At 45.4% G+C, this 195,204-nt stretch carries 198 protein-coding genes, 2 tRNA genes and 1 riboswitch; of the genes, 68 read left to right on the plus strand and 132 right to left on the minus strand.

Going from position 1 to position 195,204, the window contains the following annotated elements:
- Positions 1-271: 271 nt before the first annotated feature.
- The 3 genes from KDM90_RS16495 to apaG all read right to left on the minus strand — a co-directional run bounded on the left by KDM90_RS16495 (position 272) and on the right by apaG (position 2,888).
- On the minus strand, positions 272-1,048 hold the full coding sequence (locus tag KDM90_RS16495; protein ID WP_212676906.1) for an enoyl-CoA hydratase: 777 nt from the start codon (positions 1,046-1,048) through the stop codon (positions 272-274).
- 20 nt (positions 1,049-1,068) lie between these two features.
- Positions 1,069-2,313 (minus strand): murein transglycosylase A, encoded by a 1,245-nt coding sequence (mltA, locus tag KDM90_RS16500; protein ID WP_212676745.1) that lies wholly within the window; start codon positions 2,311-2,313, stop codon positions 1,069-1,071.
- Between the two features lie 200 nt (positions 2,314-2,513).
- Complete coding sequence (gene apaG / locus KDM90_RS16505) at positions 2,514-2,888, minus strand: Co2+/Mg2+ efflux protein ApaG (RefSeq protein WP_212676746.1); 375 nt, start codon at positions 2,886-2,888, stop codon at positions 2,514-2,516.
- A 219-nt stretch (positions 2,889-3,107) separates the two neighbouring features.
- On the opposite strand from apaG, the gene rpe reads away from it, so the two are divergent.
- The 7 genes from rpe to trpC all read left to right on the plus strand — a co-directional run bounded on the left by rpe (position 3,108) and on the right by trpC (position 9,074).
- Entirely contained in the window at positions 3,108-3,773 is a 666-nt protein-coding gene (gene rpe / locus KDM90_RS16510; protein ID WP_212676747.1) for a ribulose-phosphate 3-epimerase, read from the plus strand.
- A gap of 111 nt (positions 3,774-3,884) precedes the next feature.
- On the plus strand, positions 3,885-4,070 hold the full coding sequence (locus KDM90_RS16515) for a hypothetical protein (RefSeq protein WP_212676748.1): 186 nt from the start codon (positions 3,885-3,887) through the stop codon (positions 4,068-4,070).
- Between the two features lie 77 nt (positions 4,071-4,147).
- Complete coding sequence (locus KDM90_RS16520) at positions 4,148-4,855, plus strand: phosphoglycolate phosphatase (RefSeq protein ID WP_212676749.1); 708 nt, start codon at positions 4,148-4,150, stop codon at positions 4,853-4,855.
- Positions 4,856-5,171: 316 nt separating this feature from the next.
- Complete coding sequence (gene trpE, locus KDM90_RS16525; RefSeq protein ID WP_212676750.1) at positions 5,172-6,668, plus strand: anthranilate synthase component I; 1,497 nt, start codon at positions 5,172-5,174, stop codon at positions 6,666-6,668.
- Positions 6,669-7,235 (plus strand): anthranilate synthase component II, encoded by a 567-nt coding sequence (locus KDM90_RS16530; RefSeq protein ID WP_212676751.1) that lies wholly within the window; start codon positions 6,669-6,671, stop codon positions 7,233-7,235.
- A gap of 1 nt (position 7,236) precedes the next feature.
- Positions 7,237-8,268: an anthranilate phosphoribosyltransferase gene (trpD, locus tag KDM90_RS16535; protein WP_212676752.1), complete on the plus strand. Its 1,032-nt coding sequence runs from the start codon at positions 7,237-7,239 to the stop codon at positions 8,266-8,268.
- A gap of 2 nt (positions 8,269-8,270) precedes the next feature.
- Entirely contained in the window at positions 8,271-9,074 is an 804-nt protein-coding gene (gene trpC, locus KDM90_RS16540) for an indole-3-glycerol phosphate synthase TrpC (protein WP_212676753.1), read from the plus strand.
- 63 nt (positions 9,075-9,137) lie between these two features.
- Here the strand turns inward: trpC and KDM90_RS16545 are convergent, their stop codons facing one another.
- The 6 genes from KDM90_RS16545 to KDM90_RS16570 all read right to left on the minus strand — a co-directional run bounded on the left by KDM90_RS16545 (position 9,138) and on the right by KDM90_RS16570 (position 15,398).
- Positions 9,138-9,371: a DUF6289 family protein gene (locus KDM90_RS16545; protein ID WP_212676754.1), complete on the minus strand. Its 234-nt coding sequence runs from the start codon at positions 9,369-9,371 to the stop codon at positions 9,138-9,140.
- Between the two features lie 475 nt (positions 9,372-9,846).
- Positions 9,847-10,680: a methylenetetrahydrofolate reductase [NAD(P)H] gene (gene metF, locus KDM90_RS16550; RefSeq protein ID WP_212676755.1), complete on the minus strand. Its 834-nt coding sequence runs from the start codon at positions 10,678-10,680 to the stop codon at positions 9,847-9,849.
- A complete protein-coding gene (locus KDM90_RS16555; RefSeq protein WP_189347814.1) occupies positions 10,667-11,020 on the minus strand; it encodes a phage holin family protein in 354 nt (117 codons plus the stop codon). The genes metF and KDM90_RS16555 overlap by 14 nt, the downstream gene beginning before the upstream one ends.
- A 152-nt stretch (positions 11,021-11,172) precedes the next feature.
- On the minus strand, positions 11,173-12,591 hold the full coding sequence (ahcY, locus tag KDM90_RS16560) for an adenosylhomocysteinase (RefSeq protein WP_212676756.1): 1,419 nt from the start codon (positions 12,589-12,591) through the stop codon (positions 11,173-11,175).
- Positions 12,592-12,639: 48 nt separating this feature from the next.
- Positions 12,640-12,766: riboswitch (S-adenosyl-L-homocysteine riboswitch) on the minus strand.
- 99 nt (positions 12,767-12,865) lie between these two features.
- Complete coding sequence (locus KDM90_RS16565) at positions 12,866-13,408, minus strand: adenine phosphoribosyltransferase (RefSeq protein ID WP_212676757.1); 543 nt, start codon at positions 13,406-13,408, stop codon at positions 12,866-12,868.
- A gap of 7 nt (positions 13,409-13,415) precedes the next feature.
- On the minus strand, positions 13,416-15,398 hold the full coding sequence (locus KDM90_RS16570) for a monovalent cation:proton antiporter family protein (protein ID WP_212676758.1): 1,983 nt from the start codon (positions 15,396-15,398) through the stop codon (positions 13,416-13,418).
- Between the two features lie 224 nt (positions 15,399-15,622).
- On the opposite strand from KDM90_RS16570, the gene KDM90_RS16575 reads away from it, so the two are divergent.
- The 8 genes from KDM90_RS16575 to KDM90_RS16610 all read left to right on the plus strand — a co-directional run bounded on the left by KDM90_RS16575 (position 15,623) and on the right by KDM90_RS16610 (position 22,574).
- Positions 15,623-16,621, plus strand: coding sequence for a KpsF/GutQ family sugar-phosphate isomerase (locus tag KDM90_RS16575; RefSeq protein ID WP_212676759.1), 999 nt, complete (start codon positions 15,623-15,625; stop codon positions 16,619-16,621).
- Positions 16,621-17,178 carry a KdsC family phosphatase gene (locus KDM90_RS16580; protein ID WP_212676760.1) on the plus strand — a complete coding sequence of 186 codons (558 nt, stop codon included), beginning with the start codon at positions 16,621-16,623 and terminating at the stop codon, positions 17,176-17,178. The genes KDM90_RS16575 and KDM90_RS16580 overlap by 1 nt, the downstream gene beginning before the upstream one ends.
- Positions 17,175-17,798 carry an LPS export ABC transporter periplasmic protein LptC gene (lptC, locus tag KDM90_RS16585; protein ID WP_212676761.1) on the plus strand — a complete coding sequence of 208 codons (624 nt, stop codon included), beginning with the start codon at positions 17,175-17,177 and terminating at the stop codon, positions 17,796-17,798. The genes KDM90_RS16580 and lptC overlap by 4 nt, the downstream gene beginning before the upstream one ends.
- A 100-nt stretch (positions 17,799-17,898) precedes the next feature.
- Complete coding sequence (gene lptA, locus KDM90_RS16590) at positions 17,899-18,501, plus strand: lipopolysaccharide transport periplasmic protein LptA (RefSeq protein ID WP_212676762.1); 603 nt, start codon at positions 17,899-17,901, stop codon at positions 18,499-18,501.
- A 10-nt stretch (positions 18,502-18,511) separates the two neighbouring features.
- Positions 18,512-19,255 (plus strand): LPS export ABC transporter ATP-binding protein, encoded by a 744-nt coding sequence (lptB, locus tag KDM90_RS16595; protein WP_212676763.1) that lies wholly within the window; start codon positions 18,512-18,514, stop codon positions 19,253-19,255.
- 14 nt (positions 19,256-19,269) lie between these two features.
- Positions 19,270-20,757, plus strand: a complete 1,488-nt coding sequence (locus KDM90_RS16600; RefSeq protein WP_212676764.1) for an RNA polymerase factor sigma-54 — start codon at positions 19,270-19,272, stop codon at positions 20,755-20,757.
- 128 nt (positions 20,758-20,885) lie between these two features.
- Entirely contained in the window at positions 20,886-21,239 is a 354-nt protein-coding gene (gene hpf / locus KDM90_RS16605; RefSeq protein WP_212676765.1) for a ribosome hibernation-promoting factor, HPF/YfiA family, read from the plus strand.
- A 243-nt stretch (positions 21,240-21,482) separates the two neighbouring features.
- Entirely contained in the window at positions 21,483-22,574 is a 1,092-nt protein-coding gene (locus KDM90_RS16610; RefSeq protein WP_212676766.1) for an enoyl-CoA hydratase/isomerase family protein, read from the plus strand.
- Positions 22,575-22,673: 99 nt separating this feature from the next.
- On the opposite strand, the gene KDM90_RS16615 is transcribed toward KDM90_RS16610, so the two are convergent.
- From KDM90_RS16615 to KDM90_RS16655, 9 genes are all read right to left on the minus strand, one after another.
- Positions 22,674-23,378: a DUF4197 domain-containing protein gene (locus KDM90_RS16615; protein ID WP_212676767.1), complete on the minus strand. Its 705-nt coding sequence runs from the start codon at positions 23,376-23,378 to the stop codon at positions 22,674-22,676.
- Between the two features lie 68 nt (positions 23,379-23,446).
- Positions 23,447-24,598, minus strand: a complete 1,152-nt coding sequence (locus KDM90_RS16620; RefSeq protein ID WP_212676768.1) for a deoxyguanosinetriphosphate triphosphohydrolase — start codon at positions 24,596-24,598, stop codon at positions 23,447-23,449.
- A 24-nt stretch (positions 24,599-24,622) separates the two neighbouring features.
- Positions 24,623-26,326, minus strand: a complete 1,704-nt coding sequence (aroKB, locus tag KDM90_RS16625) for a bifunctional shikimate kinase/3-dehydroquinate synthase AroKB (protein WP_329605340.1) — start codon at positions 26,324-26,326, stop codon at positions 24,623-24,625.
- Between the two features lie 26 nt (positions 26,327-26,352).
- On the minus strand, positions 26,353-28,767 hold the full coding sequence (locus KDM90_RS16630; protein ID WP_212676769.1) for a beta strand repeat-containing protein: 2,415 nt from the start codon (positions 28,765-28,767) through the stop codon (positions 26,353-26,355).
- Between the two features lie 76 nt (positions 28,768-28,843).
- Complete coding sequence (gene pilQ / locus KDM90_RS16635) at positions 28,844-31,006, minus strand: type IV pilus secretin PilQ (RefSeq protein ID WP_438947445.1); 2,163 nt, start codon at positions 31,004-31,006, stop codon at positions 28,844-28,846.
- A complete protein-coding gene (locus KDM90_RS16640) occupies positions 31,003-31,536 on the minus strand; it encodes a pilus assembly protein PilP (RefSeq protein ID WP_212676771.1) in 534 nt (177 codons plus the stop codon). The genes pilQ and KDM90_RS16640 overlap by 4 nt, the downstream gene beginning before the upstream one ends.
- Positions 31,533-32,210 carry a type IV pilus inner membrane component PilO gene (locus KDM90_RS16645; RefSeq protein ID WP_212676772.1) on the minus strand — a complete coding sequence of 226 codons (678 nt, stop codon included), beginning with the start codon at positions 32,208-32,210 and terminating at the stop codon, positions 31,533-31,535. The genes KDM90_RS16640 and KDM90_RS16645 overlap by 4 nt, the downstream gene beginning before the upstream one ends.
- Before the next feature lie 13 nt (positions 32,211-32,223).
- Entirely contained in the window at positions 32,224-32,856 is a 633-nt protein-coding gene (locus KDM90_RS16650; RefSeq protein ID WP_212676773.1) for a PilN domain-containing protein, read from the minus strand.
- Complete coding sequence (locus KDM90_RS16655; RefSeq protein ID WP_212676774.1) at positions 32,856-33,935, minus strand: pilus assembly protein PilM; 1,080 nt, start codon at positions 33,933-33,935, stop codon at positions 32,856-32,858. The genes KDM90_RS16650 and KDM90_RS16655 overlap by 1 nt, the downstream gene beginning before the upstream one ends.
- A gap of 313 nt (positions 33,936-34,248) precedes the next feature.
- Here KDM90_RS16655 and KDM90_RS16660 point away from each other — a divergent pair, with 313 nt between their 5' ends.
- The gene (locus KDM90_RS16660; protein ID WP_212676775.1) at positions 34,249-36,561 is read left to right on the plus strand and encodes a penicillin-binding protein 1A; all 2,313 of its coding nucleotides are present in this window, start codon (positions 34,249-34,251) and stop codon (positions 36,559-36,561) included.
- Between the two features lie 102 nt (positions 36,562-36,663).
- Here the strand turns inward: KDM90_RS16660 and cyaY are convergent, their stop codons facing one another.
- A complete protein-coding gene (cyaY, locus tag KDM90_RS16665) occupies positions 36,664-36,972 on the minus strand; it encodes an iron donor protein CyaY (protein WP_212676776.1) in 309 nt (102 codons plus the stop codon).
- A 66-nt stretch (positions 36,973-37,038) separates the two neighbouring features.
- Between cyaY and lptM the strand changes: the two genes are divergently transcribed.
- Positions 37,039-37,215 carry an LPS translocon maturation chaperone LptM gene (gene lptM, locus KDM90_RS18470; protein ID WP_212676777.1) on the plus strand — a complete coding sequence of 59 codons (177 nt, stop codon included), beginning with the start codon at positions 37,039-37,041 and terminating at the stop codon, positions 37,213-37,215.
- Here the strand turns inward: lptM and KDM90_RS16675 are convergent, their stop codons facing one another.
- From KDM90_RS16675 to KDM90_RS16695, 5 genes are all read right to left on the minus strand, one after another.
- Positions 37,216-37,842 carry a protein-methionine-sulfoxide reductase heme-binding subunit MsrQ gene (locus KDM90_RS16675; RefSeq protein ID WP_212676778.1) on the minus strand — a complete coding sequence of 209 codons (627 nt, stop codon included), beginning with the start codon at positions 37,840-37,842 and terminating at the stop codon, positions 37,216-37,218. It abuts the gene before it with no gap.
- A gap of 8 nt (positions 37,843-37,850) precedes the next feature.
- Positions 37,851-38,831: a protein-methionine-sulfoxide reductase catalytic subunit MsrP gene (msrP, locus tag KDM90_RS16680; protein WP_212676779.1), complete on the minus strand. Its 981-nt coding sequence runs from the start codon at positions 38,829-38,831 to the stop codon at positions 37,851-37,853.
- Between the two features lie 258 nt (positions 38,832-39,089).
- Complete coding sequence (gene ccsB / locus KDM90_RS16685; protein ID WP_212676780.1) at positions 39,090-40,226, minus strand: c-type cytochrome biogenesis protein CcsB; 1,137 nt, start codon at positions 40,224-40,226, stop codon at positions 39,090-39,092.
- Positions 40,227-40,271: 45 nt separating this feature from the next.
- On the minus strand, positions 40,272-42,443 hold the full coding sequence (locus tag KDM90_RS16690; RefSeq protein ID WP_212676781.1) for a cytochrome c biogenesis protein ResB: 2,172 nt from the start codon (positions 42,441-42,443) through the stop codon (positions 40,272-40,274).
- A 98-nt stretch (positions 42,444-42,541) separates the two neighbouring features.
- On the minus strand, positions 42,542-43,213 hold the full coding sequence (locus tag KDM90_RS16695; RefSeq protein WP_212676782.1) for a c-type cytochrome: 672 nt from the start codon (positions 43,211-43,213) through the stop codon (positions 42,542-42,544).
- Positions 43,214-43,459: 246 nt separating this feature from the next.
- Here KDM90_RS16695 and yihA point away from each other — a divergent pair, with 246 nt between their 5' ends.
- The 4 genes from yihA (at position 43,460) to sbcB (ending at position 48,101) form a co-directional block, all read left to right on the plus strand.
- Complete coding sequence (yihA, locus tag KDM90_RS16700; protein WP_212676783.1) at positions 43,460-44,203, plus strand: ribosome biogenesis GTP-binding protein YihA/YsxC; 744 nt, start codon at positions 43,460-43,462, stop codon at positions 44,201-44,203.
- Positions 44,204-44,387: 184 nt separating this feature from the next.
- Positions 44,388-45,401, plus strand: a complete 1,014-nt coding sequence (gene hemB / locus KDM90_RS16705) for a porphobilinogen synthase (protein WP_212676784.1) — start codon at positions 44,388-44,390, stop codon at positions 45,399-45,401.
- Between the two features lie 83 nt (positions 45,402-45,484).
- Positions 45,485-46,624: a magnesium transporter CorA family protein gene (locus KDM90_RS16710; protein WP_230409863.1), complete on the plus strand. Its 1,140-nt coding sequence runs from the start codon at positions 45,485-45,487 to the stop codon at positions 46,622-46,624.
- Positions 46,625-46,661: 37 nt separating this feature from the next.
- Positions 46,662-48,101 (plus strand): exodeoxyribonuclease I, encoded by a 1,440-nt coding sequence (gene sbcB / locus KDM90_RS16715; RefSeq protein ID WP_212676785.1) that lies wholly within the window; start codon positions 46,662-46,664, stop codon positions 48,099-48,101.
- A gap of 98 nt (positions 48,102-48,199) precedes the next feature.
- Here the strand turns inward: sbcB and dsbD are convergent, their stop codons facing one another.
- The 34 genes from dsbD to rpsL form a co-directional block, all read right to left on the minus strand.
- Positions 48,200-50,038, minus strand: coding sequence for a protein-disulfide reductase DsbD (dsbD, locus tag KDM90_RS16720; protein ID WP_212676786.1), 1,839 nt, complete (start codon positions 50,036-50,038; stop codon positions 48,200-48,202).
- Positions 50,039-50,262: 224 nt separating this feature from the next.
- Positions 50,263-50,661: a 50S ribosomal protein L17 gene (gene rplQ / locus KDM90_RS16725; RefSeq protein WP_212676787.1), complete on the minus strand. Its 399-nt coding sequence runs from the start codon at positions 50,659-50,661 to the stop codon at positions 50,263-50,265.
- A gap of 129 nt (positions 50,662-50,790) precedes the next feature.
- Positions 50,791-51,768: a DNA-directed RNA polymerase subunit alpha gene (locus KDM90_RS16730; RefSeq protein WP_212676788.1), complete on the minus strand. Its 978-nt coding sequence runs from the start codon at positions 51,766-51,768 to the stop codon at positions 50,791-50,793.
- A 104-nt stretch (positions 51,769-51,872) separates the two neighbouring features.
- Positions 51,873-52,496, minus strand: coding sequence for a 30S ribosomal protein S4 (rpsD, locus tag KDM90_RS16735; RefSeq protein WP_212676789.1), 624 nt, complete (start codon positions 52,494-52,496; stop codon positions 51,873-51,875).
- 200 nt (positions 52,497-52,696) lie between these two features.
- Positions 52,697-53,101 (minus strand): 30S ribosomal protein S11, encoded by a 405-nt coding sequence (gene rpsK / locus KDM90_RS16740; RefSeq protein ID WP_186892601.1) that lies wholly within the window; start codon positions 53,099-53,101, stop codon positions 52,697-52,699.
- 40 nt (positions 53,102-53,141) lie between these two features.
- Positions 53,142-53,507, minus strand: a complete 366-nt coding sequence (rpsM, locus tag KDM90_RS16745) for a 30S ribosomal protein S13 (protein ID WP_186917419.1) — start codon at positions 53,505-53,507, stop codon at positions 53,142-53,144.
- Between the two features lie 27 nt (positions 53,508-53,534).
- Positions 53,535-53,648 carry a 50S ribosomal protein L36 gene (gene rpmJ / locus KDM90_RS16750; protein WP_014004415.1) on the minus strand — a complete coding sequence of 38 codons (114 nt, stop codon included), beginning with the start codon at positions 53,646-53,648 and terminating at the stop codon, positions 53,535-53,537.
- Between the two features lie 32 nt (positions 53,649-53,680).
- Complete coding sequence (gene infA / locus KDM90_RS16755) at positions 53,681-53,899, minus strand: translation initiation factor IF-1 (RefSeq protein WP_005663428.1); 219 nt, start codon at positions 53,897-53,899, stop codon at positions 53,681-53,683.
- Between the two features lie 24 nt (positions 53,900-53,923).
- Positions 53,924-55,261, minus strand: coding sequence for a preprotein translocase subunit SecY (secY, locus tag KDM90_RS16760; RefSeq protein WP_212676790.1), 1,338 nt, complete (start codon positions 55,259-55,261; stop codon positions 53,924-53,926).
- 22 nt (positions 55,262-55,283) lie between these two features.
- Positions 55,284-55,766, minus strand: coding sequence for a 50S ribosomal protein L15 (gene rplO, locus KDM90_RS16765; RefSeq protein ID WP_212676791.1), 483 nt, complete (start codon positions 55,764-55,766; stop codon positions 55,284-55,286).
- 28 nt (positions 55,767-55,794) lie between these two features.
- Complete coding sequence (rpmD, locus tag KDM90_RS16770) at positions 55,795-55,974, minus strand: 50S ribosomal protein L30 (RefSeq protein ID WP_212676792.1); 180 nt, start codon at positions 55,972-55,974, stop codon at positions 55,795-55,797.
- 10 nt (positions 55,975-55,984) lie between these two features.
- The gene (gene rpsE / locus KDM90_RS16775) at positions 55,985-56,503 is read right to left on the minus strand and encodes a 30S ribosomal protein S5 (protein ID WP_186917415.1); all 519 of its coding nucleotides are present in this window, start codon (positions 56,501-56,503) and stop codon (positions 55,985-55,987) included.
- 11 nt (positions 56,504-56,514) lie between these two features.
- Positions 56,515-56,877, minus strand: a complete 363-nt coding sequence (gene rplR / locus KDM90_RS16780) for a 50S ribosomal protein L18 (RefSeq protein WP_186892595.1) — start codon at positions 56,875-56,877, stop codon at positions 56,515-56,517.
- 13 nt (positions 56,878-56,890) lie between these two features.
- Positions 56,891-57,424 carry a 50S ribosomal protein L6 gene (gene rplF, locus KDM90_RS16785; RefSeq protein WP_189347746.1) on the minus strand — a complete coding sequence of 178 codons (534 nt, stop codon included), beginning with the start codon at positions 57,422-57,424 and terminating at the stop codon, positions 56,891-56,893.
- Positions 57,425-57,434: 10 nt separating this feature from the next.
- Positions 57,435-57,830: a 30S ribosomal protein S8 gene (gene rpsH / locus KDM90_RS16790; protein WP_189347744.1), complete on the minus strand. Its 396-nt coding sequence runs from the start codon at positions 57,828-57,830 to the stop codon at positions 57,435-57,437.
- A 13-nt stretch (positions 57,831-57,843) separates the two neighbouring features.
- Positions 57,844-58,149 (minus strand): 30S ribosomal protein S14, encoded by a 306-nt coding sequence (rpsN, locus tag KDM90_RS16795; protein ID WP_189347742.1) that lies wholly within the window; start codon positions 58,147-58,149, stop codon positions 57,844-57,846.
- A 7-nt stretch (positions 58,150-58,156) separates the two neighbouring features.
- Positions 58,157-58,696, minus strand: a complete 540-nt coding sequence (gene rplE / locus KDM90_RS16800; RefSeq protein ID WP_189347740.1) for a 50S ribosomal protein L5 — start codon at positions 58,694-58,696, stop codon at positions 58,157-58,159.
- Between the two features lie 3 nt (positions 58,697-58,699).
- Positions 58,700-59,014: a 50S ribosomal protein L24 gene (gene rplX / locus KDM90_RS16805; protein WP_212676793.1), complete on the minus strand. Its 315-nt coding sequence runs from the start codon at positions 59,012-59,014 to the stop codon at positions 58,700-58,702.
- A 9-nt stretch (positions 59,015-59,023) separates the two neighbouring features.
- Positions 59,024-59,392, minus strand: a complete 369-nt coding sequence (gene rplN, locus KDM90_RS16810; protein ID WP_006464924.1) for a 50S ribosomal protein L14 — start codon at positions 59,390-59,392, stop codon at positions 59,024-59,026.
- Between the two features lie 257 nt (positions 59,393-59,649).
- Positions 59,650-59,922 carry a 30S ribosomal protein S17 gene (gene rpsQ, locus KDM90_RS16815; protein ID WP_186892589.1) on the minus strand — a complete coding sequence of 91 codons (273 nt, stop codon included), beginning with the start codon at positions 59,920-59,922 and terminating at the stop codon, positions 59,650-59,652.
- A complete protein-coding gene (rpmC, locus tag KDM90_RS16820) occupies positions 59,922-60,113 on the minus strand; it encodes a 50S ribosomal protein L29 (protein ID WP_186892588.1) in 192 nt (63 codons plus the stop codon). Before rpmC ends, rpsQ begins: the two co-directional genes overlap by 1 nt.
- Positions 60,114-60,126: 13 nt before the next feature.
- Entirely contained in the window at positions 60,127-60,546 is a 420-nt protein-coding gene (gene rplP / locus KDM90_RS16825; protein WP_186892587.1) for a 50S ribosomal protein L16, read from the minus strand.
- A 2-nt stretch (positions 60,547-60,548) separates the two neighbouring features.
- Positions 60,549-61,379, minus strand: coding sequence for a 30S ribosomal protein S3 (gene rpsC / locus KDM90_RS16830; protein ID WP_189347736.1), 831 nt, complete (start codon positions 61,377-61,379; stop codon positions 60,549-60,551).
- A 9-nt stretch (positions 61,380-61,388) separates the two neighbouring features.
- Positions 61,389-61,718 carry a 50S ribosomal protein L22 gene (gene rplV, locus KDM90_RS16835; protein ID WP_186892585.1) on the minus strand — a complete coding sequence of 110 codons (330 nt, stop codon included), beginning with the start codon at positions 61,716-61,718 and terminating at the stop codon, positions 61,389-61,391.
- Position 61,719: 1 nt separating this feature from the next.
- Positions 61,720-61,995, minus strand: coding sequence for a 30S ribosomal protein S19 (gene rpsS / locus KDM90_RS16840; protein ID WP_186892584.1), 276 nt, complete (start codon positions 61,993-61,995; stop codon positions 61,720-61,722).
- 10 nt (positions 61,996-62,005) lie between these two features.
- Complete coding sequence (rplB, locus tag KDM90_RS16845) at positions 62,006-62,833, minus strand: 50S ribosomal protein L2 (protein WP_212676794.1); 828 nt, start codon at positions 62,831-62,833, stop codon at positions 62,006-62,008.
- 2 nt (positions 62,834-62,835) lie between these two features.
- A complete protein-coding gene (gene rplW, locus KDM90_RS16850) occupies positions 62,836-63,147 on the minus strand; it encodes a 50S ribosomal protein L23 (protein WP_212676795.1) in 312 nt (103 codons plus the stop codon).
- Positions 63,144-63,767 (minus strand): 50S ribosomal protein L4, encoded by a 624-nt coding sequence (gene rplD / locus KDM90_RS16855; protein ID WP_212676796.1) that lies wholly within the window; start codon positions 63,765-63,767, stop codon positions 63,144-63,146. Before rplD ends, rplW begins: the two co-directional genes overlap by 4 nt.
- Before the next feature lie 3 nt (positions 63,768-63,770).
- Positions 63,771-64,427, minus strand: a complete 657-nt coding sequence (gene rplC / locus KDM90_RS16860; RefSeq protein ID WP_189347732.1) for a 50S ribosomal protein L3 — start codon at positions 64,425-64,427, stop codon at positions 63,771-63,773.
- A 356-nt stretch (positions 64,428-64,783) separates the two neighbouring features.
- A complete protein-coding gene (rpsJ, locus tag KDM90_RS16865; RefSeq protein WP_186892579.1) occupies positions 64,784-65,101 on the minus strand; it encodes a 30S ribosomal protein S10 in 318 nt (105 codons plus the stop codon).
- Positions 65,102-65,299: 198 nt separating this feature from the next.
- On the minus strand, positions 65,300-66,490 hold the full coding sequence (gene tuf / locus KDM90_RS16870; protein WP_212674894.1) for an elongation factor Tu: 1,191 nt from the start codon (positions 66,488-66,490) through the stop codon (positions 65,300-65,302).
- Between the two features lie 95 nt (positions 66,491-66,585).
- Positions 66,586-68,691 carry an elongation factor G gene (gene fusA, locus KDM90_RS16875; RefSeq protein ID WP_212676797.1) on the minus strand — a complete coding sequence of 702 codons (2,106 nt, stop codon included), beginning with the start codon at positions 68,689-68,691 and terminating at the stop codon, positions 66,586-66,588.
- 144 nt (positions 68,692-68,835) lie between these two features.
- Positions 68,836-69,306: a 30S ribosomal protein S7 gene (rpsG, locus tag KDM90_RS16880; RefSeq protein WP_186921430.1), complete on the minus strand. Its 471-nt coding sequence runs from the start codon at positions 69,304-69,306 to the stop codon at positions 68,836-68,838.
- Between the two features lie 177 nt (positions 69,307-69,483).
- The gene (gene rpsL, locus KDM90_RS16885; protein ID WP_186917398.1) at positions 69,484-69,867 is read right to left on the minus strand and encodes a 30S ribosomal protein S12; all 384 of its coding nucleotides are present in this window, start codon (positions 69,865-69,867) and stop codon (positions 69,484-69,486) included.
- Positions 69,868-70,281: 414 nt separating this feature from the next.
- On the opposite strand from rpsL, the gene KDM90_RS16890 reads away from it, so the two are divergent.
- The 7 genes from KDM90_RS16890 (at position 70,282) to KDM90_RS16920 (ending at position 77,872) form a co-directional block, all read left to right on the plus strand.
- Positions 70,282-72,105: a phosphoethanolamine transferase gene (locus KDM90_RS16890; protein ID WP_212676798.1), complete on the plus strand. Its 1,824-nt coding sequence runs from the start codon at positions 70,282-70,284 to the stop codon at positions 72,103-72,105.
- Between the two features lie 82 nt (positions 72,106-72,187).
- Entirely contained in the window at positions 72,188-73,312 is a 1,125-nt protein-coding gene (locus KDM90_RS16895) for an MlaE family ABC transporter permease (RefSeq protein WP_212676799.1), read from the plus strand.
- Positions 73,313-73,317: 5 nt separating this feature from the next.
- A complete protein-coding gene (locus tag KDM90_RS16900) occupies positions 73,318-74,163 on the plus strand; it encodes an ABC transporter ATP-binding protein (RefSeq protein WP_212676800.1) in 846 nt (281 codons plus the stop codon).
- Positions 74,153-75,088, plus strand: a complete 936-nt coding sequence (locus KDM90_RS16905; RefSeq protein WP_212676801.1) for an MlaD family protein — start codon at positions 74,153-74,155, stop codon at positions 75,086-75,088. Before KDM90_RS16900 ends, KDM90_RS16905 begins: the two co-directional genes overlap by 11 nt.
- 42 nt (positions 75,089-75,130) lie before the next feature.
- Positions 75,131-75,760, plus strand: coding sequence for an ABC-type transport auxiliary lipoprotein family protein (locus KDM90_RS16910; protein WP_212676802.1), 630 nt, complete (start codon positions 75,131-75,133; stop codon positions 75,758-75,760).
- A 38-nt stretch (positions 75,761-75,798) separates the two neighbouring features.
- Positions 75,799-76,932 carry a VanZ family protein gene (locus KDM90_RS16915; protein ID WP_329605341.1) on the plus strand — a complete coding sequence of 378 codons (1,134 nt, stop codon included), beginning with the start codon at positions 75,799-75,801 and terminating at the stop codon, positions 76,930-76,932.
- Between the two features lie 601 nt (positions 76,933-77,533).
- Positions 77,534-77,872 carry a TfoX/Sxy family protein gene (locus tag KDM90_RS16920; protein ID WP_212676803.1) on the plus strand — a complete coding sequence of 113 codons (339 nt, stop codon included), beginning with the start codon at positions 77,534-77,536 and terminating at the stop codon, positions 77,870-77,872.
- A 47-nt stretch (positions 77,873-77,919) separates the two neighbouring features.
- Here KDM90_RS16920 and KDM90_RS16925 read toward each other — a convergent pair whose 3' ends face one another.
- The gene (locus tag KDM90_RS16925; RefSeq protein ID WP_212676804.1) at positions 77,920-78,186 is read right to left on the minus strand and encodes a hypothetical protein; all 267 of its coding nucleotides are present in this window, start codon (positions 78,184-78,186) and stop codon (positions 77,920-77,922) included.
- Between the two features lie 263 nt (positions 78,187-78,449).
- Between KDM90_RS16925 and KDM90_RS16930 the strand changes: the two genes are divergently transcribed.
- From KDM90_RS16930 to KDM90_RS16940, 3 genes are read left to right on the plus strand one after another with little or no spacing between them, the layout of a single operon-like run.
- Positions 78,450-78,767 carry a (2Fe-2S) ferredoxin domain-containing protein gene (locus tag KDM90_RS16930; protein ID WP_212676805.1) on the plus strand — a complete coding sequence of 106 codons (318 nt, stop codon included), beginning with the start codon at positions 78,450-78,452 and terminating at the stop codon, positions 78,765-78,767.
- A 6-nt stretch (positions 78,768-78,773) separates the two neighbouring features.
- The gene (locus KDM90_RS16935; protein ID WP_212676806.1) at positions 78,774-79,406 is read left to right on the plus strand and encodes an alpha/beta hydrolase; all 633 of its coding nucleotides are present in this window, start codon (positions 78,774-78,776) and stop codon (positions 79,404-79,406) included.
- A 50-nt stretch (positions 79,407-79,456) separates the two neighbouring features.
- Positions 79,457-80,638: a D-alanyl-D-alanine carboxypeptidase family protein gene (locus KDM90_RS16940; protein ID WP_212676807.1), complete on the plus strand. Its 1,182-nt coding sequence runs from the start codon at positions 79,457-79,459 to the stop codon at positions 80,636-80,638.
- 82 nt (positions 80,639-80,720) lie between these two features.
- Here KDM90_RS16940 and KDM90_RS16945 read toward each other — a convergent pair whose 3' ends face one another.
- From KDM90_RS16945 to KDM90_RS16960, 4 genes are all read right to left on the minus strand, one after another.
- Positions 80,721-80,969, minus strand: coding sequence for a hypothetical protein (locus tag KDM90_RS16945; protein ID WP_212676808.1), 249 nt, complete (start codon positions 80,967-80,969; stop codon positions 80,721-80,723).
- A 138-nt stretch (positions 80,970-81,107) separates the two neighbouring features.
- Entirely contained in the window at positions 81,108-81,683 is a 576-nt protein-coding gene (locus KDM90_RS16950; protein ID WP_212676809.1) for a GDYXXLXY domain-containing protein, read from the minus strand.
- Positions 81,676-82,797, minus strand: a complete 1,122-nt coding sequence (locus KDM90_RS16955) for a DUF4401 domain-containing protein (RefSeq protein ID WP_212676810.1) — start codon at positions 82,795-82,797, stop codon at positions 81,676-81,678. The genes KDM90_RS16950 and KDM90_RS16955 overlap by 8 nt, the downstream gene beginning before the upstream one ends.
- On the minus strand, positions 82,797-83,786 hold the full coding sequence (locus KDM90_RS16960) for a DUF2157 domain-containing protein (RefSeq protein WP_212676811.1): 990 nt from the start codon (positions 83,784-83,786) through the stop codon (positions 82,797-82,799). The genes KDM90_RS16955 and KDM90_RS16960 overlap by 1 nt, the downstream gene beginning before the upstream one ends.
- Positions 83,787-84,193: 407 nt before the next feature.
- On the opposite strand from KDM90_RS16960, the gene KDM90_RS16965 reads away from it, so the two are divergent.
- The 15 genes from KDM90_RS16965 to KDM90_RS17035 all read left to right on the plus strand — a co-directional run bounded on the left by KDM90_RS16965 (position 84,194) and on the right by KDM90_RS17035 (position 98,008).
- Positions 84,194-84,469 carry an HP0495 family protein gene (locus KDM90_RS16965; RefSeq protein ID WP_212676812.1) on the plus strand — a complete coding sequence of 92 codons (276 nt, stop codon included), beginning with the start codon at positions 84,194-84,196 and terminating at the stop codon, positions 84,467-84,469.
- Positions 84,470-84,562: 93 nt separating this feature from the next.
- Positions 84,563-84,793, plus strand: a complete 231-nt coding sequence (locus KDM90_RS16970) for a hypothetical protein (protein WP_212676813.1) — start codon at positions 84,563-84,565, stop codon at positions 84,791-84,793.
- Positions 84,783-85,436: a lipoyl(octanoyl) transferase LipB gene (gene lipB / locus KDM90_RS16975; RefSeq protein ID WP_212676814.1), complete on the plus strand. Its 654-nt coding sequence runs from the start codon at positions 84,783-84,785 to the stop codon at positions 85,434-85,436. Before KDM90_RS16970 ends, lipB begins: the two co-directional genes overlap by 11 nt.
- A gap of 8 nt (positions 85,437-85,444) precedes the next feature.
- Positions 85,445-86,431, plus strand: coding sequence for a lipoyl synthase (gene lipA / locus KDM90_RS16980; protein WP_212676815.1), 987 nt, complete (start codon positions 85,445-85,447; stop codon positions 86,429-86,431).
- Between the two features lie 227 nt (positions 86,432-86,658).
- Positions 86,659-86,952 (plus strand): hypothetical protein, encoded by a 294-nt coding sequence (locus KDM90_RS16985; protein ID WP_212676816.1) that lies wholly within the window; start codon positions 86,659-86,661, stop codon positions 86,950-86,952.
- Positions 86,953-87,225: 273 nt separating this feature from the next.
- Positions 87,226-87,504, plus strand: a complete 279-nt coding sequence (locus KDM90_RS16990; protein ID WP_212676817.1) for a hypothetical protein — start codon at positions 87,226-87,228, stop codon at positions 87,502-87,504.
- Positions 87,505-87,925: 421 nt separating this feature from the next.
- Positions 87,926-88,672, plus strand: coding sequence for a septum site-determining protein MinC (gene minC / locus KDM90_RS16995; protein WP_212676818.1), 747 nt, complete (start codon positions 87,926-87,928; stop codon positions 88,670-88,672).
- A 56-nt stretch (positions 88,673-88,728) separates the two neighbouring features.
- Positions 88,729-89,544: a septum site-determining protein MinD gene (gene minD / locus KDM90_RS17000; protein WP_212676819.1), complete on the plus strand. Its 816-nt coding sequence runs from the start codon at positions 88,729-88,731 to the stop codon at positions 89,542-89,544.
- A 1-nt stretch (position 89,545) separates the two neighbouring features.
- On the plus strand, positions 89,546-89,812 hold the full coding sequence (gene minE, locus KDM90_RS17005; protein ID WP_212676820.1) for a cell division topological specificity factor MinE: 267 nt from the start codon (positions 89,546-89,548) through the stop codon (positions 89,810-89,812).
- 86 nt (positions 89,813-89,898) lie between these two features.
- The gene (locus KDM90_RS17010; RefSeq protein ID WP_212676821.1) at positions 89,899-90,591 is read left to right on the plus strand and encodes a response regulator transcription factor; all 693 of its coding nucleotides are present in this window, start codon (positions 89,899-89,901) and stop codon (positions 90,589-90,591) included.
- A 43-nt stretch (positions 90,592-90,634) separates the two neighbouring features.
- On the plus strand, positions 90,635-92,332 hold the full coding sequence (locus KDM90_RS17015; protein ID WP_212676822.1) for a FecR family protein: 1,698 nt from the start codon (positions 90,635-90,637) through the stop codon (positions 92,330-92,332).
- Between the two features lie 86 nt (positions 92,333-92,418).
- On the plus strand, positions 92,419-94,881 hold the full coding sequence (locus tag KDM90_RS17020; RefSeq protein ID WP_212676823.1) for a CHASE2 domain-containing protein: 2,463 nt from the start codon (positions 92,419-92,421) through the stop codon (positions 94,879-94,881).
- Between the two features lie 329 nt (positions 94,882-95,210).
- The gene (gene hemA / locus KDM90_RS17025) at positions 95,211-96,485 is read left to right on the plus strand and encodes a glutamyl-tRNA reductase (RefSeq protein ID WP_212676824.1); all 1,275 of its coding nucleotides are present in this window, start codon (positions 95,211-95,213) and stop codon (positions 96,483-96,485) included.
- Positions 96,486-96,620: 135 nt separating this feature from the next.
- The gene (gene prfA / locus KDM90_RS17030; protein ID WP_212676825.1) at positions 96,621-97,700 is read left to right on the plus strand and encodes a peptide chain release factor 1; all 1,080 of its coding nucleotides are present in this window, start codon (positions 96,621-96,623) and stop codon (positions 97,698-97,700) included.
- Between the two features lie 23 nt (positions 97,701-97,723).
- A complete protein-coding gene (locus KDM90_RS17035; RefSeq protein WP_212676826.1) occupies positions 97,724-98,008 on the plus strand; it encodes a hypothetical protein in 285 nt (94 codons plus the stop codon).
- Positions 98,009-98,156: 148 nt separating this feature from the next.
- Here the strand turns inward: KDM90_RS17035 and kce are convergent, their stop codons facing one another.
- The 7 genes from kce to KDM90_RS17070 form a co-directional block, all read right to left on the minus strand.
- Complete coding sequence (kce, locus tag KDM90_RS17040; RefSeq protein WP_212676827.1) at positions 98,157-98,978, minus strand: 3-keto-5-aminohexanoate cleavage enzyme; 822 nt, start codon at positions 98,976-98,978, stop codon at positions 98,157-98,159.
- A gap of 871 nt (positions 98,979-99,849) precedes the next feature.
- A complete protein-coding gene (gene kal, locus KDM90_RS17045; RefSeq protein ID WP_212676828.1) occupies positions 99,850-100,257 on the minus strand; it encodes a 3-aminobutyryl-CoA ammonia lyase in 408 nt (135 codons plus the stop codon).
- Positions 100,258-100,466: 209 nt separating this feature from the next.
- A complete protein-coding gene (gene kamE / locus KDM90_RS17050; protein ID WP_229827340.1) occupies positions 100,467-101,231 on the minus strand; it encodes a lysine 5,6-aminomutase subunit beta in 765 nt (254 codons plus the stop codon).
- Positions 101,232-101,241: 10 nt separating this feature from the next.
- Entirely contained in the window at positions 101,242-102,792 is a 1,551-nt protein-coding gene (gene kamD / locus KDM90_RS17055) for a lysine 5,6-aminomutase subunit alpha (RefSeq protein ID WP_212676829.1), read from the minus strand.
- A complete protein-coding gene (kamB, locus tag KDM90_RS17060) occupies positions 102,789-103,898 on the minus strand; it encodes a lysine 5,6-aminomutase reactivase subunit KamB (protein ID WP_212676830.1) in 1,110 nt (369 codons plus the stop codon). The genes kamD and kamB overlap by 4 nt, the downstream gene beginning before the upstream one ends.
- 31 nt (positions 103,899-103,929) lie before the next feature.
- Positions 103,930-104,976: an L-erythro-3,5-diaminohexanoate dehydrogenase gene (gene kdd, locus KDM90_RS17065; RefSeq protein ID WP_212676831.1), complete on the minus strand. Its 1,047-nt coding sequence runs from the start codon at positions 104,974-104,976 to the stop codon at positions 103,930-103,932.
- Positions 104,977-105,201: 225 nt separating this feature from the next.
- Positions 105,202-106,383, minus strand: coding sequence for a KamA family radical SAM protein (locus KDM90_RS17070; protein WP_212676832.1), 1,182 nt, complete (start codon positions 106,381-106,383; stop codon positions 105,202-105,204).
- Positions 106,384-106,581: 198 nt separating this feature from the next.
- On the opposite strand from KDM90_RS17070, the gene KDM90_RS17075 reads away from it, so the two are divergent.
- Together KDM90_RS17075 and ald are read left to right on the plus strand one after the other, a co-directional pair.
- Positions 106,582-107,025: an Lrp/AsnC family transcriptional regulator gene (locus tag KDM90_RS17075; protein ID WP_212676833.1), complete on the plus strand. Its 444-nt coding sequence runs from the start codon at positions 106,582-106,584 to the stop codon at positions 107,023-107,025.
- 457 nt (positions 107,026-107,482) lie between these two features.
- Positions 107,483-108,598: an alanine dehydrogenase gene (gene ald / locus KDM90_RS17080; RefSeq protein WP_212676834.1), complete on the plus strand. Its 1,116-nt coding sequence runs from the start codon at positions 107,483-107,485 to the stop codon at positions 108,596-108,598.
- Between the two features lie 116 nt (positions 108,599-108,714).
- Here ald and KDM90_RS17085 read toward each other — a convergent pair whose 3' ends face one another.
- Positions 108,715-109,347 (minus strand): head GIN domain-containing protein, encoded by a 633-nt coding sequence (locus KDM90_RS17085; protein ID WP_212676835.1) that lies wholly within the window; start codon positions 109,345-109,347, stop codon positions 108,715-108,717.
- A gap of 336 nt (positions 109,348-109,683) precedes the next feature.
- Positions 109,684-110,121: a hypothetical protein gene (locus KDM90_RS17090; protein WP_212676836.1), complete on the minus strand. Its 438-nt coding sequence runs from the start codon at positions 110,119-110,121 to the stop codon at positions 109,684-109,686.
- Between the two features lie 455 nt (positions 110,122-110,576).
- Here KDM90_RS17090 and KDM90_RS17095 point away from each other — a divergent pair, with 455 nt between their 5' ends.
- Together KDM90_RS17095 and KDM90_RS17100 are read left to right on the plus strand one after the other, a co-directional pair.
- Positions 110,577-111,032: an Hsp20 family protein gene (locus KDM90_RS17095; RefSeq protein ID WP_212676837.1), complete on the plus strand. Its 456-nt coding sequence runs from the start codon at positions 110,577-110,579 to the stop codon at positions 111,030-111,032.
- Between the two features lie 186 nt (positions 111,033-111,218).
- Entirely contained in the window at positions 111,219-112,637 is a 1,419-nt protein-coding gene (locus tag KDM90_RS17100; RefSeq protein WP_212676838.1) for a M64 family metallopeptidase, read from the plus strand.
- A 63-nt stretch (positions 112,638-112,700) separates the two neighbouring features.
- On the opposite strand, the gene KDM90_RS17105 is transcribed toward KDM90_RS17100, so the two are convergent.
- On the minus strand, positions 112,701-113,633 hold the full coding sequence (locus KDM90_RS17105) for a LysR family transcriptional regulator (protein WP_230409864.1): 933 nt from the start codon (positions 113,631-113,633) through the stop codon (positions 112,701-112,703).
- A gap of 232 nt (positions 113,634-113,865) precedes the next feature.
- Between KDM90_RS17105 and hmgA the strand changes: the two genes are divergently transcribed.
- The 3 genes from hmgA to KDM90_RS17120 all read left to right on the plus strand — a co-directional run bounded on the left by hmgA (position 113,866) and on the right by KDM90_RS17120 (position 117,624).
- Entirely contained in the window at positions 113,866-115,167 is a 1,302-nt protein-coding gene (gene hmgA / locus KDM90_RS17110) for a homogentisate 1,2-dioxygenase (protein WP_212676911.1), read from the plus strand.
- A 30-nt stretch (positions 115,168-115,197) separates the two neighbouring features.
- Positions 115,198-116,526 (plus strand): fumarylacetoacetase, encoded by a 1,329-nt coding sequence (gene fahA, locus KDM90_RS17115; protein ID WP_212676839.1) that lies wholly within the window; start codon positions 115,198-115,200, stop codon positions 116,524-116,526.
- 255 nt (positions 116,527-116,781) lie between these two features.
- Positions 116,782-117,624 carry a DUF2846 domain-containing protein gene (locus tag KDM90_RS17120; RefSeq protein WP_212676840.1) on the plus strand — a complete coding sequence of 281 codons (843 nt, stop codon included), beginning with the start codon at positions 116,782-116,784 and terminating at the stop codon, positions 117,622-117,624.
- Positions 117,625-117,694: 70 nt separating this feature from the next.
- On the opposite strand, the gene KDM90_RS17125 is transcribed toward KDM90_RS17120, so the two are convergent.
- Complete coding sequence (locus KDM90_RS17125) at positions 117,695-120,739, minus strand: tetratricopeptide repeat protein (protein WP_212676841.1); 3,045 nt, start codon at positions 120,737-120,739, stop codon at positions 117,695-117,697.
- Between the two features lie 500 nt (positions 120,740-121,239).
- Between KDM90_RS17125 and KDM90_RS17130 the strand changes: the two genes are divergently transcribed.
- From KDM90_RS17130 to KDM90_RS17140, 3 genes are all read left to right on the plus strand, one after another.
- Positions 121,240-123,102 (plus strand): pre-peptidase C-terminal domain-containing protein, encoded by a 1,863-nt coding sequence (locus tag KDM90_RS17130; RefSeq protein ID WP_212676842.1) that lies wholly within the window; start codon positions 121,240-121,242, stop codon positions 123,100-123,102.
- Between the two features lie 199 nt (positions 123,103-123,301).
- Entirely contained in the window at positions 123,302-123,637 is a 336-nt protein-coding gene (locus KDM90_RS17135) for a zinc ribbon domain-containing protein YjdM (protein ID WP_212676843.1), read from the plus strand.
- A 276-nt stretch (positions 123,638-123,913) separates the two neighbouring features.
- Positions 123,914-124,204 (plus strand): hypothetical protein, encoded by a 291-nt coding sequence (locus KDM90_RS17140; RefSeq protein WP_212676844.1) that lies wholly within the window; start codon positions 123,914-123,916, stop codon positions 124,202-124,204.
- A 35-nt stretch (positions 124,205-124,239) separates the two neighbouring features.
- Here the strand turns inward: KDM90_RS17140 and KDM90_RS17145 are convergent, their stop codons facing one another.
- From KDM90_RS17145 to KDM90_RS17215, 15 genes are all read right to left on the minus strand, one after another.
- Positions 124,240-124,620, minus strand: coding sequence for a hypothetical protein (locus KDM90_RS17145; protein WP_212676845.1), 381 nt, complete (start codon positions 124,618-124,620; stop codon positions 124,240-124,242).
- 190 nt (positions 124,621-124,810) lie between these two features.
- Positions 124,811-125,419: a DUF2306 domain-containing protein gene (locus tag KDM90_RS17150; RefSeq protein ID WP_212676846.1), complete on the minus strand. Its 609-nt coding sequence runs from the start codon at positions 125,417-125,419 to the stop codon at positions 124,811-124,813.
- On the minus strand, positions 125,416-125,862 hold the full coding sequence (locus tag KDM90_RS17155; RefSeq protein ID WP_212676847.1) for a pyrophosphatase: 447 nt from the start codon (positions 125,860-125,862) through the stop codon (positions 125,416-125,418). Before KDM90_RS17155 ends, KDM90_RS17150 begins: the two co-directional genes overlap by 4 nt.
- Positions 125,863-125,894: 32 nt before the next feature.
- A complete protein-coding gene (locus KDM90_RS17160) occupies positions 125,895-126,053 on the minus strand; it encodes a hypothetical protein (RefSeq protein WP_212676848.1) in 159 nt (52 codons plus the stop codon).
- Between the two features lie 70 nt (positions 126,054-126,123).
- The gene (locus tag KDM90_RS17165; protein ID WP_212676849.1) at positions 126,124-126,732 is read right to left on the minus strand and encodes a hypothetical protein; all 609 of its coding nucleotides are present in this window, start codon (positions 126,730-126,732) and stop codon (positions 126,124-126,126) included.
- A 184-nt stretch (positions 126,733-126,916) separates the two neighbouring features.
- Positions 126,917-128,002, minus strand: a complete 1,086-nt coding sequence (locus KDM90_RS17170; protein ID WP_212676850.1) for a glycosyltransferase family 4 protein — start codon at positions 128,000-128,002, stop codon at positions 126,917-126,919.
- A gap of 99 nt (positions 128,003-128,101) precedes the next feature.
- Positions 128,102-128,422 (minus strand): quaternary ammonium compound efflux SMR transporter SugE, encoded by a 321-nt coding sequence (sugE, locus tag KDM90_RS17175; protein WP_212676851.1) that lies wholly within the window; start codon positions 128,420-128,422, stop codon positions 128,102-128,104.
- A gap of 110 nt (positions 128,423-128,532) precedes the next feature.
- A complete protein-coding gene (locus tag KDM90_RS17180; RefSeq protein WP_230409865.1) occupies positions 128,533-128,982 on the minus strand; it encodes an ACT domain-containing protein in 450 nt (149 codons plus the stop codon).
- A gap of 327 nt (positions 128,983-129,309) precedes the next feature.
- On the minus strand, positions 129,310-129,711 hold the full coding sequence (locus KDM90_RS17185) for an ANTAR domain-containing protein (RefSeq protein ID WP_212676852.1): 402 nt from the start codon (positions 129,709-129,711) through the stop codon (positions 129,310-129,312).
- Between the two features lie 62 nt (positions 129,712-129,773).
- Complete coding sequence (locus KDM90_RS18190; RefSeq protein WP_212676853.1) at positions 129,774-131,534, minus strand: methyl-accepting chemotaxis protein; 1,761 nt, start codon at positions 131,532-131,534, stop codon at positions 129,774-129,776.
- Between the two features lie 57 nt (positions 131,535-131,591).
- Positions 131,592-132,113 (minus strand): chemotaxis protein CheW, encoded by a 522-nt coding sequence (locus tag KDM90_RS17195; RefSeq protein WP_212676854.1) that lies wholly within the window; start codon positions 132,111-132,113, stop codon positions 131,592-131,594.
- A 301-nt stretch (positions 132,114-132,414) separates the two neighbouring features.
- Positions 132,415-133,056, minus strand: a complete 642-nt coding sequence (locus KDM90_RS17200) for an ANTAR domain-containing response regulator (protein WP_212676855.1) — start codon at positions 133,054-133,056, stop codon at positions 132,415-132,417.
- A gap of 177 nt (positions 133,057-133,233) precedes the next feature.
- Positions 133,234-133,659: an LIC_13387 family protein gene (locus KDM90_RS17205; RefSeq protein WP_212676856.1), complete on the minus strand. Its 426-nt coding sequence runs from the start codon at positions 133,657-133,659 to the stop codon at positions 133,234-133,236.
- A 65-nt stretch (positions 133,660-133,724) separates the two neighbouring features.
- Positions 133,725-134,237: a GNAT family N-acetyltransferase gene (locus KDM90_RS17210; protein ID WP_212676857.1), complete on the minus strand. Its 513-nt coding sequence runs from the start codon at positions 134,235-134,237 to the stop codon at positions 133,725-133,727.
- A gap of 96 nt (positions 134,238-134,333) precedes the next feature.
- On the minus strand, positions 134,334-134,774 hold the full coding sequence (locus KDM90_RS17215; protein ID WP_212676858.1) for a hypothetical protein: 441 nt from the start codon (positions 134,772-134,774) through the stop codon (positions 134,334-134,336).
- 663 nt (positions 134,775-135,437) lie between these two features.
- Between KDM90_RS17215 and KDM90_RS17220 the strand changes: the two genes are divergently transcribed.
- Positions 135,438-136,559 carry an SPFH domain-containing protein gene (locus KDM90_RS17220; protein ID WP_212676859.1) on the plus strand — a complete coding sequence of 374 codons (1,122 nt, stop codon included), beginning with the start codon at positions 135,438-135,440 and terminating at the stop codon, positions 136,557-136,559.
- A gap of 102 nt (positions 136,560-136,661) precedes the next feature.
- On the plus strand, positions 136,662-137,747 hold the full coding sequence (locus KDM90_RS17225; protein ID WP_212676860.1) for a DnaJ-like cysteine-rich domain-containing protein: 1,086 nt from the start codon (positions 136,662-136,664) through the stop codon (positions 137,745-137,747).
- 42 nt (positions 137,748-137,789) lie between these two features.
- On the opposite strand, the gene KDM90_RS17230 is transcribed toward KDM90_RS17225, so the two are convergent.
- Both KDM90_RS17230 and KDM90_RS17235 read right to left on the minus strand, forming a co-directional pair.
- Positions 137,790-138,122 carry a DUF4124 domain-containing protein gene (locus tag KDM90_RS17230; RefSeq protein WP_212676861.1) on the minus strand — a complete coding sequence of 111 codons (333 nt, stop codon included), beginning with the start codon at positions 138,120-138,122 and terminating at the stop codon, positions 137,790-137,792.
- A 194-nt stretch (positions 138,123-138,316) separates the two neighbouring features.
- Positions 138,317-143,416 carry an alpha-2-macroglobulin family protein gene (locus KDM90_RS17235; RefSeq protein WP_212676862.1) on the minus strand — a complete coding sequence of 1,700 codons (5,100 nt, stop codon included), beginning with the start codon at positions 143,414-143,416 and terminating at the stop codon, positions 138,317-138,319.
- Positions 143,417-143,791: 375 nt separating this feature from the next.
- Here KDM90_RS17235 and KDM90_RS17240 point away from each other — a divergent pair, with 375 nt between their 5' ends.
- A complete protein-coding gene (locus tag KDM90_RS17240; RefSeq protein ID WP_230409866.1) occupies positions 143,792-146,416 on the plus strand; it encodes a TonB-dependent receptor plug domain-containing protein in 2,625 nt (874 codons plus the stop codon).
- Positions 146,417-146,530: 114 nt separating this feature from the next.
- On the opposite strand, the gene KDM90_RS17245 is transcribed toward KDM90_RS17240, so the two are convergent.
- From KDM90_RS17245 to argS, 5 genes are all read right to left on the minus strand, one after another.
- Positions 146,531-147,349, minus strand: a complete 819-nt coding sequence (locus KDM90_RS17245) for a helical backbone metal receptor (protein WP_212676863.1) — start codon at positions 147,347-147,349, stop codon at positions 146,531-146,533.
- A complete protein-coding gene (locus KDM90_RS17250) occupies positions 147,346-148,146 on the minus strand; it encodes an SDR family oxidoreductase (protein ID WP_212676864.1) in 801 nt (266 codons plus the stop codon). Before KDM90_RS17250 ends, KDM90_RS17245 begins: the two co-directional genes overlap by 4 nt.
- A gap of 129 nt (positions 148,147-148,275) precedes the next feature.
- The gene (locus tag KDM90_RS17255) at positions 148,276-148,965 is read right to left on the minus strand and encodes a thiol:disulfide interchange protein DsbA/DsbL (protein ID WP_212676865.1); all 690 of its coding nucleotides are present in this window, start codon (positions 148,963-148,965) and stop codon (positions 148,276-148,278) included.
- Between the two features lie 37 nt (positions 148,966-149,002).
- Positions 149,003-149,623 (minus strand): SPOR domain-containing protein, encoded by a 621-nt coding sequence (locus tag KDM90_RS17260; RefSeq protein ID WP_230409867.1) that lies wholly within the window; start codon positions 149,621-149,623, stop codon positions 149,003-149,005.
- A gap of 76 nt (positions 149,624-149,699) precedes the next feature.
- Positions 149,700-151,412, minus strand: a complete 1,713-nt coding sequence (gene argS, locus KDM90_RS17265; RefSeq protein ID WP_212676866.1) for an arginine--tRNA ligase — start codon at positions 151,410-151,412, stop codon at positions 149,700-149,702.
- A gap of 250 nt (positions 151,413-151,662) precedes the next feature.
- Here argS and KDM90_RS17270 point away from each other — a divergent pair, with 250 nt between their 5' ends.
- Positions 151,663-152,571: a recombination-associated protein RdgC gene (locus tag KDM90_RS17270; protein ID WP_212676867.1), complete on the plus strand. Its 909-nt coding sequence runs from the start codon at positions 151,663-151,665 to the stop codon at positions 152,569-152,571.
- A 121-nt stretch (positions 152,572-152,692) separates the two neighbouring features.
- Here KDM90_RS17270 and KDM90_RS17275 read toward each other — a convergent pair.
- The 4 genes from KDM90_RS17275 to KDM90_RS17290 all read right to left on the minus strand — a co-directional run bounded on the left by KDM90_RS17275 (position 152,693) and on the right by KDM90_RS17290 (position 156,003).
- Positions 152,693-152,769: transfer RNA gene (locus KDM90_RS17275), tRNA-Asp, on the minus strand.
- Positions 152,770-152,803: 34 nt separating this feature from the next.
- A tRNA-Val gene (locus tag KDM90_RS17280) sits at positions 152,804-152,879 on the minus strand.
- A gap of 119 nt (positions 152,880-152,998) precedes the next feature.
- A complete protein-coding gene (locus KDM90_RS17285) occupies positions 152,999-155,053 on the minus strand; it encodes a tetratricopeptide repeat-containing diguanylate cyclase (protein WP_212676868.1) in 2,055 nt (684 codons plus the stop codon).
- Between the two features lie 209 nt (positions 155,054-155,262).
- A complete protein-coding gene (locus tag KDM90_RS17290; RefSeq protein WP_212676869.1) occupies positions 155,263-156,003 on the minus strand; it encodes a hypothetical protein in 741 nt (246 codons plus the stop codon).
- Here KDM90_RS17290 and KDM90_RS17295 point away from each other — a divergent pair.
- Positions 155,996-156,187 (plus strand): hypothetical protein, encoded by a 192-nt coding sequence (locus tag KDM90_RS17295; protein ID WP_212676870.1) that lies wholly within the window; start codon positions 155,996-155,998, stop codon positions 156,185-156,187. The two genes, KDM90_RS17290 and KDM90_RS17295, sit on opposite strands and share 8 nt — an antisense overlap.
- 30 nt (positions 156,188-156,217) lie before the next feature.
- On the opposite strand, the gene KDM90_RS17300 is transcribed toward KDM90_RS17295, so the two are convergent.
- Positions 156,218-156,637 carry a GtrA family protein gene (locus KDM90_RS17300; protein ID WP_230409868.1) on the minus strand — a complete coding sequence of 140 codons (420 nt, stop codon included), beginning with the start codon at positions 156,635-156,637 and terminating at the stop codon, positions 156,218-156,220.
- Positions 156,638-156,745: 108 nt separating this feature from the next.
- Here KDM90_RS17300 and KDM90_RS17305 point away from each other — a divergent pair, with 108 nt between their 5' ends.
- Positions 156,746-156,958 (plus strand): SlyX family protein, encoded by a 213-nt coding sequence (locus tag KDM90_RS17305; protein ID WP_212676871.1) that lies wholly within the window; start codon positions 156,746-156,748, stop codon positions 156,956-156,958.
- 32 nt (positions 156,959-156,990) lie between these two features.
- On the opposite strand, the gene KDM90_RS17310 is transcribed toward KDM90_RS17305, so the two are convergent.
- Together KDM90_RS17310 and KDM90_RS17315 are read right to left on the minus strand one after the other, a co-directional pair.
- Positions 156,991-158,019, minus strand: coding sequence for a M29 family metallopeptidase (locus KDM90_RS17310; RefSeq protein WP_212676872.1), 1,029 nt, complete (start codon positions 158,017-158,019; stop codon positions 156,991-156,993).
- A 138-nt stretch (positions 158,020-158,157) separates the two neighbouring features.
- Positions 158,158-158,688, minus strand: coding sequence for a Spy/CpxP family protein refolding chaperone (locus KDM90_RS17315; RefSeq protein WP_212676873.1), 531 nt, complete (start codon positions 158,686-158,688; stop codon positions 158,158-158,160).
- A 253-nt stretch (positions 158,689-158,941) separates the two neighbouring features.
- Between KDM90_RS17315 and KDM90_RS17320 the strand changes: the two genes are divergently transcribed.
- Together KDM90_RS17320 and KDM90_RS17325 are read left to right on the plus strand one after the other, a co-directional pair.
- On the plus strand, positions 158,942-159,664 hold the full coding sequence (locus KDM90_RS17320; RefSeq protein WP_212676874.1) for a response regulator: 723 nt from the start codon (positions 158,942-158,944) through the stop codon (positions 159,662-159,664).
- A 9-nt stretch (positions 159,665-159,673) separates the two neighbouring features.
- Positions 159,674-161,023 (plus strand): ATP-binding protein, encoded by a 1,350-nt coding sequence (locus tag KDM90_RS17325; RefSeq protein WP_212676875.1) that lies wholly within the window; start codon positions 159,674-159,676, stop codon positions 161,021-161,023.
- Between the two features lie 81 nt (positions 161,024-161,104).
- Here KDM90_RS17325 and KDM90_RS17330 read toward each other — a convergent pair whose 3' ends face one another.
- From KDM90_RS17330 to KDM90_RS17370, 9 genes are all read right to left on the minus strand, one after another.
- A complete protein-coding gene (locus tag KDM90_RS17330) occupies positions 161,105-161,704 on the minus strand; it encodes a chromate transporter (protein WP_212676876.1) in 600 nt (199 codons plus the stop codon).
- Complete coding sequence (locus KDM90_RS17335; RefSeq protein WP_212676877.1) at positions 161,704-162,297, minus strand: chromate transporter; 594 nt, start codon at positions 162,295-162,297, stop codon at positions 161,704-161,706. Before KDM90_RS17335 ends, KDM90_RS17330 begins: the two co-directional genes overlap by 1 nt.
- A 30-nt stretch (positions 162,298-162,327) precedes the next feature.
- Positions 162,328-163,149, minus strand: coding sequence for a glycosyltransferase family A protein (locus KDM90_RS17340; RefSeq protein WP_212676878.1), 822 nt, complete (start codon positions 163,147-163,149; stop codon positions 162,328-162,330).
- A 229-nt stretch (positions 163,150-163,378) separates the two neighbouring features.
- Positions 163,379-163,864, minus strand: coding sequence for a phage regulatory CII family protein (locus KDM90_RS17345; RefSeq protein ID WP_212676879.1), 486 nt, complete (start codon positions 163,862-163,864; stop codon positions 163,379-163,381).
- Between the two features lie 102 nt (positions 163,865-163,966).
- The gene (locus KDM90_RS17350) at positions 163,967-164,875 is read right to left on the minus strand and encodes a methylglyoxal synthase (protein ID WP_230409869.1); all 909 of its coding nucleotides are present in this window, start codon (positions 164,873-164,875) and stop codon (positions 163,967-163,969) included.
- A 51-nt stretch (positions 164,876-164,926) separates the two neighbouring features.
- The gene (locus tag KDM90_RS17355; protein ID WP_212676880.1) at positions 164,927-166,246 is read right to left on the minus strand and encodes a bifunctional diguanylate cyclase/phosphodiesterase; all 1,320 of its coding nucleotides are present in this window, start codon (positions 166,244-166,246) and stop codon (positions 164,927-164,929) included.
- A 70-nt stretch (positions 166,247-166,316) separates the two neighbouring features.
- Entirely contained in the window at positions 166,317-168,020 is a 1,704-nt protein-coding gene (locus KDM90_RS18390; protein ID WP_212676881.1) for an HD-GYP domain-containing protein, read from the minus strand.
- A 156-nt stretch (positions 168,021-168,176) separates the two neighbouring features.
- On the minus strand, positions 168,177-170,168 hold the full coding sequence (locus KDM90_RS17365) for a CocE/NonD family hydrolase (RefSeq protein WP_212676882.1): 1,992 nt from the start codon (positions 170,166-170,168) through the stop codon (positions 168,177-168,179).
- A gap of 167 nt (positions 170,169-170,335) precedes the next feature.
- Positions 170,336-170,995: a GGDEF domain-containing protein gene (locus KDM90_RS17370; RefSeq protein WP_212676883.1), complete on the minus strand. Its 660-nt coding sequence runs from the start codon at positions 170,993-170,995 to the stop codon at positions 170,336-170,338.
- Between the two features lie 128 nt (positions 170,996-171,123).
- Between KDM90_RS17370 and KDM90_RS17375 the strand changes: the two genes are divergently transcribed.
- Complete coding sequence (locus KDM90_RS17375) at positions 171,124-172,032, plus strand: 1-aminocyclopropane-1-carboxylate deaminase/D-cysteine desulfhydrase (RefSeq protein ID WP_212676884.1); 909 nt, start codon at positions 171,124-171,126, stop codon at positions 172,030-172,032.
- Between the two features lie 56 nt (positions 172,033-172,088).
- Here the strand turns inward: KDM90_RS17375 and KDM90_RS17380 are convergent, their stop codons facing one another.
- From KDM90_RS17380 to glpD, 5 genes are all read right to left on the minus strand, one after another.
- Positions 172,089-172,454, minus strand: coding sequence for a hypothetical protein (locus tag KDM90_RS17380; RefSeq protein WP_212676885.1), 366 nt, complete (start codon positions 172,452-172,454; stop codon positions 172,089-172,091).
- Between the two features lie 66 nt (positions 172,455-172,520).
- Positions 172,521-173,543, minus strand: coding sequence for a substrate-binding domain-containing protein (locus tag KDM90_RS17385; protein ID WP_212676886.1), 1,023 nt, complete (start codon positions 173,541-173,543; stop codon positions 172,521-172,523).
- A 370-nt stretch (positions 173,544-173,913) separates the two neighbouring features.
- Positions 173,914-174,126 carry a hypothetical protein gene (locus KDM90_RS17390; protein ID WP_212676887.1) on the minus strand — a complete coding sequence of 71 codons (213 nt, stop codon included), beginning with the start codon at positions 174,124-174,126 and terminating at the stop codon, positions 173,914-173,916.
- Between the two features lie 28 nt (positions 174,127-174,154).
- Positions 174,155-174,937, minus strand: coding sequence for a DUF1700 domain-containing protein (locus KDM90_RS17395; protein WP_212676888.1), 783 nt, complete (start codon positions 174,935-174,937; stop codon positions 174,155-174,157).
- Between the two features lie 179 nt (positions 174,938-175,116).
- Positions 175,117-176,667 (minus strand): glycerol-3-phosphate dehydrogenase, encoded by a 1,551-nt coding sequence (gene glpD / locus KDM90_RS17400; protein WP_212676889.1) that lies wholly within the window; start codon positions 176,665-176,667, stop codon positions 175,117-175,119.
- Between the two features lie 305 nt (positions 176,668-176,972).
- Here glpD and KDM90_RS17405 point away from each other — a divergent pair, with 305 nt between their 5' ends.
- Positions 176,973-178,628, plus strand: a complete 1,656-nt coding sequence (locus KDM90_RS17405; protein WP_230409870.1) for an MFS transporter — start codon at positions 176,973-176,975, stop codon at positions 178,626-178,628.
- A gap of 224 nt (positions 178,629-178,852) precedes the next feature.
- Positions 178,853-179,380 carry a hypothetical protein gene (locus tag KDM90_RS17410; RefSeq protein ID WP_212676890.1) on the plus strand — a complete coding sequence of 176 codons (528 nt, stop codon included), beginning with the start codon at positions 178,853-178,855 and terminating at the stop codon, positions 179,378-179,380.
- Between the two features lie 51 nt (positions 179,381-179,431).
- Here the strand turns inward: KDM90_RS17410 and KDM90_RS17415 are convergent, their stop codons facing one another.
- The 11 genes from KDM90_RS17415 to KDM90_RS17465 form a co-directional block, all read right to left on the minus strand.
- Positions 179,432-180,262, minus strand: a complete 831-nt coding sequence (locus KDM90_RS17415) for a branched-chain amino acid aminotransferase (RefSeq protein ID WP_212676891.1) — start codon at positions 180,260-180,262, stop codon at positions 179,432-179,434.
- 109 nt (positions 180,263-180,371) lie between these two features.
- Positions 180,372-180,716, minus strand: a complete 345-nt coding sequence (locus tag KDM90_RS17420; protein WP_212676892.1) for an energy transducer TonB — start codon at positions 180,714-180,716, stop codon at positions 180,372-180,374.
- A 46-nt stretch (positions 180,717-180,762) separates the two neighbouring features.
- Positions 180,763-181,104 (minus strand): energy transducer TonB, encoded by a 342-nt coding sequence (locus KDM90_RS17425; protein WP_212676893.1) that lies wholly within the window; start codon positions 181,102-181,104, stop codon positions 180,763-180,765.
- A gap of 76 nt (positions 181,105-181,180) precedes the next feature.
- Positions 181,181-182,920, minus strand: coding sequence for a methyl-accepting chemotaxis protein (locus KDM90_RS17430; RefSeq protein WP_230409871.1), 1,740 nt, complete (start codon positions 182,918-182,920; stop codon positions 181,181-181,183).
- Between the two features lie 287 nt (positions 182,921-183,207).
- Positions 183,208-184,971, minus strand: coding sequence for a phosphoenolpyruvate--protein phosphotransferase (gene ptsP, locus KDM90_RS17435; RefSeq protein ID WP_212676894.1), 1,764 nt, complete (start codon positions 184,969-184,971; stop codon positions 183,208-183,210).
- 95 nt (positions 184,972-185,066) lie between these two features.
- Positions 185,067-185,336, minus strand: coding sequence for an HPr family phosphocarrier protein (locus KDM90_RS17440; RefSeq protein ID WP_212676895.1), 270 nt, complete (start codon positions 185,334-185,336; stop codon positions 185,067-185,069).
- A 47-nt stretch (positions 185,337-185,383) separates the two neighbouring features.
- The gene (locus KDM90_RS17445) at positions 185,384-185,791 is read right to left on the minus strand and encodes a PTS sugar transporter subunit IIA (RefSeq protein ID WP_212676896.1); all 408 of its coding nucleotides are present in this window, start codon (positions 185,789-185,791) and stop codon (positions 185,384-185,386) included.
- Positions 185,792-185,845: 54 nt separating this feature from the next.
- Complete coding sequence (gene gshB, locus KDM90_RS17450; RefSeq protein ID WP_212676897.1) at positions 185,846-186,799, minus strand: glutathione synthase; 954 nt, start codon at positions 186,797-186,799, stop codon at positions 185,846-185,848.
- 7 nt (positions 186,800-186,806) lie between these two features.
- Positions 186,807-188,105 carry a glutamate--cysteine ligase gene (gene gshA / locus KDM90_RS17455; RefSeq protein WP_212676898.1) on the minus strand — a complete coding sequence of 433 codons (1,299 nt, stop codon included), beginning with the start codon at positions 188,103-188,105 and terminating at the stop codon, positions 186,807-186,809.
- A 165-nt stretch (positions 188,106-188,270) separates the two neighbouring features.
- Positions 188,271-188,573 (minus strand): antibiotic biosynthesis monooxygenase family protein, encoded by a 303-nt coding sequence (locus KDM90_RS17460; RefSeq protein WP_212676899.1) that lies wholly within the window; start codon positions 188,571-188,573, stop codon positions 188,271-188,273.
- A 39-nt stretch (positions 188,574-188,612) separates the two neighbouring features.
- Positions 188,613-189,626 (minus strand): AI-2E family transporter, encoded by a 1,014-nt coding sequence (locus tag KDM90_RS17465; protein WP_212676900.1) that lies wholly within the window; start codon positions 189,624-189,626, stop codon positions 188,613-188,615.
- Positions 189,627-189,924: 298 nt separating this feature from the next.
- Between KDM90_RS17465 and KDM90_RS17470 the strand changes: the two genes are divergently transcribed.
- Positions 189,925-191,391 carry a sensor domain-containing diguanylate cyclase gene (locus KDM90_RS17470; RefSeq protein WP_212676901.1) on the plus strand — a complete coding sequence of 489 codons (1,467 nt, stop codon included), beginning with the start codon at positions 189,925-189,927 and terminating at the stop codon, positions 191,389-191,391.
- 19 nt (positions 191,392-191,410) lie between these two features.
- On the opposite strand, the gene KDM90_RS17475 is transcribed toward KDM90_RS17470, so the two are convergent.
- From KDM90_RS17475 to KDM90_RS17490, 4 genes are all read right to left on the minus strand, one after another.
- Complete coding sequence (locus KDM90_RS17475; RefSeq protein ID WP_212676902.1) at positions 191,411-192,247, minus strand: Rossmann-like and DUF2520 domain-containing protein; 837 nt, start codon at positions 192,245-192,247, stop codon at positions 191,411-191,413.
- 40 nt (positions 192,248-192,287) lie between these two features.
- A complete protein-coding gene (locus KDM90_RS17480; RefSeq protein WP_212676903.1) occupies positions 192,288-193,334 on the minus strand; it encodes a carbonic anhydrase in 1,047 nt (348 codons plus the stop codon).
- A 72-nt stretch (positions 193,335-193,406) separates the two neighbouring features.
- Positions 193,407-193,607 carry a DUF1289 domain-containing protein gene (locus KDM90_RS17485; RefSeq protein ID WP_212676904.1) on the minus strand — a complete coding sequence of 67 codons (201 nt, stop codon included), beginning with the start codon at positions 193,605-193,607 and terminating at the stop codon, positions 193,407-193,409.
- Between the two features lie 18 nt (positions 193,608-193,625).
- On the minus strand, positions 193,626-194,855 hold the full coding sequence (locus KDM90_RS17490; RefSeq protein ID WP_212676905.1) for a TIGR03862 family flavoprotein: 1,230 nt from the start codon (positions 194,853-194,855) through the stop codon (positions 193,626-193,628).
- Positions 194,856-195,204 lie beyond the last annotated feature (349 nt).

Raw genomic sequence — 195,204 nt, forward strand, 5'->3', positions numbered from 1 at the left:
CTGTTTTCTTATTTCGCTTAAATCGTTTTAACTCACTCGATTCAAACCTCAGGAAAATCAACGCCTTACCGCCTGCACTTCTCTTATTTCAACCACGCTTTTCTGCGGGAGGCGAACTATAGCAAACCCCTCGCCTACTTGGCAAGCCTTATTTCGCCATATTGTATAAATTGAATAAATCGTTTCAAATTTACTCATCCAAAAAAAGCAAAGCGCTCCGCAAGCGGAGCGCTTTATATATAGGATTCCAGAATAATTGGCGATTCAGCTATTATTTATTTTGAAAATTAGCTGGTCGTTTTTCCAAGAAAGCCTTCATGCCTTCACGTTGATCATAAGTACCAAAGCTCGCATGGAATAAACGACGCTCATAATGAACGCCTTCAGTTAAACCAGATTCAAACGAACGATTTACCGCATCTTTAATCATCATCACAACTGGCAACGACATTGAAGCAATCGTCGTCGCAGCCGCCAAAGTTTCTTCCATTAATTTTTCCAGTGGCACAACACGTGACACCAAACCAGCACGCTCAGCTTCATTCGCATCCATTAAACGCGCGGTTAAACACAAATCCATTGCTTTCGATTTAGAAATGGCACGTGGTAAGCGCTGTGTACCGCCACATCCGGGCAAAGTTGCTAGCTTAATCTCTGGCTGACCAAATTTAGCATTATCAGCAGCAATAATGAAATCACACATCATCGTGAGTTCACAGCCACCGCCCAATGCGTATCCAGCCACCGCCGCAATGACTGGTTTTCTTACACGAAGGATGTGTTCCCAGTTCTTGGTAACATAGTTGCCTTTATAGGCATCCATATAATTGTAGTCAGCCATCGCAGCAATATCTGCTCCAGCGGCAAACGCCTTTTCACTACCGGTAATAACCATGCAACCAATATCATCATTCTGATCAAAAGCCAATAAGGCATGGCCCAATTCATCCATCAGTTGATCATTTAATGCGTTCAGGGCTTTAGGGCGATTTAAAGTGATCACGCCCACTTTATCCTTCGTTTCTACAATAATGTTTTGGTATTCCATCATCTTCTCCGCAAAAGTAACTAGTTATTTTTCATTTCAAATGTTTTAGGCAAGAGTAACCACATTGCACCGCGTTGCTTCATTCGGCCCGCTAATTCGCCCGGCTCACGACCAAAGCCCCAAAAGAAATCCGCTCGCACAGCACCGCGAATCGCGCCACCGGTATCTTGCGCCATCATCAATCTTTGTAATGGATTACTGCTGAGTGGCATTGTAGTTGATAAAAATACCGGTGCACCCAATGGTAATTGCGTTGGATCAATCGCAATTGATCTTTGTGGCACCAAGGGAACGCCCAATGCGCCCTTAGGCCCAATACTGGGATCGAGCAATTTCTCTTCCTTAAAAAATACCATACTAGGATTAGCGTTTAATAACTCGTCTTGGCGACTTGGATTCTTTGCAATCCAAGCCTTAATGCCTTGCGCTGATGCCTGATCTAAAGTTAACTCGCCTTTATCGACCAAATAACGCCCAATGGATTTATACGGATGCCCATTCTGGTCCGCATAGGCTAGACGTATGGTTTCACCGGAACCATCCAACTGTACTCTACCTGATCCCTGTATTTGTAGAAAAAAAGCGTCAACTGGATCATCAACCCAAACCAATTCTTTGCCAGATAAAAATGGCAAAATATCTGCGCGCGAAGCATAGGGAACCACTTTATTGCCAACCAAGCGACCGCGTAGACGCATGTTTTTCAAATCCGGATACACACTACCAAGGTCAATCGTCAGCAAATCATTTGGTACCGCATATAAAGCCGTTTGATAAATACCGCCCTTATTGCGCGCCCCCTTTAGCAAAGGTTCGTAATATCCTGTGACCAAGCCCTCTGTTTTACCATCGAGATGCGCAACCTGATAAGGTAAAAAATTCGCTTCAAAAAAAGCGCGGATAGCCGACGATTCTTTTGCATCAACGCTTCTCAAATTGGCACAAACCTCGCGCCACTCGGCTTTGTTGCGTAACGCAGAACATGAATTAACAAAAGCAGGCCAAGCCTCTCTCAGATCATCATTCGCCCAACCTGGCAGGTCAGCGTAAGAACCTAACTTATAAGCTTGTGTGTAATTCGTGATCGGCGCCAATTTTGGAGGTGGTACAGGCTGCGTCGCTGGCACCGTTGTCACAGGTGGAGTGACAGGTGGTTTCACTGGCACCGGCTCTGTCGGCGTTACCCTGGGTGGCGTTGTACATGCCGCCAATGTCAACAGCAGTGATACTGCTAAAATACGTCTTTGTTCAAACAAAAATTTCATAAAGGCTTAACTATGTGGTTATTAGCTGTCGAAGCACTAGGTGCTTTTTTTCTTTTTGTCTTTATTGTGTGGTGGACTATGTTTTCAGGAAAAAAACCACCGAACAAAAGTAAAACAAGCAAAGATCAGAACCAAGATCAAAATCGATAAATGCTAGGTATTTTCCTAGTAAAACAATCCAAGAAAATTGATCAAGGTAATCAATGTAAAGTGCGCGGCAAAGATAAAACAAATTCCGGAATCGCTACATCAAATTTGTGTCCATCTTCGGCGACACAAAAATAACTTCCCTTCATTGTCCCATGCGGGGTTTCCAAAGAACTTCCACTAGTGTACTCAAAAACTTCACCGGGTTTGAGTAAAGGTTGATGACCAACGACGCCCAAACCTTGAACCTCGTGCACCTTATTTTTAGCATCGGTAATAATCCAATGCCGAGAAATTAACTGCGCTGGAATATCTCCCGTGTTTTTGATCGTAATCGTATAGGCAAAAACAAAATGCGCCTGATCAGGATGAGATTGCTCCTCCAGATATTGCGTCACGACTGACACTGTAAAATCGTATTTCGTCATAAAACCCCAGAAAAATCAGCTTGAAATTCAGTAACAAGGCCAGAGACATCTCCACTTAACACGCACTCGCAACATCTTCAGCAAGTTGCAAAGGCAAGGAAATGCTTACAAAACCCGCATATTACAAGAGCACGCCAAACTTCGCAGGAGTAAAATACGGCATTCGCTGACATTTTGCGGTCAGGACTTCCATTTTGTGCATTTCTTCGAGATTTTAATATGACAACTTATCGCATCGCTCCCAGTATTCTCTCTGCCGACTTCGCCCGCTTGGGAGATGAAGTTCGGAATGTCGTCGCTGCTGGCGCGGATATGATTCACTTTGACGTGATGGATAACCATTACGTGCCTAATCTCACCATAGGTCCCCTAGTCTGCGAAGCGATTCGTCCACATGTGCAAGTGCCGATTGATGTGCATTTGATGGTAAAACCTGTCGATCGCATCATTCCAGACTTTGCCAAAGCAGGCGCGAATATCATCAGCTTTCATCCAGAAGGCTCAGAACACATTGATCGCAGCTTGCAATTAATTCGCGATCACGGCTGCAAAGCAGGTTTGGTGTTTAATCCCGCTACGCCTTTGCATGCCTTAGAACATGTAATGGACAAACTGGATCTAATCTTGCTGATGTCAGTCAACCCTGGCTTTGGTGGACAATCCTTCATCCCTCATACATTGAAAAAGATCGCTGCCGTGCGTCGTATGATTGACGAATCTGGCCGCGACATTATGTTGCAAGTCGATGGTGGTGTGAAAGTTGACAACATTCGTGAGATTGCAGCTGCGGGGGCCGATACTTTCGTGGCGGGCTCTGCGATTTTTGGTAAGCCTGACTATAAGGCTGTGATCGATGCTATGCGGAGTGAGTTGGCATCAGTTTGAGAGCTATATGTAAAACGAATAAATAGAATGCGCACTTTCACTTTTCAACCACGCTGGAAAGAAGAGCTAGTTTGCACATGCTCCCTGGGAAGTTTCATATTGGAACTTCCTATGGGAACCCTGTCTGCACACCTCCCTCCAGAAAACACGTGGCGTAAGGAAGCTCCGATTTGGGCGCAAAGTCTTTGGGCAATATTACGGGATGAACTAGAGGAATGGTGTACAGAAAATCATGCTGAATTTGTTCTTTACGAATTTGCAGAAGTTCATTTTTCAACTCCCATCCAAGACACCTAGTTAACTGAATAGCTGAATATTGCAATTTAGAAGAGATGGTGAAATCACTCCATCTTAAGACTTCCAGAACAAACAGCATGCCTAAATTCCAAAACATCCAAGCCGCTATCATCGATCTAGACGGCACCATGCTCAACACCGCGCCGGATTTTTTGGTCGCGATCAATCGCATGCGTGCAGAATTTTCACTCGCGCCTTTAGACCTCACGACCATTACGCATTTTGTAGGCAAAGGTTCAGAAAATTTAATCCAGCGCGTGTTAGCAACGGACTTCAATGAAGCCGAAGTCACGCGACATTTTGCACAAGCGATGGCAAGCTATCAAAAGCACTATCTAGCGATCAATGGCGATTACGGCACTTTGTATCCAGAGGTAATCGAAGGATTGCGAGCACTCAAGGCGCAAGGATTACGTCTGGCCTGTGTGACGAACAAACCGATCGCGTTCACCACGCCTTTGCTGGCAAAGATGGGCTTGAACGAATTTTTTAGTGTGGTGTATGGCGGTGATTCTTTGCCTCGCAAAAAACCTGATCCTTTACCGCTGCTACAAGTTTGCCTCGATTTTCACTTGGCGCCAGCACAAGTGGTGGCAATTGGCGACTCTTCCAATGATGCGCAGGCTGCGCGTGCTGCGGGCTGCCCAGTCTTAATCGTGCCGTATGGCTACAATCACGGTGAGGCTGTACAAACTATTGAAAATGATGGTATAGTCGAAACCTTACTGAGTGCTGCACAATTTTTACTCAGTAGAAAAAACCCAATAATTTCATCAAACTTCTAACACAATTAGAATGTTCCTCGATAAGAAACGTCCTTCCACAATTCCAGGCACTTTTGAGGCTTGGCTATGGCGACGCTGGCAATCTAACTGACCAGCGTGTGCGCTTTCGTCTATGTGTCTGAGTTTTATCCAAACCCTGATGCGCGCCAACGACGTTTTTTCATCTCTCGTCATCTTTGACAAGTTTTTGTAAGTTTTCGCTTTACCGTTTCGACCTTTGATTTCACATTTTGTCATTCGCCGCGTCCATATTTCCGACGTCTGGCACTGATCAAATGAGAAAGCTGCGGTCAAACATATTTAACGCACAACCATCATGACTGAACTCGAATTTAAATCCTTGGCCGCACAAGGCTACAATCGTATCCCGATGATCGCCGAAGCTTTTGCCGATCTAGAAACACCACTCACGCTCTACCTCAAACTCGCACAAGCGACCAATGGCGGCAAGAATAGCTTCTTGTTGGAATCGGTCAAAGGCGGTGAACGCTTTGGTCGCTATTCCTTTATCGGCTTGCCTGCTTCCACCGTGGTGCGCTCAACGGGCTTTCACACCGAAGTCATCAAAAACGCCCAAGTGATAGAAACACATGAGGGCAATCCTTTGGATTTCATCGCCGAATATCAATCCCGTTTCCGCGTCGCCTTACGTCCTGGCTTGCCACGTTTTTGTGGCGGACTGGCTGGTTACTTCGGCTACGATGCCGTGCGCTACGTGGAAAAGCGCTTAGAAAAAACTGCGCCAAAAGATGACCTCGGATTGCCCGACATTCAATTACTGCTCACCGAAGAGCTCGCTGTTATCGATAATGTCTCTGGCAAATTGTATTTGATCGTGTATGCCGACCCGACGCAAGCTGAGGCGTGGAGCAAAGCACGCCAACGCTTGAAAGATTTACGCGCGATGTTACGTCGCAGTGTCGATGTGCCAGTCACATCCGCATCGGTACGCACTGAAGCCATCCGCGATTTCGCCAAAGAAGACTATTTGAAGGCCGTGCTCAAAGCCAAGGAATACATTATGGCGGGCGACTTGATGCAGGTACAAATTGGACAACGGATTAAGAAGCCATATGTTGACTCTCCACTGTCCTTGTATCGTGCGCTGCGCTCAATTAATCCATCGCCGTATATGTACTTCTACAATTTTGGCGATATGCACATCATCGGCGCATCGCCAGAAATTCTCGTGCGTAATGAACAGCTCAGCGATGGCAATAAAAAAGTTACGATACGTCCGCTGGCTGGTACACGTCCACGCGGCGCAACGCCGGAACGTGACGAAGAACTCGCGGTTGAGTTATTAGCAGATCCAAAAGAGATTGCTGAACACGTCATGTTGATCGATCTCGCACGCAACGACATTGGTCGTATCGCCCAAACTGGCAGCGCCAAGCTGACCGAAAAAATGGTGATTGAAAAGTATTCGCATGTTCAACACATCGTCTCGAACGTCGAAGGTTTGCTACAGCCAAATATGTCCAATTTAGACGTACTCAAAGCCACCTTCCCTGCCGGCACTTTATCTGGCGCACCAAAAGTTCGCGCGATGGAATTGATCGATGAGCTCGAACCAGTGAAACGTGGTATCTACGGCGGTGCTTGCGGGTATTTATCATTCGGCGGCGAAATGGATTTAGCGATTGCGATCCGCACCGGAGTGCTTAAAGACGGCATGCTGTACGTACAAGCCGCAGCGGGTGTAGTTGCGGACTCTGTGCCCGAAATGGAATGGCAAGAAACTGAAAACAAAGCACGTGCCATGTTGCGTGCCGCTGAACAAGTACAAGATGGTTTAGACGGAGAAATATAAATGCTACTCATGATAGACAACTACGATTCCTTCACTTACAACCTCGTGCAGTATTTTGCTGAATTGGGTGAGGAAGTTCGCACGTATCGCAATGATGAAATTACGCTGGAAGAAATCGAGGCGATGAGGCCTGATCGGATTTGCATTTCTCCTGGCCCTTGCACGCCTTTGGAAGCTGGAATTTCTGTACCCGTGCTGAAACGCTTTGCGGGCGAGATTCCTATTCTCGGTGTTTGCCTTGGCCATCAAAGTATTGCCGAAGCCTTTGGTGGCAAAGTGATTCGCGCCAAAGAAGTCATGCATGGTAAAACTTCACCAATTGCCCACACCGGCGTTGGCGTATTCAGCGACTTGCCTAGTCCTTACACGGTGACGCGTTATCACTCACTGGCGATCGAGCGCTCTAGTTTGCCCGATTGTTTGGAAGTCACAGCATGGACCGAAGACGGCGAAATCATGGGCGTGCGCCATAAGACATTTGATTTACAGGGCGTGCAATTTCATCCTGAATCGATTTTGTCAGAACACGGTCATCCATTGTTGAAGAATTTTTTATTGGGAAAATAAAATGACGATCTCACAGCAAGAAGCTTTAACCCGCCTCATCGAACATCGTGAAATTTTCCATGATGAGATGTTGTCGCTGTTCCGCAAAATCATGGGCGGTGAAATGTCGCCGATCATGATCGCGGCACTCACCATGGGTCTACGCGTCAAAAAAGAAAGCATAGGAGAAATCACTGCCGCAGCACAAGTGATGCGTGAATTCTCGACCAAAGTACCGATGGCGAACACCAAGAACTTGATTGATATCGTCGGCACCGGCGGCGATGGTGCGCACACTTTTAATATTTCTACCGCGTCGATGTTCGTTACCGCAGCAGCAGGCGCACGTGTTGCCAAGCATGGGGGTCGTAGCGTGTCATCATCATCGGGTAGCGCAGATGTACTCGAATCCCTGGGCGTGAATATCAATTTGCAACCCGAACAAATCGCACAATCGATTGCCCAAACCAATATCGGTTTCATGTTCGCACCGAATCACCACGCAGCGATGAAACATGCAGCACCGGTGCGACGTGAGCTAGGTGTCCGTACGATTTTTAATATTTTGGGGCCGCTCACCAACCCCGCAGGTGCGCCGAATATTTTGATGGGCGTATTTCATCCTGATCTGGTGGGTATTCAAGTGCGTGTCTTGCAACGCTTAGGTGCGCAACATGCGATTGTCGTTTGGGGACGCGACAATATGGATGAAGTTTCACTCGGCGCACCAACGATGGTTGGCGAATTAGTGAACGGTGAAATTCGCGAATACGATATTCATCCAGAAGACTTTGGTTTACAAATGGTTTCTAACCGGAGCCTCAAAGTGTCCGGCGCTGATGAATCTAAAGCACGTATTTTAGATGTACTCAACAATGTCGCCGGCCCAGCAACCGACATCGTTAGCTTGAACGCAGGTACTGCCTTGTACGGTGCGGGAATTGCTGATTCCATCGCTGATGGCGTAAAGAAAGCGCAAGCGACTATCGCCTCGGGAGCAGCACTTAACAAGCTGCATCAACTTATCGAAGTCACGCATCAGTTAGGTAAATAAGCATGTCAGACATACTCAATAAAATTCTCGAAGTCAAAGCTGAAGAAGTCGCGCGCGATAAAAAAGTACAAAGCTACACTAGCTTACGTGCCGATGTAGAAAGCAATAAAGAAGCGCAACAAAATTTGCGTGGATTTGAAGCCAGTCTGCGGAATAAGATCACGCTAGGCCAAGCAGCTGTGATTGCAGAAATCAAGAAAGCGTCGCCCTCCAAAGGCGTGATTCGTGAAAACTTTCAGCCAGCAGAAATCGCCGCCAGTTACGCGCAACATGGTGCTGCTTGTTTATCCGTATTAACTGATGAAGTGTTTTTTCAAGGTGCACCGATCTACTTGCAGCAAGCACGCGCAGCATGCGCTTTGCCAGTCTTACGCAAAGATTTCATGATCGACCCTTATCAGGTTTATCAGGCAAGAAGCTGGGGTGCGGATTGTATTTTACTGATCGTGGCTGCATTAGATCATGGCTTGATGGCAGAGCTAGAAGCCTGTGCGCACGAGCTCGGTATGGGTGTTTTGGTTGAAGTGCATAACAGGGAAGAACTCGACGCTGCATTGAAACTCAAAACCAATTTACTCGGTATCAATAATCGTAATCTACGTACCTTCGATGTGACACTCGATACCACACTTGGTTTGCTACCACGCATCCCCGATGGAAAACTTTTGATTACTGAATCTGGCATCACGAACAAAGCCGATGTACAACGTATGCGAAATGCCAATGTGCACGGTTTTTTGGTTGGTGAAGCCTTTATGCGTACAGATCACCCTGGTCAAGCACTCTCAGAACTATTTTCCATTTAACTTATCAAACCTAAGATAAAAAAAGTGAGACGAGGCTCACTTTTTTTGTCTTTCAAATGTTCATTAATTGCAACGATATGTATAAGTAGTTGTATAGGGCGTAACAACTCCATCCATCACCGAACGGCCTGAACACATGAACTCAAGCTCACCAACTGCTTCGGTTTTACTTGCATCGCTAAAGTAAAAAGTTGTGTATCCATAAGCTGGTCGAGCAAGCGCATTCAATGACATCGCACTCACTGCTGCGACACAAATCGCTGCAAGACTCAACACTTTAATTGTTTTCAATTTCATTTTATTCCTCAGTTAAGTAGTCGAATTTTTCATGTTAATAAATTTAGCATGAAAAAGTAGCCTAATTATTAAAATTCAAGGCGTCAAGGGAAATGCAATAATAAAAATGAAAATGTATCTTATACGCTCGAATTATTTAGCGATCCCATCGCTTACTGTATGAACTACCCATTTAGAGCAGCATCAAACGGCAACAAAATCGATTGTGAATTTCTTGAGATCGTTCGACGGTTTAAATAAACTAGTTTTCCTTGGACAATCTTTGGCAAAAAATCAGCAGTAGGAACGAGCACTCCAACGCCATGCACAATTAAGAAACTAAAATAGACGAACATTGAAGAGCGCCATTTTCAGTGCAGCGTTAAGTACAAGCAGATCCGAATACCAACTACGCAACTTACCTTCATAAAAAAAGCGCCATGCTTGGCGCTTTTTATCATTCCTCCGATTTTGGAATTAATCCCGATCCGAAAAATTAAGTTCCGACTAATCGATTCCAGATTGCCGTCGTGGCTGCAGCTTGGTTCAGAGAATAGAAATGCAAACCCGGAGCGCCGCCCGCTAATAGGCGTTCACACATCTGCGTCACCATATCTAAACCAAAAGCTTTAATCGATGCACTGTCGTCGCCATAACTGGCTAGTTTCAAACGTACCCAACGAGGAATTTCTGCGCCGCACATTTCAGAGAAACGCATCAGTTGACTACTGTTGGTGATCGGCATAATACCCGCAACGATAGGCACATCCACACCTGACTTTTGGGCATTATCAACGAATTGGAAATAGGCATCCGCATTGTAAAAATACTGTGTGATCGCAGCATTCGCCCCTGCTTGCACTTTGCGTACAAAGCTTTGCAAATCGTCTTGGGGTGATTTTGCCTGTGGATGCATTTCTGGGTAGGCAGCCACTTCAATGTGGAACCAATCGCCAGTTTCGGCACGAATAAATTCAACCAGTTCATTCGCATAACGGAACTCACCACCCATTCCATACCCACTCGGCAAATCGCCACGAAGTGCGACCAAACGATGAATGTCTTGCTCTTGATAAGTTTTGAGAATCTGACGAATCGAGTCGCGTGTTCCACCGACACATGAGAGATGTGGGGCAGCATCAAAGCCTTCTTTACGGATTTCAACAACCGTATCTAAAGTGCCTTGTTGCGTTGTGCCACCTGCACCAAAGGTCACGGAAAAATATTTAGGATTTAGCTCTGCCAATTTGGCACGTGTCACCCGTAATTTCTCGGTTCCTTCTTCCGTCTTTGGCGGAAAGAATTCAATACTAAAATTATGTGGATTCATTTTTTTGTAGAAGTAAAGTGGAGAGCGTCCATGAGATCACACTGTATAACAAAGCGCCAAAAACTGCCGACCAAAAACCTGCCACGTGAAAACCATCAAACATACTGGCAACCGCCCAAAACATCAGCCCATTAATCACCAGAATAAACAGTCCCAAACTTAAGACAGTCACGGGCAGAGTCAGGATTAATAAGATAGGGCGGATCACGGTATTCACAAAACCCAAAACTACTGCGACCAACAAGGCAGTTGTGAAACTATCTATCGTGATGGAACTAAGTAAGTACGGTAGCGCTAATAATGCCAACGCGTTGATTAACCAAGTAGCGAGTAAGCGCATGGCATCTCCAAAGTTTTTACAAATTTGAAAAGCTAAGATCGGCAGAGATTCAATTACTGGGATGCAGACCGCGAAGTAAAGCACAGCAATAGTTGATATTGCGATTATTCACGACAAAGGTATGCACCCAGCAATTGGATTTATGGCGCGTCTTAGTAACGGTAGAGCTCAGGCTTATATGGACCTTCTTTTTTCACGCCAATATAGCTCGCTTGCTCATCCGTCAAAACGCTCAATTGCGCATTGAGTTTTTTCAATTGCAAACGAGCGACTTTTTCATCGAGGTGTTTCGGCAAAGTGTAAACACCAACAGGATATTTATCAGTATTGCAGAACAATTCAATTTGCGCGATGGTTTGATTGGCGAATGAAGAGCTCATCACATAGGATGGATGGCCAGTACCGCAACCGAGATTGACCAAACGACCTTCGGCCAACAAAATAATGCGGCGACCGCTTGGGAAAATCACGTGATCCACTTGTGGCTTGATGTTTTCCCACTTGTATTGCTTGAGTGAAGCAACGTCGATTTCATTATCGAAGTGACCGATATTGCAAACGATCGCTTGATCCTTCATCTTCAACATGTGTTCGTGTGAAATCACATGGTAGTTACCCGTGGTCGTCACGAAAATGTCACCGTGTTCACAAGCGTAATCCATAGTCACGACGCGATAGCCTTCCATCGCTGCTTGCAACGCACAGATAGGATCGATTTCTGTGACCCATACTTGCGCAGACAAAGCACGCATCGCTTGTGCTGAACCTTTGCCTACATCACCATAACCAGCGATGACAGCAACTTTACCGGCGATCATCACATCCGTTGCGCGCTTGATCCCATCAACCAAAGATTCGCGGCAGCCATACAGGTTATCGAACTTAGATTTAGTAACGGAATCGTTGACATTGATTGCTGGAAAAGCGAGCTTGCCTTCTTTGTGCATTTGGTACAAACGATGCACGCCGGTTGTCGTTTCTTCTGTCACGCCTTTGATTGCTGCCAAACGTTTGGAATACCAAGTCGCATCAATTGCCAAGTGTTTTTTGATGGAATTGAACAAGCAAGTTTCTTCCTCTGAACCTGGATTGTTCAAAACAGAAATATCGGATTCAGCACGGGTACCGAGGTGCAACAACAAAGTTGCATCGCCACCGTCATCCAAAATCATGTTGGAGTAGCCGCCATCTTTCCAGTCGAAAATGCGGTGTGTGAATTCCCAGTATTCATCCAAGTTCTCGCCTTTAAATGCAAACACCGGCGTGCCGCCAGCGGCGATTGCCGCAGCAGCGTGATCTTGCGTTGAGTAGATGTTGCAAGATGCCCAGCGTACTTGCGCGCCGAGTGCGTTCAAGGTTTCGATCAGCACTGCGGTTTGGATCGTCATATGCAATGAGCCAGTAATGCGCGCGCCTTTCAAAGGTTGGCTAGTAGCGAATTCTTCACGAATCGCCATCAAGCCAGGCATTTCTGTTTCTGCGATTTGAATTTCTTTGCGGCCCCAATCGGCCAAGCTTAAGTCTGCGACGTGGAAATCTTGCGTTGTTGCAGTTGCGGTTTGAGATGTCATGATGGTGGCGTTCTCACGCCCTCCTTTCTAATATTGACCAAGAAAAAAGTAACGTGAGCGCAGTTGCTGTGAGAACGATTGCACTATACACACACTCGTCTCGACTGATCCAAGCCTGGCAATCATCCAAACATGTCAAATGCTTGAAAATTTTGTCGCAGCGCTCCTTGGAGAGTGTGCAGTATAACGCAAAACAAGACAAAAAGTTGAGATCGGCATGCCTCGAACAAAGATATTTGCTTAAAATTTAAGCAAATATCTTTATGAATTTACTTCAATGACCAGAAAATTCACACACTTTGAACAGCCCCAATCCACTTTCTTCAATCAATTTTGAACCTCCAAGGTCGGGCAAATCAACGATGACAGCACCTTCGACAATATTCGCCCCCAAGCGCTCCAATAGGCGCTTACCTGCCATCATGGTGCCCCCCGTTGCCATGAGATCATCTATCAAAAGCACTCGATCGCCAGCCTTACATGCGTCAGTATGAATTTCTACAGTTGCACTCCCATATTCCAAATCATAGCTTTCTTCGAGAGTTGCGAATGGCAACTTGCCTTTCTTACGAATCGGGACAAATCCAATATTGAGCTCATATGCTAAGACTGAACCTAAAATAAATCCTCGAGCATCCATCCCCGCAACCAAATCCAATTTCTGGTCAGCATAACGTGCCAAAAAGACATCCATCAAAATTCGAAATATTTTTGGATCTTGCAACAAGGTCGTTATATCTCGAAATTGAATACCGACTTGCGGCCAATCCGGCACCGTACGAATATGCTTTTTAATTAATTCACTAGTATCAATCATCTTTAGCCTATTTCAATAATCGTTGTTCAGCACGCGAGACCCCTTCGGCAGTTCCCCTCAAAACGACCACATCGGACGCCTCTAAGGTTAATTCAGGGCTTGGCTCCAATCGAATTTTTCCACGTCGTACATTCGTGACATCGACCGAAAACTCACTTAATTCCAACTCGGCAATCGAGCGTCCAAGATTCTTTCCTCGCTCTCCCAATACCACCGTATGTAATCGTAACTGCATGTTTTCAGCATCGTCGGCAGCATCACTCGCTCCATGAAAAAACCCACGCAATGCTTCATAACGAGCATCCCGCGCCATCTGTACCGTATGCACGACACGACGCAATGGAACACCCAACAGTACTAATGCATGCGAGGCCAACATCAAGCTACCTTCCATCAAATCAGGCACAACTTCCGTTGCACCTGCGGCGCGCAATTTTTCTAGATCGGTGTCATCGTGGCTACGCACCACCACTGGCAAGCTGGGATTTAACTCATGCACCAAATGTAAAATCTTTAGCGCTGATTGGGTATCGGTGTAGGTAATCACCAGTGCAGCGGCGCGACTAATCCCTACCGCCGTCAAACTCTCACGTCGTGCAGCATCGCCATATGACACGTTTGCGCCGGCTTTTTGCGCCTCTGCTATTCGGTCTGGGTCGAGGTCCAATGCATGGTACTCAATTTTCTCATCAGCTAATAGACGCGCCAAACTTTGCCCACTTCGTCCAAAGCCCGCTATCACGACATGCCTCTTCACCTTCATTGTGCGCGCTGCGATCTGCGTTAACGCTAGCGATTGCATCATCCACTCATTTGACGACAACTTTAAAACAATCCAATCTGACTTAGCCAAAATAAATGGCGATATCAACATCGACAATACCATCGACGCCAACATCAATTGCAATAGCAAGGGATCAATCAGATTTAAACCTCCAGCTTGGTTTAATAAAACAAAACCAAATTCGCCAGCCTGCGCTAAGCCTAAACCTGTACGTAACGCCACGCTGGTCGGACATTTGAATAGCCGAGCCAAACCAAAGATCAAGCCAAATTTCAAAAGTACTGGCCCGACCAAGAGCAACAAGATGAGCCAACCGTACTCCAATACAAGACCCAAGTTCAAAAGCATGCCCACCGTTATAAAAAACAATCCCAACAATACATCGCGGAAGGATTTAATATCCTCTTCAACTTGGTGCTTGTACTCAGTTTCTGAAATCAACATCCCCGCAACAAATGCGCCGAGTGCCAATGAGAGCCCAGCTTTTTCGGTAAGCCAAGCTGCACCTAAGGTAAAAAGCAGAAGATTAAGCATAAATAGCTCTTGTGATCGGCGACGAATCACGATCGCAAACCACTCGCGCACCACTCTTTTCCCAACAAAGAACAAGAGAAAAAGCACCAGACTTGCTTTCGCTCCAGCCAATGCAAGACTCATGCTCAAGTTATTCGATTCGGCTGAAAGGGCTGGTACCAATATAAGCAGTGGTACCACTGCCAAATCTTGAAACAATAGGACACTAATCATTTGTCGGCCATGTTGGCTCTCTAACTCCAATTTTTCAGTTAGCATCTTCGACACGATTGCGGTTGATGACATCGCTAGCGCCCCACCGATCGCAAATGATGCCTCCCAAGTCATGGCAAAATAATCTGGCAAAACAAAAGCAGCGCCAAAGCAAATCACCATAGCAAGACCAATGGTGCTTATGACTTGTGCCATACCAAGACCAAAGACGGCTCGCCGCATAGAAAATAGCTTCGGCAACGAAAACTCCAAGCCGATGGAAAACATCAAGAAAACCACGCCAAATTCCGCCAAAAGATGCGTCGTCGAACTTTCCTGTGCCCAGCCCAATGCATGTGGTCCAATCAATATGCCAACGGTCAGATAGCCAAGCATTGGTGGCAAATTTAGCAAACGCAGTGCACCCACGCCAAGAACCGCGCTGCCGAGTAAAAGTAAAGTAGTATCGAGTGCATTCATACGATCTATTATTACCGATTTGCAATGTCTAAAGTGCCTTTTCAATCGATAAACGACTTAGATTAATTCCAAGACGCCACACTATCCTCTCGTCATTTTTGCCATCAGCAGCTGGTTTCACTGAGAATATCCTTAACATATTAACTGGCAGGGTTCTTGCTTAATCGTATTTAGTTTATACTGCAACGATGGGTACAATAAACTGTAAAAAAGACTTCTCATCTATGCCTTCATTCGATACAACGACCAATCAAGCTTTGCGACTAGCATGTGAAACTTTGCAAATTGAAGCTGATGAAATTCTCAATCTAAAACGCCGGTTAGCAGGTAATGACGCAGCTGCATTTACCGAAGCGATCGCGCTAGTATTGACGTGCGCTGGGCGCGTGGTGGTCTCAGGTATTGGCAAGTCAGGGCATATCGCGCGCAAAATCGCCGCGACTTTTGCATCGACCGGAACGCCCGCTTTTTTTGTGCATCCCGCCGAAGCGGCACACGGCGACTTGGGAATGGTGACCGCACAGGATATTTTTATTGCCATTTCTTATTCTGGCGAGGCCGGTGAACTGGTAGCGATTCTTCCGATCCTCAAACGTCTAGGCGTCAAATTAATTGCCATGACCGGAAATCCGAATTCAACACTCGCTAAACTCGCAGATCTTCACCTCAGCGTGCATGTTGACAAAGAAGCGTGCCCACTCAACTTAGCGCCGACCGCCAGCACCACAGTCACGCTAGCACTTGGCGATGCACTTGCGGTCGCGGTCCTTGACGCAAGAGGCTTCAAAGAAGAAGACTTTGCTAGATCTCATCCTGGCGGTGCGTTAGGGAGACGCTTGTTGACGCACGTAAAAGATGTGATGCGCACAGGAAGTGCAATTCCCCAAGTTAAACCAGATACAAAATTAAGCAGTGCATTACTAGAAATTACGCAAAAAGGGATGGCCATGACCGCGGTTGTTGACAGCCAAAATACCATCGTTGGCGTATTTACCGACGGTGATTTACGCCGCCTAATGGACAAGCCGCTCAATTTTTCTGAACTTGTTATTGCTGATATTATGCGGAAAAATCCCCACACAATCGGTCCCGAACAATTAGCAGTAGAAGCCGTTGAGATCATGGAAGTGCACCGCATTAACCAGCTTCTGGTGGCAGACTCGGACGGAAAATTAGTTGGCGCATTGCATATTCACGACTTAACTCGTGCAAAGGTGATCTGATGCACACCAACTTCGAATCGACTCCAGAGACCCAAAGAAAAGCCGCACGCGTGCAACTGATGATTTTTGATGTGGACGGCATCCTAACTGACGGGAGCCTCCATTTTGGCCCAGAAGGAGAAATGATGAAGACCTTCAATGTGCTAGACGGACAAGGAATCAAATTATTGCAAAATGCAGGCATTGCAACTGCAATCATCAGCGCCCGACAATCAGCAATCGTGAGCAAACGCGCGCACGATTTGGGAATCACTCACGTTATGCAGGGAATTCATGATAAGAAATCAGCTTTCATTGAATTAAGTAAGCAATTAAATATCGCACACGATGCATGTGGATTTATTGGTGACGATGTGATCGATTTACCGATACTCTTACGAGTCGGATTTGCGGCCAGCGTTCCGAATGCGCATATAGAAGTCCGCCAACGAGTCGATTACATTACTAGCGCCTCGGGCGGTCGAGGGGCTGCCCGTGAAGTTTGCGATTTAATCTTAAAAGCACAAGGTAAATACCTCGCTGCACTCGCCCCTTTTTGCGACGTGAGTAACACATGACGGCAGATCGGATTCGAGTCTGGCTAGGGATTGCCCTCTTAGGCTTGTTAATGCTGGGCAGCTTTTGGGTATACGAAGTGATGCGGCGTCAAGGCGAGGATCTCGCTTCCAATCGTAAAAATCGCAGTGAGCCAGACTACTATGTTGAACAATTTAATTTTGTGCGCTTATCGCAATCAAAACAAACCAACTATCGAATCACTGGAGATCGATTAATTCATTTCCCACTCGAAGATGAATTTGAAATAGTACGTCCGAAAATTGTGGGAATTGATCAGGAAAAGACACCGATGACCATTAGTGCAGATCGCGCTATTGTGAAACAAAAAATTCAAGAAAAACCAAATACTCAACCCGAAGATCAAATTCATATGCTTGGAAACGTTACATTGGAACGTGCAAGGAGCCAACAAGTCGAATCTATTAAGATTGAGACCGATTCACTGATCCTTTTTCCTGATACGGAAAAAATGAAAACGGCTGCTAGTATCAAAATGCTGACACGCAAGGCAACAATAAGCGCAGTGGGGATGGAAGCGGATAACGCAGATCAAAAACTGCGTTTTTTGAGCAAAGTACATATAGAAATTGATACGACGAAACACAGTACAAACGATTAGTCCATCAACCAAAACCGTTTGTATCGACTAGTTAAGTCGCTCTGTTTTGCTTTTTTTTCGCAACAGCGCACTGCAAAAAACACCAGTAAAGGTTAAACAAATGAAGACAAATACAATTTCCATTTCGCTCACTCTGTCCATTTTTTCAAAGCTAGCACTAACAGGACTCGTCACTTCAACTATGCTGTCAGCGCCAGTCTATGCAGAAAAAGCAGACAGTCAAAAGAAAACAAAGATTGATGCAGAGCATACAGTGTATGACGGCAAGACGGGGACAAAAACACTGACTGGTAATGTAGAACTTACGCGTGGCACTTTATTGATACGCGCAGAATCCGCTGTCGAAACAGAGACTAAAGACGATGGTGGTAGCGTCACATTACTCGGAAAAAATGGCAGTCAGGTTTTTTTCAGGCAAAAGCGAGATGGCGGAACCGAACTCTGGATTGAAGGTTCTGCGGATCGCGTCGAGTATGATAAGAAAACCGAAGTCGTACGATTCATCGCCAAAGCGAATGTGAGATATCTGAGCGAATCGAAAGTAACGCAAGAGCAAAAAGGGGAATTTCTTTCTTACGACAGTATCAACGATATTTTTACGGCAACCAATTCAGCGTCTGGCAAGCGCGTTCCGGGCGGTGGGCGAGTCTCGATTACTTCGGAACCCAAAGCGGTTAAAACTCCGGTTAAACAAGATAAATAAAAGCGATACTATGACCAGCACATTGGTAATTACAGATCTGCAGAAGCGCTATGGAATGCGACAAGTTGTACGCGACGTCTCGCTGCAGGTGAAAAGTGGCGAGGTCGTGGGACTTTTGGGTCCAAACGGCGCGGGAAAAACCACTTCATTTTATATGATCGTTGGTCTCGTCCCATCCGATGCAGGCAAGATTGACATTGATGGTGTCGACATCTCCAATTTTCCAATTCATCAAAGGGCCAGATTAGGTCTCTCTTACCTTCCCCAAGAAGCTTCTGTATTTCGCAAACTATCCGTCGAGGACAACGTCCGTGCGGTTTTGGAATTGCAAATTGATGAGGCAGGTAAGCCACTTTCAAAGAACGAAATCAATCAGCGTTTGAATACCTTACTCGAAGAGCTTCAAATCGACGGTCTACGTGAAAGCCCTGCCCGCGCATTGTCGGGCGGCGAAAGACGGCGTGTAGAAATTGCTCGTGCATTAGCCACCAATCCCCGCTTCGTTTTATTAGATGAGCCATTCGCTGGTGTAGATCCAATTGCAGTGATTGAAATTCAACGAATTGTGCGTTTTCTTAAAGAGCGTCAAATCGGCGTGCTCATCACTGATCACAATGTTCGTGAAACCCTAGGTATTTGCGATCATGCCTACATCATCAATCAAGGATCAGTGCTTGCCAGTGGCCGCCCGGATGAAATCATCACCAACGAGACAGTCAGACGCGTCTATCTTGGTGAACATTTCCGGATGTAGCAAAATCAAAAAATATGAAACAAAGTTTACAGCTACGCACCTCTCAACATCTGGCCTTAACGCCACAGCTGCAGCAATCAATTCGACTGCTGCAACTATCGACACTTGAACTCCATCAAGAATTGGAGAACTTATTAGTCGAAAATCCTCTATTGGAGCGCGTCGATGATGCTTTAGATAATGCAGTACGTCTATTGGCAGATGGTAGTTTAAATAATGTATCAAGTAGTAGCGAAACTGAGTTCACCCCTGTCGAAGCAAGTAAAACCGAAGCGTCAGAATCATCCATTACAGAGGTTTCAGACAATTCAAACGACGCTGAGCAAACCGCGAATACAGATGACTGGAGCTTTGATGATGCGCCGAGTTCCAGTTCAAAAAATCGTGATGATGACGATGGCCGACCGCAGCTAGAAGCTGCAATGACAAGCCTACGCGACCATCTTCTGGAACAAATGCGGGTTTCAATACGAGAGACTCGTGATCGCGCCCTTATTGAACTTATCATCGATGCGATCGATGACAACGGCTATCTATGCGAATCGCTTGAAGAAATTCACGCAAGCTTACCGATCGATCTCTGCGTCGAACTTGAAGAATTACAATTTGCACTCAACATGCTGCAGAGTTTTGAACCTGAAGGAGTTGGTGCTAGAACGACGTCAGAGTGCTTAGCAATTCAAATTCGACGGATGCCCAAAGTGCCGTTTGTGACACGTAAATTAGCACTACAAATTGTGCAAACTTACTTGCCGCTATTTGCACAACGAGACTTCACGAAACTCCGCAAGTTTCTCCATTGTGATGACGAAGATCTACGTGAAGCCCAAACCGTAATTCGACAATGCAATCCGAAACCCGGACTAGCCTTTGCTTCGGCCAAGTCCGACTACGTGGTGCCAGACGTTGTTGTAAAAAGAATAGGCGATGAATGGCATGTTATGCTGAACAGGGATGTGATGCCGCGCCTGCGAATCAATCAGTTATACGCAAACTTAATGAAACAACAGCGAGGCGATGTAAGTCTCAGTCCTCAATTGCAGGAAGCTCGTTGGTTAATTAAGAATATGCGGCAGCGATTCGATACGATCTTGCGCGTCGCACAAGCCATAGTTGAAAGACAATATAATTTTTTCACGCATGGGGCCGTTGCAATGAGACCCCTTGTTTTGCGCGAAATAGCTGATACACTAGGATTACACGAGAGCACTATTTCGCGTGTAACAACTCAAAAGTTTATGCTGACGCCACACGGTATGTTTGAGTTGAAGTATTTCTTCGGTAGTCACGTCGCGACAGAAACGGGTGGTGAAGCATCTTCTACGGCGATACGGGCACTGATCAAACAATTAATAGGAGAAGAAGACCAAAAGAAACCCCTCTCGGATAGTAAGATCGCCGACATATTGGGAGAACAAGGAATGGTCATCGCGCGTCGTACAGTTGCGAAGTACCGCGAAGCTCTAAAAATTCCCCCAGTTAGCCTGCGAAAATCTTTATAAACCAGTTCTTGAATTATTGTTTTCTATCGTTATATATGGTTTAGCTCAATAATAGTTTTACAGCATGAGCGATTGTAGTAACAAGATTTAGATAGCAAATAAAAGCAATATCACCATAGGAGCGCAGTATGAATCTCACCATCAGTGGACACCATGTCGAAGTAACTCCTGCAATTCGTGAATATGTACAAGGCAAGCTAGAGCGGGTAAGACGACACTTCGATCAAGTCATTGATATCGCTGTCATTTTGACGGTTGATAAGCTCCGCGAAAAAGACAAACGCCACAAAGCAGATATCAATTTACATCTAAGTGGCAAAGATATTCATGTCGAGAGCCTAGCGCATGATTTATACGCAGCAATCGATACCTTGATCGACAAACTTGATCGCCAAGTAATCAAACATAAGGATAAAATTCAGAATCATCAACATGATGCGATTAAACATATCCCTGATCCAGAATCAGTTGAAACTGATTAATTTGATTCGATAATTGCACACTGATTCACTTCACGTGATGAACCTAGGACGCTTTTTAGCGTCCTTTTATTTCCTCTATCCTCTTTCTATTTCCCGACTTGCAAGTCTCTAGTTGTGTCGCTGTCTGTAACAGCCTTGTTCGTCGTATCGATGTTGAAATCAATCTGAACCTCAGTTCGCAAACTTGGTTCCGGCAAGCGTATAGGCTAAAATCCAATACTCTCGAATTCCTGCCCATGTCCTATGCACTCATACGTTCACACCGAGGTTATCAACCAAATCGGATTCATCACTCTGGATCGCCCTAAGTCTTTAAATTCGCTCTCTTTGGAAATGGTTCGAGCACTAAGCGCAATCTTGTATGAGTGGCGGGACAATTCAACAATCAAAGCAGTCTTTATTTGCAGTAGCAGTGAGAAAGCTTTTTGCGCGGGTGGTGACATTCGCTTCTTCTATGATGTGGGAACGCAAACTCCAATGGGAGATAGCGCATTACTCGAAGATTTTTTCACTGAGGAGTATGCGCTTAACCACTTAATTCATTTTTATCCTAAGCCCTATATCGCACTGATGAACGGTGTCGTCATGGGCGGTGGAATGGGAATAGCGCAAGCTGGCATTGCAGCACGTCTTCGAATTGTTACTGAGCGCACAAAAATGGCAATGCCTGAAGTCAACATTGGACTTTTTCCAGATGTCGGTGGCAGTTTTTTCCTAAATCAAACTCCAGGGCAAATTGGCACTTACCTCGGTGTGACTGGCGACGTGATCGGTGCGGCGGACGCAATTTTTGCGAACCTCGCTGACGTCTACATTCCCACTGTCGCCTTGCCTGGACTGTATGATTTGTTAAAGGAGACTCAAGCTGACGATGTACGGGCTGTCATCCGAAACTTCGCAGCGCAATTTGCAACTGACAATGCTGCGCAAACAAGCCAACTCGCGCGCAATAAAGAAGCCATAGACCGGCACTTCCACGCAAATACCATTCATGAAATTCTTGCGTCACTGGCTGCCTCAAACACGGCTTTCGCTGAATCCTGTATTACTACGATGCAGAAGCGCTCCCCCTTGATGATGGCCGTGACCTTAGAGCAACTACGAAGGTGTCAAGGTTTGACCGTTGCTGAATGTTTGAGAATAGAAAGAACAATGGTCAGGCATTGCTTCAAGCACGGTGAAGTTTTAGAAGGAGTTCGAGCATTGGTGGTTGATAAAGATAATCAGCCTCAATGGTCACCCAACACCGTAGAAGAGGTCAATGGTGCCATGGTTAATACGTTTTTCGAACGAGTGTGGCCAGACTATGCGCATCCTCTGGCTGCATTAAATTAATTACTTTTTTACAGGCAAACGAGAACGCATTAAGCGCACCCCGAGCATGCATACAAATATTGGCGTGTCACTGCATGCTCGGAATAACCTACCTAAAGATTATTTCAATAATCCAAAAACTTTGCCAATAATCTTGCTTCCCGTTCCAATTGGATCTTGTCGAATTTTCTTTTCTTCCTCGGCGATCAATATATACAGCGCGTCGACGGCTCGGCTTGAGACGTAGCTTTCAACACTTGCTTCCTTCTCTGGCACCATTGTAATTTTTTGCGCTTTTATCATCACCGAATTGTACTTGGTAGCGAGGCCCACTTGATCAGTCACTCCTTTAACTATAGGTACAAATTTAGCACCTAAAGCAAGCGATGTTTTTTCTTTGAAAAAATCGGTCACTGAGGTTTCACCGCCTGTCAGAATTTTCTTCGCATCATTAATTGACATATTTTTGATCGCGTCGATCAATAAGGGCTTAGCTAATGGCACAGCAGATTCCGCCGCACGATTCATCGCTACGACCAGTTCATCAAGTTGCTTACCTTGTCCGCTTAGTTTTAAAAGCGGTTTCGCTTTTTCTAAGATTGATGGTAGGGGAATTTTGACCTTTTCATTGCCTAAAAAACCATCGGCAACACCTAACCGAGCGAGTGCAGCATTTGCCCCCTGCTCCAAAGCAGCTTTCAATCCAGAATTTGCATCTTTATTGCTGAGTTGACTGATTTGATTGAGATCGGAAGCGTCGGCACCAAGATGTAAAGAAATCGCCGCCAATAAAATACAGAGATGATGTCCTGCTTTTTTAAACATTTCGATTTCCTTCAATTTTAAAATGGGTCAATAACGGAAGTGATGGTCGCGAGCCTTGAGGTGCTTGTCTATATCTCTTCGATTAAAAACAATCTTCGATGTTCGCGAATCGCATAGCGATCGGTCATTCCTGCGATGTAATCGGCAATTCGACGCGCCTGAAGCATAGCTGTTTGGTTTGCACTGACTTGTTGTGGCACTCGATAATCGGGGGGAATCAAATTTGTCTCATTCATCATGAGAGTGAACAATTCACGCACTGTATTCTTTGCCTTGTTACTCATCCGATTGACTAGGTAGTGGCGATACAAGTGTTCGTACAAAAATTGCTTCAAGGCTTTGGCTTCGCGATGCATGGCGTCAGAAAATGCAATCATCGGCTTGGATTGCCGAACATCGTCAATTGTTTTCGGTGCACAGTCACTAATTTGTTGTATAGAGGTTTGGATTAAGTCAGTAATGAGGCAATTAATCATGCGACGTATCGTCTCCGAAATGGCACGTCGCCCCGAAACACCTGGATAAGCCTGATCGACCTCCCGTCGGCATCGAGCGAAAAAATCTACGTCCAAGAGCTGTATTTCAGTCAGCAATCCAGAGCGTACGCCATCATCAATATCATGATTATTATAGGCAATTTCGTCTGCCAAATTAGTCAGTTGTGCTTCTAGACTCGGTTGAGTCTTGTGGATGAAACGCAAACCTAAATCACCCAGCTCTTGTGCATTTTTAACAGAGCAATGTTTGAGAATTCCTTCGCGAGACTCGAAGGTCAAATTTAAGCCTTCGAAACTCGCGTAGCGTTCTTCCAATACATCGACGACACGCAAACTCTGCAAATTATGTTCAAAACCGCCATATTCCTTCATACAAGAATTCAATGCATCTTGTCCTGCATGGCCAAAAGGTGTGTGCCCAAGATCATGTGCCAAGGAAATCGCTTCGACTAAATCTTCGTTTAACTGAAGATTTCGCGCTATCGATCTAGCAATTTGTGCTACTTCAATACTATGGGTAAGTCGGGTACGGAATAAATCACCTTCGTGGTTCACGAAAACCTGAGTTTTATACTCAAGGCGACGAAATGCAGTACTGTGAATTATTCTATCGCGGTCACGTTGAAATTCCGAGCGCGAAATTGGAGAGTTTTCCGAGAAGCGCCGACCTTTAGTGTGTGCCGACTGTGCAGCATAAGGCGCTAGATGATTATCGGAAAACATGTCTTCTCCTAGCAAAGAAATTGACTACAGTGTACTTGAGCGCAAAGTCGCAAGTAGGAGTTCTTTTGGAACTTCCGTGATAATACTCTTTCCAAGTGGTTTCAATAAAATGAATTTAATCTTGCCATCTTCATTCTTCTTATCAACTTCCATCAACTCCAACCATGTTTGCTCACCAAGATCTGGTGCGACAGTCGGGAGCCCTGCCGCATCGACTAATCTTGTTATGCGTGCCTTACTTACGTAGTCTATATAGCCAAGACGGTATGATAGGTCAGCAGCTAACACCATACCGCAGCCAACGGCTTCGCCATGCAACCATTTGCCATAGCCTAAACCAGATTCGATTGCATGACCAAATGTATGCCCAAAATTCAAAATTGCTCGCAAACCACCTTCGCGTTCATCTTGGCGCACGACATTTGCCTTAATTTCACAGGACTTGAGCACAGCATAAGATAGTGACTCATTGTCCTTAGCTCGCAATTTTTCAATGTTGGTCTCAATCCATGTAAAAAATTCCGCGTCAATAATTGCACCGTGCTTAATGACTTCCGCCAGTCCAGCAGACAATTCCCGAGCAGGTAGGCTGTGTAGACTATTCATGTCAGCAATAACAGCTTGCGGCTGGTAAAACGCGCCAATCATGTTCTTACCCATAGGATGATTGATTCCCGTCTTCCCCCCGACAGATGAATCAACCTGGGCCAGCAATGTTGTTGGTACTTGGACGAATGGAATTCCCCGCATATATGCTGAAGCGGCAAAACCCGTCATATCACCAATAACACCGCCACCTAAGGCTAATAACATGGTTTTACGATCACATTTCTTACTCAGCAGGGCGTCAAAAACCGTCATCAAACTTTCCCAGTTTTTGTACTCTTCCCCATCGGGCAAAACGATCGTTTCGACTTGCTTGCCGATACTGCTCAATGTGCTTGCGATAGACTCTAAATATAAAGGTGCCACGACAGTATTTGTCACTATCACGATCCGCTGCGCCTTAATCCGATTTTGCAAGAAAGTTTGATTCGTTAAGAGATCTTGGCCTATCGTAATTGGGTAGGATCGATCCCCCAAGTCAACCTGTAAAGTTTTTGCCCTAGCGACGTCATTGTCCATAATTAACTTAATTGCTTGAATATCCTGATTTGCGACCAAGGCACCGCGTACTTTTTCAGTCAATTGCACAAAATCGTCGCCATGAGTCTTCTTTTGCCCAGGGACTTTTTCGATGATCGTCTGAACCAAAGTTTGCAGTTGCGGTTGCCCAGTTTCAATAACAATATGTGCGACTTCACGATACAGAGGATCCCGCTGTTGCTCGAGCTCTTCTAGCTTTTTTCTAGGATCAGGAGTGCGAAGCAAAGGTCTTTTTTTATCATGGCGAGTACGATGCAAGATATTACTAATACTTGCCTTCAAATAGACAACCGTACCATGGGATTGAAGTAAGGAACGACTCTGAGGATTCAATATTGCGCCGCCACCTGTGGCTAACACGATATTGTCTTGCTGGCAGAGATCGCGTATGACATCTGCCTCACGTTGGCGAAAACTCGCTTCACCTTCAATTTCAAATATCACCGAAATAGCGACACCTGTTCGTGCCTCTATTTCGTGATCAGAATCAACAAATCGCTTATTTAATTTTTTTGCGAGGGCTCTGCCAACCGTCGTTTTGCCAGAGCCCATCAAGCCTACTAGATAGATGTTACTTGTCACTCAAATTACTCAACATTCACATGAAATTACGGGATCGGGGTACATCCGCCAACTCCAGTTATTGGATCACCCATACCATTGTCTTTAAGATTGAAAAGCGCCGTTGCCGAGGCACCGAGACTATCCAAGACTGTCAAAGTAATTGTACCAATACCCAGTGGCTTATAAGTACCCGATTCATCAACTGAAATAAAGCATCGATTGCCAGTTGAGCCCAAGCCAATGCGTAAAGTCGATGTACTAACAATACTCACGGATGACAAATTCAAATCACTAGTAAATGCTCGATAAGGTGGTGTACCACCATAAATCGAAAGGTCAATCGTGTTTGTCGACTCTTCAGCGACCAACAATGTATTGGGTGAAATACGTAACAATGAACTTGCCGCCGTTGCAGTGATTGTGATGCTCTTTGTTTGTCCTTGGGAGTCAACAATCGTGACTAGCGTTGCGCCGACATTGAGAAGTTTTGCCGTGAACGTTCCACCTGTCGTTGAAATTGATGTAGGACTAACAGTTGCAATACTTGGATTGTTATTCGTAATCGTGTAGTTCGGTGATCCGCCAGAAATCTTAAATACCAAAGTATCGCCCACAGCACCAGTGGAGTCCCCAGGCAAGATATTCACGGCAGTATTCGCCACAGATGACACAGTGACTGCGATATTGACTGGTGCGCCAAGTGAATCACGAATCACGATTTCCGCGGCACCTGCAGCAACACCATTCACTGTAAATCCACCAGCAGTCGAACTCACCGATGCAACACCAGAATTACTCGATGCGACAGAGTACGGTGCAGTACCGCCACCAATTGAGTAAGATGCACTGGAACCAGACGCTAAAGTGATAGAAGACGGTGCAGTCGTGAACAAGGGGACGACTGTACCGGAACCAACCGTTGCGTTGATCGTCAATGGCGTGCCTGATGAATCCGTTACTGTAACTTTAGCTGAACCAACTGCGACACCAGAAAGCGTCAGAGTGCTACCAGACACTGTCGCCGTCAATACGCTGGTATTGCTACTGCTGACTAAATAAGGTGCACGACCACCGCCGATAGTGAAAGTTGGCGAAGTTGAAGGTGCAATCACGACATCACTCGAAGCTGTCGTAAATAACGGGGTCGGTGTGCCAGTGCCTACTGTGACATTAATTGACAAGATACCTGTTGTCGAGTCACGAACGATGACTGTCGCTTTTCCTGTTGAAACGCCAGTAATGACCAAATCATTGCCAGTTAATGTCGCTTTCGCAACAGCAATGTTACTACTACCAACAGTATAAACAGTAGTGCCCCCGCCGACTTTGTATGCATTCGCACCGCCTACTTCAACTGTCACTTCGGATGCTGCCGTTGAAAACAAGGCATCAACGGTACCGACAACAACATCAATCTTGATTTCTTTACCAAGTGAATCTTTTACTGTCACGACTGCCTTACCACCCGTCTGACCAGTAATAATAAATTCTTTCGATGTAGTTTGACCTACAGTCGCGATGCGTTTGTCGCTACTCGACACAGCATAAATTTGACTTCCGCCGCCAATAGTATAAACGGCAGATGTTGCTCCCACGCCAACTGTGACAAGACTTGGCGCAGTCGTAAATAAATCCACCAAGCTACCGACAACGATATCAAGTTTGACAGACTTACCCAACGAATCCGTCACAGTCACCACAGCTTTCCCCCCCGCTTGCCCAACAATTGCAAACTCTTTAGGGGAGACAGTCAACACGGTTGCTACACTACGATCGCTACTCGTTAATGAGTAAATTTCGCTTCCACCGCCAATTTGATAAGTCGAAGATGTTCCTCCAACCGAGACGACAACCGTGCTCGGGGCTGTTGTATAAAGTTCAGCACCAGAGCCAACCGTCACTTCCACTTTTTTACTTCCGCCCAAGGTATCGTTGATCGTTACTGTGCTTACACCAACAGCCACACCAGTCAAGTAAAACTGCGAACCATTTTGCGTCACAGCAACGACCTGGCGATTACCGCTTGCTACCGTGTAAATTCGGCTACCTCCCCCGATGGTGAATGTTGTTGAAACCTGACCGATACCCAAATTCAGTTTTTCGGGTGCGCTAGTGAAGAGATCAACCCCACTGCCGACAGTCGCTTCAATCGTAACTCTGGCGCCGGATGCATCTACGACCGTGATCGTCGCTGTTCCCCCACCGCCACCAGTAATGGTTAATGTCTTGCCACTGACGCTGACACTAGCAGCACCAGAACTACTTGTCGCCGTGTAATTCGGGACGCCACCACCCACGTTATATGTTTGGATTTCGCCTGGCGCAATGATGATTTTATCTGCTGCGCTTGTAAACAAGGCAACCCCGCTGGTATTCCCAGCGGACCCACCACCACCACCGCAAGCTGACAGCATAAGCAAAACAGTCATTGCGAAAAAAGCGCGAATTAACTTCGTCATGTAACACCTATTTAATATTAATGAATACAGATCAAATCTGTATCAGAATCAAAAACTACCTAACTATTCTTACAACTTATTGATTTGCAAAAGTACCCGTCAATTGAACTTTTGGCGTGATAAAAATCAGCAATTCGGTTTTATTATTTGTTTTCCCAGTTGATTTAAACAAATTACCAAACAAAGGCAAATCACCAAGGAATGGGACTTTCGTGACGTCAGCGCGCTCTTCTTGCGTGTAAATACCGCCCAAAACAACAGTGCCACCATTTTCAACTAACACATTTGTTTTCACTTGCTTCGTATTAATCACTGGGCCACCACGAGTCTCCTCGCCGCGACTATCTTTGTGAACATCCACATTCAGAATAATTGTTCCGTCGGGAGTGATCTGTGGAGTCACGTCAAGACTTAAGGTCGCCTTTCGGAAGTAAATCGCAGTTCCACCGCTTAACGTCGCAATTTGGTATGGAATCTCTTGTCCTTGTTCAATGTGTGCGGGCGTTTGATCTGCCGTGACAACTCTTGGGCTTGAAATAATTTTACCATCGCCATCCGCTTCTAACGCTGACAATTCCAAATTTAGAAAACGATTCGCAGCAGCTGAAAATAAGCTCACTGCTAAACTACCAGCATCGAGACCACCGATACCCGCTGCTGGGAGATTCACAAATTGCGTATTAGGGACAAAACTCTTTTCCGTAATTCTTGCCTGCCCAGTTTGCTCACCAACCCCCAAATAATTACCTGTCACTGCAGCGCGCTGATTGCCAGAGATTTGAAAGCCTGTGTCGCCACCTTTCAAGCCACGCAGGTCAGCAAAACCTAATTTCGCGCCGAGATTTCGACTAAATTTATTATCCGCCTCAACAATTCTCGCTTCAATCACGACCTGTTTAGTTGCAATATCGGTCTTCTGAATCAGTTTGCGCACTTCTTCAATTTTCGACGCGATATCTGTAACAAACAATTGATTTGTTCTTGGCTCAATCATCACGTTGCCCCGCTTCGACAACATCCGATTATTGGTCGCATTCTCTACCCCAAATAATTTTTGAAAAGTTTCCGCTTTTTGATACTTAAGCTGAAAAGATTCCGTCTTCAATGGTTCAAGTTCTGCAATGGCTGCTTTTTGTTCTAACTCTAACTTTTCCTTCGTCAACAATTCATCCTTCGGCCCAATTAGGATGACATTGCCGTTCTTACGCATATCAAGACCCTTGATTTGCATCACAGTATCAAGTGCTTGATCCCATGGAGTATCAATCAAACGAATGGTGATGTTGCCGCTCACCGAGTCGCTAGCAATAATGTTGACGCCTCCTTGTTCTGCAATGATTTGCAGAACCGCACGCACATCAACATCCTGGAAATTCATCCCGAATCGATCCCCTTTGTAACCTTGTGTGCCTTGTGTCAACTTATTGGGGTCTTCCTTAATTGGTTTGACTTCAATTACTAATTGACGATCGCTTTGATAAATACTATGTTCCCAGAGACCTTTGGGTTCAATCAACATACGAACATTTTCACCTTGACGACTCGTGCTAACTTTTTGCACTGGCGATCCGTAATCCGCAACATCCAAAGTACGCCGCAGAATGTCTGGCAATCCGACCTTAAGGAAATCAACAACAATAGTTTGACCCTGTAGGCGCGCATCAATTGCGACTTGATCATTCGGCAGATCAACAACAACACGGCCGTCCCCAGCCACTCCACGTCGAAAATCAATATCGCGCAGCATTTGCTTACCAGCTGGTATCGCTTCTTTTGGTGCAGTTGACACTGGTAAGCCGATACTATTGACTGGCGTCGCCAGTCCACCGGATCCGTCGATGGTAACGATTAACGCATTGCCTTCAATAAAAGTCGCATAATTCAGTGGACGATTGAGATTAAAAACCATACGAGCACGGTCTGGTACTTCAACCAAGTTCAAACTACGGACTTCGCCAAGTCCAATGTCCACAGTACTTTTACCTGTGCCATTGGTCGTGTTTGCGAAATCAAGTGAAATACGGGATGGGTTGGTAATAGAAAATGCGACCGGCGGCTTCACTAATGGTGATTTGAAATTGATTTTAACAATAACATTCGCGCCCTGCTGATTTGCAGTAATCGATTCGATGGTGTTCGCGTTTTGCGCATTCGCCATCTGGCTCATGAATAGCAAACCCAGAAGGAAATACTTCATACTCACCGCGCTCCTCATTCCTGCTTTTATCAGTTTATTCATTTTTTCGCCTCTTGCAATTCCAAGCTTGCTTTTCTTTCGGTCCATTCGCCGCTCGCGTCTTGGACTGTTTCAACCAGATCAATGCGGGATTCGTTGATGCTGATGACTTTTCCAAAATTTTGTCCCATGTAGCCGCCTACCACTACAGGGAAAACCGCTTTCCCAATCTGTATTAAGCCCTGCAATGATTTTCGATTATCGATCGTACCGACCATCTTCATGGTTTCAAGCGCATATCCTTCTAACGCTTCTTTAGGGCGATCAAAGTCAGGTTTTAAACCATTGTCATTCGCGGCTTTCAAGCGAGCAAAAACAACTAGCAATTTGCTTGAGTCGAATGGATCGATCAAATGCCCACCGCTATAAGTCACCGGCACGAACACCTTAGGTTCCGCAACTGGTGTTACTTTCACGTGCATTTCTTTTTTAACTTGATCCATCCACTCTTTCAGCTCTGTAACGCCATTGTCGCCGCATGCGGCAAGGCTGCTAGCAAGAACTAAGATAATGAGCTTACGAAGTATTCTCATTTTTTAGCCTCTTTCTGCTTTTCTTTCTCTTTTTTACGAAGAGCGGCTTGTTCCGCGATTTCGGCAGGATCTAAATAGCGATATGTTTTCGCTATGCCATCCATAACAATGCCGGGTTTCTTCGCATCTTTGCTAACAGCAAACGTCAAATTATTGAGCGTCACAATCCGCGGAAGTTTCGCCACGTCCGCCACGAACTGCGCCATATCGTGGTAATTTGCAATCATCTGAATTTCTATCGGAAGTTCAGCGTAATAATCTTTGATAGTTGCGGCAGCTGGTTTAAAGATTTCCATATTTAAACCACGACCATTCGCAGCAGAATTGATATCTTCTAAGACAGCTGCATATTCCGCTGTACTTGGGAGTTGTTTTTCCATTCTAGAAACATACTGAAGGACCAATTTACGTTGCTCTTTTAAGGCATCAAGACTAATCGATTGCTGCACCTTAATCTTAAAGGTGTCTTTGAGTTTTTGCTCTTCTTGCTGGCCTAGATCAATTTCTTCTAGTTGCGTACTCCAATAAAACCACCACCCCACAAATAACACAAACAAGAAGAGCCCAAATGCTGCAAGCAATCTTGGCGCTAGCGGCCATAAGCCAGGGTGCAATCCATTGAGGTCCTGAAATTGCCCAATGACCGAGTCGAATTTTTCTTTGATATCTGCCATATTCTTCTCTTTTTTAAGGCACCTTAGGAGCTACAGTCTTCTTCTTAGCAGCCTCGGTATCTGTTGCACTAGCGGCAGCGGCCTCAAGTTCTCGAGGACGACGAATGCCGACATTCAAATCAAATTCAATTACCCGTTTCGCATCACGGCCTTGACCGAGACCAACCGCTTTATTTTGAATAATTTCGGGCTTCGTCATCCACTCGGAGGAATTCAATTCATTAACGAAGAGACCGACTACTGCATGCGACTGCGCATATCCCTTAATCGCAATTCGTTGACCGTCTTGTTTAATTAAAGTCAGATACAACCCTTCGGGAGCCAGCTTAACCAATTCATTCATCATAAATACAGGCTGATTTCGATCCCCCTGTAAATCTTCCACCGCTTGTTGACGTGCGGTCAACGCTTCAATCTCTTGCTTGAGATTTGCAACTTCCTTGATTTTGATATCCAACTCAGTATTTTCGGCGGTGATGAAAGCGTTCCGGTCCGTCTGCGCGGACAATTGTGCGGAAAAAAACAAGCCGACCAAAATAACGACAGCTGCGCCTACTAACCCAGACATCATCATTAAGGCATAAAACTGGCTCTTAAGTTCTTTGCGCTTTTCTTCTCGATGGGGAAGGAGATTAATTCTGATCATTATCCGTACCTCCGCATCGCTAGTCCACAAGCAACTAGGTAAGCCGGGGCATCATTCCGCAAAGATTTTTCGTTCACGTTCGAGCCTAATTCCATCCCCTTAAATGGACTAATAACGGAGGTCGATAACTTTGTTCTCTCAGCCACAATATCTACTAATCCTGGGAGCATCGCACACCCACCGCCTAGATATATTTGATCAATTCTGGTGTAGGGAGTTGATGTAAAAAAGAACTGTATTGCTCGGGTTACTTCCAAGGCAGCATTTTCTAAGAATGGCTCTAACAATTCCATTTCATAGCTGTCAGGGAGATCACCTTGTCGTTTCTTAGTTTCGGCCTCGTCAAAGGACAATCCATAGTTACGCACAATGTCTTGCGTCAGTTGATTCCCACCAAATTGCTGATCACGCTCATAGATGACTTCACCATTAAGGAGAATAGAAATATAAGTTACCTTTGAGCCTATTTGAAATAGCGCATAAATTTGATCTTGTCCGCCATTTGGCTGCTGCTCTATCAAACGTTCAACAGCCGAGCGCGCGGCATATGACTCAATGTCCATCACTTTGGCTTGCAGACCCGCAGATTGCACGGCAGCAACACGATCTTCAATTTTCTCTTTTCTCGACGCTGCAAGTAACACGTCGACATCTTCCTCGGAATTGGCTGTTGGACCAATCACACAGAAATCGATACTAACTTCATCCATCGCGAAAGGGATATATTGACTCGCCTCAGACTCCACTTGAAATTCAAGAGCTTGCTCCGAAAGGCTTCCAGGCAAAACCATCTTTTTGGTAATCACAGACGAGGCTGGCATTGCCAACGCAACGTTCTTAGTTCCCGTTCCGCTTCGTTTCAATACTCGCAAAATGGTTTCCGATACCTGTTCTAGATTTTCGATATTTCCGTCGACGACCGCACCTTTCGGTAGCGGCTCGGAAGCACATCGTTCCAGTTTGAAATCTTTTTCGCCTGACCGAGAGAGTTCAACCAGCTTGACGTCAGACGTGCTGATATCCAAGCCCACCAGGGGCGGATTCTTTTTTCCAAGCAGTGATGCAAGATCTAAAGCCAAGGATATCCCCTCAAATAAATATTTTTTATGCCAAACATACCAGAGTTTTCAAACCAAAATTGCTCTAAAAAAACAATTCAAACTTGTACAAATTTGATTTTTTCTTTTAAAAACCGCGATTTAGCAGACACTCATACTAGCTTACGTTAAATCCTAGCAATAAGGGGAGTGTAATGTAAAGCATTTTCAAGACTGAACGGCGCTTTTACGTTGTCAATTCTCCACTTAGTCATCAAAAACTCAGAAATGCAATTTTTATCAACGAAACGGGGCTTTATAATTCGTGCGTGTCACTCCTAAAGAAAATATTGTCATGTCATCAATAAACTCCAATAGTCCACCTTCCGAACAACCAGAGCAAGAAAAGAAACCAATCAGCCCATTGGCTCGCATATTCATCAATATTGCTTTGATCTTTTTTGGACTCTGTTTAACCGGCCTGTTGATCTTAGTGTTCGCAATCACCATGGCCTACCCCAACCTGCCGGAGATTGATGCGATCACTAGTTATCGTCCGAAAATGCCGTTACGTGTCTTCTCCGCTGATAATGTATTGATCGCTGAATTTGGCGAAGAGCGCAGAAACGTTGTGCATTTTTCACAAATCCCCGATGTTATGAAAAAAGCAGTATTAGCGATTGAAGATGACCGATTCTACGAACATGGCGGTGTCGACTACATAGGAATTACCCGTGCTGCTCTGAATAATGTGACTAGTGGTAACAAACAAGGTGCGTCAACAATCACACAGCAAGTCGCACGCAATTTTTTCTTATCAACCGAGCAAACGATCAAGCGAAAGATCTATGAAATTTTACTCGCCTGGAAAATTGAACAAAATTTGACCAAGGACCAAATTCTTGAGGTCTACATGAATCAAATTTATTTAGGACAACGTGCTTACGGTTTCTCTTCTGCAGCGCAAATTTATTTTGGTAAGAGCTTGAAAGATGTATCGATTGCCGAAGCTGCAATGCTTGCTGGCCTCCCGAAAGCACCGTCGGCCTACAATCCAGTTGCCAATCCAAAGCGTGCAACCGTGCGTCAGCAGTATATCTTGCAGCGTATGAAACAACTTGGCTACATCACGGAAGCACAATATGAGGTAGCTAAAGTGGAGAAGTTGCACATTAAGACAAATAGTGCCGAATTCGGCATTCACGCAGAATACGTTGCTGAGATGGCTCGTCAACTTGTCTACGAGCAATTCAAAGAAGAAACATATACACGCGGATTGAATGTCTACACAACAATAAGCAAAGAAGAACAAGAAGCCGCGTATGCATCTCTTCGTAAAGGTGTGCTCGACTACGAACGTCGGCATGGTTACCGTGGTCCAGAAGCCATTGTCGAACTACCGAGAAATAAGGATGCTGCAGATGAAATTATCGAGAAGGAGCTCGCAGATCACCCTGATAGCGACGACATACTCGCGGCGATGGTCTTGGAAGCAAACCCTACCGCTGTCCGTGCCGTACTCTCTTCTGGCGAAGAAATACAAATTGCAGGATCAGGACTTAGCTTTGGTGCATCGGGGCTAAAACCAAATGCTCCAGCCAACAAACGCATCCAGCGAGGAGCCGTCATTCGTGTAATTCTGGATGGTAAGAATTGGTCGATTATTCAGATGCCAGAGGTTCAGTCCGCATTTGTCGCAGCGGATACGCACGATGGTGCAATTCGTGCTCTCGTTGGTGGATTTGATTACAACCTAAATAAATTCAATCATGTTACGCAAGCGTGGCGTCAACCAGGGTCTAGTTTTAAACCTTTCATTTATTCCTCGTCATTAGAGAAAGGATTGTCACCTTTGACGATCATTAATGACGCGCCGATCAGCTTTGATGCCGGCCAGACAGGTGGACAGGCTTGGGAGCCCAAAAATTACGATGGAAAATACGAAGGTCCGATGTCGATGCGAAAAGGTTTAACGAAATCAAAGAATATGATTTCAATTCGCATTTTGCAGAAAGTCGGCGCTAAGTATGGCCAAGAATATACGAGTCGTTTTGGCTTCTTGCCAGAAAAAAATCCTCCCTACTTAACTCTCGCCTTAGGCGCGGGGGCAGTCACACCTTTGCAAATGGCAGGTGCTTATGCAGTATTTGCCAATGGAGGCTACAAGATCAACCCTTACCTAATTTCAAAGATCACCGACTCTGATGGCAAACTGATCTCGCAAGCGAAACCGGACGTCGCTGAAGACGAGGCAAATCGGGTAATTGATGAAAGAAATGCCTTTCTAATGGACAGTATGCTACGTGATGTTGTCCGCTTTGGTACGGCAACTAAGGCGCTCTCTCTAAAGCGCCCAGATATCGCCGGCAAAACGGGGACGACAAATGATTCAATTGACGCGTGGTTTGCCGGCTATCAAGAGAAAATTGTCGGTGTAGCTTGGATTGGTTATGATCAGCCACGCAATCTTGGCAACCGCGAGACTGGCGGCGGCCTTGCCTTACCAATATGGATAGGCTATATGCAGCGCGCGTTGCGTGACATTCCGATTATGGAACGCAAAGTACCTAATGGAATCATTCAAGCAGAAGGCGACTATTTTTACGTAGAAAATCCACCTGGATCCGCATTACGGAACCTCAACGCAGACGAAGTAATCATTGAGTAATGGCCTGAATATAAACCACAGGTCGATCCGAATTAAATGTGTTCAGACAAAAATAGCGAGGGGCTGTATCCTCGCTATTTTTCTTTCAGCGCCCTAGCCAGATTAGTTTTGTAATTCCGCAATACTATTCAAACTTGCGAACAACTCCGTACCATCACGTGTATTTCGCCAAGAATCTTCGACGTATTTGTAGTGGAAGCCTCCAGAACGCGCAGCAACCCACATCTCTTGCATCGGAGCTTGGCTATTTACGATTATTTTTGAACCGTTCCTCACAAATTCAATCTCAAGAACATTTCCGCTACGTTTGCAATCGACATCCCAAGTGTCGCTTTCAAATGCCTGCTCAAACATCTCTTGGACTTGCTGTAAGCAGTGATCTGCCATACGCAAAAATTCTGATTCGGTCATGTTACACTCCTGCATTGTTTGATATTTTGCTCATTCAGAGCTGCATTTTATACGGGATCGACTATTTTGAATAAATCGCGCTATATAAGCTTACGGTCTACAGGGCTATTAGTTTTTAATTTAATGCTGTTAGGAACATTAAGTGCATGCGGCCAAAAAGGTCCATTATTTATTCCTGAAAAAAAGACGGCGCCAAGTACACCGTCTAGTCCTGAGAAGTCACTTTCATTCACGCAATCATAGCTAATTGTGCGATTCTCTTTTCTGGCGATCACGCAGACTCCAGAACAAACGGATCACAAGCAAACCAGCAACTCCAAACGCAAATAAAGTTGGTTGTATCCACAAGTTTTTGCCTGCTCTCATCCAGAAAAAATGCAATACTCCCAAAGGCACAATGACATAGACCAATTGGTGTAGACGCTGCCACTGCTTACCGCCTAATTGCCTGATCATCCATTGATTGCTTGTCAGGGCGAGCGGGATCAACAAACTAAATGCAATAAATCCGACAGCGATAAATGGCCGTTTCAAAACATCCTGCCACATTTCCGTCAGCTCAAAGAAATGGTCGAACCAAAGAAACGTCAGAAAATGAACGCTGGCGTAAAAGAAACTATATAACCCGAGCATACGGCGCAGGCGCACTAACCAATGCCAGCCTAGCCACTTCCTAACCGGGGTCAACGCAAGCGTCGCACATAAAAAATAAAGTGTCCATTCTCCGGTATTTCGCGTAATGAACTCAATCGGATTGGCACCGAGTGAATCCCGATAAATTGCCCAAATCAATCGTCCACCCGGCAGCAGTGACAAAAGAAAAACGATCCATTTCACCCTTTGAATTTGACGCTGCGTTAACGATCTCATAGATGTCCTCAATAATATTTTCTCAAGTCCATCCCAGCATACAAACTTGCGACCTCGCTATAACCATTAAACATCAAGGTCTTGCGTTTTCTCGTCAAAAAACCATCTTCACCAATCCGACGCTCTGTAGCTTGTGACCAGCGTGGGTGATCGACTTCCGGGTTCACATTCGAAAAAAATCCATATTCTTCCGGTGCAGATAGATTCCAAGAAGTACGTGGTTGATCTTTTGTTAAACGGATTTTTACAATAGATTTTGCCGACTTAAATCCATACTTCCATGGCACGACTAAACGTACCGGTGCTCCATTCTGATTTGGCAAGACATCACCATACATGCCAAGTGCCAATAAAGTCAGGGGATGCATTGCCTCGTCCATTCGCAAGCCTTCAGTGTATGGCCACTGCAGAACCCGACTATTAATACCAGGCATTTGGCGCTTATCTGCTAAGGAAATAAATTCCACATAACGTGCGTTGGATGTAGGCTCAACTTTCTTCAATAAATTTGACAAAGAATAGCCCATCCAGGGAATAACCATCGACCACCCTTCGACACAACGCAGTCGGTAAATACGTTCTTCCAACGGAGCTAGCTTAATTAGATTATCCAAATCGAAAGTCAGAGGCTTCTTCACCTCTCCTTCAACGGTCACAACCCATGGTCGAGTTTTGAGTGTGTTGGCCGTCTCAGCTGGATCTGACTTATCCGTACCGAATTCGTAGAAATTATTATAGGTACTAGCATCTCGATAGCCGGTCTTTTTCTCGGTCGAGGCATATAGAGGATTAATCGTCCCTGATAATTTTTGCGTCACGCCATTTTGAGCGAATGCTTCACGTCGCAGCATTTCTAGGATCGATGCACTAGCGATCGATCCTATTGCCAACTTTCGCATAAATTCACGCCTCGACTCGACGATTTCTCTAGGTGTTATTTCAGATGGAAGTGGTGCAAAATCACCAAATCCTTTCAAAATTTTGCTCATAAATTCTCCTCAGTGACAGCAATCAGCTTATGACAAACAATGCTCAATCAAATACGGAACAGCGGCGGACTGATCTGCTGCTACCCTAGTGTCTCATAAGTCGAAGAAAGCGTTTGAACCTTACAAAATAATAGAACGTTTCGGTACAGCACGAACCGAGTTTGTAAGATAGATTATCTAGTTGCCACTACATTCAAAAAAAAGAAGGGCGCTGGCTTTACGCGAGCGCCCTTCTCCATGCAACCCAACTTTGTTTTCTTATAGCGCGCCGTAGGAATGCAATCCTGATAAAAACATATTCACCCCTAAAAATGCAAATGTAGTCACAAGCAGGCCCACGACTGCCCACCATGCAGCCACTTGACCGCGCAGGCCCTTCATTAACCGCATATGCAACCATGCGGCATAATTCAACCATACAATCAATGCCCAAGTTTCCTTGGGATCCCAAGACCAATATCCACCCCATGCCTCGGCAGCCCACAAGGCTCCCAAGATTGTCGCGATCGTGAAAAATGCAAATCCAACCGCAATTGCTTTGTACATCACATCATCTAGTACAGCTAAACTCGGCAAACGATCCGAGATAAAACCTTTCGACTTCAATAGATAGGCGACCCCCACCATTGCCGCCAAAGAGAATGTTCCATAGCCAATGAAATTGGCTGGTACATGAATTTTCATCCACCAACTTTGTAATGCGGGCACCAAAGGTTGGATATCCGCAGCATCGCGACTCACGGTGTACCACAGTAAAAAAGCGACCGCTGCTGAAATTACCAACAAGACAAAAGCACCCAACTGGCGTGTCCCATAGCTTTGTTCATAATATAAATAGAACAAAGCAGTAATCATCGAGAACAAAATAAATACTTCATACAGATTTGACACGGGTATATGACCGACATCGGCGCCAATCAGATAAGACTCATACCAACGCACCAATAGACCTGTGAAGCCCATCACAACGGCAGCCCAACACAAGCCAGATCCAACTGCTGCGCCAAAATCAGACCGAGCAATCAAGCCCCCCCAGTAAAACAATGTCGACAAAACGAAGAAAGTACTCATCCACAAAATGGCGGATTGGCTCGACAATAAGTATTTCAAAAAGAATTTTTTGTTCGCCAAATCTAAAGAACCCGCGTATTGTGAGATCGCGAATAATGACAAGATTGCTAACACGATCATCAAAGCACGAATCGGTTTCCAATTCCACCCCAATACCGCAAAAGTTGGTGCGCTCAAAAGCAAGATCGCTTCTTCATAAACATCCATGTGTGCGCCATACATTTTGAAAGCGTACAAAGCACCTGCACTCAACATCAATGCATAAAGCCAATCAAAGGCTCCCAAACGCTTCCAATAACTCTGATAGGTCAGACTAGTTTCCATACTTATCCTATGAATGATTTTCAATTCTTCGTTTTTTTAGTTACTTCAAACTGCTGTGTCACCGTATTGATTGGCAGTCGTCACAGCTATCGCACTCGGCGGCATGAGTTGCATCTTCAACTGTTCAAACTCTTTCTCAAAATCTAAAGTTTTGCGCTGAGAGCTCAGTGCTAATAACACTGTCGTTCCAGAATCACTTTGTTTAAGCCAAATCCAAAGGCGACGTTCACGAATATAAAACATCGCAAACACGCCGATCACCAAGAACAAGCAACCAAGATAAACTACATTTTGGCCCGGTGCTCGGGTGACTTGAAACACCGATGCTTTGATCTCTTCAAAACCTGTCATCTGCAAATAAATTGGCGCGCTATAAAAGAAAGCGTCCGACAAGGCTGAAATCGATTGTTGCAAGAAAAGGGCACGTTTTTCGGTCAATTCTAAGGCTGGTAAGCCTTCCTGCTCACGCGCCAATTGCCAGAGATCCCACATTGTTCCATTCAAAATCTTCATAAAGACATCACCAGCTTTAGGACGCTCGCCTTCGGGTATCTTTCTTAAAAAATCATCAATAGCAGTAAATCCTCGAAGTCGACTTGTTTCAGTCTCTCCCGCAAAAATTCCCATTCCACGCGCCGCGGATTTGGCTAGCTGAATCTGCATTGATTGCGCCTCTGTTGCTGGCAGGGCGCGCTTTGAGTAACGTATCGCTGCTTGTTCACGCAGGGTGGGATTTGATAACGCTGCCCGCAATCGCATCCATTCATCTAACTGATCGTTTTCATCCGCTGGAATCCTTAAATAACGAAATTGCTCGTTTGGTGATTCACGCATTCCCGCCAAAAAGACCCAGCTACCGTCTAATTCTACGGGTTGCATGTAATTATTAAATTCACGAGCTTGGCCGTTCTTATCGCGCAACTTGTATTGCATGCTTGGGCCGACGTTTTTCAATTCTTTATTATTAGCATTCTTTGCGGCTGACCCGGAATGTTTATCCAAATCAGCACTAATCTTTTGAGCAAAATCTTGATTCGGATTGACCGCTCGCACATCTTGTCCATCACGAGCAAGATTTTCAACATTAAATCCGCGGAAAGCTGTCCACTCAATTGTGTACTCTGCACTGTCGCCAGTCAGTTCCGCGTTAAGAGCATTGCTACCGCCCATCGTCGCATTCAATTTGAAATTGCGCAACTTTGGACCAGTCATAGCATGTGCTTTAATCTGTAATTGACTACCACCATCATCAAAACTTGATTGAAAAACGGCAATGCCTTTATAGATCAACGGATGATTTACTTTCACTGTCGCAGGAAAACTTTTACCCGTCTCATGATCACGAATCACGACGTCACTCGCAAACAGCTTCGGCATACCAGTTGAATAAAAATCTATATGGAACTTTTTTAATTCGATCGTGAATGGGAGGTCTTGCAAAAACACTCCTTTGGTCTGGGCGATGATCGCTGTGTTACTACTTTTTCCTTCAGGGATGGCTAAATTTCCTCGAAAGGTTGGATTCGCTAAAGACAGCTTATGCTGCTCCGGAATTTGCGAGATCAAAACACCGCTCCCCTCAAACGGAACTTTTCCACCGAACCAAGTCTGGAATCGAATAGCAAGATCAGAATCTAGCAGTCCACCGATACAAATCACAACAATCGCCGCATGCGCGAAAATATAGCCCCATTTATTTCCGGCCCCCTGCTTTGCGGCAATCAGTACCGCGTTTTCTTTCTGTAAAATTTTGAATTGATAGCCCAGTCGCCTTATACGTTCTCCAATTTGCCTCGTTAATTCTTCTGCTTGTTGGGGGCTCGTCCATTCGACATGATGACGAAAATTCCGTAGCGATTGCTCACGGACATTCTCGCGCCAACTACGCATATCTTTCAGCATCTTCGGTGCATTACGGAGCAAACATAGGCTGGTTGATAAAACGAGGAATCCCATAATGGTCAAAAACCACCAAGCGGAATACAAAGAATAGAGGCTTAAGTGTTGAAAGACTTCAAACCAGAACGGTCCGAATTGATTAACGTAATTTGGCAAAGCCTCATTTTGTTTTAATACCGTCCCGATTACCGATGAAATGGCAATAATGGTAAGTAGACTGATTGCAAACCGCATCGAAGAGAGCAACTCTACCGAGCTGGCAAGCCATGCACGATTAGTCGAAATTTTTAAGCCAGAAGTACTTGTTTCGTGTTCCATACAATTCCAAAAACAAAAAGGGGATGGCCTGCGCCACCCCCTCCGTTATCTATTTGATTGACTAGGAATGCCGACTATCCGTGTCAGCTTATCCAAAATTATTTTAAACCGGCAATATAGTCAGCCACTGCTTTGATCTCATCATCTGACATCCGTTTTGCCAAAGTCACCATCTGTGCGCTATTTTTACGAACACCCGTACGGAAGTTCGTCAATTGGGCGATGGTGTAATCTTGATGTTGTCCAGCAAGGCGTGGAAATTGCGCTGGGATTCCTGCGCCATTGGGACTATGACAACCAGCACAAGCAGCAACGTTTTTCTCAGCAATACCTGCACGGTAAATTGTTTTGCCTAACTCAACGATGTCTTTATTTTTTGCTGCACCAGCTTTAGGCTTTTGCGTTGCCAAGAAAGCAGCAACGTTTTTCATGTCGTCTGCCGTCATCAACTTTGCAAAAGTCGTCATCACTGCATTATTACGGGTTGGACCAGTAAAGTCATTCAATTGCTTGACGAGATAGGCTTCGTGTTGACCCGATAATTTCGGATTGACCGATATGGTCGAATTACCAGCTGCACCGTGACAAGAAACGCAAGCAACGATACCGCGAGTTGCATCGCCATTGGTATACAGCGCTTCTCCTTTACTTGCATCGGCTTTGACTGGCTTAGAGACTGATTCATTCGCAGAGGCAACAGAAACGAGGGAGGATGCCGCCAATATTACTAGGCTGAGCGACTTAGAAAATAATAAAAATGCACGGTTCATTCAAACACCTTGAGACTGAAAATTGGAAATCGATACGATTAAAGTACTTGCGAGGCTAAAAGCACACGGAACGCATTCATATCATGAAGCCCACGTAGCTAACCCCTTATTGTACAATAGCTTTCGTGGAAATGTAGAGCAATTCCAAGTCAATTGACGCTAGGAAACCTCACTTTTCAAGATAAAACGCTCGATTTCCGCCCCTTTTTTTGCAGCCTAAGCTCCACCTTACTGATTGGCCCAACTATGTCTATCCTTTGGCAAGCCCGCTTTTTTACTACAGTTAATCATCTGCGAAATTTGCCGACTTTGCAAGTTCCTGAGGTAGCATTTGCTGGTCGCTCGAATGCGGGAAAATCAACCGCAATTAATATTCTCTGCAATCAAAAAAAATTATGCTTTGCATCAAAGACGCCTGGAAGGACACAGCATATTAACTTTTTTTCTATTGGTGGTGCTCACGTCGGGCAGCACCGCAAGGACGAAACACGTCAAGATGAGATACGTGCTCTCCTCGTTGACTTACCGGGTTATGGCTATGCCGAAGTTCCTGGTGCAGCGAAAAATCACTGGAATCAATTACTCGGTTCTTACGTACAAAAGCGCGATCAACTGTCAGCCTTAGTCTTGATTATGGATTCTCGTCGACCATTCACGGACTTAGATCGACAAATGCTTGAATGGTTTGCACCAACGGGACGACCTATCCACTGCTTATTGACAAAAGCAGACAAACTGAATCGCAACGATGCAACAAATGCACTACGCCAAGCACAGAACGTTTTATCCGGTTACGTCGATAGCGCGGGCAATCCTTATCCGTTTACAGCGCAACTTTTTTCCGCACTAAATCGTACCGGGATTGAAGAGGCGGACCTAAAGATCAAAGACTTACTCGGTTTAAATCAAGAGTTCACGCCTCAAATTAGCAACACAACTAGTCCGGGATCAGAGTTTATCGAAGTACACAGTCCAGATTCAAACGAGTGAAAGACATCAATAAATAATTGATGTATAAAAAAACCCGACACTGGAGGGTGCCGGGTGAAAAAAAACGCCAATCGAATGGGAACAAATGGCGCCCCGCTTAGGGAGGAACAGCGGTAAGCATATTGCCTATCCCTATGAGCCTAATTTGAAAAAAAAGTTTCATTAACCTGATAAATTTTTAGATATGATGAATTCCACAACTGCCCAATTCCCCCACATTCGTATGCGTCGCATGCGTCGAGATGCATTTTCACGTAATTTAATGCGCGAAAATCAAGTTAGTTCCGCAGACCTGATTTATCCAGTTTTTTTGATCGACGGTCAAAACAAGGTCGAATCTGTTGCTTCGATGCCGGGCGTTGAGCGGATGAGTTTAGATAAATTGTTAGAAGTCGCGGACGATTGTGTGCAATTAGGTATTCCCGTATTGGCATTATTTCCCTCTATCGATCATGCGCTAAAAACCGAGGATGGCATCGAGGCGTGCAATCCCAATGGATTAATTCCTCGTGCGATTCGCGCCTTAAAAGCACGTTGTCCAGAATTAGGAATTCTGACAGATATCGCGTTAGATCCTTATACCAGCCACGGGCAAGATGGAGTCATCAATGCTGACGGCTATGTTTTGAACGATGAAACGACCGCGATACTAGTCAAACAAGCACTGACTCATGCAGCAGCTGGGGCTGATGTTGTTGCTCCGAGCGATATGATGGATGGCAGAATTGGGGCGATTCGCAGTGCGCTTGAAGAACATGGCTTTATTTACACTCGCATCATGGCGTACTCAGCCAAATATGCCTCAGCTTTTTATGGCCCATTTCGCGACGCAGTCGGTTCAGCTAGCAATTTGGGCAAAAGCAATAAAGCAAACTATCAAATGGACCCTGCCAATAGTAACGAAGCGTTACGCGAAGTTGCACTCGACTTAGCGGAAGGTGCTGATATGGTAATGGTCAAACCGGGGATGCCCTACCTCGATATCGTGCGTAGGGTAAAAGACGAATTTAAAGTCCCCACTTTTGCCTATCAGGTGAGTGGCGAATATGCCATGATCAAAGCTGCAGCACAGAATGGCTGGCTCGATCACGACAAGACGATGATGGAAGCTATCTTGGCGTTCAAGCGCGCGGGGGCGGACGGTGTGTTGACCTACTTTGCGCGTGACATTGCTCGCCTACTAAAACAAACAAAGTAGTACTAGATGCTTTGGTCACGCTGATTTCATTCGACAAATGTTTTATCAGCAGTCTCTAAGTGTCAACTTTTGCCACGGATTTCATGGATATTTTTTATATAAGCGAGACCCAAGCTGTACTCAATCCGATGAGCAACAGTAGTAGTACGGATTTAATTGGTGACGGCGAAAACGATATTACTCAACAGGCGTATCGTTACGTGTGGCTTGACGTGACACATGAAGAAGTCGCGGCAGATCCGGATGCTTGGCGTAGTCAAATTGAGGAGCTAACAGGCATTCGTATTTACGATTTACATTTGAAGGACATTTGCAATCTCAATCATCCCTCTAACTTTGATCCGGCTCAAGATTATGAGCTTGTCGTTTTTCAAAAGCTGGCTTTGAATGCAGAGGCTCAGAATACGCGTGACACATCGAAGAAAAAAATGCCGGCCGTGTTGCAGCGACTACAAACTCAACCCGTTTCTTTTCTGTTGCTCGATAACACATTGGTCACTGTAAGAGCAAAGCATAGTCGCACCATCGAGGGAATGCGCGCGCGTTTGCAAAGTTATAAGCCTAAGGACAGTTACAATCTTAGCAGTCGGCTACCTGCTTCTCCTGAAGACTTAATGCTACGTTTGTTAAATTTAATGGTTGATCAATACCTTGATTTACGTCAGCCTTTAACAACGCAATTGGATCGCTGGCAGCATGCCCTGCTTGATCCACGAAAACCCTTTAACAATTGGGTCGCGCTCCTTGATTCACGTGTAGAACTACGAAAACTGGAGCACCTGTGTGAAGAACAATATGACGCAATGCAAGAATTGCGCGATCATTTTGTCGACACTTACGATGCGACCAGCACAGAGTTAAGTCGCGCCAAGGACTTGCTACTAGTTCGGACCAATGACGTCATGGAACATATCAATCGTGTTCTCAACCATACTCGTCGATTGGAAGCCTCGTTAGAATCTTCTGTACAAATCCATTTTGCGGCAGTCGCGCACAAGACCAGTGAGACAATGCGATTGTTGACTGTGATTACCGCGCTCTTCATGCCATTGACTTTAATCACAGGTATTTTTGGCATGAACTTTGCCAAGATGCCTTGGATTAATGACGAGACAGGCTTCAAATGGACTATAGGTTTGATGGGGCTGTCTGTATTTTTGTTTCTGATTGCACTTGGACTACAAAGTTACTTCAGAAATCGCGATGATCGTTCAGACCGCTGAATGATGACAATCATTTCTTTAATCCGACCGCTTCAATATGCAAACACATAGCTTTCTCTGGCATGACTACGAAACCTTCGGTGCACTAGTTAGGCGTGATCGACCTGCTCAGTTTGCAGCGATTCGCACTGACGCTGACTTAAATGAAATCAGTGAACCCATTAATCTTTTTTGCAAACCTGCAAATGATTTTTTACCTGACCCGCAATCCTGCTTAATCACTCACATCACGCCGCAACAATGTCTAGAACAAGGATTACCGGAGTATGAATTTGCTGCACAGATAGAACGCGCTTTGGCCGCCACGGGCACCATTGGCGTCGGTTATAACACAATACGTTTTGATGATGAAATCACGCGCTTTATGTTTTGGCGCAATCTGATTGATCCGTATGCACGTGAATGGCAAAATCAATGTGGGCGTTGGGATATTATGGACATGGTACGTACGACCTACGCGCTACGTCCAGAAGGTATCAACTGGCCCTTAAATGAAGATGGCAAACCTAGTTTTCGACTCGAACATTTGACAGCGGCGAATGGCATTTCACATACAGCAGCACATGATGCTTTGTCCGACGTACGTGCGACGATTGCTTTGGCAAAATTAATCAAAGAGAAGCAACCAAAACTGTTTGATTTTTGTTTCGGACTTCATAAGAAAGAGAGAGTAGCTGCTGAAATCGGCTTGCCTTTATTAGGCAAACCATTCCTACATATTTCTGGCATGTTCAGCACTGAACGCGGTTGCCTTGCTGTGATGTGGCCTTTGGCCATACACCCAACCAATAAAAATGAAGTTATCGCTTGGGACTTGCAATTTGACCCCAGCGAATTGCAGCATTTGGATGTGGCTACGATACAGCAACGCATGTTTAGCAAAACAGTGGATTTGCCCGAAGGCATATTACGTTTGCCAGTCAAGAGCATACATCTGAACAAATCACCTATCGTGATTGGTAACCTGAAAACACTCAGCACTAACATGGCGGAACGCTGGAGCATCGACATGCACCAGGTCATGGCGCACGCTGAGATCGCACAAGCCATACAAATAAAGCTCAACACGCAACTTTGGGAGCAAGTCTATGCGCGCCCTAGTTTTGAAGCAGTCGATGTAGATGAAGATTTATATGGCGGATTTATTAGCGGTGCGGATAGAAAAGTATTGAATGATTTGCGCCAAATGAGTCCCCAGCAATTGGCGAACGCACATCCGCATTTTAACGATCAGCGCTTAGGTGAATTATTGTTCCGCTACCGTGCCCGCAACTTCCCCGAGTCACTCAACCAAGATGAGATGGCCACATGGGAAGAACACCGCGTAACGCGATTATTGGAAGGAGCAGCGAATTCGCGCACTGTTGATATGTATTTCAATGAGATTGATCAATTATCCGAGTCTGCCGATGAGGATGCAGAAGAAATTCTTGGGGCGCTCTATGATTACGCCGAGCTGGTAGTTCCGATTCGATAAAGCATACAAAGAAAGCTGACTTGATGCAAAACCAAGCCAGCTTTTTTAGTTCTATTTATGAAGCCGATACCATGACTTCATCATGTTAGCTTTCAGCGTCATTTTAACTTCTGCAGTGAATTCAAAAATATATCCGCATTCTGGTAGCCGATAACCCGCGTATTGGGTAGCTCTTTTCCATCAGCACCAAAGAAAATAATCCCTGGTGGACCGAACAGGCCAAAGCGTTTCAACAAGGCTTTGTCATCCGCGTTATTTGCAGTCACATCGACTTGCAACAACAAAATTTGATCTAATTGCGCTTTCACTCTAGGCTCGACGAAGGTCAGTTTTTCCATCTCTTTGCAGGATACGCACCAATCTGCGTAAAAATCCAACATCGCAATTTTTCCCTTGGATTGCGCCAACACGACATCCAATTCCGCCGACGATTTAATGCGTTGAAATTTGACATGCTGCACTGTTCCAGTAAGGTGCGCGAGAGGCGCAAGTGAATCACGCCCGCCTGTCGCTACGCCTATAAGTTGCGCGCAACCGGCCAGCACAAAAACAAAAGCAATCAGTTTAGAAAATAATTTGCCTCGATAGAAGCCCAACTGATAAATCCCATAAGCAAGCAGCAAAATTGCCCACAAACTCATTTGCACTGCAGGTGGCAAAACCGGTGACACCATCCATATCGCCATCGCTAACATCAATACGCCGAAGAAGCGTTTGATCTGCTCCATCCAGACTCCAGCGCGCGGCAATAAACTACCTGCCGATAGGCCTACCAATAGTAATGGAACACCCATACCCATCGCTAACGAAAACAATGCTGTTCCGCCTACAATCACATTTTTGGTTTGACTGATATACACCAGCGCTCCCGCTAACGGTGCAGCAACGCAAGGGCCGACGATCAATGCCGAAATCGCGCCCATTAAAAAAACACCTGCCATTTTCCCATTGCGCTGGCCTTCGGAAAAATAGGTCAGCCGAGTTTGAATCGCAGCCGGCACTTGCAATTGATACACCCCAAACATCGACAAGGATAAAACTATCATCAGCAACGCGAATGCCGACAGTACCCAAGGATTTTGCAGAGTGGCTGAAAGGCCTTCGCCCAATAAGCCAGCAGCGACGCCCAAACAGGTGTACACCAAGGCCATTCCTAGCACATAGCTCAGGGACAAGAAAAATCCTCGGCTACGTTTTACACCTGCACCTTCACCCACAATAATGAATGAAAGAATAGGTACCATAGGTAACACACAAGGCGTCAAGGACAAGCCCAAACCAAGTACCAAAAACAAAGGGATAATCAAGCTAAGACGCCCACTTTTCAGGGCATCAGCAATACTAGATTGTTCACCACTAGCTGGCACTGAGTGCGACGCTGTATCCGGCTTCAGGTTTGCTGTTGTATTTGGAGTTGCATCAGCCAGTCCTGCCGCACTGCTATTACCATTTGCGATGTCAGGCAGCCTAACCGGCAATGTTATTTCCATAGGTGGGTAACAAAGGCCGGCTTCGGCGCAACCTTGTAGTTCTAATTTCAATTGAAAATCGGAAGTCGCCTTGATAGGGATTTGCACCACCAATTCGTGATGATAGGTTTCTACATCTTTTTGAAAAGTTTCATCGAATTTCACTTTACCCGCAGGGAGTTGAAATTCACCCAACTCTGCTCCTTGAGCCGCAAATCTTAAACGCTCACGATAAAGATAATAGGCATCAGCAATCGTATAAGTAATCTGCACCTTACCGCCATTTACCATCTGCGCCTTAACTTGAAACGCCTTCTCAGGCTCCAGAAAGTCCTCCGCCTTAGCAAATGATATAAACAAGAGGAAGGCAATCACAAGCGCCGATAACGCCCTTAAATAGCGATTAAGTGCACTCCATGAATGTGATGGATCTTGTCCTGATAGCGCGCTTAAAAAAAATTTCATCATATTCTTTAGAATTCTACAGATAGCCCATCAGAGTCACTGACTCTCGCATGGTTCAAAACGTCGACACAAAATCAGACCGACGGTGGCGTTCACTATCTTAACGGATTACGAAGAATCGCGTCATTGACACCACTCAGTATAGTATTGCGGCGATACCCAAAAGAAAAAAGCCGTTCATTTTACTGAACGGCTTTTTATTTCAGAACTGCTAATAACAACTTAGCTTATTCGTCAACTGTTGGTGCATCTGCAGCGTCAGTGACTTCTGGACGATCCAACAATTCTACATAGGCCATAGGTGCATTGTCGCCAACACGGAAACCCATTTTTAAAATACGCAGGTAACCACCGTTGCGATTTGCAAAACGTGGGCCTAATTCAGCGAACAATTTTTGTACGATTTCACGATCACGCAAACGGTTGAATGCCAAACGCTTGTTTGCCAATGTGTCTGTTTTACCCAAAGTCAAAATTGGCTCAACAACGCGGCGCAATTCTTTCGCTTTTGGCAAAGTTGTTTTGATTGCTTCGTGACGCAACAGAGAAACTGTCATATTGCGCAACATTGCTAAACGGTGGGATGATGTACGATTCAGCTTACGTAAGCCGTGACGATGACGCATGATACTTCCTTTCGATTGTTTAAAAATTCCAGTTCTTCTATCGTCAAACCATTTGACGCGGACCGGTAATGTTCTTACTACACACTACAAATAAAACGTCGGGTCAAACGAATCGACCCGACATCAAGATTACTTCTCTAAACCAGCAGGCGGCCAGTTTTCTAACTTCATGCCTAAAGACAAACCGCGGGAAGCCAATACTTCTTTGATTTCGTTCAAAGATTTGCGACCCAAGTTTGGTGTCTTCAACAATTCGTTTTCACTACGTTGGATCAAATCGCCAATGTAGTAAATATTTTCCGCTTTCAAGCAATTTGCTGAACGTACTGTCAATTCCAAATCATCAACTGGACGCAACAATACTGGATCAACAGCAGGAGCACGTGATGGTGCTTCTGCGGCTGCTTCTGTGCCTTCCAATGCAGCGAATACATGCAATTGATCAACCAATACGCGAGCAGATTGGCGAATCGCTTCTTCTGGCGTAATTACACCGTTTGTTTCGATGTTGATGATCAATTTGTCCAAATCTGTACGTTGTTCAACGCGGGCAGATTCAACAGAGTAAGAAACACGACGTACAGGAGAAAACGACGCATCCAGAATGATACGACCAATCGTTTTGTTCGCATCTTCAGACAAACGACGTACGTTACCAGGAACGTAGCCACGGCCTTTTTCTACTTTGATTTGCATATCCAATTTGCCGCCAGCGGTCAAATTCGCAATCACGTGCTCTGGGTTAATCAGTTCTACGTTATGTGGCAAATCGATGTCGGAAGCCAATACCGCGCCTTCGCCTTCTTTTTTCAAAGTCAAAGTAACTTCATCACGTTCGTGCAACTTGAAGACCACACCTTTCAAGTTCAACAAAATATCCACAACGTCTTCTTGTACGCCGTCGAGAGTTGAGTATTCGTGCACAACACCAGCGATAGTCACTTCAGTTGGTGCATAACCAACCATAGAAGACAACAAGACGCGGCGTAAAGAATTACCGAGCGTATGACCGAAACCTCGTTCGAAAGGCTCCATCACAACTTTTGCTGAGCCTGCGCCCAACATTTCGACATCGATAATACGAGGTTTAAACAGATTGTTTTGCATGATTTGTCCTTTTCAATACCCTCGGCTCGTTACACCGATAAGGCTGATGGCAAAAAGAAAAAAGCCTGCCCATCGTAAAAATGGGCAGGCGGTGAGACTTAATATTAACGAGAATACAATTCGACGATCAAGGATTCATTGACGTCATGAGCGATATCGCTACGGTCTGGCATCGACTTGAATGTGCCTTCCATTTTCTTCGCGTCAACAGAAACCCAAGAAGGCATACCAACTTGTTCAGCCAACGACAAAGCCTCAACGATACGTGTTTGCTTTTTCGCTTTTTCACGAACAGCTACAACGTCACCAGACTTAACTTGGTAAGAAGCGATGTTCACTACTATACCATTGACAGTGAATGCTTTGTGGCTGACTAATTGACGTGCTTCTGCACGTGTGGAGCCGAAACCCATACGGTATGCAACGTTGTCCAAACGGGATTCCAACAATTTCAACAAAGTTTCGCCAGTATTACCTTTTTGACGATCAGCTTCTGCGAAATAACGACGAAATTGACGTTCCAATACGCCGTACATACGTTTAACTTTTTGCTTTTCGCGCAATTGGTTACCGAAGTCAGAAGTACGTGCACCAGATTTTGCACCGTGTTGACCAGGTTTTACATCCAATTTGCATTTGGAATCCAAAGAGCGACGTGCGCTTTTCAGGAAGAGGTCCGTGCCTTCGCGGCGGGATAATTTTGCTTTTGGTCCGATATAACGTGCCACAATAATTTCCTTTGTAAATGACGTAAGTGCTCAATACACCTACGCTAGTTTGGTCTACCTGCTACCAAACAGTGGTCTTAAAAAAGTCGCTAAATTCTAAAGAACGATTCTAAAGAACAAAACCCACCAAATTTATTGGCGGGCTGCATTCTAGCATGGAAGCTAGAATTTACAAAGCTTAGCCTGAGCTAAGCTAAGTATTAGATACGACGACGCTTTGGAGGACGGCAGCCGTTGTGTGGAACTGGCGTAACGTCTTGAATCAAAGAGATCTTGATACCCAAATTATTCAAAGCACGCACAGAGGACTCACGACCTGGGCCTGGGCCTTTGATACGTACTTCAAGATTTTTGATACCGCATTCTACAGCCACTTTACCTGCGGCTTCCGCTGCAACCTGAGCTGCAAACGGTGTAGATTTACGAGAGCCTTTAAAACCTTGACCACCAGCTGTTGCCCAAGACAATGCATTGCCTTGACGATCAGTGATCGTGATGATGGTGTTGTTGAAAGATGCGTGAACGTGTGCGATACCTTCAGCAACATTTTTCTTAACTTTTTTACGAGCGCGTGCTGCCGCTGCGTTATTTTGTGCTTTTGCCATAATTGGTTCCTTGAATCCAGTAAGTTACAACTGCGCTGGATTATTTTTTCAATGATTGCGCTGCTTTACGTGGGCCCTTACGTGTACGTGCATTTGTACGTGTACGTTGTCCACGAACAGGCAAGCCTTTGCGATGACGCAGACCGCGGTAGCAGCCTAAGTCCATCAAACGCTTGATGTTCATCGAGATTTCACGACGAAGATCACCTTCCACGACGTATTTTGCAATACTGTCGCGAAGCTTTTCTAACTCGTTGTCGTCCAGATCTTTGACCTTTTTAGTGGTCGGAACACCCGTTGCTGCACAGATATCTGCTGCGCGTGGGCCGCCAATACCATAAATAGCTTGTAAGCCGATTACGGTATGCTGATGATTTGGGATATTAACCCCTGCTATACGTGCCATTCGTTATTCCTCGTTCAATAACGTTAATTAACCTTGGCGCTGTTTATGGCGTGGTTCTGTGCAAATTACACGAACAACACCTTTGCGCTTGATGATCTTACAGTTGCGGCAAATCCGCTTAACTGATGCGAGAACTTTCATTTTTGCCCTCTTCCCTTCTAGTTCAATTTAATTTACTTGGTCCGGAACACAATACGTGCTCGGCTCAAATCATAAGGCGTCAATTCTACTGTCACCTTATCACCAGGAAGAATGCGAATATAGTTCATACGCATTTTTCCTGAAATATGGCCAAGCACAACATGCCCATTTTCCAACTTAACTCGAAATGTTGCATTCGGAAGATTCTCGAGAATCTCTCCCTGCATCTGTATAACGTCGTCTTTTGCCATTCGATCTGCTGTTCCTCTGGGTGCTTACCGTGAAGGTACGCCGCCCTTGAAATTTGCTTTACGAAGAAGCGATTCGTATTGCTGTGACATTACGTAATTTTGCACTTGAGCCATAAAGTCCATTGTTACCACCACAATAATCAGCAAAGATGTTCCGCCGAAATAGAATGGTACCTTCCAACGTGCAATCAGCAGTTCCGGCAACAAGCAAACTAATGCAATATATACCGCACCAATCAAAGTCAAACGCATCAAAATCTTGTCGATGTAACGAGAAGTTTGCTCACCTGGACGAATGCCTGGCACAAACGCACCACTTTTCTTCAGGTTATCCGCAGTTTCTTTGCTGTTAAAAACCAGCGCTGTATAAAAGAAACAGAAGAATATAATCGTTACTGCGTACAACAATGCGTGCACAGGCTCTCCAGTTGTCAATGAACTTGCTAAATCTTGCAAGAACCGAACAAAACCGGAATCCTGATCTTGCGCCCCTTTTGCAAACATACCAGTGATAGTGGCAGGAAGCATGATGATAGAGGACGCGAAAATCGGCGGAATAACACCTGCCATATTCAACTTGAGTGGTAAATGACTACTTTGACCACCATAAACTTTATTGCCAACCTGACGCTTCGCATAGTTGACGAGGATCTTACGCTGACCACGTTCTACGAACACAACCAAATAAGTAACCGCTGCAACCATCACGCAAATAATCAATGCGGAAAACGCCTGCATAGAGCCAGTACGAACTAATTCGAACAAACCTGCTAATGCACCTGGCAAGCCGGCGACGATACCCGCAAAGATGATAATAGAGATACCGTTACCTAAACCGCGTTCGGTGATCTGCTCACCCAACCACATCAGGAACATCGTGCCAGTTACCAAAGTAACGACAGTGGTAAATCTAAATGCCATTCCAGGATCCAACACCAAGCCTGCTTGCGTCTCCAAACCAAAAGCAATGAAGAACGCCTGCACAACACCCAATACCAATGTGCCGTAACGGGTGTATTGAGTAATCTTACGACGACCCGACTCACCCTCTTTCTTCAATGCTTCAAGCTGAGGAGAAACGACTGACATCAACTGCATAATAATCGAGGCAGAGATATACGGCGTAATTCCGAGTGCCAAAATTGTGAAGCGAGACAAAGCACCACCAGAGAACATGTTAAACATACCCAAAATACCATTTTGGTTTTGCTTGAACAAATCTTCCAATACCTTTGGATCGATTCCAGGAACAGGTATATGTGCGCCTATCCTATATACAACTAGTGCTGCCAATAAAAACCATAGTCTTCCCCAGGGAAAACCACTTGCAGCACTTTTAGTTTGTTGAGGAGATGTTGCCAATGTTTGCTCCGTTTTGGCTTAATTAAGCTTTTGCTTTCGCAGGTAATTTCTTAACTACGGGTGCAATCACTAAATCAGCCACTGTTCCGCCAGCGGCTTCGATTGCAGCCTTCGCACCTTTGGTAGCAATCAAGCCATTCAAAGTTACTTTCTTAGTAATCTCACCAGACAAAATCACACGAACTACCCGTGCCAATTCAGACACGATACCAGCTTGTTTCAAAGCCAATACGTCGATTTCTGTTACTGGTAGACTTTCCAAGTCAGATAAACGTACTTCTGCTTTGTATGGAGTAGCCAATGATTTGAAACCACGTTTCGGCAAGCGGCGTTGCAAAGGCATTTGACCGCCTTCAAAACCGACTTTATGAAAGCCACCTGTACGAGATTTCTGACCTTTGTGACCACGGCCAGACGTTTTACCTAAACCAGAACCGATACCGCGACCAACACGACGTTTAGCGTGTTTTGCACCATCAGCTGGTTGGATTGTATTTAATTCCATAATTTGCTCCGATCGCAAACCCAAAGGCTTACGATACAACCTTCACAAGATACGAGACTTTATTGATCATTCCGCGCACTGCCGGTGTGTCTTCCAACTCAGAAACTGAGTTAACACGACGCAAACCTAAACCGCGCACTGTGGCACGATGTGAATCACGCGTACCGATCAAACCCTTGACCAATTGTACTTTTACTGTTTTAGTCATTGCGATCACCTTAGCCCAAAATTTCTTCAACGGACTTGCCGCGTTTCGCTGCGATCTCAGCTGGAGTACTCATTTTTGCCAAGCCATTTAATGTTGCACGAACCATATTGTATGGATTTGTGGAACCATTAGACTTTGCAACAACGTTAGTAACGCCCAACACTTCGAAAATAGCGCGCATTGGACCACCAGCGATCACACCAGTACCTTCTTTAGCTGGAGAGATCATCACTGAAGATGCACCATGCTTACCGATAACAGTGTGTTGCAAAGTTCCATTCTTCAACGTGACTTTGATCATTTTGCGACGCGCTTCTTCCATCGCTTTTTGTACGGCTACTGGAACTTCTTTCGATTTCCCTTTACCCATACCGATGCGGCCATCGCCATCACCAACAACTGTCAGCGCAGCGAAACCCATGATACGACCACCCTTAACCACTTTGGTTACGCGGTTGATCGCGATCATTTTCTCGCGCATGCCATCATCCGGCTTGTCGGCTGCTGTTTTTGCTTGCATTTTTGCCATGACAATATTCCTTAGAACTTCAGGCCGGCTTCACGCGCAGCTTCCGCCAACGCCTTCACACGACCGTGGTAACGAAAACCGGAGCGATCAAACGCGACTTCGGTAACTCCTGCTTTCAACGCTTTTTCCGCAACGCGCTTACCAATCAAAGTGGCTGCCGCAGCATTACCACCGTGCTTGGATGCCGCCGCCAATTCTGCACGCACTTCAGCTTCCACTGTAGAAGCAGATGCCAAAACTTTGGAATCTGCATCAATGATGCTAGCGTAGATATGCAGGTTCGTACGGTGCACAGATAAACGTGTGACCTTGAGCTCTGCGATCTTGGCACGGGTTTGAGTCGCGCGGCGCAGACGTGATTGTTTCTTATCCATCGTCTAACCCCTATTACTTCTTCTTGGTTTCTTTAATCACAACCACTTCATCCGCGTAGCGGACACCCTTACCTTTATAAGGCTCTGGGCTGCGGTATGCACGAACTTCTGCTGCGACCTGACCAACTTTCTGCTTATCCACACCTTTGATGAGGATTTCAGTTGGAGTTGGTGTTGCACATGTCACGCCAGCAGGCATGTCGTGTACGACAGGATGAGAAAAACCCAAGGAGAGATTCAACTTATCGCCTTGCGCTTGCGCTTTGTAACCAACGCCTACCAATGTCAGCTTACGCTCGAAGCCTTTCGTTACGCCGGTCACCATATTGTTGACCAGTGCACGCAAAGTACCTGTCATTGCATTTGCTTCACGGCTGTCGTTCGCTGGACTAAAGTTCAACGAACCACCTTCGTTAGCCACAGACACCAAGCCGTTTAAGCCTTGTGTCAATACGCCCATAGGGCCTTTTACTGTAATCGCTGCTGCGGAGATGGCAACTTCTGCACCTGCTGGCAACGCGATTGGCATTTTACCTACTCGAGACATCTTGCACTCCTTAGGCGACGTAGCAAATAACTTCGCCACCGACACCGGTTGCGCGCGCTTTGCGGTCAGTCATAACGCCCTTAGGTGTGGACACGATGGCCACGCCCAAACCGTTCATCACACTTGGGATCTCGTCTTTACCTTTGTAAATACGGAGACCTGGACGTGAAACACGTTCCAAGCGTTCGATAACAGGACGTCCTGCATAATATTTCAAACCGATTTTCAATTCAGATTTACCAGCAGCTTCTACTACTGCGAAATCCTCAATGTAGCCTTCGTCCTTCAGTACGTTTGCAATTGCAACTTTTACCTTAGAGGACGGCATCGCGACGGCAGTCTTTTGAACAACTTGCGCGTTACGGATGCGGGTCAGCATATCGGCGATAGGATCGCTCATACTCATTGCTATTCTCCTATTACCAGCTAGCTTTAGTCATACCCGGGATCTCACCACGCATGGCGAATTCACGGACTTTAATACGGCCCAAACCAAACTTACGGAATGTGCCACGTGGACGACCTGTCAAAGTGCAGCGATTGCGCTGACGAGTCGGATTAGAATTACGCGGCAATGCCTGCAACTTCAAACGAGCTAAATAACGCTCTTCTTCAGTTTTTGATTGGTCATCAATGATGGCCTTCAATTCGGCGCGTTTGCCGGCGAATTTCTTCACCAAATCTGCACGCTTTTGCTCACGATTAATCAGTGCCAATTTTGCCATGGCGACCTCAGTTTCTGAACGGAAATTTAAATGCGGCGAGAAGCGCTTTTGCTTCTTCGTCGGTCTTAGCTGTCGTAGTAATACTAATATTCATACCACGCAACGCGTCAATCTTGTCGTACTCGATTTCAGGGAAAATGATCTGTTCCTTAACACCGATATTGTAATTACCACGACCGTCAAATGCGCGACCAGAAACGCCGCGGAAGTCACGAACGCGTGGCAAAGCTACAGTCACGAAACGATCCAAGAATTCGTACATGTGTGCGCCACGCAAAGTGACCATACAGCCGATTGGATAGCCTTCGCGGATTTTGAAACCAGCGATCGCTTTACGTGCCTTAGTTACGACAGGTTTTTGACCCGCAATCTTTGTTAAATCACCAACAGCGTGCTCGATAACTTTCTTATCAGCGATCGCTTCGGACAAACCCATATTCAGGGTGATCTTCAAGATGCGAGGAACTTCCATTGGAGACTTGTAAGAGAATTTCTCTGTCAAATCTGCAACGATTTTATCTTTATATAATGCTTGTAGACGGGCCATGACTTACGCCTTCACAACTTCGCCAGTAGATTTATAGACGCGGACTTTTTTACCATCCACAACTTTAAAACCTACACGGTCTGCTTTACCAGATGCAGCGTTAAACAACGCAACATTGGAAACATGAATCGGCATCAATTTATCAACGATACCACCAACTGCTCCAGTCATTGGGTTAGGCTTAGTCGCTTTTTTTGCAACATTCACGCCTACTACAACAACGTAATCACTGTCGATGCATTGCTGCACTTGACCGCGCTTACCTTTGTCTTTACCCGTCAAGACGATGACTTCGTCGTTTTTACGAATCTTATTCATCACGACCCCTTACAGCACTTCAGGAGCAAGCGAAACGATTTTCATAAAACGCTCAGTACGCAATTCGCGTGTAACTGGGCCGAAAATACGTGTTCCGATTGGCTCGAGCTTTGCATTTAACAACACTGCAGCATTGCCGTCGAACTTTACCAAAGAGCCATCTTGACGACGAACACCTTTAGCAGTGCGAACCACAACTGCATTGTAAATTTCACCTTTTTTCACGCGACCGCGTGGAGCAGCGGATTTCACCGTGACTTTAATAACGTCACCGATCCCTGCATAACGACGCTTAGAACCGCCCAACACTTTAATGCACAAAACTTCGCGCGCACCAGTATTGTCAGCCACTTCTAGCCGGCTTTCTGTTTGAATCATATTGTTCTCTTTCCCAACTTAATCCACACAATCCGCACATTGCAAATCTGTAGTCAGTCTTGGTCCCGCCAGCCAACTCTTTTATTGTCAGACGCCCTTAGAAGCACAAATAACAACACACGAGTCAACCGATTAGGTGGACGATTTTTTAACCACTCTCAAAATGCTGACCTGAGAGACATTTAGGCTGTCATTCGCATGCTTTGCAAATGACAGCCCATCATTATTACATCAAAAAACGATTACTGCAACAACTTTTATAAAACTGGCGCAACTTGTACAACGCGAGTCAATGTCCAAGCCTTTGTTTTGGAGATTGGACGTCCTTCTTGAATCTCGACTGTGTCACCGGCTTTTGCTTGGTTCGCTTCATCGTGTGCATGATATTTAGCAGTACGCACAATGATCTTGCCATACAAAGGATGTTTAACGTGACGCTCTACTAAGACTGTCACTGTTTTATCCATCTTGTCGGAAACAACTTTGCCAATCAATGTGCGCTTCAGTGCAACTTTAACTTGATCGTTCATTATTTGGCATCCTTCTGATTCATGACTGTTTTAACTCGGGCGATGTCACGACGAACTTTTTTGAGTTGCGAAGTGTTATTCAGTTGTTGCGTAGCGATTTGCATACGCAAGCTGAATTGTGCCTTCAACAAATCATTCAATTCTTTCGTCAAAGCTGCGGAGTCTTTGCCTTGGAGTTCAGATACTTTCATTTACAACTCCCTATTAAGTGCCGACTTGACGTACGACAAACGTTGTCAACAATGGTAATTTAGCAGCTGCTAAGCGGAAAGCTTCGCGTGCCAGCGCCTCATCAACGCCATCCATTTCGTACAACATCTTGCCTGGTTGAATCTCGGCGACGTAGTACTCTGGATTACCTTTACCATTACCCATACGAACTTCAGCTGGCTTCTGAGAAATTGGTTTATCTGGGAAAATACGAATCCAGATACGGCCACCACGTTTGATATGACGAGTCATAGCACGACGTGCAGCTTCAATTTGACGTGCAGTAATACGACCACGTGCAATTGATTTCAAACCAAATTCACCGAAGGATACTGCTGTGCCACGATCATGGGAAATACCCTTGTTGCGGCCTTTTTGTTCCTTACGATATTTTCTGCGTGCTGGTTGCAGCATGATTATTCTCCTGCTTTCTCAGCTGATACCGCGCCGTCAGCTGCTTTTGTGCGAACACGTTTAGCTGCTGGTGCTGCACCAGTTGGAGTTTGACCTTCAGGGCGCTTCGCACGTGGACGGCTGTTTGGCTTGCCATCCTCACGACGTGGGCCACGACGTTTTTTGTCGTCTTCTGGTGCGGATTCAATTACAGGCGCATCGCCATTAGCTAAGCGATCGCCTTTGTAAACCCATACCTTAACGCCAATAATACCGTATGTCGTAGACGCTTCACTTGTACCGTAGTCGATATCAGCGCGCAAGGTATGCAGAGGCACGCGGCCTTCACGATACCATTCTTTACGTGCGATTTCGATACCGTTCAAACGACCACTAGACATGATCTTGATACCCTTAGCACCGAGACGCATTGCATTTTGCATCGCACGCTTCATCGCGCGACGGAACATGATACGTTTTTCAAGTTGCTGAGAGATAGAATCAGCGATCAATTGCGCATCGATTTCTGGCTTACGAATTTCTTCGATATTTACGTGCACAGGCACGCCCATGATCTTGCCCAAATCCGCTTTCAAGGATTCGATATCTTCACCTTTTTTACCGATCACAACGCCTGGACGGGAGCTGTAAATAGTAATACGTGCATTTTTTGCTGGACGCTCAATAGTGATACGACCTACTGATGCATTTTTCAGTTTCTTTTTCAGGTAATCACGTACTTTGATATCTTCGCTCAACATGGAGGCAAAGTTACCATTGCCTGCATACCAGCGAGAAGACCAATTACGTGTTACCGCTAAACGGAAACCGGTTGGATGTATCTTCTGTCCCATCGTGACTCCTTAGTTACCAACAGTCACATAAATGTGACAGGATTGTTTAGAGATACGATCACCGCGACCTTTTGCGCGCGCTGTGAAGCGCTTCAAAATTGGTCCTTTTTCGACATAAATCGTCGTCACTTTCAATTCATCGATGTCAGCGCCATCATTGTGCTCGGCATTCGCAATTGCGGATTCCAACACTTTCTTGATGATTGTTGCGCCTTTTTTCGGGCTGAAAGCTAAGATGTTTAATGCTTGATCGACTTTCTTACCACGGATCAAGTCTGCAACCAAGCGACCTTTTTGCTCGGACAGACGTACACCCTTCAATATTGCTTTGGTTTCCATATTATCTCTTCGCTTTCTTATCCGCGATATGACCTTTAAATGTGCGAGTCAATGCGAATTCGCCCAATTTATGGCCTACCATGTTTTCAGAAACGTACACTGGTACGTGTTGCTTACCATTGTGCACAGCGATAGTCAGACCGATGAAATCAGGCATGATTGTCGAACGACGTGACCAAGTTTTAATTGGTTTTTTGTCTTTATTTGCTTGCGCAGCTTCGACTTTCTTTACCAAATGGGCGTCGCAAAACGGCCCTTTTTTAGCTGAACGTGTCATGTGTTACCCCTTATTTCTTGCCACGGCGTGAAACGATCATGGAAGTCGTACGCTTGTTGCGACGTGTCTTCTTACCCTTAGTTTGCTGACCCCATGGAGAAACTGGATGACGTCCTGCTGCTGTCTTACCTTCACCACCACCGTGTGGGTGATCGATAGGATTCATGACAACACCGCGAACTGTTGGGCGAACACCGCGCCAACGCATCGCACCAGCTTTACCAATTTTACGGAGGTTATGCTCACCGTTACCTACTTCACCGATCGTTGCACGGCATTCGATATGGATACGACGCACTTCACCTGAGCGCAAACGCACTTGGGCGTATGTACCTTCGCGAGCCATCAACACCACGCCAGCACCAGCCGTACGAGCAATCTGCGCACCCTTACCTGGCAACATTTCTACGCAGTGCATAGTCGTACCAACTGGGATATTGCGGATTGGCAAGCAGTTACCAGATTTGATTGGCGCTTGAGAGCCATTCATAATCTGATCGCCAGCAGCCATACCTCTAGATGCAATGATGTATGCACGCTCACCGTCCGCGTAGCACAACAATGCGATGTGCGCCGTACGGTTAGGATCGTATTCAATGCGCTCAACTTTCGCAGGAATACCATCTTTAGAACGCTTAAAATCGACTACGCGATAATGCTGCTTATGACCACCGCCAATGTGGCGTGTAGTGATATGACCGTTGTTGTTACGACCAGCAGTTTTATTTTTCTTTTCCAACAAAGCAGCAAACGGACGGCCTTTATGCAAGCCTTCAGTTACCACTTTAACCATACCACGACGGCCTGGTGAGGTTGGCTTCATCTTAACGAGTGCCATGCTTATGCCCCCTCGGTAAAGTTAATTTCTTGACCTGGCTTCAAGCATACAAAAGCGCGTTTTGTATGATTGCGACGGCCATTAAATTTACCAGTACGTTTTTGTTTGCCCAAGCGGTTAGCTACTTGCACAGATTCAACCTGAACCTTAAACAGCAACTCAACTGCAGCCTTGATTTCTGGCTTAGTTGCATCTGGCATTACCAGGAAAACAACTTGCTCGTTTTTCTCTGCAACCATGGTTGCTTTTTCAGAGATCACCGGAGCCAGCAACACCTTCATCAGGCGTTCTTCACTATGCTTGATTACGTTCATGCCAGCATCTCCTCAATCTTTGTCAAGGCCGCTTTAGTAATCAACACTTTCTTGTAGAACACCAAAGAAACTGGATCAGCATAACGTGGCTCAACAACCAATACGTTAACCAGATTGCGAGCAGCCAACATCAAGTTTTCGTTGAAGTCTTCAGTGATAATCAATACTGAATCCAAGCAACCCATTGTCTTCAATTTCTCAGACAACAACTTAGTTTTTGGTGCATCAACAGTCATACTGTCAACAACATTCAAACGACCTTCACGTGCCAACTGAGACAAGATCGAGCAGATACCTGCGCGATACATCTTCTTGTTAACTTTGTGAGAGAAGTTCTCATCAGGAGAGTTCGGGAAAGCGCGACCGCCTCCACGCCACAATGGGGAAGATGACATACCAGCACGAGCACGACCCGTACCTTTTTGACGCCATGGCTTCTTAGTTGTGTGGTGAACTTCGTCACGACCCAATTGTTTGCGGTTACCACTACGAGCATTCGCTTGGTAAGCAACAACAACTTGGTGAATCAAAGCTTCGTTGTAATCACGACCAAAAATAGTATCTGGTGCAGCAACATTAGAAGCAGCTTGACCCTCTGCATTTAGGAGCTTCAGTTCCATAAATTAAGCCCCCTTCTTTGCTTTAACTTTAACAGCTGGCGATACAATCACCTGACCGTTTTTCGCACCTGGAATAGCACCTTTCACCAATAGCAATTGGCGATCAGCATCTACACGAGCGATAACAAGATTTTGCACAGTACGCGTAACATCACCCAAGTGACCAGTCATGCGCTTACCTGGGAAAACGCGACCAGGATCTTGCGCCATACCGATAGAACCAGGTACGTTATGTGAACGTGAGTTACCGTGCGTTTGACGACCGGATGCGAAGTGGTGACGCTTAATAGTACCGGCATAGCCTTTACCAATTGTCACACCTTGCACGTCGACTTTTTGACCAGCTTCGAACAAGCCAACAGGCACAACATCGCCCGCTTTTAGTTCAGCAGCTTTAGCAGCGTCAACACGGAATTCTTTTAAGACAGTACCAGCTTCCACGCCCGCTTTTGCGAGGTGACCTGCAGCCGCTTTAGTTACACGGGATGCACGGCGCTGACCGAATGTCACCTGAACAGCGGAGTAACCGTCTGTTTCAGGAGTTTTGATTTGTGTCACGCGGTTGTTTGACACATCTAACACTGTGACTGGAATTGAATCACCGTCTTCAGTAAAGATACGCATCATACCAACCTTGCGACCAACTAGGCCCAAGCTCATTGTTTTCTCCATTCTCACCTACGATTGGGTGAGGCTGATGTTTAGAAACTTACTTTTAAAACTTAAAAATAGACAAGCCAAAGCCTATCAAAATTTAAGCCTTCGATTTTAACCCGAATAATTTCCACTTACAAGAAAAATTTATTTGAAAATGGAAAAAATTATGGTATGTCAGTTTTTTCTTAGCACTTAAACGATTCTTACTATTTTCAAAATCTTTTTAGCACGTCGAAAGCCAGCTTGAGAAATTCAATTATGGGGATGCAGAACAAGGCGCTTCCCGCAGCAATACTTAGGTATTGCGAGGACAAGCAACGCCGTGCTGCACCCCAGAATTGGATTTATCGAGTTAGCAATTATTGCAATTTGATTTCTACGTCGACACCAGCTGGCAAGTCGAGCTTCATCAATGCATCAACAGTTTTATCTGTAGGATCAACAATATCCATCAAACGCTGATGCGTGCGGATTTCAAATTGATCACGGGAAGTTTTGTTGACGTGAGGGGAACGCAATACGTCGAAACGTTGAATACGTGTTGGCAAAGGAACTGGACCTTTAACAACAGCGCCGGTACGCTTAGCTGTTTCTACGATTTCCAAAGCTGATTGGTCGATCAATTTGTAATCGAAAGCTTTCAAGCGAATACGGATTTTTTGATTTGCTGTAGACATGATATTTCCTGTAAAGAACGAGCCACGATGTAGTAAATGTGGCATTTTTAACAAAGAGCGCTTATTACGACCGCTAAAACAAAACGGCTGCCGCACTCAAAAAGCACGACAGCCGACTAGTGTACACCAATTTTTGATTTTCTCTAAATTTTATCGCGATTACTCACGATCAAACTTCAGAGCTTAATTCAAAATAAATTACTCGATGATTTTAGCAACAACACCAGCACCAACAGTACGACCACCTTCACGGATCGCGAAACGGAGACCTTCTTCCATCGCAATCGGGTTGATCAACTTAACTGTGATAGAAACGTTATCACCTGGCATCACCATTTCTTTATCCTTCGGCAACTCGATCGAACCAGTTACGTCCGTTGTACGGAAGTAGAACTGTGGACGGTAGTTGTTGAAGAATGGTGTATGACGACCACCTTCATCTTTAGACAAAACATAGATCTCGCCTGTGAAGTGGCTATGTGGCTTGATTGAACCTGGCTTCGCCAAAACTTGACCACGTTGGATATCTTCACGTTTAGTACCGCGCAACAATACACCTACGTTGTCGCCTGCTTGACCTTGGTCGAGCAATTTACGGAACATTTCAACACCAGTACACGTTGTTTTAACTGTGTCTTTAATACCAACGATTTCGATCTCTTCGCCGACTTTGATGATGCCGCGCTCAACACGACCAGTAACAACTGTACCGCGACCAGAAATAGAGAATACGTCTTCTACTGGCAACAAGAATGCGCCGTCAACAGCACGTTCTGGTGTTGGGATGTAAGAATCCAACGCATCAGCCAATTTCATGATCGCTTCTTCGCCCAATGGACCTTTGTCGCCTTCGAGCGCCAATTTTGCAGAACCTTGGATGATTGGCAAATCGTCGCCTGGGAATTCGTATTTAGACAATAATTCACGAACTTCCATTTCAACCAATTCCAACAACTCAGCGTCATCAACCATGTCGCATTTGTTCAAGAATACGATGATGTATGGAACACCAACTTGGCGAGCCAACAAGATGTGCTCACGTGTTTGTGGCATTGGACCGTCTGCTGCGGAGCAAACCAAGATCGCGCCGTCCATCTGAGCAGCACCAGTAATCATGTTTTTAACATAATCAGCATGGCCTGGGCAGTCAACGTGCGCATAGTGACGCGCTGCTGTTTCGTATTCTACGTGTGCTGTATTAATTGTAATACCACGTGCTTTTTCTTCTGGAGCCGCATCGATTTCGTCGTATTTCTTTGCTTCGCCGCCGAATTTTGCTGACAATACTGTCGCAATCGCTGCTGTCAATGTCGTTTTACCGTGATCCACGTGACCAATTGTACCGACGTTAACGTGCGGCTTGGTGCGTTCGAACTTACCTTTTGCCATTTTATTCTTCCTTCAAAAAGAACGATTAGATTAATTAACTGCCTCGCTTGCAGGTAGCAAACAAGGCAGGATTTCCGATTTAAATTACTTAATACTTATTTTGCTTTAGATGTAACGATTGCGTCGATTACATTTTTCGGTGCTTCAGAGTAGTGCTTAAATTCCATAGAATAAGTCGCACGACCTTGCGTTGCAGAACGCAAAGATGTTGAGTAACCAAACATCTCTGACAATGGCACTTCAGCCTTAATGATCTTACCGCCACCACCAGCAATCTCATCCATACCTTGAACCATACCGCGACGCGAAGACAAATCACCCATCACTGTACCAGCGTAGTCTTCAGGTGTTTCCACTTCAACCGCCATCATTGGCTCCAGAATAACTGGACTTGCTTTGCGGCAGCCATCTTTAAACGCCATCGAACCCGCCATACGGAACGCGTTTTCGTTGGAGTCAACGTCATGGTAGGAACCGAAGAACAAAGTCACTTTAACGTCAACCACTGGGTAACCAGCCAACACACCGGAAGTCAATGTTTCACGTACACCTTTTTCAACCGCCGGGATGTATTCGCGTGGAACTGTACCGCCTTTGATCGCGTCAACGAATTCGAAACCTTTACCTGGTTCTTGCGGTTCGATCTTCAAGACAACGTGACCGTATTGACCACGACCACCAGATTGCTTAACGAACTTACCTTCGATTTCTTCGCATGTTTTGCGAATTGTTTCGCGGTATGCAACTTGTGGCTTACCAACAGTTGCTTCCACGTTGAATTCACGCTTCATACGGTCAACGATAATATCCAAATGCAATTCACCCATACCCGCGATAATTGTCTGACCAGATTCTTCGTCAGTACGTACGCGGAAAGATGGATCTTCAGCAGCCAAACGGTTCAATGCCAAGCCCATTTTTTCTTGGTCAGCCTTGGTTTTTGGCTCAACCGCTTGAGAAATAACTGGCTCTGGGAACACCATGCGCTCCAAAACAACAATTGCCTTGTCATCACACAATGTGTCACCGGTTGTCGTTTCTTTCAAACCAACAACCGCAGCGATATCACCCGCCATCATTTCTTTAATTTCTTCACGTTGGTTCGCATGCATTTGAACCAAACGACCGATACGCTCTTTCTTACCTTTAACAGAGTTAAATACACTGTCGCCAGAATTCAAAGTACCGGAGTAGCAACGAATAAAGCACAATTGACCAACGAATGGATCGGTTGCGATTTTGAATGCCAAAGCGGAGAATTTTTCATCGTCTTTCGCTTCACGCACTACTGGCTCATCATCTTCATTCAAACCAGGAACTGGTGGAATATCTAATGGAGATGGCAAGTATTCAATAACCGCGTCCAACATTGCCTGTACGCCTTTGTTTTTAAACGCAGTACCGCACATCATAGGAACGATTTCAGAAGCGATCGTACGTTGACGCAAAGCTTTTTTAATTTCAGCTTCAGACAAATCACCTTCTTCGAGGTATTTGTTCATCAACTCTTCACTGGCTTCAGCAGCTGCTTCAACCATGTTTTCACGCCATTTTTTGGATTCTTCTACCAAATGCGCAGGGATATCTTGGTATTCAAATTTCATACCTTGAGATGCTACATCCCAAATGATCGCTTTCATCTTAACCAAATCGATCACGCCTTCGAACAAATCTTCAGCGCCGATAGGTACTTGCAAAGGCACTGGATTTGCTTTCAAACGTGCACGCATTTGATCGTACACTTTGAAGAAGTTCGCGCCAGTACGATCCATCTTGTTGACGAACGCCAAACGTGGAACTTTGTACTTATTAGCTTGACGCCAAACTGTTTCAGATTGTGGCTGAACGCCGCCAACTGCACAGTAAACCATGCAAGCGCCGTCCAGAACACGCATAGAACGCTCAACTTCAATCGTGAAGTCAACGTGGCCTGGGGTATCAATAATATTGATATGGTGCGGCTGGAAATTATTTGCCATACCACTCCAGTAGCAAGTCGTCGCAGCGGATGTAATAGTAATACCGCGCTCTTGCTCTTGCTCCATCCAGTCCATGGTAGCCGCGCCATCATGCACTTCACCAATTTTATGATTTACACCGGTGTAGAACAAAACACGTTCGGTTGTCGTGGTTTTACCAGCATCAATGTGAGCCGAAATACCGATATTACGGTAGCGCTCAATGGGGGTCTTACGGGCCATAGCTATTCCTAAATCTTTTAATGGACAAAACCGAGCGTAATTTTCAAGAAGAAATCACGCCCGGCCTGATTCAATATACCTAGAAAAACCACTGTAAAAACTTCATACAATGGCCTCTCACTTTTAACGCAAAGCCTAAATAAATTAGAAGCGGAAGTGGGAGAAGGCTTTATTGGCTTCTGCCATACGGTGCACTTCATCACGCTTCTTCATTGCGCCGCCGCGACCTTCAGCGGCTTCCAACAATTCACCTGCCAAACGTTGTGGCATAGATTTTTCGCTACGCTTGTTTGCTGCTTCACGCAACCAACGCATAGACAAAGCCAAACGGCGAACTGGACGAACTTCAACTGGAACTTGATAGTTAGCACCACCAACACGGCGGGATTTAACTTCAACCAATGGCTTAGCATTGTTAATTGCAGTTGCAAACACTTCCAATGGATCTTTACCAGATTTAGATTGGATGTGATCAAACGCGCCATAGATAATGCCTTCAGCAACAGACTTCTTGCCAGACAACATCAACACGTTAACGAACTTAGATACTTCTACATTACCGAATTTTGGATCCGGCAAAATGTCCCGTTTCGGGACTTCACGACGACGTGGCATTTCAATTCCTTTCAATCTTCAGTTGAGCGGTCGATAACAACTTATCAACGCTCGCGGTAAGCCATCATAGCCACCACTTACTCGGCTCATTCGAGACCGACACCTTTCCGAATTACGGAGATATTACTGAGTTTAATTTACAAGCAGGTTACAAAGAATTTTTAGTGAACTAAAAAATTACTTCTTAACAGCTTTAGCGCGCTTAGAACCATATTTGGAACGAGCTTGCTTACGGTCTTTAACGCCTTGAGTATCCAAAGCACCGCGAACCATGTGATAACGCACACCCGGCAAATCCTTTACACGACCACCGCGAATCAAAACTACGCTGTGTTCTTGCAAGTTATGGCCTTCACCGCCGATATACGAAATGACTTCGAAACCGTTGGTCAAGCGTACTTTGGCAACTTTACGCAAAGCCGAGTTAGGCTTTTTTGGAGTTGTCGTATAAACGCGGGTACATACGCCACGTTTTTGCGGGCTGTTTTCCAGCGCCGGAGATTTGCTCTTAACCACTGCGGAAACGCGTGGTTGGCGAATCAGTTGATTGATGGTTGGCATCGTTTTTAATCCAACAAAATACAACGTTAAACACACGCCCAGAAACGGTTGCCTGGGCACTTAAATCTATATATTCACCCGCAAATAAGGCTTACGAGCTCTCAACCATTCACACCCACTCACAAATTGGCAGTGCGTAAGTATAAACCATATAAAATCGAGAACTCGCGAGTGTACACCTCAAGAAGACGCGAAGTCAACAAGAAAAACAAATTGGAACAAGTACTTATGCCAGAGGATCTGTTTAAAAAAAGGGCAATTCATCAACTCAACGATACGTGTCCTTTACGTAAAAATTTCCAAGAAGCTATTTTCACGGATCGAGGATAAAATAAGCGGGCTTCTAAGTTGTAAGAATGAAGTTGTATTCTTTCTTGCTCTATCTACCCACTTTAGCTTAATAGATGTGCATCAATGCTTCGCAACACAAACTTTCAGAAAGCATACTTGTTAGGCAGCTATCTTATTCTTAGCTGTATACCATTTATTCCTTACATTTTCGGCAAGAAGCTTGCTTTTCCAATTCGATTAGTCTCCTACGAACTTTTCTCTTGGTTTTGCCTATGGGTTTTATTTAAGAGCCCGCGATATTTACATTACGCACTATTACCAGCTTTTTTCGCACTCCCTGTTGAAGTTTATCTTCAAGTCTACTTTGGGCAAGGCATATCCCCTCATCACCTAGGCATCATCACAGAGACAAGCCCAAACGAAGCTCTCGAATTTCTCGGAAACAAGATCTGGCTGCTACTCGCTTCGCTAATTGCTATTTTGGCATGGTGGTGGAGCAGCTTACGAACAACGAATCATTTTAAAGATTTAGACTGGCAGCATCGCTCTCGATGGTTCGCAGCAGCCGGACTTCTCATCTGCGCTCTTTGTTGGGGTTACGGGCTACGCATTGGGGTTGCTAGCCAAACTCAGACTGCAAAGAAAGATGAATCTTCAATAAATGTCTGGGAGATTCGGTCTTGGAATGCATTTGAGACTTTCCTAGACAATCAAGACCCGCTCCCTAAATGGGCGGAAACTTTTTATGATGACGAAAGTTTTGCTCGTAGTTGGCCCTTGGGAATTTATGCTCGCAGCATCGACTTTTTTAAAGAACGAAAATATCTCGCAGAATTAAGTGCGAAAAATAATCGATTTCAATTTCAAGCCTATCAAATCAACAACGATAAAGAGATGGCACAGACCGTTGTCGTTGTCCTAGGTGAATCGTCTCGCTACGATAGGTGGAGCTTGAACGGATACGACAGAGACACAAACCCCTACTTAAGCCAAGAAGAAAACTTGGTGAGTCTAAGCGACGTCATCACCTCAGTCGCGGCGACCCGATTATCAGTACCTATCATCGCAACTCGAAAGCCAGCAACGCAAAGCCTAAAACCCGGCTTTACCGAGAAATCTTTCATAAGTGCTTATAAAGAAGCTGGTTTTAAAACCTTTTGGCTGTCCAATCAAATGAGCTTCGGTCAATTTGATACGCCTACCTCCGTTATCGCGAAAGAAGCGGATGTTACTCGCTTCCTTAACTTAGGAGGATATACAAACAGCTCCAGCTTTGATCATGAATTGTTCGCACCATTTCAACTAGCTCTGAAAGATCAATCCAATAAAAAACTGATTGTGCTACATACTCTTGGCAACCATTGGAACTACAGTCATCGATACCCACAGAGCTATGACAAGTGGCAACCATCACTGTTTGGCGTCGTTAATCCTGCCTATACCAATTTGAAGAACAAAGTGGCGATTAATAACAGCTACGACAATTCGATCTTATACACAGATTGGGTGCTGTCCAATTTGATTCAAATTTTGAAAACGCAGTCCCAGCTAAGCGCACTCTGGTACATTTCTGATCATGGGCAAACGCTTTACGATGGCAGTTGCAATCTTGCTTTTCACGGGCACAACACGCAATTCGAGTTCCACGTTCCGTCATTTGTTTGGTTTTCCTCTAGCTTCGCGAAGCGGTTTCCAGAAAAAATTGACCAATTAAAGGCGCATCAAAACGCCCAATTGAGTACCGAAAATTTCTTTCACTCGGTACTCGACTTAGCCGCAATACACTATCCAGATGAGAAACTCGAACGAAGTATCTTTCATCCTAGTTGGCGATTTCATACACGCTATGTCGACAGCTATGGTTGGAGTAACTACGATGATTCCCACCTGAAAGGAGATTGTCGCGAGGTGATCGATAATAAAACTCCTTTACCTCAGGAGAAATAGTGCGTCTAATTGGATTTAGTGCCATTCGAATGATTAACTAATCAAAATTACTTAAACCACTTTCGTCGAGTTCATTGCTGACATGCGCAAAGAAACAAAGCCTAGTCTTACTATTTTAAGTGACCAGGGTCCTAGTGCTCTCGTCAAGGGCTCTTGGCTCATTGACATGCTTGCGGAAAACGGGCATATGCAAGCATTACATCAACAACTTTTAGAATTACAACATCATCCGAATTTGCAATGGGATTTACGGCAATTAAATAGCCTCGACCATATAGGCGCCCAACTACTTTGGGTGAGTTGGAACCGACAATTTCCTGACAACATCCAACTCCATGACACGCACAAAATTTTATTTGAGCGGCTCGCACATGTACAAGCGTTACCAATCCCAAAGGTGCAAAAATCGAAACAGTTGCCTTTTGGTCGATTAGGACTACTTGCACTTAATTTTGCTCTACATGTTGTTGCGATCATCGAGCTCTTAGGTCAACTCGTGCTCGACCTTGGTCGACTCATTCGACATCCACTACAAGGTCCATGGAAAGAAATATCTGCCAACGTCTATCGAACTGGTTTTCAAGCGCTCGCCATCACCGCGCTGGTTGGCTTGCTTATCGGTGTTGTTTTATCCTACCTAACGGGACAGCAATTAAAGAATTACGGTGGCGATCTATTTATCGTCAACTTGCTCGGCATCAGTATTATTCGAGAATTAGGGCCCATGCTAGCCGCAATATTGATAGCGGGTCGATCCGGCTCCGCTATCACTGCGCAACTTGGGGTCATGAGGGTGACCGAAGAACTCGATGCCATGCGTGTGATGGGCATTCCCGTCGGATTTCGACTGATTATGCCCAAAGTGATTGCCCTCACAATCACCATGCCTTTAATAATCATATGGACAGATGTGATGGCATTGATCGGTGGGGCTTTGTCAGCACAAGTTATCCTCGATATGTCACCGGGATATTTCTTACACAAGTTGCCAGAAGCTGTCTCTTTAGCGAATTACTGGATCGGCCTTAGCAAAGGTATCGTTTTCGGTTTATTGATCGGCTTAGTTGCTTGTCACTATGGATTACGAATAAAACCGAACACCGAAAGTCTCGGACTAGGAACGACGAGTTCAGTTGTCGTTTCAATCACGACTGTGATTATTGCGGATGCCTTTTTTGCGATCCTATTTAGTAAAGTGCCCTATTAAACGCAATGACAAAAATAGTCTCAAATCCCCTGCCAACAACTATCATCGAAATTGATCATTTGCGCACACAGTTTGGACGCACTGTGATTCACGATGATCTGAATTGCGAAATTCGTCGCGGAGAAATCTTCTCTATTGTCGGCGGATCGGGGTCGGGCAAAACTGTCTTGATGCGTCAAATGTTGGGGCTAGAAACGCCAAAGAGTGGCACGATCAAGGTATTTGGAGAGAACATTCACGCGCCAGCGGAACATCACATGGAGCATTTGCGGCGACGATCTGGTATGTTATTCCAACACGGTGCCTTGTATTCCGCCCTCAATGTCATTGAAAATATCGCGCAACCATTAAAAGAGCTCGGTGAAATTCCCAAAGACATGATCATGGATATCGCATACCTCAAACTCCACATGTCTGGCATCGGTTTTGAACATGCGAAGAAAATGCCCTCCGACCTATCCGGAGGGATGATCAAACGAGTCGCTCTCGCGCGAGCGATCGCACTCGATCCAGAATTGTTATTTCTCGACGAACCTACAGCGGGCTTAGACCCGGATAGTTCAGATAGCTTCGTCAACTTGATTCAATCACTACATCAATTACTGAATTTAACCGTAGTGATGGTGACGCACGATCTCGATACTTTGTTTGCTTTATCATCTAGGATTGGTGTCATTGCCGACAAAAAAATAATAGCAACGGGAACTGCTATGGAAGTTACTCAACTCAAACACCCATTCATTCAAACCTATTTCCAAGGTGGCCGAGGTCAAAGAGCGATGGAAGTCCTGCGGTCGGAAACACTTGAACAACCCGTGAACACGAAATCGGGAGCACGAAATGGAAAGTAAGTCACATGCACTTATCGCCGGCGTCTTTGCAATTGGTCTCATGATACTTGCAGGGATACTGGCACTTTGGCTGGGCAAAGATGAAATCCAGAGAACACCTTACACAATTGCGACCAAACTGAAGGTTTCTGGCCTCAATATCCAAGCAGCAGTTCGCTATAAAGGAATTAAAGTTGGAAAGGTAACCGATATCGATTTCGATCCCAAAGTCCCAGGGCAGCTTTTACTCAGCTTGGATATTGTTTCAGATACGCCCATCACCCAATCGACGTTTGCTAGCCTCGGCTACCAAGGCGTAACAGGTATTGCGTACATTGAGCTTGATGATGATGGAAGTCAACCGGCGGCGGTGATCAGAGACCCTCAACTTGGCGCTAGAATTCCTTTGCGGCCAGGACTACTTCAAGAAGTGGAAAAACGGGGGTTAGCTATTCTGAGTCAGACCGAGGAAATAAGTAGAAGTTTGAATCGCTTACTCAGCCTCGACAATCAAAAAATCTTGACGAACACAGTGCAACAAATGGGACGAACTGCAGCGGCATGGGAAACTCTACCTAACAAGCTAGACCCGATCCTCGCGACCCTTCCTCAAGCGATCTCCCAAGCAAGAGAAAGCGCTCTAGCGTTCAAACAGTTCTCCGACAATGCGCGAAACACAAGCGCAAACGTCAATCAATTGGTTAATAGTTTGCAGGGTGAACAAGGCAGCATCCGTCATTTGAGTCAACAAGTAGAACAATTAAGCTCGAGTTTACAGTATGAAACCCTGCCTGCTCTTCAAGGCGTATTGCATGATGCGCGCGGAACATTGCGTGGGATCAATCGCAGCACGGATTCACTTTATGAGCGCCCTCAGAGCTTATTATTTGGTCCAAAACCCACTCCGCCTGGCCCGGGCGAACCTGGCTTTCACTCACAAAAATAGAGTCCCGCATTTGGAATCGAATATTATTTTTAGGAATACGCCATGAAGTCACACCTGTTTTTGACAAGAAGCATACGGTACGTCACCAATGCTTTGCTTATCTTTTGCATATTAACCGGATGTGTCAATACGCCACCAATCCAGTCATTCGACTTTGGTGGTGCAGAACACCCAGGTATCAACGACAAATTGAACAAGTTACAAATTAATTTGCATCCTATTCAGGTTGCGCCCAATCTCGAAGGCTCTTCAATGTGGTATCGGCTCATTTACGAGAATGCGCAACAACTAAGACCCTACGCGCAAAGTCGATGGAGTGTGCCGCCATCCGAATTGCTTAAACAACGATTTATTCAACATATCCAACAACAAGGTGGTTTGGTCAGTGCACAGTTTGAAGGGGTGCAAAGCGCGCAGCATCTACGCATCGACTTAGAAGAATTTTCTCAGTATTTTTCACAGGTTAACGCAAGTAAAGTCGTCATTCGCTTGCGCGCTACCTTGATCCGAAACAAGCAACTCGTAGCTCAAAAAACATTTTATGCCGAGCAATCTTGTACAACACCGGATGCTCTAGGTGGTGCGAGCGCAATGCCGATTGCTACCGACCAGCTTATTACTGAACTCGTAACTTGGATACAAGCGGTAGTCAACGTGCCTCAACAGCGGTAGCATTGACTTTCATTTTCGCATTTTCGACTTATTAGATCGTGTCCAATCAAGAGCCTCAATCGTCCCCCTTCTTCCGTGCGAGCTTAGTTGCCTACGCCGTCCTAATTATCTACGCCAGCCTTTATCCATTTTCGGGGTGGCATTTTGAAAATCTCGCGGCATTTGGCGAACAATTTCGCCAGTGGCCTCGATATCGGCCGCTATTTGACTCGATTGTAAATATTTTGGGTTACATCCCCTTTGGCAGCCTAATCGTTTTTGCGATGTACCCGCGTTTTGCACGCTGGTCAGCCGTGTTAGGTGCCTGCCTTATTGGGATCACAATGAGCGCTTGTATGGAAAGCACACAGTTCTTTTTACCCACTCGTGTCACCTCTTTACTGGATCTGATCACAAACGGAATAGGGACTATCCTAGGTGCAATCATTGGCGGCGTCGTCGCTCCTTCGGTATTTCGTAGTGATGCGCTTCAACGTCTACGAACCCATTGGTTACAACAAGGGAGTTCACGAGAGTTAGTCGTTCTGGGCCTGTGGCCGCTTGCACAATTGTTCCCACAGGCTTTTTTGTTTGGACATGGACAGATCCTGCCTATCATCTCATTGTGGTGTGAGGAATACCTCGATATCAGTATTGATCTAAGCGACATATTACGAAATGGAATTGAGTTAAGCGCAGAAAACTACCTGCTCTCAGAAACCATCATTACAGCATGCGGTTGTTCTGGCGCGATATTGCTCTGGCTTTCTCTATTTAATCGGCATGCACCAAAATTCGTTTTGTCTTGCCTTTTACTAGTATCGGCTCTCGCAATTAAAGCCCTGTCTTATGCGCTCATGTTCCAACCTGAGAATGCTTTTCTGTGGCTGGCACCGGGTGCACAAGGTGGCATCGCCATCGGCATATTAATGCTCTATGGTTTCTCATTCACTCCCAACTATGTTCAGCGCCGCTTGGCGATGATCCTTTTAATCATTAGTTTTTTCATGGTGAATTTAATTCCCAGTAATCCTTACTTCCTCAATACACTACAAACTTTGGTACAAGGGAAGATGCTGAACTTCTACGGTGCTGCGCAATTCCTGTCCGTAGTTTGGCCTTTAATGGCAATCTGGTATCTCATCAATCCCAAACGCCTGTCCACAGATCAACATACGCAGCAAACAAATTAAACCCGAGATCAGTCAAACAAAAAGTAAATTGATTCAATGTTTCAATGCATTCTTTCGGCCACAGAACGCCTGCGGTGAGTTTCTCAAGTTCTGCTACAGGTGCTTGCTTATTCTCACCAAGATCTCTTTCAGTTCATTACATTTAGACTTTTTGACGGCTCAATCGTACATTGAGGGGGCTCTTTTCCTGTTAGTCAATTTAGAATTCACATCAGGACTTTAGAGTAGCGAATCGCCCCATTGCTTACTTTCGCATTGCATACCGAACTGATTGTCGCCCAAATAGGTAGTATTGTTTTGTACTGTACTTACAAGATAAATTTAATAGGTCGAAGCTTGCTTAAAGATTTAAAATGGTGTGGTCTGCACAAATGCAACAACACTGAGCTGAATCGGTTTTACGCCACCATTTTTATCGGGAATTTAGTTTTTTCAATACAAATACAAATCACCTAATGCGTTCCAAACAATATCAACAAGGTTTTGATTGGAGTACGAACTAAATCCCCGAAGTGGATCACAATGAGAGAACTTGGCGTGCGCGCCTAGCAGAACCCCTAAAATTTCCTTTAAAAACCAAATAATCAAGCGAGGTATATCAATGGCAACAGATCTCCATTTTGTTGAATTTGTGGTTGATCAACTTCGTAATATTGGAACAATTCGATATCGAAAAATGTTTGGTGAATATGCTTTGTATTGCGATGACACTGTCGTGGCATTTTTATGCGACAACCAGTTTTTCTTGAAACCCCATCCAAAACTGCATGCCGCACTCGAAAATGCTATCGAAGCACCACCATATCCAGGTGCAAAAAATTACTTATTACTCCGCGATGAGTTAGAACAAGCAGAAAAATTATCTGCGCTGATTCGCCTTGCCAAACAAGTTTTACCCGCTAGTCAACCCAAGAAAAGCAAAAAGCTCCCCTCCAAATAAATTTGAGGAATCGATACATTGTTCGAGATGGATCGAAAGTGATTGTCCTACTTGGTAAGGTCATCAATTTCTTTTGACTGCACCTGCGCAGCTTTGGCCGCCTCCTGTTCAAGCCGTTTTGCCTTATCTAAAGTTTGACGGGAGTGATCAGCAATCTTGAATGCGGACTGCGGCAAATTATCTGGCGATACCTCGACTCGCGCACTTGCACCATTCGGCGACGACGCCCCATCCACAGGCCCACGTACCGGCACTTTCTCACATGCACTGAGACTGATAACTAACCCAAAAACAAAATATCGGAAACCTAACATTTGATTGCTTGCCACTAGGTGAAGAAGCTAATTGAGATAGCCGAATTCATACAATTTCCGATCTATGGACGAGTACCCAGAGATTCAACCCAGCGCTTGCGCACATGGCAATTGATCAAACGAATTCAAGCTAATCGTTGTATCATAGCACTTGCTCGGCTCGCGCCTTGATTTCAGGGAGAGTCTTTAAAAGACACTTGAAAACAGACAAGCCAATCTGACGATCCATTTCCTCTAAACGACTTTTACTTTGATATTTACTCATGTCCGACGATCTCCATTTTAAGAAACACGTATTCTTTTGTATGAATGAGCGCGATGACGGACGCCCTTGTTGTGCTGAACGTGGTGCACAAATGGCACAAGAACATGCAAAACGTCGCATTCGACAACTAGATCTGAATGGCGAAGGCAAAATTCGCATCAACAAAGCAGGTTGTCTCGATCGCTGCGATCAAGGACCAGTACTTGTGATTTATCCGCAGGGCACTTGGTACACTTACGTCGATCAATCCGACATCGACGAAATTATTGATGTCGATCTAATTGGCGGCAACATCGTTGAAAGACTGAAAGTGTAGTAAAGCATGAATATTCACACCGAACAATTTCTTATAAATGGTGACGCAGGCAATTTGGAATGTGCGGTTAACTATCCAGATCAAGAAATGTTTCCTAGCTTCGCTGGTTTAGCTTTGGTTGCTCATCCTCATCCACTATTTGGTGGAACCATGGAAAACAAAGTTGCGCAGACGCTAGCACGTACTTTTGTAAGCCTAGGATATGTCACAGTCAGAATGAATTTCCGTGGTGTCGGCAAGTCAGAAGGTGTCCATGATGCGGGGATTGGTGAAACTGACGACATGGAAACTTTGCTTCATTTTATGCGCCAGCGTTACCCTGATTTACCACTTGTCCTAAGCGGCTTTTCTTTTGGTACCTTCGTACAGTCTCGTCTCCACCAACGCCTCAGCGACGCGGGAATTTCTGTGCAAAGATTAGTTCTTGTTGGCGCTGCCGCAGGGAAATGGGCTATGCCAGACATTCCCACAGATACCATCTTAATCCATGGTGAGCTAGACGATACGATCCCTTTACAAGCCGTCTTCGAATGGTTGAGGCCACAAGATATCCCCGTGATGGTGATTCCTGGCGCGGATCATTTCTTCCATCGTCGGTTGCCTCATATCAAAAAAATTATTAGCGATCTGTGGCATTAAAAATTATTTACTTTTTTGTTTTAACTTTAGGCTTTTTTGTATTAACCATAATGAATAAATCTCTCTCTGTTTTTTTTCAAACTATTTGCACCACCATCTTCGTTGGTGTTGCCAGCTTGGCGCCTGTCAATCAAGTAAGCGCGCAAACCTTACCTAAACCCCTGATCGAAGCAAAATCTTGGATTCTGCTTGACGCGACTAGTAACCAGGTCATCAACTCAGACAACGCAAGTTTACAAATTGAACCTGCTTCCCTGACTAAAATCATGACGGCCTATCTCGTTTTCAACGCACTCAAAGAAAGACGCCTAGACCTCAATCAGCAAATCACTGTTTCTACTCGCGCTTGGAAGGTTGACGCCAGCAGTTCGAAAATGTTTATCGATCCCGCAACACCAGTGAGCATCGGTGATTTGTTATATGGCCTAATCGTACAATCAGGTAACGATGCCTCTGTTGCATTAGCTGAAGCGGTAGCAGGTAGTGAAGAAGCATTCGTCGTGCAAATGAATCGCGAAGCGGCGCGTCTCGGCATGAAAGCAACACGCTATGCCAACTCTCATGGATTACCTAGCCCCGACAATTTCTCAACGGCTTACGACCTAAGTATTTTGGCGTCGCGATTAATTGCCGATCACCCTGAGTTTTACAAAACCTACTATTCAACGAAAAGCTTTACCTATAACAAGATCACCCAAGCGAATCGCAACCGTTTGCTTTGGTTGGATCCTACCGTTGACGGTATGAAAACTGGACATACGGAAGCCGCTGGATACTGTTTAATTTCCTCTGCAATTCGCCCAAATGGGAGTGGGTTTCGTCGTTTAATCTCGGTAGTAACCGGAACCAAGAGTGATCAAATTCGCGCGCAAGAAAGCTTGAAGATCTTGAACTGGGGCTTTTTAAATTACGACACGGTCAAACTTTATGACAAAGCCCAAGCCATTGAGACTCTCGATGTTTGGAAAGGCAGTCAAGCTAAATTGAAAGTTGGCTTCACACAGGACCTATATGTCACTTTGCCAAAAGGTAGTGCTACACGTTTGAAACCGACACTAGAAAGAAAAGATCCCTTGGTTGCGCCGATTGCTGCAAATAGTAAAGTCGGCACAATGAAAATGATGCTCGATGGTAAGCCTGTAGCCGAGTTTCCCGTACTCGCGCTTGAGGAAGTATCGCAAGCAAGTATATTTGGTCGCGCTTGGGATTCGATTCGTTTGCTATTTAAATAAATCTACACCTCATCGCATCCCAAAAAAGCCCGCTTCAATGATTTGTTGCGGGCTTTTTGTTGCAAATGGATTACGAGTATAATTAATTGGGTCCGGCTTCCCTATCCATCACGGATTTCGCCAACTTTGGCATAAAACCGACCATCGCCAGCCACGCAACGAACTGCAAACCAGTTCGTAATGCTGCAAAACAAAGCGCGAACACTAACATTTGTGAAACACTTTCCAATCCACCGATTCCAGCAGCTTGCACTAATAGGAACGCAGCGTAGCCAGAAATAAATGTAATCGGAAACATAAACCACCACTGTTTTTGCAAATTCTTAGGCATCGTTTTTCCTCTCTCAACCTCGTTATAATACCCGAAACACGCGCCTGAACCAGACACTACGGCAATCACCAGCAATATAGCTGCCGATGACAACTTACTTTAGCTAGCAATTCATCACCAACTTCTTCAGAACGAAAACTATTCTGATTTTTCGTTTAATTGCTTGCCCAATGTGGCACGATTGAGGTCATGCAAACTCACTAAGATCATATCGCCATTTGGTGCTACCCGAAACCCACCATATTTAGCTTGATCAAACATCGCAGCCTGTCCTTCCTCAAAGAAATAAGCATTCGTTGCAAGTTTAAGCTGGCCATTTCGAATTCGAAACCGAATCAATGCTTGATCAATCCGCACAGGAGCGTCCACATTCGCAATTTTTTCGAAATGTCCGATGCCCAGCGCATCGACTCGTATCAATATTTTTCCATCAACTGGATAGTCGGACTCGGTCACACCGGACAATTGTCGACGCCGTGGAGTCAGTGTTGGAAATGCTTGATTTGCGATAGCAAAGCGCAATGCCATGTAATCCCCTTGCATTAAGGATCGCGGATCGACCGGTGCTAATTCCAACAGGATAAAACGACCTTGATTTAACAATCGCTCGCGCTCAACGACATTCCAATTAACGACTACCAGAATGATGAGACCAGCGAGAAGCGCCAGCAATGCTCGTGTCTTGCCTTGCAAAAATGATAGGAATTTATGCATTTAGTTCCTCCATCGGTTCAACAATGAATGGCGACTGGGGGAACACTCTGTGTACGATTAATCTCACTAAGAATAAGGTACAAGCGAGAACTGCCAACACAATAGATTTATAAAGAAGCGTGACTTGCATCTGGTAATAGTAATGCGCAAGATAACTTAACATCGCGATGAACCCCAATCCAAGTAATACGCGATTCGAAAAGCTAAACGCGATCAAAATCAAAAGACTTGCCGCACTCAATCCGGTCACCACATACGCAAAAGCAGCAATTACAAGCGCGCCAGAAATCGCCCAGACGCCAAGCAAAGAGCGAAATGAAATTTGCTCGCGGCGCAATAAAAGCAAGGTGCTCACTATGAAACTGAGATTCACCATACTTGTCCCCAAATACCAACCATTTTTGAGCCACCATGTTTGCGCAGAATGGATCTCAAACCAACTCACAAAGCGCCCCCCTTCTGACATCACGAGTGCAATCGCCAAGGCAAAAGCGATCGGGCGCCAAATTGCAGGCTGACGCAATATCTGCGTTGACCACCAAGCTGAAGCTAGCCCGATAGCTAACAAACCTTGTAGGCAAGACGCCATTTGCGATTCCTGTAACAAGAAATAGACTGCATAGATAGCCGCCATCGTTGTCAAAAACCGATGAATAAAATTGGGAATGAAGAAGGTCAATAAAATTTCGAAGACCAAGATCACGAGTGCGTTCACCGAATTCTGTGAATGATTATGCTGAAAAAGCGCTAGGATAAAAAATCCCTGTCCTGCTAAGCTCATCGCCAACCCGAACTGCTGCGCAAAATCATTATTTTTTGCGGATTTAAAAATGGTGTAAGAAAGTGTACAAAGCGCAATTCCAATACAAATTCCGGCAATCAAATTGTCCATCGCAAATTTCAGCCCGATCCCAACAAAGCCCATCATAAATAGTGCTCCGAGCCAGCCAGCAAACCCAAGCAGAATCCGGATATACCACGCTTGATTGACACTACTTTGATCGTCACTCATTTCAGGCAAAGCTCCCCGGACAATATCTTGTTCGCTTAATTGCTTCCATATCCACGCGCGCTTTTCTGCGTGAGAGGCGCCACTCAAATTTATTGATTTCACTATTGCATCTCCTTAGTCAATTTCTTCAACCAAATACCACTGATTGCAGATGAACCAATAATCAGCAAACTCAACAATAAAAATCCCCCCGCATCATGTTGATCAAGCACCAATTTGGCGACAGCAAGATTTCCGGTGACCAACAAACTGAGCAAACCACCAGCAATCACAAACAAATCCTTGATCCTAAATCTATAGGCGAAATAGATTGCAGCCAACCAAATCAAATAGATCAAGTAGGTCAGCCCCGCGCCGACATGCGGACTTTCACCAGAATAATGACTAGGTTGAAAGATGGCATGCAAGACCAGCATTGTGACGTACGCTCCGCTGGCCACTGCGATAAGTCGCGCTGGCCAGCGCTCTTGCAGATGTTGGACTTTTTTTGCAGCAGCGAACTCCCAGATCACCATGGCTAAAGTATTTAAGCCAAACAACATCCAGAGCTGATCGTCAATTGCGAACAACATTCCCCAAATTATCCCGGTGGCTTGGAAATATAAGGCAACTGCCAAGTTGACCAGCACCAACCAAAAGACATAGAGAACCGCCATCTGCGCAAGTGCAACCCAAATCAAACAAGCGATTGCCCAAGCCTGAAACAGCTCATAGGTGTCCGCACCCGTTTGGTAAATTTGACCAACTAAAGCGAGAAGTGCACCAACCAACAAACTTGCCAACAGCAGGCACGCTTTGCCAGCCTGACTACGCAAATCCACATGCAAACAGACCAACAAGCACAACACAATCGCGGCCTCGACTAAACCCAATTTCGCAAAGCGCCCCATGTACTGCCAGTTATAGGCAAGAAAAAAAATCAAAGACACTGCGAGGCCAACCACGCTACTCCAGAGTAAACACTGATCGATGAATCGACGCCAAGCCAATCGGTCTGGAATCAGACCAGCGTGTCTCAGGGCATCTTGCTCCCGTCCCGGCTCGATTCGTTTCTGTGCAATCCAGTCCAAAATTTCAGGATATCTTTCCATGCCGCTTCCCTTCAATGAATCAAACGTGCGCTCGCGATGCCGTTTCTGATAATTTGTTCGAGTCTGCAAGCAGACGCTAAACGAATAAAAAAAGTATCACAATAGTAACACCCCCCTTCAGTGAGAAGTAAAGCGGTGTGGAGAAAGTCGCAGTTTTATCTACTTAAAGTGGCGCTACCAGCGACTTATCTCGCTTACCAAGTCATAAGAGTTTTACCTTAATAATGGAAAACAAGGCTTGCGAAGAGCTGGTTTGAAGTTCAAACTATTGGTTTTCAGAGTTTCATCCCCAATTGTTGTGTGAAACTATCGAGAACCCATCGATGCCTTCGCGCTTGACGCTGGGCAAGTCCACTGCTGTGGATACCCTCACAGCACAGTAATCTGATCATCTTAGAATATTTAGCATGCGTGAAATTACACCCGAAGAAAGCCTAATTGAATACCCATGTGACTTTCCGATTAAAGTCATGGGTCTAATGCAAGATGCTTTCGCGCAAACCATTGTTGAAGTTGTCATGCTACACGACCCGACTTTTCACGCTGGAAAGCTAGAAATGCGACCATCGAGCAAAGGAAATTACTTGTCCCTGACCGTCACAGTGCGAGCGATACATCGTGAGCAATTAGACAATATTTATCGCGCTCTATCATCCCACCCGATGGTAAAAATGGTGCTTTAATTCTTAGTCGCTTTTCCAGTCAAAAGACTAAGCTAGATATTCCGCTTGCTTGTGGACGATCCACGTGTCAATTGACCACCCAAAACAAAAATCATGCTAGATGTCCAATCATTCGTTGAAAAACAAAAAATCGGAGCCCGATTTGTTCTATCAGCACAAATGCTAGGAATGCCGCTACGCGATTTTGATCAACTTGCGCAACAATGGATACAAAAAGGTGGGCCCGGCTTCGTTGCTGATGGCATTCCATTCAGAAAAGTTGAGAATGGTGAATTTTTTATTCAGCGACTAACGCTTAAACGCCTTGCACAACATGTCAAATAAGCAAGCAATTATTATTCGCCAACGAGGGCGAGAGGACTACGAGACAAGTTTCGCCGCGATGCGTGCATTCACCGACGCGCGCACTGCGGAAACAAATGATGAACTGTGGATTGTCGAGCATGCTCCCGTTTTCACACTCGGTCTAGGCGCTGATCGGTCCCACATCATAGACCCTCATGACATTCCGGTGGTACAAACGGATCGAGGCGGCGAAGTCACTTTTCATGGGCCTGGACAAGTTGTTATTTACTTATTAATCGATCTAAAACGACGCCATAGTAAAGGTCGTCTTTTTGCACGCGAATTCGTTTATCAAATTGAACAGGCGGTCATCGATACCTTGGCAGCGTATAATATCGCTGGCGAAAGGATTGCTGGTGCCCCAGGGATCTATCTCAGCGCAGGAAAATGGCAAGGTGCAAAAATTGCTGCCCTTGGATTAAAAGTGCGCGCGAATGGATGTACTTATCATGGCGTTTCTTTGAATGTCGCGATGGATTTACAAGCATTTTCTTGGATCAATCCTTGTGGCTATAAGGGGCTCGCAACCATTGACATGCAAACATTGGATGTGCATGTACCACTCGAACAAGTCCAGTCTGCACTGGCACAACGATTACAACATTTACTGACTGTCGCCTAATTTGAGCTATGACTACTGATAACACTCCACTCGCCACCGACTCGGCCGCTTATGATCCGACCGAAAAACAAAAAGGTGCTAGCAAGACATCTCGCATTCCCATCAAAATTATCCCAGCTGAACGCTTACCTAAACCTGATTGGATTCGTGTCAAGGCAGGTTCTCCAACGACTCGCTTTTATGAGATAAAAGATATTTTACGTGCCAACAAATTGGTCACCGTTTGCGAGGAGGCGACCTGCCCCAATATTGGAGAATGTTTTGGCAAGGGAACAGCCACATTCATGATTATGGGTGACAAATGTACACGTCGATGCCCGTTTTGCGATGTGGGACATGGCCGTCCCGATCCGCTGGATGTGAATGAGCCTCTCAACTTAGCAAAAACAATCGCTGAATTGCGCTTGAGCTACGTTGTCATTACTTCCGTTGACCGGGATGATCTAAGAGACGGGGGAGCCGCGCATTTTGCTGAATGTATTACAAAAATTCGCGAGCTATCACCAACGACAAGGATAGAAATTCTGACACCCGACTTTCGTGGACGCATGGACCGTGCATTAGAGATACTAAATATGGCGCCTCCTGACGTCATGAATCACAATCTAGAGACCGCTCCTCGATTATATAAGGAAGCACGTCCAGGTTCAGACTACGAATACTCGCTCAATTTACTAAAGCGTTTCAAAGCTTTACACCCCAACGTGCCGACAAAATCGGGAATTATGGTTGGTCTAGGCGAAACGGATGAGGAGATCTTGCAAGTCATGCGAGACATGCGCGCACACGATGTTGACATGCTGACGATTGGTCAATACTTGGCGCCGAGCGGCCACCATTTGCCTGTACGTCGCTACGTCCATCCCGATGTTTTCAAAATGTTCGAAGAAGAAGCCTACAAGATGGGTTTTGCGCATGCAGCGGTAGGAGCGATGGTTCGTTCCAGCTACCATGCAGATCAGCAAGCGCACGGTGTCGGAACAGAGTCAAAATAAAGCAACGCTTGCTCCGCAACTGCGATGTTTTGCACGCGGGCGGACGATTAATCCTCAACAAAAGCAAAGTGAACGGCAGAACTCCGATGAGTTTTGCCGTTTGCATTTCTTAAAAAAATCCAACGAACAAACATTTCCACCGCGCAACCCTTTGTTTTTTAAGGAAATTTCTAAAGTTTACGGCAATACTTGCCGTAATACTACGATCTCTCAATTAAGCAAGCTGCATGTCTATGTTACCGCTGCAATTCAGCCGCATTCTCGACTATCAACAACCGGCAATCGAAACACATCGATCGCGCCCTGCGCGGAATGAAACCGAGGCAGGTTCCGATGCCAATACAAAAATTACTTACGCGGAAGAACGACGCTTGCAAAACGACAGACGTCACAATGATCGCCGCGAGAAACAGCATGCAACATTTCTCAATACCCGCAAAGTACAGGGGCGGCGCAAGTCAGCTGGCCGTCGAGCAGGCGATTTACACTATGCTTATACACCGATTTCCTTAAAAGGTTAGCGTCAAGCATTAGCCTGCCCCCTTAAGATTTTACATGTCAACATTTCCTTTACACGCCTGACGAGCGAGTCCTCGCGCCAACGCAAGCCACCCAGGCCCCCTACTCAGCACAGATTCCCAAGTTTCTCCTCAGATTTAAAGATCGTTAACAGTTACTAACTTTCTCTTCAAGTTTCACTCTCTATAATGGTCACAACAAACAAATGCTCCAAAACAGGCATAAATGCTGCTTAGTAAATGCTGACACACTCGTTGAAAGTGGAGGAAATGAACATGTCACTCTTACGCCTTTTCCAAACTTTAGATATCTTCTCATCAAAGAGAAATCGCAATTTGGCTCCGGGTCTTTTGAGTACAACAATGACGGGCGCCAACACTAGTTCGTTTGATCTCACTTGGCCGGCAGTCGAACGTCGCACAATCGCTGATCGCCGCCTACATGAAAGACGAGTAATTAATTGCCAACCATATATCGATACACGTAAAAATAACGGGCGGCGCCGCAGTTTCGGCCGGCGAGCTGGGGATGAATCAACTGCATTGCCATTCTAAAACGCGCCTTGCATCGACAAGACTTGGGCTTATCGATCGATGATGAAGAAATACGAATCGCCGACAAACATTCAAATCTCACCGCCAACTAATCCTCTACGCATAACCATTTTTCTCGCCATCGCCGCCGTTACTGAGTCAATCTAAGCCTACCCTTACCACTAGGATTTTGATACTTCAAAGTCCTAAGCGTCGTCCCCGTCGATCGCCACTAAATTCGCGGAAATACACAAATACACGCTTTTTAGTCTATTTTCACGCAGTTTTTTTGCTAAGTGGGCAATCAATTGGTACGATGGCGGTTGTGCAAAAAAGTCAGATAAATCCGACATTGCGACACGTTCTTGCAAGCTTTCGTCATATTGCGGATCAACCGACGCTGCACCACGACAATTATTTTTCTCATCAAAAGAATCACAACATGCAAAACAGCCTGACCCGTAAACCCATTGAAGTCAAAATATCCACGGTTGTGGCTGTCGCTGTCATTTTGAACGAGTCATTATTGAGCTCGCTGGAGCTCGCGCTGAAAGAAATGACAGGCGGCTCACCCGACTTCTTCGACGATGAATTTGCAATTATTGATGTCGAAAGCATTGCGGCAGAAACGCTCGACTGGCCTGCCATCATTGCTTTGTTCAAGTCTTGTGGACTGCACGCAGTTGCAGTTCGAAACGCGGCAGAAGAGCAACATGCAACGATTCGTGCTCACGGATTAAGCATTGATGTTGTCAGCAAGGCCAAGCCCGAATTACCGCGAGAACAGCAAGAAGCGCCTGAAATTCAAAAACCTGTCACAGCGACACCGATGCCAACAGCCGTCGAGCACATTCCGGCCATGATTATTGATACGCCAGTGCGAGCAGGACAACGAGTTTATGCGCGTGGGTGTGATTTGATCGTGACCGCATCAGTCAATAATGGTGCGGAAGTCATCGCTGATGGGAGTATTCATATTTATGCGCCGTTACGTGGCAGAGCGCTCGCAGGAGCACGTGGCAATACCAATGCACGAATTTTTGTCACTTCAATGGAAGCAGAATTAGTATCAATCGCGGGTATTTACCAAACTTTTGATTCGGGCTTTCCAAAATTGAGTCCGAATCAACCTATACAAATCAAGTTGGTCGGTGACAGTATTGAAGTATCATCACTGAAATCCACCTAAGCATAGCGCAACATTCAATTTTTTTAGCAATCAACAAGATCAATAAGGAGTTCCCTGTGGCAAGAATCATCGTTGTGACATCAGGCAAAGGCGGGGTAGGCAAAACCACATCGAGTGCGAGTTTTGCATCAGGTTTAGCTTTGCGCGGACACAAGACCGCTGTTCTCGATTTTGACGTAGGTCTACGCAATCTCGATTTAATTATGGGTTGTGAGCGTCGTGTCGTGTATGACTTGGTGAACGTCATTAGCGGTGAGGCCACATTAAACCAAGCACTGATCAAAGACAAACATTGCGACAATTTGTTTATCTTGCCAGCTTCGCAAACTCGGGATAAAGATGCTTTGACGGAGGAAGGTGTCGAGCGTGTGTTAAATGATTTAATCAAAATGGATTTTGAATTTATCGTTTGCGATTCTCCTGCTGGTATCGAGCGAGGCGCAGTGATGGCACTGACATTTGCAGATGAAGCAATCGTCGTGACAAATCCAGAAGTTTCTTCTGTACGGGACTCAGATCGCATTTTGGGTATTATTCAGGCCAAGTCAAAACGTGCGCAAGCCGGTGGTGAACCTGTAAAAGAGCATTTACTCATCACGCGCTATTCTCCCAAACGTGTTGAAGCTGGAGAAATGCTTTCCTATACCGATGTCCAAGAAATTTTACGTATTCCGTTGATAGGTGTCATTCCGGAATCTGAAGCAGTGCTTCATGCATCGAATCATGGAAACCCCGCCATCCACGTCAAAGGTAGCGATGTTTCGGAAGCCTATGGTGACGTGGTTGCACGTTTCTTAGGTGAACAACCTTCATTGCGCTTCGTCGATTACGAAAAGCCTGGCTTGCTGCAACGTATTTTCGGAGGTAAGTAAGATGGCTTTGCTTGATTTTTTGTTTAAATCGCAGCCGAAGAGCGCAAGCGCAGCGAAAGAACGTCTGCAAATTATCATTGCTAGGGAACGCAATTCTGGACGTGAAGGCTATGACTTTCTTCCCGCGTTACGAGAAGAATTAATTGCGGTCATTTCCAAATACACCAAAGTGAACCCCGACGATATTAAAGTTTCACTTGATAAGCAGGGCAATCTGGAAGTATTGGATGTGAATGTCATTCTTCCCGACGCTGAATCCAGAAATTAAATCTGCCGGTCATAGTTGAGAGCGTGCGTAATGCGCTCTCAAGTTTTCCGTTTTTTGTTCGTAACCCCATTTTTTGTAAAGAAAATATGCGAATTGCCATACTGGATGATGATCAGAACTTACTCGACCTAACGGTAGCAACGTTGGCAGATGCGGGACATGCATGCCATCCTTTCAGCAGTGGAAAAGCCATGCTGCATCAATTGCATAGAGAAAGTTTTGATTTGCTGATCCTCGATTGGCAAGTCCCCGATTTGAGCGGTACCGAAATCTTGCATTGGGTCCGTGAGAAATTGTCGACTACTTTGCCAGTATTGTTTATGACAAGTCGTTCTGGCGAGGACGATATCGTCGCCGGATTAGCTGCGGGCGCGGATGATTACATGATCAAACCGATTCGTCGCGCAGAACTCATTGCACGTGTGAATGCCTTGTTACGGCGCGCCTATCCGACACAAACAGCCAGCGAAATAATACAGTTTGGGCGCTATGAATTCGACGTACGTGCTAGTCGAGCCAAACTAAATGGGGAAGGCATCGAACTGACGCAAAAAGAATTCGATTTGGCACTGTTACTATTCCAAAACTTGGGTCGACCACTTTCACGCGCTTATATTTTAGAAGCGGTCTGGTCACGCGATATCGAAATTCCGTCTAGAACTATGGACACCCATATTTCCCGAGTTCGAAGCAAACTTGATTTACGCCCTGAAAATGGCTACAGATTAGCACCTGTGTATAGCTACGGTTATCGCTTAGAACAAATCTCAAATCCCTGATTGACCAAGGCCAGTGAATCAATAGAGCTGGCAGGAGACCTTCATGAAATGCATTTCTTCTCAGGCTGCAAAGTCCTACTTTGCCAGCCTGTTTTTTCTTGCCACCATCATTACCAGCAATCCCGCGTCGGCTCAAGTTTTTAAAGGTAGCGCCGGGAGTCTCACCATCAAAGCTGGGGAAATTACTTTTTACCCATCAGAGAATACGACTCTGTCGGAGATTGCCGCACAATTCACGCAGAATCCCAATAATTGGCAAGCGATCGCGAAACATAACAAACTCAAGACGAATCAAACAATGGGAATCGGTAGTTCAATTGCCATCCCTTCAGAATTGCTTCCAGAAGAACCCAGCCAAGCAACTGTCATCGCCATGGCCGGAGAAGTAATGGAAATAAAGAAAAATGGTAGCGAGTCGAACCTCGCCATGGGCAATGTCGTCCAAGAAGGAAGTCAACTCAAAACCGGAAAAAATGGTTTTCTAACCCTTTCCTTACCTGACAATTCACGTATTTCCATTCCTTCGAACAGTCAAGTTGCGATCGCCAAACTTAGAATGGCAAAGTACACCCGAAGCCCTAGAACCGAAATTCGTTTAGTTCAAGGAAAAGTGGAATCTAAAGTTAGCCCATTATCGAGTAATCGCGGACGTTTTGAAGTGACTTCGCCTCTCGCAATCGCGGGCGTTCGAGGCACCCATTTTAGGGTTGGGGTGAACGAGAACGGGATAGGAAATGAAGTCCTTGAAGGTGGCGTCGCGGTAGGTCAACAAGAAAAACCAAACGCGCTGGTACTTCCAGCAGGACAAGGCAATATCATTAATAAAACGGGAGTGGGTAACCCAGTCGCTCTGCTCCAAGCACCAAATCTCAAAACAGATTATCTTCTACAAGAACGGCCTGCATTGCACTTCACTGTCGACAGCATTCCCGAAGCCGCGCGCTATCGAGCGCAGATTAGCCTCGATATGTCGGCACAAAATATTATTGCGGAGTCCTACTCACAGGAAAATCGCTTCAAATTTGACGGCATCGCCGACGGCAACTATTTCATACGTCTAACTGCGATCGACAAGAATAATTTGGAAGGGATGCCTTACGTGACGGCTTTCAAACACAAGGCGAACCCCATTCCGCCCTTCACTTTGCAACCGAAAAAGAAAGTCCGTTCTGAGACCTTGGAGTTTCTATGGACGGAGAGTAGTGAGGCAAAAAGTTATCATTTACAGATTGCAAAAGACCCCAGCTTTCAACAAATCGTAACAGACCAAGCAAATCTGAAACAAACGAGTTTTTACACTAGTCAGTTGCCCTTTGGCGATTACTTTTGGCGGGTTGCCACAGTCACAGAAACAAACGGCAAACCCGATCAGGGTCCATTTTCAGTACCTGACGCTTTCACCACGCTCGCCCCGCAGACGATGAATACATTTGCGGATAGCGGGAGTGACCAACTTGAATTTAGTTGGCCGGGAGAAGCGGGACAAACTTACGAGGTCCAAGTCGCGGACGAGCCTTCATTCAAATTGCCCATCTTGAATCAACAATCAAAACAAGCGAACTTAAGTATGGCGCGTCCTGCTCCAGGTGAATACTTTATCCGTGTGCGGGCAACCGATGCAGATGGCTTTGTTGGTCAGTTCTGCAAACCGCAAAAATTCGAAATACATATGCGATGGATGACTGGCAGTGGCGAACTATTGAATTCGGCTGGCGGTACGGTTCGTCCAAACAAACCATAAGCAAGCGATCCATGCCCCTATTCAACTCACGACGACAAGTCACATTGCGGCTTGCTTGATATCCAAGCGAACAAGGAACAGAGCGGATGTCACACCAAGCAAAGATGAATTTCAGTTCACAGGCAAGCAAGCAAATCGCTTTGCGTGAATGGCTGATATTAGGCTTTTTTCTATTTGGATTAGTTGCGATTTTAGGGTACACAGATAGCCTGCGGCGACTTGACCAAACCACTTACGATCAATTGCTACGCACGCAAAAACATCCCGCTCGTGAAGACATCATTATCATCGCAATAGACGACTATAGTCTCGCCGAATTGGGGAAGTGGCCATGGCCACGTGCGCGCCATGCCGAGCTATTACGCCAACTCCATGTGGCGAAGCCGCGTGCTGTGGGCATCGACGTTTTATTTGCAGAGGCCGAGCCAGATACCAATCTATCGACGCAAAACGGCCTTTCGGCAGGCGATGATTTACTGGCTTCTGCAATTACCGATAGTCGAAATGTCGTCTTACCCTTGGTATCCGTCAATGCTGGGAAAGGCTTGCGCGCGGTGCAACCGATTCCCGCGTTAACAAATGCTGCTGCGCGAATTGGGCATATTCATATAGAACTTGATGATGATGGCGTCGCACGTAGCGTCTTTCTACAAGAAGGAACCCAGGGAATATGGTGGCCTCATTTTGCACTCGCTATGATGGAAGTCGGCGCAGCGACAAAAACGGCAGATAGTGCACAGAAATCCTTGCCGAAAACCATCCGAAATCCACTCGAGAATCGATATCAAGATGGTATTTGGAATCGGGACTTACAAATGCATATTCCATTTTATGGAAGTAGCGGTCATTTCAGCTCTGTTCCTTTCGTCTCTGTCTTACGAGGCGAAGTACCAGCAGAGTTTTTCCGTGATAAATATGTATTGGTCGGTCCTACCGCGCAAGGCATGGCAGATGCGTTTCCTACACCGGTGACCTCGAACGAAGGTGCACTCTCGGGCATCGAGATTAATGCCAATATTCTGGCTAGCTTGCTGGACGGACGTTCCATCAATAAGGCTAAGCCATGGCAAGTTATCTGCATCGGCATGCTCACACTCTTCATCGCTCTCCTAAGTTTTTTATTTCTATCACCACGACAAGCTCTATTGACGATCATCGGATTGATCAGCCTCACGTTGCTGGGGAGTGTTGTTGCTCTTCGATTTGGTTATTGGCTCCCCCCTTCAACAACGATTTTGGTATTACTCATTTCCTATCCATTATGGAGTTGGCGGCGCTTAGAAGCAGCAATTGGTTTTTTAGGAGAGGAGTTTTTATTATTAGATCAAGAACCAAGTCTATTACCCGAGTTCAACCCGGATATGACTTTGGCTAGCGATGCAAAAACTCATGTGCGACGCCAGATTCAAGACAAATTAGAACGCCATATTACGGCCATGCGAGCCGCCGCACGCCGTGTGCGTGACTTGCGTCAATTTGTTACTGACAGTTTGCATAGCCTACCCGATGCCACTATGGTCACAACTACAGATGGCAATGTGGTTTTAACCAATCCCGCAGCAATCGCCTATTTCAAAAGTATCGGTATGCCACATGTTATCGATACCTTAGTACCTTACTTGTTCTCGAATATGAGTCAGCCAAACACGGTGTATAGCACGGAGCAAGAGCACTTTAGTTGGTGGCATATTCTCGATCTCGATCAAACAGATATCCTGCAAAAAGGTGTCGAAGTAGTCGATCCCAAGAATCGCGATTTGATTATCAAAAGTGCTCCTTGCTATTCTGGACAGAAAATTCTTATTGGCTGGATTGTCAGCATGATCGATATCTCCGAAATTCGACAAGCTGAAAGGCGTCGAGATGAGACCTTGCACTTCATCTCGCACGATATGCGCGCGCCGCAAGCCTCAATTTTGGCCTTAATCGAATTGCAAAAAAATCCCAAGACCGCAATTGATCACCAAGATTTTTTGAGTCGCATTGAAAAAGCTTCGAATACGACGTTGAAGTTAGCCGACAGCTTTGTACAATTAGCGCACGCGGAATCGAATGAATATCGTTATAGCGATCTCGACTTCCAAGATATCCTTATCGATGCGAGCGAGGAAATGTGGACACTAGCAAAGGCGAAACGCATTCAAATCGTGACAGAAATCCCTGAAGGCGAATATCCAGTTAGAGTCGACCGCAGTCTTATGACGCGCGTACTCACCAATCTCTTATCGAATGCGATTAAATATAGTCCAGTCGAGACTATTGTGACCTGCCGACTTTCATTTGAAACAAAAAATCTCAATGACAAAATAGTTTGCACCGTAGAAGATCAAGGTTATGGAATCGCGCGTTCTGATCAAGGACGGCTATTTCAGCGCTTTCAACGTCTGGGTCATGGCAAATCGGCTGAACAAATCAAAAATGATGGAATTGGATTGGGGATGGTGTTCGTCAAAACTGTGATTGATCGTCATTTCGCTCAGATCAGCTTTACCAGTGTGCCTGGGGAAGGAACCACTTTTAAGATTGAGATTCCTGCAAACAATCGATAGCAAACCGACCACAAATTAGGGCGAACTGGAAATGGTCTACGATTATCAACACCATCGTTCTCGGAGTAATGCTTCCAATCACTTGTCGTGCATGTATGAAAAATACATCCACGACAAGATTGAGGCCTAACTTATCTTTCTTTTGCTTAGCTTCTTTTGAACAGTTTCTTTTGATTTCACACTGCATAATTGCTGCTACAACGACTATCCACCAGCCATTTACTTAAAATCAATGTAATTAAGCTTGATTTGGAGCAAGATTTAGTTAGCAAAGATGAAGTGTAAGACGACTCGCGCTATAATGACGGCCTAAGCTCCCACCTTATTCTATGCAATTACTCGCCGTCGGCCTCAATCACACCACCGCACCCGTTTCTCTTAGAGAAAAGGTCGCATTCACCCCTGAGCAGATTTCTCAGGCGGTAGTTTGTGCGCGCTCATGGTTTGCGCGCAACGGTGCAGCACATGCCTCTGAGACTGCAGTATTGTCGACTTGCAATCGTACCGAACTGTATGCCGTTGCTGATGTCGATAATCCTATCGATATGACCGCGCATTTCTTGGCCGATTTTCACAAACTGCCTTATGCAGATTTGCGCCATCATTTGTACACGCTGCCGCAAGACAATGCTGTACGTCACGCGTTCCGCGTCGCATCGGGTTTAGATTCGATGGTGTTGGGCGAGCCACAAATTTTAGGGCAGATGAAAGAAGCAGTACGCCAGTCTGATGAAGCAGGTGGACTTGGCACGTATCTGCATCAACTGTTCCAGCGCACCTTTGCAGTCGCCAAAGAAGTACGTAGTACGACCGAAATCGGCGCACATAGTGTGTCGATGGCAGCCGCAGCGGTCCGTTTATCGCAACGTATTTTCGACAAAATCGCCGATCAAAAAGTCTTGTTTATCGGCGCAGGTGAAATGATAGAACTATGCGCAACGCACTTTGCTGCGCAGAATCCTAAAACCATCACCATCGCCAACCGTACTTTAGAACGTGGCGAAACCCTCGCCAATCGTTTTGGCGGTAAGGCGATTCGCTTAGCCGAATTACCAAATTGCTTGCACGAATTCGACATCATTATTTCTTGTACGGCTTCGTCCTTACCTATCATTGGTTTAGGCTTGGTCGAACGTGCAATTAAAGCGCGCAAGCACCGTCCAATTTTTATGGTTGATCTCGCGGTACCACGCGATATCGAATCAGAAGTTGCAAAGCTGGATGACGTGTTTTTGTACACAGTCGATGATCTCGCCAGCGTAGTACAAAGCGGTTTAGAAAATCGTCACGCCGCTGTAGCGCAAGCCGAAGCGATTATCGAAACCCGCGTGCAATCGTTTATGCATTGGGTCGATGGTCGTCACGTGGTTCCTGTGATCCAAGATTTACACGAAAGCGGCGAACAAGTTCGCCAACACGAATTAGAACGTGCACGAAAAATGCTGGCACGTGGCGACGATATCGAAGTGGTTTTGGAAGCCCTTTCCAAAGGCATTACAGCAAAATTTTTGCATGGCCCACAACAAGCCTTGCATCAAGCCCACGGCGAAGAACGCGCGCATCTGGTGCGTTTGCTGCCACAATTATTCCGTACTAAGCGTTAGCTGCCTCACGCATTCTACGCATGCCTTTGCGCATGCTCTAGCGTCATCACGACGATACTCTCAATTCAATTAATTACGGCTCAACGAGATTTAAGATCTCACGAAAGAGCCAAGCAAGCATAAAGCAAAAAAATCATGAAACCATCCATGCTACATAAACTCGATCAACTCTCTGAACGTCTAGTTGAGGTTGGTCAATTGCTGGTACAAGAAGGCGTCACGAATGATATGGACGCTTATCGCAAGCTCAATCGTGAGCACGCAGAGCTAGAACCTTTGGTCGCGCTGTATCACAACTATCAGCAAGCGCAGAGCGACATCGTCGAAGCGCAAGAGATGTTGAATGATCCCGACATGAAAGAATTCGCGCAGGAAGAAATCCAAGCCGCGAAAGATCGTATCGAAGCATTGCAACGCGAATTACAAACTATGTTGCTACCGAAAGATCCTAATGACGAACGCAATATTTTGTTAGAGATCCGCGCAGGAACCGGTGGTGACGAAGCGGGACTATTCGCAGGTGACTTATTGCGTATGTACACCCGCTTCGCCGAACGCAATCGCTGGCAAGTCGAGGTGATGTCGGAATCACCGTCAGAACTCGGTGGCTATAAAGAGGTCATCATTCGTATCGCCGGTTTTGGCGCGTACTCCAAACTCAAATTTGAATCCGGCGGGCACCGTGTACAACGCGTACCCGCAACAGAAACCCAAGGTCGAATTCATACCTCAGCTTGTACCGTCGCAGTCATGCCAGAAGCGGATGAATTGACCGACGTCGTAATCAACAACGCCGATTTGCGTATCGATACTTTCCGTGCCTCTGGTGCTGGTGGTCAGCACATCAATAAAACGGATTCCGCAGTACGTTTAACCCACATCCCAACCGGCATCGTAGTGGAATGCCAAGATGGTCGTAGTCAACATCAAAACAAAGCGCAAGCGATGCGCGTGTTAGCCACCCGCATCATGGACGGTCAACTGCGTAAGAAACAAGCCGAAGAAGCCGCCACGCGTAAGAGCTTAATCGGCTCAGGTGACCGCAGCGAACGCATACGCACCTACAACTACCCACAAGGCCGCATGACCGATCATCGTATCAATCTGACTTTGTACAAGCTTGATTTCATTATGGACGGTGATTTGACCGAACTGACCAATGCACTGGTGGCTGAGCATCAGGCTGAGTTGTTGGCTAGTTTGGGGGATGATTGATTCTATCTAAAGGATAAGAACAAATGCGGAGTCACGAAATACAAAAGCTAATTGACGCGGTCGAACTCGAATATGGAACGATCATTTTATATGGTTCAATTGCTAAAGAAGAACATGGGACCTGCTTTATGATCAAAGACGTGCATGCGACTTTTTCAGTGAATACCAACGATGGCGAGCTCCCCTCTGGTCAATACGATATCCAGATCGAAAGCCAACCAGCAGGCGATTATATTTATACTGCTGCAGTAAGCTTAGACAGCTTTCTCGGCTTAGTTAAAACGATGCATAAGTCGATGGATAAGTAGCCAGTCACAATTGACTGACAGACCACTTATCGTTTTAGTTTCGAGACACGCGAATATCGTATTAATTTCCGCCAGTCTGAATTGATGATAAAGAAAACTGATATACACATGAACGTATATCAGCTTTTCTTTAAGTCAAAAACACATATTAACTACGTGCTGGCATCCCTAAAATCTTACGCGCTTCGTCCGGAGTCGCCACTGCTCTATCATGTTCACGACTGATGCGTGCCACGCGCTCTACTAATTGTGCATTGCTGGTAGCGAGTTCACCTTTGCGGTAATACACGTTATCTTCAAAACCAACACGCACGTGACCACCGAGGATGATTGCCATAGTCGCTAGTGGCAATTGCGCAGCACCGATTCCTGCAACGGTCCAACTTGCCTCTGCTGGCAATTGCGAACGCATATACATCAAGGCTTCTGGCGTACCCGCCATTGCACCAGGAATACCTAGTACGAAATCGACGTGTAATGGCGCGGTGATTAAACCTTTTTTCAACCAGCGATTCACGGTGGTGATCATGCCGGTGTCGAACACTTCGTATTCGATTTTAACGCCCAAGTCTTTCATCGTCGTCGCGAAGATATCCATGTCATCGGGATGATTCATGAACACGTCGTTGCCGAAATTGACTGACCCCATCGAGAGGGTTGCCATTTCTGGTTTCAAAGTGACTGGCGCCAGACGTTCTTGCGCTGTCATGCCAACTGCGCCGCCTGTAGAAACTTGCACGATCACATCGCAGCGCTCGCGGACTTTGTTGATGATTTGGCGATAGATTTCTTTATCTTGGGTTGGCGTGCCGTCGTCATAGCGTCCATGTACGTGCACGATGGAGGCACCAGCTTTGGCGCATTCGAATGCTGCATCGGCGATTTCGTCTGGGGTGATGGGGAGGTTTGGTTGTTGTTCGCGGGTGACTTCTGCGCCGGTTAGGGCTGCGGTGATGATGAGTTTTTCCATGTTTTGCCTCTTATAGTTGGCGTTTTTTTCTAACTAATTCATTGGCTTATTTATAGGGCGGGTGCAACCCGCGTTTTTTCTTTTCTACTTCGTTTTCGCGTTCGCATTTGCTGATCGTTCACTGGTCGGGGGTAGCCCGACAGCTAGTTACCTTTTCTGCTTCGCCAAAAAAGATAACCCAAAAAAGGCGACCGTAGACTCGCCCTGCGGGGTGCTTACGCTACGCTTCAGCATAATTTGTGCATCACAAAAAATGGGAAAGTGTTGAAACTCGCCTTCGGCTCAAACAACAACACTTTCTTATCCATTTTCTGTGACGCACAAATTACATCGTCTCAAACGGAGGTAAGTCAAATTCAAAAACAACAGCAACACCAAAACAATCATTCTCAACGAACGCATATTTTTCTACTGACGGCTCTGTGTCGTTGCTTTTGACTTTGCTTTTGACTTTGCTTTTGACCTTCATCCACTTCTGACACTGCCAATTGTGCGAGACAGAAAATGGATAAAGAAAGTGTCGTTGTCTGAGCGCAGCGAGTTTCGACACTTTCCCATTTTTTGTCTTGCACAATTGGGAAGCCGAAGGCCAGTGGCAGCGTGGTCGCCTTTTTTGGGTTACCTTTTTTGGCGAAGCAAAAAAGGTAACTGGCTGTCGGGCCACACCCGACCTACTGAACGACGAACAACAAAAACCGTTAAATCAAATTACAAACGACAGAACAACTCAGCTTTCACACAATCTACAAACTAAATCCCATCCCAACCTCCCACCGCGCCGCTTGCAAGCGGCTTAGAAATTGGTGGTGCAAAGCGTGCTTTGCGAAAGCCCTCCAATTTCCCCTTGAAGGGGAAGGAGCAAGGTAAGTAATCAGCGCTTAATCCGCTGAAAATCCGCCGGCACCACACAAGTCCCAGAAGCCTTACAAACAACAACAGGCTCAGCCAACACATCAGCAGCAGAAACCTGTCCAGCAATCTTCGCAGGAGAAATCACTTTACGCGCTTCAAATTCCATCTTGCGTGAAGTCTTGCCCATAGAGACAATGCGACCTGTCGCTTCTATGTAATCACCAGCAAACACTGGCGCCATAAATTGCACATTGTCATACGCGACAAACAAGCCTTCATCACCATCACTACGAATCAATAATTCCGTCGCGACATCGCCAAACAAATTCAACATCTTCGCGCCATCAACCAGATCACCCGCATAGTGTGCGTCGTGCGAACCCATGCGTAGACGTATCATGCTTGTGTATTTGGATAAGTCTTCCATTTATTACCTCTTTCAAATTCTGTTCAGTGCTCCCTTCTCCCGCAAGCGGGAGAAGGGTTGGGGATGAGGGTGGTTCAGAGCATACCAACAAAATTTTGGGTGAATAAAACATTCAACAATCACGGCCATGTTTCAAACACATAATTTCGTTTCTGAACCGCCCTCACCCTAGCCCTCTCCCGCTTGCGGGAGAGGGAACTTAAATTCACTTACGCAGCGTGACGTTTAATCCACTCATGAATCGCAAACGAAGCGACATCTTCTGCATACGACTTGGTACCGAAGCCCGCATCGTAACCCAACTCCTTCGCTAATTCATGCGAAATACGTGGGCCTCCGACCACCAAGATCACTTTATCACGCAAGCCTTCTGCTTCTAACAGATCAGATAACTTCGTCAAATTATCGAGGTGAATATTCTTTTGCGTCACGACTTGCGACACCAAAATCACGTCGGCTTTTTCTTCAATCGCACGGGCGATCAATTCTTCTGAATCGACTTGTGCGCCCATATTGATCGCGCGAACTTCATGATAGCTTTCCAAGCCTTTGTGGCCGTTATAGCCCTTCATATTCATGATCGCGTCGATACCGACGGTGTGCGCGTCGGTCTCGATACACGCGCCAATGACGACCATACGACGTCCCATTTTTTCCGCGATCAAGGCATTGATCGCGTCTTTATCCAAGGTTTCATATTCTGGCTTGACGACTTGGAAGCTCGATAAATCGACTTGATGTTTGCACTGACCATACACGACGTAAAAACTAAAACCCTTACCCATGTCTTCGCTATGCACCACTGCTGGCTCTTCTAAACCCATCAATAATGCCAAGCGCTTAGCACCTTCTTTTGAAGTCTCATCGAGTGCAACTGGTAAGGTGAAAGAAACTTGTACGCGACCATCATTCATCGTGTCGCCGTAAGGCTTAACCCATTGTTCTGGTTTTTTGATATCTGCCATTGTTGTCATGTTATTCTCCTTACGCTGTCTGTGTTGGCAACATCAATTGTGGGAAAGGATTGTAGTAATCCGCTGCTTTGCTGATCACACCAGCCAAACCTTTACCTCCAGTTGGGGTGCGTGAAATCTCGGCAAAAGTGCCCTTGCCAATTGCGGCTGATAAACCCATTGCTTCAATTTCTGCCAGAATTTTTTCTGTCTCTGCCAACACTTCTTGTGCGCGGGTTTCGATCTTTCCACCGGATTTAAATTCGATTTCCGAGTTCAAATCTTTCATCGTACCGAACACATACTTCGCATTTTGAATTGCCAAGAAACGATCTTGAATAAATGGCGTATGAATCGCCTCAGTCATCATGCCGAGCAAATGAATATTTTGATTTGTTACGGTACTGACGATGTTAAATAAAGTGTCCTGAACCTGACCTTTAAAAATATTGCCTGTCATGTGTTTGGTTGGCGGCATGTATTTCAATGACGCATCTGGAAATACTTGACGCACCAATTGCGCGTGCGCCATTTCCCACAAGAAGCCGTTTTCTAATTCAGGATTGATTTCAAATGCATGACCGAGACCCATTTGATCTGGCTGCAAACCAGACAAGTACGCAAACTGTTCATTGATTAATTGGGATGCCAAGACGGTGTGTGCCGCTTCGTAGGCATCTGCCGTCGTCAAATAATTGTCTTCACCGGTGTTGATGATAATACCCGCATAGGCATTCACCATGCGTGAGAAGAATTGATCGATGAAAGTACGCTTCATATTGATGTCGCGGAAGATAATGCCGTACATCGAATCATTCAGCATCATATCGAGACGTTCAATCGCGCCCATTGCCGCGATCTCTGGCATACACAGACCTGAGCAATAGTTAGTCAAGCGAATATAGCGGCCAAGTTTTTCACCGACTTCATCCAAAGCAGCGCGCATCAGTTTGAAGTTTTCTTGGGTCGCGTAAGTACCACCGAAACCTTCGGTCGTTGCGCCATACGGCACGTAGTCGAGCAAACTTTGACCAGTTGAGCGAATCACCGCAATGATGTCGGCACCCTGTTCTGCTGCGGCGCGTGCTTGCACCACATCTTCATAGATATTGCCGGTCGCAACAATCAAATATAACCAAGGTGTTGGTGCTTCGCCCATGGTCTCAATTTGCTTCGCGCGGAATGCACGTTGACCAGCGATGTGCTGACACATGATCGCAGCTTGTGCTTCTGTCGCTTTACGCGCTGCATCGGCATCTTTTGGTAAAGCTAAGGTCAGTGTGCCTTTTGACACGGCTTCTGCTACAGCTTGCGCCGTCATATTGTGTTCTTGCATGGCAGCGACCACGATAGGCGCTGCACCATGTTGCAATAAGTTTTGTGCTTGTAAATGATCAACCACCACGTTGGGCAAAGGTACATAGTTTTCATCAATGCCATCGATGCCGAGCAAACGCAAAGTGGCGCGCTCTACCGTCGTCGTCGTGTACTGTGACATTTCATCGAACACCTCACGTGCAATGCGACGCGCGGAATCACGTGCACGGTCGATTTGTGCCTGATCTAGTTTTAATTGGCTCATGCTACTTCTCCTGTTTCTTTAATTTTTTCATTGGAAGTTGCTTCGAGGACGACGTCACAAACGTCATAGCCAACAAAAGCAGCTTTCGCGACTTGCAAAAACTCAGCAGCCTCAAAACTGCCACCCATGGGCGAAAATGGATTCAAGGTAATCCCAGTCAAATTAATGCCACGATACCCGACTAATTTCGCACCGAGTTTTTGAAAGATCAATAAATCGGTATTTTCTATAAATAATTTCGTGCCATCTGCAACAACCACGTTCAATGCTGAATGACGTTCCGCCAAGCTACTTAAAGCGCGCCACAAATTGCGCCCAACAGCACCGCTAACGGCGATGGTGCCAACCTTGGCATCGATGTATTCCATCAACTTCGCACCCGCATTGAGAGTGGCAATTTCTTCTAAAAAGAGGATCTTCCCATCTTGATCCCAAATACCAACGCCACCTTGTGTAAACACGGCTTCACATTGGGCTTTGACATGATCATCTGCTTGTTTGATACCAAGAATGCCAAGGCGATCACGTGTTTTGCGGATCACATCTTGAATACCGCCACCAATTGCAGCACCAGTCGCTAAAATCACGCCATCTGCAATCGCTGGAGACGCATGATGACTGCGACCTAAAGCGCCATCCAAAATCACCAAGCTTGCACCGCATTGACGTAAGCGCGCGATGACTTTTAGTTGATCACTGCCACGCGATGCGCCAGCGACTTCCATCTCACCATATTCCAACACCTTGACCACCAAAATCTCCCCCATAGGGCTGTCGATCTGTGTTGAGTCAATTAATTTCCAACGTACTTTGGCACGCTGCAAGGTTTCACGTGCAGTGGCAACGAGATTACCTGGCCACACCATGATCGGTGGTTTGGGATTGAAAAAAACTTGATCTCGGTCTTCGCCATCACGACCGATTGAGGTCAAGCCGATGTCCACTTGCGCTGCCGCTGCTTGCGCCAGCACATGGTTCATTGCGACAGTCTTACCGGTGTTTTTGGTCATGCCCATGACCGCTAAGGTTTGCATGCCACTATCGTGGATGCGTTGCCAGAGCGGACTGGTTTTGATATGACTTAATGTGGGATGTTTGAACTCCATCGTCGGCAACTTTCTAAGTTCTAGAGCGAAATTAAACGTAGAGTTCTGTGAACAACTGACGCAGTTTTTCACTCTCGCGCAAGAGCGCTAAAGAATGCTCCGCATGCCCCGTCGCGTAACCATTACCCACGATCATTTCCACGTCTTTACCGACACCTTCTGCGCCTAAGGCAGCTGCGGTGAAGCTAGTTGCCATTGAGAAGAAATAAATTTTTCCATGCTGCTTGGTGGACAAAATACTGCCCATTTCCGTGTTCTGAATATTCACGCAATTGATGACTAAATCCGCCATTGCGCCATTGGTCACTTTCGCTACGGCTTCCATCAAGGCCAAAGCATTGGTCGCATCAACTTGCAAAGTATGATCGGCCCAACCCAATTCTTGCATGCGTTTGCAGTCTTTTTCAAATGGGGAAACGCCGATCACGCAACCGTTTTTACCAGCGCGTTTTCTCGCTTCGTACACACACAAAGTACCAGACTTGCCACCACCACCGATAACAACGACGGTGTCGCCTTCTTTCACCAAACGTGCTGTCTGCGCAGGTGCGCCAGCCACGTCCAAAATAGCGAGCGCCATTTTTTCATCGATATCATCTGGCAACTTAGCGTACAAGCCGGTTTCAAACAAAATCGCTTTACCTTTGATATCGACCTGATCTTTTTGCATATGAATTTTGACGATTTCATCAATGCGCAAAGGTGTCAATGACAAGGAGACCAAGGTAGCAATTTTGTCGCCTACTTTTAAGTCAATCTTGCCGGCTAAAGATGAACCAATTTCCAAGATCGTTCCGATTAACATACCGCCAGAACCGGTCACCGGGTTGTGATGTTTACCGCGTTTTTCAACAATGCCTTTGACGATTTCTGCCACTTTGGCTTCATCACCATTCGCTTCTTGTTTGATTTGCGTAAAGCTGGCGGCGTCGATATTTAAAGCGGAAACGTCGATCAGGATTTCGTTGTCTGTGATCTCCATCGTGTTATCGATCCTCCACGCGCCTTGTGGCAAGACGCCTTGTGGTTCGATAACGCGGTGAATTCCGTATGGGGAGCTTGGTGTTGTAGTCTTCATGATGAATTTCGTGAAAATTGGACGTGCGCAAAAAGAATAATTGCGATGAATGCTCCCTCTCCCGCAAGCGGGAGAGGGTTAAGGTGAGGGTGACTGAAATCGCTGCATCGCTGGAAAGAAGCAATGCCGAAATTCATGCATTTAATGACTGACATTCATTACTGAAAATCCCTCACCCCCACCCCTCTCCCGCCTGCGGGAGAGGGGCTTTAACAACGTAACAATTTAATTACTACGCGTAGGCAAACTAAAGTTATGACCCAAGCCAGGCATATCGATTGTCATGCCTTTGTAGTTACGGCACTTGACTGTGGTGCCGCTACCGTCTGGCAATTCTTCTTCACGTACATAAGTAGGAATGATAGGCAATTTACCCAAGCCACCCAAACCGTCTACCACGAATGTTGGTACTGCTGGACCACTGATCCAACCACGCAAGCCTTCATACAATTCAATCATACGGTGATGTGGCACGATGAAGTGCGCTGCACCTTCAACCATGTCTGTGGAGTACACATAATAAGGGCGTACGCCCATTTCAATGGTTTGCATGAACAGATCACGCATTACCATCACGTCATCATTCACGCCTTTCAAACAGACTGTTTGCAAGCCCATCATGATGCCGGCTTTTTGTATCATCTTCACGCGTTGACGCAGCAATGGGGTGATTTCTTTTGGATGACCGATATGGATATTGATCATCTGTACGCGATGCTTTTCCAATACCGCACACAATTCTGGTGTAACGCGTGTTGGCAATTGCACGACCATGCGGGAACCCATACGCAAGAAGCGAACATGCGGTGCGCGACGACGAATTTCGCCGAGGATGTAGTCCAAGCGCTCATCGGTAAATGTCAACGGATCACCGCCAGACAACAACACGTCTTCAATTTCTGGATTGCTAGCGATGTAGTCAATCGATGCTTCGATTTCATCTTTCGCAACGGAACCATCAGGCTGCGACACCATACGCTTACGTGTGCAGAAACGGCACAAAGTTGCGCAAGTATTGGAAACCAAGAACAACACGCGACGTGGATAACGATGCACCACGCTAGTACCAGGAATCGTATCGCCCTCTTCACCCAATTGATCTAAGGATGTCGCGAAGCCAGGAACGGTTTGTTCATGGTGCGAAGGCATGTATTGCAAGCGGATAGGACAATTTGGATCATCTTTGTCCATCAATTTCGCCATGTAAGGCGTAATTGCAACTGCGAATTTTTTGTAGACGGTGTTATCGACGTCTTCTACATTATTCAACACGCCCATCAATTCAGAATGGTGAGAATAACGACGCGTGAATTGCTTTTGCCAAGATTCTGACTCTGGATCATAAGCGTCTAATTCTTCGCGTGTCAGTAATTTCTTGATAGGATTAAATTCGACTTTTTGGTCCATGATTTGGCTCTCTCTGTTATGTCGCAGCTGTGTCGCTATGACGGCAAAATGTGATGGGTACCCATATGGGCAACAGGGAGATAGTGTAAGGAGGTGTTGTGCCGCCACAAACGTACAAAATGACTTAAACAACAAACAAAAGTCAGTCATAATGTATGACATTCAAACAAAGTGCCTGAAACGCAACTCATTATTCGTATGTCATCATCCTTAGACCCACTCGATCAGCAAATTATTGATTTACTCAAAGTGAATGCACGCTTACCCATCGTGGCGATGGCAAAAGCGCTAGGCTGCGCCCGCAGCACCGCACAATTACGCTTAAAGTCATTAGAGGACCGTGGCATCATCAGTGGCTATACAGTCGATGTCTCTATCAGCCGCAGTCGCCCCAGCATACGCGCAATGGTCTTGATTTCTATCGAATCGCAGCATGAACCTGAAATCATGCGGGCACTCACTAAGCGGCATGAGATTATCAAATTGTACACGGTTAGTGGTCGCTATGATTTGTGCGCGATGCTGTCGACGGAATCGACGCACGAACTCGACGCGGTGATTGACAAAATTCGCTTGATTAAAGGCGTGGTAGACACGTTTTCGACGATATTGCTGTCGACTAAATTAGATAGACCGGAATAATCACTGCCTAGTCAACGTAGATAAAAAGATACCAAAAGTACGCAGAGCCCGTGCGGCAAAGAATGCTCATTTAGTGTGCAATGTTCGATTCCTAAGACATCATACTTACGACCTGCTCAATACAAGACTATTCGACGGAAATGAAGGACAGTCGAAAATCCCACTTCGATATGAACAACAATCAAACTGGCTAATGTCGGCATGAAACCAGAATTTCCGTTCTGATTTCAATACGGCACTGCTAATTTTGTACAGAAATCCATACATTGTGCGTACGCACAATCGCTAGATTTGACCAAACTTAAGTTTTTCATAAGAAGCACGAAGATCATCATTTTCTGAATGTCATAATCATGCACGACCGAAGACATATCGGATCGTTGATAACAATAATAAAGGTGACGTAGGAACGAGTTTTTCCAACGTTTTTTATCCTCAAGTTATAGAAAGAGACATCATGATCGTAGGCGTACCTAAAGAAATTAAAAACCACGAATATCGCGTGGGCATGACCCCATCTTCCGTACGTGAATTGACTTCACGTGGACATCAAGTTTTGGTTCAAAAGAATGCGGGCACCGAAATCGGCTTAACAGATGAACAGTACAAAGCAGTCGGTGCTGAACTAGTAGAAAACGCAAAAGAAATTTTTGAACGTGCGGAAATGATCGTCAAAGTAAAAGAACCGCAGCCCGTTGAATGTGCCATGCTGCGTCCAGGTCAAATTTTATACACGTATCTACATCTTGCGCCGGACCCTGAACAGACTGCGGCATTAGTCAAATCAGGCGCGATTTGCATCGCTTACGAAACGATCACCGGGGCGAATGGTGGCTTACCTTTATTGGCACCAATGAGTGAAGTTGCTGGTCGTATGGCGATCCAAGCCGGAGCCGCACATTTAGAAAAATCCAAAGGTGGCATGGGCTTATTGCTCGGCGGTGTTCCCGGCGTTTCACCTGCACATATAGTCATAATTGGCGCTGGTGTGGTTGGCACCAATGCGATGCAAATGGCGGTTGGTACCGGTGCGCGCGTTACTGTGCTCGATAAGAGTGTTGATCGCCTACGTCAATTAGATTTGGTTTATGGTAACCGCATCTCAACCGTCTATTCGAATGCGCAATCAATCGAGGAAGCTGTGCTCTCCGCAGATTTGGTTATCGGCGGTGTTTTGGTACCAGGCGCGGCCGCACCAAAATTAGTGAGTCGCGATCTGATCTCACGCATGAAAAAAGGCGCTGTTGTGGTCGATGTCGCAATCGATCAAGGTGGATGCTTTGAAACATCACATGCAACAACCCATGCTGAGCCGACCTACCTCGTCGATGGCGTTATTCATTATTGCGTGGCAAATATGCCAGGAGCAGTCGCTCGGACTTCAACATTCGCCCTCAACAATGCAACGGTAGGGCATGCGGTTGCACTGGCAAGTAAAGGATGGAAACAGGCACTGCGCGACGATGTACATTTGCGTAACGGTCTGAATGTTTGTGAAGGGCAGGTAACCTATGAAGCCGTTGCTCGTGACTTGGGCTATCAATACGTCGCAGCCGACGACGTATTGAGATAGATCTTTCAAAAAGCGTTCTGACGAAAAAAATGCCGGCAAAATCATCATTCTTGCTGGCATTTTTTGTTAACTAATTCCACCTGATCTTCTCGTTACAACAGACCGTAGGGCGCCGTTTATTTACCGGCACTGACACCACCAATACCGTCAACTGTCTTACTAATCGATTTAGGATTGCCAAAGTAATTTAACGAACCTATTCCCTGGACGTTGGCTTTCAGTTTTTCGGTGGCAGTGACTTCAACCGAACCGATACCTTCAACAGTAGCATCCACATTTTCTGCGACTAGACCTTTCGCATCAACAAACCCAACCCCTTGTGCACGCAATTTGAAATCTCGAACCTTGCCACTCATTTTGAGCAAACCAACACCCTCGTAGTTCAACTCGAATCGGTCTCCTGCGATCTTACTCACCGTCGTCAAACCTGCCCCCTCCATTTTGAACTTCGACAATGAGGGCATCGTAACGATGACTTTCAGGTCATCGGAAATGCGAATATTTTTCTTTTCTTTATAGCTAATCAGTAACTCATCACCGGCGATATCCGTAACGATTTTATCCATGTATTTATCATCGCCCTTCACGAGAATAGAATGGGCTGAACCAATTACCACCTCAACGGAGAGCGCTCCTTGCGTACGAATTGTGCTAAATGGTGTGACTTTACGTACTTGTTCACCAGCAGCTGCAAGTGAACTGACGAGAGCAAGACCAAGGACAAAGCTAGGTACAAATAATTTACGCATGACAAACTCCAAAGTGAGGTTAGAGGGGATTAAAAAGCATCCAGTCACGACAGTTTGCCTAGATTTCGAAAACTTGTCTTGCAAAAAAGATGAAATGACGGTTAGAGGGAACAGAATGCAAATTTCAAGCTTGAGTTGCCTGAACTGTAGACCAAGTATTGCGTCCTTGCTATCCACTAAAGTAATCACAAAACCATGCCTGAGATCTATCGAGTCATTGCAACCACGATCAATTAACCGGATGTTTCAGCACGATCTTTTTCGTTTAGCGTGCCGATCAAAAGCGAAAAAAAAACGGCATCCAAAATTTGGATGCCGCTATTCCTGACGAAAAATTTACTTCGTTACAGCAGGAGTGCTTGCACTGACAGCAGCTTTAGCTGGCGCTTTCTCCGCCATTTTTTCATTTACTTTTTCGGTTACTTTTTCAGTCGCTTTTTCAGCATGTTTTTTAGTAGCTTTCTCTGCATGCTTTTCGACTGATTTCATATGGGTAGCTGGTTTCACATCCGCTGTCGCAGCAGCTTTAGCCGCTGCCGGAACACTTGCCGCTGCACTTGCTGCCGTCGATGCTGCTACGGTTGCAGATGCCACCGCCTTATGGGCCGAGGCAATACTTGCTGACGCAGAAGCGACGGCTGGAACACTGGCAACTGCAGCCGCAGCGCTTGGTTTTGCGGTTGGAGCAGGTGTCGCCGGTGTTTGATTTGCTTGCGCCAATGCTGTACCAAAGGTGATTGCTGAAGCAACGATTGTGAGTGCAATTTTTTTCATGATGACATTCCTAAAAGTGTGTAGTAAAAAGTGTGTGTAATACTGAAACAACTACCGGTCCTGCTTACTTATTTGACTTACTAATTCGCAGTGCTTGCTGCGTACTCCTATAACGAAGTCGAATTTTTTTCTGTTGACACGAATTTCAAAAATTTTTTAAATCAATTCTATGGATTCACTTGCGCGTTATCGATAGAACGATACAACCCCCAATCAAATTGAACCCAAAACTAGGATTCTTATACGGCTTGAATGAGAAACAAAATGGGAAGTTAACGACTGCGTAAAAAAATAAAACTCGGTGAAATGGGGATCATCAGAGCAGTTTCAAGAGCACAAAAAATTTAAATTATTTTCTCTTGAAAAGCGATTTTCTTATCTACATATCCGTATCAGCAGATGCTCAAGTGAGGTCTGCAAAACAATTTATCGCTTACTTTTAAAGGATATTCATCATGCGTAATTTCGACTTTTCTCCACTCTACCGTTCCGCTATTGGTTTTGACCGTTTAGCTCAGCTCATGAACGAGGCTCAGCGTACTGAAGCCACGCCAAGTTACCCGCCTTACAATATTGAACTGGTGAATGAAGATCAATACCGTATCAGTATGGCGGTCGCTGGCTTTGATCGCACGGAGATTGAAATTGAGTCTGAACGTGATCTTTTAAAAGTAGTCGGACGCAAAACTAAACCTGAAATTCAAGGTACATTTTTACATCGCGGCATTGCCTCTCGTGATTTCGAACATAGTTTCCGCTTAGCGGACCACGTCAAGGTCGTTGCCGCACGTTTAGACAACGGTCTATTAAATATTGAACTGCAAAGAGAAATTCCCGAAGCTCACAAACCGCGTCGTATTTTGATCGATGCAGAGCCGCTTAAGACCGTTGATCATCTGCAAGCCGCATAGAGATAGGATGTCTCCTTTGTCGAACTGTTCGACACTTGTTTTACGCTTTAAATTCTAGTTCCCCTCCTGGCGTGATCGGCAACGGTCACGCTTTTTTTCTAGAATTTAAAATAGCTTTGATTTGAACGCGATTGGACTCTGCTAAGATCGATCTATTCTTCCCCATTCTAAGAATAGAAAATCACTATGCGAATTCAATCTCTACTCTACGCAATCGCTGCACTGCTGATGCTTATGCTGGAAAATGTGAGCATGGCAGGTACCACACAGATCGCAACACTGCGTCTAGACTATTTTCATAGCGGCAACGCGAAAACTGAACACTACGCTCTAGATCGAATTGTTATCGAGCCATTACCTTGGCCAGGCAACCCAAAGAAAAACTTGGACAATACAAATCGCGGCTCGCATTTATTTGAAGTTCGCGACAAGCAAACAGGAAAATTACTCTACTCGCGCGGCTTTGCCACCGTGTTTGGAGAATGGCAATCCACCGATCAGGCGAATAAATTAGAACGCGGATTTCAAGAATCCTTGCGTTTCCCCAAACCCGACGCGCCAGTTTCGGTACACGTTCTCAAACGAGATAATCACAATCAATTCCAATTAGCATGGAGTATCGATGTCGACCCAAATGCACAACAAGTCATTCGACATTCTGCTGCACCTCAATTCACTCCCGTTTTAGTCCACGGCGATGGAAAGACCCAAAACAAAGTCGATTTATTGATTATCGGCGATGGGTACACCAAGAAAGAGATGACAAAGTTTATCCGCGATGCAAAACGCATGAGTCGGTATTTATTTACAGTCTCACCGTACAAGGAGCGATCGGACGATTTCAACGTATGGGCGCTCGCAGTTCCCACTTTACAAACAGGTATTTCGCGTCCATCAACTGGCCAATTTCACGCGGATAGCACGGGCGCAAGCTATGATATTTTTGGTAGTGAACGTTATGTCCTCACTCTAGATAACCGTGCTTTGCGGGAAATCGCACAAAACGCGCCATACGAATTTATTGAAATTTTGGTCAATAACGAGACCTATGGAGGCGGTGGCATATTTGGACAATTTTCGACCGCAGCCGCAAATAGCGATTGGGCGAATTATCTCTTTGTTCATGAATTTGGACACCATTTCGCCGCGTTGGCAGATGAATATTACACGTCGCCAGTAGCCTATCAAACAGGTGCAGACATTTTGGTGGAACCTTGGGAGCCGAATGTCACTGCGTTAAAAAATCCTAGCCAATTAAAGTGGCGAGACCTCATTCAAGATGGGACCGCAATTCCTAGTTCCTGGCCAAAAGAACGCTATGAAGCGATTGCACGTGAATTTCAGCAGACTCGCGCGCAACTGCGAAAAGAACAACGCCCCGAAACAGAAATGAGTGCGCTGTTTAAAAAAGATCTCGCGGAGACCACTGAGTTATTTTCAAAAGATCCGAATTACAACAAGATTGGCGCCTTTGAAGGAGCAAATTACGAAGCAAAAGGCTATTTCCGTTCACAAATGCAATGTTTAATGTTTGACCGTAGCGAGCAATTTTGTCAGGTATGCCAAAACGCTATCCATAACATTATTGATCTGTATAGCCGCTAAGTGCGACTACAGGATCGACATTAAATGGAAAGGACAGCTTAAATCGACTTGGCAGTCGGGGCATTATTCCGATCCGTTCGTGTCTGAAAAACAGCGCACCAACAATTGTCTTAGCCACTGATTTCCCTCATCTTGAGCAAAGCGTCGATGCCAAAAAATATTGGTTTGCAAAGAAGGTAGTTTGAGAGGTGGTTTGCAGTACTGCAATCGAAATGGCGCGGCAGCGCTCGAAGCAAGTTTTTGAGGAACGATTGCGATTAAATCTGTGGTACTAACAATATACGGTACCGAGGCAAAATGGGGCACAGTGAAACTTGCGCGGGCAATCATTCCTGCCTTTTCCATCGCCTGATGAATCTTGTCGTAGGGACTTTCTTTGGTCGACACCACGAGGTGCGGAGTCTGTACGAAATCTTTGGCATTCATGCCCTCCCGCATGGTCGGGTGATGTTGGCGATAAAGGCAAACATACTCTTGTTGGAACAAGCGGCGGTGGTATAGAGCGCCAGAGATTTCATCAAACGCCCCCAATGCGAGATCAATCCGACCAGTCTCCATTTCTGCCATCAGATCAATACTGTTGGCTCTGACCGTCGCCAAATGAATCTGCGGTGCCAACAGGCGGCATTGCTCAATCAGAATCGGCATGAAATACATTTCGCCCACGTCTGTCATGGCAATCGTAAAATTCCGTTGACTACGAGCACTATCAAAAGTGTCGTGTTGATTCAATGCTTTGGTAATTGACACCAAGGCGGCCGCCACGGGCTCCGCGAGTTGTTGCGCCAAAGGGGTTGGCTGCATACCGTGCGATGTGCGGACAAAAAGCGGGTCATTGAAGGTCTTACGTAGGCGCGCCAGGGCATTGCTGACCGCAGGCTGCGACAGATTGAGTTTTCGAGCAACCGTGGATATCTGTCTTTCTTGAAAAACTTCTTGAAAGACAACCAGAAGATTTAAGTCGATGTCTTTGGCTTCTATCAAACCTACCCCCATTATTGATTTTATGAATGATCTACATTCTAGTATTTATATCGCAAAAAAGGGACGATTACACTACATTAGCGGATTAAGTTTTATCCATCCCAAGGAAACATTGATAGTTAGGTGATACTTGCTATTTTTACAGGGTACTTTGTGTGCTTGACATCAGGTCTGCATCCTTTCACATCTTCTTTCTTTTCTGACGTTTAATACCAATTTTTTGAGTATCTCTTTTATTCTGGATATGGTCATGACAATACAATACATGAGCGGGTTTGCTAACGAATTTGCGACCGAGGCCTTGCCGGGTGCGCTGCCAAAGAATCAGAACTCACCACAACAATGTGCTTATGGCTTATACGCCGAGCAAATTTCTGGAACCGCTTTCACCGCACCACGTCACGCAAATCGTCGCTCCTGGACTTACCGCATTCGACCTGCGGCCATGCATCAACCATTTGTGCAAATTGGCAATGGCAATATGACCAACGATTTTACCCAGGTGCCAAGTTCCCCCAATCAATTACGTTGGGATCCACAGCCATTCCCAGCAACCCCAACCGACTTTATCGACAGCTGGCTGACGATGGGCGGAAATGGCTCGGCAGACTCGCAAACAGGTTGTGCAATTCATTTGTATGCCGCCAACCAAGACATGACCGATAGATTTTTTTACGATGCGGACGCTGAGTTGCTGATCATCCCTCAGCAAGGACGCTTACATTTGAAAACCGAGATGGGCTTAGTTGATATTGAACCGCAGGAGATCGCGGTCATTCCACGTGGCGTACGTTTTCAAGTGACGCTTCCAGATGGCGAGGCCCGTGGTTATATTTGTGAGAACTTTGGGGTGATGCTCAAGTTGCCAGACTTGGGCGTGATTGGCTCAAATGGCTTGGCAAATCCGCGCGACTTTTTAACACCTACCGCATGGTACGAGGATCGTGAAGGCGCATTTCAACTGATCGCTAAATTTAGTGGTAATTTTTGGCAGGCGTCGATAGATCACTCGCCACTCGATGTCGTTGCATGGCATGGCAACATGGCACCTTACAAATATGATCTGCGCCATTTCAATACCATCGGTTCGATTAGTTATGACCATCCTGACCCTTCGATTTTTCTGGTGTTGCAATCGCCAAGCAACACCCCCGGCGTCGACACGATCGATTTTGTCATATTCCCGCCGCGCTGGTTAGCTGCCGAGAACACGTTCCGTCCCCCTTGGTTCCACCGCAATATTGCGAGCGAGTTTATGGGATTAATTCATGGACAATACGACGCGAAATCAGGAGGATTCCGTCCGGGTGGTGCAAGTTTACACAATTGCATGAGTGGGCATGGCCCCGATGCTCCGACCTATGAGAAGGCTAGCCAGATAGACACGAGCGTACCGCAAAAGGTCGATAACACCATGGCGTTCATGATAGAAACATGTACCATTATCAAACCAACCCATGCCGCAATGAATTCTCCGCAGCTACAAGCTGACTATTTTCAATGCTGGCAAGGAATCAAGAAAAATTTCAACCCGCATCAAGCGTAAAAAAATTCAGTCATTAGAAAGCAATTGATTATGAGCGTTCAACTCAACGAAACTCACAGCCCAGCACTACGTAGTTGGGTTGTTTCCGCCAATGATGGCGCCACAGATTTTCCTATTCAAAACCTGCCATTTGGCATTTTCCGTCGAGCTGGGAGCAATGAGGCGTTTCGCGTTGGCGTTGCTATCGGAGATCAGATTCTCGATCTGAGTATCGCGTTGCATGCCGGCATATTTGCTGAAATTAGCAATGCCGCTTTGGCACATGCGCTAACGGCAACCCAACTCAATCCTTTGATGGATTTAGGAAATCAAGTTGCATCACAAGTCCGACTATGCCTCTCCAAGGCATTGCGTGAACATGCGGTCGCCCAGAAACAATTGGTCGGTACACTTATCGCGCAAGCGGAGGCTGAGTATGCCTTGCCGGCCCAAATCGGCGACTATACCGATTTCTATACCTCCATTCACCATGCTACTTCGGTCGGTAAATTATTCCGTCCAGACAATCCGCTTCTTCCGAACTACAAGTGGGTTCCCATTGGCTATCACGGTCGCTCGTCTTCGATCGGCATCTCTGGACAAGCATTCCGTCGTCCGATTGGGCAGACCATGCCACCGAACGCAACAACGCCGACTTTTGGTCCAGCAAAAAGAATGGACTACGAGTGCGAAGTTGGTATTTTTATTGGACAAGGGAACGCATTAGGAAGCGCAATTGATATTCAAGAGGCAGAACAACACGTGTTCGGTATGTGCTTGCTGAACGACTGGTCAGCGCGCGATGTCCAAGCTTGGGAATATCAACCTCTGGGCCCATTCCTTGCGAAAAATTTCGCCTCCACAATCTCGCCTTGGGTCGTAACACTCGAAGCCTTAGCACCTTACCGAAAAGCGTGGTCACGTGAGGCAACAGACCCCCAACCTTTGGCGTATCTTGACCACGCAGATGTCCGCAATGCAGGCGCATTCGATATTCAACTTGAAGTTCTATTGCAAACCCGCAAAATGCGTGAAGATGGCTTGCCAGCACAGCGTTTATCCTTGTCTAATTTCTGCCACTCTTATTGGACTGTTTCTCAAATGGTGGCGCATCATACCGTCAATGGCTGCAATTTGCGGGCCGGTGATTTCTTAGGGTCAGGCACACAGTCAGGTCCCGCCGCCGAAGAAGCGGGTTCACTACTTGAACTCACGGAAGGCGGTAAGAAACCGATTACTTTTAGTAATGGGGAACAACGGATATTCATTGAAGATGGCGATAGTATTGTCATGCGTGGGTGGGCACAAAAAGAAGGCGCACCACGAATTGGTTTTGGCGAAGTTGTTGGCTCCCTGCTCCCAGCACGTTCAATTCCCTGAAAAAAATCACCGAACTCCCCCCAATGCGTACTGACTTTTATGACTAAGTTGGTACGCCATTGGGCCGTTCTGATTGCATAAACCGCAAATCCCCGCAAAAAAATCTGGTTGGACCTTATCGAAGTGTTCGTTCACCAAACACTGTAAGAAAAAGACCTCATTATTTCTAGTTTTCCTTTTCATCACGGTGGGAATTTGCTTAAATAGCTGCACTCCGAAGATTTTAATTATTTGCAAATACAAGACAGGGATAACATGGCTGGTTTAACTAGACTATTTGGCATGGCGCTCGTGATGACGAGCTTCTTAACGGGATGTGCATCAATTAAGATGGCAAGCCAAGCCGAAGACGCAAAAGCAAAATCCTTTGCGGCAGACCCGAATCAAGCGAATCTTTACATTTATCGCAATGAGTTTATGGGTGCAGCGATCAAAATGCCTGTCGAAATAGATGGGAAAGAAATCGGCAAGACCGGCTCAAAAACTTACTTTGCCGTAAAAGTTGCTCCTGGAAAGCACACCCTTGTATCGAAAGCGGAGAACGACTTTGTTCTCGATCTAAGCGCAGAGGCTGGTAAAAATTACTTTATTTGGCAAGAAGTCAAAATGGGACTCTTGATGGCGAGAACAAAATTACAAGTCGTCGATGAGGCAACAGGCAAAGCGGGCGTCAATGAATCCCAACTCATCGATACGTCGATCATTGAGACTAAACCGAGTACCGCCCCCAAACAAAACCCAAGTGGATCAGTGTCGTCGGTCAGCGAAGAACCAAGTAAATCACCAAGCGCAACACTCGTTCCAACGAAGGAAGAGAGGCATTCAACTCATGAATCGCCAACAAAAGGGGCATCAACCGAGACAACATCAACGCATCTCACGGACGGCCCCATTAAAGTGGAGCGTGTGCCTTTTGAAATTGGTGTTTCATCGGTCACCGTAGAACGTATTGCAAAGAAAAATAGTTGTGAATCGAAAAAAGGCGCTGGACTTTTGTATAAAAAAGGTCCACTCGAGGTGTACCGAGTCAATTGTGAAGATGGTCGTGAACTCAAAGCGCGATGTGAATTACGGCAGTGTGAGATTTTCAACCCTTGAATTCACCCGTCTTAAAAAACGTGCAAATTCGTTTGCACGTTTTTGCATTCCTGATCAAAGAATTTAGTTTTTACGCATTTTTTTGACTGATTGGTGCATCAAGCGACTGTAAATCACTGCGTACTTTTTCAATCACTTGGTTCCAATCACCAACTTGAATTTGTCGGTACAGTCGCATACTAGGGTACCAAGGACTATCCTCTCGCTCTATCATCCAACGGAAGTCCGCCTCGTATGGCAAGAGTAAAGAAACCGGAATTCCCAAAGCACCAGCTAAATGCGCAACTGAAGTGTCGACCGAGATTAAGCAATCCAATTGACTCAATGCACCCGCAGTATCAGCAAAATCATTTAAGTCAGCATCGACAATCGCAATTCGCTTACCGAAATTCCTTAAAAGTTCTAAGTTCATCCGATCTGAACGACGAATCTCTTTTTGCAGAATGACGAAATCAGCATCGTATTGAAAGAGCTTACTAAATATCGCGAATGGGATACTTCTCTGAGCATCATTCAGATGATGTACCGATCCTGCCCAAACTAAGCCTATTTTCCGCCGAATGCGATTAGCCTGCACCGGAAAAGCTGATTCTATTTTCTTACGCCACTCATCCACGGTCGTCTGGTCGATGCGCAAATAAGGTATCGCTTGCGGGATGGTTTCCACGCGAAGTTGCAGAGCATGTGGAAGACTCATCAATGGACATTGGAAATCGAAGTTCTGTGGGGCCTCGCCTGTCATGAAGACGGTAACTGGCAAGCATTGCAATAACTTAAAAAGCGGAGCTTGAACTTCGAATACAATTTCGGCACCCCTATTTTGCAGCAATGCTAACAAGCGACAAAACTGCAAAGTATCGCCCAAGCCCTGTTCTGTGTAGATCAATATGCGTCGACCACGAATGTCTTGCTCCCCAGTCCATCGTGCTTGCCGAAATTCTCGGCGAGAAGCATCCCATTGGGAATTTTTCCAACGCCATTCATACAGGTGCCATCCTTCCGCAAAATCACCTAAACTGAGCAAGCACATCGCCTTATTCAGGTGTGGGCTCACATAGGTCGGATCTAGGCGTATTGCAATATCAAACGAGTCAAGGGCTTCTTGATAGCGTCGCAATTTCTGCAAGGCGACACCCCAATTATTGTGCAATTTAGCACTGCTCCCAAATCGCGCAGCCTCTTGACGATAAATCGCTTCGGCATCATCCCACTTACCTTGCTGAACTAAGCCGTTTGCGACATTCATTTCGCTAGGTGGATGAGTGCGCGCGGTACCAACTACCCCTGCGACATTGCTGAGTTGGGCTGATCCTAGCGAGGTCAAAACTGGGCGATCGAAACGCCGATTGCAAGCGAGCGCAAGATCCTTCAGGACCGTACTCCACTGACGTGGCGCGACTTGTCTGAACAATTTCACACTATCGTACCAAGGGCTATCACGCCTTTCGAGTAGCCATCTAAAGTCTGGAACATAGGACAACGCGATCCAAGTCTCCACACCCATCGCAGCAGCAAGATGTGCGACAGAGGTATCAACACTAATGACTAAATCCATACACGCAATTAAACCGGCAGTATCACTAAAATTAGTGATCTGTGTTGTATGGTTTTGAATCGACAGTCGCGCCAACAGTGCGAGATCATTCACTTTGATCTCTTTTTGCAAAGCGTGAAATTCAATTTCTGGATGGAGGAACTGCTGAAATTGGGAGACTAACTGGTCAAGCGCAATACTTCGGTTTTTGTCATTTGTATGCGCTTCAGATCCTGACCAAACCAAACCTATCCTTGGTCGTTTCGTCGCGCCAAGTATCTCCTGCCATTTTGCACGGCTCTTGGGTTCAACAAAAAGATAGGGCCCCGAGTTTGGTATCGACCTCAATTCCGTTTTTAACACGCGCGGGGCGCTGAGCAAAGGCAATTGATAGTGGAAGACCGGTATTTGTGCGCCGGCGGTCATCACCTCAATTTTTGCCGCTTCAGGCCACTGCGTAATGCTATGTTGCATTAAACTGTATAAAGGGTCGTTCACCACCAAATAAACCTTTTCTGCTTGCTTGGCGAGGAGCGCAGCATAGCGAGAAAACTGTATCGTATCGCCAAAACCCTGCTCAGGATGAAGAATGATGATTTTTCCTTCAAGCGAATTACTGCCATTCCACAAAGGATAAGAGAAGAGTTCAGCGTGTATCGACATCGCGGCATTTTGCCAACGTGCCTCGTAGAGTGACCATCCCTCTTTCCAACGCCCTGTCAATAGGCAGAGCATCCCCTTGTTGGCTGCCGCAACGCTGTCGCGCGGATTGCGATCCAAGATGTCTTCATAAGCCAATAAGGCCTCTTCAAACCTATGCAAATTTTGTAATGCATTCGCACGATTATTCCGTACCCCCGCCACGTTAGGTTCTAATGTCAATGCTCGATCGAAATTGTCTAATGCCCTTTGATAGTCACACAGCGATAAGTAGGCAATACCCAAATTACCATAGGCATTCGTATAGTTCGGATTAATTTGAATGGCTGCTTGGTAGGCAAGCACTGCATCTGTTTCTCGCCCCATTCCTAACAAAATGCTTGCGCGCAAATTGTGCGCTTGCTCCGCATTGGGTCGACGTTGTAATACCGCGTCGACTTCCTCTAAAGCATCGGCATAGTTTTTTTCCTGCTGTAGAACACTCGCTAATTGCATCCTCAAATTCAACGATTCTGGCAAATTCTTGACTGCAGTTTGCAATACAGATTTGAGTTCGCTATGTTTGCCTAAACTAGTTAATAAGGCTAATTTGTTTTTATAGGCGAGTTCATAGCAGGGATCAACGATGAGTGCTCGATCAAAATACTGCAGTGCTCGGTCAAACAGTTTCAGTTGTTTGAGACACATTGCGTAATTATGCAATGCCAACAATTTTCGAGGCTTCAATTCGAGAGCACGTTCGAAATAGTGAGCACTTTCGGTTGCATTACCCATTTGTAGATACAAATTGGCTAAAGAAACCAAAGCATCGATATGGTCTGGCTGGCGCTCTAAGAACTGCAGATACAGGGGCAGTGCTTCTTGTAATTTTCCGGTCTGATGCAAGCGAAAAATGGTTTTAAAATCGTAATTTGCAGTCATGGAAGATGAGGTATTTTTTGTTTCCGAGCAATCAATTTCTATTGGTCATCACTCTAGCTTATTTCGCGTTGATTGGGCACAGCTAGACTTTACGAGCTCAAGTCGCGTTGAGGAGTGAGCGCAGAATACGACACCATGTGTATTTTTATATTATCAACAGAAAAGTAAAAACACCTAATTCTAAAAGGACATAAAAACAGGGGATAAATGGTGTTTTTAAGTTATTTTCGTGGATTGTTTTTTGTTTAAATAGCCCAGATAAATTTATTGAAAAAGCATGTCAATTGTATATACAAATCAATATCGCTTGAATATACCCGAGGTATATTGAAACGACTATTTTTCTGTTTAACTCTGCCTTCGTCCCGAATTCTGTTAGCTAATTTCCGGCATGGTTCCATGAAGTTAGTTCTGGTTTCGTCACGAACATAATAATTTAACGATATGCAATCCGGAAAGTCATGATTCCTACGGCTTTTCAATCCAAATGGGAGACCAATATGAAACCGAACAACAAAACAAACAAACAAAGTCACACAAGAAATGCGCAAACAAGTGCTTTGTGTGGGCTATTGTTACTCGCTCTTACCGCCAATGCGGTTGAGCAAAAACAGGAAGTTGGCAGCGCGACGAGTGTCATTCGCAGCCTTGCCGAGAAATTCACCAATCCCAATCGAGCAACCGGATTGCGTTCTGGAGAACAAGATTTGGCGAAAAATCAACACCTGAATACACAGATTAGCGACTACCAATTTAAAGATGGCAACCTGTCCGTCACCGGTCAAATAAAAGGCGATGCAAAATCGAGTTTTTATCTCAAAGGCTCCGCTTCAAATGTTAGTGGCTATCTCATCAAGCATAAAGAGAGAAAAGCGTGGGAATACAGTACCGATACACGAGGTATCGTCAGTGTGACAGAAGTTCCCATCAGCAAAGTCGTACCCGATCTGGATGAGAAATGGTTAAAGGCCACGACCATCAATAATCTCGCAGGCGCAATTCATCCCGTTTACAGCAGTATGGCTTTGCGTCAAGCAAAACATATCGGTCCGTACAACAATGAAGATGTCACTAAATTAGAAAGTAAGCCTGGAAGCCCTTGGGTTTTTTATCTCAATCATTCCGCAGTCATGAGTGGATCAACTCCTCTCAATGGTGTGACGAAAGAGAATATGTATCGTGCGTGGCAAATCGTTGCGGACCAATACTCGATGTACAACATTAATATCACCACTAATCCTGCAGTTTATAACGCAGCGAAGTCTGCCAATATTTTACGTACTGGCGTGATTAATTTTGTCAATCAGGATGGCCGCTCTAACGCACCACTCAGCTCTTTCGGAACAACATCCGCAGGAACACTATATCGCAATCCCTCGAGTGGTTTTGACTACGGCTATGGAATTGGTATGACCGCTGCACATGAGGTCGGTCATCAAATGGGCATGAATCATGATCACGGCGGCACCGGTGGTGAGTATTTCGAAGGGATCGCAGCTTATCAATGGGGACCGATCATGGGTAATTACTGGATGGGTGCTAACTGGGCGGCAAGTCGTTGGACTTGGAGTAAAGGCGAATACAACACGGCAACCAATTTCGAAGACGATTTGCGAATTATGAACGTCAACGAATCGATTCCTTATGTCGTGGACGATAATCCGTCGGGTAAAGCTCTAAACATTGATGCTGCAGGAAATATCAGCCCGACGACGAATTTTGGTCAAATCGAAAAAACAGCAGATACTGATGCATTTACATTTACGGTAACCGGCAATGGCAAGCTGGATCTCAAAATTGACCCTATTGAATATTTTGGGATGCTTGATGTCGACGCAAAAATTTACACTGCAGCGGGAACATTGATCGCGAGTAGTAATAAGGCTGTCAACCGATCTGCGGAATTTATTGCCCTCAACTTATCAGCCGGCGACTATCGTTTAGTGGTCGCTGGAGGAGCCGAAGGAACACCGCAGAACGGCTTTTCGAATTATTCCTCATTGGGTTACTATGCAATGAAAGGCACGCTGACTGGGAGCACACCACCAGCCGACGTCATGTTAACGAGTGGCGTTGGTTTGGCCAATCAGAGCGCGGCGACCGGGGTTTGGAAATACTATGCAATTGATGTTCCCGCCGGCAAAACTAGCGTTACATTCGCGTTAAACGGAGCCAATGGTGATGCGGATCTCTACACGCAACTTGCGACCAAGCCGACCAGTGCCAGTTTTAAATGCAAATCAGACGGTGCAACATCAGTTGAAACTTGCTCAATCAACGCCCCCTCCCCTGGTCGTTATTATGTCGGGGTCTACGCCTATTCTGCGTTTAGTGCATTGACGGTCAAAGCCACCATCAATTAATCGAAGCCGCAGTTGAATGGAGCAGCAAGTTTGATGTGACACTGCCCCACCTAATGCGACAAATCATTAAGCCGAAGTATCGTTTTATGTACTTCGGCTTTTTATTTATCGCGAATCAGAGAGAGATCTTCACGGAAGAAATAAACCCTACATTTTGTAGGTTATAATAGCGTGCTTCGTATCTAGTAAGAAAGAAAACATGTCTCAATTACCTCCCTGTCCCTTATGCGGAATGGAAAACACCTACCCAGATGATGATAACTACGTTTGCGCAGATTGTGGAAACGAATGGGCAATATTAGCTGCCGTCGAAGAATCAGACGAACGCATCGTTAAAGATGCGAATGGCAATGTATTGGCAGACGGTGATGCCGTCGTCTTGATTAAAGATTTGAAAGTCAAAGGCTCGTCAATAACTTTGAAGCAAGGAAGTAAAGTAAAAAGTATTCGCTTAGTCGGTGGCGACCATGAAGTTGACTGCAAAATGGACACAGGTAATTTTATGCTTAAAGCCTGCTATCTCAAAAAAGTCTAAAGCATTTATCCCCAAGTTAGGCACGTCAATCCAATTCTGACGTGCCGGCTTTCAAACACACAAATCGATACTCGATCAACTCCCAAGTCGCACTTCAATATTGAATAAGCTTACAAAATCACACTCAAAAACTGTATAAAAAAACATTTTTTATTGTTATTTTGCATTATCATGTCGTTGTAGCAAGCGAGTCGCTATTTTTTTTCACATGGCACCTAAAGCTCTCGCTACTCTCGATGTTCAACTATCTCTAGTGAATTTCAATAGGATCAATTCATGGCTTCGCTCTACAAAAACGCGATTAAATTTCTGACAGCACTGTTAGCCATCACGGCACTACTTCTCGGATTTGCTTATGATGCTTTCCCGCACACACCTGCTTGGCAGGTCCTGTTTTACTCACTCATTGCCATTGCTATTTTCTGTACATTGGCGTTTGTCGCCATCGTGATTCAAATGCGCCTCAATCAGACCATAATTAAAGCAGGAGGGATAGATCCAGCATGGTTCTGGTTCAAAGCAAATCCACCCGGTTTTGCAAATAAATCTCCAACCAAAAAGCGATAAGTAACAAACACCGTATACCAACAGCCAAATAGCACTTATGCATCGGGTGATTTGATGACCATCCATAGCATCAAGAGAACTGCGATCAGGACAGCAATTGAAGAAATCGAAAGTAGAGGCTCCAATTTTTCTTCAGTTACAAACCGACCATACAGTAAAAATAAGCCTGTTCCAATTCCGACTGCACCTAGATGATGTAATACAAATTGAAGCCTCGCTATTCCACTACGCAAGCCTGTTAGCCACAATTTGTGGACGATGGCATAGATCATCGACACCACAAAACCGATTAGCAATATATGCGCATGCGTGACGTGTTGTGCATGGTCTTTACTGGCCGCCATCACGATTCCCAAACACATCCCAATTGCTGCAAACCCCAAAGCTGAAATCAAGTATTTACGATCAAATCGCATCTTGCTCCCCCCCTTATCTTGTCAAATGGTTTCGAATTATTTGATTCTGACTATCCCCATCTCTTCCAACATCACTGGCCTAGCTACGAATAGCCGCAACCAGCATAGGCGTGACCAAACTATTTGTCCAATTAATCTTAAAAGCGATATTCAATAACCAGCTTCACCAAGCTTAAAGAGTCAATATGCGTCAATCCGACAATGATCGATTAAACAACCATTCGGCAATAATCAAATTGGGGACCCAACATAACCAAGAGATAATCGGATACCAAAACGAAAATGACAAACCAAAGATCAAGATTAAAGGGAGATATATGCGCAAGCTAAGCGCAGCGAGACTTAGTGCAAAATTACGTATCATCCACCGCTGATGAGCATTGATGTCGCCAATGCGAATCGAACGGTAGGCGCTCAAGCCCGTATACAACCAAAGCAACGCCAATATGCCGAAACCCAAGTTCGAGGCAATGCCACCATACGCTGTGTTAGCCATCACTAAACCGGAGACGCCGCCTAGAAGTACGCCCAAACACAAATATATTTTTCCTAAACGACGATGCCAAATCGGAAAAATTGCACGTAACTGAGTTGAGAACTGAAATGGACCAATTAAGAGCGCAAGACAAGAAGCAAAGATATGGGTATACACGATTGCTCGATGCTGTTCAAAATTAGTGCGCATGTCGGGATGTACCAAAGATCCGAGGGGGAACGCTGCATACGCCACCACTGCATAAGCAGCGATCGCAACACTCGACAAACACATCAGAAAATACAGCGGCTTTCGCAGTTTCATTTTTTCCCTTGTTGTATTTCTAGTCTTTCAGTCAGCATCGCATGTAGTTTGGGTTCTGGTTTCCAATAATTCGGCCCCTTCATTACTTTTCCTCGCTCATCATAAATAGGCTGCCCATCCGCACCCAATTTAGAAAGATTCGACTGCATAATAATGTCCAACACCTCATCCAATGGCAAACCAAATTTTGCCATTTCCGACGCGCAATAAACCTGAATATCACCAAGCAAATCCGCAAGCATCGTCAATACTTCAACTGTATCGCGCCCTGTTTTTTGCGCCTCAATAATTTCATCAATTTCGTGCACTTCTTCAATCAAAATATCTTTGAAAGCGGCCATCCGTTCTGCGGCTGGCACGCCAACATCAAGCGTCGGCGCGACACTCACAGGCAATTTATACATGCCGTTAAATTGTTTAATATGCTCGGAAAATACACTCATTATTCTGCTTCCCCCACAATAAAAATATTCATTCAATACACATGTCCAACTAGAGAAAACAAGGCAATAATGATTCCCAAGCTCACCCGCGATGTTGCGACATTCCGCATACCCTTACGGCTCTTTACGGCGCATTCTAAATGTAAGCCAACGCCCCAGAGAATCGTAAACAACTTGGGGGTGTCAGTCACATCAGGAATCCATTTCCAACAGTGATTTTCTATTCTTGCACAATACGTTTTAAGCGAACAATGCGGTCCACTAACGTTTAACCCACCACCAGCGCAGTAGAAAGAAAATGAGGCCGAGTCCCAACCAACGAAACGCCATGAGGGTGTCGCGCCATGAATTTTCACCAATACCCGACCAGACCTGAATATGAATCGACTCGATATCGATATTTTCGGCTTTGATGAGACTCAGCATGGGCCGCACAGCACGGGTTTCTTTGAAGCGCGTTGGTGCACTCACCTTGGTCAATTCAAGCGCCTCACCCGCCTTGACATTGAGCTTTGAGAGACCGGGTAGCACGACAATGTTTGCGGCACCTTCGGTAGTAGCCCACCCCGTCGTCCACAAGGTACTCACATCGCCATGCTGTTTTGCCTTACCCTTCAAGGTCACTACCATACTATAGGGACCTTTATCTTTATCCGCATTTATTCGGTCGCCAGTCCAGTCTTCCGTCGTCGCGGTCAAAGCATCAATCGGACTCATTGGCTGAAAATTCGCAGCTGGCGGCTTAAAGTTAGCAAATTTAGCGATCTGCTCCGCTGTCAAATTGATTTCCACTTCCAAGCGGCGACCATATTCACTCGATTGTTTTTTGCTTTGCGCATGAACCGATTGCACACTCAGTACACATACCATAATGCTCAGAAATACATAACTGCATTTGTTTGCAATGAAGCGCGAGTATGCATGCTCGGTCAATGTCAATTGATCCGTGCTTTCGCACAAGCGTTTTTTTATCAAGGACAGCATGATTCACAGATTGTAAAATTGAAAAGTCTAGAGCCTATCATTTTTAATCTGACTTTTCACTTTTTTAAAATTAATCTGTTGGATTCTCTCCGACCTGTACAAGGGGTTGGCGCTTTAAGCCTTTTACTGCATTCGTCATCACATCGAAGAACTGTTGGTGGCCAAAGCGCGCTGACAGTTTTTTTCCAGCCACACTGAGACGCGATCGCAAACTCGAATCGCTGACCAAAATCTCTAATTGTTCTGCCAGCGCATTGACGTTTCGCACGGAAAACTTCAGGCAATTTTCGCCATGCCGCCAACCGACTTCGTCATATACCGGCAAATCAGCCAAGATAACAGGCAAACCCAAACTCGCAGCTTCTAATGCCGCAATACCAAAGGTTTCATCGGCCGACGGGAAGCACGCGATATCAGCTTGGGATAAATACTCATTGCGCTGTGTTTCACTGACTCCACCAGTCCATTCCAAGACGCTGGGAAATTTATGCAAAAAATCTTGAATTACGGGTCCAAAGGTATCCACGTTTTTTAGACTACCCACAAAACGTCCTTTGATCTTGTATTTTTTTCCAACAATGAGGATGGCCTGTGCAAGGTCTAATTGGCGCTTACGGCTGTACACCGACCCCAAACAAATGATCGATAAGCGGGCGCCGTCTACTTTCGGCGCCATCTGAATATGTTGACTCAAGTCCGTCACAGCACAGTGCGCGAAATGCAATCTCGAAGCCGGAAGGTGATACAAAAAACTTTGAAAGACCTGCTTTATTTGCCAATCTGAATCAAAGATTAGAACGTCCGGTTTCGAAAATGCATTAATCAATTTGCGCGGCGTATCGGGAATATTCAATAAAGCAGTTCTTCCTTCATGCACCCAAAATACAATAGGTATTTTTCCATACAAATGGTCAATGTACGCTCGATCAATTAAAGTATTCACTAAGGCAAAGTCATAATCGCCAGGTAGCTTAGTTTCAACCAAAGGACAAAATCCTGCTTCACGTAATGCCGCGCCATGTTCTGCCATGGCTTTGTCTCTTAGTGCAATGTCGACTTGCCAGCCTAGGGTATGCACCCAATAATGCAATATCGTTTTTAAGATAGCCGCCGCACCGTTCAAATCAAACGAATGGGTAATCACCAACAATTTCATAAACTCTATTCCTGTTTTATCTCGACTAACAATGCATCTAGGATCTGCAAAAATCTACAAAGCCAGATGTTCAAGCACTTGATCCCACACAACTCGGTACTACTCGGCACCACTTAATTTCAAACCGATAATTCCTAACAAGATCAATAACAAACTCAAAATCCGCGCAAGACTTGCGGCCTCGTTGAACAACACTATGCCAAATATGGCAGTTCCGATTGCACCGACGCCAACCCACACGGCATAGGCAGTTCCAACCGGCAGCGTTTTCATCGCCCATCCCAGTAGAACAACGCTCACGAGCATGGCTGCAAGGGTCACAACACTAGGCCAGAATTTACTCAGTCCATCGGAATACTTGAGTCCAATCGCCCAAACAATCTCGAACAATCCTGCCGTAATTAATATGAACCAATTCATCGTCTGCTTCTCCTAATGGAAATCGTCTCGCTTGCAAGTTAGATGCAAGGCCCGTGATGATGGTATTGCTCTCATCATGCCAATCTTGATTTGAGTCGCAGGAAATCGATTCAAGATGCTGATCCCGATGCTTGAATCTGTAGTTCGGATAAGGCGCGAAGTGCTTGCTCTGTTTTAGCAATCGGCACAAATAGATGGTCATGAAATCCACCAGCAATCACATTGCAACTTATCCCAGCTTGCGTTAGAGCGCTGGCGAATGCTGCCGTCAAACCGACTGCTTGCAAATCTGAATGGACCTGCAAGGTAATCCAAGATGCGCGAAACAAGATCGTCAAATTTGCCTCAATTGCAAGGTTTTCGGGCACAACAACAGTCATCCCTTCTGACTCACGCATTAGTCCAATGCATTCTGGCGGAATTGCTGCTTGATTTGGAAGAACACAAAAAACAAAGACACCTGGATTCAAACGCGGCTGCATTGACCGTAACAACTGATTTAGGTCCGTGACAGCCGAGGAAATACTTTCAAAGTCCTGATTTTTGTCATCTTTTTTCATCGAATTTTGCATTGATTTTGCGATCCAAGCGGCATACTACTCTCTTCACTTAGTTCATGCCAGTCTTCCATTTCTTGGCTGATTCCTATTTTACTAAGAGCAAAAGCCCCAGCGCCATGGATGCTTGTTCGAAGCATTGATGGGCGACTGGGGCTTTTGAACCGATACAGGTTCACGTCAGTTAAAAATACTTGAGGCAAATGACTTTACCAAAGCGAGAGAGTTGCCGCAGCATTTATTTGCAGGTCCCTTCGCCTCAATACCAAGAATGTGCCGACAAAGATGGCAAGATCTTCAATCCGTCAACATCACGCGATAACTAGGATTTCATACGCACAAATCAATCAAGTCGAATTCAAGGATATCAAGCACCCTTTCGGGCAACTGAAGCAATTCAATTGGCTTGACAATCACTCCTAACATGTTCTGCTGTTCGACTTGCGCTAAATCGAGATACTGGTCGGTATTCACCAAGCAAATGAATGGAATCGTCATTTCCTCTTCGCTAAACAATCCTTTCAAAATACTCTGAATATCATCGTTGTCTTGCGAATCGAATAGGACTACGTCGGGCTGAACCGCTTTCATCAAATCCACGGCTTTATGGAGAGAGTTGCAATAGTACACACTCAAGTTTGCCATAGAGCCCAAGACTAGCCCTTGCATGTTTAGCTGCTGTTGATCTTCATTAATGCATAAAATACTGCGCCATTTTTTGCGACTTGGCATCGTAACCTCTTGGCGAATTGTTGAGAAAGCAGGCTTGTGAGAATGGCTTTGCAATGTAAGCATTAAAACTCTTCCCAATCAATATCAGCAGCACCAGTTGCCAATGCTGGCGCGCGATTTGCCAACGCGGGCTTTAACATCGTCGAGCCAGCCGCACGCACTTGCTTAGCGACCTTTTTTACCGCGGGTTTGACTGTCCCATTCAAATTCGATGCCCGAACTGCTTGTGGTTTATTATTAGTTTTGCTAGTGGTGGTCAGATCATTCAATTGTACAAGTGCATCGATTTTAAACACGCTCACAACTTCCGATAGACTGCGTGCTTGTTCTTGCATCGATTCAGCAGCTGCCGCAGCCTCTTCAACCAGAGAAGCATTTTGTTGGGTTACGTTGTCCATTTGAATGATTGCAACGTTAATTTGTTCTATCCCCGAGGTTTGCTCTTGGCTTGCTGCCGTAATCTCGCTAATCACATCGCTCACGCGCTGAACACTGACGACAATTTCGTTCATCGTAGTGCCGGCTTCCTCAACCAACTTACTGCCCTCCGCAACCTTGTTGACCGAGTCATCAATAAGATGCTTGATTTCTTTTGCAGCGGCCGCTGAGCGTTGCGCCAGAGTTCGAACTTCCGATGCGACCACCGCGAATCCGCGACCTTGTTCACCAGCACGTGCAGCTTCAACTGCTGCATTCAAAGCCAAGATATTAGTTTGGAAAGCGATGCCATCAATCACACTAATAATATCTACTATTTTTTTCGAGGAATCATTGATTGAACCCATCGTGTCGACCACTTTCGCCACGACAGTGCCGCCACGCGTCGCGACCGTTGAAGCGGAACTTGCTAATTGATTAGCTTGGCGTGCATTGTCAGCATTTTGTTTAACAGTGCTGGTGAGCTCTTCCATGGAAGAGGCCGTTTCTTCCAGTGAACTCGCTTGTTCTTCGGTACGAGAAGACAAATCCATATTCCCTGCGGCGATCTCTGTCGATGCGGTCGCGATGGTGTCGGTTCCAGAACGCACTTGCGAGACGATATTTAAGAGACTTTGATTCATCTCCTGCAGTGCACTCATCAACTGCCCTGTTTCATCTTTCGATTGAATTTCTATTTGTGCCGTGAGATCCCCTTCGGCTACACGACGAGCGAACGCCACAGCTTGATTCAGTGGGCGAGTAATCGAATTAGAAATGTAGATCGCCAAGAGAATTGAGATACAGATAGCTATGGCGGAGATACCAATGATCCAATTCATGTCCGAACGCGCATCCAATTCCGCTGCGGTTGCCGATTCCTCCATCAATTTTTGTTGATATGTGATCAGCTTATCCAGTGCAGCGAAATAATTCAGTTGGATACCACGTGTCTCGCCACTCAAGAGAGTCAATGCCTGCTCTTTGTCGCCGGCCTTGGTCAAATTTAAAAACTTTGTTCTAGACGCAATAAATTTCTCCCGCACGTCCATCAACTCTTTGATCAGTTCACGCCCTTTGACAGACGTGATGCTTTGGTCGAGTTTTTCAAGATTTTTTGCGATGATTTGCGCACTCTCTTCAATATTGGCATACTCACCCTTCAGCACCTCTGGATCAGTCAACAACAAGAGATTACGCAAATTGCGCGCGTTCTCATTTAATCCATCTTTAATCGTATGCAACATCACTATTTTTGGATAACGATCTTTGTCGGTCAAATCCATTTCATTTTTTAGCTGCGCCAGCCCTTGGTAACTGACAATCGAGAGTATCACCAACACAAGGATAATGAAGGAAAAAGCGATGGCGAGTTTTTGCGCTACTTTCAAATTTTTGATATTCATTTTTTTCTCACTTTGAAGCATTAGTTCAGTTTGGCTTAGTTTGCTAGATTGGCTGATCTAAGCCAAAACGCCGACTTCGCATTTTTCCGACAAATTTAGTTGCCCAATTTGTGCGCTATTGATCATCCGCGCGATGTCGACAACGATCAACATTCGCGAGTCTAAGCTTCCCAAACCCAGTAAATAATTTGAATCGACCAATTCCTGAATCATCGGTGCGGGCTTGATGTCATTCGGAGCCAAAGTCACGACGTCTGACACGCTATCAACCACGATACCTGTGAGCTTTTCAGCCAGATTGACAATGATGACGACCGTCAAATCGTCATAATGTTGCGGCCCCATACGCAACTTAATACGCATATCGAGAATGGGCACAATGATGCCGCGCAAATTGATCACGCCTTTGACATAATCGGGTGAATTGGCGATATGCGTCACCGTCTCATAGCGTCGCAATTCCTGCACGTTCTGAATATCGATGGCGTACTCTTCTTCGCCAATTTTGAAGCTCAAGTAGTCATTCGGGCCATCTTGCGTGAGAGATGCATGATCGGCTTCGATCGATTGGTTTTCCATGATCTTTCCTTGTTTCAAATGAGGTGTCGTCAAGCGTCAATGAACCAGGCAAGCTGACAATACGCATGCGGGGGACAATGCCAACGATAAAATTAAATGAAATTCGGCGGAATGGGCCGTTTGAAGCGGTTTGCTGCGTGGGTATAGGCAGCGATGTGTGCTCTTGTCACACTCACGACAATCTTGGGTGAGTGCAAGTCCGAGTAATTCGTTCGGATCTATTCAAACTGTAGCGACAGTATAAATGACATTGCCACACAGAAACTATCGAGATTGTGAACAAGCGTTAAATCTGCTTCGATTATTTTTTATGTGCCTGTTGCTGTTCTGCAAACATAGTACTAAATGCACTGAATAACTCGGACGCCTGAATAAGTTCACTCGCAACCTCGTGGATCTTAGCTCGATGAGATCTTGAATATTTTCGGAGCATCTCAAAGCTCGTGTCGCGATCGACATTAAATTTTCCCATCAAAAGTCCGACTGCAATGCTGGTCTCCCGCGCGGCATTTAATGCCGTCGTCAAATCAATCTCTTTACGCCGCAGTCGCTTAATCTCATTCGCTCGGGCTAGTCCTGCCAATACTGCAGGAGCGATTTGTTGAATATCGTAGGGCTTCACAATATAGCCGACAGCGCCAAAATCGGCGGCTTGTTGCACTAATTCGGCCTCGCTAGAACCAGAAATAAACATACAAGGAAGTCCGGCAGCGGCGTCTAATTGTTTTGCCAACTCGAGGCCGTTCATATCCGGCATATGCATATCCAATAGCGCGAGATCACAAGGCGTTTGCTGTGCCACTAGTAAGGCCTCATGTCCGCTATGAGCCTCTATCACTGCAAAATTCGAATTGTGCAAAATCAAACTCAGTGCCGACAAAGCAAGCGCATCATCATCTACAACGAGTAATTGCACCGGCTTTTTTGCGTTTTCTTGTGTCATAAATTTCCTTCCACTATGAGGAACGTGCGAATAGGCACTACCTATCTCAAACCATTATTTCAAGCGACTTCCCAATGGAATTTATTCAAACTTTCTCTGATTACCATTGTCTAGGCTAAACCAGGTCATTTATTGACGCATGACCCGCAATCTTAAAAAAATGAAACCAAGCAAAAATTAAGGAGAAAACCGAGCCACGACGCCCCCTACCAAGTACAGGATGCTTGCGAGCGCGGTCCCGTAAAAAGGCACGCGAAACCAATATCGTCTCGCTAAAGCGAACATGCAAGCGACATAAATGAAACCGATGACAAGCAAAAAATCTTGTTTGAAGAAAAAATCGGGAACGATGGTTACAAAATAGAGAAAAAGAGCGCCATACAGCATCGCACCAAGACTATGACTTGCATGAAAACCGAGTCCCGCCCGCCATAAAGTCGTTTGTCTCGTCAGACGCGGCGAATTCGATTGCATCAGATCTAGCAAGTGGTCGTCGCGTGGATAGAAAACTCGGCTAAAGAAACTAAGGTAGAGATGGATACTACCCAAAACCAAAAATATCAATGCACTCATGCCGATTAGTATAGATCCTAATCCACTCATTGCTCGCTCCTCTACCTTATCACCGATTGTTTTCCACTTTACACTCGAAATTTCACACACTTAGCTTAGTTCGATGCCTCACTTCTAGATAGGGACATAAAACGCGCATCCTTGCCATAACTTTCAAGTTTGATCTGCTTATCTGTAGCCAGTACGACAACTTGAAATCCATAACGAGACCAATAACTTGTCGAATCTTGAACCGCAACTAAACATGCCTGAGGCCAGGCTTGCGTCGACAATGTCACGAAAAATTGGTCAACCAACAATTTGCCAACTTGCTTGTTGCGCCAGTCGGGATGGACTGAAAGATCGTGCAGATACAAGCAATCTGGCGTCGGTGGCAATTCACATTCCCTTGCATTTAATTGGGGTGGTGCACTACTTGTCCACGGTAAGGAGAATAGGTAACCGACCATGCTGTGGTCTGCAAGCGCAATAAAACAAGTATCGGGGGAAGCAAACCATTTCGCTACAAGTGAAGTCTTCGATTCAGGAATATTCCCCCGATAGCATCGTGCTTGTATTTGCATCACACCTTCGAGGTCTTCCAGTTGCATTTTTCTGATTGTAAGCATTGAGTCTCTGAGCGCTTATTTGTTGATATGTGTCTAGGAAAAATAGCGAAGCTTTGACATTCTATGTAGGGAACGACATCGTCAAAGAAACGACGATCAACTCCGCACCTTCAAAGTTTGTCGCAACATACGAAGCTGCTCCTGTACGAATTCGACTTCGACGGGACGTTCACAAGAATTAATCAGTAGTCGCTTGTCTTCACCTCGGGCCGCAACCAAATAGATTTTTCCCGTTGCCAGCGTGGTGCCGCAAGCAGCGCTACTGATGGAAGTGAATACCGTTTCAATTCGGCGAGACTGTCCCTTGAAAACTTCATACACTTCAAATCGAAAACTCCGATGACTATCGGTTCCTCGGGGCGCTATACTTGCCTGCACCTTGCCCACGAAGATTTTCTGAGAATCGCGCAACATTTGTTCGACTTGTTCTTTGTCACTCGGATTGGAGACAACGCACGAACAGGCCAAACATTCGGCGATAGTAAAAAAAAGACTAAAAAAGAGTAAAGAAGCTTTTGTCTTTTGATGTACTCGCATAGTCGTTCTTCCTTAATTTTTCTAGCGTTTTTTCTGACAGAAATCACCCTACATTTTCATACGGTAGGCAATCTGCTTGGACTCCCACACTAGTGCATAATTTGAGCAGCTAGCTGATGAGAACCAGAGTCGCTCCTCTCGGACCCGCAATACTCCTTTTACAAACGGATCTTGCTGCCTAAATGCCAGCCAATGATCAATTCCGTGCTGATCGATTCCGTCGAGTCCGTTCTGAGATCCCTATCATAAATCATTTACCGTTTACTGGGATAGTCAAGCTTAAGCACGGTTCGCTCACCCTTGCGACAAGGAGTGCTTGGAAGCTTTTAAAAGCCACGCGATATTTCTGAGTAAGGTGATGCCACTACGCAATTGAGCATTGCGTTCCAGCCGACATTTTGCGACCAGTATGTCACTCACTGCCGAACGTTCAAAGCGCGATTCTGATTCCATCGTTGATGATGCGAATATTGCCCCAACGATTGCACGCCAACTCGACGATACCATTAACCAAAGATACTCGCTTCGCAGCGTAAATCGACCGCATGCTTGTCTTAATTTACCAAATAAGCAATACTTCATTCATTTAGCTGACTTGATGCTATTCACACACTAGGCACAGGCAGAAACGACAAACATCGCATGACCAACTAGGAGAACGCTATGGGTCTATGGAACAAGCTCAGTAACGAATTTATCGATATCATCGAATGGATGGACGACAATCCAGCGGTGATGGTACACCGCTTTGAGCGCTACCAAAATGAAATCAAAATGGGAGCCAAACTGACCGTTCGCGAAGGCCAAGTCGCGGTAGTGGTGAACGAAGGCCAAATGGGCAAAGGGCAAGTCGCTGACATTTTTATGCCTGGCATGTATGAATTGAGCACAGAAAATATGCCTCTTTTGAGTACGATTAAAGGATGGAAATATGGCTTCAATAGTCCTTTCAAGGCAGAAGTTTACTTTTTTAAAACGACTCGATTTACCAATCTAAAATGGGGAACAGCGGGTCCTGCAACGATGCGAGATCCTGAGTTTGGCGTTGTCCGTGTCACCGCCTTCGGAATTTATACCTTGCGTATTCGCGACGCAAAAACAGTACTACTCGAGTTGGTTGGCACACAGGCCGACTTTACCATTCAAGACATCGAAGAAAATCTGCGCGGAAAAATCGGCTTACGGATTAAAGAGGTCATGCCTGAAATTGGTGTACCGGTTATCGACCTAGAGAGTAAAGTCAGCGTCGTTGGCCAGCGAATTCAAGAAAAGATCGCTGCTGACTTTGAGCAATACGGACTAGAACTCTGTGAAGTACAGGTGCAAGACATTGGCCTACCAGAAGAAGTAGAAAAAGCAATCGATCAGCAAGGCGCGATGCGTGCGATTGGTAACATGCAACAATTCGCGCAATATCAAGGAGCGCAAGCACTACGCGATGCCGCACAGAACCCAGGCATGACCGGCGCAATGATGGGCGTTGGTGTGGGAGGAATGCTCAATCAAAGTATGGGTAATTTGTTTCAAGCGAATGCCAACAATGGACAAACCGTTGGCACGACACCACCACCCTTGCCGGGAGCGCAAGCGTACTTTGTTGCGATCAATGGCGCACAAGCTGGACCGTTTGAGCGCGCTGCTCTGCAAAGTCAAGTCGCGAATGGAACCTTAACGCGCGACAGCTTAGTCTGGTGTCAAGGAATGCCAACATGGGCAAAAGCCGGTAGCCAAGTCGATTTAAACGACTTATTTGCCGCGCTGCCACCACCGCTGCCACCACAATAATCTTTGCCTAGCCAACCATCGATCATAAACCAACAGAGTCTCACTTGGATTGTGGTCGATTTACGTCTTACTTTGATTCTCATCGTTTCTTCGGAATAGCTTGTGACAACAAAAACCTATCCATGCTCGCTGTGCGGCGCAAAACTTGAATTTTCACCTGGTCAGCATGCGCTGAAGTGCCCTTACTGCGGCGGGCAAAATCAGATTGAGGTGGATGCGAGCGTTCAATCGGTCAGTAACGAAGAACTCGACTACCAAGACTACTTAAACAAACAAGCGGGCAATGAAGCCGTCATCGAACAGCAAACCGTCAAATGTACAGCCTGCGGAGCACAATCCCAATTTGGGCAACATATCGTCTCCGACCGTTGCCCATTTTGTGCAGCGCCAATGATCGCAGCGAACGCCTATTCCAAACGACAAATCCAACCTAAAGCAATCGCCCCATTCGATGTTAAAGAAAGCGAAGCCAGAAAAAAATTTAGTGATTGGGTAGCGGGATTATGGTTTGCCCCGAATGCGCTTAAACGCGCCTATCGAGCTGATCGTGGGTTAAAAGGGATTTACACACCTTATTGGACTTATGATGCGGAATCGCATACGACTTATCAAGGGCAACGAGGGGATGATTACACCGTCACAGAAAATTATATCCAAGATGGCGAAACCAAAACACGACAGGTAACAAAGACCGATTGGACTTTCGTCGCTGGCGAAGTCGACGTCAACTTCGACGATGTCTTAGTCATCGCGTCAAAGACACTTCCGAAACAATATGCGGACAATTTAGCGCCATGGAATCTGAATAAGCTACAAAGCTATCGGGATGAATATGTATCAGGTTTCACGGTCGAAGCTTACCAAATACCCCTCGAGCCAGGTTTTGTTGACGCACGATCGATCATGGAAGACACCATACGCAACACTATTTGTCGCGATATTGGAGGCGATCACCAACGTATCACTGCAATGCAGCCTCGCTATTCCAAGATTAGTTTCAAACACATACTGTTGCCGATTTGGTTATCATCCTACAAGTACGGTGAAAAGACGTATCGCTTTTTAGTAAATGGTCAAACAGGCGAAGTACAGGGTGAACGCCCCTACTCCTATTGGAAAATCGCGGGTGCAGCGTTATGCGTGTTTGCAATGATCATGGTGCTCATCGCGTTTGCGAAAACCAATTAGATCGACCCAAATTCAGCATCGAAGTACGCGGTCTGATGCTTCTTATTTTTTCTGACGAACAGCAACTTGATCAGGACCAAAACAAACCAAACTCATAGGATCGGCCAAGCATTTTTCATATTCTTGGCGCATCTTATGACGCACCTTCAACGCTTCGTCTTTCTCTTTCCAGTTGGAGCTAGCAGTTTTTCCCGCAGATGCTGGCGCAACTACAATTTTTGCAATTGATTGCTGTTCGACTTGTTGCTTGCAAGGGCGATCAGAGTATCGCATTTTTCCTTCCGCACCTCGGCATTGATAGATCTCTGCAGATGAGAGGCTGGGAAGAAAAAGCAAGCTGGAAAGAAATAAACTCTGTATTTTGTTTAATGTCATTGTTTAAATCGAGAAAAAAAGAGAGGCTATCGCGCTTAAACTCCTCTTGAGATTTAGTTCATCCTCAAGCAAACAATGAACAGCACTGTCGCCCCAAAAAATCTACCCATCGGAAATGCATTGAGTTCAATGGTTAAACCCAAATACATTTCCAATTTTTCGGCAGCGCGAACCAATCAAATATCGAGCCAAGCCTATTTACCCGCTCGCGGATCAACAACATTGACAGCATCTGACGAAGGGCCATAGGCGCGTATATCTGGCCGATACATATCCTCAGCGTAAGTTCCAGGGACATGAAAACGCCCAGGTGTGACTACCCTCAGCATATAAAACAACTGAATTGGATTGCCGTTCAATCTGACCGCAGCCACAAACCGATCATCTCGATATTCCTTGTGCTTGATACGCTCATCTGCCATCGCCGCAGCTAGATTGATTCCATCAATGTTAAATTCACTGGCTTGCGGTCCTTGGGAGATATTTAAATTTTCCACTTCTAATCCCGCAGGAATATGGTCGATCACCATCGCATCTTCAATCACTTGTTTTGACTTCGCTGTGACACGTACGATCAACATATCGCCTACTTTGAGATTGCCACCACTCCAGGGCTTACCTGCTGCGGTAAACCATTTACGTTCTAAACTGATTTTCTCCGCATTAGAAATGGGCAGTTTTAAAGGGTAGCCGCTTGCTTCTACTTCTATCCATAATGGATTGGTTCCTTTATTTTCGAGCGAGATACCTTTCACCGCCAACGCAGGCTCGAAACTTCGGCTCTCGCTCGATTTAGATATGATATTGCTGCTTCCCTCTGCGGTTTTTAAAACGACTTCCCATGGATCCGTCACCGTACCACCCGCAGCGCGAGCGGCTAGGAACAAAGCAATTCGCTCCTGCGTTGAAAAATATCCACGCGGCTTACTGAGACGATCCGCCAAACTAATCAATAAAGCCTCGCGCTGCGGATGGGTGACTTTGTGTCGCAACATCAAGGCATACGTCATAGCTTGATCACGCACCGCAGTACCATAATCCCCCAAATAATCCCAGTCCCAATCCGTACGTATTCCGTAAGGTTTACTCATCGCGTCATTCAATGCGACATCAGCACGCTTTTGATCTCCCATCAATTGCAATGCAAGTCCAAGATGAACCAATGCGAGTGGGGATTTAGCGCGATCGCGATAGCTGTCATGCAACAAGCGTAGAGAAGCTAACGATGCCTTTTGATCGCGTGCGAGCATATAACCAATATGCGCTAATTCGGCAAATCGTTGATGACTATTGCGAATCAAATCGTAGTCGCGCCAGTCATATTGCCCGTTTGCATTTGGTTTCACGGAAGTAGGTAAAGGGGAAAATTGATTCGCAGCGCTATTGAGTTTGTCACTCATCCATTTCTGCGCACGCTTACTCATTTCCTCAGGCACATTAAAGCCTGCTTCACGAGCATCGGCCAAGAAACTTACCACGTAAGGTGTCAGCCACATTTCATAAGAACCATCATTTCCGTTCCATAGTCTGAAGCCCCCCTCTGCGCCCTGCATCCCTGCAATACGACTAATCGCCCCCTCAATAAATTTTGCACGTTGCTCGCGAGTATGGGGAATCAAGCCGACCGCCTTCGCACCTTCTTCGTCAATGAAAACATGTGGGTAGGCAGCGCTCGTGGTTTGTTCTAAGCAACCATACGGATAATCCAACAAGCCTTTGACAATGCTACGGACATTCAGTGGAGGTCGGTTCGACATGGTGACACTCAAGGTCGCCGAACCTCGATAGAAACGCTCGACCATATTCGCATCAAGTTTTTGGGTCGCACCGGGTTCAATACGCAAGCGACGCGCATCTTGTTCGCGCGGTACTGGCGGCTGTATTTGCAAAGCAAACTCACGATGAATAAGGATAGGTTTCGCGCCAACCGTTTTGACATCGAGACTTATACGTGACAAACCAAATGGTTCAGTCGGTTCCACATTAAATCGCAAGATATTTCTTTGCTTAGGTGAGAGTTTGATATTCCTTTCACCATCGGCAATTTTTAACAACTTATCGGCGCTTAATTTGATCTGAATATTTTGTTCGCTCGGCATCATATTCGTAACATCAAGTGCAAAACTGGAGGTATCGCCTGGACCAATAAAACGTGGGGTTGCGATTTCCGCGACGATCGGTGCGCTCACGATAACTTCTTTCTCTGCGCTCCCATATGCGTCCTCTGTCGAGGCGACAACCATCACCCGCAGACTACCATTAAAGTCGGGAATATTTAACGCAACGTCCGCTTCACCTTTTTCATTCAGCTGAACTGGGCCTGAAAAAATATCAACCAACTTTACTTTTTTCGGCATACTCTTCGTATCTCGTTTGCCTGCGTCGCCGCCCCATTTTATCTTGCCAGGCGTACCATCCATGCGTTCGATTAATTTCCCGTAGATATCGGTCAACTCTGCACTGAATCGATGCTTACCGAAAAAGAAGTCAAAAGGATCGGGTGTTTTAAAACCAGTGATATTCAAAATACCGACATCAACGGCCGAGACGGTCACTGTCACTTTCTTACCCGCAGCATTCTCGACTTTAACTTTCGCTACCATACGTTTTTCGGGTTCAACCTGCGTCGGCGTTGCCACGCTTACTTTCAGTTTGCGCGCTTCACGCGCTAATGGCAGCCAAGTCAATCCTACTGCACGAGCGGGGGTGACTTTATCGCCCTGGCTACCTGGGCGAAATACGACCGTAGAGACGTACATATCCGATCGATTCCAAGTTTTATCGATAGGAATATTCACTTTGGTTCCATTAGTACTAACGGAAACGCGCTTACTCCATAAAACCTTATCTGCTTCGAGTAGAATCAAGGCTTCACCATCGTGAGGCGGAATAATATTTAATGTCACATCATTTCCTGGTTTAGCCGGGACACCTTCTAACTGCAGTCGTACACGATCTGGTCGGTTGCCAACACTTTCGCTATCTTGTGCATTCCATCCCGCATAGAAAAAATAACGTGAAACTAAATTAGTTTCAGGATCGGTGATTTCAAGACGGTAGCGCCCCCATTGGACTGGCACGGTCAATTTGGCTCGATTTTTTAGTTCCAATGCACCAGCGTGTATCGTCTCTTCGGCCTCCGAATAGCCAGAATGCCAGCCGCGACCAGCATCGTAGCGCCAATAGTATTGGCGATCTTCTCTTACCAATTTAAACGGTGCTTGCTTTAGCGTCACAAATTTTCCGTTATTATCGACTCGAATTATTTCAAACTCCGCCATGCTCCCCTCGTGCGCAACGTCACGTTCAAATAGAGGGCGTATCGCGATCATTGCCTTTGCTGGCCACCATACTCGCTCTAAGGAGCGCACAATGGGTCGACCTCCAGATTCGAGCAAGCTAAAAGATGCCCGCACTTTGACCGGGGACTTGGCATTCGCGTTAAAAGCTACACTCACTTCGGCCTTACCATTATCGTCTAGCGCAGTTTCCTCTAATTCAGCGCGGGTCTTATCCTTATCGTCAGCGAAATCACCGAAAATAAAGCCTGGCCATTCCTTCGACAGTGGATTTTTGAAGCGCTCTTGTGCAACACTACCTAGAAGGCGATTCCCACTTGCTGGCGCACCGTATAAATAATCGCCTTGCACAGCGACTAGAAATTGGTTGTTCGCCTGTAAAGGTACTGTATCTGTTTTCAAGCTGAGTTTCATGCGCTCCGGCAAAAACTCTTCGACTTGAAAACTGTAAATCGAATCTGGTCGTTTTGCATTCGGATCAGCTCGAAACTCTAGACTCCAACGCCCCGTCGCCGCATCTGGTGGAAGATCAATCGTATTTTGAAGATACCCTGGCGTCTTTGGATTGGGCTGCCAAACGGTGGAGCTGACAAGGTCACCGCTGGGTTTTTTTAGCGTAACTTTCACTGGCTGTGGAGGCAAGGCAATGCCTTCGGCTGAGCGCGCCATCAATGACGCTGTAAACCGCTCCCCCGGACGATATAAATCACGCCCAGACCATGCAAATAGCTTAGCGTCTCGCGGCAAATGCCCACCAATATCAAATTCCGCCAGATCAAGACCAGGCTCTTGCAAAACAATAATAGACGTTTCTTTACCACGTTTGGCCAACATCAATCGTGCTGCGCTCGGCAAACCAGGCAGAACACCATGTCCATCACCGTCGGTTTTTCCACGTAATAGGACTTTGCCATCGTCAGCAAGAACTTCGAGATCAACTCCGCCTTGCGCTTTGCCATCTTTAAGTGAGGTCGTAAACACGTCTGTCTGCTTTTGCTGGCGACGCAGATGTAAGCCGATATCACTGACATAAAAATATGTCACTTGATAATCGTAATCGTAGTAGCCGGGCCGACGCATCACTGCGACATAAATCCCTGGCTCTTTTAACTCCGAAATCTTCTCGACCGGTAAAAAACTGACCTTTCGACTATTTGGTACTTCGTTGGTCACAAATCGATTTTGGTAAACGCTCTCTGCAATACCTTGCAAGGCATTCAATTGCCATCCCGATGTCAATCCTTTGAGCTTGTTGCGGTTACCATAATAATCATAGTAATCCGCTTCTTCGCTCTCAGTTTCTTCTTCAGATTCCTGCCCTTGGTGATTTTTCCCAACAACCATATCGATAAATTTGGGCAGTTTTTCTGGTGAAACTCGCAAAAACTCGACATCCACTTCGGGAATATTCACCGTTACGACAGGTAATCCCCCGTTTAAACCGGCTGGTAAAACAGTTCCTTTACTTGCAAAGAAATAGGATGGCGCCATTTCATCACTCACCAATTCGCAGCTTTGCGGCGCATTGAGTTTTTTGCCGGAACTGGCGGCGAGCATACCACTCAGATTGACCCGATATGTGTGACCCGCTTTTACGAATGGAAACAAAAGTACATGTGGATTATCAGAAAGTATCCACCCACCTTTAACTACCTCGGTTGGCTTTGCCGCAGCGGTCGAACTGGTTTTTCTCGCGCCCTCATTGTTGTCATTGCCGCCTTTCGCTTCGCCTAAATCACTGACTTCGATGAGCTTGTCCAGAGCCTGGTCTGGATCAATACTTTGCGAAAACATGACAGCTAACGCGGGCTTATCGTCATGCAGACGCGCTAAGCATGATCCGATAGCAAATGGCGTATCAGGGTTAGCAATTAAGGCCTCGCCCATGACTGGCTTGGTCGTCTTGTGTTTCTTGACCCACCAAGCTCCCGCGCTTGCAGCGATTGCTATTGTTAAAAATGCGATTCCTAGGTTCTTTTTTGAGAACTGTGTCATTGTGCCGTCCCGCCATTGGAGTGTTACTCGAAGTTTGATCTAAAGCGATGCCAATATAGCATTTTGCGCCACAGAAAAGCACATCTGTTTTGCATACAAGTACACAAAATAAAGTCTGAGCGACAACAAAAAATTAGGATAAAAAACATTAAAAAAAACATGTCAATAAATAAAAAGCGCAAAAAAAGCAATTCTGAATTGCAATTAAAACACCAAAAAACAACATGCGGTTAACTCGTATTGCACGTACCAATCCGCTCAGGTAGTATGAATTTGCCTGATTTTTATAGGGAAGCATGGCATACCAGTACTATCCGCACGTTGAGTGGCAAACCCCTGCCGTTCAATACAATTAAATTAAATGGGAGATAAGAATTGAAAAAATCATCAAGCTCCGGCCGTTCGCCGAATAAAGATATTTTTGTAAAAAGTACAGTGCAAATTGCAATTTTGATGCTGGCCAGTGGAGGCATTGCCAGCGCACAAGATGCAACGCCAGCGAAACCCGCTGCGAACCAAGAAGTACAACAAGTCGTTGTCACTTCCACCGGTACGCGTGGCTCAAATCGTACTGTGATTGACACACCTGTTCCAGTTGACGTGTTGGCAGCATCCGAATTGACCAAAACCGCGCAGGCATCTTTAGATAAAGCACTGGCTTTCCGTGTTCCCTCATTTAATACGGTACAAACACCGGTGAATGATGCGACTTCCTTGCTCGATCCCTATGAAATTCGTAATATGGGTCCAAGCCGCTCGCTGATTTTGATCAACGGCAAGCGCAAAAATGCGAGCTCTTTGGTCTATACCCAAACATCGCCAGGACGCGGTGAGAGCGGTGCTGATATTTCGGCTATTCCACAAGATGCAATTAAACGCATCGAAGTGTTACGCGACGGTGCATCAGCACAATATGGCTCTGACGCGATTTCAGGTGTGGTCAATATCATCCTAAAAGACAATCCCGAAGGTACATCGATTACTGGTCGCACAGGTGTTACACATGAAGGTGACGGCAAGATGCAGTCTGTTAGCATCAACCATGGTTTGGCATTGGGTGATCAAGGCTTCGTCAACTTGACCTTTGAAGCGTCAAAAAATGGATTGGCCTCACGCTCTGGCATTGTTAGCGCACGTGGCGAAGCAGCGACTTTTGGTGATGGTCCTGCGACCTTTGAAGCTGACCTTGCCAAAGTCAACGCATTTCTCGCGAAGAAGCCAGACGCAGGCAATATCAATGGATCACCTGACACTCGTGCAACGAAATTTTTGGTCAATTCACGATATAACATTAGCGCGGATACCAACATCTATGCGAATGCCGCTTACATCGATAAGAAAATCGACAGCTATGCAAACTACAGGACACCGTACTGGCGCCCAACTGACTATGGACTCTTGCATGCAGCAGGCACACCTTATTTAGGATATGTGCCTGGATTCCTCGGTGCATTGAAAGACTACAACGCAACGATCGGTACAAAATTTGATATCGACGGCTGGGCATCCGATATCAGTCTCACTATTGGTGGCAATGAACAAAAGTACACGGTCACAAATTCCGTGAACCGTGGTATGGAAGATGCCTATCTAGCCGCTGTGGCAGCAAACAAAACCCCGTTGCCACCGCATGGTCAAACACGGTTTGACGCTGGTGGTTCAAAATTCACTCATACTGTATGGAATGCAGATTTCTCCAAAGAGCTAAGTAAAGGCGTTAACGCCTATTTCGGTACTGAAATCCGGTCTGAAAAATATACTTTGATTGCTGGTGAAGAGGCTTCTTACTTATACTCTGGCGCTGATTCATACGCAGGAAACACACCGGAAAATTCATTTAGCTCAACACGCTCAAATTACGGCGTGTACGGTGGTTCGATGTTCGACGTAACCGACGCATTGGTTTTAGATGCAACAGCACGCTATGAAAAATACAGTGATTTCGGCAATGCGGTGATTGGTAAATTAAGTGCGAAATATAAGATTGATGACCAATTAACGTTGCGTAGTTCTTTGTCTTCAGGCTTCCGTGCGCCGTCATTGCATCAAATCTATACTCAGAAGGCGCAATACTCGTTTTCTGGCGGCACAATTCAAGTTTCGGGCTTAGCGAGCAATGTGTCGAAAGAAGCCGCTGCATTAGGTGTGCCGAAACTTAAAGCAGAGAAATCGACTAGTTTCACGTTGGGCTTGGGCTACAAACCAAGCAAAGATACCAGCATGACTTTGGATTACTACAATATTTCCCTCAAAGATCGCATTATTTTGGGTAAAGAAATTAAACCAAGCGGCGACGCAACTGCGGAACTCGATAAGATCCTGAAAGCAGCGAACATCGTTTCTTTGAGTTTCTTCGCGAACGCTTTGGACAGCCAAACTTCTGGTATCGATTACGTGTTCAACCACAGAAATATGCAATTAGGTGATGGTAAATTGCACTTCAACTGGTCTGGAAACTACTCACTGCAAAATGAGCGTGATGGTGCAGTGAATAATCCAGCTGCTATTGCCAAAGCTGGACAATCTGTTTTGGACATTACACAAGAAGCTTTGATGTTCACATCACGTCCAAAATTCAAATCTATCATTGGCTTCGACTATGACATCGGTGATTTCAATCTCTCGCTGAATAACACTGTGTTTGGTCCAACCAAGTTCAGAAATGCAGATTTGGATCAAAACTTGGCGGTTGTATTTAAAACGAAAACGGTGTCTGACTTCTCTATCAACTACCAGATCAATAAAAGCCTGACCTTGGCGTTTGCAGTGAACAATATGTTCAACGTCACGCCATCATGGAAATTGGAAGCTGCGGGCGATAAAGCAAAAGGTCAAGCAATCTTGGATAGCAAAACTTTGGATTACACAGGCCGTACACCAGCCCAAATCCAATCTGACAACATCACATTTGACCAACGTTATTCCATGGTTACCTATGATGGTTCGCATTTCAGCCAGTTAGGCCGTATGTATAACTTATCTTTAAACTATCGCTTCTAAAATAGCTTAATAGATAAAATGGATACAGGGAAATTCTGTATCCTTCGAAAAACCGCGACTTGTTCGCGGTTTTTTTATCGCTGCGGCATTGCAATACACATTTCAACAATCTGGTTAAATGTTGAGATTTTGTAAGTAGCGTAAGCCTTGGATTGCGCGGCTACCATACCAGGATAGCATTTCTCCATCGACTAAAATCACAGGCTTTAACAAGGTCCTCTGGAGTTCCTCGCAGTGCTGGTGAGTAAAACTATAGGGTTCTGTCGAAAGCATAATTAAATCCGTATTTGCGAGGATGGGGTCATCCCACTCAAATTGAGGATAGCGCTTTGGACTCACCGCGTGCGCCTGCGGAAAGACATTAATCCACCCACGCAGTGCCAAGTTCTGCGCAATATACGTATCCTCACTCACAGTCATCCAAGGATCTTTCCAAATACAATACAAAACATGCTTAGGCGTCATATCTACGCGGACGTTCGAGATTGCATCCTGGAAGGCCTGACATAATTGTTCAGCTTGGATGTTGACATTAAAAATCGCCCCCAACATGCGATAAAGATGCAGATTATCTTGAGGATTTAAAGGATGCGTGACGATCACATGTGGAATAAATTGCGAGAGTTGATCAACCGTTGGTTTCTCATTCTCGTCAATATTCACAATCAAATGTGTGGGTTCGAGCTGTCGTATCTTTTTCAAATTGACGTCTTTTGTCCCTCCTACTTTGGGAACAGCACCAACTCTATCCCTGGGATGAATACAAAATCCTGTCCTGCCGACCAAAAACTTTTCCAATCCGAGATCAAACAGTAATTCGGTAATCGACGGAACCAAGCAGACAATTCGAGGACTCACATTACTTGGTACAGGACTATGGATCACCCCACAGGCATCGGTCAAGCAATCAATAGCGTCGCGTTGATCGATCATTCCTCATCCTTACGATTTCGATTGATTCGTCCTTTTCTCGGTGCATTCGCAAAAATTCTGTCATACAAGAAATTCGGCAAACTTCGCAAAAGTTTTGCCACAATTCCCATCTGCCAAGGAATGACACAGTAACTAGTGCCTGCAGCAATTTTCGCCAGTGCGCGAGTGGCAAACTGTTCGGCGGGCAATAAAAAAGGCATTGCGTAATCATTCACTTGCGTCATAGGTGTATCGATATAGCCAGGAGCAATCGTGACAACTGCAATCCCGCAAGATCTCAACTCGACGCGCAGAGATTCGCAGTAACTGATCACCGCTGCTTTCGATGCGCTGTAGGCACTCGCACCAGGCAGCCCCCGAATCCCAGCAACACTGGCAATACCAACCAAACGGCAAAAACCTTTTTCGGCATGGGTTTTCATATGCTCAATAAAGGGCGAAAAAGTCGCAACAGTTGCCAAAACATTGGTGTCCATTACACGCCTGAACACAGCAAGATCTTCAGACTCTTCCGTCAGAGTTCCGACAGAAATGCCTGCACTGGCAATCACAATATGAACTTGTCCTGCTACCTGAATAAAATCGTGTGCTGCTTGATGCAGTGCGGCGTGGTCATTGACATCAACAACGTAAACATGATGCACATCTGGGTTTGGTAGACTCAGACGCAAACGTTCAAGTTGCTCAGCTTTTCTTCCTAGTAGACCGAGGCACGCACCTTTCGAAGCATATTCCTTAGCAAGTGCCGCACCCAATCCAGACGATGCACCTGTAATAAACACGTTTAGTTTTTGCATATTTTTTCCGCACCCGTTTGAATCATATGATTGGTTGGCTATTGTCACGGCATTCAGTGCGCATAAAAAAAATCCGCCAATTGACGGATTTTTTTTCATGCTTGCGATAACGAGACAAACTTTAAATTATTACTTTTTCTTTGGAGCGACTGGCGCGGTGACAGGTGTCGTCGGATTTTTTTCCTTATAGACTTTATCCACTAACCAATCCATGACAACCAAACCAGCATGCGATCCGTCCCGTACTTTTGCTTTTGCAAATAAATCTGCCGGTGAGACGATAAAGCGTCCATCAATTGCGACCGTTGGCACCCCATTTATCCGATAATCGCTCATCAACTGCGCGGCACGGCTGACTTTGGACTGAATCGAAAAGGAACCGTAGATGTCGGTGAATTTTTTCTTATCCAACCCGACTTTTTCAACGTATTTCAATACTTCTGCATCAGTTGAAAGACGATTCCGATCAATATGATACGCATTAAAAGTCTTTAATTGATACTCATCGACTTTGCCCATTGCCTCTAACGTGAAAAACAATTTCTGTTGTGTCACTAATTCATGAAAATTCACATGAACGCGTTTAACAACAATTCGATCACCTTGTTTTTTGATCCAAGCCTCGAAATATGGCTCGAATGCATTACAAGCAGGGCAGAAATAGCCGAAAAATTCAGTAATTTCCACTTTTTTTCCAGAATCCGTTGGCTGAGGACGATCTAATACGGTGTATTCCTGCCCTAGACGCGGTTCTTGTGCAAAAACAGAAAAACTAAAAAATGCAATACTCAGTAAGATTAAGTGACGAATTAAACGCATAGTTTCCTCTTGTGTAGGCAATAAACTTTACAACGAATTATTTAGCAGATCTGACAACCGCAGTTTCCACTCCATTCTCAGACAATTTGGCGCGCATTTTGTTCATTCCATCAAAACTGTCAAAAGGCCCAACACGGACGCGATGCAAAACACCATTATCACCCGCTTTTTCGGTCACGTTCGCTTCAACTCCGACCATCGCTAATTTAGCGCGTGCACTTTCTGCATCAGCAATTTCTTTGTATGCGCCAATTTGTAAAAAATAGATGTATTTCTCGTCGCTTACTTCTGGTTTACTCGCAGTACTGGCTGGAGCAACATTGGTCGTAGGCGCGCCAGGGGCTACAGAGTTTGCGGCATTCACCACCGACGTTAAGGCGTCAACAGGTTTGGTATTTTCTGCAGCTTTACTACCCGCGATTTCCTTCGCCGCCTGATTCACCGCATCTTTGTTCCCGTACAAAGGCTTATTGGGATCTTGCATTTGCGCGACTGGTAGATCGGCTTTATCGCTCTTGCCACCTTTGTTGGTAAACGGCGTCGAGGTTTTGTTAATCACCAAGGCAACGATAACGGCAATACTAAGTCCAATCACTAAACCAATAATCACTCCGGTCAAGGTACTACCACTTTGAGTCATCAATTTCTTCGTATTCAAACTTGTCTCTCCCAATCTTCTTTCGACATGTATTACGGAATTACTGTCAACGTTTGGCATTGAAATTTCTGCGGTCTCACATCTGATTCGGTGCCGAAACCCCGATCAAACTCAAACCGTTACGTAGCACCTGACGCGTTGCTAAAATTAACGCGAGACGTGCTAATTTGGTTGGCTGATCATCGACCAAAACACGCTCTGCATTGTAATAGCTGTGGAGCTCACCGGCGAGCTCGCGTAAGTAGAATGCTACCTGATGCGGACCTAGCTCATCCAATGCCTTTTCCAAGGTTTCTGGATATTCCGCTAGTTTTTGTAACAATAGAGCTTCACGTGGTGCAGTTAAAGGCGACAAGTCGACATCTTTCAACGCTAACAATTCCTCTTCCGATTCTGTATATTGCGCCAACATGCGGCAAATACGCGCATGGGCATAGTGTACGTAATACACCGGATTTTCGTCCGAATTTGCCAGAGCGACATCGACATCAAATACGAACTCTGTATCTGCTTTACGCGAAATTAGGAAGAAGCGAACTGCGTCGCGTCCTCTTACAACGTCACCACCGCCTGACCATTCTATTAAGTCACGCACTGTTACGTAAGAACCAGCTCGTTTTGAAATTTTTACTTCCGCGCCATCCTTCATAACGGTGACCATTTTATGCAAAACATAATCTGGGTATGCTTGAGGAATTCCTTGATTGACAGCTTGCAAGCCAGCACGAACCCGCGCAATCGTGCCATGGTGATCGCTTCCTTGCACATTAATTGCCTGTGTAAAACCGCGTTGCCACTTCACAATATGATAGGCGACATCGGGAACAAAATAAGTATACGTACCGTCAGACTTTTTCATCACACGATCTTTATCATCGCCATATTCTGTCGTCCGCAACCACAGCGCACCATCTTGCTCATAGGTCTTACCGGCAGCAATCAGAGCGTCTACTGCCGCTTCCACCTTGCCATCTGAGTACAAAGAAGACTCTAGGTAATAGTTATCGAACTTCACGCCAAACGCCAACAAATCAATATCCTGTTCATTGCGTAAATAAGTCACCGCAAATTGGCGAATGGATTCAATATCTTGCACGTCGCCGCTACCTGTAACGGGAGCACCATTACTCGCAGTCACCGTTTTTTTCGCCAGAAAATCTTGCGCAATTTCGGCAATATACTCACCGTTGTAGGCTGCCTCAGGCCATTCGGCATCACCAGGCTTCAAACCCTTCGCCCGAGCCTGGACGGAGACCGCAAGATTACCAATTTGTACGCCAGCATCGTTATAGTAAAACTCGCGCGTGACCGCAAAATTTTGCGCTTCAAGCAACGCCGACAAGGCATCGCCCAGTGCGCCTTGCCGACCATGTCCTACGTGAAGAGGTCCAGTCGGATTTGCTGAAACGAATTCAACGATGACTTTTTTACCAGTGCCTTTATCGCCTTTACCGAACTTTTCTCGCAACTGCAAGATGGTCTTTACCACTGCTTGTTTCGCCGCCGGTGTCACCCGTAAATTAATAAACCCGGGGCCCGCCAATTCGGCGCTTGCAATCAAGGGATTTTGTTGCGCGATTAATGCATCGACAATTTGTTGTGCGAGCTCACGCGGATTCTTTTTCAATGGTTTGGCTATTTGCATCGCAATGTTACAGGCAACATCACCGTGCGATGGATCTCGAGGGCGCTCAAGCGCAAGCGTTGGGTTAAGTTCGGTACCTGCAATGATAGGTGCCACCGCGTTCTTGAGAGATTCAAGGATATCTTGTTTTTGCTGAGCTAACATAATGTCGGATTAGATTTTGCGTTGCGCTAGTTTGCTATTTGCACAAATTTTAAGGAAATTAGCCTGCATTATAACCGTTGTATGCTAGCGAATCAGACTTGGACGACCTGCAAGAGCAGAAAATCAAGCGGCACTCGCATTTAAGGGTTGCAAGATACGACTACCCATCAAAAAGTTTTCACCCGCGGGCTTCATCAACTTGTTCCGCAACGTGTAGAATGAGCCGCTTTCCCTCTTCACTGAGATACTTATGTGGTTTAAAAATTTACAAGTTTTTCGCCTTCCTGCCCCTTGGAAAGTCAACATCGAACAATTAGAGATGCAATTAGCATCGCAAGCCTTCGCCAATACCGGCTCGGGTGATATGCAAAGTGAGGGCTGGGCCTCACCGCGAGGGAATGAACAACTCGTGCACAGCGTCAACCAACAATTATTGCTCTTGTTGCAGACAGAAAAAAAACTCCTGCCCTCTTCTGTGATCAACCAAGTAACCAAAGCAAGAGCGAAGGAGTTGGAGGAACAGCAAGGTTTCGCTCCAGGTCGCAAAGCAATGAAAGATCTAAAAGAACGCGTCACAGATGAACTCTTGCCTCGCGCATTTGCAATCACACGTCAAACCTATGTTTGGATCGACCCAGTTAACGGGTGGCTGGTTATTGATAGCTCAAGCCCTAGCAAGGCCGACGAAGTGATCAAACTATTACTGAAGTGCGACAAAATACCGCTAGAAAGCTTGCGAACACAAATCTCACCACAAACTGCGATGACCGATTGGTTGGCGGGGAACGAAGCACCGAAAGGCTTCACGATCGATCAGGACACCGAATTGCGTGCGCATACCGAAGACAAAGCCACAGTCCGCTATGTGCGACATTCAATCGATCCAGACGACGTTCAGAGGCATATCGCGGCGGGCAAACAATGTACTAAGTTAGCCATGACTTGGGACGACAAAATTTCATTTGTACTTACCGAAAATTTGGCAATCAAACGAATCAAGCCACTCGACATATTGAATGAGGACAAAGATACTCGTACCGCCGATGAAAACGAACGATTTGACGCAGACTTCTTATTAATGGCGTCGGAGCTCGCGAAAATGCTTGATGATATTGTGTACTCACTTGGCGGTCAGGTTGCTGATCCAATTGCCGCCTAGACTGATCGACCGCACGATTAGTCAGCAGTATTCAGAAAGCCCAGACAAAGTACTGGGCTTTTTTATCGTGTCTTTTACAAGGACGAAAAAAAACGCGCCTAAGCGCGTTTTTCTTTTTACTTGGCGGAGCGGACGGGGCTCGAACCCGCGACCCCCGGCGTGACAGGCCGGTATTCTAACCAACTGAACTACCACTCCGTTTTAGAAACGTTTCTGTACTTTAGTAATTTGATGGTGGGTGCTGAGAGGCTCGAACTCCCGACCTACGCCTTGTAAGGGCGCCGCTCTACCAACTGAGCTAAGCACCCATAACTACTTGCTTAGTTCAAATTACCGTTTGCTGTGTCATCAGCAACGACAGAAACAAGATTATAGGCACAATTCTGAATCTTGTCTAGTGGTAGCAAACATTTTTCTTCAAATTGCCCTATTGACTGGTCGCCGGACCTTGAATAATCGCGACTTCAACCAATCCTTGTCGGATAGCATCTGAGAAATCACGTTCCAATTCTGGCAAAGCCTGTTCATAGGGCGCTAGCAATCGGAGTAAACCATACGCTCGGTTTCGGCCATTCACTTTCCCCATATACAGCGCCATATCAGCAAGTTGCATCGCCTTTTCCCAATTACACGCCTCTTCGGGAACGCCAGAAAATGGTAAAGATATGTAGCCCGCACTGATCGTGACCGGAATTGCATTATTCCCGACGATAACAGGCGTCGAGCCTATCGATTTCATCACTCGATCAACCAATGGCATCAACATTTCCGGCTTCGTTTTTGGCGCATAAATTAGGAATTCTTCACCACCCCAACGTAATGTCATATCAGAATCACGCACTGCACTGCGGAGGCGCTTTGCCACTTCCACAAGCACAGCATCGCCAGCTGAGTGCCCCCAACTATCATTAATATGCTTGAAATGATCAATATCCATAATCATCAAGCAATCTGGACTTTCGCCATCATCTTCGCGTCTGTCATGCTCGACATTTTCCGAGCGCACCTTCATCAAATCGAGGAAAGAGCGCCGATTATGTAGGCCTGTCAATGGATCGCGGACAGAGTGATACTCCAGCTGCTGATTGACCTCCTCTAGGCGTTCATTGGTTTGTTTCACCTTCCGATACAACATGTAAATAAAGATCCCACCCATAATGGTCAAGACCGCACCAAGTAGCGTTATGATCTGTTGTAAGCGACTATTTTTTATGTCGGCATCTTTAATTTGGTTTTCGCGCGCAAGTAATTCGATTTGTTTCTTACGCTGATCAGCATCGAATTGCTCCTGCAGAGCAGCGACAGTTTTAGAACGATCCGCTCTGAATAATTCATTGGCTATCTTTTGTTGCTCTCTCGTGTACTGTAGCGCCTCCTTGTACATCTTGGCGTGTTCATACATACGGCCAATCTCACCGACAACCGCCTCCAAATCAGCTTTATCCCCCAAATCCCTCGCTCGGTCTAGAACGGGATTCAAAAATTCCATCGCCTGTGCAATTTTCCCTTGTCCGCCCAATGCAAATCCAACATTCGCCTTTGCGTTATAAATAGAGGGTAAATCTTGAATCAACTCTGCTTTCTTCAACGCTTGGCGAGCGACCATTTCTGCACGAGTAAAACTCAATGTGCGTAAATGCAGGTCCGCAATATTACTCAGTATGAGCGCCTCTAACTTAGGGAGATTCGCCTCTTGCGCCGCATTCAAAGAACGTTCATAAGCAACCAAACACTCTGGATAACGCTTCAAGTCACAAAGTGCCATTGCTTGGTTCATACGCAAGCCTGCAATAATTTTTGGCGAATCAACCTGACTTGCGAGTACCAGGGCCTCATTCGCAACCAACAAAGTTTGCTCTGGATTTTGCATCAGCAAATACAGCGATGCCAATGCGTCGAGTCGACGAATTTTAGCGAGCGTTTTCCTCTGCGTTAGCTGATCCGTTAGACGTAATGCTTCCAGTTGATGCGAGAGGGCTTGTTCAAATTTGCTAAAAGCACGATAAATCATCGCGTAAGCTGACTCTAATCGAAGTAGATTGTCCGCGCGAGTTGAGCCTTTCAATGAAGCCGCAACTTCATTCAGTTTCGCAATGGCAGGTTCATATTTACCAGCATCCCGTAATTTGAAAGCGTCATCAATTTGCATCACCGCGACCGTTTCCTTGTCTTGACGGGCTCTTGCCAAATTCAAAATTTCCAAATTGATTTTGTCGCTTTCGGCAATATCGCCGGCGTCAAAATAAGCGGCAGACAATTCTCGCAAAACATCCAACCGCAATTGATACTCCGAATTTGGAGGCAACTCGCTGTAGAACTCCTTTAACTGTTTAAGTGCAGCCTGATTATCTTTCTCAGATAACAATTGAATCGCTTCTAAGCGAGCTTGGTCCGATTTTAAATCAGCCACACTAAGCGGGGACACAGCTAAGAAAAAAGCAAAAACGAGCGAATGGAGATTTTTAGTACGCTGGCATGCCATGTTATTACCCTAAATTGAATAAGCGTTTCAATACAACTGGGATTTCTAAACTCGAAAGGCAATCCTCGAATTTCTGAATCGACATGATCTGGCGAAACTCGAAGTTGAAAGTTGCCTCATATTAACATTGTTTTCAAGCAAGCAAATCAGTAATCAATAACCAAATACCGGTGCAATTCTCCGTCATGGGGAAGATCTTCAAAACTCACCTAAACCTGATCTGGGATATAAATTTTCGACATTGGCACCGCACTCTCCATCACAATACTCAAAGCGAGCGCTGGATCGATTAAATCCTTGCTTGCGAATAAAATTTCTTGGATCGCGACCCCAAATACCATAGGCCAATCTTGCGGTTTAGCGGAATAGCTCTGCACCAAAGGAAACAACTGGGGCCACAAGAAATTGACGTAGTTGTATGGAACTTCTTTCGCTTGGTGTGCCAGCGCCGTGCGCGGGATACCAAATGCCACACTGCCTAAAGTATCGGTGACATGCCTAAAAATGTCATGTAGATCAATCAATCGCTCAAGACCATTTTTTTGCGCCGCCCCAGACGCAAGTGACCAAACTGAATATCGACTTTCTGCTAACGGTCGATTTAATAAATCACCAAAATAATAAGTGTTCGCGTTTTGTTTACTCTGGACAACAATAAAGACTTCTTTCAGCGGTCGCCCTTGGCGCATCACAAACTCTTCACGAACGCTCATTTGGCAGGCATATCCTGCGAGTGCGCCAAGCGCGCTCAATAAGGACTCAAGGTGAATACCTTTATCCGTCGACATCGCTTGAAATAATTTCATTGCAATTTCTTTACCCCCCTTCTTCACAGGTAGCAAAGCTTCGAGGTGAGGGTCCACTACTTCACTTGAAGCAGGACGAGACTGTGATTGTTCTTCAGCGACCAGCTTGGCAGAAGTTAATTTTTTAAACAGAGATTTGAACACCAATACTCCTCGCTTTAGCACGCTAAACGCACCAATCAATGATCCACTACTACAACATAGCTTGATGATACTTGGCGATCTACTTTATTACCTAGCTGTGGTGCATCATCCTATCGCTGCACATGATTTGATGGGTGTTTTTTACTTTCTTTTACCCTATTTTTGCTATACCGAACAACAATGACTTTGCGCGTTAAGAAATGAAGCACGGATTTCACTGATCTTTAAACGCCCAAAGCTTGCTGCCAGCGAAATTCCAACATAGCACTAAGCCGGTAGTAAATATCTGTGCCGACCAAAGCCAAACCTGCCAACGCTCGACGAGCAGGCTCATCATCCCATAGTTAATGCACCAACCAACGCCTAACACGGTAAAGTATTTACTGGCTGCTTCAGCATGTGATTTTCCGCTACTAAAAGTCAAAAAATAATTCAGCACATAATTGACAATCGAACCGAGAATATATCCAATTGCTGACCCCGTTACCGCGGACGATTTCTCAAATAAAGAAAGATGCCACATAACAGCGGCATGTATACTTAAATACTGGACTGCCGTACCCGAAAGACCGACAGCGGCAAATCTAATAAATTGATATATAGCAGGCTGATTCATGCGTCGCAAATTTTGCATTAAAAATCCATTATACCTGCTGTTATGCTGACGACCTGAATAGCCAATTGATTGCGGTAAAATAGCGACGCTTCCGCTCAACGAGCGACAAACCAATAAGGAAATGGAATGAATACCGACGAGCGCTTGGTGGATTTAGAAATTCGTTTAAGCAGACAAGACGATTTGGTCGACACCTTAAATACGCAGGTCTACCAACAACAGAAGAAAATTGATGAATTAGAAAAACTCTGTGTCGCGTTGGCCAGTCGACTACGTGAACTTTCGGTCAACATCAGCCAGCGTCCATCGGTAATTGATGAGCGACCTCCACACTACTAGGAAAAATCGCTTAAAGCGTCCTTATTTTGTAATCATATCACCCAAGCACCATCACGATACACTTCGCGTCCACCCAAAAGTACTGACTCGGTAATGGCGAATACGTCCACATGATATTTTCCATCGCCCCGCTTAAAGTTTGGTTTGGCATAGATCCCGTGCTTGGCGCCAAGAGACAAATGAATTCCGCAGATGCGCTCATAAGTACCAATATCGCTAACAGTTCGCTCTCGATTAAAACTGCGATTTAATCCAAAACCCAGCTCTCTCACCCAAACAACTTGTTCGTCGGTGCGGATTTTAGCAATCACTTCGTCGAATGCTGGGGTTGAATCTTCAACACCGATCACTTGACCTCGCTCAATCACCAACGTAATCGGATGCTCAGGTTTATTCACAGAAAACGAAGTGTCTCCAAATACGAAAATTTTGACTTTGCCATGCACCGACTCCAACTCTTTTGCCTCAGTGAAAACCTCTCCGATAGGAAATTGACCACCCCAGTTTTTCATCCCCGAGTAATCACCAATATTGACCTTGGCACTCTCGAATGGGCCATCGAAAAATAATTGCACGCCCCCACTATCGACCACCCCGTTGGAAGCATCATTTATCAACTCCTGTAGACCTCTTCCTGTACCTCGGTAATAGTCCGCGTCATACGCCAGCGAATCAATATAGATGCTTGCTTCCGTGCCGACCATTCTCGCAAGGTGCGGGTGTTCAATCACTTTGAGCTCGCGTTTAAATAATTCGACTCTTACCCTGTACGCATCCATTCGAAAATTCGTTGACTGAATTAAAACGACCAGGTCTGCTGGTCGAAGCGTATTCAGGCAAGTCATCACTTGCTCAGGATTGTGTTGATCAAAGTCAAGGAAGAGCGCGTTCGGCAAGTTACGCCGATATGCTTCGGTCAGGGCTATTGATAGTTCGCAGCGCAAATCAAACACGACCACCGCTTGGTGGGTCGGCTGATATGAAAAACAAGAGCCCAAAATTTGATGGATATGCGCAGTCGCTATTTCAATAGCCGACTCAGGTAAAACGGAATTATTCATTGTAGTAGTACAATCTAACAGACAATCAAATCGAGTTTTGAATGAGAGATTGATTCAAAATGGAGGCGCAACCGCCTAAGCCTCCATTTTATCGGATAGATCAATTTATGCGCGACTAAACTTGTCCCCGCAGCCATTTTACTTCGATGGGGTCATTTCCATGCCATGTTCGCGCTGCCGATTGTGCATGCGGTCTTGCATCCTATCTCGCATATGCATGCGCATGCCGCGTTGCATACGATGATGATGCTCATCAAAAACTTTTTGTTGCTCAGGTGTCAAAACAGCGTAAAAAGTCTTTAAGGCATCGAGATGTTTTTGCAAATGTAAAACACGTTGCTGAGCATGTTCTAACATTTTTTCCATTTGCACAGGCGCAGACAAATTTTGTATTGGTGGGCGTTCTGCTTGCATTTCTTGACGCGTAGCCATTACGTCAGTAAACGCTTTCCAAGCCACTTCCTGTTGTGCTGACAATTTCAATTTATCATGTAATCGATGATGATATTTTTCCATCGCGGCTTGCATCTTCGCTCGATTTCTTTCACCGATTCTTACTGGTTCTGAGGCATTGCTACTATTTGCATGTTGTTGTGCAAAAACAGCTGTTGCGCCGATCAGGCTAAGAGCAAAGCAACTTAATAACATTGTTTTTTTGAATAGTTTCATTTTATCGACTCCTCGTTGATATGAACTTGCGTGTTTCTCGAAATATGTGCAATGCACATGAGATACATCTTGCAGGGCATTTGTAAAATATGCATGTCGTTCTGTGACATCTATGTTTCACCATGTAACTATAGGCCCCGCCCAACACTTGCATGTTTCACTTTGTTTCAATCAACCGAATTCATAACAAGTCGATACAAAAATAGCGCGAGATTTACGTGCAGCTCTCGAAAGCTTGACAGATAATGCCCATATGGACGCTCAAAATACACTTTTAATTGTTGATGATGATCGCGAAATTCGCAATCTTCTCGCCGACTATCTTGAAACACATGGCTATGCGACTTTAACCGCAAGCGATGGTAGCAATATGTGGTCTATGCTCGATAAGCAGCAGGTTGACCTTATTGTTTTGGACCTGAATCTGCCTGGCGATGATGGCTTAACGTTATGCCGCCAATTGCGCTCGAAATCTTCGACCCCTGTCATCATGCTTACTGCACGTGGAGAACCGCTTGACCGAATATTAGGGTTAGAGATGGGGGCTGATGACTACTTGCCAAAACCGTTTGAACCTCGAGAATTATTGGCCCGTATTCGCAGCGTATTGCGGCGGACACAGGCTACCGGCGACTTGGCAGAATCGAATAAACCTCAAAAGCTCAAGTTTGGCGAATGGACTGTCGATTTAATCGCACGGCATTTGATCAGCCCAGACAACCGTATTATTGCGCTATCAGGTTCCGAATATCGCTTATTAAATATCTTTCTAGAGCAACCCAACACCGTACTAAATCGCGATCAATTGCTGAATATGACACAAGGCCGGGATGCCGATCCATTTGATCGCTCCATTGATATTCAAATCAGTCGTTTGCGTCAAAAACTAGGAGAGGATGCACGTTCTCCTCAGATTATTAAAACTGTTCGGAACGGTGGCTATGTATTAACCGTCAACGTTCACTCAGAGTCTTAAATCACATCTATGAAACGCTTTGATACGGTCTCAGTTCGCATTTTTTCTGTTCTACTTTTAGGAATTTTATGTTCTGCGGCCTTGACATGGTGGCTCGCTTTTGGTGAGCGGCAAACCAGTATTAGCAACGAACGCAACTCGTATCGCACCGATCGTGCCAAGCACGCAGAACAGTTAATTCATGCAATTGACGCACTCCCTGCAGCCAACCGAGACGGCCTACTCAAAGCCATTCACCGATTTGGCCTCAAAGTCGTTCCAGTACCAACGCAAGTTCCTGCGTATGAAGCCAGCACACCTTATGGCATCGCGCTATCTGAACGCCTAAGTAAATCCTTTAAGATCATTCCCCTTCCTCCTGCGCCAGAAAACTGCTTAATGCGACTGGACGACCGCGGACCTAGTGAAGCGTGCGAGGCTTTGATTTTTGTTTTAAGTGATGGATCAGGTTTACATCAAACTATTTTTCCTGCAAGACCTCCTTCGACTCCGATACAACCTGAGACATATTTCTATCTAGCGCTTTTTCTCGCATGCATTGCTGCGCTCGCACTATTTGTCTCACGCATGACGATACGCCCCCTTCAACATTTAGCGCAGGCGGCGACCGATCTTGGGCAGGACATTAATCGCCCAGCGCTAACGGAGGGCGGTCCAAAAGAAATTCGTCAAGCTGTGAGCGCTTTCAATTTTATGCAATTACGTATCCGCGACCATATTCAGCAACGCACCCAAATGCTCGCAGCGATTACCCATGATTTACAAACTCCGCTAACCCGATTGCGCTTGCGCCTAGAAAAAGTCAACGATGTGGAATTACATGACAAGCTTGTGGGAGATCTATCCAATATGCAATTGATGGTCAAGGAGGGTTTAGATCTAGCCCGAAGCATGGATAGTAACGAAACGCTACAAGCCTTGGATATCGATTCTTTAATTGACAGTCTTTGCAGTGACGCATGCGATGCTGGACACGAAGTTTCACTCGTTGACAAATCTGGCGCTACCGTCATGGCACGGCCACAAGCACTTCGTCGTTGCATCAATAATCTTTTGGATAACGCAATTAAATATGGGAATCGCGCGCAAATTCATCTTCTCCAAAGCAATGAATTGAAGCAAAAATGGCTTCACATTTGCGTTCGCGATAATGGTCCTGGCATCCCAGCAGACCAGCAACATCGCGTGTTTGAACCATTCTTTAGAATTGAAAGCTCCCGCTCACGTGAAACTGGGGGAACGGGCTTGGGTTTAACGATTGCTCTGAATATCGCACGTCAACACAACGGAAAACTCAGCTTGACCAACCTCGACGACGGTGGCTTGGAAGTACGCTTAAGTCTTCCTATCAAGCGGTAAATTAAGGGGCTGATCATCGCTCTCTGAACGCAACAACCAGGCTGGTACTAAAGTCTACCGTTAAGTGGTGATGAGAGACCATCAAATCCAACCAAGCCATCCTAAAATCGCGCCGGTACCGAGCAACCACAATAGATGTATTTGGGTGCGCCATACAATGATTGCTGTGCTCCCGCTGAGTACATAGACGGTCCATGGGTTTGTGCTACTGGCCGCGTCAGTCGCTTGTGTACTTGCCATAATCCAACCGGTGGCAATCAATAGGCCAATCACCAACGGTGACATACCAAGTCGAAAGCTACGAACCCAAAGACTTTCTCGATTTCGATGGCTCCAATTTGCAAAACTAAATGTCAGCGTTGCACTCGGCAAAATAATTCCAACCATCGCGATCACTACACCTAATAGTCCCATCCAAACACTGCCCGTATTGACACCGACTTGCCAGCCCATCAATGCTACAAACAAGACATTCGGTCCAGGAGCTGCTTGCGCCAGCGCGACGGAGGCATTAAATTGCACATCACTCATCCAATGCTGCTGATTAACAAGGTATCGATGCATATCCGGCAATGTGGAAACAGCTCCGCCCACGGAAAGCATAGAGAGCAACATAAAATGCAAGAACAATTGTCCCCAGTCTAACCATGTTAAGTTGGTGAATAGCACAATTGAGTTCATCACTGATCCTCTACCACTTGTTGCAACTGGCGATAGACAAAAAACATACTGATCCCACCGATAACGATCAATACATAAGCCAAAGGTAGACGGAACAGGGCGATACAAATCCAAGTCAATACGCTCGCGACGACAGCAACGTAAATTCCCAGCGGATGCGTTTTCAGGGCTGGAATTAGACGCAAACCACTTGCGATAATCATTCCAGCTGCAACCGCACTCATCCCGCGCAACGCTCCTGCGACCCCTGGATGGGTGGCAATTTTTCCATACAACAAGGCAAGCAGCAGAAGAAACACAAGTGGAAAACACAGCATCCCTGCGAGGGCACTCAGCGCACCGGATAAGCCATAAAACCGATTACCGATGATCATCGCCAAGTTCACCACGTTCGGTCCAGGCATGACCTGCGCCACCGCCCATTCTTCGAGGAATTCGCTACTCGTCATCCACTTTTTTTTGTCGACTAACTCTCGCTGTACGATAGCAACAACGCCACCAAAGCCTTGCATCGCCAGGATCGTAAATGACCAAAATAGATCCCTACGCGATGTTGGTTGATTACGCGTCGCGCCTTGAGTGTTGGATGACATGGCTGTGTTTCCTACAAAGTGTAAATCGAACTAACTGAGACTGTTCGCACTACCCGCTTTATCGTACAAATCGCGCATAATTTTTAGACGCAATTTATGGAGACCATCCGCTGGCTGCATCACATAGAAAGTGGTAAGTCGTCCAGTTTCTCCTGGGCTAGAGGCTCGTTTAATGGCATCGAAAATTCGACGGTCTGCTGACATACCATCGGAATCACCCGACAAAGGAATGCACCAAAGTCCCAAAATCGGTGTGTACTCTAGCTTATCCAGCATCAGACTATTTGGATCGACCCATCCGCCAAATTTTTTCTCAAAAAATCCACGCCCCGGCCCAATCGATTCCCAGGTATCGGGGCAAATCGGAACTTGTGACTCTGGATGAACGAAGTAGCGTAAACTAAAAGCCCAAGCTTTCCCTTCTATTGCCTCCAATAGACTGCTCAAATGATTGTTCGACCACCAATTATCGTCGTCCAAATAAGCAACGTAACGTGCGTTTGCCAATAGACTTAAGCTGGCTCGCAAACTCCCCCCATCGCGCGCAAGATGCACGCCACCATGACGTACTGATGTCGAATAACCGGGATAAAATAAATTGACAGTCACATTGGGTGGAATGCGTTTCAATACGTCAAAAAGCTCATCACAGTCACCTGCAATCGCATCGAGCCCGATAAGCAACTGAATACGGCCAACACCAATTTGATTGAAAACGGATTGAACTGCTCGCCCCACACTAGCACGACCAATTGAAGGCATCACGACGGCAACTTGATAAGGGGACTGGGGATCTTGATTAGCGCCATACACGTACCATCCTGGCGCCAGCTGTGATTCTGATTTTCGCATCGAATTCCTGATTGAAGACGGGCATGCACAATGATGCCCACAACCAAGATTTTAACGGAGTTCGCAAAGCTAAACTTGCGAAGCCCAACCAAATTGAGTACGAAATAAACAAACGGAAATGCATTGGGATTGAACGATGCAATAAATAATAATCTTATTCACACCAATACACTGAGAGCCTACCAGAATTGAGAATCGAGAACGCTGAGCTTGCGCCTCAATGTTCTCCTCACGTACCTTTATGATGTTGGCGTATCCTTTCACGCCATTCACCTATTGCAGCCAACGCAGCTTGGAATTCGCGCTCGATCAGATCTGCTTCCAGTGTTGTAATCACTCTATCCATCATCGCAGCGGAGACAGCTTCAGCAGCATTCCCAACTTGGCTCATTACTCGACAAACAGTTTGTGACAAATCATCATCCGTAAATTCTTGAGGCTCTGGCACGACAAATCCAGCCATGCCATGTCGAGCGAGCATGGCATGCAATGGCAATAGAGCATCTTTCACCCCGGCCTCATGGCATAGACTGATAATTTCTGAGGTTTCTTCAAACGAGGGATAGTGCGTTTCAATACCGGGGGCCAGCTTATTTCTCAAGACATTCACAGACATTTTCATACGCACCGCCAATGCATCCAAGCCGCCTGGATAAGCCCTTGCTACTTTGTATAATGCATCATGCTGATTCATATCGGAATAACGGCGCGTCATAATCTTATTTCTTTCAAAAAATCCTGTTTAAACCTACCCATTTTGTGAGTCACATTGTAACGAATTCATATAGAAACGACCATAGAATTCAACTATTCTCACTTATAGCGCAATGCGCTGCGCCAACAAGCCCAACCAACGATCACTTCCTTCGCCGTCGCTTACCACCAAAGCGAAATCAGTAATTGTCCTAGCAGCACGTTCCAATAGTTGGATATCTGCCTCATGTTGCCGAGCGACATGCGGATCTTCAAGAAACACGATGCGTCGAATTTTCTTTTCCAAAACCAGTTCCGCAATTTGCGCATCCCCCCCCATCGGACCTGACAGAAAAGGTTTGACCCAGTTCCGACCAGCCTCCTCACCTTTTATCTTCTGCGCCAGCTGATTTAACAATGACCCTGTCGTTCCAGTCGCATAGCGATGTGCAAACTGATCAAGCAACCCAAAGTGTTTTTCTGCAATCTGCAACATATTATGTTTCAGTGCATCATGCGCGATTAAAGCAATGCTTTCCTTTCCCAGATCATAGGCTTCACTTTCCAAGGGTTGAATTAGGTTTCCACGAGAAACCGCCTCTAATTCGAGCCACTCGCAGGCTGCCGCCAAAGTGGCCAGAAATGGCTTACGGTGTATGACACATTGGCGCTTTAGTGCCAATGCTTCAGGGAAAATCGAAGAGTGATCAACCGGATCGATCAAGTAAATAACCGCATCGACCGAATTATGTTCTTCCGAGTTAACAACATGTGCGACCAATTTCATCAAGCCACCATCGCGACCATAAGGAAAGCGAACATGTGGAGCGCAAATATGATCAAGTTGATGGGCGTAGATGGCATCTAGAGTGCGGCCAACAACGACCCATTCAATATCCAATGCGTCTATCGACTGCGCAGCTCGTTGAAATAATTGCACAAGGGCTGAATCAGGTGCATCCTGATGGGCACGATTCGCAATCAAACCAATACGCAGCCGCTGTTTTTGAGCAGGATTTGAAGACATGTTCATAGAAATATTGGTTGGAAATAAGATGTTGAAAGAAGTTGCTGTAGTGCGTCGTTAAAAACGTTCCGCACTTTCTCGATTGAACGCTTCGCACCAGCTCGGGAGCGCATCTCCCAGCATAGGCTGCGCAAAATAGTATCCTTGAATTTCGTCACAGCCCATCAGCCGCAGAGCGTTCAAGGTATTTTCTTGCTCGACACCTTCCGCAACCACAGACAAGCCAAAATTATGCGCTAAACCAATAATGCTTTGCACGATTTGCTTGTCTTGCTGTGAGCTGATCATTCCTTGTACAAATACGCGGTCAATTTTCAATTCATCAATCGGAAAACGTCGCAAATAGGCAAGTGAGGAATAACCTGTCCCAAAATCATCAATCGACAAGCGAAAGCCTAAGTTCTTTAATTCAAAAAGTAAGGCTGTCGTATGTTCGATGTCATGAATAAAGGCACTCTCAGTGACCTCTAAGCCAACCGCACTAGCAGGCAAATTCCATACTTTCAGCGAGCGCTCCAATACTTTTGGCAACTGTTCGAAAGCGAGCAAACGCGCTGACAGGTTAATCCAAACAACAACTTGCAAACCCAAGGACTGCCATTCTGCCGCCTGTTGTAAGACCTTGTTCACGACTTGCATAGTCAATTGTTCGATCAGGCCATATTGCTCAGCCGTGTCGATCAGCAGATTTGTTGCAACGGACTGCGCATGATTCGTGGGCCAACGCACCAAGGCCTCGACCGACTTGATTGACTTGGAACGCAAATCGACTTTGGGCTGATATCGCATTTCTAATGCGTTCTCATCCAATACTTGTTGAATCGCACGAGGCAGGTCGTCTGGACTTGTTCTCTGGTCTCGGCGTATCGACGCAAGTTCAAAACGGGTGTTGTTTAGTTGCGCATTCTTGTGGGCTTGATCAGCAATACGCATGAGGTCTTGCGCATTCTGCGCATGCAAAGTAGCACAGGCAATGCCTATTTCCGGCTGAAAAAATACAGTGTGGGATTCAATCTTCAATGGCGTACTTAACGCTGAAAGCAATCGATGACATGCTAGTACAGCGAGCGCCTCGGAGCTCAACTGCGGCAGAATAAACCAACATTCATTTTCACTCGCGAAAACGAATCGATCTTTTGCCCGTAAGCTCGCCTTCAGACTATCGTAAAAATGTGCACGAACTATGCCTGAATACTGTGAAGACAGTAATGCCTGCAGTCGGTCACTTCGCTGTAAGGACATGATCAATACCGCAACAAGATGATGCTCATCAGCGATTTGAATCTCAGCTTCAAGCATCGCCATGAACTCTTCCAAGCTCTGCAGTAATTGCGATTGGGGAGCAATTGCTGTCTGGGTATTTCCTGTAATTGCCATCAATTGCGTTTCCTTCGTTTTTAACTCAAGCAGTGTTGCACTTCGCAACAAATTCACGCGTCACGTGATTTTACGCACGATAAAAATCATGACATATCAAGCCATATGCACCATCGGGCAATCCTCTAAGGATGCTAATACGCTCGGCATCTTCGACTAAATCCTGGCGCATCAAGTCGAACATCATGGGTTTTTCTAAAAGATTTTTGTCAGCTTTCGTCAATATTAAAACCTTCGGATCGAGACGCCGGACTTTGTTATGCTCCAGTACAATCGCAACCTCGCCCGTCGTTAGTTGAATCAAACTACCCACTGGAAAAATTCCAATCGCTTGCACAAATTCTTCGACTAATGGTGCATGCAATTGCCCTTCGGCCATCCTAAACAACTCTTTCATTGCATCAAAAGAAGAACGTGTCTCACCATATGGTCGTGCGGAAGTCATCGCAGCAAAACTATCCGCAATTGCCGCCATTCGTCCAAAAATACTAATCTCCGCACCCGCTAAGCCACGTGGATAACCACTGCCATCCATTCGTTCGTGATGCTGATTAATTCCAAGTTTGACATTAGGGCTAAGCGGTTCTTGTGCTTCGAGCAAGTTGATACTAGCATCCACATGTTTCTGAATAATAGACGCTTCGGCGGGGGATAGTCGACTAGGTTTGGCGAGCAAACCCTCTGGCATCTCAAGTTTTCCAATATCTAACAAAAGGCCGATAAAACCCAACTCAACCAATTGCTCTTTAGAAAATCCAATATGGCGTCCAAGTGTCAGCATATACACCGATACTTTCAATGCATGCGACACCACCATCATGTTTTCTGAACGCATTCTTAACAGCCACATCATCGCAGATGGATTAGAAATCACACTATCGGTCAATAGCTGAACCGTCGGTAATACTTCCTTCAACTCTAACGATTGCATGTTTCTTAAATCTTGATGCAACTTATCGATCAGCGCACCGGCTCTTTCGACTACTTCACGCGCCCGAACCAATTCATCACGCATACTTCGCTGATCGTGGTAGTGAACTAAGTGGAGCTCTTCAGGGATGTACTCTGGTCGACGCGAACGAAGTTTATTCTGCTTGCGCCGGCTCCAAAGTGAGTGATGCGCGTGTCGCCCATCTTCACTCCACTTAAGCCAACGAGCCCACCAACTTAAATCAGCAAGGCTCGCATCGCGAGGCTCCATACCTTGCATCATTGCAGCGAACCGCCTAGTGACACCAATTTGCGTCTTACTGATGACCTGTACTGGCGTGTCAATCGTTTGCTCGAATGATTCTTGCTCAAAACGACCTAATTCACTATGCGCGTGAGCAATCACCTTACTTCTATGCTGGTGAACTGTTTTTTTGGGGTGATGTCGTAAGCGACGCGCTGCCGCATAATCAGTTTTGATGAATTTTTTATGCAACCACCCAACCACACGTTCAAGATTCGATTGTTGTTCTGCATCTTTTGGAGCACGATCCAATGATTTTCGGGAATTCGTGGCACCATGCGAAACTGGCGGCGACTCATATAAAAGATCGACTGGTAAATGGACCAATGCATGCTCGTTGCTTCGTCGAGGATCAATCACCAATTCTTTTACTAAGCCTTGCAAAGTCGTCAAATCCAGCGCCTCATTGAGCAAAAAGCCTTGCAGCATGAACGGTGTCTGTACCCACGGCCTATCTAATTCAATGATGAACATTCCTAAACGCAAATCATCAATTCGAATACGTAGTGCTTCACATAATTGATGCGTTTTATAAGCCACAGCGGTTCACTTTTTGAAATAGAATGCAACTTCCGCGTCTGCGGTTGCTATAGTTTTAGATATACAGCTTATCATAACGACTTTCTCGACAACAGCGGTGAATGGACGAAAAAAAAACCCGCATTTTGCGGGTTTTTTCCTACACAATCCGTGACTTTATTTCGACTCGGACTTTTCATCTAATGCTGGCAAAATTTGAACATTTAATCGACTCAATTTGTCAGCACCACGATACAAACGATGATTTGCCTTAACGAAATCGCTGTCCTTTGCATCGTAGATATTCTCAACAAATTTTTGTGGATTGCGATCAATGAAAGGAAACCAGCTCGACTGCACTTGAATCATAATTCTGTGGCCTCGTTGAAAAGTGTGCATCACATCATTGATCGCAAATTTAACTTGATGAATTTGATTGGGCTCCATTGCTTGCGGCTTTTCAAAACTATCTCGAAAACGTGCACGGAAAGGTTCTCCACGCACCAATGTCTGTTGCGCCCCACGATTGACTTCACCGACTGCTGTTTCCATCTTATTTGGATTAACATCAATCAATTTAACCACGAAGTCCGCATCGCTTCCCGTCGTACTAACAAACAATGATGCTTCGAGTGGGCCGGCAAACGTAATATCACGTTCCAAAATCTCAGACTGATAGGTCAATACATCCGGTCTACTGCTCGCAAAACGCTGATCCATCGCTACATATTGATTGCTCCAACGATTTCCGATTTCCGTCGTGTACGGTACAGGCTTAGCTGGATCACTGACATACTCATCAAAACTCAAATTTGCATCCTTCGGTGCGGCAAACCCAAGTTTTCCATTTTCTTGGAAATACAATGACTTAGTATGCGTATTCGCAGGCGGCCAACTGTCAAAGTTACGCCAACGATTTGCTCCTGTTTCAAAAACCCAAGCCTCTGGAATGGAAGGCTTATCCCCGCCTTTTAAATGATGCTTAAAGAAAGCAAATTCGATAGGCTGATAGGTCAATGAAGTTTTGAAGCCAAAATTCGCATCACCAATCTTTTCACCGCTCGTATTGGTCCAGCCTCCGTGCACCCAAGGCCCTATAACCAAGGTATTGGTAATTCCTGGATTATTTTTTTCAATTGCTTTATAGGTCTGAAGCGGACCATATAAATCCTCGGTGTCATACCACCCACCCACCGTCAGTACCGCTGCTTTTATATTCTTCAAATGCGGTAAAAGATTCTTTGCTTGCCAATAGCTATCGTAATTAGGATGGGCCATGAGCTCATTCCAAAATGGAATTTCGCCCTTAAAGTATCGCGTATTTGCGTTCGCCAAAGATCCCATTTCTAAAAAGAATTGATATGCGTCAGGTACTCCCCAATCAAACCCACGATCTGTATTCACGTCTGTTGGTGATGGTCGAGGTTTGCCAAATCCACTGAAGAAACTAAATGCCAATTGCACATTGAATGCGCCGTTCCTATGCATATCATCGCCGCGAAACCAATCAGCGATCGGTGCTTGAGGCGACACGGCTTTTAACGAGGGATGCGAATCGATGGCACCTGCAGAGGTATAAAATCCTGGATAGGAAATACCCCACTGTCCAAATTTACCATTGTTATTGGGGATATTTTTCAACATCCACTCGATACTATCGAAAGTATCACTACTTTCATCAACATCAAGTTTACTCAATTTTTTATCAATATGTGGGCGCATATTGACAAACTCTCCCTCTGACATATTCTTCCCACGAACATCTTGGAAAGCGAAGATGAAACCTTCTCTTTCATATTCCGCGGTTGGGCCAAGCTTCGTTTTATATTTATCCGTTCCATATGGCGCGACTGTGTAGGGCGTACGAACGAGTAACACCGGATAGGTCTTCTTGGCGCTAGCGTCATTCGGAACGTAAATTGAAGTAAACAATAATTTGCCGTCTCTGACCGGAATTCGATACTCATACTTTGTATAATGTCGACGAATATACTCAGCACGTTGAGTTGCGCTTTCTTTGTCATCAAGACTCACATTGGCTGCGTGGCTCGCGATTGTATTAGCACTGTTTGCGGATGCCGCAGATGCAAAATAGACATTTGCAATACTCAGTCCCAGCGCTGCGCAAACAAGCCCTACCCTAAGTCGACTAGGTTGACGAAGATACATAAAATTGGCCTTTCAATGAATGAATTAGGATTTCTAATGCGATTTTCAAACAAAAATACCTAATTCTGACAACTAAGTAGCGTGAATAGTTCACAACTGGAATCAAGTAGACCAACTCAACATCGAAAACACCGTAGTCCACATAAAGTAGGATTTACGCACTTCGTCTATTCAGCATTAAAGTCGAAACCAGGGATATCCGCCTCCACTTGAACGACCGATCCCGCGCCTTGCTGGCGAGCCCGTTTTAGTGCTTCACTTGCGCGCTCAAGAACCACTTCAGCTTGATCCCCCGGCGCATTGGCAGTTAGGCCAGTACAAAAACCCACATGCAACGATGTCGCGACCGCTTGCCAGTCAAAGTCTTGCAGGCGGTTTTTTAAACGCCGAATCGCAATTTGACTTTGGTCTAACCAAGTTGTCGGCATAACAATTGCGAACTCAGTTGCTCCAATTCGGCCAAAGGAATCCAAGCTTCGCAACAATTGCGTCGCTTCGCTAGTAATCACCTGCAATATTCGCTTCGTCACATCCTGCCCAAATTGCTCCATGATTTCGGGTAAGTCATCTACACTAATAATGGCTACAGTAAACGTATGCCCTGTACGTCGCGAACGCTGTAATTCGGCCTCGAGGCGCTCAATTAACGTATTGCGATTTAGCGCTCCAGTCAGATGATCGTGCGTCACCAAGGTTTGTAGTTGTGCCATGACGGCTTCTAGTTTGGGCAAAACATCTTCGCGGCTATTTCCTCCTTTTATTTGAGCGATAGCTTCAAGCAATTGCTGTTGCGCAAAGGGGATAGTTTGACGAGTTTTTTTTGACATGGATAAGTCGATCTACAAAAGAGACATCACAAGTATCATTTCGTTTTATTGCTGCATCTCGACTTGCAAAAGTCTTTCGAGATATTTGGGCTTACAATACCTACTTTAAGAAGGTTCAGCAAGTTCCCATGCCGTTTCCATCATCGACGTCTCCACTACAAGCAATCAATTCACCGCTGTTTCCTGAGGTGCAGCTATGGATAAAGCGAGATGACTTATTGCATCCAAACGTTTCAGGAAACAAATTTCGCAAACTGAAATATATTCTCCGCGATGCCATCGCAACACAAGCGACCCTCGTATCCATGGGCGGAGCGTGGTCAAATCACTTACATGCGCTGGCGCACGCTGCAAAAATGAGCGGGCTAAATTCTGTTGGCTTAATCAGAGGGCTATATTCAGAGAGCGAGCCACGCAACCCCACCCTAGCAGACTGCGCTCAACTAGGAATGGAACTACGTTTCGTCTCCCGTGAGGACTATCGTCAACTACGCGTTGATAACAACTATTGGCAAAATTTTGTCGAAAATGATCAGAACATGCTCTGGATACCAGAGGGTGGTCGATGTGTTGAAGGTATACAAGGAATGGCAGAATTGATCGAAGAATTACCTTTCCATCCTGACCTTATTTTGACGGCTTGCGGATCTGGAACCAGCATGACTGGACTTATCGCGGGCATGCGGGGACACGGCGTCATCATCGGCATCTGCGCAGTCCAAAATGCGCAGTATCTAGAAGAAGATGTCCGTTTATTGCTTGAGCAAGCTGGTTACCCTGCCTACTTAAATTATCAAATTCTGCATGAATTCACGTATGGTGGTTTTGGCAAAATTACCGAAGAACTCAAAACTTTCTGCCGCGAATTCACACAACAAACCGGGATTCCAACTGACCCAATGTATACCGGAAAACTTTTTTATGCCGTGCATCAACTTTGTATCAAGGGACAATTGCCCAAAGGGCAAAACATCGTGGCCGTCCACTCAGGAGGTCTACAAGGCTCACGCGGCATTCCAAATTGGAACGAAAAATAGCTTAATTGGATGGCATCCCTGCCGACTCTTTAAGTAATTCGAGTATCCAATACGATTTAATAGCGATGCTCATCAACTAGATGCTTATTAAAACTGTATTTACTCCCCCCTTGTAAAATATCGACCAGCTTCTTTGGATTCGCAGCTGAAATAAAGACATCTGCGACACCATCTTTAACGCGAAATTTCGTTGCTGGACTCAAAATTCCATTGGGCTTTAACATAAGATGGCGGATTATCCGATTTTTTTCGCTACACAATAGGAAATGGTTCTCTTTACGAAAATTGGCAAGCGGAATATTCAACCACCACCCCTCGTCATTGACATATCTGACTATCTGCGAGAATTGCGTGTTTCCCTCATTGAGTACATTAGCCCTTAAGGACTCATTTGCAATGTAAATCGCCTCAGATTTATTCATATAGCCTTTGAAAGTATAAAAAAAAGGGCGAATCTGATTCGCCCTTTTTATCAATGTTGACTTGGTTTATTTACCCCAGTACGACAAATATTTAGCTCGAAAATCGTTTGATGGATCAAACACGTCTTTCGGTCCACCGTCGTAATTGATATTTTGAAGCGTCACTAAGTGTAAGGGCGAATTGTATCCGCTTGGTGCGACTTTGGACATCGCTCGATTGAGCTCATCAACTAATTGCCAACCATGTAAAAACAAAGGTTCAGGCACAGAACCAATTTGCAAATCACTCTTGCGAATACGCTTATAGGCAGTTGATGAGCCATCACCGGCGGAAATACCACGTAATTTATTACCCGAAACCATAGACTCAATTTCGGGCTTATCTAACATATCAAAATAAATGTCATTCACCGCAATAACGTGAGTCCACTTAGCACCATGACGCTTTACTAAGCCCTCAATCAGGGCAGGAAATTTCTTCCGCGTTTCCGCGAGCGGCAAGTCCTCTACACTCAAGATCCGGCAAGCTTCGCATTGACGCAAGACTTCCACGATCGCTCCAGATTTGGTTGCCATGTAAGGTGTCGAAGTGTCTGTAAACACAACAATACCGGCTTTGCTATTTGACTCCGCCGCTCCAAACAAGGCGGCGATTTGCGCGGCTTCTTTTGGATCCGTTGTAATGTTAGTAAAGAGTCCCGGAACGGCGCCCGCCTTAAAACTAGCATGCCAACCGACCACTGGAACTTTTGCATCGGCAGCTGCCGCCAAACCCTTTGTTTGGCTAGCTGCGTCAACGCCTGCTAATACGATCCCTTGCGGCTTCATTTCTAGGGCTTGCTTTACGACACCTGCGCCTTGATTACATTGGCCACGGCAGTCGAGTGGCAAGACTTGCCACCCTGTACCGACAGCAGCCTCTTTCATACCAGTGAACACCCCATAGGTTCCCGCATCACTCATATCGTGTGCGATAAAAATAATTTTCTTATCTTTCGCCAATTGAGGTCCCGATGTTGGGCCATCCCATTTAGACTTAAGTGCTGAAGCTTTTGCAACTTTAGCGTTGGCGGCGCTCATAAACTGCATTGAATTTTGCTGCGCGTGTGCCCCACTCATGAAACAAGACACAAACAACATGACGAGTAATCTTTTACTGTGCAAAGTAATCATAAATCCAGATCAATTGGGCGTTGAAAAAAGGTGCCAAACTCCACCCAATGACGCCTCACTAAACAGCGAAAATGAATAGAATTTAACAAACGCACAAAGATTATCGCAGAAAGACTATGAGTGCAATTACGCGATTCAAAACTCAAGCATCTTCCTTAAGAACTGTATGCTTTTGACTGCAAATGAGATTTTTGCGTACCGAATTTCGTCAACGAGAAAAGTACCGGTATCAAAATAGCAAACCTCGGTATTGCCCAATTTTTCGTTGACAGAAAAAAGCGCCACTCTATTTTTCGTTATTTTCTGCCGCGATCGGCTTCGGGTTGGCTTGGTTCGAGACAGCCGATGATGCCACCATGGCTGAATCGCTTGGGGTTGTTTGCATCTTCGGCGTTGCATCTGGCGGTACAGCGTGTCCACGAATCACCGCAGTAAGAATAATGCTGAACACACAACCAAACACCAACAATACACTACCAAATTTCAATAGACTTTTCATATTGCACTCCAATTCGTTTGCGATCTACTTATCTTAATTGCGGTGTTCGAACAGTCCAGCGCAACAGACTCACATTCCATTTCAAATAGCGTCCAAATCCAAGGACTGTCCACTTTGTCATCCATAAACACAATAAAAGCAAAGCCGTGCCACTCAACAACAGCACCAAGCCTAAAATCGAATGCTTTGCGGTCATTTTATTTTTTATGCTTATGGTCTTTGCACGCTTATCGAAATGACTCTGTGCACCGGCAATCGTCACATTGTCGTCAACCATACGGTGTATTCCTTTATCTACCTCAATACCAAACTCAGTGATATCCAGATTGACCACTCGGTCATGCTGCTGCAATTGATAGTTGTGCGCACTCCCTTTGTGAAAATGATGTGAGCCGGGAAGCTGAAACACCATATCTTGAACGCCAGAAATACTGACGGCCAAAACTACGATACCCGCGCCATACATCACCATTGAGCCTAAATAAGCGACAAACAGAAAAGCACCGTAAATGAATCCTGGTATGAGCATAAAGAAATTAAATACGACGAGTCCCATCGCCGCGACCAATAAGGTCAAGAGATTTCCGAATGAAAAATCGCTCCGAAGATGCTGAAAACGTACACTTGCGCGTTTTTGCGCCGCGACGATGCGCGGATTAGGAAGTAACTTGCACACATCGGCCTCTGATTTTCCGGCATCCAAACCAGAAGCAAACTGCATCTCGTAGTCGTTGATGGTCTGACTGACCAAGTCATTTGGTAAGCCTTGTAACTCTTGACGAAGTGTATTGATGTATTCTGTCTTATTCATGTCCCCCACCTTTTCCCTTATCTATTCAACTTTTAGCAAGTCCGTATTGGGAATATAAACAAGAACGTCAGCGAATAACACCATCCAGCGACACGCCGTCAATTTGGGGGGATAAAGAGTCAAATCTAGCGATGAATGCGTTCCTAGTTCTTTCTATGTGAAGAAATCAGACAAGACTTCTACGCGGATTTTGTAGACGCAAAATAGGATTTTACATAGTCTTTCAAACGGGCATGGTCTGCCTCAGAACAAAATAGACCTAGCTTTGTTCGACGCCATAAAATGTCATCTGCGGTTGTCGCAAATTCGTTTTTGACCAAATAGTCGATTTCCCGTGTGAAGAGATTTGGTACCAACTCCGGGCCAAGGGCCTCTTCATCGAGACACCCCTCCAGAATCACATGAATCCTACTGCCGTAAGCCTGTGCCATGCGCTGAATAGTCGCACGATTTACAAAGTTGTAGCGCAAGACGCAGTCAGCAACAAAAGCGTCGCGATGCAATACATTGTCTCGACTCGGAAAAGTGGTAGATAAGTCCCCCCCAGGTAGAAGCTCTTTGGAGGTCCAATCTGGTCGGGAATTGTGAAAGTGAGCACTCAGCAAATGAAAAACATCCTCGGCTAAGCGACGATAAGTGGTTATTTTTCCGCCAAAAACATGGACAATTGGCGCGCCATGATCGACAAGATGAAGATGGTAATCGCGAGTAATTGCCTTCGCGTCATCGTTCCCATCATCAACCAAAGGTCGCACCCCAGCATAGCTTGAGACGACATCCCGCGCCGAAATTTGGGTCTCAAAATATTGGTTGCTCAATTCACATAGATAGTTGATCTCAGCATCTGTAATTGCTATTTGGTTTAGGTCTCCCTCATACTCCAGATCGGTTGTTCCAATTAATGTGAATTGATCTTGGAATGGAAGGGCAAAAACAATCCGACCGTCAGGATGTTGAAATAAATATGCGTCCGTGCCCGAATAAAGCTTTTTGACAATAAGATGGCTACCTTTTACCAATCGCAATTTAGTAGTTAGACCTGACTCCGCTAAATTTTGAATTTGACCAGCCCAAGCACCACCAGCATTAACGACCGCGCGAGCAACGACCTTGATTACCTGTGTCTCTGAGTTGCATCTTGACTCAAGCTTTGCTTCCCACCTCCCATCAACTTGATTCAAGGCGGTACATTCAATACGAGAAAACAATCGTGCCCCGCGCTCTTTTGCATCAACTGCATTTAGAACAACTAAACGAGCATCATCAACCCAAGCATCCGTGTATCTAAATCCGTGCTTGAGATATTTTTGCAAACCTTGGCCACTTTTATCTGTCGAGAAATGAATACTTCGCGCTGCTTGGAGCAATTCACGAGGCGCAAGATGGTCATAAACCAGCAAGGCTAGCCGCAATAGCCAGCGTGGACGCAGTCCTTTTCGGTGAGGCATTACAAAATTCAGCGGGGTAATCAAGTGCGGGGCAATTTTGAGCAGCGCTTCCCTCTCTAGCAATGCTTTACGCACTAAACCAAACTCGTAAAACTCCAAATAGCGCAAACCACCATGTATTAGTTTCGATGAGGCTGAAGAAGTATGTGAAGCAAAATCATCCTTCTCACACAAGATCACCGATAAGCCCCTACCTGCAGCATCTCGCGCAACCCCAGTGCCATTGATGCCACCACCAATAACCAGCAGATCACATTCGACTATAGACTCGGGATTATTCATAAACTATTTGCATTCTATTGACGCAGATCAAAATTTAGGGGGGCTGTAATATTTCGCTCTGACATTCGTGGGAGTATTTCTCAATAACACTACTCTAAATGCAAACGATTGTATGCAGCCTAACGAGTTTGATTTGTTCTATTACAACGCACACAAATTATGTAAAGATATTTTGCACATTAGGGAAAATATTGATTGTCAATTTTGATCAAAGTTGATAGTTTATTAGGTGACGCGATAAATATATGAGGAATAGCAGCAAGTAAATTTAGTAACATAACTACAACCGCAAGAGGAGACACAATATGGGTAACCCAAATGTTGCATCAGAAGGTATGACTAAAGAGGAGCGCAAAGTTATCTTTGCATCATCTTTGGGAACGGTTTTTGAATGGTATGACTTCTATCTGTACGGCACACTCGCCGCGATCATCGGTAAAAAATTCTTTACCGCACTCGATCCAAACTCACAAATGATTTTCTCGTTGCTCGCATTCGCTGCGGGCTTCATCGTTCGTCCATTCGGTGCCTTAGTCTTTGGTCGCCTTGGGGATATGATAGGTCGAAAATATACCTTCTTAGTAACGATTGTTATTATGGGCGGCTCCACATTTATTGTGGGCTGTTTACCAGGCTACGAAGTCATAGGCATTGCCGCACCGGTATTGTTAATTGGCTTGCGTATGCTGCAAGGCTTAGCACTCGGTGGTGAGTATGGTGGTGCAGCGACTTATGTTGCCGAGCATTCGCCAGCAAACAAACGTGGCTTCTTTACATCATGGATTCAAACAACAGCGACCTTGGGACTATTTTTGTCCTTGTTAGTCATCCTTGGTGCTCGCACAGCAGTTGGCGAAGAACAATTTGCTGATTGGGGCTGGCGTATTCCATTCTGGGTTTCAGCAATCTTGCTGATTATCTCAATCTGGATTCGTATGTCGATGAATGAATCCCCAGCGTTCGCGAAAATGAAATCCGAAGGCAAAGTTTCTAAAGCGCCATTGACTGAATCCTTTGGCAAATGGGGTAATCTAAAAATTGTTATCTTAGCTTTAGTTGGTTTAACTGCTGGTCAAGCGGTAGTTTGGTACACAGGTCAATTCTATGCGTTATTCTTCCTGACCAATACATTAAAAGTCGACAACGCAACCGCGAACTTGATGATTGCCGCATCGTTGATTATCGGAACACCATTCTTCGTTATTTTTGGTGCGCTTTCCGACAAAATCGGCCGTAAGCCGATCATTATGGCGGGCTGCTTAATTGCTGCTTTGACTTACTTCCCATTGTTTAAAGCACTGACTGAGGCTGCCAATCCAGCGTTAGCAGCAGCACAAGCAGCAAACAAAATTGTGGTCACAGCAGATCCAAAAGAATGTTCATTCCAATTCAATCCGACTGGCACGAAAAAATTCACCAGCTCTTGTGACATAGCAAAACAAGTTTTGGCTGCCAACTCAGCTAGCTATGAGACGGTCGAAGGGCAAGGTCCTGCAACGATTTCCATCGGTGCAACTGTCATTGAGTCTTACTCTGCGACAGGCATGGCACCAGCCGATGCTAAAGCAAAAGACACAGCATTTAAAAAGTCGGTTGTTGACGCATTGCGTGCAGCTGGCTATCCAGCCAAAGCTGACCCTGCTGGCGTGAACAAGCCAATGATCGTTTTGATTTTGTCCATCCTTGTAATCTATGTCACCATGGTTTATGGTCCTATCGCTGCTATGCTCGTTGAAATGTTCCCAACGCGTATCCGCTACACTTCAATGTCTTTACCATATCATATTGGTAACGGTTGGTTTGGCGGCTTGTTACCTGCTACCGGTGTTGCGATTGTTGCGCAAACAGGCAATATGTATAACGGCCTGTGGTATCCAATCATTGTGGCGGCAGCAACTTTCGTCATTGGTATGTTATTCGTTAAAGAAACCAAAGACGTCGATATTTATGCTAACGACTAAGATCACAATCTAGTTCAATAGAAACGCTCGTCGATACATGACGAGCGTTTTTTTTGTTCCCTGTGATAGCGTGGACAGGTCTAAAAAAAATATATCGACAAGTCACATTATTTTTGGGCAGAATGTATTCGATTCATTTATAGTCTATTCTATTAAAAAAAATAAGTTTTTAAATAAACATGCTCAATAGTTAGGGGAGAATATTCAGCATTACCGGAGTCTCTATGAGTAAAATTTATTACGATAAGACAGCAAAGGGTAAAGAAGAGATCAGCACCCGAAGCTACCACCTCAGCGCAAAACTTAGACCACTACTAGTGATCATTGATGGTAAACATACCGAGGAGGAAATATTAAGAAGTGTTCAAGGACTAGGCCTTGGTAAAGAACATATCGAACAACTGCTCAAAGATGCTTTTATCGCACCGCGCGTACTGGTAGCGGATGCCGAAGCGACGAAAATATCAACGACAATCGCAACAAACCCTGTAGTCCCACAAGCTGCAATTGAAGTAAATCCACAAGCCAGACTACTCGCATTGCGAAGCTTCTTCAATGAAACTGTAAAAAGTACTTTGGGCCTGAGGGGCTTTGGCTTGCAATTGAAAGTAGAACGCGCTGGGACATTGGAAGACTTTGTTCAGTTAAGAGAGGCCTATCTTGATGCAGTTGAAAAAGCAAAAGGCCACGAGATGGCACGCAGTCTTGGCGCTCGCTTAGATGAAATTCTATACAAAGACCATTTTGAATGACAATTGGACAGAAAACGTAAAAAAAAGGGGGGGTGAAATACCCCCGAAAACTTAATGCTCCAACATAAACTCAAGATACAAATCACGAGCGAGTTTGGTAATCTCTCCGATTGGTAAGTCATGTTGCTCATATCTTGTACATGGCATCACTTTGCCGTAATTTCCAGTATTGAAAATTTCCTTCGCTAGACTCAATTCAATAGGTTTGACGCTGCGTTGCTCGACTTGGATACCTTTTTCCGCCAATAAATTGATCACGCGCGCTCGAGTAATTCCAGCCAAGAAACTGCCGTTCGCAATAGGAGTCACAACTTGGCCAGACTCTGACACAAAAAACAAGTTAGCAGTCGCAAATTCAGCGACGTGACCGTCTGCATCGCAAACAACTGCATTGTCAAATCCACGCTGCTTCGCGTCTCGCAACGCACGAGTTGTGTTTGGATACAAACAGGACGCTTTCGCATCTGTTGGCGCCATTGACGGTTTGGGTCGAATTTGTGCTGAAAGACAGGAAGAAAATCCTTGAAAGGCCGGCAAAGGTGCATCAAATAAAGTTAGGGCAAATCCTGAGGTGGTTGGAATTAATAAACCATCCTTCCCAAAAATCAAAGGCCGGATATAGAGTTCTGCATCCGTAGGAAACTTCGCAACGCCATCACGACACAATTGTTCGATTTGATCGATCGTATATGGACAAGTAAGTCCAAGAAGCTCAGCTGAGCGTAAAGCCCGCTCTAGGTGTAGACGTAAATCTGGTAAATGCCCACGAATTGAGCGCGCACCGTCAAAAATGGAGGAGCCTAGCCAAACTCCGTGATCCGTCGCCCCCATTACGGGTACATTTCCTTCCGACCAGTTTCCATCGATAAAAGTTAAATACATACTTTACTCCAACTCTTCTAAGTACCCATTTCAATCCACCAATTAACTTGGCAGCACATAAAACAAAACCCGCCATTGATTGGCGGGTTTCTCTGAAGGCATAAACAATTCACTCCAACTTCCAAACGAAATCAACTTTTGCCCAAAGCTGTTCCGCCTTACCATCTTTCGTTCCAGGCTTAAACTTGCACAAGCTCAATGCAGACAATGCGGCCTTATCTAAACTTTTTGAACCACTAGATTTCTCGACCTTCGATTCCACTACTTTTCCGTCTGGAGACACCAAAAAACCCATCGATACTGTACCCGTCTCTTCGTTCATCAAAGCCGCTTTTGGATACTTCGGTGACTCACAGGATTTACTATCCATTACCGGCGCGACTTCAGCTGCGTAACTTATGCCTGAAATTGCAGTCATCAACCCGATCAAGGCAATCGACAATTTTGCATTCATAAACAAACTCATTTCAATAAATTGGTTAAAGATTGATTGTCGACAATTAGAATTTCCAAACGTAATCGACTTTCACCCACATTTGTTCAACTTTACCATCTTTCGATCCAGGTTTGAACTTACAAAGCTGGAAAGCTGCCATAGCCGCCTTATCTAAACTCTTGGAGCCACTCGATGTATCAATCTTTGACTCCATAACCTTGCCATCAGTTCCAATAAGAAATGCCATTGTTACCGTGCCCGTCTCTTCATTCATCAGAGATGCCTTGGGATACTTTGGCAACTCGCATGACTTTGTATCCATAACGGGTGAGACAACCGCTGCGTTGGCACCAACACTTAATAAAAATCCCAAGACAGCACTAAATTTAATAATTTGTGATCGCATTTGCTTGCCTTTTGTAAAATGTTTGTGAACTTAGAATTAATCCGTACGACGGTAAGTTTGTTCAACCGTTCTCAGCTCAAAATTCTTCCCAGTCATCGTCATTATGCTTCGCAGGTGACGCTTTCTTAGGAGCGGGTTTCGCTGCTGGCAGAGACTTCATCGCAGTCTTTGGCTTTGAAACTGCCGCTGGTTCAACTTTTCTCACTGGCGCAGCATTGGCACGATTCGCAAATAAGTTTTGTTCACCAGCGTTTAATTTAAAGATGCTCACCACTTTCGCTAATTCACCAGCTTGATCTTGCAAACTTTGTGCTGCGGCGGCAGCTTCCTCAACAAGAGCCGCATTTTGTTGGGTCATGCCATCCATTTCGATAATTGCCAAATTAACAGCTTCGATCCCAGAGCTCTGCTCTTGGCTAGCCGCACTGATCTCCGCGATGATATCGGTAACATGTCGAACGCTTGACACAACCTCATCAATAGTTGCGCCCGCTTGTCCAACCAATTTACTACCGACTTCCACTTTCTCGACTGAGTCACCAATCAATGTTTTGATTTCTTTCGCAGCAGCAGCACTACGCTGGGCCAAGCTTCGGACTTCTGATGCAACGACTGCAAATCCTCGCCCCTGTTCACCAGCACGAGCAGCCTCAACCGCTGCATTCAAAGCCAGAATATTTGTTTGGAATGCAATTCCATCAATCACGCTAATAATATCAACGATCTTCTTCGCAGATTCATTGATCGAACTCATCGTGTCAACTACTTCGGCAACCACTGCACCGCCTTGACGCGCAACGTCAGAAGCAGAGGCAGCTAATTTATTTGCCTCTCGGGCATTGTCAGCATTTTGTTTAACTGTGGTTGTTAATTCCTTCATGGAAGCCGTGGTTTTCTCCAATGAACTCGCTTGTTGCTCTGTTCTTGACGATAAATCCAAATTGCCTGTAGCAATTTCGCGAGATGCGGTCGCGATTGTGTCTGTTCCAACGCGGACTTGCCCTACAATGTTCACGAGACTATCACGCATAGTTTTCATCTCGGCCAATAAGCTCTCAGTGTCCCCAGAATTGGTATCAATGATTCCTGACAAGTCACCTGCTGCGATTTGACTAGCAATGTCTGCTGCATAATCAGGCTCGCCACCTAATTGTTTTAGTAAACTTCTAGTAATAATGACTGCTGCAATGATTCCCAATACCAAAGCCAAGCCGCCTAATAAAAGTAAAACATTACGTGCGTTACTAAATGCGGACTTTGCCTCTTCCGCAACGACTGCATTTTGTTTATCTTCCAAAACCACCAACTCATCCAAAACTTTCAACCATTCATCTTGAACAGGACGTATTTTCTTGATCAAAGCAATGGTTGCGGCTTCAGGATTATTAGCCAAACCAAGGTCTCTCGCCATGTTAGGCAGAGAAGCGGCAGCCTTCTCCTTTTCTTTCAACTTGGTGAGCAAAGTACGCTCTTCGGTCGTCGAAGTTGAGTTGTTTTTCAACATTTCCGCTAATTTCGACTCTTTATCACCGTAGGATTTTGACTGCTCATCGATCTTTTTCAGATCTTTGGACATGTCATCAATATCAGTCAACAAAGTCAAATTTCGCATCGAAACTTGGCGATCATAGACAATAGCGCGCATGTCAATAATTAACCGACTTTTTACATTGCTAACATTCACAATGTCTTCAAGTCGATCTTGAATCAAAGCCATCCTGGAAATACCAAGGCTAGTTACCGCAATGAGTAAAATCAGTACGAGAGCAAACCCAAGCCCAAGGCGCTTACCCACCTTCATTGTAGTTAAGTTCATGTCTATTCAGCCAAGTAAGGAAGTTCAAAAATATCTCAATATCCCCCGTGGTTTTTCTACACCGCCACAGAACATTTGAGTCTTATAGTATTGGATTATTAGGAAAAAAATATTTACCAGAATGAGCAGCGCATTTACGAATAGTAAGTCCACTGTTTGATTAGAATATACTCCATTTTTGCCTGTTGGCAAGTCATCTAGTGGCAAAAAACCACTGGAATTCATGTATTGAGAGCAAATAATTCAGAAAATTTAAATTTCCTGGCAGCAATATGCGGAAGGCTTACTTAAATAGCAAAGACCTGTTCCCGCATCTCCACTAAAATTTCTTGAATATGTTTGGGATCATAGGTGCGCAATATTTTCCGGATGCTACCTTCAAGCTCGCGAACATTCGTGCCTAGAATTTCTTGCTTAATTTCAGGCAAAATTGCCGCCGGCATCGATAGTTCCCGGAACCCCATTCCTACCAAGAGCCTAGTCAATTTAACATCTCCAGCCATCCCACCACAAATTGCGACTGGAATATTCGCCCTTTCCGCTGCAGTCACAGTCATGTCGAGGAGTTGCAGAATTGCGGGGTGGGTATCATTGTAAAGGTGCGCAACTTCATGATCAGCCCTATCGATAGCAAGCGTGTACTGAATCAAATCATTCGTCCCAATTGAAAGAAAGTCTAATTTCTTCACAAACATTGGTAAGCTAAGCGCTGCTGCTGGAACTTCTATCATCGCACCAATTTTGATATCTTCATCAAACGCAATTCCTTCCGCACGCAATTCAGACTTTGCCTTTTCGATCATCGCCAACGATTGATCTATTTCAAATGCATGCGCGATCATTGGAATGAGAATGTGGACATTTCCAAATGCTGAGGCGCGCAAAATGGCACGCAATTGTGTCATAAAAATCTGCGGTTCTTTTAGACAGTAACGAATCGCACGTAACCCTAAGGCAGGGTTAAGAATGTTATGTTCATTGTGCTCTAAAGGCTTATCTGCACCAACGTCTAAGGTCCGTATCGTGACAGGTCGACCTTTCATTGTCTGCACAGCCAATTTATAAGCGATCAGCTGTTCTTCTTCAGAAGGTAATTGATGCTCACCTCCCGTACGTCCCATAAACAAGAACTCAGATCGAAACAAACCGACACCACTCGCTCCCGCTTCTATCGCTGCATGCGCATCTTCCGGCATTTCGATATTGGCAAGCAACGTGATTTCAACTCCATCTCGCGTGATGGCAGGTGTTTTCCTTAACTTCCCAAGTTTCTTCTTAGCTTTGATCAAAACTGCTTGCTGATCACGATACTGAGTAATTAACAGTGCAGAGGGTGCGACAATCACCACGCCGGCATCGCTATCAATAATCAACCAATCGTCTTGCATGATTAGTTGAGATGCATTGCCTAAACCTACAACTGCAGGAATTCCTAAACTGCGCGAAACGATTGCCGTATGCGAGTTAGTTCCCCCCTCGTCAGTAACAAAGCCAGTGAACGCGACATCACGAAATTGCATCATGTCCGCCGGGGAGATATCCTTCGCGACGACAATCATATTGGCGTTACGCTCGTCGACGCCTAAAGCACGAGGAAGTTGATCGGCGCTCCCCGTTAAGATCTTCAATACACGTTCCGCCACCTGCTGAATGTCGGCTTTTCGTTCACGCAAATATTCGTCTTCGATCTCGTCAAACTGCGCAGACAACACATCAACTTGCGTGACCAATGCCCACTCAGCGTTGTAATGCCGAGTGCGAATAATATCGAGTGGGGCTTCGGACACCATTGGATCCGAAAGTATCAATGCGTGAACATCTAAGAACGCACCAAGCTCTGTTGGCGCATCGGTTGGGAGTTCTGCCCAAATTGATTGTAAATCTAACTGCACTTGAGCGATTGCGGCCTGCAATCGCTCAACCTCCGCTTCAACCTGCTCTTGGGCTATCAAGTAATGTCGGACATCCATAGCTGCAGGACGCAACAAATGGGCACGACCGATCGTGATCCCACGTGAAACAGGAATACCTTGAAGTGTAAAGGATGCCACAGGGCCTCGCTATGTATTAATTTATAATGACGTTTTATGCAAAGGTAAGCATCAAGAAGCCCCCCAAAAAAAACCTTCTTCGAAGCGACTTCGTCCTATTCGCCTTCACCGAAACGATCATTGATTAATGCAGAAATTGCTTCGAAACAGGCTTGCTCATCTTCGCCATTGGTTTCCAACAAAACTTTGGTTCCCTTACCTGCCGCTAGCATCATGACACCCATAATGGATTTTCCATTGACACGACGATTATTTCGAGTCAACCAAACTTCGCACTTAAATTTTCCGCCAAGTTGTGTCAGTTTTGCTGAAGCCCTCGCATGCAAACCTAATTTATTGATGATCTCAACTTCTTCTTGAATCATATTCTTTTCGCTTTACAGATTAGTTTCCCGTGCACACGTGTATCAGATTAATTTTGACCGATACGAATCCGATTTTCAACCCGAGTCGCGCCATTTTGCCCCCCGGCCAACGCCATTTCAACGACCACATCCAATTGATCTTGTCGATAAGTGATTGCGCGCAAGAGCATCGGTAGACTAATCCCAGCAATCACGGCCGTTTGAATCTCGTCGCTTCGTTGCGGACAACAGTTGGAAGGGGTGCCACCTAGAATGTCCGTCATGATTAAGACGCCAGATCCATCGTCGAGACGATTGATCGCATCTTGTGCCAAGCGCCGTACTTCATCTACATTTTGATCAGCGATGACATCGATCGCTTCTAATCGTTCTGGACGACTACGAAACACGTGCGTGGCTGCCTGAATAAAGGCATCCCCTAAAGGCGCATGCGTTAACAAAAGTAAACCAACCATTCCGCTTTTCCTGATTGAGTCGAGGATTAAGTAATCTAAATCAAGAAATATTGATTATGTGTCCTTCGAGCCGACCTGATGCTCCAGTGCGTCAACGAACATTGCCGCAACATTGATACCCGTTTGCTGCGTGATTTCTTGAAAACAAGTTGGACTTGTCACATTAACTTCGGTCAAATAATTTCCGATTACATCTAATCCTACCAGTAACAAGCCTCGTTCGGATAGTATTGGTGCCAGCGTTTGTGCAATTTCAAGATCGCGCTCGTTTAACTTCTGCGCAACTCCAATGCCGCCAGCGGCTAAATTACCGCGCACTTCTCCCCCCTGAGGAATTCTCGCTAATGCAAATGGTACGACTTTCCCGCCTATGAGAAGAATCCTTTTGTCACCATCAACGATTTCAGGAATATATTTTTGTACCATGATCGTACGCTGTTGATTTTCCGTCAGTGTCTCGATCACCGATCCAAGATTCATTCCATCTTCTCGAATCCGAAATATACCTGTACCTCCCATACCATCTAAGGGCTTCAAGATAACATCGCGATGAGTATCAAAAAATGCTCGAATTTTTTGTTCGCTGCGGGTCACCAATGTAGGTGTCGTAAACTGAGGAAATTGCGCGATACTGAGTTTCTCATTGTGATCCCGAATCGCTGAGGGCTTATTAAACACCAGTGCACCTTGATGTTCAGCCAAATCGAGCAAATAGGTAGAATAGATGTACTCCATATCAAACGGTGGATCTTTTCGTTGCAGCACCGCATCAAAGACTTGTAGCTCTAAATCTTCCACCTCCCCAAGCTGGTACCAAGTTGCTCCATCATTTGTCAAATGTACTTCGCGAACGGTGGCGCTAACTCGCCCAGACTTCAACGCTAAATCTGATGGACCGAATGCGAATATCTTGTGCCCTCGGCTCACCGCTTCAGACATCATCGCATAGGTAGAATCTTTATAGATTTTGAATTGTGAAAGTGGATCTGTAAGGAAAGCAATTTTCATTTTTTACTCAATAAATTTCAGGATTGGGATCGGTTTTTTCCAACTCCAGTGACGCGGCTAATAGTGCTAAACGCGCAACCACGCCATACATATAAAACCGATTAGGTGCAGCGGTTCCTGGCTTTGCGCGCATGTCTGGCACAGCATGTTGTTGAGCAAACGCGAGTGGGACAAATTCCATTCCTGGTGCATTTAAATTCTCATCGATGCCGCGATCTTGGTGAACACGATAAAATCCACCAACGACATACCTGTCGATCATATAAACAACTGGTTCGGCGACACTTTCGTCAATTTGCTCAAAGGTATAAATTCCTTCTTGAACGATATAGTCGTGAACTTCACGTCCATCTTTAACCACCGTCATTCTATTCCGTTGCTTTGAGTTCAGATCGCGTACTTCACGTGAATCACGGATCGTCATAATCCCCATTCCACATGTACCAGCGTCGGCCTTAACGATCACAAAAGGCTTTTCCTTGATTCCATACTCTTTATATTTCTTTTTAATTTTCGCCAGTATTGTATCGACTGTCGCCATAAGGCCTTCCAATCCCAATCCAGCTTCAAAATCGACATCGCCACACTTTGCGAAAAACGGGTTAATCAACCAAGGGTCAATCTCCACCATTTTCGCAAATTTCTTCACCACTTCGTCATAACTGGCAAAGTGATTGGTTTTACGTCGCATTGCCCAGCCTGCGTGCAAAGGTGGCAACAAAGTCTGTTCATGAATATTTTCTAAAATTCCTGGTATCCGAGTTGATAAATCATTGTTTAGCAAAATCGTACACGGGTCGAAATTTTTCAAGCCTAGACGTCTGCCATTGGCTGATCGTTGTAGTGGTTCGATGGATAGTTCGATGCCATCTGCCAAGGTGATAATTTTAGTTTCGAATGCTGTCTCATCAAGATTTCCCAATCGAACATTCAATCCAGTCTGCCGATAGATTTGCATTTGACGAGCAATGTTCTGCCAATAAGAAACATTACACGGACGATCCTCAGGAATTAACAATAGATTTCGTGCATCAGGACAGTATTTTTCAATCGCAGCCATTGAGGCTTGCACTGCCAACGGTAACATCTCAGATCCAAGATGATTAAAACCACCCGGAAATAAATTCGTATCCACTGGGGCTAATTTGAATCCTGCATTGCGCAGATCTACCGAGCAATAAAACGGCGGCGTATGTTCTTGCCACTCAAGCCTAAACCACCTCTCTATCGAAGGCGTAGCTTCCAAGATCTTTTTTTCGAAATCTAATAACGGGCCATTCAAGGCTGTTGCGAGATGCGGAACCATGACTTCCTTTTTTGAATACAAATGAATGCGATAACAGGCTGAGCTAGTAAGCGAGAAAAAAGCGAACCCTGATGCAAATTACTCTTCATATTTTGGGGCAAATCCTAGGTTTACAAGTATCTATTCCCATTAACCTACCAAGTGATATTTTGACCTCGTTGCGCACTATTCTGATTTAGCTAAAAGGTCAAAGTGCTCCACAGTGGGTGGGGATGCAAAGAAAGGACCGACGATCGCTCTCCATGCTGCAAACGCTGGCGACTCTCTAAAATCAACGGTATGATTTTCTAAATTTTCCCAAAAAATCATCAATAAATAACGATCAGGTGATTCAATCCCCTTATTTACTTTATAACCACAAAAACCTTTTGCGTGTGCGATCACGCTATTGAGTCCATGCTGAATTGCTACGTCGAATTCAACTTGTCGGCCTGCCTGAATACGAATATCGGCTAATTCCAAAATCATTTATTTACTCCTATATAAAGTAACCGTACAGCAAAATTCTCATACAAGGCCGCGTTCACTTAACTCGCGCTTCAAGTAGGAGTAAAAGACAGGTGCTGCTACCACACCTGGTAAACCAAATAGAGCTTCCATGACTAAAATCGCCGTCAATAATTCCCATGCCTTTGCATTGACCTGAGACCCAATTATTTTCGCATTTAAAAAATACTCAAGTTTATGTATCACAATCATAAAACTGAGGGAGATCACTGCCAATTGTAACGAGTGAGAAAGGCTCACAATAACGATGACTGTATTTGAAATAATGTTACCAACAACTGGAATCAAGCCGGCAATAAACGTAATCGCGATCATACTTTTTACTAAGGGCAGATGGACCCCTGCCATCGGTAGAACAACAGCCAAAAAAATCGAAGTGAATATCGTATTAATGAACGAGATACGAACCTGTGCGAACACCACTCGGTGAAACATCTCAGCCAAGTTCGCAACTCGCTGGTGTAAGGCAGCTGCAAAAGGACGATAATGCTGGACGGTTGTCGCATCTTGAAGGGCAACCATACTTCCAATCACCATTCCAAGTAGCAAATGAACGATTAAATGGCCCGCCTCTTGTCCCACGGCCTTCGCTTCACCTGCGTGTTCTCTCAGTGTCGTTGTCAAAATCCGCTTCAAAGCTTCAATATCTTCAGGCAAATATGTGGTGAGCCATATTGGTAATTGCTGCCGCGAAGACTCAATCAAATCTGCCAGTCTTTGCAACAAATTCTGTAAGTTACCCGCATCACTTCGTAAAAAGACAACGACACCCCAGATCGCTGAACTAATACAAAAAATTATCAGAACTGACAAGAAAACAACGGCAATCATTCTCGATTGCTGGTTGCCGAATCGACGTTGAATTGTGGGGACCAACAGCCTTACTGATGAGTAGAGAAATAAACCAGAGAAGAGCGCGACCAATAAACCTGCTTTCAATACGAGAAAGAGCGCAAAAGCTGCACAAAAATAAGACGTTACGACAGGTTTTGATTGTTTTGAATTGGTGATCATTATTTTCCAATCTGTACGACGACATCAAATGCAATGAGTTATCTGGTCAGGGCATCAGGACTGATCCGGAAGATGCAATTCAACATGCTAGCGGGAATTCTTACAAAATGCACAGTTATCACGAAAATAAGCTGTTTCTTTTAAGGCAGAGAAAACCAAATGCCCTGACTAAAATAGATTTACGTGAGCAATTCGACGAAATTTGCGCGTGGTTTATAGTATGATCTTGCCACTATATTTAGCGTTTATTGGCGCTTTCTTCGTTTAACTCCCCCCAGAATGGTGCTGCAATCGGCCTATGAGTAAATCGTATAAACAATACAGTCTGTTGATTTGGATCTCTGTAATTCTCATTCTTGGTTTTATCGCTGTTTTGGCGACCAGTTATTTGGTGTCGAAAGACGCACTGCGTCGAGGCTTGTCTGAAAACACCTTGCCAATCACAGGTGACAATATTTATTCGGAAATTCAAAAGGATGTGTTGCGACCAGTTTTTGTCTCATCACAAATGGCCAACGATACGTTTGTTCGAGACTGGATGCTAGACGGAGAGCAAGATCCCTCACAAATATCGAAGTATTTAAAAGAAATCAAACTCAAGAATAATGCCATTTCTAGCTTCCTCGTCAGTGACCTGACAAAGAACTACTACTATCCCGAGGGCCTTCTGAAAAGCATTAATCAAACAGATGCCCGCGATCAATGGTTTTTCCGAGTCAAAAATTTGAAATCGGCATATGAAACAAACGTCGACATTGACCTCGCCAACCACGACAGCATGACCATATTCACCAATTACAGAGTACTGGATTACCAAGGAAAGTTTATGGGTGCTGTGGGTATTGGATTGACCTTAGACACCATGAAACATTTGATAGACAACTATCAAAATAGATTTCAGCGAAAGATTTATTTCGTAGATAAAAAAGGAAACGTCGTACTTGCTAGTAACTCTCTTAAGCGCCAAACAAATATTCTCAATAGCCCTGGGATCGATCAAGTTGCGAAACTGGTACTTTCAAATGCAAAAAATGACTCTTTACATTTAGAGTACACAATCGATGACGAGGCCATCTATCTGAATTCCAGATTCATTCCAGAATTAGGCTGGCATCTATTAGTTGAACAAAATCTGGCAACAGAACTCAAACCCTTACAAAAGCTATTGATGGTCAACGCTGGAATTGGCTTGGGCATCACGATTGCCGTGTTATTGATTGTTCTTCTCTCTGTCCGACACTACCAAAACCGGATTGAAAAATCTGCTGCAACCGATTCTTTGACTAAATTATTGAATCGCCAGGCTTTCGATTTTGTATTTCAACAGGCAATTTTGGACAGTGAAAGGTCACGTCAACCCCTGTGTGTGGCGCTGATGGATATTGACCATTTTAAAAAAATCAATGACAAACATGGTCATTTAGTTGGCGACCATGTGCTAAGAGAAATTGCCGCGATAAGTCGTCGTTCTTTACGCGAAAGTGATGTGATATGCCGCTGGGGCGGCGAAGAATTTCTTCTGTTGCTAAAAAATTGCTCACTCGAAAAGGCAACTTCAATAGCTGAGAATTTACGAAGTACGATCGCTGCAAACGATTTTTCCCGCACCACGGACCTTACCAAGGGTCGACTGTCATTGACGGTGAGTATGGGTGTTGCAGAGTGTCGATCTCAAGAAAGTGAAGATAGTGTCTTTGAGCGGGCGGATGTGGCGCTTTATCAAGCGAAGGAAAGTGGGCGCAATAGTGTCTATTTTTCGGAGTAGACCTGAGTTTGACGCGGATTTATTTCTGGCGACCAGCGAGTTGTGCTGTTGGATCAATGAAAGCAGAATACAACTTACCTCGCATCTCATCCCATTCTTCGACAACATCATTTTGGCGTAGGACGGTGTCAAAGTCACCACGTTTAATTGGGCCGGTTAGTGCGCTTGCCGCTCCTAGCTGAAAGACGTTCTGCAACGTCTTTTGAGACAGGCCTTTGGCCAACTCAATCGCGACCTCTGGTGCGATACCAGCAGCGGTATATGCTTGCATTGCGGTGTCGAGCAACGTCACCAAAAAATTGCTCGCAAATACGGAACCAGCGTGATACAGCAACTTACGCTCACTTTGAATGTGTACGATGTTAGCGCCAAGCTTTTCGAATGCTGGCACCAGTATCGATTGCGCTCCTTCGTCGCCTTCGATACAACAATTTGTGCCACGAAAATCCTGACTCACCTCTTCCGGATTTGCAAAACTTCGAACCGGATGTACACTCGCCAAAACCAATCCCAACTCATTCGGAAAATTGGGGACGCTTTTCAAATCACTGCTTGGCTTTGAGCCGCTACAATGAAATATCAAACTGCCTCGTTGCACGGTATGCGTTCGATATAGTGCTTCTGCTGTCTTGATAATTTCATCGTCCGGAACGCATATCAAGGTGACTGCTGTCGGTTTCAAATCCGATATAGCAGTGGTCGGGGTACCTTGACCAATAAACCGAACCGCGGCATCGACATTGGATTGCGTTCTACTTACAACGTGTCCAATTTTAAATACGCCATGCAGATAAAAAAGGCGACCCAAAGATCTTCCAACCTGTCCCGCACCAATTATATTAAGTGTTGGAAGCATGTATTCCTTTTAACATTTGCGGTGGAATTAAATTCCATCATCACAATGATTCCTTGATGAGTCTGCCTGCAGACTTCTGAATGGGTCGAGCATTGTTAGGATACAAGCGAGCAAAAATCGACGCTTGATCGGGTGAGAGTTGAACAGGCTCTTTCATCACCAGCCAAAGAACGCCCTCACTACACGGCGGGGTAGTCAATGATCCCATGTAGGTGAAATAGCCTCTCTGTTTGGGCAAAAATTGCATCAAATCGATATTCTTTAGTGCTTTAATTGGCTCATGCTTTTCTAAGGGAAGATTATTCCAAACGAGTTGGACTCCAGGATGTGTCTCACCTAACTCTAATAATATTGCCACCACTGCTAGCTTAGACTCTCGATCCCTGTGGACAAAATGGACAACCATTTCGTATCCCTTACCATTGATACGCTCTTCTGAAGGACGATGAAAGTGGAACTGTTGAAGTTCATAGGCCTTACCAGAAACATTCACATAGTTGCCTGGATTAACGTTCACTTGTATCGTATGCCCATTATCTAAGACTTGAAATTGACTAGGCTTATAGTCAAAGTTGAGTACATCTAGATCAACTTTAATACCATCGCGAATATCAATTGGTGACTGCCGCTCACCGAGATCGCACTTGACGTTAGCAGAGTTAAGCTTACCCCAAGACAATGGGCCTTCTTCACCTTCATAGCTCCAATGAGCGCTTTGACTCTTCTCAGACTTCTTCGGCTTTTGTTCTATTTCAGCTGACTTTTTTATTGGAACCGAATAGGTGCGTACATAAGGCCGAGCTATTGGCTTGTTCGATTCATCCTTGTCTTTCCGAATCACCGCTAATCGTTCAGCAATTTTTGCTGCGAGCTCATCGGCAGCTTGTGCTTCTTTTTTTCTTGCTGCCTCAGCCGCCTTTGATTCGCGTATAGGGGCCGCTTCTTTCGTAGCTTTGCTCTCTTCTTTCTGTGAGCTGGTGACTTCGTCTTTCGATGGAACTGGCTTTATCGGCTTTGTTACGGGATCATTTGCAAGTGCAGTAGACGTAACAATCATAAACGCTAGCAAGACAATGTTAGAACGCATAATTAAGTTTCCCTGAAGAGATAGGTTCTTTACGGCAATTTGTTCCAAAAACTTGAACAAGCTAGTATTGCTCTATTTAACCTTATCTAAGCGTTCGCGACGTAGACTAATTTGTTTATGAATCTCTAACTTCAATTCATTACTTGCTCTGCTCCATGCAGCAATTTCATCTAAAGTTCGTAAGCAACCCAAACAAAGCTGATCTGGTCCAATCTGACATAGTTTTATACATGGAGAAGGGATTTCGTTAGGGTTTTTGTCGTCTATTTTCATATTTAACAATCAATTCTTCTACTTATCAAAAAGCCACTTTTCTACACCTCTTGCTGCTGCAACCCCTGTAGCAAAACAAGCGCTCAGTAAATAGCCGCCTGTAGGCGCATCCCAATCAAGCATTTCGCCTGCGCAAAACCAGCCTGGTTTAAGCTTTAACATCATTTGATCATCGACACTTTCAAAGGAGACGCCCCCAGCACTGCTAATTGCCTCATCAATCGGAAATGGCTCCTGAAGAGTAATTTTCATTTTTTTTATCGCTCTCGCAAGAATTTCATGGTCCATCATTGCTTCCTTTCCCAATGTCTCATAAAGCAGGCCAACATGAATTGGGTGTAGGCCCAACTTGCCTCTCAGATGAGCCGAAATCGATTTCGATCCCCTAGATGCCTTTACTTCGTTGTAGACGCGGTCACAGGATTTACCTGGCGTTAAATCGAGATAAAGATTTACATAGCCGTTATGATGGATGTGACGACGAATCTCAGATGAAAGTGCATAGATTAGACTACCCTCCACCCCGCGTTTCGTAATAACAAACTGCCCCTGACGGGTATCTAGATTGTCTTCTTCATCGAGACGAGCACGGACATTCGTTAAAGGAGTTCCTGCAAATTTTTCTGAGAAATGGGAACTCCAATCCACCGAAAAACCACAATTGCTCGGCTCAAACGGTGAAATGCTTACACCCAAATTGGTAAAAGTAGAAACCCATGTTGCATCTGATCCTAGTCGCTTCCAACTGGCACCTCCCATTGCAAAGACAATAGCTGAAAATGATTGTCGCGTCATTTTGCCTGCATTCTCAAATATTAAATCTTCACCCTCAACTCCAACCCATTTGTGGCGCATATGAAAGATAACACTTTGATTGCGCAATCTTTGTATCCAAGCTCTCAACAACGGGGCCGCTTTCATATCACTAGGAAACACCCGCCCCGAACTTCCAACGAAGGTCTCGATCCCCAAGTCGAGTGCCCAACCTCTTATTGCTTGGCAATCAAATTTTGAGAGCGCATATCGTAGCTGATCGGACGACTTTGGGTAGCGCGTAAGAAATCTAGTCATATCTTCTGCGTGGGATAAATTCATGCCACTTTTCCCCGCCAACAGAAACTTTCGTCCTGCAGACGGCATTGCATCAAAAACATGCACTAATTTCCCATCCTTTGAAAGGATATCTGCTGCCATTAGGCCCGCTGGACCAGCACCGACAATTGCAATGACGCGCTTTGATTGAGACATTATCGATTGGGCAAAAAGAGGATTAATCGAATTCCACGCTGATCGAATGAAGTATTTTTTCACAGCGACAGCAACAAGTTGAAATTATATCGTCTTCTAAATGATCCTATCGACCAAGGCAAGCTCTATTGTTCGTTGAACACGTAGGATAATAGGAGTTTGAAATAGGCGAACCGTAGCCCAAGCAAATGGATAGGAAGTGAGGAGTAACAAAGAATCGGATTATGTGGAATATGTTTTTGTGTAGGGATAAAGCAAAAGCCCCTGATTCGTTGGAATCAGGGGCTTTCTGGTATAAGAGCCTGACGATGACCTACTTTCACACTGGTTGCAGCACTATCATCGGCGC

The sequence above is a fragment of the Affinundibacterium fentianense genome (assembly GCF_018139545.1).
GTDB lineage: Bacteria > Pseudomonadota > Gammaproteobacteria > Burkholderiales > Burkholderiaceae_D > Undibacterium > Undibacterium fentianense.

Coding starts and splice junctions, on each gene's coding strand:
- KDM90_RS16495 (WP_212676906.1), bottom strand. CDS start 1,048: ATGGAATACCAAAACATTATTGTAGAAACGAAGGATAAAGTGGGCGTG.
- mltA (WP_212676745.1), bottom strand. CDS start 2,313: ATGAAATTTTTGTTTGAACAAAGACGTATTTTAGCAGTATCACTGCTG.
- apaG (WP_212676746.1), bottom strand. CDS start 2,888: ATGACGAAATACGATTTTACAGTGTCAGTCGTGACGCAATATCTGGAG.
- rpe (WP_212676747.1), top strand. CDS start 3,108: ATGACAACTTATCGCATCGCTCCCAGTATTCTCTCTGCCGACTTCGCC.
- KDM90_RS16515 (WP_212676748.1), top strand. CDS start 3,885: ATGGGAACCCTGTCTGCACACCTCCCTCCAGAAAACACGTGGCGTAAG.
- KDM90_RS16520 (WP_212676749.1), top strand. CDS start 4,148: ATGCCTAAATTCCAAAACATCCAAGCCGCTATCATCGATCTAGACGGC.
- trpE (WP_212676750.1), top strand. CDS start 5,172: ATGACTGAACTCGAATTTAAATCCTTGGCCGCACAAGGCTACAATCGT.
- KDM90_RS16530 (WP_212676751.1), top strand. CDS start 6,669: ATGCTACTCATGATAGACAACTACGATTCCTTCACTTACAACCTCGTG.
- trpD (WP_212676752.1), top strand. CDS start 7,237: ATGACGATCTCACAGCAAGAAGCTTTAACCCGCCTCATCGAACATCGT.
- trpC (WP_212676753.1), top strand. CDS start 8,271: ATGTCAGACATACTCAATAAAATTCTCGAAGTCAAAGCTGAAGAAGTC.
- KDM90_RS16545 (WP_212676754.1), bottom strand. CDS start 9,371: ATGAAATTGAAAACAATTAAAGTGTTGAGTCTTGCAGCGATTTGTGTC.
- metF (WP_212676755.1), bottom strand. CDS start 10,680: ATGAATCCACATAATTTTAGTATTGAATTCTTTCCGCCAAAGACGGAA.
- KDM90_RS16555 (WP_189347814.1), bottom strand. CDS start 11,020: ATGCGCTTACTCGCTACTTGGTTAATCAACGCGTTGGCATTATTAGCG.
- ahcY (WP_212676756.1), bottom strand. CDS start 12,591: ATGACATCTCAAACCGCAACTGCAACAACGCAAGATTTCCACGTCGCA.
- KDM90_RS16565 (WP_212676757.1), bottom strand. CDS start 13,408: ATGATTGATACTAGTGAATTAATTAAAAAGCATATTCGTACGGTGCCG.
- KDM90_RS16570 (WP_212676758.1), bottom strand. CDS start 15,398: ATGAATGCACTCGATACTACTTTACTTTTACTCGGCAGCGCGGTTCTT.
- KDM90_RS16575 (WP_212676759.1), top strand. CDS start 15,623: ATGCCTTCATTCGATACAACGACCAATCAAGCTTTGCGACTAGCATGT.
- KDM90_RS16580 (WP_212676760.1), top strand. CDS start 16,621: ATGCACACCAACTTCGAATCGACTCCAGAGACCCAAAGAAAAGCCGCA.
- lptC (WP_212676761.1), top strand. CDS start 17,175: ATGACGGCAGATCGGATTCGAGTCTGGCTAGGGATTGCCCTCTTAGGC.
- lptA (WP_212676762.1), top strand. CDS start 17,899: ATGAAGACAAATACAATTTCCATTTCGCTCACTCTGTCCATTTTTTCA.
- lptB (WP_212676763.1), top strand. CDS start 18,512: ATGACCAGCACATTGGTAATTACAGATCTGCAGAAGCGCTATGGAATG.
- KDM90_RS16600 (WP_212676764.1), top strand. CDS start 19,270: ATGAAACAAAGTTTACAGCTACGCACCTCTCAACATCTGGCCTTAACG.
- hpf (WP_212676765.1), top strand. CDS start 20,886: ATGAATCTCACCATCAGTGGACACCATGTCGAAGTAACTCCTGCAATT.
- KDM90_RS16610 (WP_212676766.1), top strand. CDS start 21,483: ATGCACTCATACGTTCACACCGAGGTTATCAACCAAATCGGATTCATC.
- KDM90_RS16615 (WP_212676767.1), bottom strand. CDS start 23,378: ATGTTTAAAAAAGCAGGACATCATCTCTGTATTTTATTGGCGGCGATT.
- KDM90_RS16620 (WP_212676768.1), bottom strand. CDS start 24,598: ATGTTTTCCGATAATCATCTAGCGCCTTATGCTGCACAGTCGGCACAC.
- KDM90_RS16630 (WP_212676769.1), bottom strand. CDS start 28,767: ATGACGAAGTTAATTCGCGCTTTTTTCGCAATGACTGTTTTGCTTATG.
- pilQ (WP_438947445.1), bottom strand. CDS start 31,006: ATGAATAAACTGATAAAAGCAGGAATGAGGAGCGCGGTGAGTATGAAG.
- KDM90_RS16640 (WP_212676771.1), bottom strand. CDS start 31,536: ATGAGAATACTTCGTAAGCTCATTATCTTAGTTCTTGCTAGCAGCCTT.
- KDM90_RS16645 (WP_212676772.1), bottom strand. CDS start 32,210: ATGGCAGATATCAAAGAAAAATTCGACTCGGTCATTGGGCAATTTCAG.
- KDM90_RS16650 (WP_212676773.1), bottom strand. CDS start 32,856: ATGATCAGAATTAATCTCCTTCCCCATCGAGAAGAAAAGCGCAAAGAA.
- KDM90_RS16660 (WP_212676775.1), top strand. CDS start 34,249: ATGTCATCAATAAACTCCAATAGTCCACCTTCCGAACAACCAGAGCAA.
- cyaY (WP_212676776.1), bottom strand. CDS start 36,972: ATGACCGAATCAGAATTTTTGCGTATGGCAGATCACTGCTTACAGCAA.
- KDM90_RS16675 (WP_212676778.1), bottom strand. CDS start 37,842: ATGAGATCGTTAACGCAGCGTCAAATTCAAAGGGTGAAATGGATCGTT.
- msrP (WP_212676779.1), bottom strand. CDS start 38,831: ATGAGCAAAATTTTGAAAGGATTTGGTGATTTTGCACCACTTCCATCT.
- ccsB (WP_212676780.1), bottom strand. CDS start 40,226: ATGGAAACTAGTCTGACCTATCAGAGTTATTGGAAGCGTTTGGGAGCC.
- KDM90_RS16690 (WP_212676781.1), bottom strand. CDS start 42,443: ATGGAACACGAAACAAGTACTTCTGGCTTAAAAATTTCGACTAATCGT.
- KDM90_RS16695 (WP_212676782.1), bottom strand. CDS start 43,213: ATGAACCGTGCATTTTTATTATTTTCTAAGTCGCTCAGCCTAGTAATA.
- yihA (WP_212676783.1), top strand. CDS start 43,460: ATGTCTATCCTTTGGCAAGCCCGCTTTTTTACTACAGTTAATCATCTG.
- hemB (WP_212676784.1), top strand. CDS start 44,388: ATGATGAATTCCACAACTGCCCAATTCCCCCACATTCGTATGCGTCGC.
- KDM90_RS16710 (WP_230409863.1), top strand. CDS start 45,485: ATGGATATTTTTTATATAAGCGAGACCCAAGCTGTACTCAATCCGATG.
- sbcB (WP_212676785.1), top strand. CDS start 46,662: ATGCAAACACATAGCTTTCTCTGGCATGACTACGAAACCTTCGGTGCA.
- dsbD (WP_212676786.1), bottom strand. CDS start 50,038: ATGATGAAATTTTTTTTAAGCGCGCTATCAGGACAAGATCCATCACAT.
- rplQ (WP_212676787.1), bottom strand. CDS start 50,661: ATGCGTCATCGTCACGGCTTACGTAAGCTGAATCGTACATCATCCCAC.
- KDM90_RS16730 (WP_212676788.1), bottom strand. CDS start 51,768: ATGCAAAACAATCTGTTTAAACCTCGTATTATCGATGTCGAAATGTTG.
- rpsK (WP_186892601.1), bottom strand. CDS start 53,101: ATGGCAAAAGCACAAAATAACGCAGCGGCAGCACGCGCTCGTAAAAAA.
- rpsM (WP_186917419.1), bottom strand. CDS start 53,507: ATGGCACGTATAGCAGGGGTTAATATCCCAAATCATCAGCATACCGTA.
- rpmJ (WP_014004415.1), bottom strand. CDS start 53,648: ATGAAAGTTCTCGCATCAGTTAAGCGGATTTGCCGCAACTGTAAGATC.
- infA (WP_005663428.1), bottom strand. CDS start 53,899: ATGGCAAAAGACGACGTTATACAGATGCAGGGAGAGATTCTCGAGAAT.
- rplO (WP_212676791.1), bottom strand. CDS start 55,766: ATGGAATTAAATACAATCCAACCAGCTGATGGTGCAAAACACGCTAAA.
- rpmD (WP_212676792.1), bottom strand. CDS start 55,974: ATGACTAAAACAGTAAAAGTACAATTGGTCAAGGGTTTGATCGGTACG.
- rpsE (WP_186917415.1), bottom strand. CDS start 56,503: ATGGCAAAAATGCAAGCAAAAACAGCAGCCGACAAGCCGGATGATGGC.
- rplR (WP_186892595.1), bottom strand. CDS start 56,877: ATGGATAAGAAACAATCACGTCTGCGCCGCGCGACTCAAACCCGTGCC.
- rplF (WP_189347746.1), bottom strand. CDS start 57,424: ATGTCTCGAGTAGGTAAAATGCCAATCGCGTTGCCAGCAGGTGCAGAA.
- rpsH (WP_189347744.1), bottom strand. CDS start 57,830: ATGAGTATGAGCGATCCTATCGCCGATATGCTGACCCGCATCCGTAAC.
- rpsN (WP_189347742.1), bottom strand. CDS start 58,149: ATGGCAAAATTGGCACTGATTAATCGTGAGCAAAAGCGTGCAGATTTG.
- rplE (WP_189347740.1), bottom strand. CDS start 58,696: ATGGCCCGTCTACAAGCATTATATAAAGATAAAATCGTTGCAGATTTG.
- rplX (WP_212676793.1), bottom strand. CDS start 59,014: ATGAATAAGATTCGTAAAAACGACGAAGTCATCGTCTTGACGGGTAAA.
- rplN (WP_006464924.1), bottom strand. CDS start 59,392: ATGATTCAAACAGAAAGCCGGCTAGAAGTGGCTGACAATACTGGTGCG.
- rpsQ (WP_186892589.1), bottom strand. CDS start 59,922: ATGAACGATCAAGTTAAAGTTGCACTGAAGCGCACATTGATTGGCAAA.
- rpmC (WP_186892588.1), bottom strand. CDS start 60,113: ATGAAAGTATCTGAACTCCAAGGCAAAGACTCCGCAGCTTTGACGAAA.
- rplP (WP_186892587.1), bottom strand. CDS start 60,546: ATGCTGCAACCAGCACGCAGAAAATATCGTAAGGAACAAAAAGGCCGC.
- rpsC (WP_189347736.1), bottom strand. CDS start 61,379: ATGGGACAGAAGATACATCCAACCGGTTTCCGTTTAGCGGTAACACGT.
- rplV (WP_186892585.1), bottom strand. CDS start 61,718: ATGGAAACCAAAGCAATATTGAAGGGTGTACGTCTGTCCGAGCAAAAA.
- rpsS (WP_186892584.1), bottom strand. CDS start 61,995: ATGACACGTTCAGCTAAAAAAGGGCCGTTTTGCGACGCCCATTTGGTA.
- rplB (WP_212676794.1), bottom strand. CDS start 62,833: ATGGCACTCGTTAAGATGAAGCCAACCTCACCAGGCCGTCGTGGTATG.
- rplW (WP_212676795.1), bottom strand. CDS start 63,147: ATGAACGTAATCAAGCATAGTGAAGAACGCCTGATGAAGGTGTTGCTG.
- rplD (WP_212676796.1), bottom strand. CDS start 63,767: ATGGAACTGAAGCTCCTAAATGCAGAGGGTCAAGCTGCTTCTAATGTT.
- rplC (WP_189347732.1), bottom strand. CDS start 64,427: ATGAGCTTGGGCCTAGTTGGTCGCAAGGTTGGTATGATGCGTATCTTT.
- rpsJ (WP_186892579.1), bottom strand. CDS start 65,101: ATGTCTACAGCAAATCAAAAAATCCGTATTCGCTTGAAAGCTTTCGAT.
- tuf (WP_212674894.1), bottom strand. CDS start 66,490: ATGGCAAAAGGTAAGTTCGAACGCACCAAGCCGCACGTTAACGTCGGT.
- fusA (WP_212676797.1), bottom strand. CDS start 68,691: ATGGCCCGTAAGACCCCCATTGAGCGCTACCGTAATATCGGTATTTCG.
- rpsG (WP_186921430.1), bottom strand. CDS start 69,306: ATGCCACGTCGTCGTGAAGTCCCGAAACGGGACATTTTGCCGGATCCA.
- rpsL (WP_186917398.1), bottom strand. CDS start 69,867: ATGCCAACCATCAATCAACTGATTCGCCAACCACGCGTTTCCGCAGTG.
- KDM90_RS16890 (WP_212676798.1), top strand. CDS start 70,282: ATGCTTCGCAACACAAACTTTCAGAAAGCATACTTGTTAGGCAGCTAT.
- KDM90_RS16895 (WP_212676799.1), top strand. CDS start 72,188: ATGCGCAAAGAAACAAAGCCTAGTCTTACTATTTTAAGTGACCAGGGT.
- KDM90_RS16900 (WP_212676800.1), top strand. CDS start 73,318: ATGACAAAAATAGTCTCAAATCCCCTGCCAACAACTATCATCGAAATT.
- KDM90_RS16905 (WP_212676801.1), top strand. CDS start 74,153: ATGGAAAGTAAGTCACATGCACTTATCGCCGGCGTCTTTGCAATTGGT.
- KDM90_RS16910 (WP_212676802.1), top strand. CDS start 75,131: ATGAAGTCACACCTGTTTTTGACAAGAAGCATACGGTACGTCACCAAT.
- KDM90_RS16920 (WP_212676803.1), top strand. CDS start 77,534: ATGGCAACAGATCTCCATTTTGTTGAATTTGTGGTTGATCAACTTCGT.
- KDM90_RS16925 (WP_212676804.1), bottom strand. CDS start 78,186: ATGTTAGGTTTCCGATATTTTGTTTTTGGGTTAGTTATCAGTCTCAGT.
- KDM90_RS16930 (WP_212676805.1), top strand. CDS start 78,450: ATGTCCGACGATCTCCATTTTAAGAAACACGTATTCTTTTGTATGAAT.
- KDM90_RS16935 (WP_212676806.1), top strand. CDS start 78,774: ATGAATATTCACACCGAACAATTTCTTATAAATGGTGACGCAGGCAAT.
- KDM90_RS16940 (WP_212676807.1), top strand. CDS start 79,457: ATGAATAAATCTCTCTCTGTTTTTTTTCAAACTATTTGCACCACCATC.
- KDM90_RS16945 (WP_212676808.1), bottom strand. CDS start 80,969: ATGCCTAAGAATTTGCAAAAACAGTGGTGGTTTATGTTTCCGATTACA.
- KDM90_RS16950 (WP_212676809.1), bottom strand. CDS start 81,683: ATGCATAAATTCCTATCATTTTTGCAAGGCAAGACACGAGCATTGCTG.
- KDM90_RS16960 (WP_212676811.1), bottom strand. CDS start 83,786: ATGGAAAGATATCCTGAAATTTTGGACTGGATTGCACAGAAACGAATC.
- KDM90_RS16965 (WP_212676812.1), top strand. CDS start 84,194: ATGCGTGAAATTACACCCGAAGAAAGCCTAATTGAATACCCATGTGAC.
- KDM90_RS16970 (WP_212676813.1), top strand. CDS start 84,563: ATGCTAGATGTCCAATCATTCGTTGAAAAACAAAAAATCGGAGCCCGA.
- lipB (WP_212676814.1), top strand. CDS start 84,783: ATGTCAAATAAGCAAGCAATTATTATTCGCCAACGAGGGCGAGAGGAC.
- lipA (WP_212676815.1), top strand. CDS start 85,445: ATGACTACTGATAACACTCCACTCGCCACCGACTCGGCCGCTTATGAT.
- KDM90_RS16985 (WP_212676816.1), top strand. CDS start 86,659: ATGTCTATGTTACCGCTGCAATTCAGCCGCATTCTCGACTATCAACAA.
- KDM90_RS16990 (WP_212676817.1), top strand. CDS start 87,226: ATGTCACTCTTACGCCTTTTCCAAACTTTAGATATCTTCTCATCAAAG.
- minC (WP_212676818.1), top strand. CDS start 87,926: ATGCAAAACAGCCTGACCCGTAAACCCATTGAAGTCAAAATATCCACG.
- minE (WP_212676820.1), top strand. CDS start 89,546: ATGGCTTTGCTTGATTTTTTGTTTAAATCGCAGCCGAAGAGCGCAAGC.
- KDM90_RS17010 (WP_212676821.1), top strand. CDS start 89,899: ATGCGAATTGCCATACTGGATGATGATCAGAACTTACTCGACCTAACG.
- KDM90_RS17015 (WP_212676822.1), top strand. CDS start 90,635: ATGAAATGCATTTCTTCTCAGGCTGCAAAGTCCTACTTTGCCAGCCTG.
- KDM90_RS17020 (WP_212676823.1), top strand. CDS start 92,419: ATGTCACACCAAGCAAAGATGAATTTCAGTTCACAGGCAAGCAAGCAA.
- hemA (WP_212676824.1), top strand. CDS start 95,211: ATGCAATTACTCGCCGTCGGCCTCAATCACACCACCGCACCCGTTTCT.
- prfA (WP_212676825.1), top strand. CDS start 96,621: ATGAAACCATCCATGCTACATAAACTCGATCAACTCTCTGAACGTCTA.
- KDM90_RS17035 (WP_212676826.1), top strand. CDS start 97,724: ATGCGGAGTCACGAAATACAAAAGCTAATTGACGCGGTCGAACTCGAA.
- kce (WP_212676827.1), bottom strand. CDS start 98,978: ATGGAAAAACTCATCATCACCGCAGCCCTAACCGGCGCAGAAGTCACC.
- kal (WP_212676828.1), bottom strand. CDS start 100,257: ATGGAAGACTTATCCAAATACACAAGCATGATACGTCTACGCATGGGT.
- kamE (WP_229827340.1), bottom strand. CDS start 101,231: ATGACAACAATGGCAGATATCAAAAAACCAGAACAATGGGTTAAGCCT.
- kamD (WP_212676829.1), bottom strand. CDS start 102,792: ATGAGCCAATTAAAACTAGATCAGGCACAAATCGACCGTGCACGTGAT.
- kamB (WP_212676830.1), bottom strand. CDS start 103,898: ATGGAGTTCAAACATCCCACATTAAGTCATATCAAAACCAGTCCGCTC.
- kdd (WP_212676831.1), bottom strand. CDS start 104,976: ATGAAGACTACAACACCAAGCTCCCCATACGGAATTCACCGCGTTATC.
- KDM90_RS17070 (WP_212676832.1), bottom strand. CDS start 106,383: ATGGACCAAAAAGTCGAATTTAATCCTATCAAGAAATTACTGACACGC.
- KDM90_RS17075 (WP_212676833.1), top strand. CDS start 106,582: ATGTCATCATCCTTAGACCCACTCGATCAGCAAATTATTGATTTACTC.
- ald (WP_212676834.1), top strand. CDS start 107,483: ATGATCGTAGGCGTACCTAAAGAAATTAAAAACCACGAATATCGCGTG.
- KDM90_RS17085 (WP_212676835.1), bottom strand. CDS start 109,347: ATGCGTAAATTATTTGTACCTAGCTTTGTCCTTGGTCTTGCTCTCGTC.
- KDM90_RS17090 (WP_212676836.1), bottom strand. CDS start 110,121: ATGAAAAAAATTGCACTCACAATCGTTGCTTCAGCAATCACCTTTGGT.
- KDM90_RS17095 (WP_212676837.1), top strand. CDS start 110,577: ATGCGTAATTTCGACTTTTCTCCACTCTACCGTTCCGCTATTGGTTTT.
- KDM90_RS17100 (WP_212676838.1), top strand. CDS start 111,219: ATGCGAATTCAATCTCTACTCTACGCAATCGCTGCACTGCTGATGCTT.
- KDM90_RS17105 (WP_230409864.1), bottom strand. CDS start 113,633: ATGGGGGTAGGTTTGATAGAAGCCAAAGACATCGACTTAAATCTTCTG.
- hmgA (WP_212676911.1), top strand. CDS start 113,866: ATGGTCATGACAATACAATACATGAGCGGGTTTGCTAACGAATTTGCG.
- fahA (WP_212676839.1), top strand. CDS start 115,198: ATGAGCGTTCAACTCAACGAAACTCACAGCCCAGCACTACGTAGTTGG.
- KDM90_RS17120 (WP_212676840.1), top strand. CDS start 116,782: ATGGCTGGTTTAACTAGACTATTTGGCATGGCGCTCGTGATGACGAGC.
- KDM90_RS17125 (WP_212676841.1), bottom strand. CDS start 120,739: ATGACTGCAAATTACGATTTTAAAACCATTTTTCGCTTGCATCAGACC.
- KDM90_RS17130 (WP_212676842.1), top strand. CDS start 121,240: ATGAAACCGAACAACAAAACAAACAAACAAAGTCACACAAGAAATGCG.
- KDM90_RS17135 (WP_212676843.1), top strand. CDS start 123,302: ATGTCTCAATTACCTCCCTGTCCCTTATGCGGAATGGAAAACACCTAC.
- KDM90_RS17140 (WP_212676844.1), top strand. CDS start 123,914: ATGGCTTCGCTCTACAAAAACGCGATTAAATTTCTGACAGCACTGTTA.
- KDM90_RS17145 (WP_212676845.1), bottom strand. CDS start 124,620: ATGCGATTTGATCGTAAATACTTGATTTCAGCTTTGGGGTTTGCAGCA.
- KDM90_RS17150 (WP_212676846.1), bottom strand. CDS start 125,419: ATGAAACTGCGAAAGCCGCTGTATTTTCTGATGTGTTTGTCGAGTGTT.
- KDM90_RS17155 (WP_212676847.1), bottom strand. CDS start 125,862: ATGAGTGTATTTTCCGAGCATATTAAACAATTTAACGGCATGTATAAA.
- KDM90_RS17165 (WP_212676849.1), bottom strand. CDS start 126,732: ATGGTATGTGTACTGAGTGTGCAATCGGTTCATGCGCAAAGCAAAAAA.
- KDM90_RS17170 (WP_212676850.1), bottom strand. CDS start 128,002: ATGAAATTGTTGGTGATTACCCATTCGTTTGATTTGAACGGTGCGGCG.
- sugE (WP_212676851.1), bottom strand. CDS start 128,422: ATGAATTGGTTCATATTAATTACGGCAGGATTGTTCGAGATTGTTTGG.
- KDM90_RS17180 (WP_230409865.1), bottom strand. CDS start 128,982: ATGAAAAAAGATGACAAAAATCAGGACTTTGAAAGTATTTCCTCGGCT.
- KDM90_RS17185 (WP_212676852.1), bottom strand. CDS start 129,711: ATGCCAAGTCGCAAAAAATGGCGCAGTATTTTATGCATTAATGAAGAT.
- KDM90_RS18190 (WP_212676853.1), bottom strand. CDS start 131,534: ATGAATATCAAAAATTTGAAAGTAGCGCAAAAACTCGCCATCGCTTTT.
- KDM90_RS17195 (WP_212676854.1), bottom strand. CDS start 132,113: ATGGAAAACCAATCGATCGAAGCCGATCATGCATCTCTCACGCAAGAT.
- KDM90_RS17200 (WP_212676855.1), bottom strand. CDS start 133,056: ATGACACAAGAAAACGCAAAAAAGCCGGTGCAATTACTCGTTGTAGAT.
- KDM90_RS17205 (WP_212676856.1), bottom strand. CDS start 133,659: ATGAGTGGATTAGGATCTATACTAATCGGCATGAGTGCATTGATATTT.
- KDM90_RS17210 (WP_212676857.1), bottom strand. CDS start 134,237: ATGCTTACAATCAGAAAAATGCAACTGGAAGACCTCGAAGGTGTGATG.
- KDM90_RS17215 (WP_212676858.1), bottom strand. CDS start 134,774: ATGCGAGTACATCAAAAGACAAAAGCTTCTTTACTCTTTTTTAGTCTT.
- KDM90_RS17220 (WP_212676859.1), top strand. CDS start 135,438: ATGGGTCTATGGAACAAGCTCAGTAACGAATTTATCGATATCATCGAA.
- KDM90_RS17230 (WP_212676861.1), bottom strand. CDS start 138,122: ATGACATTAAACAAAATACAGAGTTTATTTCTTTCCAGCTTGCTTTTT.
- KDM90_RS17235 (WP_212676862.1), bottom strand. CDS start 143,416: ATGACACAGTTCTCAAAAAAGAACCTAGGAATCGCATTTTTAACAATA.
- KDM90_RS17245 (WP_212676863.1), bottom strand. CDS start 147,349: ATGATCGATCAACGCGACGCTATTGATTGCTTGACCGATGCCTGTGGG.
- KDM90_RS17250 (WP_212676864.1), bottom strand. CDS start 148,146: ATGCAAAAACTAAACGTGTTTATTACAGGTGCATCGTCTGGATTGGGT.
- KDM90_RS17255 (WP_212676865.1), bottom strand. CDS start 148,965: ATGCGTTTAATTCGTCACTTAATCTTACTGAGTATTGCATTTTTTAGT.
- argS (WP_212676866.1), bottom strand. CDS start 151,412: ATGTTAGCTCAGCAAAAACAAGATATCCTTGAATCTCTCAAGAACGCG.
- KDM90_RS17270 (WP_212676867.1), top strand. CDS start 151,663: ATGTGGTTTAAAAATTTACAAGTTTTTCGCCTTCCTGCCCCTTGGAAA.
- KDM90_RS17285 (WP_212676868.1), bottom strand. CDS start 155,053: ATGGCATGCCAGCGTACTAAAAATCTCCATTCGCTCGTTTTTGCTTTT.
- KDM90_RS17300 (WP_230409868.1), bottom strand. CDS start 156,637: ATGCAAAATTTGCGACGCATGAATCAGCCTGCTATATATCAATTTATT.
- KDM90_RS17305 (WP_212676871.1), top strand. CDS start 156,746: ATGAATACCGACGAGCGCTTGGTGGATTTAGAAATTCGTTTAAGCAGA.
- KDM90_RS17310 (WP_212676872.1), bottom strand. CDS start 158,019: ATGAATAATTCCGTTTTACCTGAGTCGGCTATTGAAATAGCGACTGCG.
- KDM90_RS17315 (WP_212676873.1), bottom strand. CDS start 158,688: ATGAAACTATTCAAAAAAACAATGTTATTAAGTTGCTTTGCTCTTAGC.
- KDM90_RS17320 (WP_212676874.1), top strand. CDS start 158,942: ATGGACGCTCAAAATACACTTTTAATTGTTGATGATGATCGCGAAATT.
- KDM90_RS17325 (WP_212676875.1), top strand. CDS start 159,674: ATGAAACGCTTTGATACGGTCTCAGTTCGCATTTTTTCTGTTCTACTT.
- KDM90_RS17330 (WP_212676876.1), bottom strand. CDS start 161,704: ATGAACTCAATTGTGCTATTCACCAACTTAACATGGTTAGACTGGGGA.
- KDM90_RS17335 (WP_212676877.1), bottom strand. CDS start 162,297: ATGTCATCCAACACTCAAGGCGCGACGCGTAATCAACCAACATCGCGT.
- KDM90_RS17340 (WP_212676878.1), bottom strand. CDS start 163,149: ATGCGAAAATCAGAATCACAGCTGGCGCCAGGATGGTACGTGTATGGC.
- KDM90_RS17345 (WP_212676879.1), bottom strand. CDS start 163,864: ATGACGCGCCGTTATTCCGATATGAATCAGCATGATGCATTATACAAA.
- KDM90_RS17350 (WP_230409869.1), bottom strand. CDS start 164,875: ATGAACATGTCTTCAAATCCTGCTCAAAAACAGCGGCTGCGTATTGGT.
- KDM90_RS17355 (WP_212676880.1), bottom strand. CDS start 166,246: ATGGCAATTACAGGAAATACCCAGACAGCAATTGCTCCCCAATCGCAA.
- KDM90_RS17365 (WP_212676882.1), bottom strand. CDS start 170,168: ATGTATCTTCGTCAACCTAGTCGACTTAGGGTAGGGCTTGTTTGCGCA.
- KDM90_RS17370 (WP_212676883.1), bottom strand. CDS start 170,995: ATGTCAAAAAAAACTCGTCAAACTATCCCCTTTGCGCAACAGCAATTG.
- KDM90_RS17375 (WP_212676884.1), top strand. CDS start 171,124: ATGCCGTTTCCATCATCGACGTCTCCACTACAAGCAATCAATTCACCG.
- KDM90_RS17380 (WP_212676885.1), bottom strand. CDS start 172,454: ATGAATAAATCTGAGGCGATTTACATTGCAAATGAGTCCTTAAGGGCT.
- KDM90_RS17385 (WP_212676886.1), bottom strand. CDS start 173,543: ATGCAGTTTATGAGCGCCGCCAACGCTAAAGTTGCAAAAGCTTCAGCA.
- KDM90_RS17390 (WP_212676887.1), bottom strand. CDS start 174,126: ATGAAAAGTCTATTGAAATTTGGTAGTGTATTGTTGGTGTTTGGTTGT.
- KDM90_RS17395 (WP_212676888.1), bottom strand. CDS start 174,937: ATGAATAAGACAGAATACATCAATACACTTCGTCAAGAGTTACAAGGC.
- glpD (WP_212676889.1), bottom strand. CDS start 176,667: ATGAATAATCCCGAGTCTATAGTCGAATGTGATCTGCTGGTTATTGGT.
- KDM90_RS17405 (WP_230409870.1), top strand. CDS start 176,973: ATGGGTAACCCAAATGTTGCATCAGAAGGTATGACTAAAGAGGAGCGC.
- KDM90_RS17410 (WP_212676890.1), top strand. CDS start 178,853: ATGAGTAAAATTTATTACGATAAGACAGCAAAGGGTAAAGAAGAGATC.
- KDM90_RS17415 (WP_212676891.1), bottom strand. CDS start 180,262: ATGTATTTAACTTTTATCGATGGAAACTGGTCGGAAGGAAATGTACCC.
- KDM90_RS17420 (WP_212676892.1), bottom strand. CDS start 180,716: ATGAATGCAAAATTGTCGATTGCCTTGATCGGGTTGATGACTGCAATT.
- KDM90_RS17425 (WP_212676893.1), bottom strand. CDS start 181,104: ATGCGATCACAAATTATTAAATTTAGTGCTGTCTTGGGATTTTTATTA.
- KDM90_RS17430 (WP_230409871.1), bottom strand. CDS start 182,920: ATGAACTTAACTACAATGAAGGTGGGTAAGCGCCTTGGGCTTGGGTTT.
- KDM90_RS17440 (WP_212676895.1), bottom strand. CDS start 185,336: ATGATTCAAGAAGAAGTTGAGATCATCAATAAATTAGGTTTGCATGCG.
- KDM90_RS17445 (WP_212676896.1), bottom strand. CDS start 185,791: ATGGTTGGTTTACTTTTGTTAACGCATGCGCCTTTAGGGGATGCCTTT.
- gshB (WP_212676897.1), bottom strand. CDS start 186,799: ATGAAAATTGCTTTCCTTACAGATCCACTTTCACAATTCAAAATCTAT.
- gshA (WP_212676898.1), bottom strand. CDS start 188,105: ATGGTTCCGCATCTCGCAACAGCCTTGAATGGCCCGTTATTAGATTTC.
- KDM90_RS17460 (WP_212676899.1), bottom strand. CDS start 188,573: ATGATTTTGGAATTAGCCGATATTCGTATTCAGGCAGGCCGACAAGTT.
- KDM90_RS17465 (WP_212676900.1), bottom strand. CDS start 189,626: ATGATCACCAATTCAAAACAATCAAAACCTGTCGTAACGTCTTATTTT.
- KDM90_RS17470 (WP_212676901.1), top strand. CDS start 189,925: ATGAGTAAATCGTATAAACAATACAGTCTGTTGATTTGGATCTCTGTA.
- KDM90_RS17475 (WP_212676902.1), bottom strand. CDS start 192,247: ATGCTTCCAACACTTAATATAATTGGTGCGGGACAGGTTGGAAGATCT.
- KDM90_RS17480 (WP_212676903.1), bottom strand. CDS start 193,334: ATGCGTTCTAACATTGTCTTGCTAGCGTTTATGATTGTTACGTCTACT.
- KDM90_RS17485 (WP_212676904.1), bottom strand. CDS start 193,607: ATGAAAATAGACGACAAAAACCCTAACGAAATCCCTTCTCCATGTATA.
- KDM90_RS17490 (WP_212676905.1), bottom strand. CDS start 194,855: ATGTCTCAATCAAAGCGCGTCATTGCAATTGTCGGTGCTGGTCCAGCG.